Genomic DNA, 229,788 nt, shown 5'->3' with positions numbered 1-229,788 from the left:
GGGCCGGCCGTTGACGCGGGCACTGGCCGAGGCGGGCGAGCAGGTGACGGCGGTGTCGCGGCACGCGGCGGCGGCGCCGGACGGTGTCCGCCACATGGTGGCCGATCTTGCCGAGCCGAACGGCCTCGAGCCTGCACTGGCCGGGGCGAAAGCGCTGTTTCTGCTGCTGTCCGGCGACATGCACGCCGTCGGAGCCCACCCGGCCGACATCATCGGCCAAGCCGTGGCCGGCGGGGTCCGCCGAGTCGTCCTGCTCTCCTCGCAGGGCGTGGCGACCAGGCCCTTCGGCACGACACGGATAGTGGTACGAGAAGTGGAGGACGCACTGCGGGAATCCGGCCTGGACTGGGCCATCCTGCGGCCGGGCGGCTTCGCCTCCAACGCCCTGTGGTGGGCCGACTCCGTCCGCACCCGGCGGGTCGTCGCCGCGCCCTTCGGCGATGTCGGGGTGCCGATCATCGACCCGGCGGACATCGCCGACGTCGCGGCGGCCTGCCTTCTGGATGACCGGCACGCCGGCGGCGTGTACGAACTGACCGGCCCGGAGGTGATCACGCCGCGCCAGCAGGCGGAGGCCATCGCCACCGCGCTGGGCTCGCCCGTGCGGTTTGACCACCTCACCCGCGACGAGGCCAGAGCCGCAATGGCCCACAGCATGCCCGTGGAACTCGCCGACGACACCCTGGACATCCTCGGCTCCCCGAGCCCAGCGGAGCTGCGCGTCAGCCCGGACACGCAACGGGTCCTCGGTCGCGCCCCGCGCCCCTTCGCCGACTGGGCGTCCCGCAACGTCGCCGCGTTCCGCTGAAACCGCTCTGCACGCCCGGCGATCCACCGCTGACAGTCGCCGAACCTGATCCGAAGGTGACGCTTACGTGGCCCCCGCCGGGCCAGCCGCCCTCGCCGAAACCCACACACCCCACACCGGACTGGCTCCGCAAGCAGGCAACCTCCCTGGTCCGTCTCGACTCCCCAGACTGCAGTCATAGCGTTTGAGTGAGCCTCCTGACGCGCAAAGCCGCCGTTTCCATTGGAAGCGGCGGCGGCTCTGCGTCCAGCCTCTCCGCGCGGGCTGAGAGAGACCGACCGACACCATCCCGGTGACCAGCACAAACACACCCGCCTCTTCGGCCCTGGCGGACACGTAACCGGCAACGGTGCGAACGGTCGCGCCCTGGGTGCGGAACACCGCCGTGCAGACGTCGTCGATCCTCCGGGTCGAATGCGTACGAGAGATCTCGGAGGACCGCTACCCCAAGCAGTTCGCGACGCAGTCCGGCAGCTGGGCGCCGCCGAGACCGGCACGCGGTGGTGCGAGGATCGAGCGGCAAGCTCGTACACTCACCCGGCGTCGATGTCCGCTTCCTGTGGCGCTACGATCGCCCGGCCGCAGGGCACCCCACCTGCTTGCTCAAGTAGGCGTGGACCCGTCACGACACGGCCTGTGGCACAGACGATCCGAAGCACCTGGGGGCATCCATGTCCGAGCACCGCCGATCACGGCGCGCCCGCGTCCTGACCTGGATAGCCGCAGGTGTGACGCTCGCCGCGACGGCAGCGGTCAGCGCCAACGCCGTGACCTTCAGTGGCGCGGTGGCGGGGCGTGGCCTGCTGGCGCCTTCCCTCTACGCGGGGCGTGTCTTCGACACCTGCACCGCGCCCTCCCTCACTGCGATGAAGGCGTGGCGTTCCGATCAGTTCTACGGTGGTGCGGCCGTCTACATCGGGGGGCAGAACCGCGGCTGTGCTCAGCCGCAACTGACGGCCTCTTGGGTGAAGTCGGTGGACGCGGCCGGCTGGAAGCTCGTGCCGCTCTATGTGGGCGCCCAGCCGCCATGCCAGACCGGCCGCAATCCGGAACGGTTCACCGGCGCCGATGCCGCTGCCGTCGGCACCGCCAACGGCAGCGATGCCGTGGCCAAGGCCTCGGCACTGGGGATGAGGCCGGGCAGCGCCCTCTACCTGGACATGGAACCCTTCGACCTGTCCGACGCCGCCTGCCTCGACGCCGTACTCACCTATGTCCGCGCCTGGGACAGAGCCGTCCGCGCACAGCGCTACTGGCCGGGCATGTACGGATTCACCAGCAGCAGCGCCACTGCAGTGGCGAACGCCCAAGACCGTCGAGACCTCCCCGCCATCCTCTGGTACGCGTTGTGGGACAAGAACGAGACCACCACCGACGACTGGCGCTGGAGCCCCACCCTGTACACCGGCCACCGCCGTGCCCACCAATACGCGGCCAACAGCACCGAGACCCGGGGCGGGGTCACCCTCACCGTCGACCGCAACGCCTGGGACGCCCCAGTCGCGATCATCGCCAAATAGCGGTCAGCTCAGCTCCTGCTTCTGACCCCATGCCGGCCCCGTGAGGGTAGACGGCGCGTGATCGGGGCCGGGAACGTACGCAGGGGTGCGGCGCGCAATGCGCCGCACCCCTGCGTCACTGTCCCGACTGGTTGCCCTCGGGCGACTGCTTGGCTAGCTTCACGATCTGTCGGAGCGAGCGGGCGGTCACGGCAAGCGCCGCAAGCGCGGCCAGCGTCTTGACGACCACCGACAGGTCACTTGTGATCGCACTTGCAGTAAGAGCTGTCACCAGGATGAGCGATATCCAGGGGATCGCCCGCGTGAGGATTCCGTTGTCTCCAAGTGGGTTCTTCATCGTTGGCGGCGAGGTTGCCGTCGATGCCGCGGATGGTGCGGGTGAGCGATCCGGTGGCGGTGTCCTCCACGGTCCAGCGCGGAGAGTCTGTTGTGGCGGTGCCGGCGACGCTCCGTGGCCACCCTGGGATCGTGGCGGAACCGAGTGCTGTGGAGTCACAGGCTGAGGGCGGTGGGGTGCAGCGGTTCGTACAGCGGGAGTTCGGCGCCGCTGGGGAGCCGGATCGCAGTCAGTTTGCCCCAGCGTTGTTCGCTGACCGGGCGGGTGATCTCGACGCCCCGCGCGCGGAACTCGCCGAGCTGCGAATCAAGGTCGTCGCACATCAGGAACAGCTCGTGCTGGGGTGGGCCGTCGGCCGGGTGCACGGCCAGCTCGGCCGGGGGCAGCTTGAAGATCAGCCAGCCGCCACCTGCGTCGACACCAGGAAAGTCGAGGACGTCACGGATGAAGGCACGGTCCGCCTCGGCGTCCTGACTGTAGAGGATGACATGTGCACCGCGGATCATGGCTGGCTCCTGCCCGTCGACGTGCTGGCGGTCGTGTACCCGGCATCCTGGCACGCGAGGTCCAGGAAGGTCTTCGACTGCGTTCGATGACACGACGGCCGAGTTGCATGACAACGGGCACTCAGCGCGGCGGGTCCGGACGGCGACTGGTACGCGTCCCAGGGAAGGTTGAGTGATTCCCAGCGAAGACCGGCAACAGGCAGTGCGGCACTCGGGTGACTCGGCGGCGCGTCATCCCGGCGACCACGAGCCTCCCCCGTGTGATGTGATCGAATCCGGAGTGGTCGGCCCGGCGGGGCCCCTGCCCCGTGCCCGACCGAATACCTGGGGTGTGGTACTTCGCGGCTGCGGCACGTCGACTCCCCCGCTGTTCTGCGCCGCGTACATCGCGCCGTGCCCGCGCCGATGCTCGGGTCAGCGTGAGGTCCGCTGACGTGGTCACCGGCCCTTCCGCGCAGAGCAACGCGTCGGTCAGCTCGAGCAGCGCGTCCCCGCGCACGGGCAGGCTCTCGAAGAAGACGAGATCAAACGTCCTCTTCGGGTCCAACGTGGCGAAGAACTGTCTCGTGCTCGCCCGCGGCGACGAGCCCGTCGATGACCTTGACCATCGCCGGCACACCCGCGTCGCGGACGATGAGGCCGTCCCAGCACCACCAGTAGTCGCCTTCTGGGTCGCCTGCCTGCCGCTGGCGGTCCATGATTCGGTGCACCTCATCGAGAGTGAACACGGTTCCGGACCAGCGATCGCCGTCATCGCGGATGACCCACATATCCACATTGCAGACCTCGTCGAGGTCCTCCCCCGCACCGGGCACGAAGCAGATCTCGTATCCGTCACGCTTGACTCGGTAAAAGGGGCCGTCCCACATGCTCGCTCCCTAGCGCTCTGTCGCACGCCGCCTGTAAGAACCAAGTCAGACGGCCAACCAGTACACCATGCTCCGTCTGAAGGGCGCAGCAGAGACGGCTGGTTGAAGGACAAGCTGAGTCGTGCACGTCAGTTGCAGGCCGAAGGCGCTGTAACACGGACGGTATCAGTGCCCGTTGCTAACGTTCAGAGATGACTCCTGAAGCAACCTTCATCGAAACATCCGAGCTCATGATGGGAGCGCAAATCAGCAGTCCCCAGTCCGGCTGGCCTATGGTCCTCATCCACGGCTTCCCGACATCGCCGAACGTATTCAGAAGCTGGAGCCGAGCGACCCGATCCTCGTCGGCTTCGACTGGGGCGGACACGCAGCCTGTATTGCCGCCGCGCTCTGGCCGGAACGCGTCGGCGGACTGGTCGCGATCGGAGGCAACGAGATCCAGAACATCACAGGCTTCGCCGAGCCGGCAGACCCGCGCACCGAAAGCCGCAGCTGGTATCAGTACTACTTCCACGGGCGAACGCGGGCGCGCCGGTCTGACCAGGTATCGCCGGGAACTCACCGGGCAGCTGTAGGAGGAATGGGAACCTGGACGGGCCGTTGAACCACACGAGTTCGAACGCACGGCCGCAGGCTTCGACCACCCCGACTTCGTCGACTTCGTCATCCACTCGTACCGTCATCGCTTCGGACTCGCGCAGGGCGCCCCCGCTTCTGCGAAGCCGAGGCGCTCTTTGCTGGCAACCGAAGATCCCATGACCGAGGCGCGCAGCAGAGAAGAACACAGGGCATCCTTCACCCGACTCCTCGGCCACCAGCTCGTCTCCGCAAGGCACGACACCTCGCGCGAAGCCCCTGAAGCACTCACGGACGCGATCGTCGACCTGCACCTGCGTATTGCCGGGTGAGCGACCGCATCCGTGAGAGCACGAAGTCGTCTACGGCGGCGAACCGCGGCGTCCCGCCGAATCACGCCTGTCATGACCGGAGCCAGACAACCAGGGCTCGAGCGGCCACGGTGCCGAGGTAGGTGCCCGAGCAAGGGACTCGGATCGTCATCCTGGCGACTCACTTGAGCGAGCGGGTGGTCTGCCGGCCGCAGAGGACCCTGGGTTCACTGTCCGCTGCGGATTTCGTCGAGCTTCTCCGCGAAGGCCTTCGTCTCGGCGATCAGGCGGGCGCGCGCGGCTTCCTGGCTCTTGTCGCCCTGGCCCTTGAACTTCTGGCTGAAGTGCGGCTTGAGTTGGGTCCACCAGCCGTAGTCCAGCGCCGCCCAGGACTGCGGGCACAGCGGGGCGCGGGTTCGCGGAAGGTAGCCCGCACCGACCAGGGGCCCGTCGAACTTCTTCGGGTCGCTGCCGTCCAGGTTGCAGAGGAAGTTGAAGACGCGCTGCTGAGTGACGGGGTGGTCGCTGGCAAACCCCTCCAAGGTCAGCTTGCCCTCCTTGCGGGCGACCTCGTCGAAGACCATCGCGGCCGCCAGGGACGGATCCGGTCCGATCTCGTTGACGGTGTTAAACGACGCGAACCCGTCGGCGGCGTCCTCTTCGAGGCCGAGGTTCGGCAGGGCAAGCTGGCGCTGCAGCGCGTGCCCCATCTCGTGGCCGAAGATGAACTGGGTCGTCAGCGCGGTCAGGTCGGCCTCGTTGAACTTGTCCTCGGGGAACAGGGCGGGGCGCTTCACGGTCTTGACGACATCGCCGACGAACCCTTCGACCTGGGCCAAGAACGCCGGGGGCACGAAGATCGTCCTGCCGTCGGGCTGGGTGACCGCGTCGGTGACCCCCGGGGGAACCTTGTCGGTGACCTTCACGACCAGGTCGTGCGGGAGGGCTACCGATGTGTTGACCCAGTCGGCGGCCTGCTCGAGCACTCGGGACTTCCGAACCACCTCCACGGCCTTCCGGTTCTCCGGCTTGATCGCCTCGTCTTCGTAGACGACCGTGGCCTTGCCTCCCGCATCGTCCTTGCCCTCGTCGCCACAGGCAGCGAGGGCGAACGCGGCGACCACGAGCGCCGCCACTGCAGCGGTGCGCCCCGCGGCCACTTGCCTACCGCTGATCGGCACCCTGGCCGGCTCCCTTCCCCAGTCGATGTGTTCGATTGATCGGTTCGCGCGTGGGCTCCGGTGTCACGGCCCGATGGCGGAGGCAGCACTCGACGCTGACACGCGGATTATGACCGAAAGGTCATACGTACGCAATGACCGCTTTAGTGGATATTTCACCCGAGATTGCCGCGCCGTCGATGGCCTGGTAGCCGGCCTGGCCAAGATCGGAGGCCTACCGGAGAGCGGGGTGGCCGCGCCCGAGGGGGCTGCCGGAAGTGACGTGTCGATGCGCGTGGCCGCGCCAGCCGAGCTGCGAGTCCATCCCGCATCATTCGGTGCCCCGGCGACCGGCAGTGAGGTGGGCGTAGGAGTCCGCGTGCGTGTCGGCCCGCTGGACGGCCTGGCAACCGGTGCCGTTGCACCCCGTGCAGTTGCGTTGGCCACCCAAGCCCACCGCACGGGATAACACCTCTGCCGGCTGGACATCTATGGAGCCATGACCGAACGCGAAGGTGAACAACGCCCGCCCGTCACCGCTGGCGGAGTCCCAGAGGCCCAGGACGGCGCCTCCGGAGAAGTGAGTGGCCCCGCAGAGGAGGGAGCACAGGAGGAGGCGACCATATCCGAAGGCAGCACCGCACCAGACGCCGGTCAGCACCGCGTCACGATGGTGGATGTCGGACGATTCGCGGTCTCAGCCATCACCGTTGTCGCAGCCCTGGTCGGACTGGTCCTCGGCATTCGCGCCGAACTGCATGCCGGCAGAGAGGAGCAGCGCGCCGAAAAGGCGGAGGGGCTCGCCAAGGACACAAGAGAGAAGGTCTACGCCAATCTCGTGGACTTCTACCGGGAGGGCTCGGTGGTGCACGTCGTGAACGGTAACTCCCGGGCGATAGCCATGCGGCTCACACTTCGGGAGAGCAAGGTGCATTGGGATTTGGATCTCGTGAAGCCCTGCAAGGCGATCCTGATCCCGAACGGGTCGCTACTGGAGTCCATGGCCGCCAAAGAGCCGTCCGTGAAGCTCACGGAGGACGATCTGGCGCAACTTCGGCTGGAGTTCATGGATCCGAACCACAACGCGTGGGGGCTCATCAGTGGCGGAGGGCCGGCCAAGACGGAGAGCTGGAAACCGTCAGGAAGGCCGAACGTCGTGAGCGTCGAAGAATGGAACGTGCGTCCCGAAGATTCACCCCAGTGCGATAACTCATGACAGAAGGACGAGGCGCTCCAGCTCCGCTCCCAACTGTCGGCTACGGCCCCTGAAAGGGGATGTTGCGTCCGGCCGTTGGATTCATTCGGCCAGGCACCGCACCCGCTCGCGCAGATCGAGCCTGGGCCCTTGGGCCAGCCCGTCATCCTGGTGTCCCCCATCACGGTTCACACCCATCCACACTTCGGCCCCGCCGGCGAGAACCGGGCGGAGGAGCAACTGCTCAAGGCAAGCGGCATGGCCTGGACGATCCTGCGGCCGACGCAGTTCGCCTCGGACGCGTTGATGTGGCCACCATCCGTGGTCACGAGACCGTCCGCGCGCCGTTCGCGTCAGTGGCACGGGTGGCGCTGACCGAGCCCGGCCATCACCGACGTACATACGCCTTGGCCGGTCCAGAGCCGGCCACCGCCCGGCAACAGGTCGAGGCCATCGCGGCAGCACTGGGCCGGCCGGTAGGTGTCCTTCGCCGAAATCAGCCGTCGGCCGGCCCACGCACTGATGGCCGCGGGCTTCGGGGCCGTTGCCGCGGACGCGGGGCTCGACGTCACGGGCGGAGATGTGAACGACGAGCTGCTGATGGTGCGCGACACGGTTTCAGAAGTCACCGGAACGCCGGCCCGCCCGGAGCGGTGGCGCGTGGCATGCGTCCACCTGAGGACTCCTGCAGGGTGACGCACGCGGTCCCGAAGGTGATCGGCGCAGTTCCGGGGGTAGGCGACCGCACCTGAAGCAGTGTCAGTGTGGTCCTCTACGGTGCCCGGTATGAACCACTGGATTCACGGTCCGCTCGCCTGGATACACGGTCGACTCCCGCACGACGAGGAGACCAATGTCGTCTTCTTTCGGGGGATGTCTCTGGACACACTCACACGGGGACTCCTCGGCCTGCACCGTCGGCCGCTCGCCTACGGCAAGGGCGCCGACTGGGGCCTGATGATGCACGACATGCTCAGCTGGGATCACGGCGACTACGGCGACACCGACTACGGCAGGGTGTGCCCACCCGGCGGCGAACTCGCCGTGTTCATCACCGAACCGTGCAGCGCGAAGGCCCACCGCCCCTGGTTCCAGTACTACCGTGCCGGACGCCTGCACACCGGCTTCAGCTTCGAGACGCTGGACTCCGGGGTGGGCGAGGAACCCGACCTGCTGTTGCCCGCCCTCGAGGCTGCCTACCTGGTCGGCCCGCTCGCACAACACGGCGCAGAGGACTTCGAGGAACGGATCGTGCAGGCCATCACAGGTTGCCTCTCCCTTCCTGAGCTCGATCAGCCATGACCTGAGCGCCGTCAAGGCCCCGGCCAGGAATCTCGCCTCGCGCTCAACCGCCCGCACTGCAGATTTCGTGATCTACGCGCAGCACCCCTCAGACGGCGGCCCGGCGTCTGCCCCGTCGGCGGCGCGGGTACGGGAAGAGCCGCGGCGAGCGCTTGGCGGCCACGTCCTCGACCCAGCCGAAGATCAGCACCAGCAGGCCGAGCAGCACGATCCCCACCAGCAGCGTGAACCATGAGCTGGTCAGCAGCCACTGCATGTTCTTGTAGAAGAAGTGGATGGACCAGAGGGGGTCGATCAGCGGGACGGCGACCACCAGCGCGGCCTCGTGCCAGAGGTAGACGCTGACAGCGCGTGCGTTGAGCAGGCTGACGAGGCCGTTCCAGCGTGCCAGCGGCCGGGGCCACTGCTCCCAGGACGGGCTGACGTGGAGCAGGATGGCGACGAAGCCGAGGGACCACAGGGCCTGGGCGATCGGCCAGGACTCGATGTCGGTCGGTTCGGTCGGGTCGACCGGCCGGGTCTGCAGGTACCAGAGGCCGGCCACCATGATCAGCGGTGCGATGGACGGCAGTACGTACTGCGGGATCTTCTTGAGCAGCCCCTCCTGGTGGGCCATGCCCAGGATCCAACAGGAGCCGAACATGGTGAAGTCGTTGGCGGTCTCCCAGACCCGGCTGTAGATGAACTCCTGGTCGGCGAAGAACGTGTTCATGACGATCGACAGCGCGAGGGGAGCGAACAGCGTCACCACCGGAAATCGTCGCAGTGCCCAGAGCATCAGCGGTGAGAGCAGGACATACCACAGGTAGGCCCGGAGGTACCAGAGCGGGACGATGATCTGCACGGCCCAGCTGTGTTCCACGTGGTGGTGGAACCCGGGCAGGTCCTCCGCGTACGGCGGAGTGCTCAGCGGCAGGATCCAGAACGCCAGCTTGGCCCACCACCAGGTGGGGTGGCCTTCGGAGTAGGGACCCCAGGTGTCGAGGATCTGGAGGGCGATCATGATGGCGCCGAACAGCCACATCGGCGGCAGCAGCCGGCGCAGTCGGCCACGGATCACGCCGAGGGCGGGACGGCTGAGCGAGCGGGTCATCAGCGAGCCGGCCAGCGCGAACATCACGCCCATCGACGGGAAGACGAGGGGCAGCCAGAACCAGCCGAAGTTGTGGTAGAGCACCACGCGAACCAGCGCCAGCGCGCGCAGCAGGTCGAGATAGCGGTCTCGGCCGCCCTTGCGCCCGGATGGTGCCTCCGGCTCCGGCTCCAGCTCCCGCCCCCGCTCCGGCTCCGTTCGCAGGACGGCGGGGATGATCAACTGGAGGGTGTCCTGGGTGCGCCCGCGCTCGATGGATGCAGTCACGGTCAGGCCTCCACGGGTACAGCGACCTCGCCGGTGCGCCGGAGCTTCTGCCAGCGCAGTCGGCCACCGGTCATCGCCGTGATAGCGGACTGCAACAGGACGATGTACATCAGCTGCCGGTAGACCAGTTGCTGGATCGGCAGGCTGATCAGATGCCAGGGCTTCTCGGAGTCGAGCCGGAAGGCGTACCAGGACAGTGCGGCCTGGAGCAGAATGAAACCACCCCAGCTGGTGAGGGTGATCGGGGCGTCCCCGAACAGCACGCCGTACAGCAGGAACATGTCGACCAGCGGAGCCAACAGCGGGGCGACCACGCCGAACAGCACGACGAGCGGCAGCCCGAGCCGGCCGAAGCGCCCCGCCGGGCCGCGGGAGGTCACCGCGCCGCGGTGCTTCCACATCGCCTGCATGCTGCCGTAGCTCCAGCGGTACCGCTGGGACCAGAGCTGCTGGAGGCTGGCGGGAGCCTCGGTCCAGGCGCGGGCGCGCTCGGCGTAGACGATCCGCCAGCCCTCGCAGAGCATCGCGATGGTGATGTCGGTGTCCTCGGCGAGGGTGTCGTCGCTCATCCCGCCGACCCGCAGCAGGGCCTCCTTGCGGAAGGCACCGACCGCGCCGGGGATGGTCGGGATGACGCCCAGCATGTCGTACATCCGGCGGTCCAGGTTGTGGCCGAGGACGTACTCGATGTGCTGCCAGGCGCCGATCAGGCTGTCGCGGTTGCCGACCTTGGCGTTGCCCGCGACCGCGCCGATCGCCGGGTCGCCGAAGGGCTGGACCAGCTCGCGCACCGTGGACGACTCGAAGACGGTGTCTCCGTCCATCATCACGATGATGTCGTGCGAGGCTGCCGCGATGCCGCTGTTGAGGGCGCTGGACTTGCCGCCGTTGACCTTGCGAATCAGCCGGACGAACGGCAGGTCCATCTCCTCGACGATGTCCGCGGTGCCGTCCGTGGAGCCGTCGTCGATGACGATCACCTCGATCGGATAGTCGCTGGCGGCCAGGGAGTTGAGGGTGTTGGCGATGCACTCGCGCTCGTTGTAGGCCGGGACCAGTACGGTGACCGGCTCGGTGACGGGCGGCCCCCAGGCATCCAGCCGCTTGGAGCGGCGGGCGTGGATCGGCGCGAGAACGAGCATCAGCGCGAACCGGCCGAAGTTGAGGAAGCCGACGAGGGCCAGCAGCCAGACCAGCACCGGCAGGGTGAGCACGGCGACGCGGGTGGCCCAGATGAATCCCTTGCCCGCCCACAGCTGGAAACCGTGCACCGGCACGGTGGCGCTGGAGGCGCCGAGTGCCTCGGAGATGGTGGTGAAGCGGTAGCCCTGGGCCTGCAGCCTGTCGATGATCTGCCCGAGCGCGGTGATGCTCTGGGTGCGGTCGCCACCCGCGTCGTGCAGCAGGATCAGCTCGCCCGCACCCGGCTTGGACGGCATCGCCGCCTTGACGATCGCCTCGACGCCGGGACGCTTCCAGTCGTCGGTGTCGCGGTCGATGAACGCGGTGAGGTAGCCGCGCGCGCCCACGTACTTGATCACCGGGTAGTTCCAGTCGTCCAGCGCCGAGGCGTCGGAGGAGTACGGCGGGCGGAACAACGCGCTGTGGACGCCCGCGACGCCGGCCAGCGCCAGCTGCGTCTGCGCCATCTCCCAGCTGATCCGGGCGTGGGACTGGTACACCAGATCGGGGTGGGTGAAGGTGTGCACGCCGAGTTCATGGCCGCCCGCGACGATCTGCCGGATCAGCTCCGGGTTGCGCGTGGTCATCGCGCCGGTCACGAAGAAGTCGGCGCGGATGTTGCGGGCCGCGAGCACGTCCAGAACCTTCGGGGTCCACTCCGGAGAGGGACCGTCGTCGAAGCTCAGGACCACGGTGCGGTCGGGGATGTGATAGCTCACGGGGTGCGCGTTCTTGGTTCCCCGCGCGTCGATGACCGGACCGCCCTTGAGCAGGTTGTCCGGCACGGTCGTCTTGTCGACCGAGATCGCGATCCGGGAGTCGTGGAACGCCTCGTTGGTGGCGAGGCCGCGCAGGACGAGGAGCGCAAGCAGGCAGGCCAGCAGGGACAGCGGCATGAAGAAGCGCAGCGGCGGCGCAGCCAGTCGGCGCGGCCTCAGCAGGGACTGCCGGCGGCGCTGGTGGCGAGACCGGGACAATGACGCTCCTGGAGATGGGTGGTGCGGACGATCAGGGGTGCTTGGCCGGTTGGCCCGAAGGCTTCGCCCCGTGCGGCGCGGTGGTCGTGGGCTTCGATGTGGTGGCCGAGCGCTTCGATGCGGCGGCCGAGGTCTTCGTCTGGGGTGTCGCAGACCGCGTGGCCGTCCGAGGCGATGACGACGGGGACGAGGTGCGCGACGGGGTGGGCGCCAGCGACGGCACGGGTGAGGGCGACGGGGCGGGCGACCGCGAGGGCTGCGCCGGTATGCCCATCGCCGGGGCGTCCGCCTGCACGCCGATCAGGCTGCTGCCCATGGCGACCGCCAGGACCGCGCCGACCACGGAGACCGGCCAGCAGAAGCCCCGCAGGAGGCGGCCGCGCAGACCCGACTGGTCAACGAACACCGGTGCGGGAGCGAGCTCCTCAAAGCTTGACTCAGACATGTCAGGCTGTGCCTGGTGCGCCGATCCGCGGTCGATGGAAATGATGACAGGGCGCACCTTGCGGGGCCTTTCAGTGCAGGGTACGTAGACCGCGGGAGAGCAGGGCGAACGCTAGTGCACCGGCCTGAATCGAATTTGGCTCGATGTATACATTTGGCGCGATCTGCTCAGGTGTTGTAATCGGATTGGAATGCTAATTGGACGTACCGGCCGGTAGACGAGACGCACGGTCGTCGGGTGATGATCGATACGCGTTCAATTGGCCCCGATCCCGACCACCCACGGGGTGACAAGGCCTGCACATTCGTTTCGCTAGGATGCCCCCCTCGTGTGATCAGTCATTTGATCCTCACGCAAAGGGCGTGTCCGGATACCGCCCTCTACGCCCCAAGGAGCCCGTGTGAGCCAGCCCCGCCGCACCTCTCGACGCCGCGCGTGGACCGTGCTCACGCTGCCTGCCCTCCTGTGCGTACTCGCCGCGTGTTCCGGCGGCCCCGCATCCGGCAGGGGTGACGACGGCGCCGCCCCCAGCGCCTCGCCGACCCCGTCCGGACCGCCCGGAACCCTGTTCGACGACTTCCACTACAGCGGCCCCGACGACCCCTCGTTCACCGCCCACGGCTGGCAGGTCCGTACCGACGGGGGCGGCCCGGGGATCAAGGACACCTGGGCCACCGCCGGTGCCGGCTTCCCCTCCGACACGACCGCCCAGGGGGGCAGGGTCCTGCAGCTGCGGTCCTCCACCGACGGCACCAAGCAGGGCACCAAGCAGGTCGAGGTGCAGAGCACCGGCACCGGTCTCTTCACGGGGACCTTCGCCGCTCGGGTCCACCTCAGCGACAAGCCCACGAGCGGTCGCAACGGCGACCACGTCGTCGAGACCTTCTTTCCGATCTCCCCCTCGGACGCCTCGGCGAACTACAGCGAACTCGACTACGAGTACCTGCCGAACGGCGGCTGGGGTTCGGTGGGTCCGCAACTCGACACCGTCAGCTGGTACAAGGCCGATCCCCCGGACCGGGTCAGCCACACCCTCAAGCAGCGCCTCGAGGGCTGGCACATCATGATGATCACCGCCGTGAACGGAAAGGTCACCTACTCCCTGGACGGCAAGGATCTGTTCACCAGCTCCGGAAAGTACGTCCCGCGCGAGAAGACGGACGTCCATTTCAGCAACTGGTTCGTCGACCTTCCCTTCTCCGGCGGTCAGCGCACATGGGACATGAAAGTCAACTGGTTCTACTACAAGGCCGGTGAGGCCGTTTCCCAGGCGGATGTCCAGAAAAGGGTGGACGGCTTTTACAGCGTCGGCACCAACTACGTGAACACCGTGCCGAATTGAGGGCGGCGGACAACTGGAAGAGGTGTCACACCTCCGGAAAGACCGGGTCGATCCCGAGTACGGGGGCGATGGCCCGCCAGATCGTCGACCGTGCCGTGGCGAGGTCGACCCGGGGGTCGTCCAGCATCAGGCGGATGCCGAGGCCGTCGCAGAGGGCCAGGACCAGCGTGCTGACCGCGGCGACGTCGCACTCGGTGAACTCGCCCGAGTCGATGCCCCGTTCCACGGCTCCGCCGACCCAGGCGTGGAGCTGGTCGTACAGGTCCACGGCGAGGTGACGGGCCGTCTGGTCACGCTGTGCGCGCACCCACAGCTCCTGCCAGAGCTTCCAGTCCTGGCGTAGATCCGCGTCGCTCGGCAGCATGCTGCGCAGGATGCGGGCCAGGACGACCGTGGCCGGGACCGTGTCGCCTCCGTCCTCGGTGTCCGTGCCGGTCTGGGCGAAGGAATGCGTCATGGCCTCGGCGAAGAGCTTCTCGCGGGTGTCGAAGTGGTAGTGCAGCAGCGCCTTCGACACCCCGGCGTGTTCGGCGACCTTGCGCATGCTGACGTTCTCGAAGCCGATGTCGGCGATGACTTCGCACGCGGCCTTGAGGATGCGCTCGCGCGTCTCCATTGCACGCTCGGCCTTGGTCACGTTGGCTACTCCCCGTGTCGGCGCCCGCAGGGCGGGTGGGTGGTCGGGTCCGGCTGCCGGCCGCCAGACCCTCATCCTCGCGCATCACGCCCCCTGGCCGCGGCCGTCGGGGCGCACCGGTCAGCGGTAGATGTGGAAGCCCCGCCCCGTCTTGCGGCCGAGCAGGCCCGCGTCCACCATCCTGGCCAGCAGCGGCGGCGGGGCGTACAGCGGCTCCCGGTACTCCGCGTACATCGACCGTGCGATGGCCTGTACGGTGTCCAGCCCGATGAGGTCGGCCAGCGCGAGCGGCCCGAGCGGGTGGGCGCAGCCGAGGGTCATACCCCGGTCGATGTCCTCGGCGGAGGCGGCTCGGGACTCCGCCATCCGCACCGCCGCCAGCAGGTACGGGACGAGGAGCGCGTTCACGATGAACCCCGCCCGGTCCTGGGCGCGGACCACGTGCCTGCCGAGGACCTCGGAGGCGAAGGCGTGGGCGCGCCGGGCGGTCCCCTCGTCGGTGAGCAGCGAGGGCACGAGCTCGACCAGGGGGAGCACCGGGACCGGATTGAAGAAGTGGAGGCCGACCACCTGGCCGGGTCGCGAGGTGGCGGCCGCCAGCCGGATGACGGGTATGGAGGAGGTGTTCGTGGCCAACACGGCGTCCCGGCGCTCCACCACCCCGTCGAGCAGGGCGAACACCTCCAGCTTCGCCCGCTCGTCCTCCGCCACGGCCTCGACCACGAGGTCCCGGTCCGCCATCAGCGCCATGTCCGTGGTCATGGTGATCCGGCCGGCCGCGGCGTCCCGTTCGGCCGTGGTGAGTTTCCCGGTGTCCGCGGCGCGCGCCAGGGAGCGCGTGATCCGCTTCAGGCCGGCGTCCGCGGCCGTCCCGTTCGTCTCCACCACCACGACGTCGCGGCCTGCGCGGGCGCAGATCTCGGCGATGCCGGATCCCATCAGGCCGCAGCCCACGATCCCGACCCGTTCCACATCGGTCATCGGTTCTCCCTTCTCACATGCAGGATGGGTGCCGTACGCGGCGGCGGCGGTCCGGGCCCCGCAGCGGGGCCCGGACCGCCGTACGGTCACACGGAGGACGGCATGTGCAGCACGCCCGTGCCGCGCTTGACGAGTTCACCCGCGATGATCAGGCGCTGGATCTCGGAGGTGCCCTCCCAGATCCGGTCGACGCGCAGTTCGCGGTAGAGCCGCTCCACGGGGTACGAGCGGTCGTAGCCGCGGCCGCCGAAGATCTGCAGGCAGCGGTCGATGACACGGCCGGAGGCCTCGCTCGCCGCCAGCTTGGCGATGGCCGCCTTCGCGTGCAGCCTCTTGCGGTCGATCCGGCCCTCGTCGACCTCCCAGGCGACCTGGTGGGTGTAGGCCCGGTTGACGGCGATGTCGACCGCGCAGTCGGCGAGCATGCCCTGGATCAGCTGGAAGTCGGCGATGGGCGAGCCGAACTGGCGGCGCTCCACCGCCCAGTCCCGTGCGAGCTCCAGGGCCCGTTCGGCCGCGCCGACGGTCCGGGCGGCGATCATCAGCCGTTCCTCGGTGAACCAGGAGCGCGTGATGTCGTAGCCGTTGCCCACCTCCCCCAGCACGGCGTCCTCGGGCACGCGCACGTCGGTGAAGGTGAACTCGGGGTGCTCGTAGACGAAGGTGTGCATCCAGCGCGGCACCCGGGTCATCTCGATGCCCGGGGTCTCCTTGTCCACGAGGAACAGGGTCGGGGCCCTCTCCTCCCCGGCGGCGGCGAGCACGATCATGAAGTCCGCGTGGTCGCCGACGGTGACGAACCACTTCTCGCCGTTCAGAACCCAGCCGCCTTCGGTCCGCGTCGCCGTGGTCCGCAGGCTCTGCGGGTCCGAGCCCGCCTCGGGCTCGCTCACCGCGTAGCAGTCGCGCCGCTGCCCCCGGATGACGGGGACGAGGTAGCGCTCCCGCTGCTCGGGCGTGCAGAAGGACAGGGCGTTGGCCGGGCGCCACACCATGTCCCACAGTGCGCCGGTCAGCCGTCCGAGCTCGGCCTGGACGGTGACCTGTTCCAGGATGGTGAGCCCGGCGCCGCCCCATTCCGCCGGCATGTTGACGGCCTGCAGGCCGCTGTCGAGGACGGCGTCGCGGATCTCGGTGTGGGCGTGCGGGGGCAGGCCGTTGTTCTCCTCGCAGTCGACCTCGTACTTCATGATGAACTCGGTGAGCGCGCGCGCCGAGCCCTTGAGCTCTTCCTGACGGGCGGTGAGGCGGAAGTCCATGTCACTCCTCTTCGATCGTTGAACGGCGGTGCGGTACGGGGGTCAGGAGCCGGGCAGCGCGAGGGCCCGGGTGCCGCGCTTGACGAGCTCGTTGGCGATGATCAGGCGCTGGATCTCGGAGGTGCCCTCCCAGATCCGGTCGACGCGCAGTTCGCGGTACATGCGCTCGACGGGGTACGAACGGTCGTAGCCGCGGCCGCCGAAGATCTGTACGCAGCGGTCGACGACCCGCCCGGCGGCCTCGCTCGCCGCGAGCTTCGCCGTCGACGCCTTGGCGTGCAGGGTCTTGCGGTCGGTGTGCGGCTGGTCGGCTTCCCAGGCGACCTGGTGGGTGTAGGCCCGGTTGACGGCGATGTCGACCGCGCAGTCGGCGAGCATGCCCTGGATCAGCTGGAAGTCGGCGATGGGCGAGCCGAACTGGCGGCGCTCCACCGCCCAGTCCCGTGCGAGCTCCAGGGCCCGTTCGGCCGCGCCGACGGTCCGGGCGGCGATCATCAGCCGCTCGTCGGTGAACCATTCCTTGGTCAGCTCGTAGCCGTTGCCGACACCGCCGAGCACGTCCTCGTCGGGGACGAAGACGTCGGTGAAGGTGAACTCGGGGTGCCCGTTCACCGCGGAGTGCATGAACCGGGGGACCCGGGTCATCCGAACGCCCGCCGCCTGCTTGTCCACGAAGAACAGGGTCGCGGCCCGCTCCGGGCCGGCGTCGGCCTGCACCAGCAGGAAGTCGGCGATGTCACCGCAGGTCACGAACCACTTCTCGCCGTTCAGCAGCCAGCCGCCGTCGGTACGGGTCGCGGTGCTCGTGCACGAGCCGGGATCGGAACCGGCACCGGGCTCCGTCACCGCGAAGGCGTCGAACCGCTCGCCCCGGATGACGGGGAGCAGGTACTTCTCCCGCTGTGCCTCGGTCCCGTAGGCCAGGACGTTCGCGGGTCGCCAGGGGATGTCCCACAGGCAGTTGGTGACCTTGCCGAACTCCTCCTCGACGATGACCTGGTCCAGCAGGGAGAGCCCGGCGCCGCCCCATTCGGCGGGCATGTTGATGGCGTAGACGCCCGCCTCGATGGCGGCGTGGGTCAGCTCGCGGACGGTGTCGGAGGGCAGCGGCCCGCCGGCCTCCTCGGACTGGTCCTCGTACCTCATCAGGAGCCGCGTGTAGGCGGCGGCGCGGGCCTTGAGGTCGGCCTGCTCGGGTGTGTAGCGGAAGTCCATGGTGTTCTCCGGGACGCGAAGGGGTGAGAGGGGGTGGGGGCGGCTCAGAGCAGGACGGCCCGCGCGTCCAGGGCGACGGCCCCGTCCGGGCGCACCAGCAGCGGGTTGACCTCCAGCTCGGCGATCTCCGGATGCGCGGCGGCGACCGTGGTGACGCGTTCGATCACGGCGGCCGCCGCGGCCACGTCCACCGACGGCCGACCGCGTACGCCCGCCAGCAGGGCGGCGGTCCGCAGGCCGCGCAGCAGCTCCTCGGCCCGCCGGGCCGGTACGGGCGCGAGCGCGAAGGCGACGTCGCGCAGGGTCTCGGTGAGGACCCCGCCGAGCCCGACGAGGGCCACGGGCCCGAAGCGCGGATCGCGGTTCACGCCCACGATCAGCTCGATGCCGTCCGTGAGGTCGGCCATCGCCTCGACGGAGTAGGAGGGCGCGCCGAGCCGGGCGTGCATGTCCCGGTAGGCGGCCAGGAGCGCGTCCCGGTCGGCCAGCCGCAGCGCGACGCCGCCCGCGTCGGACTTGTGCAGGAGGTGCAGGGCCTTCAGGACGTAAGGGCCCTCGAACTCCGCTGCTGCGGCCAGCAGTCCGGCCTCGTCGATGATCTCGCGGGCGGGCGGGAACGGCACGCCGGCGGAGTCGAGCAGCGCCCGTACCCCGTGGTACCCCGTGTCCCGCAGCGGCGCGGCGGGCGCCGGCAGGGCGGGGAGCCCGGGCGCGCCGGCGGCCCCCCGGGCGGTCATCGCCGCCAGCGCGCGGGCGGCGTCCTCGGTCGCGGCGAACACCGGTACCCCGGCCCCGGCCAGGACCCGGCAGCTCGGCGACTGCGGGTACATCGACTGCACGACCAGCGGCTTCGGCGCGGCCGCGAGGTGCGTGACGATCGCGCGGGCGGCCCGCTGCTCGCCCTGCGCGAGTGCGGAGCCGCCGTCCGGACCGCTGTCCGGACCGCCGGCCGAGCCGCCGCCCAGGCCGCCGTCGGAGGCGGCGTACCCACCGAAGTAGCCGGTCATCAGGACGGCGTCGACCTCGTCGGCCGCCAGCAGTTCCGCGACCGTCTCGGCGTACGAGAGGGGGTTCTGCTCGCCCATCCCGGCCAGGTCGACCGGGTTGCCGACCGCGGACTGCTCCCACAGCACGGTCCGCAGCCGCTCCTGTGCCCGCGCGCCGAGTTCCGGTACGTCGAGCCCGGCGTCCTCGGCGGCGTCGGCCGCGATGGCGCCGTGGCCGCCGCCGTCGGTGAAGACGGCGGTCCGGCGGCCCTTCGCACGCGTCCCCGGCTGCCCGGCGGCCAGGGCGGCGAGTACGACCGTCATCTCCCGGGGCGTGTGCACGAGTTCCACCCCGGCGTCGCGGCAGGCGGCGGCCACCACGTCGGCCGAGGTGGTGAGCGCACCGGTGTGGGACTGGGCGCTGCGCGCGGAGGCGGTGCCCCGGCCCGCGGTGAGCAGGACGACCGGCTTGCCTGCCGCCGCGGCGGCCCGGGCGAAGGCCCTGCCGTCGCCGAAGTCTTCGGCGTACACGGCGATGGCCGAGGTGGCCTCGTGGCGGGCGCAGTCCTCGACGAGGTCGACGAGGGTGACGTCGGCCTGATTGCCGAGGGAGACGAACCGGGAGAAGCCCAGGCCGTGCGGCGCGCAGCGGAGTTGGAGTTCGAGGGCGAGGTTGCCGCTCTGGCTCAGCAGGGCGACGCCGCCCGGAGCGAAGCGGTCGGAGGCGAGGTACAGCTCGGTCGTGTTGTCGGCGATGCCCAGGCAATTGGGGCCGACGAGCACGGCTCCGGCGGCGCGGACGCGGGCGGCGACCGCCCGCTGCCGGGCCAGTCCCTCGGGTCCGGCCTCCGCGAAGCCGGCGGTGATGCCGACGATCGCCTTCGCTCCGCAGGCCAGGGCGTCGTCGACGGCGGCCTCGAAGCCGGCGCCGGGAACGGAGATCACCACCAGCTCGACTGTTTCGCCGATCGCGGCGAGGGAGCGGGCCGCCGTCCGGCCGAGGACGGTGCCGCCGCGCCGGTTCACCAGGTGGACGGGCCTGCGGTCGGGGGCCCGCAGGACCTGGGAGGCCACGGCGTGGCCGTACTTCGCCGGATCGTCGCTGGCGCCGACCACGGCGACCGAACCGGGGTCGAACAGTGCGGTCAGGTCGCGTCCCATGTCACTTCTCCACTCGGAGGGCAGCGTTGGGGCAGCTTTCGGCGCAGGCGCGCGCGGCTTGCTCCGCGGCGGGCTCGACGGCGAGGGCGATGAGCTTCGCGTAGCCCCATTCGTCGAGCTCCACGAGCTCGGGGGCGTGTTCCTGGCACAGTCCGTAGCCCTGGCAGCGGGTCGAGTCCAGCAGGAGTTTCACGGCGTTCCTTTCAGCGTGGGCAGCGCGATACGGCGGAGGGCGCGTCGGAGACCTCAGGTACGGCGACGGCGAGGCGTCCGGGGCCGCCCGTGGGCAGGTCGGCGGCGCAGGCGGGGCAAGCCGCGCCGAGGTGGGAGGGGAGGGTGCGGCGGAAGGTGCGCAGGAGGCTGCCGGCGATGCCCGCGGCGGCGTCGAGGAGGCCGCATGCGCCGCGCCCGGGCAGGCCCTGTGCCCACCGGGTCAGGTTCGCCACGGTCTCCGGCCCGGCGGTGCCCGCGGCGAGCGCCCTCAGGGCGTCGTGGACCGCCGCGGTGCCCGTGACGCAGACGCCGCACTGCCGGGCGCTCTCGGCCGCGAGGTGGCCGACGGCTTCGGCGGCGGCGGTCACCGGGCAGGTGCCGGCGGCGAGGAGGCGGATCGCTCCGCAGCCCAGTGCGGTGCCCGCCGCGGCGAGTGCGCCGGGCTCGAGGAGGAGATCCAGGCCCCGGGCGTCGACGAGCCCCCCGAACAGCCCGCCCATCAGGGCCCCGGCGGCATCCGGGGTGCCGTGGGCGGCTGCCAGGGTGCGCAGGGGGACGCCGTACGGGATTTCGGTGAGCAGCGGGGTGCCGCTCCCGCCGGACAGCGTCACCAGGGTGGAGCGGGCGATCCGCAGCCGCAGTCCTGGCCGGGCGGCGGTCAGGGCGATGCGGGCGAGCGTCTCGACGTTGGAGACCAGGGTGGGCGCGCCGCCGACGCCGCGCTCGAAGGGGCGGGGCGGCTTGACGGTGGGCAGGGCCGGGCCGCCGTCGATCCTGCGGACGACCGCGGACTCCTCGCCGGCCACATAGGCGCGGCGGGTTTCGACGACCTCGATGGGCAGGGGCGGCGGGTGTTCGGCGAGGGCCCGGCGTACGCGGGCGCCGGCTTCCGGGTCGGAGAGGTAGACGTAGCCGCGTGCGGCCCCGGTCATCGCGGCGGCGCGGGCGAGGCCGTCGAGCACCAGGTGGGGCCGGGCCCGGAGCAGCCAGCGGTCCTTGACCGAGCCCGGCTCGCCCTCCTCGCCGTTGGCGACGACGACCGGGACGCCGCCGCCGTCGCGGACGGCGCGCAGTTTGACGGCGGCCGGGAATCCGGCTCCGCCGCGGCCGCGCAGGCCGGAGGCGTCGAGGTGGTGCAGCAGTTCGTCGGGGCGGATCGCGCTCTGGTAGCCGCCGGTGGCGCGGTACGCCCCGGCGCTCTCCGTCACGTCCGGTCGCGCTCCGAGTACGGAGTCCGGCGGCTGCGCCGTCGGGAGTCGGATCGCGGTCATCGGCTGCCTCCTGTCCGGGTGGGGGTCCGCAGGATCCGTACGGCGCGCTCGAGCGCGGTACGGTCCTCGGCGGTGTGGCCGTATCCGGTGCCCGGGAGGCCGATGAGCATGCGGTGGTGGTCGAGGACCACCTCCGCGGCGAGCAGGGCGGCTGCCCGGTCGCCCGGCCGTGAGCCCTCGGCCACGGAGGTCACCAGCTCGGTGACCTCGGCCAGGTAGCGGAGCCAGCCGTGCCGGCTGCCCCGCAGGACCAGGCGCTCCACGCGCCGCCGCTCGGCGGCCGCCAGTTCCGCGGCCGGCGGTCCCACGGCCGCCGGGGCCTGCGCCGAGGGCGGTGGCGCAGCCGGGGACGGGGTGCGCAGGGCGGCGACCGCCACGGGCAGTTCCCGCTCCGGTTCGGGGGTGAGGCCGAGCCAGTCCAGACGCCGACGACCGCTCATACGTGTCTCCGGGAGGGGTGGGGTGCCGGGACGGGTCGGCGCCGGGCGGGGGCCGGGGCGTGAGGGGAAGCCCGGGGCTCGCCGAGGGGGACGCCGAGTCGTGCGGCGGAACGGGGGGTGCGGGCCCGAGCGGATGCCGGGGCGGGCAGGGCTGCTTCCGGCGCGGGGAACAGGGCGGATGCACGGTGGCGCCGGAGCAGCGACGGGTGACACGTTGACTGACCGATCGGTCAGCGATAGCAATCACGCTAGCTGACCGATCGGTCAGCGCACAAGTCTTGACCCGGCGGAAATGAGCCAGCAGTCTGGCTGTCCAATCGGTCAGCGAGGTCGCGGCGTCCGCCGTACCTCCCGCTGTCCGCAGCTGGGTCGCCTCGACACGATCGCTCGCTCCGATCGCCGACACCGATCGCCGCACGTACGGCAAGGAGTCACCCGATGCAGCACAGAGCCCCCGAAACACCGATCGGCCCGCCCGGCCAGGACTCCCCCGGGCCCGCCCTGTCAGCCCGCTACTACACCGACCCCGAGACGGGCGCCGCGGAGATGCGGCACGTCTTCGGCAAGTCCTGGCAGGTCGTCTGCCACGAGTCCGACCTCCCGGCCCCGGGAGCCCGGCTCGCCGCCACGGTCGCGGACCGCGAGGTACTGGTCGTCCGCACCGAGGACGGCGGCCTGGCCGCCCACCTCAACGTGTGCCGCCACCGCGGAACCCGCCTGGTGACCGCCCCGGAACCGGCCGGCAAGGCGATCCGCTGCCCGTACCACGGCTGGACGTACCGGCTCGACGGAAGCCTGGTCGGCGCCCCGGAGGCACGGCAGATCCCCTGCCTCGACAAGCCGAGCCTCGGCCTGTTCCCCGCCCGCGTCGAGTCCTTCCTCGGCTTCGTCTTCGTCAACCTCGACCCCGACGCCGTACCGCTCGCGAAGAGTTGCGCGGGCCTCGCCGAGGCCGTCGGCCACTACGCCGGAGCCGATCTGGTCCCGGTCGGCCGCGCCCGTATCCACGACCTGGCGGGCGCCGAGGTACAGGAAGCCAACTGGAAGGTGGCGGTCGACAACTACCTGGAGGGCTACCACGTCCCGGTGGCCCACCCCGGGCTGATGCGGCTGCTCGACTACCAGGGCTACACCTGCGACATCGAGGAGTCCTACGCCCTGTTCACCTCGCCGCTGCGGGACAAGCCCTCCTCCAACTGGCCCGAACGCCTCTACCAGCGCATCGCCGCCCCGATGCCGGGCCTCGCCGAGGCCGACCGCAGGGTCTGGCGGTACGCGGTGATCTACCCGAACACCCTCATCGACTTCTACCCCGACCACGTCCTCGCGTGGACGGCGATCCCGACCGCGGTGGACCGGGTGGCCGTACCCGGCGCGTTCTACACCCGCCGCGGCACCAGCCTGCGCACCCGGCTGGCCCGGCGCCTGAACATCCACATCGGCTGGATCACCAACGACGAGGACGCCGAGCTGGTCGCCCGCGTCCAGAAGGGGCTCTCCACCCCCGGGTTCGAGCCCGGACCCCTGTCGCGCCGCGAATCGGCGGTCGGCTGGTTCGCCGGACGTATCCGGGCCGACCTCGAAGCCGCCGAACGGTGAGCCGCTCCCGCTGAAGCGCGCCGTCCGCGCGGGCACCCCGGCACCGCCACCGCGCCCCCGCACCGCCGCGCCCCCGTACGACCGCCCCCGTACGACCGCCCCCCGCCGCTGTTCCCTTCCCGCCGTCCCCCCACGGCAGCGGGCCCCTACGGAGAGGACCCCGATGTCCCCCGAGGCACTTCCCCTGACCAGACGCTCCTTCCTCCGCGCAGGCACCACCGTGGCCCTCGCCCTCACGGCGGCCGGCTGCGGGTTCGCATCCGACGGCGACCCGGCCGCAGCAGCGGCCGCGCACGCCCCGATCGACGTCAAGGTCGACGGCGACCTCGTCTACTTCAACTGGGCCGACTTCGTCGATCCGGCCGTCTTCGAAGGCTTCCAGAAGGAGTACGGGGTCAAGGTCGTCCAGTCGAACTTCGACTCCATGGAGGGCATGGCCGCCAAACTCAACGCCGGCAACCGCTACGACATCATCTTCCCCACCGCGAAGTGGGCTCAGCGCCTCGCCGCGGGCGGCAGGCTGCGCACGATCGACCACGGCCGGCTGAGGAACGCCGAGGCGGTGTTCGGCGGTTACGGCTACTTCGCCGACCCCTGGTACGACTCTGGCTCCGCGCACACCATCCCCTTCACCATGTACAAGACCGGCATCGGATGGCGCCGCGACCGCCTCGGGGACCTCACCGGCTCCTGGAGCGACCTGTGGAACGAGCAGGCCAAGGGCAAGGTCTTCGTACTCGACGACCGGGACGAGGCGCTCGGCATGGGCGCGCTCAAGCTCGGACTCGGCCTCTCCACCGGCGACCCTGCCGAGCTCGACCGCGTCGGCGACACCCTGCGCTCGCTCCGCCCCCGGCTGCGCGGCTTCTCCAGCGACAGCTACAACAACCTGCTCAACGGCAACGCCGACATGACGCAGGCCTGGAGCGGGGACATGGCCTCCATGCTCGCCCAGGCCGAGGACCCCTCCGTCTTCGGCTTCGAGGTCGCCCGGGAGGGCGCCCCCGTCAACTCCGACTGCTACGCCATACCGGCCAACGCCCAGCACCCCGGCACGGCGATGCTCTTCATCGACTACATGCTCCGCCCGGAGAACGTGAAGAAGAACATCGAGTACATCGGCTACCCGATGCCGGTGCGCGGCACCGAGGACACCTACGCCGCGCTCGTGGAGCCGTTCCCCCAGTGCATGGTGACCGCCGACGACCTGGGGGCCGACCTCTTCTTCCGCAACGGCACCGCGGCGGGCGAGCGGGCCCGCGACGCCGCCTGGACCGACGTGAAGGCCGGCTGACATGACACGACGCAAACGATCCGGGGCGGCCCGTCCGGACCGGGGGCCGTCCGCGTCGGGGGCGCGCCTGTGGACCTGGCTCATGCTCCCCGGGACCCTGTGGATGACCGGCTTCCTGCTCGCCTCCCTGGTCCTGGTGGCCACCCTCGCGTTCGGCACCACCGACCCGCTGGGGAACCCGCGCTTCGGACTCGACTTCGACAACATCACCACTCTGGCCGACCCGGCGTACAGCACCGTCCTGCTGCGCTCCCTCGGCTACGCGCTCCTCACCTGCGCCATCTGCCTGGCCGTGGCCTATCCGGTCGCCTACACCATCGCGCTGCACGGCGGGCGCTTCAAGAACGCGCTGATCGCCGCCATCGTCGTCCCCTTCTTCGCCAACTACCTGGTACGGATGTACGGCTGGTCCGTCGTCCTCTCCGACGACGGTCCGCTGCTGCGGGCCCTGCGGGCGGTCGGCATCGCCGACGAGGACACCAAGATCCTCCAGACCGGCGCGGGCGTCGTCGCCGGACTCGTCTACGGCTTCATCGTGTTCATGATCATCCCGCTGTACGCGGCCCTGGAACGCATGGACACCTCGCTCATCGAGGCCGGACGCGACCTCTACGGCGGCCCCTTGCGGACCTTCTTCTTCGTCACCGTGCCCGCCACCCGGCAGGGCGCCGCCGCCGGCTGCGTCCTCGTCTTCCTGCCCGCCATGGGCGACTTCGTCAGCGCCCAGCTCATGGGAGGACCCGACCAGATCATGATCGGCAACCTGATCCAGGACAAGTTCTTCCAGGGCCAGAACTGGCCGCTCGGCTCGGCCCTGACCATGCTGCTGATGGCGGCCTTGTTCCTCGGGATGCTCGGCTACCTGCGGCGCACCCGCAAGGACGAGGCGGAGGCGGCCCGATGACACGACGCGCCGAGCGACGGCCCCGCTTCGCGATCGCGGTCACCGTGCTCTTCTTCGCGCTCCTCTACCTCCCCGTGGGCGTCGTCGTCCTGTTCTCCTTCAACGCGCAGAAGTCCCTGACCGTCTTCGAAGGGTTCAGCCTGCGCTGGTACGAGGCCTTCTTCCACGACGACGTACTGCTCGACTCGCTCGGCATGAGCCTGCAGGTCTCCTTGGTCGCCATGGCCGGCTCACTGGTCCTCGGCGTGGCCCTCGCGCTCGGGCTGGTACGCGCACGCAGCCAGCTCGGCTCCTTCGCCGGCCTGGTCATGCTCGTCCCGCTGATCACCCCGGAGATCGTCACCGGCGTCGCGGCGATGCTCCTCTTCAAGGGCACGGGCATCACGCTCTCCACCGGCACCGTGATGCTCGCCGAGATCACCTTCTCCATCTCGTACGTGACGGTCATCCTGCGCTCCCGCATCGCCGCCCTGAACCCCGAGGTGGAAGAGGCGGCGATGGACCTCGGCGCCACCCGCCGGCAGGCACTGCGCCTGGTGACCCTGCCCGCGCTGCTCCCCACCATCCTGGCCTCGGCCGTCCTGATCTTCGCCCTCGTCTTCGACGACTTCGTCCTCGCCTACTTCACCACCGGCGTCGATCCGCAGCCGCTGTCCGTACGCATCTACTCGGCGATCAGGTTCGGCGTGCAGCCCACCATCAACGCCGTCGGCACCCTGATGCTCCTCGGCTCCGCGGCGCTCATCGTCCTCGCCCTCGCCATCCCGCGCCTGTTCGGCCGTCGCGGCGGCCTCGATCTGCTCTCCGGGAAGTGACCCCATGCAGCACCCTCCCCGTCCCCCGCACCCCCGCCCGCACCCCGCAGTCCGGCTCGACCGGGTCGGCAAGCGGTACGCCGGCGCCGCCGACGCGTACGCCGTCCACGACGTCACCCTCGACATCGCCCCGGGCGAGTTCTTCTCCCTCCTGGGCCCCTCCGGCTGCGGAAAGACCACCCTGCTGCGGATGATCGGCGGATTCGCCGATCCCACGGAGGGCAGCGTCCTGCTCGACGGCGAGGACGTCACCGGGCTGCCGCCCGACAAGCGCAACGTCAACACCGTCTTCCAGAGCTACGCCCTCTTCGACCACCTCTCCCTCGCGGACAACGTGGCCTTCGGCCTCAAGCGCAAGGGCGTGGCCCGCGCCGAGATCCGCGAGCGGGTCGCCGGCATGCTCGACCTCGTACAGCTCGGGCACCTGGCCGCCCGCAAGCCGCCCACGCTCTCCGGCGGCCAGCGCCAGCGCGTGGCCCTCGCCCGCGCCCTGGTCAACCGCCCCCAAGTGCTGCTGCTGGACGAGCCGCTGGCCGCCCTCGACCTGAAACTGCGCCGCCGGATGCAGGTCGAACTCAAGCAGATCCAGCGCGAGGTCGGCATCACCTTCGTCTTCGTCACCCACGACCAGGACGAGGCGCTGACCATGTCGGACCGCATCGCGGTCATGAACGAGGGCCGCATCGAGCAGTGCGGCACGCCGGAGGACGTGTACGAGCGCCCCGCCGGCACCTTCACGGCCTCCTTCATGGGCACCTCCAACCTCGTTTCCGGGACCTACCGCTCCGGCGAGGTCGTCCTGGACCAGGGCCCCGCGCTGCCCGTCGGCCTGCGCTCCGCGGTCCCCGACGGCACCGCGGTCAGCCTTTCGATCCGGCCGGAGAAGATCTGGCTCTCCGACTTCGAACCGGGCATGGCCCGGGTGGGCGGAGTCGTACGGGAGACCGTCTACGGCGGTGCGACCACCACCTACCTCATCGAACTGGCGCCGGGCGTGACGGTGTCCGTGCTGGAGCAGAACACCGACCGTTCCCGCATGGAGGACCGCTGGAGCGGCGGCGAGCGCGTCGAGATCGGCTGGAAGCCCGAACACTGCCTGGTCCTCGACTGACCCCTCCGGGCCGCCGCCCCGGCCGCCTTCCCGCACCCAGCGAAGGAACACCCCCATGAACCACGACGTCATCGTGCTCGGCGCGGGCCTCGCGGGCCTTGCCGCCGCGCGCGACCTGGCCGAGGGCGGCGCCGACGTACTCGTCGTCGAGGCCCGCGACCGGGTCGGCGGACGCGTCGAGCAGGCCCGCCTTCCCGACGGCCGCCTCGTCCAACTCGGCGGAGAGGTGGTCGGCCGGTCCCACACCGCCTACACGGACCTCGTCGCCGAACTGGGCCTCACCCTGGTCCCCAGCTACGTCGCCGAGCCCGGCTCCCTCGTCCGCGCCACCCCCGAAGGAGTCTCCGCCGCCGAACCGCCCCACTGGTTCGGGCCCGGCGACGAAGCCTGCCACCGGAAGGTCACCGCCGCCTTCGCCGCGCTCGCCCGCACCGTCGACCCGGACGACCCGTGGTCCCACCCCGGGGCCACCGCCCTGGACCGGCTGTCCGTCGGCGACTGGCTGCGCGCCGAGGGCGCGACCCCGGCCGTCGTACGCCTCTGGGAGATCGGACAGCTCGCCCTCGCCGACGGCTCCTGCGAACGCACCTCCCTGCTCGCCTCCTTGCGCAAACACGCCGCCGTACCCGGCACCGGCCACTACGAGTACGAGGCGTGGGAGGGCCTGCGGGTGGCCGAGGGCTCGGCGACCGTGGCCCTGCGCATGGCCGACGCCCTCGACGGGCGGATACGGACCGGCTCCGCGGCCGAGGCGGTCGCGGTGTCGCCCGGTCGCTGCTCCGTACGCCTGGCCGGCGGCGAGACCCTGACCGCGGCAGCCGTCGTCAGCGCCCTCCCCGTCGGCCCTCTGCGCTCGGTCGCCGTCACCGGTGTCAGCGACGGCCGCCTCGCCTCCCTGCACCGCCAGCGGCACGCCCTCGCCGCCAAGTTCACCGCCGCGTACGACAGGCCCTTCTGGCGCGACCGTGGCCTCAGCGGCCTCTCCGAATGCGAAGGCGTCCTCGGCAGCACCTGGCCGCAGAGCGAGGGCATCCTCTCGGCCCTCGTCCCGCCCGAACGGTTCGGCGTACTCCTGGGCACACCCGCCCACCTGCGGGAACCCGAACTGCTCGGCGAGATCGCCCGCCTCTACGGCGACGAGGCGCACCGCCCGCTCGCCACGTACCTGCGCATGTGGGGCACCGACCCGTGGACCCGGGGGTACGTCACCCAGTGGACCCCCGGTGACGTGATGGCCGTCGGTCCCCGGCACGGCACCCACGAACCGCCCTTCTACGTCTGCGGGTCCGACCAGTGGGTGGCCGGCTACATGGAGGGCGCCGTGCGCACCGGACGCGACACCGCCGAGGAGGTGCTGCGCCGTGGCTGACTCCGTGACCGACGCCCTGACCGACAGGCTGCTCAACCACATCGGCGGCGTGGACCGGCCGGCCGCCTCCGGCGAGACGATGGAACTGACCGACCCCGCCACCGGCCGGGTGCACGCCCGCGCCCCGCGCTCCGGCGGGGCCGACACCGACGCCGCCGTCTCGGCGGCGGCGGCCGCGTACGAGCACTGGTCCACGACCACCCCGGCCGTCCGGCAGCGCGCCCTGCTCTCCCTCGCCGACGCGATGGAGGCGCACGCGGACGCCCTGACGGCCGCGGAAACCGCGGACACCGGCAAATCGGTGCGGCAGTTCAGGGACGAGGAGCTGCCCGCGATCGTCGACACGGTGCGCTACTTCGCCGGAGCGGCCCGGAACCTCCCGGGCGCGGCCGCGGCCGAGTACACGCCGGGCCGTACCTCCCTGCTGCGCCGCGAACCGGTCGGAGTCTGCGCCCAGATCACCCCGTGGAACTACCCGCTGATGATGGCGGCGTGGAAGATCGCCCCGGCGATCGCCGCCGGCAACACGACCGTGCTCAAGCCCGCCGACACGACGCCGTCCTCGTCCGCGCTGCTCGCGCGGATCGCCTCCGCACACCTGCCACCGGGGGTCCTCAACGTCGTCTGCGGCGACCGCGACACCGGCCGGGTACTCACCGCCCACCGCGATGTGGCCCTGATCGCGGTCACGGGCAGTGTGCGGGCCGGCCAGGAGATCGCGGCGGCCGCGGCGGCCGACCTCAAACGCGTCCACCTGGAGCTGGGCGGGAACTCCCCCGTCATCGTCCACGCCGACGTGGACGTCGAGGCGACGGCCGCGGCCCTCGCCGCCGTCGCCTACTACAACGCCGGCCAGGACTGCACCGCGCCCACCCGGCTCCTGGTCCACCACCGGGTGCACGACGCGTTCCTCGCCGCCTTCGCGGCATCGGCGCGAAAGCTGCGCACGGGCCCGCCGAGCGACCCGGACGCCGACTTCGGGCCACTCAACAACGCGGCCCAGCTCGCTTCGGTACGGGCCAAGCTCGACCGCCTCCCGGCCCACGCCGAGATCGTCACCGGCGGCGCGCGGCTCGCCCGACCCGGCTTCTTCGTCGAGCCCACCGTCGTGGCGGGAGTGCGCCAGGACGACGAGATCGTGCAGGAGGAGACCTTCGGCCCCGTCGTGACCGTCCAGCCGTTCACCGACGAGACACAGGCCCTGCGCCTGGCCAACGACGTCCGTTTCGGCCTCGCCGCCGGCGTCTGGACCTCGGACCACGACCGCGCCATGCGCGCGACCCGGATCCTGCACACGGGCATCGTCTGGGTGAACACCCACGGCACCACCGTCTCCGAGATGCCCCACGGCGGCGTCAAACACTCCGGCTACGGCAGCGACCTCTCCTTGTCCGGCCTCCTCGACTACACCCAGGCCAAGCACGTCATGCTGTGAGCTCCACCCGGGGCAAGCACCGGCCCGCGCACGTGGTGCGGCCCGACCGTCGGTCACGGCAGGAGTTCGACGTACCCATCGGTTCCGTGCACGCGGATCCGCTGGCCGTCCCGGATCAGCCGGGTGGCGTTCTCCACGCCCACGACGGCCGGCAGACCGTACTCCCGGGCGATCACCGCGCCATGGGTCATCAGGCCGCCCACCTCCGTCACGAGCCCCGCGATCCCGACGAACAGGGGCGACCAGCTGGGGTCCGTGAAGGGCGTGACCAGGATGTCGCCCTCTTCGAGATCGGCCTCCGCCATGTCGAGGATGACGCGGGCCCGTCCCTCGACGGTCCCGGCGGAGACCGGTACGCCGATCAGGGCCCCGGCCGGTGCGTCGTCGCGCCGGTACGCCCCGGTGAGGGCCTCACCGTCCGAGGTGAGCACCCGGGGCGGTGTGAGCGCGTGGTGGGCCCTGAACGCGTCCTTGCGGCGCTGGATGAGCTGTTGGTCGTCCACCCGGTTCGAGCGCACGACGTCGTGGAGTTCCTGGAAGGTGAGGTAGAAGACGTCGTCCTTCTCCGGGATCACGCCCGCCCGCACGAGGCGCTCGGCCTCCTCCATCAGGGCCCGCTTGTAGACGAAGTAGCGGCTGACGATGCCGTACTTCGGGTACTCCCGGTACCCGATGAAGGTTCTGACCCGGTCGATCATCCGCTTGACCTCGTCCGCCTTCCGGTCCCCGTCCTGCAGGGTCCGCAAGCGTGACAGCAGCTCCTGTTCCTTCTGCTGCGCCTTCTGCCGCCCCCGTTCGAAGCGCCGCCCGGCGGCGCCCGGCTCGAAGTTCCTCACGTTGTCGAGGATCACGGGCACGATCGTGCTCGGTCGCTCGCGCCAACGCGGCCGCGTGATGTCGATCTCGCCGACGCAGCGCATGCCGTACCGGTCGAGGTAGGCCTCGATGGCATCGCGTGCTTCGGCGCCGCCCGGGAGCTTCGCCAGCTCGTCCAGGAAGTCCTCGTCGTCGACGTCCTGCAGGAACGCCACCACCTCCGGCCGCGGCCGGATCACGTCCGCGACGTCGAGGAGCGCCAGTCCCATCTCGGACGTGATGTTGTCGGGGGCGGACAGCGTCAGCGTGTCAGCCGCGTTCTTCTCGCCCAGCCACACCTGCAGCTTGTCGTTGAGCCACCAGGTGGCCTCCATCCCCGCCATGATCACCTGCATGCTCAGCGGATCACAGAGCACTCGCTTGTGCTCCTTGAAGGCCTCCAGCAGGAAGTCGAACAGCGCCGGTCCGTTCTTCGTCCGGATGTCGCGCTCCAAGGCGGCGATGGACACGCGGCTGCGCTCGATCAGCTCGGTGACAAGGGCGGGATCGGTCTCGATCCGGGCGGGCGCACCGCCGGCCGGCGGACCGCCGGGACCCGCGTCCGGGAGCAGCGGGACGAAGCCGTCGCGCTCGAGGACGGTCTCCAGGGCGTCCCTGATCAGCGGGTCGCCCTTCCCCATGGCGTCCAGCAGCCCGGCCCGGCTCGCGGGTGAGGCCAGGCGCCGCGTGACGTCGACGAACAGCCGCCCGCCTGCCTCGTGCATCCGCACCATGGCCGTCAGCTGCCACATGGAGTACCCCAGGGGCTTCATGGGGTCGGTCATCATCTGCCCGTGGCCGACGGAGACGTAGACGTGGTTCTCCTCGTCGTCGGCTTCCGGGACGGGGAACAGTGTCGTGATCGGCCGGCTCTGAACGATCTGGAAGTCGTCGTCGGTCAGGCACCATTCGATGTCCTGCGGGCCGCCGAAGTGCGCTTCGATCCGCCGCCCGAGCCGTACGAGCCGCACGGCCTGCGCATCCGTCAGCGACGGCTGTTCCCGGCGCTGCGCGTCGATCGCCACTTCCCGCGTACCGCCGGCCGGCAGGGCGGTCACCGCGCGCTGTTTGGCGGCGATCGCCTTGGCGACGACTTCGCCGTCCCGCACCTTGAAGACGTCCGGGTTCACCAGGCCGGAGACCAGGGCCTCGCCGAGGCCGAAGCCGGCGTCCACGGTGGCGACCTTCCGGTCGCCCGTGACGGGGTCGGCCGTGAACAGGATGCCGGACGCCTGCGGGAAAGCCATCCGCTGCACGACCACGGCCATGTGGACCGTACGGTGGTCGATGCCGTTCCTCTGCCGGTACGTCACGGCCCGCTCGGTGAACAGCGAGGCCCAGCACCGGCTGACGTGCCGGAGGATCTCCGTCGGTCCCACGACGTTCAGGTACGTGTCGTGCTGGCCGGCGAAGGAGGCCGTCGCCAGGTCCTCCGCTGTCGCGCTGGACCGGACGGCGTACGCGGCTTCCTCGCCGAGCCGGCCGAGCGCGCCGGTGATCGCCGCCGCGAGGTCACCCGGGACGGGAGTCCCTTCGATGGTCCGGCGGATCTGCGCGCTGAGCGTGCGGACCCTCTCCCGGTCGTCCGGGTCCATGCGGGACAGCTCGTCGAGCCGATCGCCGATCGCCGGTGCTTCCGCCATGATCCGCCGGAAGGCGTCCGCCGTCACGCAAAAGCCCCCCGGCACCCGGACGCCTTCGATCCGCGACAGCCCGCCCAGATGCGCGCCCTTGCCGCCGACGACCGCGAACTGCGTCTCGTCGACGTCTTGAAGGCCCCACACGTACTGCTCCATCACTGCCACACCTCCGAGGCGGCCCTGCTCCGTTGCACTGCGATGACAGGCCGGATCACCGGCGCCTCCCCCTCTGTCGAACCTCTGGCCAAGCACGGCGCCCATGTTTCCGCAGGTAGGACCACCGTCTCGGGCCACCGACCGACGATTCTGCGCCGTGACCGGGGTCTTGCGGCAAGCCCCCCAGTGCGCTATAGGTTGAGAGTGGCAGGGAGAGGGCTCTCCTTGCCTTTGTCGTTTGCCGTCCTCTCGACATCCTCCGCGATGCCTCGTCGGACCGGCCCCGCCGCAGTGACGACCCCCTCCTGGCAGGCGCTCTACCGGGCCGGGCGGGTTTCGGGCAGGATGACCCGGCGCACCGGAGGTCACCCGCGGCCGTGACCCCCGCCCGGTCCCGACCGTGATCCGGAGGTCCCAGTGGCATGGCACGACGACCAGGCGCGGCGTGACGAGCTGTACCGCGACCCGTATCCGCTCTACGACCGCGCCCGCCGGTCCGAGGGGCTGCTGTACGTACCCGAGTTCGACGCCTGGCTGGTGGCGCGCGACCGGGACGTACGGGAAGTGCTGCTGCGCGCGGAGGACTTCTCCTCGGCCAACGCCCTGCTGCCGGACATCCCGCTCTCGGAAGCGGCGCTCGGCGTCCTGCCCCGGGGCTTCGGGCCCCGGCCCACTGTCGTGTCCAGCGACGGCGCGGCCCACAGGCGGCTCCGCGCCCCGTTGAACCGGGGGTTGTCCGCCGCCCGGGTGGCGGCCCTGCTGCCGTACGCCCGCGCGTGCGCCGGGGAGTTGGTGGACGGCTTCGCGGCGGCCGGGTCCGCCGAACTGGTGGAGGCGTACGCCCGGCGGCTGCCCGGGATGGTGGTCGGACGGCTGATCGGGCTGGACCCCGCCGACGTACCCGCCGCCGTGCACGGCGGCTACCGGGCCGAGGAACTGCTGTTCCGCCCACTGCCGCCCGAGGGGCAGGCGGCCGCCGCCGAGGACGTGGTCGCGCTCCAGCACCTGTTGGACGGGTACGTCCGCGACCGCCGCGCCCGGCCCCGGGACGACATGTGCTCGGCCATGGTGGCCGCCCTGGCCCCCGGTGACGCCGAGCTCACCCTCGAGCAGCGCCACGAACTGGTGACGAGCCTGCAGAACCTGCTCATCGCCGGATTCCTCACCACGAGCGCCCTCATCGGCACGACGCTGCTGCACCTGCTCGGCGACGACCGGCGGCAGTGGAAGACGCTGCGCGCCGACCCGTCCCTGGTCCCGGCGGCGGTGGAGGAGGCCGCCCGCCACGACACCGCCATCCAGGCATTCCGGCGTACCACCACCCGGCCGGTGACCCTCGCCGGGACGCAACTGCCCGCGGGGGCCACCCTAATGGTGGCGTACGGCTCGGCCAATCGCGACGAGGAACGGTACGAGCGGGCAGGGGAGTTCGACATCACCCGGCCCGGGAACCGGCAGCACCTCGCCTTCGGATACGGGCCCCACGGCTGCCCCGGCTCCCAACTGGCGCGCGAACAGCTTCGCCTGACACTCGATCTGTTCCTCCGCCGCATGCCGGAGCTGCGGCTGGACCAGAGCCGTCCACGGCCGCAGATGCAGCCCACGCTGATCCACCGCTCACCGCAGGCCCTGTATGTCACCTGGTGACCCGGCGAAGGCCGCCCGGCCCGACGCCTGCCCGCCGGGGAAAGATCGGCGATCTTCGACAGCTGCTTCACTCGCAGGAGGCACAGTGGGGGCACGAAATTGCCGAAGGAGCGGTCACGGCCCCGAACGCGGCCGGGCCTGCTGCGGCCGAGCAGTCGATAGGAGTGTCCCGTGGTGACGATCACCGCCGCGCCCCGCGGCAGGACGAACACCCCGTACCGCCAGTCGCCCTGGACGAATGCACCACCCGCCAGCACCGACCCCGCAGCCTTCGCCGGCATCGGCTCGCGGTCAGCGGCTCGCCCGCCAGGAGGGCGGCCACGTGGGTCGTTCCGCGATGACCTCACCCGGTACTTGCAGGCTCGCCCGGGCCTTCTCGTAGAAAGCCCGACGAGCTGTTCTGTATGCGCTGTACGCCTCATCCCAGGCAGCGGCCTCTCCTGCTAGCCGGCCCCGTGCCAGCCATTCGAGATGCCAAACTGCATCGTTCAACTTGCGGACCGCTGCGGCTGTGTCCGGATCGGCAAGCAGCCGCAGGGGTTCGGTCATGGCGGCGCGTCGCAACTCTGCCCTGGCAGCCTCTTCCAGAGCGTCGCCTGTCGTCTCAACGGGACTCGGATCCTCGGTCAAACCCTGGTGAGCGGCAAGCCGCTGGTAGACGACCACGCAGTCCATGATCGCCTGGCCATAGTCGCTGTACGCCTGCAGGAGCAATCCGTCCCACCGCGCTCCTTGTTGCCGTCGCCAGCGGGTGCGCTCGTGCAGCGTCCCCACCACGTACGACATGGCTGCGCCCACTACGACGCCGATCAAGGTCGATAGCTGATCAACCACGGAAATCCCCCTGCTCTGCCATGGCCCGCCCTACGACTGGCCATCCCCACCCGGCGACGCGTCCACTCAGCGCAGATGCCTCGAGTTGGCACGAGACCTGGCCCTTCCCATCGGATCTTGAGGGCATCACCAGACGTCCTGAAGTGGGTCTCGCCGCGGCCCCCGACCGGCTGCTCCACGCGGGCGGCCGGCAGGGGGCCCGCGTCGGGACCCCGGTTGTGCCGGATCAGTCCAGCGCGTGCCGGTCCGACCACTCGTACGGGTCGAGGGGGTTGGTCTGCCAGCGGTGGTGGACGGTGCCGTTGGCGCCGCGCGCGAAGACGTCCAACCCCCGCACGCCCGCCGGGTGGCCTGCGACCGCCGGGGTGGCGGGTGTCGGTTCGCCGCCAAGGGATGTCCAGTTCGCCCATCCGGTGCTGGTGTCGCAGTTTTGGCAGATGTGGTAAAGGCTGCCGTCGGCACCGGTGGCGAATGCCTCCAGCCACCCGCCACTCGGGTTGACGGCCATGGCGGGATCACCGGCCATGACCACGCTGTCATCGAGCGACTGCCACGCCGACCATCCGGTGCCGGTGTCCGAGTCGGGGTCCTGGCGGATGTTCTTCAGGGTGCCGTCGGTGCCGCGGGCGAGCACCTCCAGGTAGCCGTCGCAGTTGCGGCCGACCGCGGGAGTGCCTGCCAGACTGCCGCCGAGTGACAGCCAGTCCGACCATGTGTTGCTCTGCAAGATGTGCGCGAGTGCGCCGTCGATCGCCGGACCCCCCGGTGCCGACGAACGCCACGTGGGCGGGCAGGACCCGGTACCGGCACCGGGGCAGGCACGGCGCGACACCCCGACCGACGGCATAGGGCCGAACGGGGGACACCCCGCGCGGGCGGAGCTCCGCCCGCGCGGGGTGTCGGCGGTGCTGCTGCCCCGGGGCGGTGCTTCGGGTCAGGGCGCGTTCGGCGGGGTGGGCTGGGGGGAGCCCTGCAGGGCCAACGCGGTGAGGACGACGAGCGAGTCCGTCCAGCCCAGGGGCGCGACCGAGGACGGCAGCCCGGCCCCGTTCACGGTTTCGGGCAGCTCCCCCAGCCCGTTCCTCTTGGACAGCACCCAGTCCAGAGTCTGGCTCGCCCTCGTCTGCTCGCCGGTTCCCGCCCAGGCGAGGGCGAAGAAGGAGGTGCTGGCCGTCCAGGCGTACGATCCCCAGCTGAAGTCGGGGTCGTTGCCGGGCGAGACGCCACCGTTGGGCAGCAGCAGCGCCCGGTAGGTGGAGTCCAGCGCTGCGCCCAGACCGGGCGGGGCGGTGTTGAACGGGGGCGCCATGAACGCCACGGCGCTGTCCCGTCCGTGCTTGCCGTCAGCGGTCCGCGGGTACCCCAGCGGGGCGAAGGCGGCGATGCCGGCGGAGAGGCGCCGGGCCGCGTCCCCCCAGCGCTGTGCGTCTTCGCCCATGCCCAGCCGGGCGGCCAGGTCGGCCGAAGCGTTGAGTCCGGCGAGGAGGGGAGCGGCCGTACCGATGTTGGTGGTCGCCGTGTCCAGCTCCCAGTAGTCCGGGGATGCCGGCGGAAGCCCGTCCGGTCCCAGGGACCGCGCGGCGTAGTCGGCCGCCTTGCGCACCATCGGGTAGAGCGTGCGCAGCCGTTCGTCCCGGTCGCCGGCCGGCGCCGCTCCGTACCACTGCCAGGTGGCCCAGGGAACCCAGCCGTTGCCGTCCAGCTGCCACTTGCGTGCGTCCGGCGGTCCACTGCCGTCCAGCTTGGTACGCGCTTCCCAGGTACCGTCGGCCCGCTGGGTCCGCGCGTCGTAGCCCAGGATCCGGTACGCCTCCTCGTCGTGCCCGGTGGCGGCGAACGCGGCCGCGGCGAAAGCGCCGTCCCGAGGCCAGGAGTACTCCCAAGCCGGCGACCACCCCGCGGCGAACGCGCCGTTGGGCTTGAGGAGTGCCCGCATGGACAGCAGGGCGCGCTGCACCGCGGCCCGCCGCACGGCGGTGGTCCCCGGCACCTGACCCGCGGCCAGCCAGGCACGGTTCTCGTCGATCTGCGCCAGGGCGCCCGGGTCGTCGGCCGCGACCACGCGGGATGCGGAGCTACCGGTGGGAAGGTACCGCCACCGGCCGGAGGGCAGGCGCAGCACGTTGCTCCCGTCTACGTAGGAGGCGCCGACGGCGAAGGAGGGCAGGACGGCCTCGGTGTCCACCCCGTTCGTCAGCAGCCCCGCCGTGCGGGCTGCGAGCGCCGAGGCGGGCACATAGCAGGGCTCGGTCTCCCCACACCGCTCGCTGCCGGTGGGATTGACGTGGAAGGCGAGCCGGGAGGCGTAGGCGTGCCAGCCTCCCCAGTACGACCGGTCGTAGTTCCAGCTGGTCAGCGAGCCGGGTACGGACTGGAGCGTGCCGTACCAGGCGATCGGCCTGCTCTCTGCCGTGGTCGCCTGGACGAACAGGTAGTAGGTGGCGCCCGCGGTGACGGCGGCGCTGACGGGGAATTCGAGCCAGCCTGCGCCGGCGCCGCCCAGGGCGGCCAGGTTGAGGGTCTTCGAGGCGACCACCGACCCCGCGTCGTCGCGAACCCGGCGGACCTGTGCGGTTACGGTCCCGGTGGCGGCCCCGCTGCTCAGGTAAACGCTGAGTCGGGTCAGCCGGGAGCCATTGACGGTGAACGCCTGGGCCGCGGCGTTGTTGGTGGCCTTCACGCTGAACAGCGCCGTCTCGTGACGGGCCTGCCCTTCGTAGGACACGGCGGCCGTGGTGTCCGGGAACGCGGCGGGAACGCCCGTGAGCGTGAAGGAGAGCAGACCGGGCAGCAGGATCCTCGCGATTGCCATGGGGTACAGCCCTCCCGTTACTCGACAGGCGCGCGGGGCGGGATGTGCCACGGCGCCGAAAGCTGGACCCACCATGCAGGCCGCAGACCCGGGGGAAGGCGAGGGCGGGACGTGTCCCACCGGATCGAGGCGTTCAGACATCCGATCGTGTGACAGAAACAGCGGAAGCGAGCGGGGACGGTTGCGCGTGTCGATCGGAAGCCGAACCCCGGGACACGCCCCCAGGGGCTGCAATCGGCAGGGGCGGCGGCGGAGCCGCGTACGCTCACGGCATGGGCGGCGAGCAGGTGGCAGTGGCCGACGACATCTTCGATCGGCTGGACACGAACGGTGACGGAGTACTGGCCGCGGACGACTACCGGGCCAGTGCGGAGCGGTTCCTCCAGTCTTACGGCGCGGGGCCGAACTCGCCGAAGGGACGCGCCCTCATCGAGGCGAATCAGGCCCTGTGGGAGCGCCAGGCCGAGCTGGTCGACCGCGACCGGGACGGGAAGATCAGGCGGGAGGAGTACCGCGAGTGGTTCGCGTCCCTGCCGCCCTCGGAAGCCGGCTCAGGCGCGCTGTCGGGTTCACCGGAGGTGATGGCGGTGCTCCACGCGCAGTTCCACGTGGCCGACCGGGACGGTGACGGGGTGATGGACCTCCACGAGTTCACGGTGTGGCGGGCCCTCAAGGGCGTGCCGTCGCAGAGCGCGGCGGCGGCGTTCGCCCTGATCGACACCGACGGGGACGGTGCGATCAGGTGGGAGGACTTCAGCGGCGCGGGCAGTGCGCACGGGCTGGCGGCCCTGCTGTACGAGCCCGCACCGCAATAGCCGGGCCGTGAGCGGGCGGGGCCCGGCCCCGCCCGGATCCGGCTACCGCACGCGGAAGTTGGCCATCATGCCCATCGCCGAGTGGTCCAGCAGGTGGCAGTGGTAGACGTACGTGCCCCGGTACGCGTCGAAGGTGGCGTGCAGCTTCACCGTCTCACCGGGAAGGAGCTGGACCGTGTCCTTCAGGCCCGCCTCAGCCGGTCCGACGGGGACGCCGCCGCGCTCCAGTACCCGGAACTGGACCAGGTGCATGTGGAAGTTGTGCGGGATGAGCTTGTTGGCGTTGGTCACCGTCCAGATCTCCGAGGTCCCGAACGTGACCGTCTGGTCGATCCGGTCCGGGTCCCACTGGAGCCCGTCGATCAGCCCGCGCGGGTCGGTGCGGCCGTCCTCGTCCATGCTGAAGACGATGCGCCGCTCGACGGCGGGCTTCGGCAGCTCGTCCACCGGCGGCAGGGTGCGCAGCACGTCCGGGACCCGGCTCGGGTCGGGGGCGGTGCGGACCACGTCGAACCGGAGCACGTTGCCGACCTGACCAGGTGCTCCGCCGCCGATCGCGGTCTCCAGGACGATCTTCGTGCCGACCGGGTAGCGGGAGAAGTCGATGACCACGTCGGCCCGTTCCGCCGGGGACAGCGAGACGGTGTCGGTGGTGAACGGGCGCTCCAGCAGGCCGCCGTCGGAGCCGATCTGTACGAGCTGCCCGCCATCGGCGAGACGCAGCTTGAAGAAGCGCAGGTTGGAGGTGTTGAGCAGGCGGAAGCGGTACTTGCGGGCCGCGACCTCCAGGTACGGGCTCGGGCGGCCGTTGGCGAGCAGCGTGGTGCGGCCGCGGAAGTCGTCCATCGCGTAGACCAGCTGCCCGTTCTCGTCGAAACGAGCGTCGCGGAGCGCGATCGGTATCTCGTACTTGCCGGAGGGCAGCGGCAGGGCCCGCTCCGTGTCGTCGGTGAGGATGTACGCCGCCGACAGCCCCCGGTAGACGTGCTCGGCCTCCATGTGGTGGGCGTGGTCGTGGAACCACAGCGTGGCGTTGGGCTGCCGGTTCGGGTAGGCGTACGTGCGTGCCGTGCCCGGGGCGACGGTGTCCATCGGGGAGCCGTCGTTCTCCGGGGAAACGCTTGCGCCGTGCAGGTGCACGGCGATCGGCATCTCCAGGGTGTTCCGGTGCCGGACGGACACCGGTCGGCCGCTGCGCGCCCGCAGCACCGGCCCCGGGAAGTGGCCGTCGTAGGTCAGCACTTTGGTCTGCACCCCGGGCAGGATCTCCCGCGAGACCTCCTTGACGGTGACGCGGTACGCGTCCTGCCCGCCTTCGGTGGAGTACGGGGTGAGCACGGGCAGCTGCGGCAACTTCACGGTGAACGGCGCGGGCGCGACCGCCGGGCCCGCGTCGTCGGCGGCCTGCGCGGTGGCGGTGCGCAGTACGGGCAGCAGGCCGGCACCGGTGATCAGGCCCGCGCCCGTCGTGGCCAGCGTGCCGACGAGCACGCGACGTCTGGTGACCATGCGAATGTCCTCCTGCGAACGATGGCAGTACGCACTGGCGTTCGCGTGTCGAACGCCCTCCCTCATGATCCTGACCGCACGCAGGGTGGCCTCTGCCCAAAGCGGAAGAATGTCAGGTATCGCGCCACGGATCGGGCGGCCGAGCGGCACGACCGGTGACACGACGCGGGCCCCGGCAGCCGTACGCGGCTGCCGGGGCCCGAGCCCGTGGAGTGCGGTCAGCGCTCCACGCCGACCGCGCTCCACGCCTTGGCCACCACGTCCGTCGACCAGTCGAGGTCCCGGGCGGCGCCGATGGTCGCGTAGCGGAAGGCGGAGAAGTTGGTGGTCCTGGCGGCGTACTCCATCAGCGCCTTGTACCAGATGCGCCCGGCCCGGTCCCAGGCGTGGCCGCCCAGCTCGGTCGCGACGAGGTAGAACGCGCGGCTCGGGATCCCCGCGTTGGCGTGGACGCCCCCGTCGTCGCCGGCGGTGTCGTCGTAGTCGGCCATGTGGGCCGCCTGGTGGAACCGGGCGGGATCCTTGAGGGAGCCGCCGGCTCCGTCGGAGGACGGGACGCCCTGGCCGAACAGCCAGTCCGCTTCCTGCACCGTGTGCTGCAGGCCGTACTGCTGGGCCAGGACACCGAAGACGTTCCCGAGTGAAACGGCGAGCGCGCCGGGCTCACCGTACGACTCCAGCTCGGCGGTGTGGTGGATGATGCCGGCCGTGAACTGCTCGGCGAGCGCCTCCACAGCCGGGACCCCGCCGTCGCCGAGGAGGATGCGCGACCGCTGCCAGGCCACGCCCGGCTCCCCGGTGCGCAGGACCGCCTCGACGGGACCGCCCCTGCCGTCGATCGAGTTGCGGCCGTACACCGTGCGGAAGAAGTCCCAGGTGACGCCGAGGGCGTCATAGGCGCCGTCCACCAATGCGTCGCCGCTCGGGGCTCCCCCCTCCTCGCGCGCCGACACCGGGCTGTCGGGATCGTTCCGGCCGTCCCATATCCTGCGGACCGGACCTACAGATGCACTCTCAGTCATGACGGGCATGCTGACAGGGGACCCGGCCGTGGCGGCGCCATCACCTGCTCGATCAGTCAGGTCGGCGTCGTCAACTCATCAGGACCGGCGCGAAGTAGGCACGGACCGTGTCGATCTCGGCGTTGAACACGTCGGGGCTCGAGGCATGCCGTCCCCCGGGCACCGCCTGGATTCCCTCCAGGCGAAGCCGCGCACATTCACTTTCCCCCGCGGCCCCGGGCGCCACGCCCGTCACGTGGACATACGCCGGCCGTAGGGGAGGCGGCCATGAGCCGCCCCTACAAGAACACCGCGTCGCCGATGGCTCACTCACCATCGTGCTTGCCGGCCGTGTTGCCCCCTCCTATGACGGTTGACGGTCGCGAACCGCGCCGGCACTCTCCGCTGTTTCCGCGCGACCAGGGAGTCGCAACGACAAGACTTTCTCGTGCACGCCGTCAGGCCATGGCCGTTGCGGCAACGCTGATGGCCGGAGGAATGGTCTTGGGGGCGGGCGCAACGGCGTCCGCCGCAGTCTCGACCAGCCTTCCCGCCGAGGTCAGCCCCGCCGACCAGGCGGCCATCCTGAGCAGCACCAATGCGATACGTCAAACGGAAGGCGCGCCGCCCATCGCCTGGGACGCGGCGCTCGCCTCAGGCGCGCAGGCATGGGCCGACAACCCCGCTTCCCACGCCAGTGGGCTCGCGCACGACACGAGCTTCAACAACGGAGCCGAGAACATGTCGAGTGTCGCGCCATCCCAGGCGGTGTCGCAGTGGGCCGGAGAGAAGGCCGCCTACGACGCGGCCGGCCCGAATTGGAACACGAATGACCCCGGATACAGGAACTGGGGCCACTACTGGAACATGGTTCAGAAGAATTACACGAAGATGGGGTGCGGTGCCACAACCGGCGTGACGGTCTGCCGCTACGCCTGACCGGACCCGGACGGGCCGCCATCGGCCCGGCCCGGTCCGACCTCCCTTCGACGGGCCCGGCGCCGACACACCCTTCACCGGCGCGGCGTCCTGCGTGGGCACCTCGGCCCTGGTATCGGTCCGTCATGGATCTCACGATGACGGCCGAGCCGGATCGAGGTTGCCCCGGGGCGGCGGTGCTGACGTTCGCCGACGGCCTCCTGCCGGTTCGCCTCGACGGCGCCGTGCTGCACTCGCGTCCCTCCGGTACCACCACCCTGAGCGGCCTGGCACCGGCCGGCACCCTGGCCCCCGGTGGGGAGTTGTGCCTGCCGCTCGCCGAGTACGGGGACCGCCGCTGGTCCGTTGCGGACGTGCACGTCGAGGTTGCCCCCACGGATGACCGCCGTGACCGGGTCAACGTCAGCTGGCACAGCGGCCTCGAGCTGGAGGCCGTCGACCCCAACGGCCGCTACCGGCTGGAGGTGGCCTGGCTGCTGCGGGCCCGCACCCTCAAGCTGCTGCCGCTCGACGACCTGATCGACGGCCACCTGGCCCCGTACGCCCTCGCCCTCGCCTCCGGCCTCCGTGATCCGCGCGTGGCCCGCCGCCTGGAGCTCGCCTGCAACGAAATCGCCGCCCGGGACCCGCTCGTGACGCCCCGGCGCTCCCGCCGGTCGGCCGAGACCGGCCCGCTGCGGCTGCTCCACGACGTGACGGCGGCCGGCGGGCACCTGGCCGCCACCACGGGCACGGTCAGGGCCCGGGCCGAAAGCCGCGACCGCCTCGCCGTCCTGTCGCTGGTCACCTTCCCCCTCAAGATGCCCGCCGCACCGGACGCGCCCGTCCTGGTGGTCAACGCGGGAGCCCCGACCCTGGACATGCTGCGGGCCTGCGAAACCATGGCCGCCGAGGAGCGCACCCGGCTCCATGCCCTGTCCGACGTCGCCGCGGGACCGGCCTCCTGCGGCGAAACCGCCTTCGAGGCCGCGCGCGCAGCACTGCACCGCCGCTACACCCGCCCGCTCCCCCACCGCCGACGGCCCGGCACACCGAGCCCATGACCGCCGGCCGGCCGGTCGGCCGAGACGACACACCGCGCCGTACGTCCGGACGCCGTGCAGGGCTGCCCCACTACCGGGTCAGTCGGTCCATACGTCCCACCACTGCTGTGACTGGAAGTTCTTCTGCCACAACTGGACGCGGGCGCCGTTCCCCAGGACGTTCGCGTCGCGGTCCATGACGATGTTGCCGCCGCCGTAGAAGCGGGCGTTGTAGAGGGCTCGGTCGCCCGAGGGGTGGGACCAGCTCTGCTGGGGTGTGTTGTTGCAGTCCCAGATCTGCACCTTGGTTCCGTTGTTGCCACCCCCGTTGAGGTCCGCGTCCAGGCACTTGCCGGGGAAGCGATAGCTCTCGAGCGCGCCGTTGTTCCAGAGGTACCAGCGCTGCTGGGTGGTGCCGTTGCACTGCCAGACCTGGACGACCGTGCCGTTGCCGCCGCCGTTGGCGTCGACGTCCAGGCACTGGGTGGTGGGACGTTTGGCGAAGTCGTTGGTGATCCGCACGGCCTGGTTCAGCAATCGCTGCGGCGCCGCGGCCGTCACACCCTGCGGCTGCGCCGTCCAGTACACCGGGCGGGGCGCCGCCTTGGCCTCGGCGGCAGATCCTTCGGCCGCGCCGGCGCCGGGCGTTGCGGCCAGTACGGTGGCGAAGGCGACGGCGGTGACCGCGGTCCATCGTGTGATGCGGGGCATGACCTCTCCTACCTCATCGGGGCGTGCAAGGGCCGTGCGGCGGCACGCCGAAGAGGCACCGGTGAAGTGCGTGCCGGTGCGTGGCCGTGCCGGGAGGTAGCTGAACACAGCCCGGCGCGGTCGCGTCAGAGTGCCGATCCGGCCAGCGGGCATGCAGCAGCCGGGTCGGAAGTCCGAGTCGACGTCGAGCCACGACCCGCCAGGACTCGACGGACCGAGCGTCCCGCGGCGATGAGGTGTCGGCGATCAGGACGTGCGTGAGGGGCGGATGTGGCCGGCGGCCGGGCCGTGCCTCGACGGGCCGGATCACTCGCTCTTGATCGCACCGGATTCCCGTGTGTTGCCGATCGCGGTGGTCACGCCCTGACCGGCATTCTCCTCATTCAGTACCAGTGGGAGGGACACCGGGTTCAGCGGCAAGTCGTACCCGGGCGGCGCCTGTGTCTCCGCCCAGTAGTAGAGGCCGAACGGCACGGTACGGGAGCACACACCGTCGGCCCCGGTGGTGCAGGGGCCCTCGATGTCGGTGTCGGGTTGGAAGCCGGTGGGCTGGAGGCCCGGGATGCCGTTGGTCTCCTCCCACAGCTGGAAGACCGCGCCGGCCAGGCGGTTCTCCGTATCCGCGTCCTCCTTGATCACGGTGACCTCACCGGTCTCGGGCGAGCCGGGCCCGTCGCAGTCGGGCGAGCCGTCGGGGCAGTGACGCGGCTGGCGGCAGGGGCCGCAGTGCCGTGGGGGACGGCAGGGGCGGCTGGAGAGGGCCGCATGGCTGTGGGGGTGCGAACCAGCCGTCGTGACCCGGTGGGCACACGGCTGCCGCGCCGTAGCCGCCCAACGGAGCCCCGTCGGGGGACGGCTCTGCCGCCGCGGCGTACGACGGGGCCGCGGCCAGCAGAGCGGCCGCCGCCATCCCGAAGACCCGGGAACGCCACGAAGTCCATGTCGAGCGGAGTTCACGAGATGTCACGGCACGACATGATCGAGCCGGACGGTGGGGGAAGGACGGCGACACTCCCGTACTGCGGCGTTCCGTCCGTATGCCCACTCGAACGGCTTCGGACCGGATGCGGGTGCCTTCCGCAGGAGAGTGCCGGCTGCGGTCGGGGCCGGCGCCTCCGGACGGCGGGGCCGGTGATCCGGAGCGGCCCACTCATCAGCCGGCCGCCTCCTTTCAGCTCGCGGCGGCCGGGGAGGAGCCGCCGGGGACCAGGAGGCGGGGTTCGCCCGTGCCGTCCGCCGGGACCGACCAGATGCCGCCGGCGCGGCCTTCGCCGTCCGGGAGGGCGTAGCCGACGGTCCCGTCGTCCAGCCAGGCCGCCTGGTCGTCGACGCTGTGCGGCTCCGCCAGCGGGTGTTCGCGCAGGTCAGCCAGGTCCAGGACGTACAGCCGCCAGGGTGCGGCAGGGTCGTCGGAGACCTTCTTCTTGAAGGCGATACGGGTGTTGTCCGGTGACAGGGACGGGCATTCGACGTTCTCGCGCAGGGCCTTCGCCGACCAGTCGTGCAGGTTCCCCTCGACCAGGTGGGTGCGGCCCTTGGTCGACACCGTGGCGTAGAAGCGGTTGTCGTCCCGGGCGAAGGTCACTCCCCAGTAGTTGACGTCGGGCGCGTGGTAGCGGGTCCCGTCGATGGTCAGCGGGATCTCCTCCATCGATTTGATCAGGTAGCCGGTGCGCAGGTCCAGGATGGAGGTCCGGGTGGAGAAGCCGGTCGTGGCGTACGAGTCGCCGATCGCGAAGGCCGTCCAGGACAGTACGTTGCCCGAGGCCGAGACGCGGGCCCGGTTGGGGATGCCGGGTACGGTCACGCGCTGGACCTCGCGCAGCTGCCGGTCCAGTACGAGGGCCTCGGTGCGGGCCGGGATGCCGGGCAGCTTGCGCAGGCACAGGGCGCGCTCCCCCGCGGCGTGGAAGCGCTCGCAGGCGGGGCCTCCCGTGGCGGGCGGCCCGCCGGTGCCGCTCTGGCGGGCGACCCGTCCGGTGGCCGAGTCCCGGTAGTAGAGCCCCGGTTCGGCCAGGCTGAACGATCCGCCTGCGGCCGTGGTCGGCAGTTCGCGGTGCCTGGCGTGCAGTACGTAGCCCAGGGAGCCGCACCCGAGCAGCAGGACGGCGAGCACGACGAGGGCGAGTCGGCGGAGTTGTGGCGCTCGGGGGTTCACGGTGTCTCCGGGGCGTCGAGGGCGGGGGCAGGGGCGGGGGCGGGCAGAAGGCGCCAGGCTGCCGCGAGCGCCCCCGCGAGCGCGAGCGCCGCCGTCCACAGGGCGGGCCCCTGCCCCCAGAACGTCCAGGCGGCCCCGAAGCCCGCGGCGCCCAGCAGCCGGGCCAGCGCCTGGCCGGTCTGGAGCACCGCGAGCCCGCCGGCGCGGCGGTGCGCGGGCAGTACGGGCCCGGCCAGCGCCATCAGGACCCCGTCGGTGGAGGCGTAGAAGACGGCGAGGAGTGCCAGCACCGCGGCCACGGTCGGCCAGGCCACGGGGAGGAGCAGGACGGCGTACGCGCCGAGCAGCGCGGCGTGTCCGGCCAGGAACGGCAGCCCGCGCCCGACGCGGTCGGCGATCCGGCCGGCCGGGACGGCGAGCAGCAGGTATCCGGCGGCGGCGCCGAGCGGCAGCAGCGGGAACAGGGCGGGCGGCAGGTCGAGGCCGCGCTGGAGGAGCAGGTAGAGGAAGGAGTCGCCGATGGTGGCGGCTCCGAGCAGGGAGGCGGCGTAGAGGATCCGGCGGTGGGCGGGGTCCCGAAGTGCGCTGTGCTGAAGGGGCGTTGGCCGGACCGGTGGTGCGGGGGCGACGGAGGGGACGTACAGCACGAGCAGGAGCACGCCGAGCAGGCCCGTGCAGAAGCTGACGGCGAACACCGCGTCGTAGGCGTCGGCGGTCGCCCACAGCACGGCGAAGGCGGCGAGCGGGCCCAGCAGGGCGCCGGTGGTGTCCATGGCCCGGTGCACGCCGAACGCCCGGCCCAGTGTCTCCGGCGGGCCGCTGAGCGAGATCAGCGCGTCGCGCGGGGCGGTGCGCACACCCTTGCCGAGGCGGTCGGAGGCGAGCGAGGCGGCGATCCCCGCGGTGGCGCCGGCGGCGAGGAGCAGTCCGAGCCGGGAGAGGGCGGAGAGCAGGTAGCCCGCGCCGGCGACCCTCTTGTGGTGGCCGCCGCGGTCGGCGAGTCGGCCGCCGAGGAGCCGCACGAGGGCGGTTGCTCCGTTGAACATGCCGTCGAGGAAGCCGAATTGGAGCGGTGAGAGGCCGAGGCCCAGGACGAGGTAGAGCGGCAGCACGGCCGTGACCATCTCGGAGGAGACGTCGGTGACGAGGCTGACCGCTCCCAGCGCGATGACGGTGGCGGGGACGCGCCGCCGGGCCCCGAAGGGGCGGGGCGGCGCGTCCGGGCGGCCGGTGTTGGCCAGGTACATCAGTGGCAGCTGTACTTCGGGCTGGTGTCCTTGACCTGCCCGTCGCTGCCGACGTAGGTCCAGCTGTAGCCCGAGTCCGCGAAGTCGAGCTTCAGGACCCCGTACTGGCCGCTGATGCGCTTCTGGCTGTTGGGCTGCACCTGTTCGATCGGGTAGGGCTCGGCGCCGCCCATGCCGCCGACGATCTCCACGATCCCGTCGGAGGCCGCCTTGCCGTCCGGGTTCTGCGGGGCGAACCGCTCGTAGTGGTGGTCGTGTCCGTTCAGGACCAGGTCGGCCTTGGCGCCGTAGAGGATCTTCCAGACGGGCTTGGAGACGGGGTCGTTGCCGTGTCCGCCCGAGGAGTAGAGCGGGTGGTGCCAGTAGGCGGCGATGCACTGCTTGCCGTTGGCGGCGAGGTCGGCCTTGAGCCAGTCGATCTGGGCGGCCTGGTCGAAGGCGTTGGAGTCGAGGGCGATGAAGTGCCAGTTGCCCTCGTCGAAGCTGTAGTAGCTCTTGCCCTGCGGGTAGGCGATGTTCCCGAAGTACGCCTTGTATCCGGCGAGGGAGCCGGCCGGGTCGTACGTCTCGTGGTTGCCGGGTACGGGGTGGGTCTTGGCCTTGAAGGTGCCCCAGCTCTTGTCGTAGTAGGCGCGGAAGTCGGCGATCCGGGCGTCGTCGTACTGGTTGTCGCCCATCGTGAGGTAGAACTTCGGGTCGATCTGCCGGGCCAGGGCGGCGGTCTTCGGGTGCGCGCAGCCGCTGTCGGAGGCCGTGCACTGGGCGGCGATGTCACCGGCCGCGACGACCGTGAAGGCGCCGCCGCCGGGGGGCGGGCCGCCGTCCACGGTGCCGTACACCTCGGCCTCGAAGAGGGAGTAGCCGTACGCCGTGCCGCGCGCGGTGCCGTACACGCGCAGGTACCTGCCCTTGCCGGAGAGGCCGGCGAGGTCGTCGGTGCCGCCGTTGCCGGCCTTCTCCTCGGCGATCCTGGTCCAGGTCGCGCCGTCGGCGGAAACCTCGACGCGGTAGGCCTTGGCGTAGGCGGACTCCCAGGTCAGCTTGACCCGGGAGACGGTGGCGGCGGCCCCCAGGTCGACGCGGATCCACTGCGGGTCCTTGCCCTCGACGCTGGCCCAGCGGGTCGAGGCGGCGCCGTCGAAGGCGTTGGCGGCGCCGAGGGAGGAGCTCTCCGTGGAGGAGGCGGTGGCGGGCTTGCCGCGTGAGATGAGCGGGTCGGCGGCGGCCCCGGCCCGGCCGGGCCAGGCGAGGAGCAGCCCGGCGACGAGCGCGAGCACGGCGGTCACGACGAGGAGGGCGGGCCGAAGTCGACGGCCCGATGCGGTGGGTGGGGTGGAGGCGTACAGGTGCATGCCTGGACTCCTTGGGCTGGGAACGGCGAGAGCTGGACACCGGTGCGGAGAACGCCACCCCCGGACCATGGGGGCGAGCAGGGGACAGCGTCACGGCGGCCGGGTCAGAGCTCTCGCTGAGCGCGTCATGCCCATGACATCAGGCACCGCGCCAAGCCGCCGTCGGGGAGCGTAGCGGATAGGAAAGTTTCCTACCAGTAGTTCAACGCGACGGCCGGCAGGGGCGGTTGGGGCAGGCGGTGTCCCGTCCCGCTCAGGCCAGGCCGGCTCCGATGGCGAGGCGCACGGCGTCGGCCCGGCTCCGGATGTCCGCCTTGGCGAACAGGTTGTTGATGTGGGTCTTGACGGTGGCCTCGCTGATGAAGAGCCGTTCGGCGATGGCTCTGTTCGGAAGGCCCTGGCCGATGAGGGTGAGGACCTCCCGTTCGCGCAGCGTGAGGTCTTGCGGAAGGGGCGCCGGCTCGGGCCGGTGCGTGTGCACGGCGGCGAGGAGGCGGGCCTGCACCTCGCGGTCGAGCACCGACTGTCCCGCGGCGGCGGCCCGGATCGCCCGGGCGATGTCCTCGCGGCCTGCGTTCTTCGTCAGGTAGCCGCGGGCTCCTGCGCCCAGTGCGCCCAGGATCGAGTCGTCGTCGGCGAAGGTGGTCAGGACGACCACCGCCACACCGGGGTGTTCCGCGCTCAGGCGCCGGGTCGCCTCGGTTCCGTCCATGCCGGGCATCCGCAAGTCCATGAGTACGACGTCCACCGGCCCCGCGGCGACGGCCGCCAGGACCTCGTGCCCGTCCGTCGCGGTGGCGACGACGTCGATGTCCTGGAGCAGCGAGAGGACGGTGGCGAGCGGTTCGCGCACCGCGGCCTGGTCGTCGGCGACGATCACCCTGACGGGCCGGGCGGCGTCCGTGGGTTCGCTCATCGCGGGATCACCGCTTCCACCTGCCAGCCTCCCGAATCCGGCCCCGTGGTGACGGGTCCGGTGGTGACGGTGCCGCCGAGCAGGGCAATGCGTTCGCGCATTCCGATCAGTCCCATTCCGCTTCCGGTGGCCGCGGCCACCGGCAACGTCGCGGGCCGGTTGCGCACGCTCAGTACGGTTGCCTCTTCGGTGAAGGTCAGCTCCACGCCGACTGCGCCGCCGGGGGCGTGCCGGGTGGCATTGGTCAGCGCCTCTTGGGCGATCCGCAGCAGGCACTGCGTCGACTGCGCCGACAGTTCGCGGACGTCTCCGACCACGGTGAGGGCATCGTGGTGGCCCGAGGATTCGAGCATCGCGGTCAGGCTCTCGCGCAGCGGCAGATGGTCTTCGCGCAGCGCGTGCACGGTCCACTGCGCCTGCCGGAGGCTCTCCCTGACCAGGCTGTGCGCTCTGCCGTTGGCCTCCCGGATCTTGGCCAGGTCTCCGGTGTCGATCAGCGCGTCGACCAGTTCCAGTTGCATGTTGATCCCGGCGAGCGAGTGGGCGAGTACGTCGTGGACGTCCCGGGCGATCCGGGTCCGCTCCGCCAGTACCGCCGTCCGGGCTTCGGCCCGCGCGGCCTTCTCGGCGGATTCGGCCGCCGCGATCGCCGACCGCGTGGCCTGCGCCCGGCTTCGCCCGGCCATGCCGGCCAGAACGGCGGCGCCGGTCGCGAGGCCGACGACGGTCGTCGCGTACTCGCCCGGCTCGGCCTGGAGGTACAGCACGCCGCCGCACAAGAGGCTGCAGGATGCGGCGAGGACCAGGGCCGTTCTGGTGTCCAGGCGGGACCCGGCGAAGGCGACGAGGAAGAACGCGAAGAGGTAGGACGTCCCCGAGCGGCTGGTGCCGATCAGTGCGGCCGCCGCCAGTACGCCGAACGCCAGCCAGACCGTGACGAGCCGGTCCGGGACGGCGGACTCGGGCACGAGCCGCACCGCCAGCACCGCACCATTGACCACGAAGAGAACGACGACGGCCAGGCCGCGGCCGCTGAGGCCCATCGGCCGGATCGTCAGGATCCCCGCGATGATGACCGCCGCGACCAGCACCCACTGGGAGCGGGCGCTCCGTCCCCCTCGATCGAGCGGACGCCGCCGGGCGACCCCGACGGGCCGGTCCGCCTCTCGTGCTGGCATGCCGCGACCATAACCCACGGTCAGGCCCTGCGACCGGCAGCTACGGCGGTCTGCGCAGCCGCCGCGGAATGCTGCGTACGCGTCAGCAGCCGGCTCCGGAGGAAGATCGTGGCCAGCCGGGTGACCACCTCGGTCAGGGCCATCAGCACCAGCGCCGCCACCCACGCCTGCGCGCCGGTGATCCGGTGGTCCACGCTGAACCGCGCGACGTCGGCGGCGCCTCCGTGGTCGACCCAGACCTGGAAGCCCAGCCGGGCGCCCATGCCGATCACCCACAGTGCCGCCGAGACCGCACCGGCCTTGATCAGGACCTGCCCGTCCGCGCGCCGCATCCAGGTGAAGACACCGCCGGCGATGCCGAGCGCCGCGCCGACGGCCATGAGGGCACCGATCAGGACGAGGTCGTTGCCGCCCGTGGGGACGTTGTCGAGGTAGCTGAAGCCCACGAACGTCACGATCCCGAGCGGGAGCAGGTAGGACTTCGGAGTCAGCGGGCCTTCGCGCAGCTGCCGGAAGACGATCAGGATGAGGGCGATGTCGGTGATCCATGTGGTCGTGTTCATGCCCTCAAGCCTGCTGTGAGCAGCCGCGCAGCACCTGGACCCACGGGTGGAGACAGGGGTGGAGATCCGCGCACGGGGAGGTCGGCTCCGCTCTGCCCCACACACACAACGTCGAACCCCGGCGGGGCGATGTGGCCGGTTCTCCGCCGGGGCCGGCGCACGGCTGCCGGGATCAGGCGGACCGGGCCGCGCCCGCCCACACGGCAGGCTTGCGCTCCGCCCAGGGGGCGGTAGGGGTCTCGGGATTCACTTGCCCCGACGATCGAGCGCCCGGCCGCGGAGCAGCTTCTTGTCCGGCTTGCCCGCGTCGGTCAGGGGCAGCGCGTCGATGAAGGTGATGCTCGCGGGCTCGTACATGGCGCCCTTCCTTTCCCGCACCATGGCGCGCAGCTCCTTTTCGCCGACGTCGCCGTCCGGCGTGCGGACGACGACCGCGTGCACCCGCTCCATGAGGTTGGCGTCGGGGACTCCGAGCACCGCGCTCTGCAGGACCTGCGGATGGGAGTTCAGGACGTCCTCCAGTTCCACCGTGTACACGTGGCCTCCCACCACCACGATCATGTCCTTCAGCCGGTCGACGATCGTGACGTAGCCGTCCGCGTCGACGAACCCGATGTCACCGGTGTGCAGCCAACCGTCCCGCAGTACCTCCGCGGTGAGCTCGGGCTGCTTCCAGTACCCCTTCATCACGTGCGGGGAACGTACGCACAGCTCGCCGTGCTCGCCGGGGGGCAGGTGCCGCCCGTCGGCGTCACGGACGGCGACCTCAACGCCTTCCATGATCTTCCCGGCGGTTCGCAGCAGCTCCGGGCGCCGCGGATCGTGGTCTTCGGGCGAGAGCATGCTGATGCCGCCGGCTTCGTTCTGGCCGTAGAACTGGTTCAGCACGGGGCCGAAGCGCCGGACCGCCGCCGCGAGGCGGGTCGGGGAGGAGGCGCAGCCCCCGTAGGTGAGCATGCGCAGGCTGGAGGTGTCGGTGCGGTCGACGTCGGGGTGGTCCATCAACTGATAGAGGAGCGGTGGCAGCAGGAACACGTGGGAGATGCGCTCGCGTTCGATGGCGGCGAGCACGGCACCCGGTTCGAACTCGTCCTGCAGGACGACGGTGCCGCCGCGGTGCAGCGTGGTGTCCGCCATGAGGCCTGCCGCGTGCGCGAGGGTGGTGCACACCAGGGCCCTGACCTGCCCGCCCTCGGGCCAGTCCGATCCGACCGACACCCACTGTTCGAAGGTCGTGCAGATGGCCTTGGGATGACCGGTGGTCCCACCGGTGTGGCGAATGGTGCAGATGTCCTGCGGATGCGCCGATCCCGGTAACACCTCGGTGGACTCCTCGGCGGCGAGCTCCACCAGATCCGGGCCCGCGTCGCCGCCTGCCCCCAGGACCGACACCCGTGCCGGCGGCACCCGCCGGGCCAGGTCGGCGGCGCGCTCGCGGTGGGCCGGGTCGACGATCAGCGCCCGGGTCTCGACGTCCCGGAGGATGTCGGCGTGCACATCGGCCGAAAGGCCCGCGTAGAGGTGGTTCACGGCGCAGCCGAGCAGCCCGGCGGCGTAGCGGGCCGCGATCGTCTCGGGAAGGTTGCCGGAGAGAAGGGTGACCGTCTGCCCACGCCGGACCCCCTGGGAGTGCAGCGCGCGGGCCATGCCGTAGACGAGGCCGCGCAATTCACCCGCGCTCACGCGCCGGCTCCCGTGTACCAGGGCCTCACGGTCGGGGTCTTTCCCCAGGGCGTCAAGAATCTCTTCCACGTGGCTGCGGAAGTGTTCGGTGGTGTCGTCCATAGCGATCCCCATTGGTTGACTTGAGCAACTAGCTGGAGGCTAACGGTCGATGATCCACAAACCCAAAGCCGGACGAAGAAATCCGGCCAATACCCGCCCCCTCGCCCAAACCCCGACCGGCGGAGCGAAATGTGTCTCGTGAAGCGTCGGGAAATCGAGGCGACAGGACGACGGAGTTGCCGGGCGGTGTCGGGCGGAGGACGACGTGATGGTGAATACGGGTGCGAAACGCCGTCCGCGGCGGCGGTTGCCCTGCCGTTCGTCATCGCGCTCGCCGCCGACCCGGCCACGGGTGCGCGGATCGACCTCGTCGAACTCTTGGCGGCGATGCACGCGCCGGCCCTGGCGGGCGAGGACTGGTCCGGGGCATGGGCCCTGCTCGCGGACCCGGAGCCGACGGTGCGACGGGCGGCGACGGCCCTGCCCGTCGGGATCGCACTCCTGCTGGAGCGGTGGCGGGCCGAGCCGGACCCGACGGTGCGTCTGCCGCTGCTGCTCGCCCTCGGGGAGGCCGCTGCTTCCGGGGAGGCCGGGGAAGCCGGGGAGCATGCCGACGATGCGCGAGCGGTGCTGGCGGCCCTGCTGGACGGCGATGACCCGGTGCTGTGGGTCGCGGCCGTTCACGCCTCGGCGGAACTGGACCGGGAACTGCCGGTCCGGCAGGTGGACCGGCTGATCGAGGTGTTCTCGGACCTCGCTCTGCGACCACGCTTCGAAAGCGTCTGGCACACCCCGGACGTCGAGATTCCCTGGACCCGAGAGGATCTGGTCCGATCGACGGCCTGGCTGCTCCGGCACGACCCCGAGGCAGAGCTCTCCTTCGCCATGAGGCTGGTCGAGACGGCGCAACGCTCCGGGGACGCCGCGCTGTGCCGGGAGGCACTGGACGTGGCATGGCGGCTCCTCACCGAGCGGCGTTCCGTGGAGGCCGCCCTGCTGCCACTCGCGGGCGGCTGCTGACCGATCCGGACGGCGCCGTGCGGCTGCGGGCGGCGAACATCCTCGCGGTGCTGGGCCCGGCGGCCGCGCCGTACGCCGACCGGCTCGCCGACCTGCTCGAGGACGAAGCGTCCGACCTGTACCTCGACGGAACGGTCCGGGACATCTCCCGGTGGGCACTGACCCGGATCGGTGACCCTCGCGCCCTGCCGGGGCTGGTCGAGCGGCTCCGCGCGCAGGAGGAGGAGCAGGGCCGAGGCTTTGCCATCGGTGATCCGCGGCGCCCGAACACCGAGGACGTGCTGATGCCGCTGCGCGCGCACGCGGACATCCTGCTGCCCGCGATACGGGAGACGATCCGTCAATGCGGAGCCCGAGGCGGTGCGACCCGCAGCTTCCTCCCGGTACTGGAAGCCTGGGGCGAGGATGCGCTGCCCGCCCTGCCCGATCTCATCCCCCTGCTGGCAGACACCTGGACCTCGGTCGATGTGCTGCGGGTGATGGGACCGGCCGCTGCCTCGGCCGTACCCGCGGTGCGTACCAGCCAGGTTCTGGACTCCCCGGCCAATCACCGCGCCGTGGACTGGACTGCCACCTGTCTCGGCGCGGACCGCGCCGAAGTTCTGCGCCTCGCCGGCGAGGGGGTCATGGCGGCGAAAGAACCCGGGCATGGGCCGATCGGCGACCTGTCCGAGTTCGGCCGGGACGCGGCGCCCTACGCGGACCGGGTGCGGTTCGCGATGGAGAGCACGACGCATGGGCCACGGCTCACCGCGGCGATCACGCTCTGGGAGATCACGGGCGGGGTCGAACCGAGCATGCGGGTTCTGGAGGAGTTCGTCCTGCCGATCGCCGACGGCGGTGGGCGAGATCAGCCCGGCGATCCGGGAAGCACTACTGGCGGTGCGGCAGTCGGAGCGTCGCCTGTCCACGGACGGGGGCTACCCGATGATCCTCCAAGACGCGGAACTGCGCGGCCTGATCGAGGAAGCCATCGCGTGCGCGGATGCCGGGCCGGGTGAAACGCCCTGAGCCGTCTGGAGAACCCCGGAAGCCCGGGGTGAACGCCATGACCGACGCTTCGCAGCGCTCCCAAGGGCGCCGGGCTGCCCCCGGGCGGCCGCATGCTCCCCGCCGCCCCACGATGGCACTGAATGCGTTGTCCTCGCTGATGAGCGGGAGGAGGATCTCCCGGTCGCCTTCGGGGAAGCAGCCGACGCCGAGGAGGTGCGCCTCGTCAGCGGGCGAACTTGGCGATGGCGGCCGGGGTGATGGGGGTGAAGAAGTTGACGAGGTTGCCGTCGGGGTCTCGGAGGAGCAGCGAGCGGTTGCCCCAGGGCATCGTGGTGGGCGCCTGGACGAGGTCTTCCGTGGAGCCGGTCAGGTTCTGGTGCACGTGGTCCACGTCGTCGACGAGGAACTCGACGATGACGCTGTGGTTGTCGGCCGGCCGGGCGGCGCCCGGCGCGAAGAGGGGCACGGTGCGGGTTCCGGCGATGGCGAGGGTGGCCGAGGTGGTCCTGAGTTCGGCGAAGTCTTCCGTGGACCAGTCCGCCTCCACTCCGGTGGCGCGCTCGTAGAAGTCGACGAGGCGGGCAACGTCGCCCGTGATGATGCGGATCGAGACGAAGTCCATGGGGTCTCTCCAGACGTGTCGTGGTGGTGACCTCACGCTAAGGCGGATACCGGACAGGATCCGCCCGGTATATGCGTGAGACTTCTGCTCATGTCCCGACCCATCGCGCGCGTGCTCATGCTGCTGGAGCTCCTGCAATCGGGCGGCCTTCGGACCGTTGCCGAACTCGCCGCCCGGCTCGATGTCGACGAGCGCACGGTGCGGCGGTACGCCGATCACCTCCTCGACCTCGACGTACCCGTCGAGTCGGTACGCGGCCGCCACGGCGGCTACCGGCTCGCCTCCGGCTACCGCATGCCCCCGCTCATGCTGAGTGACGACGAAGCGCTCGCCGTGCTGCTCGGCCTGGTCGCTGGCCAGCGGGCCGGCCTGATGACCGCCACGGGCTCGGCGAGCGAGACGGCAGCCGCCAAGATCCGACGGGTCCTGCCACAACGGCTCGGCCACAGGCTCGACGCCGTACTCGGCTCCCTCGCCTTCACCGCTCCACCCAGCACTCCGGCAGCCCCGGAGACCGCGGTCCTGCTCTCGATCGCCGACGCGGTGCGCCACCACCGGCCGGTTTCGATCAAGTACACCGCCGCCGACGGCCGGCACAGCGAACGCACGCTGCACCCGTACGGGCTCGTCGCCCACGCGGGCAGGTGGTACGTGACCGGCGGCGATCCCGCGGTCGGCGAGGACCGCACGTTCCGGCTGGACCGCATTGCCGACGCGAGGACCCTGCCCGGCACGTTCGACCCGCCCACCGGGTTCGACCCTGCGGAACGCGTCCTGTCAGGGCTCGCCTCGGCTCCTTACCGGCACGAAGTGACCGTGCGGGTCCAAGGGACGGCCGAGCACATCCGGGCCCGGCTTCCCGCCGGCGTCGCGCTCGTGGAGGAGTTGCCGTCCGAGGGCAGCCCGGATTCGGAGACCGGGCGCTGGTCCCGCGTCGAAATGCGTGTGGACCGGCTCGATTGGCTGCCCGCCGTACTCGCCTCGCTCGACCGTCCGTTCACCATCGAGCGACCCGACGAACTCCGCGGGCTCGTCGCCCGATTCGCCGCGCGGCTCGCGGACTCGGCTTCTGGGTAGCGGGAAACCATTCCACTCCCTGACTTCGTGAATATCCCTGCCCCTCCAGAGGGGCAGGGATATTCACGAAGTCCATTCAGGCAGCGCAGTCCAGACGTCGTCGTCGCGTCCAATCTCTTCGGAGACATCCTCAGCGACCTGGCGGCGGCGGTGGCGGGCGGCATCGGCATCGCGCCGTCCGCGAACCTCAATCCGCAGGGCGATCACCCTTCCATGTTCGAGCCGGTCCACGGATCGGCCCCCGACATCGCCGGGCAGGGCATCGCCAGTCCGATCGGGGCGGTCTGGTCCGCCGCGATGATGCTCGACCACCTCGGTCACCCCGAGGCCGCGGCGGACATCACCGACGCCATCGCCCGCGTCCTCGCCACCACATCGGTACGGACGCGCGACCTCGCAGGCTCCGCGTCCACCGCCGAGTTCACTTCCGCGTACTTCAACACCTCTGAGAGCCGCAGCCGCAACCGGAGTCCGTCCCGTCCCGCTCCGCCCGGACCGAACTGTGCCCGCTGGATCTTCGAGGCGGCTGATCCGCGCCGAAGGCCGCGCCGGCTCCCCGGCCGCCCGGTCGTAGCCACAGATCACAGGAGCCGCAACTGCTCAAGCGTGCACATTGCGGTGACGGATCGTTCGCTGGTCGATGGCGTACGGCGGACGTCGGGGCGGTCAGCCTCCGGGCCGGTGTGCGGGCGCATAGGAGCGTGGTGTTCGTGGATGTGGTGCGGGAGTCGGCTGCCTCGGGGCGAGTGGTGCTGTGGGAGGAGTCGGCCCGGGACGGCGCGCAGGCGAAGACGTTGATGACGCCCGGCTTCCGGGTGGAGCTCGCTCGCGAGACGGGCCGGGTCTTCGGCTCTGACGGCCCCCGGCACGTGGTGTTCGCCGCCGGCTTTCCCGCCGTGTGCGGGGAGGAGTTCGAAGCCGTCCGCCGGGTCGCGATGGAGGCCGAAGGGGCGGTGAGCATCGCGGCGGTCTGCCGCGGCGCGCACCGGGATCTGAAGCAGGCGGTGGCGTCCGTGCGGGGCAGTCGTCATGCGCGGGTGATGGTGGTGGTGCCGGCTTCGGAGGCGATGGCGCAGGTGATGGTCCACCGCACCGCCTCGGAGGCGCTCGTGGGCGGGGTCGACCTCGTGAAACGGGCCCGCGATCTGGACGAGGGGGTCGCGGTGGACGTGTGTCTGGCGGACGCTTCCCGTGCCGACCACTCCCTGATGGCGCACTACGCGCAGGCCATGACGGGCGCCGGGGCGGGGCTTGTCGTCCTGGCGGATACGGTGGGCGCCCAGCTGCCGCTCAGCTGCGGAGAGATGTTCAACCGGGTGCGTACGGAAGCCGGGAGCGAGGTCGTGCTGGCCTCCCACCTGCACAATGATCTCGGGCTGGGTCTGGCCAACACCTTGCAGGCGCTGGCCGCGGGAGTTCGGGTGGTGTCCTCCTCGTGGCTGGGCATCGCAGAGCGGGCCGGGATGGTCGCCACCGAGCAACTGCTGTTCCTGCTCGCCCGGCGCACGGCCGATGTGCTGGGAGCGGACGCCGCACCGTGGTGGACTCCGCCTGATCTGACGCGGCTGCCGGCCATCGCACGCATGGTGGCCGACGAGACGGGTGTCCCGCTGAGCGTCACCACGCCCATCGTCGGAACGGGGGTGGCCACCATTTCCACCGGCTCCGTCAGGCCTCCTGCGTGCGGGCTGCCCCGCTCAGCAGGCGGCGCCAACGGCCCCGCTCCGTCCACAGACAGGCGGTGGCGAGCACGGTCACCGCCAAGGCCGCCCACGCAGGCCACGCGACCCAGGACGCCGCCACAGCCACGGCGAGCTGGAGGACGACCAGGGCCACGGTGACCGCCCCCGGCACCGCCACGATCACCTTTGCCTTGTCACCGGGGGTGGAGAACACCGTCGGCAGTCCGATCAGCAGCGCTACCGCCGCCACCGCGGCCCCCACCGACCAGGGCGCCAGCGCCCACGGCGCGGCCACCCACGCGCACAGCTCCGTAGCGAACCGCAACACCGAGGCCGTGTCCGCCCGTTCCCCGCCCGTTGTGCGTCCCGTCGCCTTCGTCCTACCGTCGTGCGTCATCCCGGATGCCGCTCCCTTCATACTCCGTGCCGCGCCCGGCACACAGTACGAGGTCCCGGATCACGCCGGGGCCCGTTCAGCCTCACCGAGCTCGACGGCCCGTGCGAGCCCGGCCGTTACGCCGTCGACGAGACGGGCGAGGTGCCGGGCGAGGTCGTCCCGGTCCTGCTGCGGCCAGCCGGTGAGCGCTTCGGCGAACCAGGCCGGCGAGCGCCCGTCAGCCCCGGGGTCAGTAGGCGTAGTCCGCCGTCACGTCGGCCGCGAGGTTCAGCGCCCGCTCGGCACCCGGGCCGCGCAGCGCCAGGAGCGTGAGGGTGACGGCGTCGACGACGGCGAGGTGGGCCATGCGGCTGGCGACGGTCTCCAGGCCGAAGACCAGGTCTTGGCCTCCGGCCACAAGGGTGCAGGTGCTCATGTCGCTCAGCGGCGAGCGGGCGTAGCTGGTGAGGACGACGACCTCGGCGCCGGCGGCCCGGGCTCGGCGGGCGGCGTCGACCGTGCTGCGGGTGGCTCCCGTATGACTGATGGCCAGGCAGACGGCTCCGGGCGGGAGCTGCGCGGCGGCCAGCTCGGCGGTGATCGGGTCGACGGGAGCGTCGACGGCGGAGCCCAGGGCGCGCAGCCGGTAGGCGGCGTCGGCGGCCACCGCGCCGGACAGCCCCGCGCCGGTGACCAGGACCCGCGGGGCGGTGTGCAGCAGGTCGGCCGCCTGCCGTACGCGCTCGGCCGGCAGGGTGGCGGCCAGTCCGTCCAGTGCCTCATGGGCGGACCGGACCGTGTCGGCGAGCGCGCGCGCCGCCGGGTCCGCGTCGTCCGCGTCGGGTGTGGCAGGCCGGACCGGGGCCTGACGGGCCGCGGCGATCTTGAGTTCCTGGTAGCCGCGGAAGCCGAGGCGCTGGCAGGCGCGCACCACGGAGGAGGCCGCGGTTCCGGCCAGTACGGCCACGTCGCTGATGCTCAGGTGGACCAGGTCCGAGCCCTGGTCGAGCACGACCCGCGCGACGCGCGCCTCGGCTCCGCGCAGTTCCGGCAGATGGGCGCGGACATGGGCCGCGAGACCGCCCGGTCCGGAATTCATTTCCATGGTGTTATGTTAGCGCGGAAATTTGTTCCAGACTCGGGGAGCGTCGCCATGTCCGGAGGTCTGTCGCTGCCGACGGGGAGCGGCGCCGTATCCGTCGTCGTGCTCGCCGCGGCGCTGCTGCACGCGCTGTGGAACGGACTGGCCCACCGGACCGAGGACAAACTCGCCGGCTTCACGCTGATCAGCCTCACCATCACCGGCTGCGCCGCGGTGATGGTGTGCTTCGTTCCGGCCCCGGACCCGGCCGCCTGGCCGTTCATCGCCCTCTCCACCGCGCTGCAGGTGGCCTATCAGGCACTGCTCCTACGGGCCTACCAACTGGGCGACTTCGGCCAGATGTATCCCATCGCCCGGGGCAGTGCGCCCCTGCTGGTGGCCGTGGCCTCCTGGGCCCTGCTCGGCGAGCGCCTGACGGGCGCGGCACTGTTGGGCGTGGCCGTCATCTCCTGCGGCCTCGTGGGGCTGGCCTTCGCGGACGGCCTGCCGGCCAGGTCCCAGTTGCCGGCGCTGGCGGCCGCGCTCGGGACCGGTGTGGCGATCGCCTCCTACACGATCGTGGACGGCTCCGGTGTACGGCACGCGGGCTCCGTGGGCGGCTACATCGCCTGGCTGTTCCTGTGCCAGGGTCCGGTGCTGCCGCTGCTCGCCTGGGCCCGGTACCGCCGCGGGCTGGCCGAACGGCTGAGGCCGCAGTGGAGGTCCGGGATCGTCGGCGGCGTGCTGTCCCTCGTGGCGTACGGGCTGGTGGTGTGGGCGCAGGCCCACGGCAGCCTCGCGACCGTCGCGGCCCTGCGCGAGACCAGCATCGTGATCGCCGCCCTGATCGGCACCCTGGTCTTCCGCGAGCGACTCGGCCATGTGCGGACCGCTGCCAGCGGCGTGGTGCTGGCCGGGATCGCGGTCATGGAACTCGCCCATCCCTGAGCGGCGAACCCGCGCCGGTATCCACCCGCCGTCGCGCGCTGAGGCGTGATCATGTTGGCTACCATCGTGGCGAGTTGACGTGCTGATCCGGTCTGGGGGCCTCCTGTGAATGATGCAGTCGAATTGGCGGACATGATTGCGCAGCTGCGCAGCGAGCTGAGCCGCGCGATGTCCGCCGGCGAGGAATCCGACCTGAAGTTCAAGGCGGAGCGCGTGGAATTGGAACTGACCGTGGGGGTGGAGCGGACCACCGAACCGGGCGTCAAGGTGCGGTTCTGGGTCTTCGACGCCGGCGCCTCGGCGAAGCGCTCGTCCACCGTCACCCAGAAGCTGACCCTCACGCTCCAGCCCGTACGGGCGGACGCGCCCGAGCAGATGGCCCTGATCTCCGGGGACGAGCTGCTCGGTGAGCGCTGAGGCGGCCGCCGGGCGCGGCGGACTCGATCCGCACCGCATCGCCGAGGTCATCGTCACCACCGCCGCCGGAGGCGGGCGGCGGGGCTCGGGGTACCAGGTCGGCGGCACGGCGGTACTGACCGCCTTCCACGTGGTGGCGGGGGCGGCAGAGGTGCTGGTGCGCTTCGACGCCGACCGGCCGGGCCAGTGGGCCGCGACGGCGGAGCTCGCCTGGTCGGATCCCGGGACGGACGTCGCCGTGCTGACCTTCACGGCCCCGCCGGGCGCCGCGCCCGTCCCGTCCGCGCGGTTCGGCCGTATCGGCGACGACCGCCACGCCGTCATCGACGTCCACGCGGCGGGCTTCCCCCTCTGGAAGCGCCGACGCGGCGCCGACGGCAGGCAGTTCCGGGAACTGCACCAGGCCGACGGAACCGTGGCCGCCCTGTCCAACCTGCGGACCGGGACCCTGGAGATCACGGTCGCGGCGGCTGCCGCCGACCCCGACCCGGCGGTATCGCCCTGGTCGGGGATGTCCGGGGCCGCCGTGTGGGCCGGGCCCCACCTCGTCGGGGTGGTCGCCGAACACCACCGCGGAGAAGGCCTCGGCCGGCTCACGGCCGTCCGTATCGACCACGTCCTGCAGCGGATCGCCGACGGCGCCCGGGCCGAGCTGGCCGCGCTGCTGGCCCTCCCCGACCACACGGCGCTGCCGGACGTCGGCGCCGAGGCGGACGGCCCTGGCGCCTCGGGCCCGCCCGCCCCGTCGAAGGTCATCGGGCTGCCGGTCTCGCACGGCCTCGAGCTGTTCAAGGACCGCACCGAGGCCCGGGACCTGATCGGCCGCCACCTCGCGGACCCGGGCATCCGGATGGTGACCGTCACCGGACGCCGGGGCATCGGCAAGAGCGCGGTCGCCGCCAAGGTCATGGAGCTGCTGGCACACGGCGAGTGGCCGGGCCACGCCCGGGCGCCGCTTCCGGCGGGCCTGGTGAACCTGAGCACCCGCACCTCCGGGGTCTCCCTCGAACGCCTCTACTTCGACTGCGCCCGCGCCCTGGGCCCCGCCCACGAGGCACGCCTGCTGGACGTCTGGGCCGCCGACCGCCCCGTGCCGGACAAGATCGATGAACTGTTCGCCGCGATGGGGGACCGGCTCTTCGTCATCCTGGTCGACAACCTGGAGGACCGGCTCCTGGACGACGGCCGGCTCGACGACGAGGAACTCGACACCTTCTTCGACTGCCTCTTCCGGGCCCGGGGCACACCCAGACTGCTGGTCACCTCGTCGCTGCCGCTGCGCTTGGCGCCCGAGCTGCGCCGGTTCGCCGCCGAGGTCGAGCTGTCCGACGGTCTGCCGCCCGCCGAATCCGTCGCGCTGCTGCGCGAACTCGACCAGGACGGCACCCTCGGTGTGGCGCAGCTCTCGGACGAGGAGCTGCTGCGGGCGGCGGTCCGGGTCCACGGGGTGCCGCGCGCACTGGAACTGCTGGTGGGCGCCATGGCCGACGACACCCTGCTGCTGCCCACACTGGAGGACGTACTCGAGGACTTCACCCTGCGCGGTGACGTGGTCGCCGGCCTGGCCGAGGACCGCTACCAGCGCCTGGGCGACGACAGCCGCAGCGTGCTGAACGTCCTCGCGGTGCTGCGCACCCCGGCGCCGCGTGGGGCCGTCGAATGGATCGTCGGCGGCCTCGATGCCGCCCTCGACGTCGCCGCCGCCCTGTCCGGCCTGCTGCGGATGCGCATGCTGTCGGTGGACCGGGGCACCCGTACGTATGCCCTGCACCCGATGGACGCCGACCTCGCGTACGGCGCCCTGCCGGCCGAAGGCCTGCTGGGGCGGCCCGCATTGGAACGGCGGGCGGCCGAGTGGTACGCCCGGATCGCCCCGGCCCGCCGGGACTGGCGCACGCTGGACGACGTACAGGCCCACCGGCGCGCGTTCGATCACCGGGTGCGGGCCGGGGACATGGACGAGGCGGCGCTGGTCCTCGGCGCCATCGGGCCATGGATGGTTCGGCACGGCTCCGCGCTCGCAGCGATCTCGATGCACCTGACACTGGAGGAACAAGTGACCGACGACCGGGCACGTCTCGCCCACCTCATCAGCTTCGGGCACGCCCGGTTGAGCGCCGGCCCGCTGCCCCACGCGCTCGAACTCTTCACCGAGGCCGCGGAGGTCGCCGAGCGCATCGAGGACCGGCGCGCGCTCCAGGAGGCCATGTTCGGCCTCGGCGACGCGCACCGGCAGCTGGGCCGCCTGGACGACGCGACGGTCCCGCTGGCCCGGGCCGGCGCACTGGCCCGGGAGAACGGCGATGCCGAAGCGGAGGCCCACGCCGTCCTCAGTCTCAGCCTCGCCCACAGCACCCTCGGCGACGGGGAGGCAGCCCTGTCGGGCGCCGACCGGCTGGGCGAACTCGCCGCGGCCTCGGGCGATCTGCTCACCGAAGCCCGTTCCTGGAACGCCCGGTTCACGGCCCTGCTGACCCTGGGCCGCTGGGAGGAGACCATCGCGGCGGGCGACCGTGCCGTACGCGCCTACGCGGCTGCGGGGGTCCAGGAGGCGACGGACTACGCGCTGAACGCCCAGGGCGTGGCCCTGCTCGCCCTGGGCCGCCCCGAGGAGGCTCTGGCCTGCCTGGAGGAGGCGCTGCGCGCGGCGTCGGCGATGGAGAATCCGCGGACCGAGGGCGTCTGCCTCTACAACACCGCTTGGGCGCAGTGGACCCTGGGCCGGTACGGGCAGGCAGCCGAGGCGGCCGAGCGCTCGGCCGCCTCCCTGCACCGCGCCGGTGCCGCCGAGGCCGGGGCGGCTCAGGCACTCGGCGAAGCGGCCCGCGCCAGGATGGTGCCCGCAGCGCGTACGGCGGCCGATGCCCTGGACCGGGCGGCGCAGGACGCCGGCGGCAACGTGGAGATGGTCCGCCCGGCCTGGCTGACCGCGCAGGCCGAGCACTTGCGCCACGACGCCTGACGGCGCTCCGCCGGACCGCCCTGCGCGGCCGGACCGTCCTGCACGTCGCGCGCCCGGGCGCCGGGTCCGGGTCGGTGGAAACCGGCCTCGCGGGTGCACCGCGGACCTGCCGGTTGCGGTCGAAGACCATCGTCCCCGGCTCAGGAGAAGGGCTGTTCGTCCGGCTGGCACTTCGTCCCCGGGGGCGGGAGCGTGCCGTCGACGAAGTAGCGGCTCTCGTAGGCGTTGACGCAGCTGCTGGCGTTGTTGAACAGGGCCGTGTGACCGTAGCCCTCGTGGGTGAGGAGGCGGGCACCGGCCAGTTCCTTGGCCATGGCCTCGGCGTCCGCGTAGGAGGTGGAGGGGTCGTACCTGGTGCCCACCACCAGGACGGGGTGCGCGGTGGGTGTGTTCCACGGGCCCTCGTACCGGTTGGCCGCTTCGGCCGGCCAGGTGGCGCACGGTTCTCCGGACCAGGTCCAGTAGCGGCCGGCGTCCCCCGCCCGGCGCGCGCTGTCCTCCTCCAGCCCCCGGTACACGGCGGGATCGCGCGGGTTGGGGCTGTCGCCGCACCACACGGCCATGGCCTGCTCCTCCCCGAGGTACGGGGAGGGGTGGGCGACGGGGGGCGGGGCGGGGAACACCGGCGGCTTCGGCGCCTTGCCCCGCCACAGTTCCTGGAGGCGGGCGGCGAGGTCCGTCCAGCCGGGGTCGACGATGTAGAGGCTGCTCACCGTGTCGGCCACCGTCGCGGCGTACGTCCACGGGCCTACGGGGCGCTCCCGCAGGCGCTGCATCAGCCGGTCGAACTTGTCACGGGTGCCCTGCGCAGTGCCGGCCGAGAAGGCGCAGCGGCCCGTGGTGGCGGACCCGCACAGGTCGAGGAACCGGTCCAGGGTGGCCGCGGCGGTGCGGTCGGAGCCCATGCGCAGGAGTGTGGTGGTCGTCGCGTCCGGGCGGGCGTCGTTCGTCCAGGCCTTGGGGTCGATGTTGCTGTCCAGGACCATGGCACGGACCTTGTCGGGGAACAGGTTCGCGTAGGTGGCGCCCAGGATCGTGCCGTAGGAGACGCCGAGGTAGTTGAGTTGCTCCTCGCCCACCGCCCGGCGGAGCAGGTCCAGGTCCTGGGCGGTGTCGGTGGTCGACACGTGGCGCAGGAGGTCGGGGTCGCGTTTCTCGCAGCGTCGTCCGAGGTCCGCGTAGGCGTCGATCCACGTCGTCCGTTCCTTCTCGCCCACCGGGAAGCCGGTCGGTTTGGCCTTGCCCCAGGCCTCGGCCTCGGCGGCGTCGTCGAAGCAGTTCACCGCCGTGCTGTTGCCGATGCCGCGCGGGTCCCAGCTGACGATGTCGAACCGCTCCCGCACCGTCTTGGGGAAGGAGTCGTAGTTCTGCGGCACCTGGACCGTGCCCGGGCCGCCGGGCCCGCCCGGGTTCACGAAGAGGGTGCCGATGCGGTGGGCGGTGTCGCTCGCCTTGCGCCGGACGACGGCCAGGTCGATGGTGCGGCCGGCGGGATCGGCGTGGTCGAGCGGGACCCGCGCGGTGGCGCAGTCGTACGGGCTGCCGGGCGCGCAGGGGCTCCAGTCCAGCCGCGGGACGCCCGGCGAGGGGGACGGCGGGGACGGCGACCCGTACGCGGTGGCGGGGGCGGTGGCGGATGCGAGGGCGGGGGCGGCGAGCACCGTCGAGCAGAGCGCCGCCGTCACGGCGAGAGCCGCGGCGGCGCCGCGGCGGCTGCGGTCGGATGTCGGTCCGGGTCCGGGTCCGGGCATGGCGCCCTCCTCCGTACGGTCCGGGCGTAGCGCGGCGCCGAGGCCGCCGCACGGGCACGCCCCTCTGCACCCACCCAACCGCGTTTCGGGGCCGCCCGCGAGCCGGGGGCGGCTACGTCCGGGCCGCAACCACGGTGCGTACCGGGACGGTGACACCACGGATCGGTGCTCCTTCCTGTGCGGCTAATGGACCGCGCGGTCCATTAGCCTGGGGCCGGGGGGATCATGGAAAACGGACCACCGTGGCGCGAGCGGCTCTTCGCGTACCTGCTGTTCGTCGGTGCCACCGCGCTCACGGGTGTGCTGGTGCTGTACCTCGCGCTGTTCGCGCACCTGGCGAGCGCCGATGTGCACCCGCGGGGCAGGGGATGGCTGGCGCTGTTCATACCGCTCCTGGCGATCGCCGGGATCCTGCTGTGGCGATCTCGGCCGCGAACGCGGGTTCCGGTTCCGGTGAAGGCGCTGGCCGTGTTCCTCGCGCTGGCCGTGCTGTTGCCGGGCTGGCAGGCGTACGCGTGGATGCGCGGCCCGCAGATGTACGTCTGGACCTGGCTCCAGCCGATGGAGCCCGTGCCGGGACAGCCGGTCGGCGTGTTGCGGACGCGGGCGTCCGAGCTGGTACGGGCGCGGACGGACGGCCTGTACCTCATCAACTCGGAGGGCCGGTCGGGCTGGCGGCTGCCCGCCCCCGAGGGGACCTCGGTGTGCGAGCTGAGCCGCTCCGCGCCGGAGGACACCGGCATCGTCGCGTACCGGCGGGGCGACGGGGGCGGCACCGGGGCGGGGTGCGGGGCACAGGTCGCGGCCGTGGACCTGTACTCCGGCCGGACGCTGTGGAGCAAGGACCTCGCCCCGGGCGGAGGACAGGCCGTGGCCGTGGTGGGCGGCACAGCCCTCGCCGCGGCGGAGGGCGCCCTGCTCGGCCTCGACGCACGCGAGGGCAGGGAGCGGTGGCGTATCGAGATCCCGCAGGGCTGCACGGTCGGAGCCGTCGACGGGGCCGGTGACCGGATCCTGTACGTGGAGCGGTGCGCGGACGGCGCGGCCCGGCTGACGGCGGCCGACGCGCGGACGGGTGCCCGCGCATGGCAGAGCAGCCTGCCGCCCGGCTTGGGCCCGGCGGGGGAGGTCCGGATCCTGTCCGTGCAGCCGGTCGCCGTCCGGGTGCCCGACGGGGTGCTGCTGTTCGACGACTCCGGGCACGGGCGGGGCACGATCCCCGTGTCGGGCCCGCAGGAGGACCTGTCGTCCACCGACGGCGACCTGCTGATCACGCCGGTGCAGGAGAAGTCCCCCGGCCTTTCCGCGTACTCCCTCACCGACGGCCGTCGGCTCTGGCACACCGGGCTCGGCGGGGAGCAGCCGAGGGCACTCGCGCGGGGCAAGGGGACGGGCGAGGTCGACGTACTGACCGCGCGCGGCGGGTGGACGTACCTCTGGCGGCTGGACGAGCGCACGGGCCGGCGGCGGGAGCAGCCGGCGGTCCTGCGCGACATGCCGCTGGCGGCCCGCTTCAAGATGTACACCGACACGCCGGACGGCCCGACGTTCGTCAACCTGGACCCCGAGACGAACGCCCCCACCGCCCTCCCGACGGTCTTCTGGATGGCCCCGGTCCTGGGCTGGTGACCGCCCCTGTCTGATCCGAAGGGCGGGGCTACCCGTCGGTGCGACGCAGGTCGCTACCCTGCGGCCACAACCGGGCCGGCCGTGACCTGAGGGCCGTTGGGGAGCAGCGACGCGAGGTTGTCCCTGACGAAGTCCGCCGCCCGCTCGATCGACTCTTCGGCTCCGGATTTGTCTTCGAAGACGCTGGTGGAGACCATCACTCCGTCCCCGGCGTCCACCCAGTAGTAGGCCACGAAACCGGGGGTCCGGCGGAGGAGAGGCACGAATCCCTCGTCCACCCGGCGTCCTGCCTCGGCAGAGTCAGTCACTCCTTCGTAACGCCGGATCACTGCGTACATGGCTGATCTCCTCATGGATCCCAAGGTCACCTGGCGCGAAACGACCTACCCCCAAAGACCGCCCCTCGCTCGGGGGACGTGCGGAAGTGACCCGGATAGGCGCACCGGCGATCCACTTCGGGCATCTGCTGTGGCCAGGGCCGGGCAGACCGGGACTTCGCGGAAGTCCGGTCAGACCCCTCCGCTTGGCCCACGCGACGCCCGCCGGCACGGTGCGGCGGCGGGCCGGCACCGTGTAGGCGGGATGTCGGCCGCCCGGCGGGACTGTCGGTGGTCCATGGGCGATGTGTCGGTGGCCGCTGGAACCGTGGGGTGTCGAGTTACCGGCCGGCGGAGCAGCCGCGGCCGCCCTCACCAGCAAGGGAGCCCTTCGCCATGTCGTCCGCATCCTCCACCCCGCCTTGGAACGTCCGACGTCTGCCGCGTGCCGATGGCCGCGCATTCCTGGTCACCGGCGGCAACGCCGGCATCGGGTACTTCGTCGCGGAGCAGTTGTCGGCAACCGGTGCCACCGTCGTCCTCGGCAGTCGGAATCCCGCCAAGGCCGAGGTCGCCACGGCCTCGATCCGTGCGCGCGTTGCCGGTGCGCGGGTGCGGGCCGTACGGCTGGACCTCGCCGACCTCTCGTCGCTCGAAACAGCGGTGGAATCACTGGAGGTGGAGCGCCTTGACGCGGTGGTCCACAACGCCGGCGTCGCGCTGGACGACCCGCCGCGCCGGGAGACCGGGGACGGTCACGAGCTCATGTTCGGCACGAACCACCTCGGGCACTTCGCGTTGACCCAGTGGCTGATGCCGCTGTTGTCGGCCGCGCCGGCGGCCCGCGTCGTGACCATGGGCAGCTTCGCGGCGAAGTCCGAGCGGCTCGACCTGGACGACTTGCAGTCCCGGACGGACTACCAGCCCAAGCGCACTTACGGACGCTCCAAGTTGGCACAGATGTACTTCGGCGTCGAACTCGACCGCCGCCTGCGCGCTGCCGGCAGCACGGTGACGAGCGTGGTGGTCCATCCCGGCGGCGCACTGGACTCCCTCACCCCGTCACGGCCGCCGGTTCATGTGCGAACCACCGGCGCCCGGCTGTGCGCGGCACCCGCGGCCCTCCTCGTCCAGGGCAAGCACGCCGGCGCATGGCCCGCGGTCCGGGCGGTGCTCGACCCGGCCGTGCGGGGAGGCCGGCTGTGGGGACCGCGCGTCTTCGGCCTGCGCGGCGAGCCCCGACGTGAACCGGTGTGGAACCACCTCGCCGACCCCTCCGTCGCGGCGCGGTTGTGGGACGCAAGCCGCGCCCTGACCGGCGTCGACCCCGGTGCCATCCCCGGATAGCCCTGTTGGCCCAACCGTGGCGCTTGAGCACACTCAGGGCCGCGGGTGTGAAAATGGGCGTCTACGGACGCCCTCCCAGCGTTCCCGTCGCGTGTCCGGCTCAGGTTGTTCGGAGGCGTCAGATCGAGGCAGGAGCACCTTGGCCACCACGAACCGCTGGCACCTGCAAGGTTCGGTCGATTACGCCTACTCCGGCCAGGAAGCTCGCGCGTTGCTCCACCGTCGGCTGGACTGGGCAACCCAGGAGACGTGGTTCGAGAGTGACGCGGGGCAGCTCTTGGCCGTGGTCACCAACGGCGAACGCGCGATGGTCATGGTGCTGGACGGGGAAGGCGACCCGGGCAAGCATCTGGTCGATCCGCGCGGAGAGGGCTTCTCTGCCGGCTACGTGCTGTCCAGCGGGCAGTTCGACACCTACGCCGACCGGGACACTGTCGCCTTCGACTTCGCCGAACAGGCCGTGGCGCACTTCATCGAGCACGGCACTTGGCCACCCGGGGCTACCTTCGCGACCGCCCCGGAAGGCGGCCCATGTGGCACCGCCCGGCGGATCCAGGGACGAGGGAACTAGGACGGAACCTGACCTGGTCCGGTCGTACCGTCGTCACGTCCGCAGGAACCAGCAGAAAGGACGCATCGATGAAGCACACCGCGCCCGAGGGTTACACCAGCGTCGCACCATGGGTCGTCACCGACGACACCGGCGCGCTGCTCGACTTCATCACCGCGGCGTTCGACGGCGAAGAGGTCGCTCGGGTTCCCCTCGAAGACGGCACCATCGGCCACGGCGAGATCCGCATCGGTGACACGGTCGTACTGGCCTTCGACCGCCGGCCCGACTGGCCGGTGATGCCCGCGTTGCTGCGCCTCTACGTCCCCGACGCGGACGCCGCCATGGCCGCCGCCGTGGCCAACGGGGCGACGGTGGTCACTGAGGCCGCCGACAGCGCGTGGGGCGACCGGGGTGGCAGGGTGCGCGACCCGTTCGGCAACATCTGGTGGGTGTCGAGCCGGGTCGAGGACATCGCACCGGACCGGGCCTGGCAGCGGATGTCCCAGCCCGAGTACGCGGAGTCGATGCGTATCGCCCAGGAAACCCTGGACGCCGAGCTCAGCGGGCGGGAGTCCGGGGTGGCCAGCGCCCCACAACACCCGGCCTCCTGACCCCCGTTCATTTCAACCGGAGGCGTTTTGTGTCCGGGATATGAAAAGCGAACACGCTTGTGTGGCGATCCATATCCGGACCGTTGACATCGATTCTCGGCTTTATCGAAGCTGCTTTCGTGTCCTTGAGCGAATCGATCGTCCGCGCCGCACCCGCCGGCCCGCCCGAATTCCCTGGGCCGGCCGAGCGGGTGCTCCCGCTGCGCCGCCCCACCCGGTGGATCGGCGGCGCCGTCGTGCTGGTCCTGGTCGCCCAGGCCGGCCACGGGCTGCTGACCAACCCCTTCTACCAGTGGGACCGGTTCGCGTACTGGTTCCTGCGGCCGGTCGTGCTGGAGGGGATGTGGATCACCCTCCAGGTCGCCGCGTACAGCGCGCTCCTGGGACTGGCGGGCGGAGTGCTGCTCGCCCTCGGGCGGCTCTCCGGCAACCCGGTCCTGCGTTCGGTGAGCTGGACGTACGTCTGGCTGTTGCGCTCGGTCCCGCTGATCGTCGTCCTGCTCTTCCTGTACAACCTCAGCGCGCTCTACCCCACGCTGAGCATCGGGGTGCCCTTCGGTCCCGCCTTCTTCACTTTCAACGAGTCGCGCCTGGCCACCGACATGGTCGTCGCGGTCGTCGGACTGAGCGCGGTCGAGGCGGCGTACGCGGCCGAGGTCGTCCGGGCCGGGCTGCTCTCGGTCGACCAGGGCCAACACGAGGCCGCGGCCGCGCTGGGTCTGCCCAAGCGGTACCAGTTCACCCGGATCGTCTTCCCTCAAGCGCTGCGCGCGATCGTCCCCTCCTACGTCAACCTGCTGATCGGGCTGGTCAAGGCCACCTCGCTGGTCTTCTACGTCTCCCTGCTCGACCTGTTCGGCACGATCCAGGGTCTGGGCAGCACCTATCCCGGGGACGTGGTGCCGCTGCTGGTGGTGGCGACCGTCTGGTACGTGATCCTCACCAGCATCCTCTCGGCCGTGCAGTTCCACGTCGAGCGGTACTTCGCCCGCGGCGCCCTGCGCACCCCTCCGCCCACTCCCCTGCAGCGGGCCCGGGCGGGCCTGGGCGAGCTGCGCCGTCGCCACCGGAAGGAGCCGGTGCGATGACCGCCGCCGCACCCGCCGCGATCGAGGTCCACGACGTGCACAAGTGGTTCGCCGGCCGGCGGGTCCTGAACGGGGTGAGCCTGACGGTGCGACCGGGCACCGTCACCGCGGTCCTGGGCCGCTCGGGCTCCGGCAAGTCCACGCTGCTGCGGGTCGTCAACCACCTGGAGAAGCCGGAGGCCGGGTACGTCAGCGTCGGCGGCGAGCTGATCGGCGTTCAGCGGCACGGGACCCGGCTGAAGGAGCTGAGCGAGCGGGCGATCCTCGCACAGCGCGGCCGGATCGGTTTCGTCTTCCAGAACTTCAACCTCTTCCCGCACCTGACGGTGCTCGACAACGTCGCCGCGGCCCCGGTGGCCACCGGTCGGCTGCGCCGCGCCGACGCCCAGGCGCTGGCGCGCGAGCTGCTGGAACGGGTCGGACTCGGCGACCGGACCGGCGCCTATCCGCGCCAGCTGTCCGGCGGCCAGCAGCAGCGGGTGGCCATCGCCAGGGCGCTCGCGCTGCGGCCCGGGGTCATCCTCTTCGACGAACCCACCTCCGCCCTCGACCCCGAGCTCGTGGGCGAGGTGCTGTCGGTCATCAAGGACCTGGCCACCGGTGGCACGACGCTGGTCATCGTCACGCACGAGATCGGCTTCGCCCGCGAAGTGGCCGACGAGGTCGTCTTCCTGCACGACGGCCGGATCGTCGAACAGGGCCCGCCCGAGCAGGTCCTGGACCGTCCCGCGCACCCCCGCACCCGCGAGTTCCTCAGCAAGGTCCTCTGAGCGCACATCCGTCGCTGCGCCTGCGCCCCTGTTCCCCCCCGATCGGAAAGGCACCCTCACCATGCTGCGCCCGTCCTCCCCGCGTCTCAGACTCGTCCGCGGCATCGGCGCCGCGGCCGCCGCCGTCGCCCTCGCCTCCGGCCTGACGGCGTGCGGCGGCGACGCCGAGGCAACGGGGCCGGCCTCCTCCGGCAAGGTCACCGTCGGCGCCGTCTCCAACGGCGCCGCCAAGGAGGCCGAATTGGCCGCTCCGGTCGTCGAATCGCTGCGCGCCCAGCTGCCGGCGGAGGTCCGCGACCGCGGCGAGCTCGTCATCGGGGTCGGCGCGCTGCCCGCCGGGTTCCCGCCGCTGGCGTACGTCGGCACCGACCAGAGGACGCTGACCGGGGCGGAGCCGGACCTCGGACGGCTGGTGGCCGCCACCCTCGGCCTCGAGCCCGTCCTGAAGAACTCCACCTGGGAGAATCTCTTCCTCGGCATCGACAGCGGCAAGGTCGACGTGGCGTTCACGAACGTCACGATCACCGAGGAGCGGAAGAAGAAATACGAGTTCGCCTCGTACCGGCAGGACAACCTGGCCTTCGAGGTGCTCAAGGACAACCCCTGGAACTTCGGGGGCGACTACCGCAACCTCGCGGGCAGGACCGTCTCGGTCAGCCCCGGCACCAACCAGGAGAAGATCCTGCTGGAGTGGCAGAAGAAACTCCGGGCCGAGGGCAAGGACATCACGGTCAAGTACTTCCCCGACGCCAACAGCGTCGCACTCGCACTGAGCGGCAAGAAGATCGACGTCAACTTCGGCCCCAACCCGTCGATCGCCTACCACGTCACCCAGACCGCGAGCAGCAGCACTCCGACCCGCAATGCCGGCTCCGTTTCGGGCGCGGGCGAGTCCCTCCAGGGGCTGATCGCGGCGACCGCCAGGAAGGACAGCGGACTGGCGAAGCCGGTGGCCGAGGCGATCAACCACCTGATCAAGGAGGGCCAGTACGGGAGGCTTCTGGCGGCATGGAACCTCTCGAACGAGGCCGTCACCACCTCCGAGGTGGACCCGCCCGGCCTGCCGCTGACCAACTCGTGAGCGGCAGGCCGGGGTGTCGAATTCGCCCACCCCGCATCGGCCTCCACTTTTCCGCACGCCATCAGGAAGGCGTAATTCACCATGTCCGTTTCCGAATCCGCACCACTGCACCTCGCCGTCTCGCTGGACGGTGCGGGCGAGCACCCGGCCGCCTGGCGTGAGCCGGGGGCCCGGCCCGCCGAGCTGTTCACCGCCCGCTACTGGGCCGGCCTCGTCGCGGAGGCCGAGGCGGGGCTGCTCGACTTCGTGACCTTCGAGGACGGGCTCGCCCTCCAGTCCTCCTCCCCCGGCGGCCACGACGAGCGCACGGACCGGGTCCGCGGCCGGCTCGACGCGGTCCTCACCGCTGCCCGGGTGGCGCCGCTGACCCGCCGCATCGGGCTCGTGGGGGCCGTGACCACCACCCATACCGAGCCCTTCCACATCTCCAGGGCCGTGGCCACCCTCGACCACGTCAGCCGCGGCCGCGCCGGCCTGCACGTACAGGTCTCCGGACTCCCTTACGAGGAACGGCACTTCGGCCGCCGCCCGGCACCGCTCGAGGAGGAAGAGCTGCACGAGGAGGCCGCCGACCACGTCGAGGTCGTCCGGCGTCTGTGGGACAGCTGGGAGGACGGCGCGGAGATCCGCGACGTGGCCACGGGCCGGTTCGTGGACCGCGACAAGCTCCACTACATCGACTTCGAGGGGCGCCACTTCAGCGTCCGCGGCCCTTCGATCACCCCGCGCCCGCCCCAGGGGCAGCCCGTCGTGAGCGCGCGCGCCGCCGACAGCGCGGCCTACGGGCTCATCGCACGGTCCGCCGACATCGGCCACCTCGTGGCCCGCGACACCGGAGAGACCCGCGCGGCCGTCACCGCCGTCCGCGGCCTGCGCGCCGCGGCGGGGCTCGCCGAGCGGCCGCTGCACCTCTTCGGGGAGCTGACCGTGTTCCTCGACGAGAGCGCCGCAGCGGCGACCGACCGCCGCGGACGCCTCGACGAGCTCGCGCGCGACCCCTACGACGGTGACACCGCCGTGTTCGCCGGTACCGCGGGGCAATTGGCCGAGCTCCTGCAGGAGCGCAGGGAGACGGGCCTGTCGGGCTTCCTGCTGCGCCCTGCGGTCATCGCCCACGACCTGCCCGCCATCACCCGCGCCCTGGTGCCTGAGCTGCAGCGGCGGGGCCTGTTCCGCCGGGAGTACGAGGCGGACACCCTGCGCGGTCTGCTGGGGCTCGACCGGCCCGCCAACCGCTACGCCGCGGCCGCGCTGCCGGCCGCCTGACACACGCTTCGCGTGCCTCGTCTGCCTCGCCTTCGGAAGGACGAACCATGACCACCGCGCCGCTCAAGCAGATCCACCTCGCGGCCCACTTCCCGGGCGTGAACAACACCACCGTCTGGAGCGACCCGGCGGCCGGCAGCCACATCGACTTCGACTCCTTCGTCCACTTCGCCCGGACCGCGGAGCGCGCCAAGTTCGACTTCCTCTTCCTCGCCGAGGGGCTGCGGCTGCGCGAACAGGGCGGGAAGATCTACGACCTGGACGTCGTCGGCCGGCCCGACACCTTCACCGTGCTGGCCGCCCTCGCGGCCGTCACCGACCGCCTCGGGCTGACCGGCACCATCAACTCCACCTTCAACGAGCCCTACGAGGTGGCCCGCCAGTTCGCCTCCCTGGACCACCTGTCGGACGGCCGGGCCGCCTGGAACGTGGTCACCTCCTGGGACGCCTTCACCGGCGAGAACTTCCGGCGCGGTGGCTTCCTGCCCCGCGAGGAGCGCTACAGCCGGGCCAGGGAGTTCCTGGCCACCGCGCACGAGCTGTTCGACTCCTGGGACGGCAGCGAGATCGTCGCCGACGCCGGATCCGGCACCTTCCTGCGCGACGCCCGGGCCGGGGCCTTCGCCCACAAGGGCCCGCAGTTCGACATCGAGGGCCGGTTCAACGTGCCGCGCAGCCCGCAGGGCCGCCCGGTGATCTTCCAGGCGGGCGACTCCGACGAGGGCCGCGAGTTCGCCGCCTCCGACGCCGACGCGATCTTCGGCCGGTACGGGACCCTCGACGAGGGCCGGAAGTTCTACGCCGACGTCAAACGCCGCCTCGCGAAGCACGGGCGTACGCACGACCAGTTGAAGATCCTGCCCGCGGCCACCTTCGTCCTCGGCGACACCGACGCCGAGGCCCGCGAGGCCGCCCACGAGGTGCGCCGTCTCCAGGTCAGCGGGCAGACCGCGATCAAGTACCTCGAACACGTCTGGAACCGGGACCTGTCCGGCTACGACCCCGACGGCCCCCTGCCCGACATCGACCCGGAGACCGGCGAGAACACCATCGCCCTCGGCCGGGCGAGCGTGCGCCAGTTCCGCGATCCGCTGGAGACCGCCCGGCAGTGGCGCGCGCTCGCCGAGGCCAAGAACCTCTCGATCCGGGAACTGGTCATCGCCACCACCTCCGGCCAGACCTTCGTCGGCTCCGCCGCGACCGTCGCCGAGCAGATCAACACGCTGGTCCAGGCGGACGCGGCCGACGGGTTCATCCTGGTCCCGCACATCACCCCGGGCGGTCTCGACGCCTTCGCCGACACCGTCGTCCCGCTGCTCCAGGAGCGCGGCGTCTTCCGCAGCGAGTACGAAGGCACCACCCTGCGCGACCACCTCGGCCTCACGGCGGCGCAGGTGCCCTCCGGCTGGCGGGCAGCGGCCTCGTGAAGTTCCTGGCCATCACCCTGATCACCGACAACGCGGACCCGGTGACGGGCGCCGCAGCCCCCACCCGGGAGCGGTTCCGCGAGGTCGTTTCGAGCGCGCTGCTCGCGGAGGAGCTCGGCTTCGACGGGTTCGGCGTCGGCGAGCGCCACGAACGGCCGTTCCTGTCGTCCTCGCCGCCCGTGGTGCTCAGCCACATTGCGGCGATGACCCGGCGGATCCGCCTGTTCACCGCCGTCACCACGCTGAGCCTGCTGGACCCGGTGCGGGCGTACGAGGACTACGCGACCCCCCGCACTGTCCGGCGCGGAGGTGCTGCCGCGGCCGTACCAGCGCACCCTGCGCGTCTGGCACGGCAGCGCGACGAGCCTGGAGTCGGTGTATCTGGCGGCACGGTACGGGGATCCGCTGTTCCCGGCGAACGTCACCCATCCCATCGGGCCGTACGCGGAGTTCGGCCACACCGTCCTGCACCTGCAGGCCGAGGCGTGCGGGCTTTGGGAGGCGGAGCACCGCGCCTCCCTCGAACTGTTCCAGTCGGAGATCGCCCCGGTGCTGCGCCGGGACATACCCGACCCGTCCTTCCCCGACCTGTAAGGAGCCAGGCCATGTCCGGAATCCCCCTCGGGGTCCTCGACCTCGTCCCGGTCGCGTCCGGCTCGACCGCCGCCGAGGCCCTCACCCACAGCATCGACCTGGCCCGCCGTACCGAGGAGTTCGGCTACGCCCGCTACTGGTTCGCCGAGCACCACCTCAATCCGGGCGTCGCCGGGACCTCCCCGGCGGTCGTGCTGGCCCTGACCGCGTCCGCCACCAGCACCATCCGGCTCGGTTCCGGCGCCGTCCAGCTCGGGCACCGCACCGCGCTGTCGACGGTGGAGGAGTTCGGCCTCATCGACGCGCTGCACCCCGGCCGTCTGGACCTGGGGCTGGGGCGCTCGGCGGGGCCGCCGCCCCCTCGCCGGCCGGTGGAGGGCGCGGGGGGCGGCGAGCCCGTACCGCTCACCCCGGTCGTCGGCGGCCGCACCCCGAACGGGCTGCGCATCCCGGACCGGTTCTCCTTCGCCCATCTGCTGGGCCATCCCCGGGTGGCGCTCCAGCAGAAGCTGCTCAGCCTGCCCGGCGCGCAGCCGCAGGACTACTCTGAGCAGGTCGACGACGTCCTCGCGCTGCTGCGCGGCGCGTACCGCACGCCGGAGGGTGTGGAGGCGCACGCCGTTCCCGGCGAGGGGGCCGACGTACAGGTGTGGATCCTGGGCAGCAGCGGCGGGGTGAGCGCGGAGGCGGCGGGCCGCAACGGGCTGCGCTTCGCGGCGAATTACCACGTCAGCCCGGCCACGGTGCTGGAGGCCACCGAAGGGTACCGGTCCGCTTTCAAGCCTTCCGCGGAGCTGGACCGGCCGTACGTGACGGTCTCCGCCGACGTGGTCGTCGCGGAGGACGACGAGACGGCCCTCGAGTTGGCCACCGGGTACGCGCCCTGGGTACGCAGCATCCGCACGGCTGAGGGCGCGATCCCCTATCCCACGCCTGCCGAGGCGCGCGCCCTTCCCTGGTCGGAGGAGGACGGCAAGCTGGTGGCGGACCGTGTGGAGACCCGGTTCGTGGGCTCGGCCCGCACGGTCGCCGACCACCTGGAACGACTGCAGGAGGCGACGCGCGCCGATGAGCTGCTGATCACCACGATCACCCACCGGCACGCGGACCGGGTCCGCTCCTACCGCCTGCTGGCGGAGGAATGGCGGCGGCGCGGCTGACCACCGGCCCGGCGGCCGGGCCGGAGCGGCACCGGTTCGGTTCGAAGCCGTGGCGGACTCAGCCGAGCTGGTAGTCGAACCAGATCCGGTGCGTGCCGTCGGCGTCGACCGCCATTCCGCCGGCGCCCGAGATCCCGGCCAGGTCGGCGGTGCCGCTCGACGGAACGATGGTGAAGAACTCCGCTGTGCGGTCGCTGCCGGACGTCGTCGCCGAGTGCACGAAGTTGAAGGCGCCCTCCCGGCCCTGCAGCGATCCTTCGAAGGACTCCATCGCCACGTAGGTGCCGACACCGGTGGTCTGATCGAACGCGGCGGTGAACAAGGTCGCCGAGCGGCCGGCGACCTCGCCTTCGAAGCGCTTCTCCATCCTCGCCACGCCCACCGGCAGTCCGGTGGGCACGGCCGGTTCGGGCTGCAGCTCGGTGGGGACGAACGTGGTCACGGTGAACGTTCCGATAGCTCTCATGGACCGACCGTACCGATCCGGTCTGACAGCGGCCGGCGCAAGCCCGGACCGGAGCGGCTGTGGCCCCTCCGGCGTCCGGCGGTGCGGGGCCTGGGTGTCGGGCTGCGGTCACCGGGTGCGGAAACTGCCGCTGTACACGTCCGTACGGTTCTGTGGAGCATCGGAGTGGGTCTCGGTCAGCACCGCCCGTACTCCCTTGCCGTCTGCCACCAGGCCTTGGTAGTCGCCGAGGAAGTAGCCCCCGGAGGACGGTGCCTGCAGCCAGTCGAAGATCCGCGAGATCCGTCGTTCTGTCCGGAGCTTCGGGTCTCCGTGCGGCAGCGTGGCCAGCTGGTAGGCGGTGGGCAGGGTGGTGGTGTCGCCCGGCTTGAGGAAGCGCAGGTCGTAGTAGGTGAGTGCGACGGTGCCCCGCTCGTCGACCGCGATCGACGGGGAGAAGCCCGGCACGCCCTTCGGGCTGATCAGCTCCGGGGCACCCCAGGTCCGTCCGCCGTCGGTGGAGCGCACCAGCTGGACGGAGTCGAACGTGCCTCCGGAGAAGTCCGAGCCCTCGTAGGCCATGTACAGCGTGCCCGTCTTCGGGTCGATGGCCGGGCTGGGCAGGGTGGACCCGGCGCGCAGCACCTTGGTGGGGTCGTTCGGGTCGACCTCCGGTACGGAGGTGTCCCGGGCCACGGTGACCGGGGTGCTCCAGGTCTCTCCGGCGTCGGTCGAGGTGACCACCGCGTAGTGGGCTTCGACGACGGTGCTCAGGTCCTCGGAGAGGGTGATCGTGTCGAAGAAGTCGTACAGGGTGCCGGTGTGCCGGTCGACGACGATCAGATGGCCGATGGTCTGGGTGTTGGGCACGGCGGAGGTGACGACGAACGGCCGGGCCTTGCTCCACGTGCGGCCGCCGTCGCGGGTGAGGGAGATGTAGCCCGGACCGTCGAGGGAGCTGGGGCCGGGCGGGTCGTTGTCGAGGCGGTCCCAGACTTGGTAGGCGGTGCCCTTGCGGATCGGATCGGCGGTGAGCGAGGGCTTGTCGTTGAAGAACGGCTGCTCGTCGACGTGCGTGGTGGTGAGGTTCCGCCAGGTGCGGCCGCCGTCGCGGGACGTGGCGGCCAGGAGGCCGGTGCGCGTGCTCTTGGTGAAGTCGACGCCTTCCCCGCCGGCGTAGACGGTTCCGTCCGGTCCGGTGCTCACCCAGGGGTCGGTGGCCCGTTCGAAGTCCGCGCCGCCCGGGGCGCACAGGCTGAACGGCAGTGTGCTCCGGTGGAAGGTGCGGCCGTCCGTGGTCCAGGCGGCCGCCAGGCCGCGGGCGCCGCCGTCGTTCCAGCGGTCCTGCTGGAACACGGTGACCACGCGCTTCGAGTCGCGCGGGTCGACGGACAGGTACGGCTCGACCTCGGTGCCCGGATAGACGACGCTGTCAGGCGACATCGCGCCGATGGTGCAGTTCGCGTACGGGTCGCCGTGGGACACCTTGGTCAGCGGTGCGCCGTCGGGGCTCTGGTCTGCGGCGGCGGGAGTCGCGACGGTGACCGTGGTGAGCAGGAGCGCGGCGGTGGCGACAGCGGTCAAGGGCAGGAAGACGCGCATGCGGGGATCTCCTCCGGGCCTCGGCGGCCGGGGTGCGGGACCGCCGTCATCAGGGCGGCGTGGAGCGCGGAGGCATACCGGAACGGGAGTGGGTGGGACGACTCCGCTTGATCCTTTTCGGCGTGGTGGCCGGTGCCCTTGATGGGCCGGACGGCTGAGCCCTCCCCCGCGTCGTCGAGGATCACGAGGCGGCGGCGGCAACTCGCCACGGTGCGAAACCGCTCGCCACCCTCCGTCCCAGCCCTTGTTTCATCTATCGACTTTCGATAGATTCCCATCGCAACTCGATGGAAGGATGGGTCATGGGAAAGCTGGCCGTGCATGCGCTGCGCGCCGTGCTCGCGGTGGTGCTCGCGGGCACCGTGTGCGTACAGACATTGATGGTGTGGACGCTGGTCAGCGGGAACGACCCGGAGGACGGGTCCCTCCCGCTGACCGCGTTCCGGGTGATCGCGGTCCTGGGCATGCTGTCGGCCCAGGTCGCCCTGGTCTGCGTTTGGCGGCTGGTGACGATGGTGCGACGCGGAACCGTGTTCTCCCACGCCGCCTTCCGGTACGTCGACGCCGTGATCGGCGCGATCGTGGCGGCTGCCCTGCTGTGGTTCGCGGTCACGGCCCTCAATGCACCGGGCCAGCGGGAGGACCCGGGCGTCACCGTCATCATGGGCGGGGTCGGCCTGGCCATCCTGGGGGTCGCGCTCATCGTGCTCGTGCTGCGGATGCTGCTCGCCCAAGCCGTCGCGCGCGACGTCGAAGCCGCGCAGATGCAGGCCGAGTTGGACGAGGTGATCTGATGCCCATCACCGTCGACATCGACGTGATGCTGGCCAGGCGGAAGATGTCCGTGGGCGAGCTCGCGGACCGCGTAGGGATCACACCCGCCAACCTGGCGGTACTCAAGAACGGCCGGGCCAAGGCGGTGCGCTTCGCGACGCTCGCCGCGCTCTGCGAGGTGCTCAGGTGCCAGCCCGGCGACCTGCTGCGCTGGGAGGCCGAGGACTCCGCGGACGCATGACGTGCCCCGGGGCGGACGACCCCGCAGATTCAGGGCTGAGCGGGGCGCCGCGGGCCCGGCGCGCACGGTGCGCACGTTGCGGTGCCCAGCTCGCCTCGCGGGCCTTGCGCGCATCGCCCATGCTGAGTGGAGGGCGCCCGTCAGCCCTGAGACTTGTCCTCCCACAGGGCCGTGGTCGGCGCCTGAGAGGAGAGTCATGCGCATGCCGAGAATCCCGGCCTCGCGCCGGCCGCCGCAACCCCTCCAGTTCGCTCACATGACTCCGCGGTGAGGCCGGACATGGACGAGAAGCCGAAGAACCTCAGCGATCCGGAAGCGCTCTCGGACGAAGAGATGATGAAACTGATCAATGAAATCCTCGACAGCGTCCCACCCGAACAAGCCGAAGCCCGCCTCCTCGCCATTGCCGAGGGGAAACCGGCCCCCCACGACGTTCCGGTTGACCTGACCCCCGCCCAAGCGAGCAGCCTTCTCGTCTTCCTCCACAGGGGCGGCGGCTGATTCCGCCCCGGAGCGCCGGGGCACACCGGGGCGATCAGGAGCAGCAGCCTCCGCCCGGCTGCCGTCAGAAACCGCAGGACGCTCGCGCATCCCGGAAGCGCTCGGGATGCCGCCGCCGGTACTCGACCAGGCTCTGGGCGACTGCGGCGCCTTCGCCCACGGCGGCGCCGACCCGCTTGACGGATCCGGAGCGCACGTCGCCCACGGCGAACACGCCGGGCACGCTGGTCTCCATCGGCAGCGCGTCCGGGTCGGCTCCCCCGCTTCCGGTCACGACGTAACCGCGGCCGTCGAGCTTCAGCTTGCCGCCGAGCCAGTCCGTCGACGGGTGGCCGCCGATCAACACGTAGAGGCAGTGCGCCGGGACCGTGCGCTCGCCGCCCGCGCGGTCGCGCAGACTGAGACCGGTGAGAGTCGTCTCGCCGTGGCATGCGGCCACCTCGGTCCCCAGGAGGACCTGGAGGCCCGGAGTCCGCTCGATGCGCTGCACCAGGTAGCTCGACATGGAAGCGCCGAGGTCTGCGCCCCGCACCAGCAAGGTGACGGTGCGGGCGTAGCGCGCGAAGTAGAGGGCGGCCTGTCCGGCGGAGTTGCCCGCGCCCACCATGTACACGTCCTCCCCGGCAGCCGAGGGGGCGTCGGACAGGCATGCGCCGTAGTACACACCGGAGTTGAGCAGCCGGTCGACGCCGGGAGCCGTCAGCCGGTTCCAGTCCACGCCCGTGGCGACCACCACCGCGGCCGCGGTCACCGAGGCCGTCTCATCGGTACCCGCCTTGACGAACTCCACGGTGTGGTCACCGGTGTCCGTCGGGGTCACCCGACTGGCCACCCGGGTGGGCTGCCACTCGACGCGGGCGCGACGGGCCTGTTGCAGGGCGCGCTGGGCGAGATCGCCACCTGTGAGACCTACGGGGAAACCGAGGTAGTTCTCGATCCGCGAGGTCGATCCCGCCTGCCCGCCGGGCGCGTCGTCCTCGATCACGACCACGCTCATGCCCTCGGCAGCGGCGTACACGGCCGCGGACAGACCTCCGGGGCCACCGCCGATCACCGCGACGTCGTAGTGGTCCTGTCCGGCCGGCCGGATGAGACCGAGCCGCTCGGCCAGGTCGCTGATCGAAGGATCCACGATCTCGGTGCCGTCCCCGAGGCAGACGGTCACCGGGGCGTCCCGCACGTCCTCCTCGGGGAGCCAGCGGAAGATCACGCCGCTGCGGCCGAGGAAGTCGCGCACCGCATACGCGGCGGGTGAGAAGCGGCTCCCGCGCACCTCGGCGGTCGGCAGACCACCGTCGCAGTCGGCGTTCCACGTGCACAGGGAATCGTCGAGCGCGCCACGAAGGTGCTCGGCCGGGTCGCCCTCGTCCCGAGCCGCCCCGACGTGGGCGTCCGACTCCGCATTGCGCTGCTCGGCCAGCGACAGCCAGCGCACCCCCGGGTGCTGCGCGGCGCCCGGGTCCGGTGCTTCGTCGGCGAGCACGGCTGCCACCGGTACCTTCCGGTCGGCCAGCGCGCGCAGCGCGCGGACCACCTCCGCCTGCCCTCCGACCTGCAGCACGCGGAAGGACGTCCGGTACCAGCTTTGCACCAGCTCAGCGGTTTCATGCCGGCGGAGCGGGTCGGAGTCGGAGAGAACAATCACCGGCAGTGCGGCATCGGCCATCAGGGTCCTCCAGCAGGTTCTGAGTGATCGGCTTCCTCCCGGTCAACGAGCGGGGACGCCATACGAACCGGTCCGCGGAAGCCCCTGCAGGAAGGCGGGGCGGCGGCGGGCAAAGACGGCCGCCCCTCCCCCTTCTTCCGGACCCGTCTCGGGCAGGCCTCAGAGACTCCCGAAGAACTGGTTCCCGCGGGCCGAGTAGTTGTCGCTCGTGTAGTACTCCTTCATCGCGGAGCTGATCTCGTCACGGCTCAGCTGCCCGTCACCGTCGATGTCCAGCCGGTTGAACGCCTCGTCGAAGGTCTCGCGGGGCAACCGGAACATGCCGTGGAGCAGCGAGGTGTACTCCTCCCGGCTGAGCATGCCGTCGCCGTCGCGGTCACCGAGCTCCGTCCAGGCGTTGCTCATGTTCCTGATCCGTTCCCAGATCCTGTTCTGGTCCGTGACGATCCGCGCCCGGAACGCCGCCCGGAACTCCTGCCGGTCGACCCCTCCGTCGTCGTTCTTGTCCATCTTCTGGAAGACGGCGTCCCAGAGGTCCTCCAACGAGTTCCGAAGCCCGGCCACGACCGTCGGAGCAACACCGAGTGACTCGGCGAGCCTGTCCGAGAGGCCGGTGACGTCCGACTTCTCGAGCCGCCCGTCGCGGTCCGAGTCGAAGACGTCGAACGACCGGTCCAGCTTGATGTCCAGAACGCTCACGACAACATCCCCTTCACTTCACGTAGTCGCCTCGCCACACGTGAGGCGGGCCCAGGAAACCACAGGTCACGTCCCATACGCACGGAAAGATCGGTTACCTGACCGTTCCGGGTGAAGCGGTCCGAAACGTCATCTCATATGAAGGTCGCACGGTGCACTTGAAGAGCAACGACCCGGCAGCACCCTCAACGCGGCCCTGAAGCGCTTCGACATCGATCGGCGGGCGCCGCCGTCCCGATCGCCGCGGCCAGTTCGGGGGCGTGCGCGGCGAAGGGGCCGAGGTCCGTGGCGGCGTCGTAGGCCGGGTGGTCGCGGTGGTCCGCCAGCCGGGCCAGGTCGCGGGTCCCGTAGTACGCCGACGGCCCCGCGGGGGCGGGAGCGGGCCGGAGGGCCGCACCCGCGGCGACCGCCGGCAGGGTTTCCTCGAACAGGGCCTGGCAGGCGCGCACGCCGCGGAGCATGACCTGGAAGTGGCGGGCGTCGGGGGCGATCGGGAAGCGGTGCTCGGCCAGGACGCGGCCGGTGTCGATGCCCGCGTCGACCTCGTGGAGGGTGGCGCCGTACTCGTGCTCGCCGTTCAGCAGGGCGAAGAGGACGGCCACGGAGGGCAGTCCGCGGTGGCGGGGCAGCAGGCCGTTGTGGATGTTGAGGATGCGCAGGCCCCGGGAGAGGAGCGGTGCGCGGAAGATCCGGCGGTTGTTGAGGGACCAGACCATGCCGTCGCTGCAGGCCTGCGCGAGGACGTCGGCGTGGGTGTTGATGTCGTCGGGGGCGGGCACGTGCAGGTGCCGGGCGCCCGACGCGTCCTGCGGATCCTCGCAGCAGACGAGGTCTACGGGGTGGCCCTGCGCAGCGGCGTGTGCGACGGCTCGGCGCAGCAGTGCGCCGTCTCCGACGAAGATCATACGGGGAGCTCCTCTCGGGCGGCGGTGAGGTGCGCGCAGACCTGTGTGAGCGTCAGGTTCCGTACCAGGCAGTCGAGACCGGCCATGAAGCGGCGGGCCTGGGCGGGTTCCAGCAGGTCGTCGGAGACGGCGGTGAGCATCTCCACCAGGGCGAGGGAGTCTCCGCCCAGGGTCTGGAAGTCGGATTCCGCGGACAGCCGGGCGGTGTCCACGGCGAGGATCGCGGCCCAGTGGGCGGCCACCCGTGCATGGAGGGTGGCGGGTCCCGCCGTGTCGTGGGCGGCGACGGGGGCGGAGGCGAAGGGATCGGGCAGGGCATCGAGGTCGGCCTTGCCGCCGACCGTGCTGGGGATGGCGTCCACGGTGATGACGTGGGCCGGGACCATCGCGGCGGGCAGCACGGCGGTGAGCGCGGAGCGCAGGGCGGCGGGGAGGTCCGGGAGGCCGGGGCCGTGCGGACTGCCCGGGCCGTCCGGGCCGTCCGGGCCGTTCGGGCTCTTCGGGGCCTCGCCCTCGCCGTACGGGCCGTACGAGCCGTCGGCGCGCGGGACGACGTACGCGCACAGGACCGGCGTGGTGGTGTGCGGGCGGCGGCGGACGGCCACGACGGCGCGGCTCACCTCGGGCCGGGCTTCGAGCACGGCGACGATCTCCGCGGGCTCGATGCGGTGTCCGGCGATCTTGAGCTGGCCGTCGATGCGCCCGGCGAACTCGACCGCCCCGCCGGGCAGTCGCCGGCCGAGGTCGCCCGTGCGGTAGGTGCGGGTGCCGTCCTCGTGCTCGGCGAACGGGGAGGGGCGGCCGTCCGGCGGGCCGAGGTAGCCGCGGGCCACCTGGCAGCCGCTGACGACGATCTCCCCCGTGCGGCCGGTGTCCTCGGCCCCGGTCCCGATGCGCTCGCCGTCCTCGGTGACGAGGTCGACCCGGGCGTAGGGGCCGGGGGTGCCGATGGGGAGGGTGGCGGCGGTCGTGGGCCGCGCGTCGTCCACGACGTGGGCGAGGCAGACGACGGTCGCCTCGGTGGGGCCGTAGCCGTTGACGATGCGGCAGTCGGGACCGAAGGCGGTACGGGCGGTGCGTACGGCGGCCGGGGTCAGCGGTTCGCCGCCGAGCAGCAGGGTGCGTACGTCGCCTGCGCCTGCGCCTGCGTCGGGCAGCAGGGGCAGGTGGGAGGGGGTGAGTGCGAGGGTGTCGGCCCGGTGGTCGCTGACGAGCCGGCGCAGGGTGGCGCGCGAGGGCGCGTCGGGCGCGAGGACGACCGTGCCGCCGGCCAGGAGGGGCAGGAAGAGGGGGAAGCAGGAGATGTCGAAGCCGTAGGAAGACGCGAAGCCGAAGCGGGTCCGGGCGTCCACGCGGCAGACCTGCGTCATCCAGCGGACGAAGCCCGCGAGGGCGCGGTGTTCGATCTGCACGCCCTTGGGGCGGCCGGTGGAGCCGGACGTGTGGATGACGTACGCGAGGTCCTCGAGCGCCGGGGCCGGGGGGACCGGCCAGGGCGTCGGGCCGGTGACGAGGTCCTCGGCCTCGAGCAGGGGGCAGGGCGCGAGCGCGCCGAGGGCTTCGGCGAGGTGACGCTGGGTCAGGCAGAGCCGGGCGCCGCAGGCGCGGAGGATCTCCGCGGTCCGCGCGGCGGGGTGGGCGGGGTCCAGCGGCACGTAGGCGGCGCCCGCCTTGAGGATCCCCCACAGGGCGCAGACCCCGGCCGGGGTGCGGTCGACGACCAGACCGACGAGGTCTTCGCGGCCGATCCCCCGGCGCAGCAGCGCGGCGGCCACGGCGTCGGAACGGCGGTCCAGTTCGGCGTACGTGACCACCCCGCCGGGCCCGTCGAGCGCGGGCGCCCCGGGCGTACGGGCGGCCTGCGCGCGGAACAGCTCCACGACGGTGGCGGGGGGCGCCACGGCATCGGGCACCGGCGCGGGCGGCAGCTCCGGCCGCGGCGCGGGGGAGGTGGGTGCGAGCGGTGGGGCCGCGGAGGTCGGCAGGTGGGTCAGGACTTCGTCCAGGAGGCGGGTGGCGCGTTCGGCCAGACCGGGGCCGCCGCGGACGCCCATCGTGAGCTCGGTGGCGGTGGCCGTCTCGGTGGCGGCCATCGAGACGGGGACCAGGGGGGCGTGGACGGGCAGGGCGTACAGGGTCGTCGCGGTGAAGCCCCCGCCGGAGAACTCGGCGGGGTCCAGGCGCCCCAGGTGGGAGACGACGGCCGAGGCGAGGTGGCGGTCGGCCCGTACGGCGCCCGCCTGGGCGGCCCGCAGCAGCAGGCGGCCGGCCGCCGGCGGCAGCGGGAGGAGGGCCGACTCGAAGCCCTCGGCGAGCTCCCGGTGCTCGGCGAGCGCCCGGAGCAGGGTGACCTGCGCCCTCGACCACTCCTGTCCGGGGCTCAGGTCCAGGAACAGCGGCAGGGTGAGGTTGCCGGTCGAGGCGATGCCGGGGCGGTGGCGCCGCAGGTCGACCGGGATCATGACCCGGGTGCCGCCGTGGCCCGCGCCGCCGGAGCGGGGGCCGGCCGTCGCCGCGCTGTCCGTCAGGGCTTGGGCCAGCCTGGCCGTGAGGGCCGGGTGGTGGCCGGGGAGGGTTCGGCGGAGCCACAGGGTCTGTTCGGGGCCCGGGGCGGGGCGGCCCAGGGGTGACGGCCGGTCGGGGACGAGGGGCGGGCGCCGGGCGCAGGCTCCGAGTCGGCGCAGCAGACCGCGGTCGGTGTCCGGGGCGAGGGCGGGGCGGCCCGACTCCCCGCGCAGGGCGCGGAAGACCTCCCGTACCCAGGTCAGCGCGCCGTGACCGTCCATCACGGCGTGCGAGGCGCTGAACACGAGCGTGGCGGTGTCCGCGGAGGTGCCGGGGACGACCAGGACCTCGCACCCCGGCGGGTCGTTCCGGCGCGAGCGGCCGGTGAGGAGCGCCGCCGTGGGCGGGTCCGACACGTCGATGCCGCCGGCGGCGGGAGCCGCGTACCGGATCGTGGGCAGCGGGCCCTCGGCGGTCCAGACGGGCCCGCGGCGTACCAGGCGGGAGCCGGGGCAGGTCTCGGCGGCCCGGGCGACCGCCGCCCGGAGGGCTGCCGGCTCGGGGGTGGCGTGCCCTTCGACGACGATGCGCAGGGCCATCGCGCCGCGCGCGTGCCCGGCGGCGAGGTAGAGGTGCTCTGTGGGCGATACCGGCCGCCGGTACGGGATGTGCGGGGGTGTCATCGTGTGGTGGTCCCTTGGTCGGTACTCGTGGACGCGGGCGGCTTGCAGCCCCGCTGCGTCCAGGCCTCGACGCCGCCGATGCCGTGGATCCAGCGGAGCAGCCCGCTCACGCCGTCCTCCTGGGTGCGCGGCGGGTCGTAGCCGAGGTCGCGGCGGGCGGCGCCCGTGTCGTACGTGGTGGAGCGGGTGAGGAGGGCCGTCATGTAGCGGCTCAGCGGTGGACCCGTACCGGCCGAGGGGCGCAGGCGCCATGCCGTCTCGACGGCCCCGGCGAGGGCGCGGGTGGCAGCGACGGGGATGCGGGGGTGCGGCGGCGGGCAGCCGAGGAGGGCGCCGACGCGGGTGAGGAAGGCCCACAGGTCGGTGTCCTCGCGGTCGGCCACGAAGTACGCCTTGCCGCCGATGCGTTCGGCGGGGACGGCGGCTGCGCGCAGGCAGGCGTCGACGGCGTTGTCGACGTGGCACAGCGAGACCCGTACCCGTTTCCCGCCGGACAGGTCGGGCAGCCGGCCCGCACGCATCGAGGCGATCATGCGGGGCAGGAAGCCCGCGTGGTCGCGGGGGCCCCAGATGCCGCGCGGGCGCAGCGCGCAGGTGGTGAAGTCCGGTGTGTTCGCGGCCAGTACGTACTGCTCGGCAGCCGCCTTCGTCGCGCAGTAGTGGTTGAAGTACCGGGTGGGGTACGGGGTGCTCTCGTCGATCCGGAGCCGGTCGCCCTCGCGCAGGTGCATCAGCGCGCTCGGGCTGCTGACGAAGACGAAGCGGGTGGCGCCCGCCGCGCGGGCCGCCGCCAGCAGCCGCTGTGTTCCGGTGACGTTGGCCTCCTCGAACTGGGCGCGGCTGCCGTGGTCGACGACGCGGGCGGCGCTGTGGAGAACGGTGTCGCAGCCGATGGCCGCACGGGCCAGCGAGGCGCTGTCGGCGAGGTCGCCGGGTACGAGGTCGAGGGCCGCACCGAGGGCGCTCAGGCGGGCGGTGTCGCTGCCCGGCCGGACCAGGGCGCGGACCCGGTGGCCGTCGCGCAGGCAGGCGTCGGCGAGGTGACCGCCGAGGAAGCCGGTGGCCCCGGTGATCAGGATGTTCACAGGGCCCGCCACCAGGTCGCGCCGTAGAGCATGGTCAGTGCGGCGGTGGCCGCGCTGCCGTGGCCCGCGGCCCTGGCCCGGGGCAGGGCGAGGGGGATCTGCGCGGCGTGCACCGGAATGCTGAGGAAGGCGTCTGCCCACCAGAGCCAGCGCAGCAGGGGTACGTCGGGGACGTCCCCGACGGCCGCCCAGACCGCGCCGCCGAGGAGGTACGCCCAGCCGGCGAGCGGTACGAGGCGGGCCGCGCGGGCCCGGGAGAAGAGAGGCGGGGGCGGGGCGAGGCGCCGCTCGGCCCAGCGGGCCAGCCGCTCGCGGCCGATCTTGGCGTTGTGGCGGATGTCGACCGGGAAGGCGGGGTGGTGCAGGAACTCCTCCAGCCCCCTGGTCGGGACGTGGTCGGCGGCGAGGGCGCGCAGTTCGGCGACGAGGTCCTGCCAGGCGGGGCTGTCGGCCGGGACGTCGCTCTCCACGCAGACGACGGGGCGCTGGGCGCCGGCCGGGCCGATGCCGACCAGGGCGCTGCGGCGCACCAGCGGATGGGCGTTGAAGACGCCCTCGCAGCGCACCGTGTAGAGGTCCCCGCCTGCGGCGCGCACCCGTTGGGACGTGCGGCCGCAGAACCAGAGCCGGCCGCGGTCGTCGAGGCAGCCGAGGTCGCCCGTGCGGTGCCAGGCGAGCGCGGCGGCGTCGGGCCGGGTCTCGAGCACCTTGTGCAGGGCGTCGGATCGGGGCGCGTCGTGGTAGCGGGGGCTGACGGACTCGCCTTCGACGAGTATCTCGCCGACGTGGCCGGCGGGCAGGGCGGCGGCGGCATGGAGGTGGGCAAGTGGGCCGTCGGTGACGGGGATGATGCGGACGCGGGTGCCGGGGACGGGGCGGCCGATGCAGGTGCCGGCTCCGCGGGCGCTGCCCGCGGAGGTCTCGCCGAGGATCTCCTCGGATTCGATCGAGGTGATCGGCAGGACCTCGGTGGCCCCGTACGTGACGTGGACGGACGCCTTCTCGTCGAGGACGGTGCGCAGCGCGGCGACGACGGAGTCGGGGACGGGCGCGCCGCCGGAGACGACGCAGCGCAGGTCGGGCAGGGGGCGGCCCAGGGCGGTGAGGTGGTCGGCGAGGTTCCGCAGCAGTGCGGGCGAGGCGAACATGGTGGTCGCGCCGAATCGTTCCAGCGCGTCCACGAGCAGGGCGGGGTCGGCCTGGGCGACCTTGGCCGGTGCGAGGGGGGCGAGGACGGTGGTGGAGCCGTAGACGAGGTCGAGGATGCCGTAGAAGGGCAGGGTCACCAGTGACGTGTCGTCGCGGGTGCGCCCGTGGGCGGCCTCGATCTGGCGGGCGATGGAGAGCGCCATGCGGTGGGTGTACTCGACTCCCTTGGCGGGGCCGGTGCTTCCGGTGGTGAACCCGATCATCAGGAGGTCGTCGCCGCCGACGTCGGCCGCGGGGGTCCTCGGCCCACCGGTGGTGCGGAGGGCGGCGAGGGTGTGGCCGCCCCACAGCCGGTGGCGGCCCAGCGTGACGGGGATGCGTACGCGGCCGAAGGTGCGCCGGCCGAGGACCCGTACGAGGTGGGCGAGGGGCGGTCCGATGAACGCTTCGGCGCCGACGGCGCGGTAGCAGTGGAGCATCCGGCGCACACCCATGCCGGGGTCGACGACGACGGGGACGGCGCCGAGCCGGAAGAGCGCGAAGGCGAGGACGAAGAGTTCCGGGCCGGGCGGTGCCATCAGTACGGTCTTGGTCCCGCGGGTGATCCCGGCGCGGGCGAGTCCGTGGGCCGTCTCCTCGACCGCGTCCTGCAACTCCCCGTAGGTGACCTCGCGGTAGCGCGGGCCGCCGCCGGGCTCGCGGCCGTCGGGGTGGATGACGGCCGGCTTGTGCGGGAAGGCGGCGGCGTTGCGCTCCAGGCAGTCGGCCAGGCCCGCGGCGGTTCCGGAATGGGGAACGGTGCTCATGGTCATGGCTTCGCGTCACCAGCCTTCGGGCCGGTAGGCGACGCAGGCGGCGCTGGGGCCGGCGCCGGCGGCGACCAGGAGGAGCCGGTCGCAGTCCTTGGGGCGCGGGGCGGCGAGGGCCTGGAGGTAGCCGAGGATCGGCGCCGCGGTGTGCGGCTCGCCGGCGCCGATGTCCTCAGCGGCGCTCGTGTCCTGCGCCGCGCCCGGGTCCTCACCGACGCCCGTGTCCCTCCCGGCGCGCGGGCCGACCACGAGGGTACGGTTCAGGTCGATGCCGTGCTCGCGGGCGTACCCGACGGTGCAGGCGGCGGCGAGCGCGCTGCGCCGAGCGCCGTGGCCCTCCGTACGGCGGACCGTGATCCGGGAGCGGCCGTCGCTGCCCATGGCCGCGGTGTCGAGGTACCCCTCGGTGTCGGTGGGCCCGTCGCCCGCGTACACGGACACGGGGCCGAAACCGGCGTCGGGGTCGGCACTGCGCTGGAGGAGGAAGGCGCCTGCCAGGTCCGCGTACGGGTAGTCGGGGTCGCGGCGGGCGTCGCCGCCGGGGTGCACGTCGGCGGCTGTGATCAGGACGCGTTCGGCGGCGGCGGTGTCGAGGAGGCTCTGTGCGAGCTGTACGGCGTTGAGGACACCACAGGCACCGTTCATGAGGTCGAAGGAGAAGCCTGCGGCGGGGACCGGGTCGGCGATGTAGTCCAGGTTGATGCCGACCTCCTTCTGGACCAGGGCCGCGAGGGCCGGTTCGAAGGTGTTGGACTCCCGGTAGACGCCGACGTTGATGAGAACGCCGACGGATGACGGGGAGACCTGCGCCTGCTCCAGGCAGGCGCGGGCGGCGCGGCTCGCGAGTTCGACGGCGGAGGCGGGTCCGGCGCCGTGGTGCGTGGCGGTGTGGGCTGCGGCGATGACCATTCCCATGGCTCAGACCCCCATGTTCGTGATCGTGGCCGACAGGGCGCCGGTCACCACGCCGGAGGCGGCGGGGACCATGAGGAACCGGGATCCGGGGCGGGCGGTGCCGGCCCGCAGGTGCTCACGCAGCGTCAGGAAGTGGGAGGTGGTGGCGGTGTTCCCGTACTTCTCGACGACCGCGAGGGAGGTGGGCATGGCGGCACCGAACTCGGCCTCGGCCGTCTGGTTCACGTAGTCGATGAACCGGGTGCCGACCTGGTGCTGGATGACGTAGTCGAATGCCTCGTCGGTGAATTCCCGGCCCTGCTTGGCCAGGAGGTCCCCGTGGAACCGCGGCCACAGTTTGAGCCGGTCGCGGTTGTGCATCTTCTTGTTGTCCGTGTAGAGGGCTATGCCCTGGCTGCGCTCGCTCGGCATCCCCATGCACAGGTGCGAGTACTCCGAGCAGGTCATCAGTTCCACGTAGTGGATCCGGTCGGCCTCGTTGGTGGAGGTGTCCAGGACGACGGCGGCCGCGGAGTCGCCGACGGAGAGCGAGGCGAACTGCGGGTCGTAGGAGTCGGTGACCTCGCGGGCCGCCGTCTCGGCGACGGCGGTGGCCTGCTCGCCGCTGACGACCAGGCCGTTGCGTACCGCCCCGGAGCGGATCATGCGGTCGAGCAGGTAGACGCCGGTCATCATGCCGGCGCAGGCGTTGGACACGTCGAAGTGGATGGCCTTTCGCGCGCCGAGCTCGCGGGCGAGGAGGGAGGCGAAGGACGGTTCGAAGGTGAAGCGGCCGCCGTCCGTGAACCGGGTGATCGAGGCCGATATGACGACGTCGAGGTCGGCGGCCTCGTAGCGGGAGGCTGCGAGGCAGTCCCGCGCGGCGGACAGGGCCATCGAGAAGGAGTTCTCGGCGGCTGCCGGATCCGGGTCGTACACCCGACGCTCGGCGACTCCGGTGATCCGCTGGAGGTCCGCGTCACGGACGGCGGCTATCCCCTCGGTCAGCTCCCGGGTGGTCAACACGGTCTCGGGTACGTGGGCCCCCAGGGCCTCTAACCGGCTGTGGCGATTCAGTGTGCTGGTGTTCATGCTTCGCGTTCTCCATGGGACATCCCCGTTACAGACAGCGAAGTTACCGTAGCGTAGGGATCAGCCCGCCCGTCCCGCAAAAGGACTTGAAGGGTGCAGATGGGTCGATTACCAGCCAGTCATCCCATGGACCGCATTTCGCCAGCACCCGGCCGTGGCACCTCCCGCCACTCCGATCGTCGGCCGGAACATCACGCACGGTGCGCAAAACCTGTCCGGAACTACTCGGTCCGCCCGACTCGGCCTTGCGCCCGACCCGGGAACGCGAGAGCGTCAGGAGTTCGTGGCCGCCCGGTCGGACTCGCTGCGCAGGACGCAGAACTCGTTGCCTTCGGGGTCGGCAAGGATCGCCCAGCCGGAACCATCAGGATTCCGGTGGTCAGCGAGGAAGGTGGCACCGAGGCCCAGCAGCCGGTCCACCTCCTGGTCGCGCGAGGTCTCGGGGCGCAGACACAGATGGAGCCTGTTCTTGACCGTCTTGGCCTCGGGCACCTGGTTGAAGTACAGCGCCGGGCCCTCCGCCGACAGCACCTGGGTCTCCCGGTCACCCGGTTTCGCCCCGGGATGCAGCGGACGGCCCGTCACACTGCTTCAGAACCGGGCCAGCTCGTACGCATCCGCACAGTCGATCGCCACGTTCTGCACCACCGAGACCATGCGCACGAGCCTTCCCGATCTCCGCACCGAACGCAACCGAGTCGTGCTCTGCACGCCGGGCCGTCCGGCCGCGCTCACGCGTCGAATCCGATGATGCGTGACCTCGTAGGAACTGAGCGCGTGCTCGTGCACTACGAGCAGTCGTAGCGGTGTGCGAATGGACGCCCGGGGCAGACGTGGCACTCGAAAAAGTACACACCGCCCAGGTCACCCAAGACCAAGCCCGGGCCCGGGCCCGGGCCCGGGCCCGCGGAGGGAGTTTGCCCCTCTTCGATCGGCGTCCAGGCGCGCCGGGATACAGCGTCGGCTTCTGTGCTCTCCACTGTCAGCAGGTGCTCCATGCGGTTCCCGCATTCAGCACATTCTGGCCACTCTGGGTCCTGGCACCAGCCGGGATATCCAACCAGTTTCGTCCCGGGTGCGGTTGAGAGGTGACTCTGATAGTCCCAGCCTGTTCCCTGGTCCAGGTCCAAGAATCGGAACTCCAACTCGTCCCACATGTCGTCAGGAAGATCCCAGTAGGGATACTCCGTCACCAGCTCCGGATGCACCACACAAGGAAGCGGGACGTAGTTCTCCCATGGCTCAGTCGGGGTTGGCGGAGTCTCCAGCGCCTTCCCGACCGAGCCCGCCTCTCGCCATTGAATGTGCGGAACGACCCACCGGTGGTCGCTGTGCTTCCGTGGGCACCAGAGGACTTGGAGCAGATCGCACCCTTCGGGAAACGGGACGATGCCAGGAACGCTGGCGCGATAGATCTGCACGACCGGCACCATCGGCACCCCCTCATGCTCGGGGCACAGCGGCCAGGCTTCCTCGGCGGGCCACAGCAGCGGGCCCCCTACCGAGCTATCTCCGCACGTCGGTGCACCCGCACGTGGGTGAAGCCGCACGGACTCTTTCCGAAGGGGCGCTACCTCGGGAAACAGCTGCTCAACGTCCACTGGCCGCGGCGGTGTATGGCGGGTCACGTCGACAGGCTACGAGAGGACGGCCGCGCCCTGGTACCAGTCTCCACGCGTTCTGCGGAGGAGGATGCTCACCCCTCACGAATCACCGTCGCCATTACCAACAGCTTGATCCGTCACCTGCGGTGATGTTCTCCGGTCGCTGCGTGAAGCGGCCCTGTCATCCGTGGCAAAGGGGAAGCGGTGCCCACCGCCGTACAGCCGCCGAGCGGCAAGGCCCTCACTGTCCGGGGGGGGCGGACGACGAGATCGGCGAGGCCCTGGAACTACTGTCGGGCGCCGCGGCGGTCAACATCTGGAACTCCCGCCCGCTCGAAGATGGCGATCGACCGGCTCATCGCTCAGCGCGAGGTGCATCTGAGGGAGAAGTCGCTGTGGCGGATGCTCTACGGGACCTCTGGGAGGGCGGAGGAGATCCTGGACGTCAACATCGAGGACCTGGACTGGACGAGTACACCGCGCTGCGCGGGCCGGGGACCGGCTGGGACCTGCACGAGCACCGCCGTTCCTCACCGACCCACCTCTGAGAGGCGAATCGGGTGAGCCTGAACGGCGGTGCCCAGCAGGTCAGGGCTGCCTCTTGCTCGGCTGGAAGTGGTGGAACACTCCAAGACCGGCTCATGATCGTTGTTCCTGGCGCGGCCACCGCTTGTGGGGAAACCGGCCCAGACTTGCAGGGCGTGGTGGGCCGGACCGGTCGCCGCGTCCGTGTCCCGACCGAACCAAGGACTGTCATCGTGAGCGAGCGTGTTCTCACCCCCCGCAACCGGGGCTTCCTCTTCCTCGACTCCCACCCGGCGGGCTGCCGGCAGCTGGTGGCCGACATGTGGCAGGCATGCCCCGCCCCCGATGGCGTGCCGGAGGGCGACGGGCCGGTCGCGCTGGTCATCGGTTCCTCGGCCGGATACGGCCTCGCGGCCACGCTTGCCGGACTCAAGCGCGCCGGTATCCGCGGCATCGCGGTGTCCTTCGAGAAAGCCCCCACCGTGCGGCGTACCGCGACGGCCGGCTGGTATCGCACCGCGGCCACCGCCGATATCGCCCGCAGCGCAGGGCGGGACCTGGTCTTCCTCAACGGCGACGCGTTCTCCGACTCGATGAAGGATCAGGTCGCCGACCTCATCGAGCAGCGCTTCGGCGGTCGACTGGATTACCTGATCTACTCGGTGGCCGCGCCCCGGCGAACCGACCCCGAGACCGGTACCACCTACGCCTCCGTCCTCAAGCCGATCGGCCAGGCGAACCGCACCAAGACCCTCGTCTTCGACGACGAAGGTGTTCCCGAGGTCCGCGAGGTGGAGACCGGACCGGCCGAGGGCGACGACGTGGAGCAGACCGTGGCCGTGATGGGCGGCGCGGACTGGGAACGCTGGATCGACCACCTTGCCGCACGAGGACTGCTTGCCGACGGGTTCGCCACCGCCGCGCTGTCCTACATCGGTTCGTCGCTGACGGCGGCAATCTACCGGCAGGGCACCATCGGCGCGGCCAAGGCCCATCTGGAGGCCACCGCCCGCACCTTGAACGATCGACTCGAAAAGACGGTGGGCGGGCGGGCCGTGACCTCCGTCAACGGCGCCGCCGTCACCCAGTCCTCCACCGCGATCCCCGGCATCGCCCTGTACACCGGCCTGTTGCGGGGCGTCCTCGGAGAGGACCTCGTCCCGCCGATCCGCCAGCTCGCCGCCTTGTGGGACCAGCTCACCGGCGCCGCCCCACTCGCCCTGGACGACGAGGGCCGTATCCGCCTGGACACCTTCGAACTGACCGACGACATCCAAGCGGCCGTCGCAGAACGCTGGGAGACCGCCACCACGGCAACCATCGCCGACCTGGCCGACCTCGACTGGTTCCGCGCTGAGGTCCGACGCCTCTACGGATTCTCCGTGCCCGGCATCGACTACACGGCGCCGGTCGCCACCGACACCCCCTGGCCCGACCACACCCTCTCCAGGCCGGGCAGCAGGGCTTAGCGAGCGCATGGCGCATGCGCCTGCAGCCGTCCGCCGCGGCCACGTCCCCCGCCTGCGAGTCGGGCAGGATCGGGGGGCTCTGTGGTGGCGGCGTGGACCTGCTCGCGTTCCGTCGCCCGTGACCAGCCCGCCCACAGGAAGGGATCCGCACGTGTCCGAACCGCAGTTCCCCACCATCACGCAGTACGCCAGCCCGGACCTGATCGCGGCATTCGTCTACGAGGGCCGCGACAGCGGAGCCGATCCCCGCTGGGCCGAGTCCGGCGCCCCCGACCTCGACACGTACCGCCGGTGGTGCGGCCACATGTGCGGGATCGCCTGTCTGCGCATGGCGCTCCTCGCCCGCAACGGTGACGCGCCCACCCTCTTCGAACTACTCGACGGCGCCCGGAAGTACGGGGCCTACACCGAAGACCCGGACACCGGAGCGATCCACGGCCTGATCTACGCACCGTTCGTCCAATACGTGGGTGACGTGCACGCCCTGGCCGCAGAGGTCCACCCACACCTGGCGATGCCCGACCTCCTCACACTGCTCGACTCCGGGCGGCTGGTGATGGCCTCCGTCCACAAGGAGATCCGCCGCCCCCAGAACCCCGCCCCGGGCAAGGGCGGGCACCTCGTGCTCGTCACCGGCCGCCATGGCGGCACGGTGCAGTTCCGCAACCCGTCCGGCCACACCGGGCAGGCCCGCAGCGCGACCCTGCCCGTAGGTGAGTTCGCCGAGTTCTTCGCCGGCCGAGGGGTGTCCCTGGCCTAAGCTTGCCGTTTAACCTCTGATCTTCGCGTGAGCGGGTGCCGCATCGCGGAAACGGATACCGGCTTCGCGGTGCCCGCTTCTGGTTGGGAGGATGGTCCCGTGGCAGAGCCGACCTTTCGATACCACCCCGATCCGCTGGCCTCCGGGTCCGCGTTGCGCACCGACCATGTCTGCAGTGTCTGTGGCATGGATCGACAGATCCGCTATCAAGGACCTGTCTACGGTCGGCAACCTGATTCTCTCTGCCTTCACTGCATCCAGTCCGGGGCAGCGTCGCTGGCCCTGAGCATCTCAGGCGGAGGCGATGGGGACTCCGACATGGCTGCGATGTTCAGCGATGCCGTTGACGTCCCCGACGACGTGCCTCTGTCGGTCGTCGAAGAAATCACCCGACGCACTCCCGGCTTTGCGGGTTGGCAGCAGGAGGCCTGGCTGTACCACTGTGGCGACGGCGCGGCCTTTCTCGGCCCTGCCGGGTATCGCGAGCTTGAGGCCTACCCAGAGGCCCTCGCCATGCTCCGTGCAGATCACCGGCGTTACGGCTGGTCGCCAGCAGATACCGAGGAGTTCTTGCGGGGGCTGGATCGCACTGGCGAGCCGACCGCCTACCTGTTCCGCTGCTTGCACTGCAACACGAGCCTGGCATCTTGGGACATCGGCTGACAGCCGCTTATCCCGTGCCGTGATCACGGCCGTCGTTGGTCGTTCGCCGGGGCTTCGTTCCCTTCTTGTGGTGTGCGGGTCGGGTGTAGGACTCCCCAGTGGCGAGCACGCGTCCAACGGCGTAGCGGGTGGCGGGCCGCTGGTTCTTCGAGCCATGGGGGCGGCCGGGGCCGGGTCGGGTGGGTTTCGGTGCACGGGCTGGCGTGCCCGTCTTCGCGTGCAGGTTCCTGAACCCCCGGCGGACCCGGGCCGGGGTGAGCCTGTTCGGTTCCGCTGGCCGTTCCCACGGCCGGCGGAGATCTGCGGTGAGGGGCCGGCAAGGCGGAGTTGTGCGTGGGCGGCCAGGACGAGCCAGGTCCAGCGATCGGCCGCGGCAGAGTCACGGAGCCTGGGCCGGGTCCAGCCGAGGGTCTGTTTGAGCAGGCGGAAGGTGTGCTCGACATCGAACCGCCGCAGGAATGCCTGCCAACACCGATCGACGTCCGCGGGGGTGGCTCCGGTGCCCGACCACCACAGCCAGACCGGCTTGTTGACTCCGCCGCTGGGCAGCTTCGCCACGGTTAGCCTGATCACGGTGCCCTCGATGATCGGCAACGGCCCGTCGTGGTTCCCCCACGCGGCCCTGCGGGTCAGACGGGGGTGGAGCCGGTCCCATGCCTGCGCGGTCGCGGTCCCGTACCGCTCCGTCGTCGTCGAGGTGACGGCCGCCGCCTCGCCCCAGGTGACTGGATCGCCGAATACGAACTCGCCGCCGTGCTTTGGGGGGCGCCCGCCCTGCGGCGGGCAGATCCACGGGACCGGGACCGGCTTGCGCATCACCCGATCCGACCGGAGCCGGCCCAGGACCTCGATCGGCATGTCCGCCAAGAGGTGGGCGATGCGGGGTGCGTCGTAGCCGGCATCGAGGACGACGAGGACGTCCGGTTGACCCCGCTGCCACTGGCCCGCTGCGATGAGGCGTTCGACGACCTCGCGGACCTGGTCGGCGGTGACGGCCGCGAGGTCGGCGCCAGGTTCCAGCCGAAGCGCATCCAGCAGCGCGGTCCAGGAGGTGCGACCGGTCTCCAGCGCGGCGACGATCGAGTACGGCCAGCCGGGCACCATCTGGTGTTTGCCCAGGCCTCGGCCGAAGGTGTGGCAGAACGATCGGTCCGAGCATGTGTCGGCGTCCGGCCGAAGCCACGGGGACACATCCACCGCGAGCACGAGGCGCCCGTCGGCGGCCCGGGGCAACGGCACCCCGACCAAGGACCGGCGCAGCCGGGCGACGTCGATCCGGCCCTGGTTCAACCCGGCGTACAGGGCGCCGTGCCCACGCCGGTGCTCGGGCGCCAGAGCCAGGTCCACGAGCGTACGGACCGGACCGTCGGTGCACAGCAAGGCGTCGCACAGCTCGAAGAGGGCGTCGCCCCGGGCGAGTAGGGACGCGTACAGCTCGGTACGGAACGCCGTCACCGCCGCGAACGCGTCTCGTTGGACCCCGTGCTCGACCTGTTCCACGATCCGGCCTCCACCGCCGCGCCACTCCTTCCAGCAGGATCAGGCCCCAGGCCCACGGACATGCCGTGAACAGGAGAAACCCCGAACAAGTTCGAGCCCCGTTCGACGGCGGACCAAAAACGACAAGCTAAGTGGCTGTTGTTGTTCCGAACTTGAGGAGTGCTCGTCGAACGGGAGTCACCTGAACTCCAGACCCGACCGGTCCTCCCCCCGCCATCGTGACCTCCGCGTCCATCACATCGAGCGGCAGCATGACCGCGCGCACCGGGTGGACGTCACCTCGCCGAGGTGCCCGGCCGCACGGCGAGGCCAGAGCACCCACAGGCACGACGCCTGGCGTACCGCCACGACCAGCGTCCTCGCAGCAGTGCGCAGCTTGTCACCCGAGCGGTGGGAGGCGAGGACGTCCGCAATGGCCAACCGGCGGCGACTGTGAAAATCGCTGTACGATCGCCGGAGCACGGTGATAGACATCCGGCGTGGAAAAGAATCTTGAGTTCCCTGACCTGTTGCGACTGATCGATGAACGGTCGACCGCCTTCCGCGCCGTGGTCGCCGCCGCGCCCGGTCTCGACGCGCAGGTGCCGACCTGCCCCGGGTGGACGCTGTTCGATCTGGTGAAGCACCTGGGTGGGGGAGACCGTTTCTGGGCCGCCATCGTCGGCGCGGGGTCTGCCGACGCTCCCCCGGCCGAGGCCGTCGCCGCGCGCGCCGCGCTGGAAGTACCGCAGGAGCGTGAGGCCCTGCTGGCCTGGCTGGACGCGTCGACGCAGCTTCTGCTGGGCGCCCTGCGCGCGGCGGGACCGGAGAGCGGTTGCTGGACGTGGTGGCCCGCGTCGCAGTCACCGCAGACCGCCGGCGGTACCGCCCGGCACCGGGTCCAGGAGACCGCGGTGCACACTTACGACGCCCAGCTCGCCGGAGGCTCCCCGCAGCCGCTGCCGGTCGAGCTGGCACTTGACGGTGTGGAGGAGTTCCTGTTCACCGTCTGCGCAACGCCGAGTGCCTGGCCGCACAAGCCCACGGCCTTCGACTTCCACGCCGCCGAGGGCCGCTCCTGGCGCCTCACCGTCGACGGCGACGGCGCACGCATCACCCGCATCCCCGCGCCCACCGCCGCGACCGGCGAAGACTCGGACGCAGCCGGCGCCTCCGTCCACGGCACGGCCAGTGAGCTGGTCCTCTACCTGTACGACCGGATCCAGGCCGACTCCTTGCACGTTGACGGAGACGCAGGGCTGCTCGACCTGCTCCGCGCCTGGGAGCCGGAGGAGAAGTAGGACGTAGCGGGGGCGGTTGGCCGCGCCTCGAGCCGGTAGGACACGACTCTTCGCCAGGTTCGTCAGTCGCGGCACCGGGCTCAAACCCGCGAGGCGGCCTCGGGGCGTCACCAAGCCGACCGTCTACCTGGATGCCGTGCATGAGAGCAGGGCCTCTTGACAGCTCGAAGGGTGTCGAATCCAACGTGCGGTCCGGGAGGCCCTGTTGTTCCGTGCGAAGATCCCACGATGTTGCGTAGCTTGGAGATCAGCGCCGTTCTGTCAGGCTTGGAGAAGGCTCATCGTGATCGCTTGTCCTGGGAGCGCACGATCGAGCTGAGCCTGGATTGCTTCGTCTGTGAGCGCGTCGACCGGACGACCGTGCTCAAGTGGGGAGCCGAGCGGGCCGTCTGTGTGAGCGGGCGCGACGACCAGCACTTCACGGCAGCACGCATCGCGGCCTTCGACGTGACGAGCGAGGAAGACCGTCTCATGGTCAAGTCCGTCGTGGACTTCTGGTGGGCGCCGTTCCACGACGCCAAGCGCGGCAACCCGGCGACGCCGGTGAGCCGGTGGGTCCGCCTGCACTACGGCCGCTTCTGCCCGCACAAGGAGTCCTCGGGAAAGGGCTCGATCCAGACGAACGTCCAGCGCCCCGGCCCCGTCCATTGCGGGGAGTGCAAGACGCGGATCGCCACCGACGCGGAAGCCCCGTCGATCCGCCTGCTGGTCTGACCGGGGCAGGCGCGGCCCGGCCCTCCCGAGAGCATCGGCATGTGACGTCAGGCCGTCGAACCGCCAGGTGCGTGAAGAGTCCGGCGAACGGCGTTGCGGAGCCAGTGATGGCCTGCGTCGGCGGCGTGGCGGGGGTGCCACGCCATGCCGATGGTCAGCGGCGGCAGGGGCAAGGGGATGTCAAGGAGGCGAAGACCCAGGGTGGTTGCGGGGTCGGTGAGCGGGGAGGGAACGCTGCCGGGGGGTGCGGTGGGGATGAGGCAGACGATGTCGCTGCGGGCAGCGAGCGTCATCGCGGCCATGTGGCTGGGGAGGACGACGGCGACTCGCCGACGCAGGTTCCGCTCCGCCAGTGCGGCGTCCAGGGGACCGGTGAACCGGCCACGGCGGCTCACCACCACGTGATCGGCGGCAGCGAGCCGGTCCGGGGTCAGGGTCCCTTCGGTGAGGGGGTGGCCGGGGCGGACGGCCACCGCCATCCGAAGGGTGACCAGTTCCTCGATCCGGGTCTCGGGGTCCACGTGGTCGATGGACCCGATCTCCAGGTCGATCCGGCCGTCGCGCAGCGCCGGCCCGGCTTCCAGTTCCTCGGCCCGGAACCGCAACGAAATCCCCGGCGCCTCCTGCCGGGCCATCCGCAGCATCCCCGGCGCCAACGCCGCGCCGACCAGGTCGGCCGCCTGGAGGGTGAAGGTGCTGCGCAGGACGGCGAGATCGACTCCGGCGCCAGGCGCCAGCAGCGCTCCCAGGCGGCGCACCACCGCGGCCGTCTCCTCGCGCAGAGCCTGGGCACGGGGAGTGGGGACCATGGTCTGGCCGGCCCGGACCAGCAGAGGGTCCTGGAGGATGCGCCGCAGTCGGGCGAGTGTGCGGCTCATGGCGGCCGGCGACGTGTGCAAGCGGGCAGCGGCACGAGTGACGCTCTGCTCGGTCAGCAAAGCGTTCAACGCGACGGCGAGATTGGCGTCGATGACAGGCTCTGCACTGCTGCTCATAGGCGTTATTCCATTTCAGGCAATGATCCCGTGCTGAAGTTCCCATTGTGGCAACACCCTGGACTTCCACAGGATGAGGGTCGTCCCCATCCGGCACGACCCACGAGGTTTCCATGATCGTCATCACCGCTCCCACCGGGAACATCGGCAGTCACCTGCTGTCCCTGCTCCTGGAGTCCGCCCCCGCCCACGGCGAGGAACTACGCGTGGTCGTACGCGACCCCGCCCGGCTGCCCGACGCGGTGCGCGACCGCGTCGAGGTGGTCACCGGCTCGCACGGCGACGCCGAGGTCGTCGACCGCGCCTTCGAGGGCGCCGACGCCGTGTTCTGGCTCGTCCCCCCGGACGCGTCCCTGACCCCCGAGGATGCCTACTGCGGCTTCACCCGGCCCGCCGCGAAGGCCCTCGTCGCCCACGGCATCGGCCACGTCGTCGGCGTCTCCGCGCTCGGCCGCGGCACCCCGGTCGCCCACCGCGCCGGACTCGTCAGCGCCTCCCTCGCCATGGACGACCTCATCGCCGGCACCGGCGTGGCCTACCGCGCCCTGGCCTGCCCGTCCTTCTTCGAGAACCTTCTCGAGGACGCGGACACGATCCGGGAGACGGGCGTCTTCACCGACGCCATCGACGCCGGCCTCAAGGCCCCCCGCGCCGCCGTCGCCGACATCGCGGCCGTCGCCGCCGACCTGCTGCGCAACCGCTCGTGGTCCGGCAACGACAGCGTCCCCGTCCTCGGACCCGAGGACCTCTCCCCCGACGACCTGGCCCGCGTCATGACCGAACAACTCGGCCGCCCCGTCCGCTACGCACGGCAGCCGCTCGACGAACTGCACACCGACCTCCTCGGCTACCGCCTCAACGAGGCGTTCGCCCAGGGTGTCGTCGACATGAAGCGGGCCAAGAACGAGGGCCTCGACGCAGGTGTCACCCGCACCCGGGCCACCGGCTCCCCCACCACCTTCGCCCAGTGGTGCGCCCGGACCCTCAAGCCCGCAGTCCTCCCGGAAGGCACCCGTCATGCCCGCTGAGAACACCACACCGCCGGTCACGGCGTTCATGCTCATCAAGACGATGCCCGAGTGGCTCGCCATGACCCCCCGGGAACGCATGAACGCTTTCGTCACCCAGGTCGTCCCCGCGATCGAGGCCAAGACCACCGGCGTCCGCTCACGCTTCTACGACACGGAGTTCTACTCCACCCGCGTCACCGACGTCTGGGTCTGGGAAGCCGACGACCACGACGCCTACCAGCTCCTGATCGACGCACTGCGCGAAACCCCGTTCTGGGACCGCTACTTCAAGGTCGTCGACCTCCTCGTCGGCACCGAGAACGGCTACGCCCGCACGTACGGCCTCGAGGCCGTCACCACCATCGCCACCTGACGCGCCACCCGACCTACGACGCCGAACGTCCCCGGGCCTCCATCGGGCCGGGGACATCGGCACGCAGGGCGGGTCCGACGCAGAAGCCGCCGAGCACCGCCGGGCCCGCCCCGCGCAGGTGATCGCGGCGACGCTCAGAGCGGCAGCCGTCACACCGCCGGCCGGCGACCGGGCCTCAGATCCCTGGAGACCTGAGGCTTGGCGGGTGTTCCGCGGCTGGGCCATGCGATGTCGTCAACGGCGAGGAACGGCTCGCCGGCACGGCGGCGGGGATTGCCCCGGTGAACTCCATGACGTCACGATGCAGGTGCGACTGGTCGGCGTAGCCGGCGTCGGCCGCCACTCGGGCCGCGCCTTCACCCGCGACCAGGCGGTGGGCGGCGTGGTCGACCGGCGGCCCCGCCTCATGCCGGCGGGCGAGCAGCGTGTCCGTCAACGCGAAGACTGGACCGCCTCGGCGTCGAGCACGCCGTGGTCGTCGGTCATTGCAGCGGCTGCGTGGTCGCGGTCGCCCTCGCCGAACAGCGACCCGACCTGGTGACCGCGCTCGCGCTCATCAACACCGGACCCAGCCTGGACGCCTTCATCGCACCGCAGTCCGCCGCGGTCGGACTCGCGCAATGGCCGCCGACCGACGAGCAGGTCCGCCGGTTCGCGAGTACGGGTTTCAGCCGACCGGGCTACCAGATCCCACCGGAGCTCCTGGACGAGGTGCGCTGTATGACCTACCACTCGCTCACCGCAACGATGCAGGGCACCCGCGAGCATCTGGAGCAGCAAGCGCTCCCGGACCGGCTGACGGCCCTCGGCAAGCCGCTCCTGGTGATCTTCGGCGAGGAAGACCGCAGGTGGCGATCCTCGTCCGCCGCCGACTACCACGTCGTTCCGGGCGCGAAAGTCGCGTTGCTGCCCGGTCTCGGACACTCACCCCTGCTCGAGAATCCCCCGCGGACCGCCGCCCCTCTGCTGGCGTTCACCACGGTCCACGCCGTGCGGGTGACTGAATGACAAGGAGGGGTGCCACGGGGATTCGCGTCTCCGGCGCCGGCGTCACCGGTCCGGACGGCCTCGATTGCCGCCGCGCAGCGGTCCAGCCGCTCCAGCTCGACGCGCTCACGCTCCTCGTCGCCACGTCCGAACCACCCGGCGACGGCCTCCTGGAACCCCTGCCAGGCGCCGGTCCCGGCCGCGGCGAGAGCCACCAACCCCTCCGCCAACAGCCGACCGCCCCCGCCCCTTTCATTTCCGCTGCACGAAACCGGAGTACCCGGCGCTACGCTCCGCAGCGCCGCTCCCCGCCGACCGGCCGCTGCTGCGGGGTCACTGCCGTCACGCCGGCCGCCCCTCAGCCTTCGCCCACCAGCCGCCGACGCTCGCACAGGGCCTACCGCGTCGCGACGTGGTGAGTGGTGCCTCCGGCGATGGCCCGGAGCTTGTCCGGGTTGGCCACGTTGTGGATGGCGGTGATGCGGCCGTCGGCGTCGAAATCGAAGGTGACCGTGGCGATCACTCGATTCAGTCCGCTGAACAGCATGCCGGGCCCACCGTTTATTTCGACGAGTTCAGCGTTCATGTCGGCCGGCTCGATGCCCTGGTAGGTGACGGTGCCGATGGCCGCGAACCAGGCAGCCACCGTGGATGCGCCCACGACCGGACGCAGGGCCTGGCGGACCTTGCCGCCGCCGTCGGTCCACAGAGTGACGTCCGGGGACAGCAACTCCATCAGGGCGTTGACGTCACCACCGGTCGAGGCGGCGAAGAACTTCTCGGTGACCTCGCGCTGCCTCGAGCGGTCCGTGGGGAAGCGCGGCCGACGGGCCCTTACATGCTCACGAGCGCGGTGCGCGGCCTGCCGCACCGCGGCTTCGGACCGCTCCACCGCCTCCGCGATCTCGGCATGGCTGAAGTCGAAGACTTCCCTCAGCACGAACACCGCACGCTCGAGTGGGCTCAGCGTCTCCAGCACCACCAGCATCGCCATCGACACCGACTCGGCGTCCGTGACGGCCTCGGCGGCATCCCCGCCCGTGAGAATGGGCTCCGGAAGCCACGGCCCCACGTACGTTTCGCGCTTGTACCGGGTGGAGCGCAGCCGTTCCAGCGCCAGATTCGACACGATCCGCGTCAGGTACGCCTTGGGATCGGCCACCTGCGAGCGGTCGGCGGCCGACCATTTGATCCAGGCGTCCTGGACCGCGTCCTCGGCATCGGCCGCGGTGCCGAGGAAACGGTAGGCCACCGAGAACAGCAGATTGCGGTGCTGGTGGAATATCTGCTGGTCGAAGTCCGCGGGCGGCTGGGTCACCGTGCCCCCTGGACCCGGGTGAAGCGGCCGCCGCGCGGCCAGAACGCACCCGAGGCGGGCATCTTCTTCATACGGCCGTAGGTCGGCCAGGGGGAAGCAGTCACCGTCTCCTTATACCGTGCCGCCATACGGCCGGTCAGATACATCCGCCGGGGGCTGTCGTCGGGGCGGGTGAACTGCACGACCGCGTCGTGCCGTCCCAGGCTCACCGGCGTGTGGTAGTAGCCGAAGCGGAAGGGCTTGGGCTGCTTGCCCTCCAACACCCGGAAGATCGACACCGCGGCGTGCACACCGGTCGGCATGCCGCCCTGGCAGGTGCCGTGCATGACGCCGTAGCCCTGGCGCACGGCGGCCGCGTCGCCCACGGCGTACACGTCCGGATGCGACACCGACCGCAGCGCGGCGTCGGTGACGATGCGGCCGCGCTCGTCGACGGTCAGCCCGGCGGCGGCCGCCAGCGGCGACACCCGCGTACCGCTCGTCCACAAGACCACGTCGGCGGGAACTCTCTCCCCGCCCGCCAGCTCGACCGCATCGGGCAGCACCTTCACCACCTCGGCCCCGCTGCGCACCCGGACACCCAGGCGCTCGAGCGCGGAGTGCACATACCTCCTGGCCTTCGGGTTCATGGCCGCGCCGGGTTCGCTCCGGCCCAGCAGCACGACGTTCAGCCCCGGGTGCTGCTCGGCGATCTCCGCGGCCGACTCGACGCCGGTGAGGCCGTTGCCTGCGACCACCACCGTGCCGCCGCCGAGGTGCGCCAGCCGGTCGGCGAGCACCTCGGCGTCCTGCACGCTGTTCAGGGTGTACGCGTGGTCCTCGACCCCCGGCGCCGCCGCGGTGTCGGCCACGCCGCCCAGCCCGTACACGAGCGTGTCGTAGTGCAGGATGCGGTCGTCGTCGATCCGTACCGTCCTCGCGTCCGTGTCCACCGCCGTCACCCAGCCGCGTATGAACTGCGCACCCGTGCCGGTCAGTAGCTCCGGGACGCTCAGATCGACGAGCCGCTGCCCGGTCCCGGTCATGTGCAGCCGCATCCGCTCGGTGAACCGCTCCTGCGCGTTCACCAGGGTCACGTGCACGCCCCGGTGTCCCTTGACCCGGGCCGCGAGCTGGATCGCCGCGGCCATGCCCGCGTAACCCGCCCCCAGGACCAGAACCCGGTGCGCGGTCGCCCCTGCTTCGTGCCGTTCGTTCATCGTTCCGCCTTCCCCTGCTCGCCGTTGACGACCACCAGATGGAAGCTGTCGGCCTGTTCGTGACATGCCGCCGATGTGACGCGCGACACAGCCGCCATGGCAGCTGTCCACGGAAGTCCCTCATCCGTCGTCAGCAGCCTCCGGATCGCGACTCCGTGCGGGCGACGGGCCGTTCTCCGGTCACGCGACCAGGCGCAGCCAGGCCGCCGCGAGTGCGGCGTGGCCGGCCGGCGTCGGGTGTACGCCGTCCGCGGCGCAGTACTCCGGTCCGGCCGTCGCGGCGAGCTCGGCGAACATGCCGTCGGCGGCGAGCAGATGGGCGCCGTACTTGCGGGCGAGCTTGCGCACGACCTGGATCTTCGGGTCCAGGTCGGTGCGCCACTCTTCTCGCTCTTTGTCGCCGACGAGCGCGGCACCGGCCTCGACGACGCCGTGGATCGGCAGGAGGAACGGCTCGATGAGGATCAGCTTCGTGCCCGCCTCGGCGAGGGGTGCGAGCAGGCGGTCATAACCTGCCTCGAACTCCTCCGCGGAGATCACGTACCCCTTCGGGTCCAGTGTGTGCCAGCCCATGTCGTTGACCCCGACGAGGATCGACACCACGTCCGGGCGCGCGTCGAGTACGTCGCTCTGCCAGCGGGCTTCGAGGTCCATCACCTTGTTGCCCGCGTTCGCGGTGTTCAGCCAGGTCACGGGCCGGTCCGGGTGCCGGAGTCCCCACTCGCCCGCGACGCGCAACGGGTAGCCGAACCCGAGGCCCTCTTCACTCTCCAGCCGTTGGCAGTCGGTGATCGAATCGCCGGTGAACATCACGGTGCTTCCCGGCGGGACAGTGATCGTCATGTGCGCTCCTTGAACCAGGGTGAGGAGGGGAAAGCGGAAGAGAGCGTTGATGTTCCGGCGATCAAGAGATGTCCGGATCGCCGAACCAGCGGCCGACGGCCCGCTCGAAGGCTTCACGGTCAGGGCGGCGGTCACCTGCCCAGGCGACCGTCCCGTCAGGTCGGACGAGCACGGCACCCAGTCCGAGGTCGTTCCTCGCCGGACCGGCCGCGTACCGTATGCGGCTCTCCCAGCCCATCGCCGCACCGCGCAGGGATTGGTCGGTGCTGAAATCGAGGGCCACGCCCCGTCCGTCCCGCATCAGGTCGCCCAGGCGCGTGCCGTCCTCGAGGCGGAGGTCCGGGGCGTTGCGGCCGACCAGCGGATCCGCGCTGCCGAGGTCGTAACGGACCCACGATCCCGACAGCCTCGCGAACACGTAGGTCGTTCCGTCACGGGTCGCGATCAGGTCGCGGACCACTCCTTGCATCGCCTGGCCGTGCGGGTCCGGCCGCATGGCCGCCACTTGGGCGCGCGACCAGTCGAGCACCGCTGCGCCGATCGGATGGCGCTCGCCGGTGTACGTGTCGAGCAGTCCGTCCGGTGCGTGCCCGTGCACGGTCGCCGCGAGCTTCCAGCCCAGGTTCATGGCGTCGCCGATGCCGGTGTTGAGTCCCTGCCCGCCCAGGGGTGAGTGGATGTGGGCGGCGTCGCCCGCGAGCAGGACGCGTCCTCGCCGGTACGTCGTCGCCTGCATCGCCCGATCGGTGAAGCTCGAGGCGAGACGGACGTCGCTCAGCGTCACGTCGGTGCCGGACACGCGGCGCAGAACCGCCTGGAGATGGTCGCGGGTCGGCTGCTGCGAGCGATCGAACGCGCCACCGTCGAAGTCCATCATGCCGACGTGCCCTTCCGAGGGCATTCGCATGTACATGCCCATCGGCGTCGGGTTGAACCCGGACCGCAGTTTCTCGGGATCGGCGACGGTCGCCTGCATGGTGTAGCCGGTGAACTGCGGCTCGGTGCCGACGAAGTCGAAGCCCGCGAGCCGGCGCACCGTGCTGCGTCCGCCGTCGCAGCCGACGAGCCAGCGCGCCTCGTACGCGTCCGCCCCGGCTCGTGCGACCACGCCCTCATCGTTCTCGGCGATGGCCGAGACCGTGACGCCGCGCCTGACGTCCACGCCGAGCTTCGCTGCCTGCTCGGCCAGCACCGACTCGACCGCTTCGAGGTGCGTCAGCAGGACCTCCGGTGCCGGGCTGGGCAGCCGGAACGGCAGGGCGGCGACGTCGACCTTGGCGGGGTCGAGCATCATGCCGGCGAAGTGGCCCGCCCAGCGGGGGGGTGACGCCTCATCCGCGTCCGGATTCGCGGCGGGGGCGCCGCTGTCGCCCGACGCCGTCAGCAGCGCCTGCAGTATCCCGCGGCGGTTGAACGCCTCGAGCGACGTGGCGGACAGGCCGCGCATCCCCAGTGGTTCTGTCTTCCACGGGGAACCGGGCTCCGGCTCCCGCTCGAGCACCAGGACCGAACAGCCGGCGAGACCAAGCTCGCAGGCAAGGAACAGACCGACCGGGCCCGCGCCCACGATCACTACGTCATGCACAAGAGTTCCCCTCCCAGACCTACAGCCGGATGGGCACCCGGCCGTACTTCCGCAAATGTGCCGGACCTCACCGACATCGGACCGACAGTCCCCCGATAGGCCCCCGACATACCGCCGACGCCGCGGCGACGCCGTCCCCGGCGGCGCACTCGTGGAACGAGGGCTTCCGCACTCTGGGTATTCTCGGCTTGATCACGGATGCGCACGACAAGTCGCGAAGCACCGGGCCCGCTCCGGCTGCCCGGCGAGGGGAGTTCTGAGGTGGGTTTCGACGAGGAGTGGGCCGGGCTGCGCACAGCTGCCGCCGAGCGCGCCGCCAAGACACCGGAGCCACGGTCACAGCCACGGGCACAGCCAGGGCCACAGCCGCAGCCGCCCATCGCGCCCGCGGCCGCTCCCGAGGCGGAGGCCGACACCGTGGAGATGGCGCGGGAAGCGGTGCTGGAGCGCCTGGCGGATTTCCGCAGCCGGGTACTGATCGTGCCCCTGGACGAGCGCGAGGGGCTGTGGACGGGCCAGTTCGGCGGGCTCGACTGGATCTACGCGTTCTCCGGCGAGGAGCAGTTGGCCCGGTTCGCGCAGGCCCGCGGCGAGCAGGGCCGGGAATGGCCGTACCGGCGGGTGGTCGGGGCGCGGATCCTGGACGAGGTCGTGCCCGCGCTGGACTTCCCCTGCGGGGTGGCGTGGGACGTGGCGGGGCCCGACGGCATGGTCTTCCCGCCGTTGAGCGGGTTCGTGCCCGAAGGGGCGGCACTCGATGGTGAGGGGACGAAATGAGCGGGGACGGGGCGGATCTCGACGTCTCGCAGCAGGCACTGGGCCAGATCGCCCGGGGCATCACGGAGACGCTGGGCGAGCTGAAGGAACTGGGAATGGTCGGCTCCGCCAGCATGGGGCGGGGGTTCTCCGACATCGCCCTGTCGGGCATGGAGACCGGGCACGACGGCTTGACGTCGACCTTCAAGACCTTCTGCGAGCGCTGGGAGTGGGGGGTGCGGTCACTGGTGCAGCAGGGCAACTCGTTCGCGGCGAAGGTGGGCCTGTCCGCCGGTGTGCTGCACGAGCAGGACCAGTACATCCAGGGCAGCTTCAAGGTCCTCACCAACTCGGCGATGGGCAATCCGTACGCCTCTGAGAAGGACGTCATCGACAAGGACTGGGGCGAGGTGCTCTCCGACAACGCGTACACGCAGATCCGCGACGCGGACTACAGCCAGGAGTCCTTCGACCGGGCGGCACAGAACAGCAAGGAGGCTTGGAAGGGCGCGGTGCGGGACGTGAACACCTCCGACATGCTGTTGTCGAACCAGCTGATCGATGCGGCCGGGCTGCGCGACGAGATGGACGGCGCGGTCGACCGCATGGTCGGACCGGCGCCGCAGCAGCAGCCCCAGCCGCAGGGTGAGCGCTGATGACGGACTGGGGTGGTCTCCTCGACAAGGGCCTGGGAAAGCTCGAGGACGGCTGGGACGCGACCAAGAAGGCCGTCGGGGAGGGCGTCGACAAGACCACCGACGGGATAGGCGCCGCCCTGGACTACGTCGGGGCGCACGACTGGGCGGACAAGGTCGAGGACTGGGGCGACGACATCGGCTCCGACCTCGGGGCCTCGATCAGCGAGCAGCAGCTCGGGCAGACCGAGCAGGCGAACGAGCTGATCCACGGCAAGGCGTCGGCGATCCGCGAATCGACCAAGCACCTGACCGACTTCAAGGCCGCCTTCGACCGGGTCGGCGAGGGCATGAGGGCGCTGGACTCCGGGCACTGGAAGGGTGAGGCCGCTGAAACGTTCCGCGAGAAGTTCGCGATGCACCCGACGGACTGGTTGCGCGCCGCCGACGCCTGCGAGGCGGCGGCCGGCGCCCTGAACCGGTACGCCGGGACGGTGGAGTGGGCGCAGCAGCAGGCACAACTGGCCATCGACCTCTACAAGGCGGCCGTCAAGCAGGCCAAGGAAGCGCACGAGGACTACGTGTCCAAGGCCAAGGCCTACACGGCGGCGGCGGACGCGGGCAAGGACCCCGGCGAGAAGCCGGTGGAGCCCGTCGACGCCGGGAAGGCCGACGGCACGCGGGCCCACGAGATCCTGAAGGAAGCCCGCAGGCAGCGCAACGACGCGGCCGGCGACGCACAGAAGGCGCTGGCGGCGGCGCTGGCGCACGCCCCGGCCGAACCGCCCCCGTCCGAGCGGGCGCTGGCGGGGATCGGCGACTACTACGGCGCGGAGGCCGTGGAGCTCAACCACTTCGTCGGCGGAGTGGTCAAGGGCACGGCGGGGCTGCTGAACTTCGCGCGCGGCCTGAACCCGATGGATCCGTACAACCTGACCCACCCGGCCGAGTACGCGCAGCACCTCAACATGACGCTTGCCGGCCTCGTGTCGACGGCCGCCCACCCGGAGCGGATTCCGGGGGCCCTGATCGACAGCTTCAAGGACGACCCCTCCGAGGGCCTCGGCCGGCTGGTGCCCGAGCTGCTCGGGACCAAGGGCCTGGGAGGGGCGCGGGCGGGCGTACGGGTCGCGGAGACGGTGGCCGCGAAGCCGTCGGCGTGGTCGCACCTGGCGCAGCCGGCGAAGGGTGTCACGGAGCGCAGCGCCATCCACGCCGACTCCGTCGGTGCGAAGCAGGCCCAGAAGTTCCTCGACGACCAGTACCCGTGGCTGAAGGACATGAACAACACGGGCATGCCGGGCTACGAGTACAACTGCACGCACAACGTGGCCACCCTCGACAAACGGCTGGACGGGGTCGAGGTGTCGGCCGCCCCGAAGACCGGGCCCGGTGACATCCCGTACAAGGAGCTCGGGGTGACTCCGGACGCGAAGAAGGTCGTCAACAACTACGACGACATCATCAAGGACCTGGAACAACGGGGTCCGGACTCGCGCAGCGTGGTCGCCATTTCCCGCCACGGCGGGCCGGGCCACGTCTTCAGTGCCGTGAACACCCCGCACGGAGTGGTCTTCTTGGACGGCCAGACCGGGACGCTGGCCAAACTGGAGACGTCCAACATCAGCGAGATCGCCCATGTCCCCTACCGCTAACCCCGTCAGGAAACAGCAATGCTCACGTTGAACGAGGCCCTGGAAGCGGCACGGACGCATCTCGAACGGGCGTACGCCCACGAATCCCGGACGATCGCCCTGCAAGAGGAGCTGTCCCGGGAAGACCCGCTCGCCTGGATCATCCACTACGCAGCACACCCGGGTCCCGGTGCGGCGGGTTCGCCGGCCGCTGCGCTGACGAGCGTCGTGCTCGTACCCAAGGACGGCTCCGCCGTGCGGTTCCCGCCGTCGCACCTGCCCCTGGACGAGTACTTCGCCTACGTACGGCACGGCGGCTGGGCGACCGCGGGCCTGGCCAGGACGGTGAAGGCCGAGCCGTGGCAGATGGCCCTGCAGTGGCTTCTGACCACCTACCACGGCCTGGTGGAGCTGGTCGCGATCGAGCCCGTGGCCGAGGACGCCGGGACCTGGCTGTTCGCCTGCCGGACCACCGCGCAGCCGGGGTATCCGCGGACGCCGATGCTGGCCGCTTCGCTGGTCGTGCCCAAGGACCTCGGCACGCCGTTCCACCCGGCGGCCGACGATCCGTGGCGGGACGCCGCGGCCTACACGCAGGACCCCGTGGAGCGTGACCCCGGGGCCCAGACGCGACGCCTGAATTCCCGCGGATGCGTGGTCACCATGGCGGCGGCGATCGCCGGGGCACCGTCGTGCCCGTTGCCGTGGCAGCCGGCGCACGAGGCTCCGGGATGGTGGGAGCTGCTGTTGCGACGCTACTTCCCCGGCGCCGAACAACTGCGGTGCGCGAGCTGGGACGAGGTCATCGAGCGGGCGGAGCAGACCGGTCCGGACACCCAGGGCGTGGTGTGGGTGCGACGCGCCCTCGGCGGCACGGAGGTCAGCGGCCACCTGCTGTACGCGCACAACAACGGCGGTTCCGTGGTGTTCCTCGACGGGATGACCGGCGGGCTGGCCCGCTTGGACACGGCCGGGGTGCTGGAACTGGTCTTCGCCCGGGTGCGGCCCGGGGGCCCGGCGCGGGCCGACGATTTCGAGGCCGCCCGGCACAAGGCCGAGGAGTGGCTGCGCCGCACGTACGCGGAACCCGTCGAGCTGGTGTCGCCGGACGCCGCGGACGAGACGGCCCGCGGCTGGCTCTTCGCGTGCCAGACCTCGTCCGCCGTGCGGAGCGGGGACTGGAGGCACGCGATGCTCGACGCGGCCGTGGTGGTGCCCAAGGGGCCTCAGGAGCCGTTCCTGCTGCCGAACTCCGACCCGTGGGGATTCCTTGCCACCTGGGACCGGGGCGAGCCGGCCGGCCCGACGCCTCCCGCGGGGAAGGCCGAATGGCTGGCCTCCACCCTTACGGAGCTGGGCCCGGCGATGGAGGTCTCCGAGCACGCGACCGTCGTCGATGCCGTGCGGGCCGTCGCCGCGCTGCCGGCCGGGGGACGCGCCCTGCTGTGGGTCCTTCGTCGGGACGCCCGAGGACGCGAGAGTGCCGGGCTGCTCTTGACGGGGCTGCACACCGAGGCGGGTCACGTCGGCATCGTCGATGCCTCCGCCGCGGAGCTGAGGAGCCTGGACGCGTTCCACGAGTCGGGGGTCCGGGTGATCCGCTACCGCTGATGCACCGTGCTCCGGTAGGAACCAGGGACGGCTGGTTCCTACCGCAGGGCGGCGGCGACCAGGCCTTCAAGGGCCCCGCGAGGCACTTCGCCGCCGTTCACCAGCCGGTCGAAGACCAGTCCGTCGATGCGGGTCAGCAGGATGTGAGTGCGGCTCTCCACCTCCGTCACGCCCTGCGCGGCGAGGAACATCCGTACGGCCTCGCGTCCGGCGTTCTCGCGGGGTACGAGGATCTCGCGCAGCTCCGGATCGCGCACGCTCTCGATCCTGCAGGCGTAGCGGGCGAGCGAGCGGCGGCGGCCGGTACGGTCATCCTTCTACAGGTGTAGAAGGATGGGGGCTTCGCCATGGGCAACACGGCGGTGGTGGTCGGAGGGGGCATCGGCGGTCTGGCCACCGCGATCGGGCTGCGCCGCATCGGCTGGGAGGTGACGGTCGTCGAGCGCGCTCCGGTGCTCGACGACGCGGGGGCGGGCATCTCGCTGGCCGCCAACGGCCTTCGAGCACTGGACGAACTCGGCGTCGGCGAAGCGGTGCGGGAGGCCTCACGGGGCCAGTACAGCGGCGGCACCCGCACACCGGAGGGTGGCCGGCTGACCCGGATGGACGGCGCGGCGCCGGAGAAGGCGGTGGGCACGCCGATCATGGGCATCCCCCGCGCCACCTTGCACCGGCTGCTCCGCGAGTCCCTGCCCGCCGAGGCGCTGGCGATCGGCTCGGCGGCCGGCTCAGTGCAGCAGACCGACCACGGGACGGTTCGAGTCGGCTGCGCCGACACGGTCCTGGAGGCCGATCTGGTGGTGGCGGCCGACAGCATCGGAAGCAGGGTGCGCAGCCTCCTCTTCCCGGCCCACCCGGCCAGGTCTACAGCGCCTCGACGGTGCTGCGCGCCATCACGGAGCAGGCGATGGAACTGCGCACCGACTTCGAGCTGACCTGGGGGCGCGGGGACGAGTTCGGGCACATCGCCTTCCAGGACGGGCGGGCCGAGTGGCACGCCGTTCTCAACCTCCCCGCAGGGACGCGGTTCGCCGACCCCTTGGCCGAACTGCGCCGGCGATTGCGCAACTGGCACGACCCGATCCCGGCCCTGCTCGACGCGACCGGCCCGCCCGCCGACGTGTTGCACCACGACATCGATGAACCGGGTACGCCGCTCCCCTCGTACACGCTCGGCCGCATCGCACTGCTCGGCGACGCGGCACACGCAATGACTCCCCACCTCGGGCAGGGCGCCTGCCAGGCGCTGGAGGACGCGGTCACCCTGGCCGCCGCGCTCGCCACCGAGCCCGGCGTCGAAGCCGCGCTCGCACGGTACGACGCCGAGCGCCGCCCGCGCAGCCAGGCAGTCGCGCGGGCCGCCCGGCAGGCAGGGCGGATGGGCCAGCAGCTCTCACACCCGCTGGCCGTCGCCCTGCGCAACACGGCGATGCGGCTGACACCCGCCAGAGCCGCGACGCGCATGATCCTTCGACATCATGCCTGGAACCCACCACAGTTGAACTGACCCGACTCGCGCTCCGGCAACTCGCCGCCGGGTGGCTCCCGGTGGCGACCTCGTGCCGGTCGTCCAGTCTCGCCTTGGCTGGTGTGATCACGGCGTCGGAGGGCCGCCTGGGGAGCAACTCGGTCCCTTCCGCGACGAGTTCATCGACGCGGGCCGTCTTGTTCTTGAATGGTCGCTCATGTATCTTCGAGCCATGCCCAGACCTCGAGAGTTCGAGCCCGACGCCGTGCTGGAACAGGCGATGCTGCGCTTCTGGCTGCGCGGCTACCGGGCTACGTCCATCGAGGATCTGGTGAAGGCGACCGGAGTGAAGCCCGGCAGTCTCTACAGCGCGTTCCCCGGCGGCAAGCGCGCACTTTTCCTGAAGTCGCTGGAGCGTTACTCCAAGTTGATCGTTCCCCAGAAGCTGGGCGAGCTGGAAGCGCCGGGCGCCTCCCTGGCCGAGCTCCGCGGGTACTTCGACGGGCTGGTGCGCGATCTCCTCAGCCCGGAGGGCCGGCAGGGCTGCCTGCTGGTGAACACCGCGATCGAGAACGCAGCCGAGGACGACGAGGCTGCTGCCGTCGTGCGCGGCCATCTGGCCCGCCTCGAGCAGTGCATGGCCGCAGCCCTGCGGAACGCCCGCAGCCGCGGCGAGGTGCGCGGCTCGGTGGATCCGGTCGGCAGCGCCAAGCTGCTGGTCGCGACGTGCCAGGGGCTGATGGTCGTAGGCAAGGCGAATCCCGACGAGACGGTCCTGCGCGCCATCACGGACAACGCCTTCGCCACCCTCGCCTGACGGCAGGACCGGGAGCCACCCCCTGCGGTGGCTCTTTTTCAGGGCCAATAGTTGAACCACCATTCAAGAATGGAGTCCGATCCATGAAGGCCATCGCCATCTCCGCCTACGGCGGTCCCGAGGTTCTCCGCATCACCGACCTGCCCGACCCCGTGCCCGCGCCGGGAGACGTACTGATCCGGGTCAAGGCGTTCGGCCTCAACCACGCCGAGGCCTACATGCGCGCCGGCGCCTGGGGCGAGGTCGCGGCCGTCCCGGGGATCGAGTGCGCCGGAGTGGTCGAGGCGGACCCCACGGGTCGGCTTCCGGCCGGGACCAAGGTCGTGGCGATCCTCGGCGGCATGGGCCGGACCCGCAACGGCAGCTACGCCGAGCTGGTGACGGTACCGGCGAGCAATGTGGCCCCGGTCCGCTCATCGCTGGGGTGGGCCGAGCTGGCGGCGGTTCCCGAGGTGTACGCGACAGCGTGGAGCGGCCTGTTCGGCAACTTGGACCTGCGGCCCGGAGAGCAGGTCCTGGTGCGTGGAGCGACCTCCTCCCTCGGCCAGGCCGCCGTCAACCTCGCCGTCGACCACGGCGCGACCGTGCTCGCGACCACCCGCAATCCTGCGCACGCACCGTTGCTGAAGGAACTCGGGGCCGAGGAGGTCCTCATCGACGACGGCGATCTGGCCGCGCAGGTGAGCACGCGGAAGATCACCGTTGACGCGGTGTTCGACGTCGTCGGCAACAGCGTCCTGCGCGACTCCCTGGCCACGGTCCGCCCCCGCGGACGGGTCTGCCAACTCGGCTTCCTCGGCGGCTTCGAGCCGGTCCGGGACTTCGACCCGATCGCCGATCTCCCCACCGGAGTGCAGCTCAGCTTCTTCGGCAGCGCCTTCGTCCTGGGCCGCCCCGAATTCCCGCTCGCCGACGTTCCACTGGACGCGATCTACGCCAAGGTCGAGTCGGGCGCAATCCCCGCAAGGCCCGTACGGGTCTTCCGGTTCGACGAGATCGTCGAAGCCCACCGAGTCATGGAGGCCGGTGAGGCGCTCGGCAAGATGACCGTCACCGTCGACTGAGCCTCCCCACGACCCGGCGCCTACGTCAGGCCTCGTCGGACGCCACCCATCCTCGGGCTCAGCGCCGGGTGTTGGTGTGCCGTCAGACAGATCGTTCGGCGCCGTAGTAACCGTGACGCATCCGGAACCTCATGGCGTCGGTACCGGTTGCCTCGATATGTCCGATCAGCGTCGACCTCAGCGGCTCGGGCAGCTGCTTGCCCTGTGATCCCGTCCATTCGAGGGAGCCGAACAGTTGGGCTGCCCCGTCCAGTTGGACCGGGCTCGCAGGCCGTGCGGCGAGCGCGGCGAGAACGAGCTCAGGGGCTTCGGCCAGGAGCTGGCGTTGCACCGCCATGTCGTACCACATCAGGCCGCCGGTGGACTCCCTCGAGGCGCTCCCGGCCCATGCCAGCAGGGCGCGAATCCGCTCGACCCCGTCGGGATGGCGGTGCCGGGTGAGCGCGGCGAGCCGGTCCTCGGCGTCCTGCCGTCCGTCTGACCAGTCTTCGTCGGCGCGCCCCGGCGGCTGGGCCACCTCCGCGGCTGCGCCGGCCAGTCCGGCCGGCGCGGCCCGCACCCACCGCAGACGGCGCCGCTCGGCCTCGGCCTCCGCAGCAGCCAGCCCTGCCTGAACCTCGCGCGATCGGGTCAGACCCCGCTCCGCCAGCCATTCGGTGAGTGCCGGCCCATCCACCAGGTCGGCGTCGCAGTCACCGGCCCCTCGGAGACCCGACTGGTGGTGCAGCGTCCAGCAGGCGATCCGTCCGCCGTCCGAGTCGTGAACCACGATCGTCGGCCAGCCGCGGCAGAGGCACCGGTCACCGGTCCCGCCGTCCATGATGGCCAGGAGCCGGGCCAGGTCAGTGATCCCGTCACCGGTCACCACGATCCGCGCCAGGTCCGGGGATCCGACCTCGCCGGGCGGTCCCTCGACGATCACGACGCGCGCTGCACGATCCAGCACGTCCCTCACCCGGGCCGTTGTCGGCGGGTCCTCAGCCGTACCCGCTGTTCCCTCGTAGATCACGTCCGCGAGGATATCGGCAGCTCGACCCAGTGCCTGTGCGGGACCGGATCGACGAACAGCCCTTCGTTCAGGGAGCCGTACAGACCTGTCGCTCCGGGGGCTTTACCGGGAGGCTCCCCCGTTCCTCGGCCGTGAACTCGCGGTAGCCGATGATGCTGCACAGCTCGCGCCGCCACAGGTCGGGGTCCAGGACGAGGGGCCCGCCCTTGCCGTCGGCGTCCGCGTAGATGACCGTACGGCCGTCTTTGGACACGTCGATGAAGGAGAACCTGCCATCGGACAAGGCGCCCCTGCCGTTGTCGCCCGGTCGGCCGAAGACGTAGCTGTCGCGGAGGGTGCGACGGGCTATGTCAAAGATCTGCACCGACCCATTGGCAGCCATCAAGAAGGTGCCGTCACCGTCGATGAAAGCTCCGGCCACCGGAGTCTCGCCGCTCTCCGAGACGCTGCGCAGCGGGCTGATCTGTTTGCGGGCCGGTTCTCGCTGCCACAGCTCCAGATGGCTCTGGCCGCGGGACAGTGCGAAGTACCGGCCGCTGGAGTCGAAACGGATGAACACGGCGTCGGCGGCCGTCCGTACCGTCGTGACCGTGCTGCCCGTCACGATGTCGACGATGCGGACGACGGGATCGTCCAGGACGAGTACGGCGACCTGGTTGGGCGCCGGAAAGGCCGTGACGACCACCTGCGGTATGCCCTTGCCCTTGCTGTCGTTCCTGGGATGGAAGACGGCGGTGTCGAACTGCGCGAGCTGCCGGCCCGTATGCGGATCCCATTGCTGGATCCGGGTACCGGAGAGGGTCACGAGGTGGTTGTCCATGTCGAAGAAGAAGGCGAAATCGAGGTCTTTGGGATCTCCCGTGGGTGGCATGGCAGCAGTGATCCGGACCACCTGCCGGAGGTCGGACACGGTCCTGACGGAGAGGGTGTTCTTGCCGTCGCGGTCGGCGAACAGCGTGCCGTCGCGGGTCTGCCGCAGGGGGCTGTTCTTGGTGTCCCAGAAGGGTTCGGGGCGCGGGACCTCGGCAAGCAGCCGGTCGCCGGGTGTGCGGCGCAGTTGCAGGCGTGAGCCGTCACCCAGGACGGTGAGCGTCTTGGTGGCGTCGGCGGTCAGTACCTGCTGGGCGACATCGAGGACAGCGACGGGTTCCGATAGCTCGGTGTAGGTGATGCGGGCGTCGGACCAGCCGACGGCAGTGAACTTGCCGCCGGCGGATATCAGACCGTCGATGTAGAAGTACGACCCCTTCGGTCCCGCAGCCTCGGCCGTGACGACGCCCTGCTCCAAGTCCGCCAGCGTCAGTACCGACGAGCCGAGGAGCACCTTGGACCCGGATCCGTCGACGCCCTCGATGAGACAAACGGACGATTTCCCTCGGTACGGGCGTCCCAGCGTGGAGCCGTCCGAGATCCTGAGGCGGTGGTAGACCGTCTCCTCGCCCTCCACGTTGCAGACCACGGCCGCGGTGCCGTCGCCGGAGAGTGCCGTGACACGTGCCTCCACCACGGTCCGGGCCGTACCCGTGGCCATGTCGATGACCTCCAGTCCGGCCGTGTGGTTGAAGGTATCCACCAGGAAGGAGTGGCCGTCCGGACCGAAGCGCAGCAGAGAGACCATGTAGTACGGGGCGGGTACCGTGCCGGCGACGGTGTCGCTGTACAGGTTCCACCACACCAGCCGGCCCGTTGCCGTGGGCGACGGACTGTTCATCACCCGGGTCGCGATCATCTGGCCGTTCTCCGAGAAGGCTGTCCGGCTGCCGCCGTGCGAGCCCTGGCGCATTCCGTCGACCCTGGGAAGTTCGTGGAGGGGACCGGCGATCGTGCCTCCGGTTGCGGTGATGTCGAACCACAGGATGGTGCCGTCGCTTCGGACGAACGCAGCCCGCCTGCCGTCCGCGGACACCTGGGCATCGGCCAGTTTCAGATCGGCTGCCACTTGCTCGCTGCGGACCTGGCCGTTCAGTGCGTGGACGAAGACGAACGCCCCGCCGAGCTCCGACACGGCGATCACGACGTTGCCGTCCTTGCTGGTCCGCATCCAGCTGATCTTCCCCAGCACGCCGGACAGTTCGCGCGTGGAACCCGAGTACGCGATGTACTGCTGCAGCAGCTCGTTGCGTGCCTCCTGGGTGGGGGAGGTCTTGTACGCGGCCAGGGCAAGCATCACCGAAAGCGTCGCGTCGTAGGGCTTCTCGCTCTGTGCCATCTGGGTCAGCCCGCGGGAGAGGGCCAGCGTCTTTTGCTGACGACCCTGTTCCTGGGCGGAGTAGAACAGGCTCGCGAGGACCAGTGCGAGCGCAACAACCGTCCCGATGCCGGAGAACAGCGCCTTCCGCTTGCGGTTTCGTGACCGGAGCTGGGCGCGCCCCAGATCCAGATAGCCGCGTTCCGCCTCGTTCAGATCGGTGCCGCGCTCGCCCAGCCAGCGCCGGGCGGCGTCCAGTGCGAGGGCTGGGGGCAGCAGCTCCACGGCGCGCTCGCCATGCTCCCAGCGTTCCCGGTCATGCCTCAGTGTTTCCCGCCAGACCAGGAAGGAACGGTCTTCCGCGGCCCATGCGCCCAGCTTGCCCCAGCCGGTGATCAGCGACTCGTGGGAAAGCTCGACCGTCTCGGAGTCTTCGGGGCTGCGGCCGGCGACCAACAGCCGGGTGGCGGCCAGCCGCTGGGCGATCTGCCACTCGTCCTCGCCCAGCTCGCTCCGCAGCGCCGTGCGGCGTGTGGCGGCCGCCGATTCGAGCGGCACACGGATGAGCTGGGTGAAGAGGCGCCGGGCGGCCGGTTCGTCTTCCGCAGCGACCTGCTCCGCCCAGACCCGGTCGGCATAGGCCCCGAGGGCGCCGGGGACGCCGCCGAGTTGTTCGTACGCCTGATGCGTCAGGGCCCCGCCGCCCTGCCGCTGCCACAGCAGGTCCAGGGTGAACCCGAGGAGCGCCAGGGCACCCGGCTCGCTGCTGGTGTCGGCAAGGATGCGGTCGACCAGGTGGGGTTCGTAGTGCACCCCGGGGATGGCATCGACGGGAGCCGTGACGATCTCTCTGAGCTGTCCGGTGCTCATCGGCCCGAGCGCGTAGACCTGCCGGCTGAGGACGTGCCCCAGGCGGGGGTGGGCGAGGGCCGCCTCCAGGAAATCGGCGCGCAGCGTGGTCAGCACCCTGACGGTGGTGGGCAGCTCCTCGTCGAAGAGGACCTCGGCGAGCTCGTCGACGGCCGCGGGAGCGAGTGCGAGCAGCTCCTCGAGCTGGTCCACCAGGACGAGGAGCCGGTGGCCCCCGCGCAACTCGAGGAGGCGGCGCACCAGGTCGGCCAGCCCGTGTCCTCGGAGCAGGCCTGCCATGGCGGGAATCCGTTCGAGCCGTTGCGTCTCGGACAGTTCGGGTTCCAGCAGCGGCAGCAGCGCGGCCGCGAGGGCCGAGAGCGGGTTTCCGCCGGAAGCGGGACGCAGGACCACGGCCACGTCGCCGGTCGATCGGATCCGCGGGAGGACTCCCGCCAGGGCCAGCGAGGACTTGCCCGATCCGGAGGGGCCGACGACGGTGGTCCACCGATGGCGAGCGAGCATCGCGACGAGTTCGGCGGTCTCGGCCTCTCTGCCGTGGAAGACCGGCGCATCGGCCTCCTGGAACGGTGACAGGCTGCGGTACGGCGAGGGCGGAAGGACGAGATCCCGCAGTTCCGGTACGGCCGACAGCAGTCCGTCGGTGGGGATCAGGTAACTCGCCGCAGGATCGCCGGCCTCCGCCACTGCCATCATGCCGACCACGCCGGCGAGCTTGTCGTCCCAGACGGGCCCGCCGCTGAAGCCTCGCGAGACCCGGTAGCCGTCGGCGGCCAGGTCGACCTGTACCCAGCCGTTGGCCTGCCGGGCCCGCAGCACGCCGGAATGCCATACCCCGCCGGGGCGGCCGGAGGGAAAGCCGAAGGCGCGTGCGGGATGGCCCCATACGTCCTGGGCCTCGACCAGCCGGAGGGGATGCGAGCCGGGCAGGGGAGCGCTCAGCCGGAGCACCGCCACGTCCCCGGTACCGGAGGACTGCGGCGGCAACCACGACTCGACACTCGCCGTCGTACCCGGCCCGTCCACCGCGGCCGGCGGCTGCAGCGGCAGGCCGATGTCGAGGCGGGCGGAGGCGTCGGGCTCGACGTCCTCGGGAAGGCCCAGCGCGGCGGAGACCACGTGCGCGCAGGTGAGGGCCAGATCCGCGGCAACCAGGAAGCCGAGGCCCACCGCGTCGCCACGCCCATCGCGGATACGCAGCACGGCCGCGTCGAAAGCCCTCGGACCCGCCGCCCCGACGGCATCGGGAGGCAACGAGCTCACTGTGCCGGGCCAGGGGACGCGGCGGGCACGGCCGAAGGGGAATCGGGGTCGGTGGGCGGCGATTTGTGCCAGGTCAGCGACACGCTGAAGTTGGCCTCGGCCGCCGTGCTGGAGATCACCACATCGGCCTCGGCGGAAAGCGTCAGCCCGAACTCGACCACGATCTCGTCGGGCGCGTCGGCCATTCCGCGAAAGCTCTCGACGAACCGCTGCGCGACGGGCCGGACCCCGGCCAACATCTCCCCCAGCGACCGCGTGGCCCGGGCCACCACCTGACCCGGTCGAGCGACCTGGACCAGCCCCTCCCCCGCCTCCGAGATCTCCACCCTCACCACATCGGACGCCTCGGACGCCTCGCCCGTCGCGCCCACAGGTAACTCCACCAGAAACGACATGCCCGTCCCTTCGCACGGGCCCCGTCCCCGCCGCGTGAGCCCCCCGCCCTCTTTACCTCAGCAGCCGCGCCCGGTGAACCCCTTTGCACCACCGAATGGCAGCAACTGGCCCTGGAAAGACCGGCATACGATGCGGCCGACCGAGCCGGTGCCCGACAGCCGAACGGTCATGGCGGGCGAGCTCGGCAACACGGTCGTCGGTTCGAGGTCGCTCACATGGTCGGCCTTCAGGCTTGGTGATCTCCTTCGGACGCTGCCAGGATGCCTTCTCGGCCCGGTGTGCTGCCGTCTCGGCGCTGCGTTCGCCGGGGTAGTGGACGCCGCGCGCCGCCTGGTGGTGACACCAGCGTCGGCGACGTTCTACCTCGGCAGCTGTCGTTTGCGCACGGGGATGGCGGGTCCTACCGTTGATGAATGGCGGGTCGTCCGGCGTCCCCTCGGAGAACCTTGACCCTGTCGGTCATCGCCCTCTCGAACGTCATGCTCTTCTCGGGCCTGGGGAACATCAGCATCGCGTTGCCTTCGATCGCGAAGGACCTCGGGGTGACGAGCTCGGAATTGCACTGGATGGTCATCGGGGCCCTTCTGCCGATGGCATTTCTCAGCATCATCAGCGGGAGGATCGGCGACGCCTACGGGCGGCGCAGGCTCTTTCTGGCGGGCGTGGCGGTGTTCGGCTTCGCCTCCGTCGGCTGCGCGCTGGCCCCCGTCATCGAGGCTCTGATCGCGTTCCGCGTCCTGCAAGGCATCGGTATCGCCGTGGCCGTCCCGCTGGCGGTGAGCAACCTGGCCGGCGTGTTACCCGTGGAGGAGCGCGGCCGGGCCTTGGGGAGGGGTGCCCGGCTGACCACGGTGGGGACGATCGGTATGACGCTGTTCCTCGGGGCGGTGGTCGAGTACGCCGGCTGGCGGTGGGTGTTCTGCGCCTACGCCGTGATGTCCCTTGTCGTCATCGCCGCCACGTTGCGGTTCGTACCGGAGACCCGCAACGAAAATCCGCCCCCCCTTCGATCCGTTGGGCTGCCTCCTGCTCACCGTCGGGCTCCTCCTCATCGTGCTGGGGCTGGAGCAGTGGTCCGACTGGGGAATCGCCGATGCGAGAATCTGCCTGCTGCTGGGATCCGGAGCGGCGGTGATGTTCGTCTTCGTGTGGCACGAGCTGCGCGCCCCCGTCCCCCTCATCGAACTGAGAACACTGCGGGGCGGTCAGGTTCCCTTCGCACTCGTATTCCTGACCGTGGTGCAGTGCCTCTCGATTTTCCTCACCTTCAACCTTCCGATTTTCCTGGAACACGTGGAGAGTTACGGGTCGCTCCTGGTCAGCATCGTTCTGGCGATGACCAGCATCGGTTCGCCGCTGCTCGCCCCCTACGCAGGCCGGTCGGCCGACGCCGGACGGGCCCGGCTGATGCTGACGGGAGGTCTGGGGTTGGGAGTGCTCGCGGCGGGTCTGACCGTCTGCGGGGTGCTGTCCCGGCAGTACGCGGCGATCGCGGGCGCGATGGTCCTGCTCGGCTGCGGCACTGCACTCGTGTACACACCGGCCACCTCCCTCGTCATTTCGGCCCATCCCGAGACCGAGAAGGGCATCTCCTCGGCGTTGACGGTGGAGGCCCGCCAACTGGGAGCCACCGTCGGGCTGGCCTCGTGCCAGGTGCTCATGACGTCGATGGAGTGGCTCCATCGCAGACCGCTCCTGGAGAAGGACCTCGCGGTCGGGCACGGAGCCCTCGACAAGGTCCTCTTCGACTCCATGGCCGCGCCCGCTCTGGGTCACCGGTCGGCGGCGGAAGTGGACGCGGCCGTCGATTCGGCGTTCGTCTTCGGGTTCATCACGGTCCTCCTCGTCCTGACCGCGATCGTGCTGGCGACGACGCTGACCGCACTGTGGGCGTTCGAAAGGCCCGGTGTCCGCCACCGCATCGAACCGAGCCTGTCGACGGCCGAGGCGGAATCCTGAGGAGGGGCCTGGAGCCTGCGGCTGTCCCGTCGGCGGAACCGAACACGAGCCCGCCACGGCGCCCGGCCGTCTTGCGGTCCTGGTTCAGGGGTTGCCGGGGGTCGTGAACGCACGGTCCGGCGCATCGGCCCCGCGCACCAGGTACTTCGTCAGCAGACGCCCGCTCGCCCGCTCCGCCACGGGATCGGCGGGCAGCGGCCACCGGAGCTGCTTGTACAGGTCGCTCCGGTACAGGTCGATGGCCGCCTCGACCAGGTCGGCGAAGGTGCGGGCCCGGGCGGGGAGGAGGAAGCAGCAGGTCATCGTGACCACCGCGGCGCTCACCGGCAGGGCCCATGGGGTCCAGACGGTGAAGGCCGAGAACAGCAGGCCCCACAGGAAGCCGGCGACCCCGCCGTCCAGGGCCGCCCGTGCCGCCATGAGGTCCTCCCTCGCCTGACCGGGCAGGAGCAGCCACATGTGGGGCCAGACCGCCACCGGGTCCAGGCCGTACTTGTCCACCGGGCGGCTCTCCCCGGCGCGGAGGATGTTTCCCACGCGGGTCGGCATATAGCGGTCCGACTGGCTGGGCCAGTCCCTGCGCCGGCGGTCCAGGTGCTGGAAGCGGGCCCGCTGCTCCGCAGCGGGCCGCCCTTCCGCGACCTCCCCCGCGAGCTCCTGGAGCTCCGTGAGGACGCGTCGTGCCGATCGCCGGGTCCACCGCAGCAGCAGCGGCCGCAGAAAAGCGAAGGGCCGGGGCAGATAGCCCTCGATCAGCCGCAGTGTGCCCTCGACCGCCCAGCCCACCACCGCGCTGCTCGTGGCGACACCCAGGAGCAGAGCGAGGAGTACCGCGACCTGACCCGCTGCGGACTGACGCTGAAGCCAACTGCCGAGGTCGGCGAGCCGGTCCCAGCCGCCGTGGCCGAGCAGCCACGCGAGCAGTCCGCCCGCCCAGAACACCAGGGCCGGCCCGGCCGTGCCCGCCCACCGGTCGGCGAGTTTGCCGCCGACCGACTCCCAGAATTTGCCGATCACGCGGGGCCGGCTTCCGTACGCGTCAGGCGCTCGCCGTGGGTGGGGCAGTCCGGGATCTCTTCCCCCACCTCGAAGCGGTACCAGATGACGTCGCCCTCGGGGCAGTGGAACCGGTCGATGTCGACGATCTCGCCGTCGCCGGAGAGCCGGACCCCCCGCACGCCGGGCGGGCGGTGCGCCGGATCGGCGAGAACGGCCGCCGCGAAGGAGCGCAGTGTCGCGTCGGCAGAGAAGGCCGCCGCGAGTTCTTCGTCGACATCGTCACCTTGGGCGGCCCGGATCAGCAGCGACTCGAGGAGCTGGTCCATCCGGCCCGCCGCGTCGGCTCCGAGGAGCTCCTCGAGGTATCCGCGGACTGTCCTGGCGGCGATCAGAAGGTCTTCGCTCACACTCACCCACCCCCGGACGAATCTAACCACAACCCCGTTTCAGCCAAGTGGAGTTGAGGGACAATGACGACATTGTGTGCGGGTCATCCACCGGGGGGAACCTTGACCGCTCCAAGGCGTCGCGTGACGGTGCAGTACGAACCCGCGGCAGTCGCTCGTGTGCTCGCCGAAATGCTGGCACTGGGTCCTTACGACGTGAGCGACTTCGTCGCCGCCCACGCCATGCTCCTCGACCGCTACGACATGGCCGCGGCCGTCCGGCTGGCCTGCGGGCTCGAGCCTGATGCCCCCCTGGACGCCCTCACCGCACGGCAGTTGTCCAACGTGGGCCTGCTCCATCTCTACCGGGGTGAGGGCCAGGAGGCGGTCACGGTGCTCGACCGCGCGCGGGCTCTGGCCGACCCGGAGGAGCGGGCCATCGTCGACATCTATCTCGGGTCCGCGCACCAGGCCCTGGGAGACGACGCGGCGGCGGTGTCGTCCCTGGAACACGCGGTGGCCGCGGGTACCCGGGAATCGGGCTTCGCCGCCCAGGCACTCGCGATGCTGGTGGCGCACGACGAGCCCGACCGGGCCGTCGATCTGCTGTCGTTCGCGGCTCGTCAGGAGGGCTCACAAGGCGGTCAGGCGGCGTTCAATCTGGCCGTGCTCCTCGCCGGTCGAGGCGATCGCGCCGGAGCGGAACGGGCGTACCGGCAGGCGATCGCACAGGCCCCTGCCATCACCAGGATGTGGGCCGCCAACAACCTGGGCAATCTGCTCACGAGGGCCGGCCACCCGGAATCCGCCGAAGCGGCGTTCCGGATCGCCATCGCCGAAGGCCTGGCCGACTCGGCGGTCAACCTCGGTCTGATGTTCGCCGGGCTCGGCAAGTTGGACGATGCGCTCGCCGCCTACCGTACGGCCGCGGCCATGCCCGATCCCGATCAGCAGGCGCGGGCCCTGACCGACATCGGTGAACTGTTCCTCACCACCGGACGCTTCGAGGAGGCCGAGCAGGCCCTCGAAGTGGCCCTCGCCACGGGCCACCCCGAGCATGCCTGGCGGGCACGGTTCGATCTCGGCTCGACGCTGGCCAGCCTCGGGCGACGCCGGGAGGCACGGCGCCACTTCGAGATCTGCCTGACCGCTCCCGTGCCCCGGGTGGCGGAGATGGCCCGCGCCTGCCTGGCCGATCTGGACCGGGGCCTGGTGCCGACCGAGTCACGCGACGAGACGCATCGGCCTGCGCCCGAGCCCGGACAGCTCGCCGAGTCACTCGCACACCAGCTGTGCGACACGGACACATGGACCGATACGCGGGCCCTCTTGCTGGCCCACCCGGAGAACCTGCAGGCCATCGCGGAGGCCCTCGCCCGGAACGCGACGCGGGCCGAGGCGGAAGGACACGACGGCGACGCGCATGCATTTCGCCAGCATCAGCAGCTCGTGGAAAGGTGCCTGCAGATCGGCATCGACGGGGCGTTCGCCGAGAAGTCCGGTGTCGCGGACATGGCGAACGACGACCTGGCCGTACGGTGTCTGCTCCTCGTGGAGGCCATCGAAAGCCAGCGTGCCACCGGTACGCGCGCCGCAAGCACCGCACAAGCGGCGGCCGCCCTCCTGGACGATCCCCAATGGCACGGTTCCTCGGAGGAGTTCAGGGCACGGGTCCTGGTGCTGGCCGCCGAGGCGACGAACCTCGGTGGGCATGACCTCCCGTACGAGCTCCTTCGGCGGATCATCCGGGAAATGCAGGAGCTGTGGCAGCGCTGCCGACCCCGGTTCATGGGTCTGCTGCCCTACAACCTCGCCTCCGCGCTGCTGACGCACCGTGCGAACGGTGTTCCCCTGGCGGATGCCGACGAGGCGGTGAAGCTGCTGGACGCCCTCGAGTTCACGGAGGACGCAGCCCCCGACGGACAGGCTCTGATCCACAGCCTGCTGGCGGAAGCACTTGCACACCGGGCCCGCGCGAATGTCGAGACGAAGGCCGAGGATTTCGACCGAGCCCTCTCCCTCGCGGAGGATTCGCTCCGGCACCTCGCCGCGGCGCAGGAACTGGGCCGGGACGAGCGCTCCCAGGTCCGCGGCAGGGTGAGCCGTGTGCTCGAACTCCACTACGCGACGACCCGCGACCGGAGCTCCCTCGAACGGGCCGTCGCGCTGAGCCGCCAAGTGGTCGAGGACTGCGGCCCGGCAGGCCGGCTGGTGGCGGTCTACCGCCTCGCCGCACGGCTCCTGGAGCGGCGCAACGTCGGAGACACGGCGGCTGCCGTCACGCTGCTCGGCGAGGCGGCCGATCTCGCTCCCGGCGGCAGCGAGCTCCATGAGCACGTCGTCTACCTGCTGTGCGAGACGCTCCTGGAGGACGGCTACGCCGCAGGAGCGGACGCCCTGCCGGCACGCCGCGTCCACGCGCTCATCTCCCGCAGGCTCTCGGAGATCGACGGCGCCACGTCCAGGAGCCGCTGCCGCACGGCCATCCTGCTCATCCGCCTCTTCGAGCACACCGGGGACGTCACCCTCGTGCAGAACGCCGTGCAGATCCTCGAGGCGACACGCGAAGCCGGGGTCGACGGGAACGACGCGTCCCTGACGGCTCAGGTCCACGGGATCACCCTCGGCGTGCTCTACGAGGCCACCGGTGACGTGGACGCACTGCACCGCTCGGCAGCGGTCCTCCGGGAGCTGGCGACGGGCAGTCCTCCGGAGCCGGAAACCGTCGAGCAATACGGCACCGCGCTCTACACCCTGGGGATCGCGACGGGGGAACTGTTCTATTTCGACCAGGCGGTCGACGTCCTCAGGGCCGGATACGGGGAACAGCCCGAACCCGAACTCGTCCGGCAGCTCGCCATCGCCCTGGAGAACCGGGGCCACCGGCTCCAAGACATCGGCGATCTCCGGGAAGCGGTTTCCCTCCACCGCGAGCTGTACGAGGCGACCGACCCGCAGTCGGCCCTGCGGTGGCGCCGCGCGGCCGATCTGGCAACCGCGCAGCTCAGGCTCGACAACCTGGCACCCGATCCGGCCATGCTCGACGAGGCGATCGTCGCACTGCGCGACGCCCTGCACGGCCGCCCCACCGCACAGGTCGGGACACGGCCCCTGCACAACCTGGCGTCCGTACTGATGCACCGGTACGGGCAGGCCGGCGCCCCGGAGGCCCTCGACGAGGCCATCGCCCTGATCGAACGGTGTGTGTCCCACGAGGCCGCAGCGTCGGCACTGCTCCCCCACTATTTGGCCACCCTCGGTGAGGCATTGACCCTCAGACACTCCCGGGACGGCTCGGTGCAGGACGCCCGGCGCGCGACGGCGACCCTGCGATCGGCCTGCAGGACCGCGGTCGAACAGGGATTCCCGCTCCCACGAGGGGCCCTCATCTGGGCCCAGTGGGCCGGTGACCGCGGTGCCTGGGCGGAAGCGGTCGAGGCTGCCGAACTCGGACTGGCCCATCAAGAGACCTCCGTGCGCACCCAGCTGGTGCGCGCCCACAAGGAAGCCGCCGCCGCCGAACTGGGCTGGCTCAGCTGCCTGGGCGCGTATGCGTACGCGCAGCTCGGCGACACGGCGGCGGCCGCCGTCATCGTCGAGCGCGGCCTGGCCGCGATGCTGTCCGAGGCCCTGGAACGCGAACCGGCCGATCTGGGCAGGCTCGCCGACGCCGGACGCGGCGATCTCGTCCGCCGCTACCACGACCACACGCATGCCATCGCGGAGCTGGCGGCGCTCCTCGACCCTTCGAACGAGGGCGTACGCCGACCCGGCACGCCGGCCGCGGCCGGCCAGTGGGCGGAACCCCTCAAACGGCGGCGCGAGGCACTGAAGGGCCTCATCGACGAGATCCGCGCGGTCGACGGATTCGGCGATTTCCTCAAACCGCCGAGCCTGGAGGACATCAGCGCCGCAGCCGAGACACAGCCCCTCGTGTACCTGCTCGTCACGCCCTGGGGCGGGCTGGCCCTCACGATCGAGCGCGGCAAGGACCGCCCCGGCCATGTCGAACTGCCCCTGAGCCGCGACCTCGCCGGCCTTCTCGCGGCGCATCTGCTCAGCTCGAACGGCCCGGCCCTCCTGCGCGCCATCGGCGTCATCACCGCCGCACTCTGGACGGGCGCCATGAAGCCGGTGCTGCTGGCGATGGCCGACCACCGGGCCATCACCCTCATCCCCGCGGGGACGCTGTCGTTCCTTCCCTTCCACGCGGCGCGGGGGTCGGCGAACCTGCAGCCTGCGCCGGACGACACCTATGCACTGGACCTGATGCGCCTCACCTACGCGCCCAATGCCAGAACGCTGTCCCAAGCCGCCCGTCGCGCTCGCGGACAGCGGAGCCGGGAAACGCGACGTCCCACGCGACTCCTGGCCATCGACGATCCGGAACCGGACACGGCGCCGCTGCGCACCGATGCCGAGATGACCGCTGCGCTCCGGCGCTTCCCCGACCACATCCGTCTCCGGGGCGGCGAGGCCACCGCGGCCCGCACGCTGGAGCACCTCCCCGCCTGCGACGTGCTCCACTTCGCCTGCCACGGAGTCGTGTCGCTCCTCAGCCCCTTGGAGAGCTCACTGCGGCTGTCCGGCGGGGAACACCTCAGGCTCGACACCCTCATGGACACCAGGATCAACGCCAGGTTGTCCGTACTGTCGGCCTGCTCCACCCACGTCTCCGGGATCCAGTCGTCATACGAGTCGGTCAATCTGTCCTCGGCGTTCCTGGTCATCGGCGCCGCCGGCGTCGTCGCGTCGCAGTGGCAGGTCCCGGACGAGGCGACCAACCTGCTCATGGCGGCCTTCTACGACTGCTGGGAGGAAGACGTGGAGCCGTCGGAGGCACTGCGCCGGGCGCAGCTGTGGCTGAGGAACATCACGAACCAGGAGCTCCGGGAAAGCTTTCCGGACACCGTGGGCCCCGGCCCTTCCGGTACGGTCCCCCGGCTGCTCTGGCTGGGGACGAAGCCCTACACGCACCCGTACTTCTGGGCGGGCTTCACGTATACGGGGAGCTGAGCGAATGCGGCCGGGCCGCCGCCCGGCGTGACGACTCCAGACGCAACCTCCGGGTTGCACCTGAAGGACTGACGTGCAACCCTGGAGTTGCACCATTGGATCGCAGATGAAGGAGTTCCGTCATGAGCGAAGACCGGATCGAACGCGAAACCCTGATCGACGCACCCGTGGACCGGGTCTGGCCGCTGGTGGCCGAGCCCGGCTTCTGGGTCGCCGACCCGGCGAGCCCGTCCGGCACCCTGGCCCGGGAGGGCGAGTCCCTCGTGGCGCGGAACGCCGAGTACGGCGATTTCCCGGTGCGCGTCGAGAAGGTGGAGCCCCAGACCTACCTGGCGTACCGCTGGGCCAGCGCGTTCCCGGGCGAGGAGCTGCGCGAGGACAACAGCACCCTCGTGGAGTTCACCCTGACCGCGGAGGGCGACAAGACGAGGCTCCGCGTCGTCGAGAGCGGATTCGCGACCCTGGCCGGGTCGGAGGACCTGCGCGCCAAGGCCGTGAAGGACAACACCGGGGGCTGGCCCCAGGTGCTCGACGCCTTCAAGAAGCGCATCGAGCAGTCCTCCGCGTGACGGACGAAGACCGCGGCGGGGCAGAGGCCGTCGACGAGGTCCTCGCCGCCCTGGCCGACCCCACGCGACGGCGACTGCTCGATCTGCTCGCGGCGCAGGGCGAGGCCTCCGCGACGGCACTCGCGGACCGGCTCCCCGTCTCACGCCAGGCCGTGGTCAAGCACCTCGCCGTGCTGGACGCCGCCGGTCTGGTTTCGGGCAGCCGGGTCGGACGCGAAGTGCGGTACGCGGTACGGCCCGCGGCACTTGACGCCACGGCCCGGTGGATGGCCGCGCTCGCCGCCGACTGGGACAGCCGCCTTGCGCACATCAAGCGCATCGCCGAGTCGACAGATCCGAAGCAGGGTCAGACGTAGCGGAATTCGGGGAACTCGTCGACGAACGCGGTGCCCGCGGCGAGCAGGCGGGCGTCGCCCGGCACGAGCAGCACGGCCGCGCGCAAGCCGAGCCGGAAGCGGGCCAGCGCGGCTCCCGGGGGGGGCCGCTGCGGGAGGCGGCGCGGACCGCGTCGGCCAGGCTGTCGAAGAAATGCCCGGCCAGCCGGTCCTTGTCCCGGGCGAGCCGTTCATCGACGCCGGGTTCCTCGGGCAGCAGCCCGCGGTCGTGGAGGGCGAGACAGGCGTCGGCAGCAGTGCGATCCTTCCGCAGGGCCGCACCCACGGCCGCCCACGAGGCGTCGTCCGCCGGCCCGGGAGCGAGCATGCGGCACAGCAGGGACACCAGCCGATCGTTCCACCAGCGCTCGGCCGCCCGGCGCTGGTGGTCCGAACCCCACTGCGCCACGCAGCGCCGCAGCCAGCTTCCGGCAGCTCGAGGTCGACCTCGCGTGCGGCTTCGTGCATCCGGGGTGGGGCCTGCGTCCGTTGCGCCGCGCAGCGGGACCGGGCAGTGTCTCCGGTCCCGGCCGTACCCGCGGCGGGCAGGCGGTCGGTCAAGGTGCCCAGGGCAGTCGTACGGCCTCGATCTCGGGGTCGTTCAGCAGTGCTTCGATGAGGGCCGGTGGGCCGGCGACCTTGGTGGCCCACAGGTCGTAGTCGGTGCACAGGACCCATGAGCGGTCCTGCGCCCAGAGGTTGGAGGGGCTGAAGCCGGCCTCGGGATTGTCGTAGAGGATCCCGGCGTCGCCGAGGCGGCCGGCCTGCACACGGAGGTCGTCGAAGTCGACGGCCGCGAGCATCAGCGGGTTGTAGTAGGCCAGGCACGAGGTGTCCGGGCCGGCGGGGCCGTGTTCGGTGAGGACCGCGATCAGCCTGTTCCAGGTGTCACGGTCCAGGCTCCCCTCGGTGGGCGGGACGATGCCGAGCGGCCAGCTGCCCTTCCTCTTGGCCGAGGGGAAACAGCGGTAGGACGGCAGCAGCCCGTCGGGTACGACGGGATCGCCGGTGCGGCGGGCGAGTTCCGCCCAGCGCAACCGCCGCCAGCCGCGGCCGGGGTGCTCGGCGCGGCCCAGGCCGCCTCCCGTGGCGACGCCCACTTCGAGGTCGATACCCGCGAAGCCGACGGGCCGGATGCTCCCGTCCGCCAGACGCGCCTGGCGGTACTCGTGGTACGACACCTCGGCAGGGCCCTGCTCGTGCTCGTACATGGCGTTGAGCACCCAGGCCGAGTCGGGCATCGCCGGCGGCATGAACCCGGTGACACCATCACCGCACAGTTCGAGCAGCCAGTCGGTCGCATCGGACGGTACGAGCGGCCACAGGCCTGACAGCGGGTTCGATTCCTCGGGCATGCCTCCATGATCCCTGCCGCGGCACAGACCCCCCAACGCTCATGGCCGCGTCGACACCACCGTTGCCCCGGCACCGGCAGACTCGTCCTCAAAACGGCGCGGGCGATTGCATGAACCGGTCCGAGACGTCCCCGACGAGGTCGATCGCCTCGGGATGCAGCGTCATGACGGGTGCGCCGGGCGACAGGTCGAAGCGGTCGATCTCGGCCCGTCGGTGCCGTCCAGGGACCCGGTCGCCGCCCTCTGCCCGGTCAAGAGCGCCGCCGGCGGCCGACACCGTCCCCGCGAGGGGCCGGGCAGGCGCGTTTAGACGGTGCCCTGCGTGGCGCCGGGCCGCTTCTTCTGCCCGTCCACCACGGCCCGCTCCAACACCGCCGTGCGCTCGACCACCGTGCCGGCCTTGATCCCGTCGTTCTCCCTGACCTGCACGCCGCGGCTGCCGAGGTAGGCGTACGTCGAGCGGTCGAAGACCCACTCGGTGCGGTCGCCGCGCCGCTCGTCGAGCCGGGCCAGCGCGATGCCGTCGCGCCCGGCCGCGTCCTGGGAGTGCTGGACGACGACCACGCCCGGGATCTTGGCCGCGGCCTGGTAGAGCGCGGCGGCGATGGGCGCGGGGACCAGCTGCTCGTGCAGGATCGAGCCGATCTCCCGGAACGCCTGCTGGTCGCGGTCCCCGCTCTCGCCGACCGCCCCGTAGGCCGCCTTCAGCAGGGTGTCCGGGTCGGCGTTCTGCGCCTTCAGCCACTCGTACGAGAAGTTCGGCGCCTCCCCAGGTATGTCCTGGCCGTTCTTCGGCCGGGACAGCGGGCCGTCCTTGTCCAGGGTGATCCCGCCCTTCGGCTGCTGCCCGGGCTCGTCCAGCCAGCCCTTCGCGCCGTCGGGGGACTTCCACACCTCCCGCGTGTGCAGCGGCTGCACCCAGGTCTTGGACTCGTTCTTGTCGACGTCGTGCGAAATGGCCAGGTACGAGACCCGGCTCTTGACGTACACGTACTGGCCGGGCCCAGGCTCCGGCAGCCGCCCCGTCGATGCGGCGGCGGCGATCTGCCGCACGGTGGTGGCCACCTGGTCCGCGCTGCCCGCCTCCACGGCGATCACCGCCGCCTCGACCGCCGCCGCCCGGCCGGGTCCGGCGGAGCCCGCGACGGTGTTGAAGGCGACCACGGCGGCCAGGGCGGCGGCCGTGACGGGTACGCCGACGACCAAGGCCCGGCGTACCGGGCGACGGGACGGGGACGGGGTACCGCGGGCGGTGTCCGGGGCGGAACTCCGGAACTCGTTCATCAGGTGCTCCTCAAGAAGGCGCTGACGGTCGAGCGGCAGGTCCGGGTTCCCCGGGGGCGGCAGCAGCCGGCCCAGCTCCGCGTGGTCCGGCGACTCGTCTCGCCGCCATGTCCTGCGGATCATCGGGTTTCCTCCTCGTGCGACTCTTGCGACCGGGCCGCAGGAGTGCGGCCGCCCTGTACTTGTCCGGAGCAGGGGGCGGGTTCCCCGATTCTTCCCAGTTCCTCCTCTGCGAGCCTGCGCAGCCGCGTCCGGGCCCGGGACAGCCGGGACCGGACCGTGCCGACCGGCACGCCGAGCGCGGCGGCGGCCTCCGCGTAGCCGAGCCCGGACCAGACGCAGAGCGTGAAGACCTCCCGCTCGCTGCGCCGCAGCTTGCGCAGCGCACGCTGCGCGGCGGCCAGCTGGTCGGCGTCGGCGAGGCGGGCGACGAGCTCGTCGGCGAAGTCCGGCACCGTCTCCTTGGCGGGCAGGCGCCCGAGGGCACGTTGGTGCCGACGGGCGGCCCGCGTGGTGTTGCGCAGGACGTTCACGGCGATGCCCATGAGCCAGGGGCGCGGGCTGTCCCCCTCGTCGCGCAGCTTCGCACGCAGCCGCCAGGCCTCCAGGAAGGTCAGCGAGACGACGTCCTCGGCGGCGGACCGGTCCCCTGTGACGCGTACGGCATGCCGGTGAACCAGCTGCGCGTGATCGCGGAAGATCTCCCGGAACGCCTCCGGGTCCCCGGCGCGTATCCGGGAGTGCAATGAGTAGTTCACGTCAGCAGTTGTCCGGCCGAGCAGGGAGGTTCCCGTGGCTCATGTCACATGGCGGTGACGGGGGAAGCGGCGCGGGCCGGGGACGGTGCCGCGGTCACTTCAGGCGGTAGCTGCACATGGGCGCCTTGCCGTCCTGGTTGTCGGCGACCTTCTTGCCGTCGACGGTGATGACGCACGACGCCGCCTTGAGCATGCCGTCGGCTCCCGGCACCAAACCCGGGACCACGGAGACCGTCGTGCCGATGCGCTTCTCGGCTTCGGTGGTGAAGGTGATCGTTTCCGTCTTCTTCCACGGCAGCGTCACCTGCTCGCCCTTGTTGGACGCCAGGTTGTAGTAGACCTGCGCGGATCCTGAGCCGAGCACCTCCAGGGTCACCTCGTGGTTGACCTCGCCACCGCCCGAGGCCGGCTTGCCTGATCCCGACGGGCTGCTGCTCGCGGTGGCGGCGGCCTTGTCCGGGGCCGTCGAACCCTTCGCGTCCTCGGACTTGCCCCCGCCGCTGCCGCATCCCGTCAGCAGCCCGGCGGCCAGCACCAGAGCCGTACCCGTAACGATCTTCCGCATGGTTTCCCCTCGTTGGACGAAAGCCATGATCTTAACCAGGGCATTCGCGCCATACGGCAACGGTTCGATCCCGGCCACTTCAGGAGCACGGCCGTTTCGCCCGGGGCATGGGGGGACGCCGGTCATTCGGCGACGGTGGAGGGGGCGTCGTCCCAGGCCAGCGAGGACATCTTCCATCCAGACGGGGTCCGGACGAACTGGGTGGTCTTGTGGCCGGAGCCCTCGAACCACCGGCCGTTGTGGAAGCCGGACTTGCGGTAGGCGCTGAACCGGTGCGCGATCGATCCGAAGATCTCGGTCCGCTCGGTTACTTCCCATTCGGAGAACTCCGTCAGCGTCCCGTCGGTGAGCATCTTCTGCCGTGGCTCGATGAACGCGTCGAGGTCGTAGATCACGGGCTCGTCCCCGACGTTCGCGATGATCCTGCCCTGCGGAATGAAGACGTCGCGGATGACCCCGAGGTCCGGCCGGCGGTCGCCGGTGTTGGTGAAGGCACCGACGAACACGGCCATCAGCCGGTCGAGTTCGGCCTGGACGCCGGAGACGGGCACCTCCCCGGGAGGCGGCCACTCCTCGGAGAGGACCGACCAGACTTCGATGTCGCGCCGCACGCCTCGGTACGAAGAGTGCTGCCGCAGCACACCGTCGCGGGTCATGCCCAGCCGGCGCGCGACGTCGATGCTGCGGGTGTTGCCCGCCGCGGCCCACCATTCGACGCGGCTCATCCCGCGCTCTTGAAAGGCCCACCCGATCAGCAACCGGCAGGCCCGGGTGACCAGGCCCCGCCCCTCCCCCGCCGACTCCAGCCAGCAGCCGATCTCACACACCCCGGAGGCGCTGTCGAAGCGGGTGAACATGACGCCGCCGACCAGGGTGCCGTCCAGCCAGATCCCGTAGATGCCGCCGGTGTCCGCGGCCAGGCGGTCGGCATATCGCCGGAGGGTTGCCGTGGCCGAGTCGAGGTCGGTGCTGAACGTCGCCCAGGGTATCCACGGGTCCACGGAGGCCCGGGCGCGGTCGATGTGGGCGAGGAACTCCGGTGCCTGCCAGGGTTCCAGGGGGCGGAGTCGAGCATGGTCGCCGAGCGACAGGGTGAACATGGAAGTCTCACTCTCTGGTGCGTAACAAGCGTTCGGTACGTAGGATGGCAGTATGCCGCCCGCACCCGGAGACCGTGAAGCCCGCCGCAAGGACGTATCCGAGGCGGTGTGGAACGTACTCGCCGACAAGGGGTTCGGCGGGCTGACCCTGCGCGCCGTGGCCGCTGCGATGGGGGTCTCGACCGGGATGCTCATGCACTACTTCCCGACCAAACGGGCCCTGATCACGCACGCCCTGGACCTGCTGGAGAAGCGCACCGCGGAGCGTCCCCGCCGCGCGCGTCCCGCCGTGGGCCTCGCCACGGTGCGCGCCATGCTCCTGGACATCCTGCCGCTGACTCCGGGCGACATCGCCCGCAACCGCATCTGGGTCAGCTCCTGGGACCTCTCCCTCGCCGACGACGGGCTGACCACGCAGCAGGCCGATCGCTACACCCGGCTGCGCTTGGCGATCCGCCCCCACCTCGAGGCCGCGCGCGAGCTCGGCGAGCTCCCCTCGGCAGCCGACCCGGACCAACTCTCCGCCGCCGTCGTCGCGTTCACCCACGGACTCGTCGTCCAGGCCCTGTTCGACCCCGGCCGGTTCCCCGAGGACGTACAGATCACCCTGCTCGACGACTTCCTCGCCTCGACCGCGCTGCCCCGGCCCGCCGCCGCCGGAGCGCCTGGGTCACCGTGATCCGCGGCGTTCAGCGCGGAATCACCCAGCTCGGTGTCCAGGTCCCGGCGGCGTCGTGGGCGGCCGCCGTGGTGGCGAGGTGGGCCCGGAGGGTGGCCAGGGCCGGGTGGGGGTTGCCGCGGTGCCAGAGGAGCGAGTGCGGGTAGACGGGTGTCGGGTCGGTCACCGGGATGCGGCGCAGACCGTGGTCGGCGGGCCAGACGAGGCGGGTGTGCGCACCCATGAAGGTGGCCAGGGCCGGGGTGTCGGCGACGGTGTCGAGGAGCGCGTCGGAGCCGAAGTTGGGGCCGGTCGCCTCGATGGTGAGGCCGAACTCGGCGACGAGGACCTCGTAGTAGGCGGCCCACTCGGTACCGGGGACGATGCCCGGCATCCAGATCCGGTGCCCGGCGAGCTGAGCGAGGGGCACCGACCTGGCGTTCGCCAGCGCGTGGGCGGAGCCGGTGAGGAGCTGGAGCGGCTCGTCGAGGACCCGGACGGACTCGATGTCCTCGGGGAGGGGCCGACCGGGCGCGGCGACGGCGCGGAACGAGGCGTCGATCTCACCGGACCGGATGGCGGCGACGGCCGTCCGGATGTCGAGCAACATGAGCACGTCGAGGTCGATCTCGGGGTGCGCGTGGTGGAAGCCGCGCATCAGGCCCGACGCGGCGCCGCGCGAGGCGATGATGTCGACGCGCAGTGGGCGGCGGCCGGTGTGCACGGACGCGATCGCGCGTTCGGCGACGCGCAGCAGTTCGCGGGCGTGGGGCAGGAACGCCTGCCCGTCGATGGTGAGCTCGGCGCCGCGCGGGGTGCGGGTGAACAGCCGGACCCCGAGGGTGCGCTCCAGCGCGGCGATGCGTTTGGAGACGGCCTGCTGGGTGACCCCCAGCTCGGCGGCTGCCTCCTGAAACTGCCCCGCGTCGGCGGCGGCGACGAAGGTCCGGACGGTGTCGAGGTCCATGCCGATACCCTACGGCCACAACCAAGGGTTGTGGCCGACGGTCATGCGGTTGTTTGATCCCTGGTCGTGGTGCTCGCTTTGATGCTTCCGATCGCGGATCGGTTGTACGGGTGGGCAGCATCGGACATGAGGACACAAGGGCATGAGGAGCGGACGGCGTCTGGGCGGCGGTTCGGGTGGCTCTGGGGTGCGTACGGGACCAGCGCGCTCGGCACGTGGCTCGCGTTCGGCGCGTTCCCGCTGATCGCCGTCCAGGTGCTGCACGCCGGACCGGCCGAAGTCGCCGCACTCTCCTCCGCAGGGGCTGCGGTGGGCGCGGCCGTGGCGGTGCCGCTCGGTCCGTGGGTGGAGTTCCGCCGCAAGCGGCCGGTGCTGATCGCGATGGACCTGGTGCGGTTCGCGGCGCTGCTGACGATCCCCACCGCGTTCGCGCTCGGCGTGCTCACCTTCGTCCAGCTTCTGCTGGTGTCGGTCGTCGTCTCGGCGGCCGACATCACCTTCCGCGCCGCCTCCGGCGCGTACCTGAAAACACTGCTGCCGCCCGAGGACCTGCTCGTCGCCAACGCCCGGTTCGAATCCACGGCCTGGACGACCACGATCATCGGACCGCCGCTGGGCGGTGCAGCGATCGGGCTCCTCGGCCCGATGGCGACCGTGGTGGCGGACGCGGCCAGCTACCTGCTCTCCGCCCTGGGCATCCGCGCGACGGGCGGGCACGAGCCGCAGCCCGAGCGCCCGGCGGCCGCGCGCATACGGGCCCGGGACCTGCTCGACGGCTGGCGGTACATCCTCGCCGACGCGACGCTGCGTCCGCTGTTCGTCAACACCGCCCTGTTCAACGGCCTGGTGATGGCCTCCCAGCCGCTGCTGGCCGTCCTGATGCTCGGCACGCTCGGGTTCGCACCCTGGCAGTACGGCCTCGCCTTCGCCGTACCCTCGATCGGCGGGCTGCTCGGTGCACAGCTGGCCCGGCCGTTCGTCACGCGGTTCGGACAGCACCGGGTCCTGGCCGTCGCCGGGACGCTGCGCGCGATCTGGCCCGTCGGCCTTGCCTTCCCGGGACCGGGCACCGGAGGACTGCTGCTGGTGATGGGCGTCGAACTCGGGCTCATCTTCTGCTGCGGGGTCTTCAACCCCGTCTGCGCCACCTACCGCCTCGAGCGCACCGCGACCGGCCGGGCCACCCGTACGCTGTCCGCCTGGGCGGTGACGACCAAGGCCACGACCGCGCTCCTGACCGCCGTCTGGGGCGTACTGGGCGCCCTGCTCGGCCCCCGTACGGCCATCGGCCTGGCCGGCGTACTCCTCCTGGCAACCCCGCTGCTGCTCCCCCGCCGCGCGGGAGCGCTGCCCTCCGAGCCGGAGCCGCAGCCGGCACCGCGACCGCTGCGGCCGTGACCGAGCTCCCTCGAGCGAGAGGCCGAGCCCGGCGCTGAGGCGGCCCTCCCACGTCCTGCCCAACGGATTCCCGCGCGCTCATCACCCGGCTTCTATCGTGGGAATCACAGACGGCATCGAGCACTGAGGCAGGCCGACCATGGCGGAGGCGGAAATCGACTACGCGGCGGTGTTCCAGGCACTGCCCGGCATGGTCGCGCTCCTGACTCCCGAACTGGTGTACGTGGACGTGAACGAAGAGTTCCTGCGGATGGCGGGCCGGACGCGCGAGCAGCTGGTGGGCCGGTACCTGTTCGACGTCTTCCCCGACAATCCCGGCGATCCCGCGGCCACCGGCGCGCGGAACCTGCAGGCCTCACTCCAGCGGGTGCTCGCCACCGGCGAGCGGGACACGATGGCGCTGCAGCGCTACGACGTGGAGTCCGCGGAACGGCCGGGCGAGTGGGACGAACGGTACTGGAGCCCGGTCAATGCAGCAGTGCTCGGACCGGACGGCCGGGTGGCGGTGCTGGTGCACCGTGTCGAGGAGGTCACCGAGCTCATCAAGGCCCGAGGCTCGCGAGGCGGCCGCACCCGGGTGCTGGAGGCCGAGCTGTACACCCGGGCCAGGGAGCTGCAGGAGCTCAACGAACGGCTCCGCGAGGCCCACGCCCGCGAGCGCGAGGTCGCCCTCGCCCTGCAGGACGCGATGCTGCCCGCCCCCGGCCCCTTCGGCCACCACCGGGCCGCCGTGCGCTACCAGCCCGCCATGGGAACGCTCAACGTCTGCGGCGACTGGTACGACCTCGTCGACCTGCCCGGCGACCGCATCGGCGTCGCCGTCGGCGACGTCGTGGGCCACGGCCTCCACGCCGCCTGCGTCATGGGCCTGCTCCGCAGCGCCCTCAGCGCCGTATCCCGCGTCGCCGACGGCCCCGCCCAGGCCTTGGAAGTCCTCGGTCTGTACGCGCGCTCCGTCGAAGGCGCCGAGAACACCACCGTCGTCGAGACCTGCATCGACTGGGAGACCCACACCATCACCTACAGCAGCGCCGGCCATCCCCCGCCCGCCCTGCTCCGCACCGACGGCACCGTCGAATTCCTCGACCAGGCCACCGACCCCCCGCTCGGCGCCCGCCCCGACCACGTCGCCCGCCCCCAGGCCACCACCCCCTTCACCGAGGGCGACACCCTCGTCCTCTACAGCGACGGCCTGATCGAACGCCGCCGCGAGGACATCGACACCGGCGTCGCCCGCCTCGCCGGCGCCCTCGTCCACCACCGCGGGGCCGACCCCGAGCCGCTCGCCGACGCGCTGCTCCTCGACCTGCTCCCCGCCGTGGGCGCCACCGACGACACCGCCCTCGTCATCGTCCGGCTGTGACGAACCCCCGCCTCCCGTGACCCCGGCGCCGAAGAACAGCCGGGCGACGCCGTATGCCCGTGCCGTAGCCGGCGGTCAGAGCGCCCGCAGCACGCGGGCGTGCGCGGTAGCCAGTGCGACCTGCACTGCCCGGTCTGCGGCCGTTGCGTCGACCGGCTCCCCGGTGAACACGAGCCGGAAGTAGATCGGCGCAACGAGGGCCTTGAGGAGTTCGGCCGGGTCGGTGTCAGCAGGCAGCTCGCCGCGCTCGACGGCCCGGGCGACAACGGGTGAGCTCGGTGACGGCGGCCTCCAGCACGGCGGCCCTCGTCGTGCGGCCTCGTCCCACAGCGGGGGCACGCCGGGAGGGCGACTCAGCGAACTCCATTGCAACTCCTGGTTGCGTTGACGGCGGCCCATGCGACAGGATCAGGCTATCGCAACCTGGAGTTGCGATGCGGCTGTGCCCTTTCGAAGCCGCAGGCACTCCTGACCCACGGATCGAGGCCCCATGACCGATGACTCCCGGGCGACCGCGCGAACCTCACTGCGCGACGGCGACCGCAAGCGCGACGACACGGCCGCGCGCAGCGCCGAGTACCGCCCCTGCCCGGTCGACGGGCGTTCCGCGAGCCTCCCGCACCCGGTTGCGCGCATGAGGTGGACACCCGATTGCGTCCCTGACCAGTCGGGTCGGCTGGTCGTCGTCACGGGCGCCAACAGCGGCATCGGGTACGTCACCGCCCGCGAACTCGCCCGCCGCGGCGCCCATGTCGTCCTGGCCTGCCGCAACCACGAGCGCGGGCGGGCGGCAGTGGAGCGGCTGCGAAACGAAGTACCCGGCGCCCACGCCGAGCTGCGCATGCTCGATCTCGCCGACTTGGAATCCGTCCGCGGTTTCGCCGAGGGCTGGAGCCACGACCGCCTCGACCTCCTGGTGAACAACGCCGGCGTGGCCATGGTGCCGTTCTCCCGGACGGCCGACGGCTTCGAGTCCCAGTTCGGCACGAATCACCTCGGTACGTTCGCGCTCACCGGCCTCCTCATGCCCCACCTGCTGGCCGCCGCCGACCCGCGCGTGGTCACGGTCAGCAGCGAGGGCCAGCGGTTCGCCCGGTTCGACATGGCCAACCTCAATGCCGAGCACCGCTACGAGCACTGTTCACCTACCTGCAGTCCAAGCGGGCCAATCTCTACTTCGCCATGGAACTGCAGCGAAGGGCCGATGCCGCCGGGCTGAGGCTGCGAAGTATGGCGGTCGCCCCCGGACTCACCCGCTCCAACGTGCTCACCGGCGGCGCCAACAGCACCCGCGGCCTTGTGTACGGGACCCTCACGCGCCTGCTCTTGCGCACCGCTTTCCGCCCCACACCGGAAGGCGCCAAGACCTCCCTGTACGCCGCGACGGTTCCCGACCTCCCCGGAGGCAGCTACGTCGTGCCCGACGGACCCTTCCAGCTCAGGGGCGAGCCGGTGCTCCGCAGCCGAGAACGCGCCATCCAGGACTCGGCTACGGCCCACCGGTTGTGGACGCTGTCGGAAGAGCTCACCACTGTGCGCTACTCGGCTGCCCCTCCCTCACAGAGCTGAAATCTCGCTCAGCAGATCGTCCAGGCCCAGCGAGCCCTGCGACAGCGCGGCCATGTGCCATGCCTTGAGGTCGAAGTCCGCGCCGTGGCGGGCTCGGGCCGCCTCCCGGCCCATGAGCCAGACGCGCTCGCCGAGTTTGTAGCCGATGGCCTGGCCCGCCATGCCCAGATAACGGGTGACCTCGCTCTCGACGTAGTCGGCCGGGCGGCTGGTGTGACGGGCGAGGAACTCCTGGGCCAGCCCCGGCGTCCAGCGCTCGCCCGGGTGGAAGGGAGAGTCCTTCGGGATCTCCAGCTCCAGGTGCATCCCGATGTCGATGACGACGCGGATGGCCCGCATCATCTGCGCGTCCAGATAGCCCAGCCGGCGCTCGGCGTTGGACAGGAAGCCCAGCTCGTCCATCAGGCGTTCGGCGTACAGGGCCCAGCCCTCGGCGTTGGCGTTGACGAGGCCCACGGCGGTCTGGTAGCGGGAGAGGTCCTCGGCGACGTGCGCCCACTGGGCCAGTTGGAGGTGATGACCGGGTACGCCCTCGTGGTACCACGTGGTGACCAGGTCGTAGACCGGGAAGCGGGTCTCTCCCAGCGTGGGCAGCCAGGTGCGTCCGGGCCGGGAGAAGTCCAGCGACGGCTCGGTGTAGTAGGGGGCGGCGGCGCTGCCTCGCGGGGCGATCCGCGACTCGACTCGGCGTACGCGCGCGGCCAGTTCGAAGTGGGTGCCGTCCAGCATGTCGATGGTTTCGTCCATCAGTGACTGGAGCCACTGCCGGGTCTCCTCGACCCCCTCGACGGCCTCGCCGTGCCGGTCGCACCAAGCCAGCGCCTCCCAGGGGGTACCGGCGCCCGGCAGGACCCTTTCGGCCTCGGTGCGCATCTCGGCCAGCAGCCGGTGGAACTCGCTCCAGCCGTACGCATAGGCCTCGTCCAGGTCGAGATCGGCGCCGTTGTGGTGACGGGCGAGGCGGACGTAGCGCTCCCGGCCGACGACGTCGGGTGCGCTCTCGACGGCCGGTGCGTAGCTGTCACGGAACCAGTCGCGCAGTTCCACCAGGCCGCCGGTGGCCACTGTGGCGGCGGCGGTGAGCTCGTCGCGCAACCGCTCGGGACCGGGGTCGGTGAACTCCGCGAACCAGCTCCGGTCCGTACCGATCCACTCCGTCAACTGGCCGACGACGGCCGAGACCTGCCGCGGCCCTGCGGGCAGCCCGCGTGCGAGGCCGGCGTTCAGCGAGGCACGGTAGCCCGCCAGGGCGTCCGGTACGGCGCGCAGCCGTTGCGCGATCGCCGCCCAGTCCTCGTCCGTGTCGGTGGGAGTGAGCGTGAGGACGTCGCGGACCTGGTGCAGAGGCGAGTCGAGGTTGCTGACCGTACGCAGGCCCTCGCCCGCCTCGTGCACCGCGAGTTCGGCGGTGAGCCGTTCACGCAGCAGCCGGGCGCAGCGGCGCTCGGTGATGTCGTCCGCACCGGGAGCGGCTTCTGCTGCAGCAAGCTGGCGCAGGGTCGTACGGGCGAGCCGGTCCACCGCTTCCCGGCCCTCCGGCGAGAAGTCGGGGAGCCGGCCGGAGCTCTCGGCGACGCCGAGGAAGGTGCCGGCGATCGGGTCGAGTTCGACGAGGGCGTCGACGTAAGTGTCGGCCACCTGGCGGGGCAGTCGACCGCCGCTGGGACCATTGGAGTTGGGCATGCGGGCCGTCGGCCCCTTTCGGATCAGATCCATTCCAGATTCCGGGCCATGCGTAGAGCGTCAATACGGTTGCGTGCACCTACATTCACCACGATCGATGAAATGTAGTTGCGCACCGTCCCTTCGGACAGGGACAGCCGTGCGGCAATCTCCTCCACCGTGTCGCCGCCGTCGAGATGCTCGAGCACGGACAACTGCCGGGGAGTCAGCGGGCAGTCTCCGTTGGCCACGGCCGCGACCGCGAGCTCGGCGTCGAACGCCCGCTCGCCCTCATGCACCAGATGGATGGCCTCGATGAGGCGCTGAGGCGGGGCACTGCGCCGCACCATTCCGCCGATGTCCCCCGCGAAGGCCCTGCGGACGGCCGATCGGACACACGCAGTGGCGACCAACAGCGTGCGGACATTCGGAAGGATGGCGATCTTCTCGGCAATGTCGACGGTTTCCTCGTCCCTGCCTTCGAAGCTGATGATCACGACATCGGGTCGGTTCATCTCGGCGAACTCGAGTGCGGCATACCTGTTGTCCACCGATCCCACAATCCTGATCTCCGGATGCTGTTCCAGCAGAGCGGTGAGGGCAAATCGAGACAGGGCAAGATCATCGTAAACCATCACATCGACACTCACTCGAATCCCCCGATCAATTGAGACGATGCAGCGACAGCGTGCGCGTACGAAACCGCCGGGCGGGCGACCCGGAAGCCGTGGGCATACCGAACACCCTTGCACGCGACGTGTTTCGGCCGCCGAATCATCCGCTGCCTGTGTCAGGTCGTGCTCGCGGATCGGCTTCCCGTAGGCACGCGACGCACGCTGCACGTCGACCGCGACCCGGGGGGGGTGGGGGGAACGCGGCGACAGGGCCGGGAACGGGTGAGCGGTTCCTAGGTCACCGGCAGTGGCGTCAAAGGGAGTGCAAGGAGGTCCACACCGTGCGGTGGCCCCGTGAGTTCGCCGACCTTCGTCCAGCCCCACCGCCGGTACAGCTCGCGCGCCGAGGCCCTGCTCGACGCGGCCAGTACGGCGAACGGCTCGGTGCGGTCGGCGAGCAGCAGGTCCAGCAACTCGCGCCCGTGCCCGCGGCCGCGCAACTCGCTGACGACCGCGAGCTCGTAGACGTAGAACAGCGGCCGTCGCAGCCACCACGGTGCGGGCGCGGCGGCGCGCGGATGCCACCATCCCTCCTCGCGGTGCACGCCGTAGGCGAAACCGCTGAGCACACCGCCGTCGAGGACGGTGGTCACGGAGAAGCCGGGCAGCGCCGCGTGGCCGGCCAGCTCACGGGCGAAGCCGTCTGCTGCCGCGGCGTCCTCGTGGTAGGGCGGCTCGTGGTAGACCCGGTGGTAGACCTCGCGGAACTCCTGCGGGCAACGGACCTCGGCCGCGCGCTCAGCCATGGACGGTCTCCCGCTGGACGGGTGCGGGCAGCACACGGTGGAGCCGCTGCAGCACCACGACCGCCGCGAGGCAACAGAGGCAGAGCGCGAACCACGGCAGGCCCGCTCCCCGCGCCAGCAGCCAGGTGAACACCGTCGGCGCCATCACCCGGGCCAGGCTCCACATCAGCTCCTCCAACCCCAGGTACCGGCCGCGAAGGTGCTCTGGGGCGATCGCCACGGTCAGCGCACTGCTGGTCGGAGCCTGGAGCAGCTCGGCGACCGTGAAGACGACCATGCCCAGGACGAGCCCGCCGAAGGCCCATCCGACGTGCTCGCCGGACACCACCGCGAACAGCGCGAAGGACACCATCCACAGGACGGAGGCCACTTGCAGGACTCTGGTCCGTCGGTACCGCTCGACCGACCTGGCCACTGCGGTCTGCGCCAGCATCACCATGACGGTGTTGATCGCGAACAGCATGCCCGGCTGCCACGCCGGCAACCCGCGTGCCTCGATGACGTAGGCGCTCAGCAGCATGGTCAGCGCGAGGTCGCACAGCGCGAATACGCAGACGGTGGCCAGGACTCCGAGAAAGGCCCGGTCGGCGAGTACCTCCCGGTACCCGCTGCTCCGCTGCCCCGGAGCGTCCCCGGCCGGGACCGGATCGCCGCCGGAAGGCAGCACGGCGGTCCGGCGCCAGGTCGCGACCAGCCCGGCCGCGACGAGGAACGACACGGCGTTCAGCGCGACCACGGCGGTGTAGCCCGAGGTGCCGCCCCAACCGACGAGCGTGCTGCCCACCAGTCCGCCGGCGCCGATCCCGACGTTGCGCAGGGACCGGTCCATCGCGTACCAGCGCGCCCTGTGCCCGTCGTCGGCCACCTGGGCCACCAGCGCGGAGACCGCGGGCCGGAACAGGCTGTCGCCCCACAAGGTGACCGTGACCAGCACGACCAGCTGCCAGGGAGTGTCGGTGAACACGTAGCCGGTGAAGGTCAGTACACGGATCAGATTGCTCGCGATCAGCACGCGCCGCGGCCCGATCCGGTCGATCAGCGGGCCCCCCAGCGGTCCAGCGGGCAGCGAGAGCAGCGCGCCGACGGACAGCATCAGGCCGACCGTGGTCAGCGGGATGTCCTTGGCGGCGTGGAAGTACACGACGGCGAAGGGGAGGAAGAGCCCGGTGCCCAGAGCATCGACGACCTGCGCGACGATCAGAGGCTTGCGGCCTTTGGTGTTCGGCAGGCCGAGTGTGTCGATGACAGCCATCGGTATCCCTCACGCGTGGGGTAGTGGAAAGACGTTGAACTCGTCCTCGGCCAACGGCTGCGACCGCCAGCCGAGCCGGACGCCCGCGCGGCCGATCCTGCCGTCGCCCCACATGGGCATGCCGGCGGGGAAGTTCGACACGAGGCCGGGCACGATCGTGTGCGCGGCACTGAACCCGGCCGCTTCGGCGTCACAGGTCGTCAGGTCGACACTGATCACCTCGAAGCCGCGGGCCTCGACCCGTTCGCGGTACGCCTCGAGGCTCCGCTGCGCGAGCGCGGGCAGCCCGTCCCAGGGGCGGGTGGGGAGGTCCAGCACCCAGGGTGCCACCCGCTCCCCCGCCCGCGGATCGAGATGGACCTGCTGCTGGCACAGCAGGTCCCGGACGTCGCTGAAGTCCGGGCGGTAGGAGTCGAGATAGCGCCGGTCGGCGCGGTACGGCTTGAGGTTGCCCAGGTGCGGCAGCTCGGCCCGGCCGTCCGCCAGCGTCTTGTCGTCGTCGAGGAAGCGGCAGGTGTGGTGCAGGGTGAACCCCTCGGCGAGCGCCTTTTCCGCCGCCTCCTGCGGGTCGGGCCGGGTGGCGAAGCCGATGCCCAGCCATCCGGCGGCGCGGTCGCGTACGACCGCGGCGAGCACCGGGACGTCGAACTCGTTGTCCAGAGGGATCAGGCTGATGTCGTACGTGTCCAGGCTGTCCGCGACCAGCTCGCGGATCCGGTCGGGTATCGGCAGCCGGGGAAGGCGGGCGGCGTTGGTCCACCACAGCATGGTGGTGTCTCGCTCGATCACCTCTTCGAGCCCCGAGGTGACGGCGTGCTCCTCATTGACGCCGCAGGCCACGCCGGCCACCAGCGGATCGGAGTAGGCAACCGGGTCGTGCTCTCCGTGGGCGACCAGGAAGGCGGGCACCCATGCCGGCTCGCCGGTCGTCCACGAGCGGCCCTCGACCCAGGCGCACTCCGCGTCCACGGTCAGCGGCGCGAAGGGGAAGCCCTCGCTGCGGTACTGCTGCTGCGAATACAGGTGCAGCCGGCGCGGGTCGAGCGCGGGCACCCCGGACCTGCGCAGCTGGGCGTAGCTGCCGAACCGGAGCCGGTCCTCGGGCAGCCGGCTGCCGCAGTAGCGTTCGACCGCCTCACCGACGGCACTGCGGCGGGCGGCGTCGAAATCGGACCAGGACGTGCCGAACGCCTGGCGGTCGTTGGGCCAGTCCGCGACGCGCCGCATGTCGGCGACGTCCACCGCGCACACCCGCAGCTGCGCCGGCATGCCCGGCAAGGGGGCCAGCTCCTGAACGCCGGTGACCACGCCGACCTGGTCGTCCACGAGCAGGTCCGCCTCGGCGTCGCCGCGCACCACCGGCCGCGGCCGCGTCGGCACCGGCAGGACGGTGCGCTCGATCCGGTCGAGCCGGCGCGGATCGAGCTCGACCTCGTCGACGGTGGCCTCGCCCGTGACCCAGCGCTCCAGGTACGTGCCGAGCTGCGCGGATGTCCAGCGGACGTCGCCGTCCCGGAGCCGGTGGCCGTCCGGCTGCGGCGCAGCCCGCACGGCCTCGACGACCCGCGGGTCGTGCGCCGCGCTGAGCCGGCGGTCCAGCACGTCCGCGAAGTCCGCCGTGGTGCCGGGGGTGATGGCAGGACCGAGGATGGCCCGGCCGCGTTCATGGCGCAGCGGCAGCCAGCGCAGGCCGGTCCGGGCGCACAGCTCGTCGATGCGGCTCAGTTCCCGGTGGGCGGAGTAGGAGAAGGCGGCGACGAGCACGGTGTCGCGGACGTCGACGACGGACAGGTCCTCCGGGGCCGGTCCGACCTGCGCGTATCCGGTGGTGCTCAACGCGTGGGCGAGGGGGGCGGTGAGCTCCGGCGCGCCTGCGAGGAGGACCGTGGTGCGCGCCACTCGCGCCGCGCGCTCGGCGTCCAGGGTGGCCCCGGCCGGACGCAGGCAGCCGTCGTGCTGCAGGACGTCGACCACTTCGGCGTATTCGGAGGCCATTCCCGCCAACAGTTCGCTGCGGGACCTGGTTCCGTCGCAGCGCGCCAGCCAGGCGCGAAACTCGGACGTGGGGGCGGAAATATAGAATTGCCCACCGTTCGGGGTGCCGAGAAAGCACAGATCCTGCTCGAGGTCGTATACCTCGACGTCCACGATTTCCAAAGCGGTGTCGTCCGCCGACATATCAGCCCCCATGAATCTGGCTCCTGGTGCAAAGTGCCACGGCCCCGGGGAGAACCCCGGGACCGTGGTCGAAGGACCTTAAGAGGTCAACTTCACTTGGCAACCGAACGGTTGTGGACCACGGCGCGGTTGTGAACCACCGCACGGTTGTGAACGACGGCGCGGTTGTGGACCACGGCGCAGATGGCGTTGGTCTTGACGGTCGAGATCATGGAATTACCTCCCGTTTGGCTGTCACTTACGAGAAATAAGTTACGGGCATTCGGCACCGCTACCTAGATGCATTCCTCACGAATCCCTGTGGATGGCTCACGACTTCACCCGGAACTCCGGTCCGGGAATAGGGCGCAGGGATACGGCGTTTCCCGGACCCGCTCGCCCGCTCGTTCCCGCGACCAGGCGGGCACACCGGAGCCACGGCCAAGGGGCTCGCGGAGACACCGGGCGAGGATTTCGAGACGGCCGGATTGATCAGCCTTCCGCTGACCCTCGGCAGGCCGCCGCGTACACACCGTGACCGCACGAGGCCGCACCCGCCCCGGTACGGCCTCGTGCGCGCCCATGGCCGTATCCGCCGCGCCACCCCGGCAGGGGCCACGCACCAAGGGCTTCACCGATCTCACCAGAGCCCCGTACGCTCCCGACTCGCCGTGACGGTGCGGGGCGCGACAGCATGGAGGGAGGGCGGTCGGCCGTGGCTGCCCTCGCAGGAAGGCGTTACAGACCGTGACGAGGCAGCGCTTTGCGTTCTGCGGGGCCGAGCTGGCCGCTGTCTACGTGCTCGCCGACGGCCGCGAGGAGCTCCATCTGGCCGAGATGACCGGTAACCGCGCCATGCTGTACGGGCTGCCGGCCGTCCTCTCCGTGGACGGGCACTCCCCGGCCGCCGAGGCCTACCGCTCGGGCCGGCCGCTGTGGCTGAACCCGAAGGAGCTGGCCGCATACGTGGAGGAGGACCCGCACCACTTCCCCGGGCGGGTTCGGGACGACTCCGTCAGGGCGTCGCCGGCCAGGCTCTCGCTCGGCGCCCTGCCGCTCGGGCACGGCTCCAAGGAGCTGGGGTGTCTGATCGTCGCCGGCAATGTTCCCGACGGGTTCAGCAACGACCGCCGGAGCCTGCTGGAGCTGTACGCCGACCAGGTCGCCGCCGGACTCGCATCGGTCGCCGCTCACACGCCGGGGCGCGCGCCCCCGCGCCCCGTGCGGGGACACACGCTGGTGCCGCTCCGGGGCGGCGCGTTCATCCTGGAACTCGGCTCCGGCCGCATGGAGGCGCACGCACGCGTGCTGGAACTGCTCGGGATCCCGCCCGACCGGTTCGACGGCAAAGTGGAGACGCTGCTCGCGAGTGCCGTGCCGGACGACATCCCTGCGCTGATGGCCATCGTGGAGCCCGACCGACTGACGTCCGGTCCGCAGCAGCTCGCGTTCCGCATCCGCAGACCGGGAGGCGAACTGCGCTGGCTGGGCCTGCGGTGCCGGGTGATCACGGACGACGACGGCACCCCCGTACGGGTCCTCGGCGTGGTGGCCGACGCCTCCTACCTGCGCCCCAGTGCCGACGAAGTCTCCATCGTGCAGCGGCTGTCCGCCACGCTGGCCGGCGCGACGACCATCAGGGACGTCAGCCAAATCGTCGTCAACGCCCTGCGCGGCCCACTGGACGCGAGCCGGGTGGCGGTCGCCGAGCTGGAGGCCGACCGGCTCGTGGTCACCGTCCTCGACCCGCCCGAGGCGCAGGCGTGGCCGGGTATGTGGCGTTCGGAATGGCGGTCCGAGTGGCCGGACGCCTCGATGCACGACCTGCCCACGCTGCAGAGCGTCCTGCGGGAGGGCCATGTGAGCCTGTGGCCGCCGGGCGCTGACCTCGAACCCGCTCTCGCGGGGATCGGGCCCGGCGGGCTCGCGGTCCTGCCCCTGCCTGCGGACGGCCGGATGGTCGGCGTCTGCCTCGTGGGATGGGACGGTGAGCACCGGTTCGGACCGGAGGAGCGCTCGCTGCTGACCGCCACCGCGGGGCTCGTGGGGCAGGCGCTGATGCGCGCGCACGCGCTGAACGCCGGCCACGAACTCGCCACGATGCTCCAGCGCAGCCTGCTGCCGCGCAAGCTTCCGTCGCTGCCCGGCGGGGTGGCCGTCGCCCGCTATCTGCCCGCGACCGCGGGGCTCGAGGTGGGCGGCGACTGGTACGACGTCATCCCGCTCGGCGACGGCCACGTGGCGCTGGTCATCGGCGATGTGCAGGGGCACAGCGCCGGAGCCGCGACCATCATGGGTCAGATCCGGACGGCCGTGCGGGCCTACGCGGTGGAGCGCCACCCGCCCGATGTGGTCATCGCCCGGGCCAACCGGCTGCTCGTCGGCATGGAGACGGACCTGTTCGCGACCTGCCTGTACGTGGACCTGGACATGGAGGAGGGCATCGCCTGGTTCGTACGCGCCGGGCACCTGCAGCCGGTCCTGCGCAAGCCGGACGGCAGTACCGAGGAGGTGCCGGTCGAAGGAGGACCGCCACTGGGAGTGGTCACGGACACCGAATTCCCCATGACGGAAGTCGACTTGGTACCGGGGACGATGCTCGCCCTGCTGACGGACGGCATGGTCGAGTCGTCCAACGTCCGTCTGGAGGAGGGCATGCGCCGGGTGTGCGCCGTACTGGCCTCGTCGGACCCTGCCGACCCGGGGATGGTGGCCGACGAGCTGGTCGCGCGGGTCAACCGGCGCGACGACGACGTGGCGCTGCTGCTCCTGCGCTACGACGGCGCCCGGGTCCGGCCGATGCGGTCGAACTGGACCGTCTGGCGGCTCCCCGACGCCGTCCACCACGCTCGCCGTTTCGCCGCGCGCACGCTGCGCTCGTGGGGCGTGGTGGAGGAACTCGACGTCGCCCTGCTGGTGGTCTCCGAGCTGGTCACCAATGCGATCGCCCATACGCAGGGAGAGGTGCGGCTGGATCTGACGCTGTCCGCGGACCGGCTGCGGATCGCCGTGAACGACGCCTCGCCCCGCAGCCCGGTCAGGCCTGCGAGCGTGGACTGGTCGGCGACCGGGGGCCGCGGAATCCTCATCGTCGAGGCGACGACGGCGTCGTGGGGCTCGGTACCGCTCAGCGGCGGCAAGCAGGTGTGGGCGGAGGTGCCGCTGGCCACCCCACGAGCGGCTCACCCGGCGCACGGTGTGGGTCGGCCCGGCGGCTGAGGACCTCGGAGTCACAGGTCGTGCCGACCTGCGCCCATTTGGGCGAAAAGTTAATGAAACGCTGCTCGTCGCACCTCAAGGCGAACCATGGTCTCTCCGGCGAAAGCGGTTCGAGGAAAGGAACGAGACATTGCTTTTGAGGCGGACCGGAACGGTCCTGGGCGCAGCCGCACTGACCATGCTGACCATCCCTGCCAACGCTCACGCTGCGGCCATCGCTTGTGGCGGGGGCTCATCGACCGGCCGCGTAGCCGTCAATGGCTGCGTCAGTGCCCAGCGGGGATCTGCCGGCCGGTTCCCCACTCGAGACATCACGGCGTACATCAAGGCGCGCAACACCGGATCAAAGGGGCTGAACATCTCCTATGAGGCCTTCTTCCGTGTCGTCGACGGTGGTCACTGGGAGAAGGTGGGCAGCGGTCGCGCCTACGTCCGGGCCGGCGAGGCCATCGGCCCTGTCGAGGTGGGAAGCACGACCCGGGTGTGCGGGCCCGTGAAGGTCGAGATCCGGGTACACGCTCGGGCGGACGGCGTCGCTTGGAGCGGCTGGTCCCCCGCGGCCACGAGGCAATGCCAGACCTGAGAGCCCGTCGGCTGTCATGACCGCAGGGGCCCACGGCGCCACGGCCGGCCGCAATGGGCCCCGGACGGACAGTCGCCGGCCCGCGTCACGGGGACGTCGGCGGCATCCGGCCCGGGTCGCGCCCGCCCAGCCCGACGGCCCGGTCCAGGAGCGGCGCCCCGTCCGGTACGGGCACGACCGGCCCGAAGATGCCCTCGCCCCGGTCCCCGTCCTCCGCAGCCGCCAGCAGGAACCCGTGCGAGGCGCACGGCGCGGCCTCATCGGGTGCGTACTCCTGACCGGCGGCCCGGGCCAGGTCCCATCCGTGCAGCACCAGTTCGTCGGCAGCCACCACGCCCGCGATTTCGCCGGGCAGGTCCACGCCGCCCGCGCGCGTCATGCCGGTCCAGGCGGCCGGGTCCTTCCAGGCTTCGGCCAGTTCGCCGAGGGCTCTGGGCAGTTCCTCCCGCCAGCGGGCGGGCAGGGAGGGAGGGCGCGGCTGAGCCGGGGGCCGTGTCCGTCGTGGGACCCAGGTCCTTGCGGGCGGCGTCGCGGAACGCGACGGCGAGGCCCGTGAGGTGACCCAGCAGGTCACTGACCGCGCATTCGGGACAGGGCGTCCGGCCGGCGAGACGGGCGTCCGCCTCGGCCGGGCATAGCGTTCACCCTCAGTTCATTGCAATGCATAGGGTAGATGCTGTTGCATTAGCTCCAAGGTGATTGCAACGATTTCCTCAACTCTACCTGCAGGAACGCTAAATATGCGCAACAAATCAGTTGCTCGATCCGTGAATGCAACGTAGCGTTTCATTTATGAGAAACAACGGACCCAAAGGCCTCAGCGGCCGGGAGGTGCGCGTTTTCGCAAAGGGAGCGATCGAAGGGGTCAGATCATGGAGACAGCGCAGAGCCAGCAGCAGGCGACACCGGGCGCCGTCACCGCCTTCGCCCGGTTCGTGCTCTGTGGCGGCGGAGTGGGACTCGCCTCCAGCTTCGCCGTGGCGGCCCTCGCCGTCTGGATTCCCTGGGGCCTGGCCAACGCCCTGGTCACGGCGATTTCCACGCTCTTCACCACCGAGCTGCACGCCCGCTTCTCCTTCGGCGCCGGCGGGCGCGCGACGTGGCGCCAACATGCGCAGTCGGCCGGGTCCGCGGCTGCGGCATATGCGGTGACCTGCGTGGCGATGCTCGTCCTGCACCAGCTGGTGGCGGCGCCCGGTGCGCTGCTCGAGCAGGTCGTCTACCTGTCCGCCTCCGCAATCGCCGGTGTCGCCCGGTTCGCAGTGCTGCGCCTCGTCGTCTTCGCGCGAAGCCGCTCGCAGGCCGCGGCCACCGTCCGCTCCGCCCGTCCCGTACACGCGACCGCGCCCCGCGCCGCAGCACCGGCCGGGCCGGCGGAGCTCTGCCGCGCCGCCTGACCGCCCGCCGGGCCGAGCGGGACGCCGCCCGCTCGTGATCCGCGCTCTACTGGCGGCGGGCCAGCAGGTGGGCGTCGAGGAAGCCCCGCTCGGAGGCCGGGTCGTGGAGCAGCCGAGCGGAAGTTGTGAGCCCGGCATCGGCCAGCAATTCGGCGAACCGGTCCACCGGCCAGCTGTAGGCGGGCGCCACCTTGTGGTCGAAGCGGACCGGCTCCGGTCCGTCGGTCGCGAAGAACGAGACCAGGAGCAGGCCTCCTGATGCCAGGACGCGCACCTGCTCGGCGAGCAGCGCGGGCAATTCCACGGGTGGCGTATGGATCATCGAGTAGTGGGCCAGCACGCCGCCGAGCGCGCAGTCCTCGACCGGCAGGGCCTCCATCCGCGCCTCGTCGAACCGCAGCGCCGGATGGGCCCGCCGTGCGTGGTCGATCATGGCCGGGGAGAGGTCGAGCCCGAAGGCATCCAGCTCCAGGTCGTGCAACATGGCCGTCAGATGTCCGGGCCCGCACCCGACGTCGGCCGCCCGCAGGTTCCCCGTACCGCGCACCAGCTCGGCGAAGGTGGCGACCATGGCCCGTGTGAACGGCCGCGTCTCCAGCCGGTCAGCGAACAGCGACGCATAGAGCTCGACAACCCCGTCGTAGGCCGCCCGGGTCTCGTCCTGGTGTTCCATCACAGGAAGGAAGCTAACATCCGCGCCGCGCGCGGCCGTTCCCCGGCCTGCGCGCAGGTGGAGATCAGTCGGGTGAGCACGCGCGGTGCCGGTGGCAGGGCGACGGGCGCCCTGCCACCGGCGGCTGGGCCGCCCCCTACGAGGCGGCCAGGGCCTCCAGAGCGGGGACCGTTTCGGCCGGGCTCGGCAGGGCGGCGTTCTCCGCCTGGAGGCGGACGGCGGCCTCACGCAGGGCCGGGTCGGTGATGAGGCGGGTGAGGAGCGGGGCGTCGACGTCTTCGGAGGCGGAGCGCAGGGCGGCGCCGGTCGCGGTGAGGGCGTCGGCGTTGGTGAAGTGGTCGGCGCCCTGAGGGAGCAGGAGCTGGGGCACGCCGGCCTGCAGGGCGGTGAGCAGGGTGCCGGAGCCGCCGTGGTGGATCAGCGCGTCGGAGGCGGTCAGCAGCTCGGCAAGCGGGACCCAGGGCAGCGGGCGGACGTTGTTCGGGAGGGTGCCGAGCGGGGTGAGGTCGGCGTCGCCGACGGCGAGCAGGAACTCGGCGTCCACCGAGGCGGCGGCCTCGATCAGGCGGACGATGGCGCGGACGCCGTCCATCTCGGTGAGCACCGTGCCCAGGGTGACGGCGACGCGCGGGCGGGTGCCGCGACGGAGCAGCTCGGCGGGGACGGTGCCGCCGCCGTTGTAGGGGATGTAGCGCATCCGCAGGCCGCCCGGTTCGCCGCCGAGGGAGGCGGGGACGATGTCCAGCGCCGTGGACTCGGCGGGGCCGGCGACCTTGTACGTCTCGTACGCCTCGGTGAACTTGGAGGCGATTCGGCCGACCATCTCGAGCCCGGACATGACGCCGAAGTTCTGGATCACCGACGGGATCTTGAGCTTGGCCGCGACCAGCGGGGCGGAGGCCTGGAAGGAGTCGTAGACCAGCAGGTCCGGGCCCCAGTTGTCGGCGACGTCCAGCAGGTCTTGCACGGTGGGGCGGGAAACCAGCGCGAAGCCGAGAGCCGCCCTGTCGAGAATCTGGTCCGTGGTCATGTCGGTGGCGACGTAGCGCACCTCCTCACCGGTGGACTGCTCGAACACGTCCCGGATGGTGCGGCCGTCGCCGATCTCGACGATCGGAAATCCTGCCTCGCGGAGCCGGTTGAGCGGCTGCGAGCTCGCGAACAGCACCTCGTGGCCGGCGGCGCGCAATGCCTGCGCCGTCGGGATCATCGGGAAGAGGTGGCCGGCCGCGGCCGGTCCGGTGAAGAGTATGCGCACGGTTTCTCCTTGCCAGTGGTCTACCGGTCCAGGACAAGTCGTGCGGCTCGCCCCGGTTCGCTTCAGTGAACTGACGGGAAGGCGCGCTGTGTTCCCCCGACCATGATCGAAAATCGGACATTCTGAAATGCGCCAGATCACTTCGGGGGGGGGCGGCGGCTCGGGGCGATGCCCGCGGGCGAGTCGGTCGTTCAGCCGGAGTAGGGGCTCCAGTGGCCGAAGCGTGCCAGCTCCTTGCGCGCGGCGTCCTCGTCGAGGCCGAGCGCGGCGGCGGCCTCGGCGGCGTTCAGGTCCTGCCGTGTGGCGCGAGCGGCCCAGTAGCCGGCCCGCTCGGCCGTGATCTGCGTCCGCCGGGCGGCTCGTACCGCCGCGACGGGGGAGGTCTTGGCCAGCTGGTCGATCTCCTCCTCGAGGCGCTCCAGAAGGGCGGTGAGGCTGTCCGGCAGGGGGACGGTCGTCGCCTCGACTGCGGTGGTGTGCCCGTCCCAGTCCCGCACGCAGGCATCCGCCTCGTCGTCGGCGGCCTCGGCGAGTTCCTGCTCGCCGATCGCCTCCCAGTCCAGCCGGTGCTCGGGTCCCGCCCAGCCGCAGGAGCACACCGCACGCAGCGCGGCCGCCCGCGGCACACGGGGGAAGCGGCCGTCATAGACGCTCCACTGCGAAGTCGATTGCACGTGGGGTCCCGACCCGGTGTCGAAATGGGCCGGGGCCGGCACGCTGCCGTCGGCCAGGAGCACTCCGACCGCACCCTCGTGCGAGGTGCCGAACTCCTCCGTCGTCCACGTCTCCCGCTCGCCCATGACACCCCTCCAGCAACCAGCCCGCCGTTTGCGGACACCCCGGGCAGGGGTGCCTGAGTACGACGATGCCTCAGCCGGCACCGTCGGCACGCCCGAATCCACGAATGAGGCGCTGGGACGGCACCGGCACGCGGCAGCACGGCCGCTGCGCGCAGGAGGCCGGGACCGGGGTGATCAGGCCGATCCGGTGATCGTCCCGACGCCGAAGCGGGCCCGGGCAGGGCCGCGCTCGGCAGGCGGGGCGGCTCGGGTCAGGAGGACTGGTCCGTCAGGATCGCCGGGTCCGAGAGGCCGGCCGCGCCGGTTTCGACCTTACCGGCGAAGCGGCGGCGGAAGTCCGGGGATTCGGATGCGGTGACCGTCACGTCGTACCAGCGCCGCGTGTTCTTCAGGGGAACGCTGTACGTGACGGTGGCGCCCTTGGCGACCGTGAGGCGCTTCGGCCCGCCACCGTAGGCGTTGGTGACCGTGAGCGTCGCGGTCGACGCCCCGGCGTTGGTGAGCATGAGGTCCAGGTTCCCCGTGGTGGCGTTGTGGCGGGCCGTGACCTCGGGACCGGGGGTGGTGCCGGGGTTGCGGAAGCCGCGCAGGAAGCCGTTGGGGCCGTGGACGGTCAGGTCGGTGACACCGGCCGAGTAGCGGGTGTTCCAGGCGTCCGCGATCGACTTGCCGGCCTCGGTGGTGTACGTCCAGGGGGCGTCGGTCCGGTTGCCGGAGGTGACGTAGAACTGCGCGCCCAGGTCCGGGCCGCCGCTGAACGTCAGGCGGAACTTGCCCTCGTCGGTGAGTGCGGCGCCGTCCACGTACGGGGCGTACTTCAGCGGGCGGGTGGGGCACATGCCCTTCTCCTGGCGCGGCATGGCCGCCACCGCCGGCGGGGTGGCCCGGAAGTCGGGGTGCCGCTCGCGGTCCTGCGGCTCCCAGCGGCCGGTGTCGGGCAGCCGGACCGTGCCGGTGTCCGTGCGGGCGAAGTCGAAGGCGGAGGTCAGGTCACCGCAGACGGCGCGGCGCCAGGGCGAGATGTTGGGCTCCTGCACACCGAAGCGCTTCTCCATGAAGCGGATGACGGAGGTGTGGTCGAAGGTCTCGGAGCAGGAGTAGCCGCCGGTGCTCCACGGCGAGACCACGAGCATCGGCACGCGCGGGCCCAGACCGTACGGGCCGGCGACATAGCCGGCCTTGCCGGGGAAGACGTCGAGCGCGGTCGGTACGGTCGACAGGCCCTGGTTGGCGTCCGCGGGGGCGTACGGCGGGACGACGTGGTCGAAGAAGCCGTCGTTCTCGTCGTAGGTGACGAACAGCGCGGTACGGGCCCACACGTCGGGGTTCGCGGTCAGCGCGTCCAGCACCTGCGCGATGTACCAGGCGCCGAAGTTGGCCGGCCAGTTGGAGTGCTCGCTGAAGGCCTCGGGGGCGGCGATCCAGGAGATCTGGGGCAGGGTGCCGGCGGTGACGTCGGCGCGCAGCTTGTCGAAGTAGCCCTCGCCGGTCCTGGCGTCGGTGCCGGTGCGGGCCTTGTCGTACAGCGGGTTGCCGGGCTGCGCGCCCCGGTAGTTGTTGAAGTAGAGCAGCGAGTTGTCGCCGTAGTTGCCGCGGAAGGCGTCGTTGATCCAGCCCCAGGAACCGGCGGCGTCGAGGCCGTTGCCGATGTCCTGGTAGACCTTCCAGGAGATGCCGGCCGCCTCCAGGCGCTCCGGGTAGGTGGTCCAGCCGTAGCCGGCCTCGGCGTTGTTGAGGACCGGGCCGCCGCCCTTGCCGTCGTTGCCGGTGTGGCCCGACCAGAGGTAGTAGCGGTTGGGGTCGGTCGAGCCGATGAACGAGCAGTGGTAGGCGTCGCAGAGGGTGAACGTGTCGGCGAGGGCGTAGTGGAACGGGATGTCGTCGCGCGTCAGGTGGGCCATATGACCGACCATGAAGCGTTCACCACCGAGACGCTGCAGGTGCGCGCCGAGCCGGTCATGCGCGGGCCGGTCCTCGCCCAGATGACCGGGGCCGAGCACACCGCCAAGCGAAAGATCGTCGTACGGGGCTTCACCGGCCAGGCCCTCCGGAACCAGATACGCGCCATCCACGCCAACGCCGCCGAACTCATGGCCCCTTTCCTTGCGCAGGGCCGGATGGACCTGGTCAACGACTTCGGCAAGCCCCTCGCCGTCCAGGTGACGCTCGACGTCCTCGGTCTGGACAGACAGGACTGGAGACAGGTGGCCGCCTGGCACAGCGGGGTCGCCGAGTTCATCACCAGCATGACCCTCACCCCCGAGCGCCGCCGGCACTGCATGGACTGCGCCGAGCAGTTGGAGGCCCACCTCCTCCCCGTCATCGAACAGCGGCGCCGGCAACCCGGCGACGACCTGATATCGAAGCTGTGCACCGCCGAGTTCGACGGAATCGCCATGAGCAATCGTGACGTGACGGCACTGATCATCAACGTTCTGGCCGCCTCCACCGAGCCCGCGGACAAGACGCTCGCCCTGCTCTTCAAGCACCTGATCGACCACCCCGAGCAGATGGAGCAGGTCCGCCGGGACCCGGACCTGCTGGCCGCCGCGATCGCCGAGACCCTGCGCTACACCCCGCCGGTCCAGCTCATTCCCCGCCAGGCCGAGGAGAACTCCGTGTTCGCCGGCGCCACCGTCCCGGCAGGTGCCACCGTCTTCTGCATGATCGGCGCGGCCAACCGCGACCCCGAAGCCTTCACCGCCCCGGACGCCTTCGACATCCACCGCCCGGACCTCGGCGCCGCCCGCTCCTTCACCGCGGCCGCCCAGCACCTGGCCTTCGGTACCGGACTCCACCAGTGCGTCGGCGCGGCATTCGCGCGCGCCGAGATCGAGACCGTCGCGTCGATGCTCCTGCCCGTACTCGACCAGGTGCGCTACAGCCCCGGCTTCCGCTACCGGGAGGCCGGCCTGTACACCCGAGGCCCCGTCTCTCTGTCGCTGGACTTCACCCCCGTAGTGAGATGAACAGGGCTTCCATGCGCCTTGCTTGGTGAAGGCCCCCGTCCCTTAGGATTTCCGTTCGACCGGTCGGATCCGGGTGGTGCACGAGGAGGACGGGAGCCGCCATGGTGTCCGTGGGGGAAAGACTGAGCAGAGCGCGCGTACGGGCCTTCATCGGCCGGGACGATGAACTCGGATTGTTCGGGGAGGCCTTGGCAGGCGATCCGCACGCGCCGTTCGCGTTCTACGTGTGCGGGCCGGGCGGCATCGGGAAGTCGACGCTGCTGCGGCGCCTGGCCGACCACGCCCGTACGGCCGGACGGCTGCTCGTCGAACTCGACGGCCGGTTCGTCAGCCGGGACCCGGCCGACTTCGAGCACGCCGCCGGTCCCTTCCTCGATGTTCCGGGCACCGTCCTGTTCGTGGACTCCTTCGAGCACTGCCAGTGGCTGGAGAGCTGGCTGTGGCACCACTTCCTGCCCCGCGCAGCGGACGACACCCTGGTCGTCCTCGCCGGCCGGCGCGCTCCGCAGCCGCAGTGGACCGCCGACCCCGCCTGGTCCCGGCTCCTGCACGTCACCGAACTGGAGCCGTTCTCCGAGGAGCAGGCCCGGAGCCTGCTGGTGGCGGCCCGGATCCGGCCCGAACTACGCGACCGGGTGCTCCGCTTCGCCGGAGGCAACCCGTTGGCCCTGTCCCTCGCGGCCGCGGCAGGATCGGCGGGCTGCGGCAGGGAGGAGATCTGGGCCCCCACGGCGGACGTCCTGCGCACCCTGCTGGCGGGGCTGATCGGGGAGGTGCCCACGGCGGTCCACCGCCGCGCCCTCGAGGTGGCGGCGCAGGCCCACTCGACGTCCGAGGAACTGCTCGCCGCTGTGCTGCCCGGCGAGGATGCCCATCTGCTCTTCTCCTGGCTGCGGGACCTGCCCTTCATGGAGTCCACGCACCGGGGCCTCCACCCGCACGACGCCGCACGCGAGACGCTGGCCGCCGACCTGCGCTGGCGAGCACCCAACGCCTTCGAGGCGATGCGCCAGCGCCTGGCGGACGAGTACCTGCGCATCCTGCGCGAGGCACCCGAGGAGCGGGTGTGGACCGTCACCGACGAGCTCTTCTACCTCTTCCGCGAGGGTGAGACCCTGGCCCGGCTGCGCTCCTGGTCCCGCGAGGACGAGGTGCACGACCGTCCTCTGCACCCGGATGACATCGATGCCGTGCTGCGCATGGCCGAGGAGACCGAGGGGGCCGCCTCCGCGGAACTGGTCCGCTATTGGGCGCAGCGCCAGCCGCAGGCCTTCAGCGTCTACCGTCTCGTGGACACGGGCCGGATCGTGGCGTTCACGGCCCGGCTGGCTCTGCCGGCCCCACCCGACCCCCGGGACCTGGCCTCCGATCCCGTCGTCGCCGCCGCGTGGCAATACACCGATGCCATCGCGCCGGTGAGCCCCGGCGAACACATCGGCGTCAGCCGCTTCTCGATCTACCCCGAGCGGTACCAGGTTCCCTCGCGCGTCATCGACCTGAGCAGTTCCCGGGCCCAGGCGGAGGCGGCGCGCGCCCGTGGTCGCGCCTACGGCTTCGCCGTCTTCCGGGACGCCGAGACCTGGGCCGAGCGCGTCAAGGGCACCCTCAGCGACACCGGGGCGCGCCCGCGGGTCGGCGAGCACACCTACGGGCTGTTCGGCGTCGACTGGCGTCAGATACCCGTGGAGGCATGGCTTCAACGCTTCATCTCGGCCACCGAACCGCCCGTGCCGCCCGTGCCGGCCGGACCGTCGCCCATTTCGCGTACCACGTTCGACCAGGCCGTGCGCGAAGCGCTGGCCTACTGGCGCGATGCCGGCGCCTTCGCCGCCTGCGCCCTGCTGCGCACCCGCCTCGCGGCCGACTTCGGCGATCCTGTAGGGGAGTTGCGTGCCCTGCTGCGCCAGGCGGTCGACGACCTCGCCCGTGACCCGCGCGGCGTACGCGCCCGCGAGGCCCTGGCAGCGGGCTACTTCTCCGGTGCGCCCACCCAGGAAGCCGCCGCCCGCCGCCTCGGTCTTCCGTACGGCACCTACCGTCGCCACGTGCGACAGGGGCTGGACCTGCTCTGCGAAGCGCTGTGGCAGCAGGAGCTGCACGGCTCCCGGTAGCAGCAGGGGCGTGGCCTCGGCAGGGCCGGGTGGACAGGTGCGGACAGGAGTGGACAGCGCCCGGCACTGCCGGGCCTGGAGAGTGGACACCGCCCGACACGAGTCTGTGGCGCATGAACGTCGCACACACGCAGACGGACCGGGCAGCTGCTCGAGCTCCCCGGCCGGGTATCACGCTCGCGGCGCTGGCCGCCGCTCAGTTCACCGTCATGCTCGCCACTTCCATCGTGAACGTGGCGCTCCCGCAGATCCGCGCCGGGGTGGGTCTCTCTGACGGCGGGACCACCTGGGTGGTCAACGCCTACGGCCTGGCGTTCGGGGCGCTGCTCCTCGCGGGCGGCCGGGCGGCCGATCTCCTCGGCCGCCGTCGGGTGCTGGTCTTCGGCCTCGCGCTGTTCGCGGCGGCGTCACTGGCAGCGGGAGTGGCCGCATCCGCGAGCGTCCTGATCGCGGCCCGTGCCGTTCAGGGCCTCGGCGCCGCGGCCATCGCCCCGGCCGCGCTCGCCCTGGCGATGGACCTGTTCCCGCCCGGACCCGGGCGGGGCAGGGCGCTGGGGGTGTGGGGCGCGGTTTCCGGAGCGGGAGGGGCAGGCGGCGTCCTGCTGGGTGGTGTCCTCACCCAGGCGTGGGGCTGGCCCTGGATCTTCCACTCCGTGGCGCTCGGGGCGGCGCTGGTCCTGGCCGCCGTGGCGACGCTGGTGCCACGGGCGCCGGGGCGCAAGGACGGGCGGTTCGACCTGCTGGGCACCGCCGTCATCACCCTGGCCCTGACCTGCCTGGTCTGGGGACTGACCACCGCACGCGGCGCCGGCTGGTCGGATGCCGGGGTGCTGGGCTCGCTCGTCGGAGCCGGCACACTGCTCGCAGCCTTCGCCGTGATCGAGCTTCGCCGGCCGAACGCGCTCATACCACCGCGCCTGTTCGCCACCGGCAGGGTCGCCGCCGGCAACCTGCTGATGGCCCTGCTGGGGTCCGTGTGGATCGCGCTGTTCTTCTTCCTGCCGCTCTACCAGCAACAGGTTCTCGGGGAGGATCCCCTGACCACGGGTATGGGCCAACTCCCGCTCGCCGGAGCCAATATGCTCGGCGCGGCCATGGCGCCCCGCATCTCGCGGCGCATCGGCGCCACCGCGACGGTGACCGCGGCCCTGTTCACCGAGGCTGCCGGCCTGCTGTGGCTGTCCGGCATCAGCGCCCACGGCAGCTACCTCGTGGACGTCCTCGGTCCGAGCATCCTGGTCGGCCTCGGCCTGAGCATCGCCTTCGTCCAGCTCACCGCACTCGCCGTGGACGGCGTCCCGCCGCAGGACGCGGGGCTGGCCGGCGGCCTGGTGAACACCACCCGCCAGGTCGGAGGCGCGATCGGCCTCGCTGCCCTGGCGACCCTGGCCGGTTCCGTCACCGGGCACGCCGCGGTCCACCAGCCGCACTTGGAGGCGCTCACCGCGGGCTACCGCACCGCCTTCACGGTCTCGGCCGCGGTCCTGGCCGCCACCGCGCTCCTCGCGCTGATCCTCGCCCGCTGCACCGGCCCGCGAACCGCAGCCGCCGCCCGCCCGGCGTCCGATCCGCAACCCTCCCGTCCGCAGCCCTCCCCGATCCCCTGAGTTCGACCTACCTACCTACCTCAAATCCCTTACTGAACACCTCTCCTGACCAAGCACCACATCCACGAAAGAGATTCCTGCCATGACGACTGCGAAGCCGTACCTGACCGGCCACTTCACCCCCGTCGCCGAGGAGGTCACCGCCACCGGCCTCACCGTCGAGGGCACCCTGCCCCCCGAACTGACCGGCCGGCTGCTCCGCAACGGGCACAACCCCAAGCCCGGCATCACCCCCACCCACTGGTTCAAGGGCAGCGGTATGGTCCACGGCATCCGGCTGCGTGAAGGCCGCGCCGAGTGGTACCGCAACCGCTGGGTGCACACCCCCGCCCTCGACGGCGCTCCGTACATGACCGAGCACGGACCCGACCTGACCGCCAGCGCCGCCGGCACCCACGTCATCGAACACGCCGGACGGCTCCTGGCGCTCTGCGAGGCGAACCTGCCCTTCGAGCTCACCCCGGAGCTGGAGACGGTCGGCGCCCACGACTTCGGCGGCAAGCTGCGCGGCGCGATGACCGCGCACCCCAAGGAGGACCCGGTGACCGGGGAGCTCCACTTCTTCGGGTCCTCGCCGTTCCCGCCGTTCCTGACGTACTACGTCTCCGATGCCAAGGGCGAGATCATCCACAGCGCCGAGGTCCCGGGAGCGACCGCCGCGCTCAAGCACGACTTCGCCGTCACCCGCCGCCACGTGGTGTTCGTCGAGGGCAACGTCACCTTCGACCACGCCGAGTCCTCCGGCATCCCCTACAGCTGGAGTGACCGGCAGCCCGCCCGCATCGGTGTCATGGCACGGGGAGGCGACGGCGCCCGGCACGTTCGCTGGTTCTCCATCGAACCGGGCAACATGCTGCACGTCTCCAACGCCTACGAGGACGGCCGGGGCCGGATCGTCCTGGAAGGCCCCACCGTCGACCGCGAGGGCTTCCGGCTGTCCTGGAACTGGTGGGTCGGCGCGCCCGGGCGCGGCAGCGAGCCCGTCTCCCGCTCCTACACCCGCCGCTGGGTGCTCGACATGGCCGCCGGTACCGTCGACGAGCAGATCATCGACGACCTGCCGGTGGAGTTCCCGACGCTCAACGAGGACTACCTGGGCGCCGAGAACCGCTACCAGTACGCCATCTCCTTCCCCGACGAGAAGGGCTTCGGCGGCTACGGTGTCGTCAAGTACGACCGCACCACCGGAGCGCGCCGCATCCATCAGGTGGGCGACGCCCGCATGCCCGGCGAGGCCGTGTTCGTCCCCGCCGCCCGTGCCACGTCCGAGGACGACGGCTATCTGCTGACCGTCGTGTCCGACCTCAAGCAGGACGCCTCGCAGCTGCTGGTTCTGGACGCCTCCGGCCTCGACCGCATCGCCACCGTCCACCTGCCCCACCGGGTGAGCGCCGGACTCCACGGCTCCTGGATCCCCGACAGCGCCCTGGAGGACACCACGGCCTGACCCCGACCCGACTGCCGGAGCCGCAAGACCCTCGCGGCTCCGGCACGCGGCGACCGGGCGGGTGTGCAGGAGCTCGTCAACCCGCAGGGGATGAGCCGGCGGTACACCTCGCGGAAGCGAAGCGCGCGGTGCGCATCGCCGGCTGCGGTGGACCGGACCACCTCGAGGTGTCGGTGACCAGTGAGACGCGGTCGATCGCCTTCTCCGCGTCCGCATCACGTGTCACGCACACACGCGTCTACCTGAAGGGATCTCTGTAGCGAGCGGCGCTTCACATCGGCACGGGGGCGAACGGGCGGAGATCGTCCGCTCCTGCCCGAACCACGCCATAACTGTGTTCGGGTACCTCGTTCCAAGCCCCCGGCAGGTCGCCCAGCGGCTCGGACACGATGAGGCGGGTATCGTCCGACACGTCGCGCAGGAGGGGCATGTCGGGGTGCAGCGCGCGCAGGGATTCGACCTTGGTGCTGTAGAAGAGCGACCGGGCGACGCCCTCGCTGGCGTAACGGAAGGCCCAGACCGCCGAGCCGTCGGTCACCGCGACGGTCATCTGCAGGGGCGCGGCGACGCCGTGGGCGTGGCCGACGCGCTCCACCAGGCCCGCCATCCGGGCCACCGCGCCCGGCGGGTCGGTGTCCAGGCCGAAGGTCAGTGCGAGGAAGAACATGACCTCCGAGTCCGTGGACCCCTCGAGGTCGGCATACAGCTCGGGGTCCACGGCCAGGCAGAGCTCCCGCCGCAGCTTGTGGAATTCGGCGATGGAGCCGTTGTGCATCCACATCCAGTGGCCGTGGCGGAAGGGGTGACAGTTCGTCTGCTGCACCGCCGTGCCCGTCGAGGCCCGTATGTGAGCGAAGAGCAGCGGGGATTTGACGTGCTGCGCGATCTCACGCAGGTTGCGGTTGCTCCACACCGGGCCGATGTCGCGTACCACCGCGGGGATGGGGTTGCTCGAGTTCTCCGCGTACCAGCCGATGCCGAATCCGTCACCGTTGGTCGTCTCGACACCGAGACGGGAGTGGAGGCCCTGATCGATCAGGGAGTGCTCTGGCTTGTACAGGATCGTTTCAAGGACAAGCGGGGTTCCCGAATACGCGAGCCACCGACACATGGTTGATCCCCTTCCCGGGTGAGCGCCTGCCGGAAGCCACGATTCCGCTGAGCGCGCGGCCTACAGCCCGCCCCCCTGACCGGCCCGGCGGCGGTCAGGGCCGGTCAGGGCCCTGAGGGTCGCCAAGTCGTCATTTCGATCACTTCGAGCATACGAGCCTCACTGGTTCGCCGCATCACTCCCGGCGACGACCCCCTTCCGGCACCCACGGGTACCATTTATGCCCTATTGCGAGGTTTCTGGAGGTCTCGTGATGCACGCCTCCGCATACGTCCGGCGACTGCCCGCTACCGCGCTCGTCTCGCTCGCCTCGCTCGCCTGCGGAGCATGTCCGATCCTGCTTCCGGCCGGTCCGGCGCAAGCGTTCACCGGGGGCAACCACGAGAAGATCACTCGCGCCGCCCTGCAGTGGGAGCCCAGGTCGTTGACGGCGATGGCCGACTCGCGCGACGGGGCGATCGTGGCCGACGACCAGGGCGACTACTTCAAGCTCGGCCCCCTGCACTGCGACAACGCCGATCACCTCGCCTCGCGACACGCGTCCGCGCACCCCCGCACCCGCGACGAGGCGAACACCGAGCTGCTCGCCTGCATCCGCGGCTCCGTCGCCCGCCTGCGGGCTGCCGTCCGCCATGCCGACGGACTGGTCGACTCCCGGGGCAGGATCATCGCGGGCCAGAGCGACCTGGCCTCCCCCTGCACGTGGAACGGGAGGGCGGGACGCGCCAAGTGCAGCGTCCTGGAGCAGCTCGGCCGAGGCTGGCACCCGATCGAGGACTTCTACGCGCACGGCAACTGGTCCGACAGGGCCGGCGCCGACCCCATCGGCACGGCCAATCCACCCGGACTGAACCGCACCGACATCGCGCCGTTCCTCGACATCCGCCGCTACGGCTCCATGAACGACGCCGACTGGACGAAGGAGGCCGTCGGCCTGTTTCCCGAGGACCTGACCACCGGCTGCTATCCGGACTTCGAGTCGACCGGTGTCAAGCCCACCGACTGCGCCGGACGCATCGAGCACACCCCCACCCTCAACAAGGACACCGAAGCCGCCCCGCGCTCGACGAACGGCAACTTTCAGCGGGCCACCGCGCTCGCCACCCAGGACATCGCCCGCCAGTGGAAGGACTTCACGGCAGAGCTGATCACGACCTACCCCGACCACGGACGCGGCGAGCAGATGGTCTGCGCGCTCACCCACGACACTCCCGCGGCCGGCTGTCCCGACCGGCGGCCGGTATATTGACCGATCGTTCCAAATAGCTCTATGATCTTGTTCATGGCCAGGACCAAAGAATTCGATCCGGACGCAGCGCTTCAGTCGGCCCTCGAGCTGTTCTGGCGGCGCGGCTACGAAGCGACGTCGGTGACGGACCTCGTCGAACACCTCGGCATCGGCCGGGCGAGCATCTACGCGACGTTCGGCAGCAAGCACGAGCTCTACCTCAAGGCGCTGGACCGGTACGCGCAGTCCGTCGACCCACGGCTCTTCGCCGACCTGTCCGGGCCGGGACCGGCCCTGCCGGCGGTACGGACCGTCGTGCGCCGCTTCGCCACCGAGGCCGCCTCACCGGAGGAGCGGCTGAACGGCTGCTTCATCACCAACACCGCCGCCGAGCTGGGCGCTCACGATTCCGTGGCGGCCCGCCGGGTCGAGTCCAGCTGGGACCGGCTGGAGACGCTGCTGCACGCGGCGCTCGTCCGGGCACAGGCGCAGGGCGAGCTGCCTCCCGAGCGCGACCCGCGCGCTCTGGCCCGGATGCTCCTGGTCCTGCTCCAGGGGGTGCGGGTCGTCGGGAAGGCCTCGGCCGATCCCACCCGCGTACGGGACGCGGCCGAGCAGGCTCTGTCCCTGCTGGACTGAACCGATCCGATCCGATCCGAACCGACCGCGACGCCCACGGAGGAGCCGCCCGGTTCCCTTCCGCACGCCCGAATAATAGACCGATCGGTCAAGTATCAGGAGAGGGAAGGACGTGGGCAGGAGCACGACCTCCAACGCCACCACCATCCCGCTCCCCCCGCACCGTCACCGCGGGGGGACTGGCCGCCGCCCCACCCGGGAGTGACGGCAGCCTTCCCACGGTCCTCTCCCACAGCACTCCCCACCGACGCCCGCACAAGGAGCCACCGCCATGAACCGTTTCACCGACGCGTCCGTCCTCGTCACCGGCGCCGGATCCGGCCTCGGCCGGGCGATCGCGCTCGCCTTCGCCGCCGAAGGCGCCCGTGTGGTCGCCGCGGGCCGGACCGCGGCCTCCCTCGACGAGACCGTGCGCCTCGTCCGGGCGGCCGGCGGCACCGCCGAGGCGGTGACCGCCGACGTCACCGATTCCGCCCAACTGGCCGCTCTCGTCCAGGAGACCGTCGCACGGTTCGGCAGGCTGGACGTCGCCGTCAACAACGCCGGGATATTCCGCGGAACGGTACCCGCCGGCGACATCGCCGCGGAGGACTGGGACGCGGTACTGCACACGAACGTCACCGGCGTCTGGCTGGCCATGAAGCACGAGATCGCCCACATGCGGGAGAACGGCGGCGGCGCCATCGTCAACATCTCCTCGAACCTGGGCGCCCACGCCCGCATCCCGAACGCCGCCGCGTACATCACCTCCAAGGCCGCCGTCTCCGCGCTGACCCGCGCAGCCGCCCTGGACCACATCCGCGACGGCGTGCGCATCAACGCGGTCAGCCCGGGAACCTCCGCCGCGCCCATGTCCCTGCGGCCGGGCGAAACGGAGGCCGACCGTGTGGAGCGGGTCAAGCACGAGAACCCGCTCGGCCGCGTCGCGGAGGCCGAGGAGGTCGCGGCCGCGGTCCTCTACCTCGCCTCGTCCGCGGCGGGTTCCGTGGTCGGCCACGACCTGGTCATCGACAGCGGCTCCTCCGCCTGACCGCCCGGCACCGGCAGCCCGCCCGGGCGGTCAGGAAGAGCGGCGCCGCAGCCGCGTGGTCAGGTGGTGCTGGAGCGGCTGCCCCACCGCCGCCATGTCGTGCACCACCGTCAGCAGGTCGCCGTCGAGGCTGTAGCGGCGGCGCGTCCCGGTGACCTCCTTGGCCAGCGGCGTCAGCGCCACGTCCTTCGTCCCGATCTCGATCTCCGTACCGGACACCGTGCCGACGTACGTCTCGACGATCCCGGTGGGGTGGGCGAGGACGACCTCCAGGCCCGCCTCCGGCGTCACCCGCCACCAGCCGGCCTCCCGACCGGCAGGCCGGACAGCAGCCCCGGACTCGTCGACCAGCCAGGCGCGCGCCTCGTAACGCAGGAAGGGGCGCCCGTCGTGGCTGAAGACGAGCTCCTGCTCGTAGCGGAAATCTCGTTCCAGCGTGGGGTACTGGCCCTCCCCCCGGCCGTGCCAGCGCCCCACCAGCCCCAGCACCGGCCTCAACAGCGGGTGCGGCTCCGGGCCTTCGCCGAGGGTATGGGTGTCGGGGTACGGATTGTCCTGCACCGGATCGAACATGGTCACCTTGTCTGTGTCGGCGAACGGGGCGGCGTGCAGCCCGGGCCATCGATTCCGGATCCTGCACGCACACAGCCTGCCAGGCCGCAAGACGGCCGATGCGCCCTTCCCCGGCGGACTGCGGCCGCCCCATCGGCGTGCGGACCGGCTCTCCGGCAGGGAGGATGAGGATTGTGAAGGGCAGAGGGAGCGCCGCCGGGGGCTCCCCCCATGGTGCTCCGCGTGGAAACGGCGGGCAACGCGGAACCACGCCGTGGCTGTCCGGCCGGCAAGGCACGGCCACGAACCAGACACTCGCCCTCGCAGCCATGGTCTTCGCCGTCGCGATGATCTTTGTGGACCAGACGATCGTCAGCATCGCCGCCCCCAGCATCGTCGAGGAACTCGGCCTCTCGTCCTCCGGAATGCAGCGGGTGGTCAACGCGTATCTGCTCGCGCTCGCCGCGTTCTTCGCGCTCGGCGGGCGGCTCGCCGACGTCTTCGGGCACCGCCGGATGGTGGTGGCGGGCACCCTCGTCTTCGTCGTCTCATCCGTGCTCTGCGGCTCGGTGCCGTCCGGAGACTTCGCCGAGAGCTGGCTGATCATCTTCCGGGCCACCCAGGGGCTGGGCGCGGCGCTGGTGTTCCCCGCCGCCCTCGCCGTCGTCGTCTCCGTCGTCCCCGTCGACAAACGGGGCCGGGCGCTGGCCCTGTTCTTCGTCCTCGCCGGCGCGCTCACCGCGCTCGGACCGCTGCTCGGCGGTTGGCTGACCGCCTGGACCTGGCGGGCCATCTTCTGGGTCAACGTCCCCGTGGCCGTCGTCGCGCTCGTCCTGACCACCCTCGCCCGGATCCCCGACGCCCGGCGGCGTGAACGCCTCGACGTGCCGGGCGCCGTGCTCATCGCCACCGGTATGGGGCTGAGCGTCCTCGGGATCCAGCAGTCATCCGCCTGGGGCTGGACCGGCCTGCCCACCTGGGGCTGCATCATCGGCGGGCTCTTCGTGCTCGCGATCTTCTGCTGGTACGAAATGCGCACCGACGAACCGCTCATCAAGCTGCGCGTCTTCCGTGACCGGGCATTCGCGGCCGACACTCTCGTGCTCTTCTTCTCGATGCTGGCGTTCGTCCCCGTGTTGTTCTTCGCCTCGGTGTACGCGCAGATCTCGCTGAGCTCGTCGCCCCACCAGGCCGCGCTCTACGTGCTGTACTTCTTCGCCGGGTTCGGCCTCTCGGCCCAGTGGGGCGGCAGGATCCTCGACAAGCACGGTGCCCGGCCCACGATGAAGCTCGGCACGGCGCTCGGCTGTGTGGGATTCGCCCTGTGGGCGGCGAAACTGACGGACCTGTCGGCCCACGACCAGTGGCCCTACGCCTGCCTCGCCGGAGCCGGCATGGGCCTCGTGCTCTCCCCGGCCTCCACCGACGCCGTGAACCGGGCGATCGGCGCCTCGTACGGAGAGGTCACCGGTGTCACCCAGACCGTGCGCAACTACGCCGGGGCGCTGGGCATGGCGGTGTTCGGCACGCTCCTCACCCATGTCATGACCAGCCGGGTCGCGGAAACACTCACCGCGAGGGGCCTGCCGGAGGCGCAAGTCCAGGGTGCGGCCCGCAACATCGCGGAGGCGGTCACCGGTCACCCGGACGACCGCAGTCCCACCGACGGCGGGCCGACCTCCACGCTGATGCGGAGCGCCTTCCAGGCCGTCCACATGGACTTCGCCGAGGCCAACCAGTGGGTCTTCTACGGCATGTCCATCGCCCTGGGCGTGGCGTACCTGTGCACACTGCTGCACCCGGGGACGCGGGTGACGGGCCAGGTCACAGAGGCGGAGGAGAGCCTGCAGGAGCCGACGCATCACTGACGGTCCCGGGCTGCCCGCCGCGTGAAGACGAGGATGAACGCCCCGGTCCAGATGATCCACACCACGCTGGGCCAGGCAGCGATCCGCTCGAACAGCCCTTGGACCCCGGGGTCCGGTCTCAGCGCCGTGAGCGTGGCCGAGACGATGGAGGTCACGCCGCACACGATGCCGGCGGCGCCCCAGTACGGCCGGCGCGCCTGCCGGAGCATGCCTCCCAGGAGCAGCACGCCCACAGCCCCGCAGAAGAAGCACGTTCCGGCGGACAGGAGATGCACGGTCGGACGGAGGTTGTAGGGATTGAAGCCGGTGGACACGAGTCCCAGTCCGCTGACGGCCAATACGCCGAACGTGAGGTTCCTGCGACGGCCTGCCGGAAAGATCACCATGTTGAGCACCGCGGCCGCGGTGAGGGACACCCCTCCGGCGACCCAGGCGATGTCCGCGGCCTCGTGCCAGGGCGAGCAGAAGCGGAACCCCCCGATGAGACCGCACCGGGTGACTCCGAGCGCCGAGATGATGTGCTCTTCCAGGTTCCGACTCGAGGCATGCGGAAGGACGATCAGATTGTTCACCACGAAAATCTGAACCAATGACACCCAGAGCAAGCCTCCGGCCGTGAGTCTCCTCGAAGCCGTGAAGGTGATTTCGCGCATGCCGCCACTTGGTCTAGGCGTGGAGCCGTCCGATGACCGCCCCGCTCAGTATGTCCTCCCCCGGGGCTCGGCACGTGGCCGTGCCGCTGCCCGGCGTGTCCTCTTCCCGTAGCCGCACCCGACTCCGAAGCCGCGCCGCGCACGGCGCCGTGATGGGACGTCATTGCCCTCTTCCTGCCACGGCGTTGTCAGTGGTGGCCGATAGCGTCGGGGGTGTTGGAAGGGCCGTTTCCCGACAGGAGTGGACGATGACCGAGAACCGTGTGCAGCCCGTGCTCAGGGTGGTGTTGACCGACGTCAACGAGCGTGTGGTGGAGGCGTGGCGGGCGGCGTTCGCGGACACCCCCGGGATCGAGATCCGCAGGGGTTCGATCCTCGACGAGGACGTCGATGCGTGGGTCACCCCGACCAACTCCCTCGGCCGGATGGACGGCGGGGTCGACGCCGTCATCAAGCGGCACCTCGGGGCCGGCATCCAGCTGCGCGTGCAGCGGGCGATCCGCGACCGGTTCGCCGGAACCCTGCCGGTGGGGAGCGCCGTCTGCGTCCCTTCCGGTGCGACCGTCCCGCGGTTCCTGATATCGACGCCCACCATGGTGCAGTCCTCGCAGAACGTGAAGGACACGCTGAACGTGGCCCTGGCGTGCGCCGCGGCGTTCCAGGCCGTCCACCGGCAGAACCGTCAGGTGCCGGGCAGCATCCGCTCGGTGGCTCTGGTCGGGATGGGCGCGCAGACGGGCCGGGTGCCGGCCCGGGTGTGCGCCAACCTGATGTGGACCGGCTTCACGCTCTTCCACGACCACTGGTTCGAGGACGACGACCAGCTGCGCGCCACGATCACCGCGCAGCTCGACGGCATCGAGAACGCGCCGGCCACGGAGCGGGTGCGCATCGTGCCACCGAAAGGGCATTCCTTTCGCCGCTGATCCCGTGCACACCGCCGGTCAGCATGCCGGCCCCCACCACCCCTCAGGTACGACGACCGGGAGCCCTTCGCCCATGACCGACGCCACCACCACCCCGGCCCAGCCCGATGCGAACGACCCGCTGGGCCTCACCGATCTCTTCCAGGGCGGCGGCGAACCCTGGCTTCCGCTCCTCAAGCCGGTCATCGAAGCACAGCCGGATGCCGCCCGGTTCATCGGCCAGGGCCGCAGCCCGGAGGTCGTCCCGGTCCGTGAGCTGACCTTCCAGGCGCTCAAGCCGAACCCGCCACACAAGTGGAAGGTCGTCGTCTTCGGCCAGAACCCGTACCCGCGGCCGGAGAGCGCCACCGGGATAGCCATGTTCGACAACACCTTCAACGACTGGAAGGACAGCCAGTTCGGCAGGGTCGTCAGCATCCGCTGCATCATCAAGGCGGCCGCGATGTGGAAGTACGGCATCGCCAAGAAGACACCCATCGCCGACGTCCGCGCCCTGTTGAAGGAGCGGGACACGGTCCAGCCGCCGGAGTGGTTCCAGGCGATGCTCACACAGGGCGTGCTGCTGCTGAACGCCTCGCTCACGGCCAGCGGCGACGGGGCGATGGGGGCCGACCGGCACACCGCGTTCTGGCGGCCCGTCGCCGAACGGATCGTCGAGGAGATCCTCAAGGCCAAGCAGGACGCCGACGAGGAGGACCGCGGCGTCGTGTTCGCGTGGTGGGGTGCCCACGCCCGCAGCCTGAAGAGGATCGTCCTGCGGCTCCAGAAGAAGTATCCGGACGTCGAGGTCCGGCACATCGATCATCCCAACCCGGCGGCCCAGGGCGACATCTTCTGCGAGGGCGACCACTTCGGCATGGTGAACGAGGCCCTCGCGTCGCTGGGCGCCGAGGCGATCGACTGGCTGCCCAGCCAGGGGTGGAACGAGGATGCGGCGGGGGCCGGCGGTGCGGGCGGGGACGTCGCGGCACGCATGGGGGCCTTCATCGCGTCCACCATGGAACTGCACCAGCTCTACCTCGAGCGGCTCACCGGCGTAAAGGACGAGGGGCTCGTCCTCCCGGCGATCACCGGCGTGTTCGACACCCCGCTGATGGACTTCCAGGAAGCCGTCGCCCCGGTCGCCGACGTGCTGTCCGGGCTCGGCCGGCAGATCGACAGGTCCCACGAGTTCGGCAAGCGCCGGGCGGACGAGACCGCCGGCCGCATGTCCGCCGACGCCATCGCCGCGCTCTACCTCTACACCTGCGAGTCCGCCTTCTACCGCGAGATCAACGCCGTCCTCCGCTCCCCGGACCGGACCAAGGTCGTGCCCTACCTCCCTTACCTGCGGCTGCTGTTCTCCGCGGTGTCGGGGCTGCCCGCCCACACCCGGCCGCTCTGGCGCGGTGTGTCGCTGGACCTGCGGGCGCAGTATCCGGTCGGGGGGACCGTGACCTGGTGGGGCGTGTCCTCGTGCACCTCCGAGCTGAGCGTGGCCCGGTCCTTCCTGGGCAGCCGCGGCAAGCGGACGCTCTTCGAGGTGACCCCCGCCCGGGCGGTGGGGATCCGGAGCTACTCCGCCTTCACCGGCGAGGAGGAATACATCCTCGCGCCGGGCACCCAGCTCAAGGTGACGGACGTGCAGACCGAGCGCGGCGGCCTGTGCACGATCAAGCTGACCGAAGAGGAGGCCGCCCCCCTCGTCTCCTGACCGCCCGCCGGGGCCCGCGGCCCCGGCCCCGGCGTCCAGGGGCGCGGCGGGCGGCCCACCCGATCGGCCGCGCGGAACGGTGGGGCTGCCACCGGGGATGCAAGGCTGGACCGGAGGCCCCCAGCCGAGGCTTGGTCGGACAGGAGGCGTTGCCGGTGCCCAGTGTGGATTCCCTGGTGTCGTTCGCGCCGTTCCTCGTGCCCGTGATCACCGGTTTGGTGGGCGGGATCAGCCTCGTCCTCAGGGACCGCCGCGAGGCGCGGAGCGCCGACCACCACTACCGCAGAAGGCTGGAGAAAGCACAGATGGAGGTCCAGTTCATCTCCAGCTGGATCGAGGCCAAGAAGCTGGCGCCGACCGGGGCCCCGGACCCGGAGCCGGGCGACTGGCTCGACGCCTGCTACGCGTCGGTACGCAGCTTCGAGGCGGCGGCGCGCCGCCAGCGGGGAGGGCCGGGGAGGCTGCGCCGTCTGCTCCTGCTGCGCGCGCTGCACGGCGGCCCGGCGAAGGCGGTGCGGCTCCTGTACTGGCTGGCCCTCCTCGCGTTCAACGCGGCCCTCGCCTGGTGGGTGAGCATGATGGTCAACGGTCCTCCCGCCTTCTTCGGCACGGACCCGGAATCCCAGACCGACGACATCGACGCGGTCCTTGCAGTGGCGGGCTGCTTCTTGCTGGCGGCGGTCGTCCTGTGGGCGTGGGCGGTGCATCTGGACGGGTCGGAGCCGAAGGAGGAGTACCCCTCGCGGATCGACTCGGCCGCCTGGGCGGCGCGGGAGGATGAGCGGCGACGTGCCGCGGGCGGGAAGTCTGGCGGGAAGGCGGACGGGCAGGCTGACGGGAAGACGGACGATGGACCGGACGGGGGCGCCGGGTGACCTGCCCCGTGGTCGCCGGGCGCAGGCCGGGGTGCCCGTGCCCGGGCGGGCTGGGGGCAGCCCGGGCACGGGACGACCGGCGCCGGACGAAGCGGCGGTGTCGGCCCGTGCGGCGTAGGCTCGTCGACAGGAGACTCGTGGTCGACATCGTCGAGGTGGGCGGCAGGGCTCACCGCGGACGAGTCGAGCAGGAACCGACGAGACCGCGGGAGGATCCATGGCCGTGACCGCACTCGGCGACCTGATCGAGATCGACGACAGGACCGTGCTGGTCCTCGGGCAGGAACTGGATGTCGAGCACGACCAGCCGGACGTCGCCAACGCCCTCGTACACCGGGCCGGCGACACCGTGGTGCTGGTCGACACCGGCGTCACGCCGGCCTTCCGCGCGGCACTGCGGGCGGCGACGGACCGGGTCGGGCCCTGGTCCCGGGCACTGGTGCTGACCACGCACGGTCATCCTGACCACGTCGGCAACAACGACCTGGCCGACGAGCTGGGTGTGCCGGTGGAGCACTACCTCCCCGCTCTTGACCTCGACCAGATGCGGGACCCGGCGTCGTACTGGGCGCGGTCCCTCGAGCGGATCGCCGGGGCGGCGGCACTGCCCGAGCCCGCACTGGCCGCCGACCAGTTGGTGTCGCTCTTCCAGCCCATGCGGCCCTTCGGCGCTACGACCCGGACCTACGAGGAGCGACCGCTGGAGCAGATCCGGATCGGCTCGCTGCGATTCACCGGCTGGACCTTCGCCGATGGCGCGGTCCGCGTGCTGCGCAGCCAGGGCCACTGCGCCGGGCACGTGATCGTGCACCTGAGGGACAGCGGCGTCGTTCACCTGTCCGACGAGGGCAACGGACCCTGTGGTGCCATGGCCGACGCCGATCAGCTCAAGATCCAGACCACGCTCGGCGCCGTCGCCCTCCTCTTCGAGGACGGAGAAGCCGCACTCCTCACCGACGGGCACACCTTCGCCGTGCGCCGTGCCGAGGAGGTGGCGCCCTACTTGGACGGACTGCTGGAGCAGGCCACCGCGTTGCAGGAGGCGGCACTCGGTCTGACCAGCGAGAGCAGGCGGGTCCGGCCGAGCGCGTTCACCACCCGCTTCCAGGAATCCGTCGCTGAACTGGGGGGCGGCGGTGCCAACCCGAACACGATGTTCACCGCGATGATGGCGGTCAACCAGCTCCGCGAGCTCGGGCTACGGCCTGAGTCCGGCGGCGTCGACGCGCCCTGGTCCCGGCCCACTCTCCAGAACCCCGCGCCGGACCCCCCGCGGCGTGCCGCGGCCGCCCGCGGCAGTCAGCCGGCCAGCACGCTCAGGGGAGCACGGTAGAAGCGTAGGAGACGGCCTCCCTCTCAGGCCGGGCCGTCCTTCGCGACGGAGGCGTACACGGTCCGGGCCTGTCCGCCCAGTCGCGGCCCGGCGAGCCAGGTGGACGAGGCCGGGCCGATGGACGTGTTGCTGACGAGGGCGAGGGTGCCGTCGGGACGCCGGGCGAACCAGCCGCCGCCGGAGGAGCCGCCGGTCATCGTGCACCCGATGCGGTACAGCGACGGCCGGTCGGGGCGCAGGGACAGCCGTCCGGGGCGGTCCTGGCAGGCGAACATCCGCTGCCCGTCGAAGGGGACGGCGGCCGGGTAGCCCCAGGCCTTCATCGCCGGGATCGCCGCGGTGGGCGGCGCATCGAACCAGACCGGTACGGCTGCCCCGGTCGCCTCCTGGAGCGATGTGCGGGTGTCCTGCCGGGCCACCCGCAGCACCGCGAAGTCGCCGGACGCCCCGCCGCCACCGGTGGCGGCGCCCTCCGCGAGCCATTGCTCGGAGGTACCGGCCCAGGTCGCCCACCACGTGCCCAGCGGGGCGACCTCGGCCGCTGGGGCCGCGCGGCGGGAGGCGCCGGTGAGGCCCCGGTCGTTGTAGGAGGGGACGAAGACGATGTTGCGGTGCCAGGTGCCGCCCGCGCCGCCGTGGACACAGTGGCCCGCCGTCCACACCAGGCTGGAGCGGCCCGGCCGGGTCGGATCCTCGACGGCGGTGCCGGAGCAGACGCTCGGCCCGTCGGGCCCGTCGAAGAACACCTTCCCCAGCGTGGGAGCGCTCGCGCGGTACGGAGTACGTTCGGCGGCGGCCCGGACGGGGGCCGGCTCCGGGTCGCTCTCGCCCAGGTCGGCACCGAGCCCGTCCGCCACGGGAGCCTCGTACCCGTCGGCATCGGCCATGCGCTGCGGAGTCCAGAGGCCGGGGATGACGGGGTTGGAGAAGCCCGGTACGGCTCGCCTGAGCGTCTCGACCGGCCCGGAGCAGGCGGTCGTGACGCCGAGGACGGCCAGGACGATGAGGAGGACGGCCAGGACGCCCGGGCGTACGGCGCCCCAGGGGCGGCCGGAGTGCACTTTCATGGTGACGTTCCTCGGGGTGGGGACCGCGGCCCCCTGAACTGCCGGGCGCCGGACGGAAGCCGGTTCGCTCGCCCCGGCGGGTTCCGGGACGGGATACTGAGGACACGGAGCTCCTCCCGGCCGAGTTCGGCCGTACGGCCGCTGAGACACGACGGTGACACTTCCCGTACCGCCCGATGACAGAAGGACCCGTCCCGCACCCGACGGAGTCTTCGAACCGCCGGTCAACACCCGGCGGGTGGCCGATCCCGACCTGGGTGACGCTCGTGAGCAGGACGGCGAGGCCGCGTGGGCACCGGCCCCACCGGCCCCTGGTGCCCAGGCCGTTCTACGCGTCGGGATTCTTACCCGCTGCGACCTTCTTCAGGCCGTCGATGCCGAGCTTCGCGAAGTCCGCGTAGGGTCCGCCTTCGCGCAGGTCGATGCTCTCCACGCGGAGTCGGTCTCGCATTGACGTACGTTGTCCGCATGGTCCGGGTCGAAGCGCACGCTGCCACCCTCCCAGCCCTGTGGGGCGCTCGCCTCGTTCGGCAGCGCCGTACGGACCATGTCCTCGGTGAGTAGGGTCGCGGCCGCCGGCTTCCCACCCGCGGCCCCCACCGCAGGAGTTCCCACCCAATCGACACGGCCGGCCTCACGATCCGTGTCGCCGTCTCTCCCCCGGTCCAGGTGCCGATCAGCCGGAACCGGGCGGTGTGCCGGGCACCTTGGTCTTGCCGCGGCGTCAGTTCGTGAGGTTGCGTGGGATGACTGACGCACGAAGGGCGGGGAGACGGGTCATGGGTGCCAGCGGGGAGGGCCGGCGTACGTACGCTCCGAGCCAGGAGGAGGTTCTCGCGGCCGTGAAGTCGTTGGGGCGTCCTTCGTCCCTGGAGTCGGTCGCCGCCGGAGTGGGCCTGGCCTACGGGCTGCACGAGTACCTGGAGCTCGCCGCCGAGGCGCTGCGGGGCCGCTGAGGCACCCGATTGACGACATCGATGTAGACCGGCAGCCCTGCGCACAAGTATGGTCAGCGTGGGTTTATGTGCCGACGTGTCCCGGGTCGGAGGTGACAGCCCCCTCCCCAGTGATTGGATGCGCCGTGTACGACAGAGGGAGCGAAACCTCGAATCCCTCCGAGCAGACCGTGCAGCTCCTGGTGGCGGCGGGCCGGGCCGCGGACTCGTTGATGACCGACCGCTTGAGCGGGCACGGGTTGAGTCCCCTCCACCGGTCCGTCCTCAGGACGCTGGCGGAGCTGGGGCCGCACGCCCTTCCCGATCTCGCCACGCAGACAGGGCTGCCGTCGGCTGACGTGTCGCAGGTGACCGATGTCCTCTCGTCGCAGGGCCTGGTGCAGGTCATGGTCGTCAACATCGGAGGCCGGCAGGAGGTGGTGACGCTCACCCCGGCCGGTGCTGCGGCGCTGGCGAGCGTGCAGGACGACATGAAGTCCGTGCAGGACGTCCTGCTGGCGTCCCTCACGAAAGGTGAGCGCACCCAACTGCACTACCTGCTGCGCCGCGTGTGCGCGACGGCCGCCCGCGCCCGCGGGGTGCGCTCCTAGGGGGTGTCTTGCCGATCAGACCGGCTGGCGCTCGACACGTATGACGGGGCTCGGCCCGCCGAGGGTGAGGATGTCGTCCGTATGGCGTGACACGAGGGGGAGGTCGTGACTCACGAGGACGACGGCCAGGCCCCGGGCTGTCCGCAGGTCGCGCAGCAGCGCCATGACGTCGGCGGCGGTGTCCGCATCGAGTGCGGAAGTGACCTCGTCGCACAGCAGGATGTCGGGCTCGGCGGCCAGGGCGCGCGCGATGGAGACTCGCTGGCGCTGTCCTCCGGACAGCTCGTGGGGGTAGCGGGCGGCGAAGCCTCCCGGCAGGCCGACGGCGATGAGGAGTTCGGCGACCCGGTCCGCTCGCCGGTCGGCGGGCAGCCCGAGGTGCAGCTTGAGGGGCCGGATGAGCGTGGCGCCGACGGTACGGGCAGGGTTGAGGGCGCCGAGTGGGTTCTGCGGGACGAGCTGGATGCGGCGGCGTTGGTCGCGGGTGCGCCGACGGTGGGTGCCGGTGAGCGGGCTGCCGTGGAGGGTGAGGGTGCCGCCTGAGGCCGGGTGGAGTCCTGCGAGCGTACGTACCAGCGTGGTCTTCCCGCAGCCGGAGGGGCCGACGATCGCGGTCAGGGCACCGGGGCGCACCTCGAGGTCGAGGCCGGTGAGAACCTGGCGGCGGGTGCGTCCGGTTCCGACCCGGGCATCGAGGGAACGCACCGTCAGAACGGCGTCGCCGCCGCGGGCGTGCAGTGCTTCCGCCCGTGGCGGTGTACGCGGCGCGGGTGCTTTCGGCGCGGCCGCATGTGTGGTGGTGGGCTCGCCGAGGACGACGGTGTCGTCGGCGCAGCGGTTGACGAAGTCGGGGTCGTGGCTGGAGAGGGCGATCGCCAGTCCGTGGCGGTGCGCGAGGTCGCGCAGGAGGTCGGCGATCTCGTCGCGCAGGGCGGCGTCGAGTCCGGCGGTGGGTTCGTCGAGGAGCAGGATCTCGGGGCGGCGCGCGAGGGCGCGGGCGAGGGCGACGCGGCGCTGCTGGCCGCCGGACAGGGCCGAGGGGCGCCGGCGCTCCACATGCTCGCCGGCGGGGAGCCGGACCTGTACGAGGAGGTCGGACAGGGCGGTACGGGACTTGTCCGAAGCCGTCTCGGTGATGAGGCGGCCGACCTTCATCCGGGGGTTCAGGCCGGATCCTGGGTCCTGGCCGAGGTAGGCCAGGTGTTCGCGGCGCAGTCGGCGCAGGCGCTCGGGTGCCAGGGTGAGCACGTCGTGCCCGAGGACGGTGACCGCTCCCTCGGTGACGGCCGCGCCGGGCGGTATCGCGCCGGCCACCGCACGCAGCAGGGTGGTCTTTCCGGCGCCGGAGGGGCCGGTGACGGCGTGGACGCGGCCTCGTTCGAGGGTGAGCGTGGCGTTGTCGAGCAAGGGGGTGCCGTCGGCGAGGGCGATGGACAGTGCGGTGACCCGGGCGGCCGGGGCGGTGTGGCTCACAGGGGGGTCTCCGGGGTGGGCCGGGCGGGAGCGAGGGCTTCGGCGGCGAGGTTGACACTGATGGCGAGCACGCCGATGGCCAGGCACGGAGCGGCCACCGCCCAGGGGTTGAGCAGGATGCCGGGGGCGTTCTCACGGATCATCAGGGCCCAGTCCGCTTCGGGGGGCTGGGGCCCGAGTTGGAGGAACGCGGCGACGGAGACGACGTACACGCCTTCGACGAAGCGCAGCCCGAACAGGGCGAGCAGGGTGGAGCGGAGGTTGGGCAGTACCTCGCGGGCCATCAGGTACCACAGGCGTTCGCCTCCCGCGGAGGCCGTTTCGATGTAGCCAGTGGCGGCGATCGGTGCGGCGGCCGCCGAGACGACCCGCACGGCGTAGGGGATGCCGAGCACGGCGGCGGCCGCGCCGACGGCCAGGCGCCCGCCGGAGGGCCAGGCCAAGGCGATCAGCATGATGCCGAGGACGGACGGCAGGAGGATGGCGAGGTCCGCGGCGCGTTCCACCCAGCGGCCCAGGCGCGGGCGCAGGGCGGCGAGGATGCCGAGTGCGGTGGCGGCGCCGGTGACGACCAGGGCGATGGACAGGGCCGTGGCGATCAGGGGCGCGCCGCCGGAGAGCAGCCTGCTGAGGACGTCGCGGCCGAGCAGGTCCCCGCCGAGGGTGGCGGCGTCGTCCGCCGGGCCGTAGGGGGCGGTGACGGGGCGGTCGATGGCCCGGGGTGCCAGCAGCGGGCTGGCCAGTGCGAGGAGCAGGAGCAGCAGGGCGGGGAGTGCACGGGTCAGCACCCGGGCGCGGGCGGGCTGTTGACGCACGGTCAGGGTGGCTTCGGTGGTGGTCATCGGTGCGTTCCCAGGATGCGGTCGCGTATGAGGTCGGCCAGGAGCAGGAGGGTGCTGATGGCCGCGCCGGTGACGGCGACGACTCCGGCGACCAGCGGGGTGTCCCGGTCGGTGAGGGCGCCGGCGAGGACCGCTCCGATGCCGGGGTAGTTGAACAGGGTCTCCACGACGACGGCGCCACCCACCAGCATGCCGGCGGAGGTCGCGGTGGAAACCGCGATGGCGGGCAGCGCGCCGGGCAGCATGTGATGGGTGAGGATGCGGTGGCGGGGCAGGCCGTCGAGGATCGCGGCCTGGACGTGCGGGAGGTCGGCCTGGTCGGCGAAGGCTCCGCGCACGATCCGGGTGTTCCAGCCGATCTGGGGAATGGCGAGCGCCAGCAGCGGCAGCACCAGCATGTCCCATGAGGCGGGTGCGCCGTCGGGGCCGGTGAGGGTCACGGCCGGGAGCCAGCCCGTCCACTGGGAGAACACCAGCAGCAGGGCGACGGAGACGACGAACTCCGGCAGGGCGAACGCCGCGGTCGAGGCGGCGGCGACGGCCCGGTCGACGCGGCCGCCGGGGCGCAGGGTGGCCCAACTGCCGAGGGCGAGAGCGCCGGTGATGCTCAGGGCGAGGGCGAGCGAGCCCAGCAGCAGTGTGTTCGGGAACGGCCCGGACAGCACCGTGGTGACGGGCTGCCCGTGGGCGGTGGTGCCCAGATCGCCGGTGGGCAGGCCGCTCATCCAGTCCCGGAACCGTTCGGTCACCGGCCGGTCGAGGCCGAGCGCCGCTCGGCGGACGGCCACGTCGGCCGCGCTCTCGCCGCGCTCGGAGGTGGCCTGGGCCGCGTCGCCGGGCAGCACCTCGATCGCGGCGAAGACCGCGGCCAGCAGGAGCGCGAGCATGCCCAGACGACGGGCGACGAGCCAGGCGGCCCGGCCCGCGCCGGGGAGGATGCGGGCCGGGCCGGACCGGTCCTCCGGCGCGGTGGCGCCGTCGGCGGTGGATGCCGGGATCAACGGGCCAGCCAGGTCTTCTCGAGCTGGACGCGGCCGTAGCCGGGGAGCTTCGGCAGGTCGCGTACGGCCGCCCCGGCGAGGTCGATGCCGTCGGCCATGCCCCACAGCAGGTACCCGGACTTGGCGAACTCGATCTCCTGCAGCTGGTGCAGGGCCTTGGTGCGCTCGGCTGGGTCGGCGGCGCCGATCGCCTTGCGGTACGCCTCGTCGAAGGTGGGCTCGCGCCAGCCGGCCTCGTTCTGCCCGGACTCGGAGACCATGGTCTTGGAGGCGAAGAACACCACGGAGTCGTTGGTTCCCCAGTACGTGGTGTACAGCGGCGCCTTGAGCCAGGTGGCGTCCCAGAACACCTTCGAGTCCTGCTTCACCACGTTGATCTTCACATCGATCTCGCGGGCCTGGGTGGCGAACAGCGTCGCGGATTCCGCGAGGCCCGCGATGTCTTCGGTGGTGACGAGGTCGTAGGTCTTGGAGGTGTCGAACCCGGCCTCGGCGAGCAGCTGCTTGGCCTTGGCGAGGTCGCGCTTGCGCTGCGGGATGTCCTTGGCGAACACCGGGTCGCCGGTGCCCAGGATGTCGTTCCCGACCGTGCCGTAGCCGGAGAGGGCCTGCTTGACCATGGCTTCGCGGTCCACCGCCAGGCGCAGGGCCTCGCGTACCCGTGCGTCGGCGAACGGGCCGTCGGTGGTGCGCATGACGATGGGCATCGCCATGTCGTCGGGCCGGCGCAGGATCTGGATTTCCTTGCGGGTCTCGGCGGTGCGGGCCGCAACGGCGCCGACGTTGGAGGCGACGTCGATCTGGCCGCCGAGCAGGGCGTTGGCCATGGCCTGGGGGCTCTCGAAGATGCGCACCTCGATGGCGTCCAGCAGCACCTTGCCGCCGTACCAGCCGTCGTTGCGCACCAGGCGGGCGTTGCCGTCGCGGAACCACTCCAGTTTGAACGGGCCGGTGCCCGGCGAGCCTGCGATCTGGTCGTCCTTGGTGTCCTTCTTCAGGACGAAGGTGGTCAGCCGGGTGAGGAGCGGCAGGTCTGCGTTGGCGTAGTCGGACACCAGGACGACGGTCTTGGCGTCCTCGGCGGTGATGTTCTCGGGCTTGATGCCCGGCAGGCGGGAGGCGCCGGCGGGGGTGCCCCGCAACCGCTTCAGCGACCAGACGACGTCGTCGGCGGTGACGGGGGTGCCGTCGTGGAACTTCGCGCCTTCGGCGATGGTGAAGCGCCAGGTCTTGAGGTCTTCGGAGGGCTTCCAGGTCGCGGCGAGCCTCGGCGCGGTGTTGGTCTTGTCGCCGGGCGCCGCCAGGGTGTCGTAGACGAGGCTGAGGATCAGGTAGTCGCTCTCGTTTCCCTGGGTGCCGTGCGGGTCGCGGGTGACCGAGGCCGCCTTGCCCAGTGCGCCGACCCTCAACGTGCCGCCGCTGCGGGGCTGTTGGGAAGCGGCCGCGGAATCCGTGGTGTCCTTCGATCCGCCCGGTCCGCTGCTGCAGGCCGCGAGCGCACCGGCCGCCCCGATCCCCGCACCGGCCCACAGCAGCTGTCGCCTGGTGACGCCCACGTCGTTCCTCGTTTCGGTCGAGCAGAAGGTGCTTAGGTTTACCTATCCTAAGTTTCAAGCCTTCCGCAAGCCCTTCGGCGCAGCTTGGGCTACGGGATGCCCTTACTCAACGACCCGTCAAATATCGCACTGACCTGGATAGTTGAGTGTTCGACACTTCACTCGAAGATCGACAGGGTGAGCGACGATGCTCCTATGGACGGAGAAAAGGTAAGGCTTGCCTTACTCGCCCGTCGTTGTTAGCTTCCTGGTTGTCCGGCCGCCCCGAGCCGCGCCGGACCCACGCTGCCTCCGGGCTTCCCGCCCCACCCCATGCCCCCGGCCGGGCCGCGCCATGTCGTGCGCGGCGCCCTCACTGCCACCTGCCCACGCAACGGAAGGTGCCTTCGTGCCCACCGCCGCTTCCGCCCCGTTACGCCGGCTCGACGCCGACCACGTGAGCGAGCTCACCGTCCTCGCGGCCGAACTGCTGGACATCCACCACTCCGCCTCGAGCCCCGCCCTACTCGCCGACCTCTCCCCCGCCTGTCGGCGCCTGAGCCGGGGGCTGCACGACGCGCTGCGCCCGGTGGACACCGCCGACGGTCTGTTCGTGCTGCGCGGGCTGCACGTCGACGACACCGAACTCGGCCCCACCCCCGGCCACTGGTCCGCCGTCGGCCGGGCCGGGGCCCTGTGGGACGTCGTCCTGCTCCTGGTCTCCACGCTCATGGGCACACCCATCGCCTGGGACGGCCAGCAGGACGGCCGCTTCGTCCACAACATCGTCCCCTCCCCCGGCCACGAGACCGTACAGACCGGCGCGTCCAGCAGCGTGCTCCTCACCCCGCACACCGAGGACGCCTTCCACCCGGGCCGTGCACACCTCCTGCTGTTGTGCTGCATGCGCAACCACGACGACATCGCCACCACCGCGGCCAGCATCCGCCTCACGGAACTCTCGGACGACGACGTGTCCGAACTGACCAGGCCGGTGGTCCCGATCCTCCCCGACGACGCCTACGAGGACGCCCGGCAGTTCGGCGGCAAGCCCGCGCCGGTGGCGACCCTCTTCGCCGGCGAGGACGGACTGACCCTCCGCTTCGACCCCGCCTACACCCCGTTGGAGGAGGCCGACCCGTCCTGGCGCGCCGCCTACGGGCGACTCGAGGACGAACTCGCCCGCGTCTGCGTCGCGGTGAGCCTGGAGCCAGGCGACGTCCTGGTGGTCGACAACGACATGGTCGTGCACGGCCGCGTGCCCTTCACCGCCCGCTACGACGGCACCGACCGCTGGCTCAAGCGTGCCTCCGTCCGCGTGCCCGGCCGCCGCACCCGCCCCGAGGCCGAGACCGCCGAGCACGGCTACGGCCAGGCCGCCCTCGAAGCCTGGGCCGCCTGACCCGGCCCGGCGCCACCTCTGGAGAACCCGCTTCCCGAAGGGACAACCCCATGACCTCCCAGGACACCGTGACGCCCCACGACGGCACCCTGCGCGTCCTGTCCACCTCCGACCTCGCCGGGATCGACATATCCCTGTCCGACGTCGTGGACACCGTGGAGGGCGCCTACCGCACCCTCCACGCCGGTGAGTCCGACAACCCCCGGAAGCTGACCGTGAAGCCGAAGGACGGCCACTCGGTCTCCTACGCCATGCTCGGCCGGGACGGCACCCGCAACGTGGTCGCCATCAAGACCAGCTACAAGCACGGCCTGGACAAGGGCCGCGACGAACAGCACTACTACACGGCCCTGACGCTCTACGACGACACCACCGGGCTTCCGGTCGCGATGATGGACTGCTCCCGCATCGGCTCGCTGCGCACCCCGGCGGTCTCCGCCCTGCTGGCCCGCGAATGCGCCGCCCCGGGCGCCCGCTCCGCCCTGGTCATCGGCACCGGCACGCAAGGGCGCCTCGCCCTGCCGTTCCTCCTCACCACACTGCCCGGCCTCGACCGCCTGATGGTCTTCGGCACCCACTCCGAGGGCATCACGGCCGTCCGCGAGCAGCTGCGCGCCCACTTCCCCGACCGGGAGGTGGAGATCGTCACCGACCTGCGGGCCGCCGCCTCCGAGGCGGACGTCATCGTCGCCACCGCCGGCGCCCACACCCCCGCCGCCGTCGAGTCCGCGTGGCTGAGGCCCGGCGCGCTCTCGATCCTCGTCGGCCACGGACTGGCCCCCTCCACCCTGCACCGGGCCGACCGCGTCATCGCCACCAGCGAGGCGCAGATGAACGTCACCGGCACCGACATGGCCGACGCCGAGGGCAAACTGCCTGCCGTCGACACCGAGTTCCCGCCCGTCATCGCCGGGCTCACGGCCGGCCGGCACAGCGCGGAGGAACGAATCTTCGCCTACAACAGCGGCCTCGTCGTCACCGACATCGCCCTCGGCCACCACTTCGCCCAGCTCGCCCTCGCCCAGAGCCTGGGCACCGAGGTGCCGCTGTGGCAGTGACGACCATCGCCGCCGGCTGGCCCGCCCTGCCCGTCCTCCCGGACGCCGCGACCGACGCGGTACTGGCGAGCGGACTGCTGCCGGAGCTGGCCTACGCCTTCGGCGGCCCGTTCCACTTCATACTTCCCGACGCCTTCGACGCGAACCTGACCGCGATGCGCCGGGCCCTGGCCGAAGCCGGAGTGGACGGCTTCGTGTACTTCGCGAAGAAGGCCAACAAGGCGGCCGTGTTCGCCGAACGCGCGGCGGCCGCCGGAGCAGGCGTGGACGTCGCCTCCGCCGCCGAGCTGCGGGAGGCGCTCGGCCACGGCGTCCGCGGCGAACACCTCGTGCTGACCGGCCCGTCCAAGGACTCCGCCCTGCTGTGCCTGGCCGTGCAGCACGGCGCACTCATCGCCATCGACGCCCTCGACGAACTCGACACCCTCGTCACCTCCGTGCTGCGCGGGCCGGCCCGCCCGGCACGGATCCTGCTGCGCGTCCTGCCGCCCGTGCAGCCGCACAGCCGCTTCGGCATGAACGAGGCCGAACTCGCCACCGCGCTCGCCCTCTGTGTCGAGGCCGGTGACGCCGTACGGATGGAAGGCTTCAGTTTCCACCTCTCCGGCTACGCGATCCAGCCCCGGGCCGACCTCGCCGCCCACCTGACGGACCTGTGCCTAAGGGCCCGTGTCCAGGGCCTGGAGGCCGGCCGGATCAGCATCGGCGGCGGCCTCCCGGTCAGCTACACCGATGCCGACAGCTGGCACGCGTACCTGGAAGGACACGACAAGCGGCACTTCCACGCCGGCAAGTCGTTCCGCACGTCCGACTTCTACCCCTACCACTGCCCGAAGCCCGGCGCCCAGGCTCTGGCCGCGCTGCTCGCCGCCCGGCCCGAAGGCTGCGGCCAGGAGCTCGCCGAAGTCCTCAAGGAAGCGGGCATCACCCTGCTCCTCGAGCCCGGTCGCGCCCTGCTGGACCGGGCCGGAGCGAGCGTCTTCACGGTCCAGGGCGTCAAGGACCGCGACGGCTACGGGCTGATCACGGTGGACGGCACCAGCCTGAGCCTCTCGGAGCAGTGGTTCAACAGCGAATACCTGCCGGACCCGCACCTCGTCTCCCGCGACCCGCAGGCCCGGGCGGGCCTGTACCCGGCGAGCGTGGGAGCCGCGACCTGCCTGGAGTCCGACATGCTCACCTGGCGCAAGATCGGTTTCCCGCGCAGACCTCGGACCGGCGACCTCCTCGTCTACCCCAACACGGCCGGCTACCAGATGGACTCCAACGAGTCCCCGTTCCACGACCTGGCCATCCCGCCCAAGGTCGTCATCGACCGTACGGGCCACCCGCGGCCGCGCTGGCGCCTGGACCGCCACTTCACCTGAGTCCGCCCGCACCCCACGCCGTCACCACGACTTCCTGGAGTCAACGATGCCCGGAGCCCTTCAGCGGCCCGCCGTGGTCGCCCGCGTATCCGATCTCGTCGGCTACACCCCCCTGCTGGAACTCGCCGTCACCGAAACCGGCAGCCGCCTCCTGCTCAAGCTGGAGATGTACAACCCCACCGGCACCGCAAAGATCCGTATGGCCCGTGCCATGATCGACGCGGCCGAAGCCGCGGGCGAACTGCGGCCCGGCGGCCGGATCGTCGAGTCCACCTCCGGGAACACCGGCCTCGGCCTCGCCGTCGTCGCCGCCGAGCGCGGCTACACCTTCACCGCCGTCGTCGACAACCACGCCTGCGCCGACAAGCTGCGCGGCATGAAGGCGCTGGGCACCGAGCTCGTCCACGTCGTCGACGACGGCACCGAGGAACTCGCCACCGCCGCCCGCGAGGAACTCGCCGAGGAGATGGCCCGGGGCCAGGACAACACCGTGTTCACCGAGCAGCACAACAACCCCGCCAACGGCGCCGGTTACCACCCCGTCGCCCATGAACTCGTCGAGGCCCTCGACGGGAGCCTGGACGTGCTCATCGCCGCAGTCGGCACCGGCGGCGCCCTGTTCGGCACCGCGCGCGAGCTCGGCAGGCTCATCGCCGGGTTCAGCGTCGTCGGCGTCGAGCCGAAGGGCTCCATCGCCTTCGGCGGCCCCGCCCACGACTACTACCAGTCCGGCACGGGTACCCCCGAAGGCGCCGAACTCGGCGCGCTCGTCGACTTCGACCTCCTCGACGAAGGCGTCAAGGTCGGCGACATCGAAGCCTTCGCCACCTGCCGCGCCGTCGCCCGTACGGGCCTGCTCATCGGCGGCTCCGCCGGCGGCGTGGTCCACGCGGCACTGCACCGGCTGTCCGCCCTGCCTCCCGGCAGCACTATGGTCGCCCTGATCAACGACGGGGGCGAGAAGTACATGGACACGGTCTTCAACGACGACTGGATGCGCGAACGCGACCTGCTCAGCTCCGAGGCCGAGCGGGAGATCGACGAACTCCTCACCAAACTCCGCGGGAACCGATAACCCATGCCGACCACTCTCCTGCGCGACAGCCGCGCCCTCGGCGTCCTCGCCGTCCCCCTGATCCTCACCCAGCTCGCCCAGGTGGCCCTGACCACCACCGACACGGTGATGATGGGCCTGCTCGGTACCACCGAGCTCGCCGCAGGCGGCCTGGCGATCGTCATCTTCAACCAGCTGCGCACCATGGGCGTCGGCCTCGTGACGTCCGTCGGCAACCGGATAGCCGCCGCGGCCGCCCGCGCCGAGCGGCAGACGGCCGAGGGCGCCGCCGCCCCGGACACGGACCGCGCGGGAGAGCTTCCGGCACACGACGCGCACGACGCACAGGGCGAAGTACGGGCGATCGTCCGGGCCGGCCTCGCCGTGGCCACCCTCGCCGGTGTCACCGGCGCCGTCCTGATGGTCCTCATAGGCCAGGCCCTGTCCTGGCTCGGCCAGGACGCGGCCGTCGTCGACCTCGCCCGAACCCTGCTCTACGCACTCGCCCCCGGCCTGCTGCCCTGCCTCTGGTTCCAGGCCGTCCGCCAGTTCACCGTCGGGATGCGCCGCCCCCAGGCCCTCCTGCAGATCACCATCGCCTCGGTCGCCGTCAACGCCGGCCTCAACTGGATCCTCATCCACGGCAACTTCGGCCTCCCCGAGCTCGGCCTGACCGGCGTCGGCATCGCCACCTCCACCGTCTACCTCCTGACCTTCCTCGCCCTCTACCTCTCGGCGAAGAAGGACGAGGAACTCGAGCCCCTGCTCTCCCTGAACATCGCCAAGGCCGATCCCAAGGTCGTGGGGCACCTGGTCGGCCTCGGCGTACCGATCGCCGCGACGTACGGCTCCGAGGCCGGGTTCTTCTCCCTCACCGCCCTCATGGCGGGCTCCTTCGGCCCCGAGGCCCTCGCCGCGCACACCGCCGTCAACCAGCTCGTCTACATCGTCTTCCAGGTCGCCGTCGGCCTCTCCCACGCCGCATCGATCAACGTCAGCCGCGAACTCGCCCTCGGCCACCACGACGACGCCCGCCGCATCAAGGACACCGCACTGGCCTGCGCCGCCGCCGTCATGGCCGTCGTCGGCATCCTCTACGTCACCGTCCCCCGCCTGGTCCTCGCCCCCTTCCTCGACACCGGCTCCGACCAGGCCCTCACCATCGCCACCCAGCTCCTCCTCGTCACCGCCTTCCTCCAGTTCTTCGACTGCGCCCAGAACATCGGCGTCGGACTCCTGCGCGGCCTCGACGACACCAAGAGCGGCTTCCGGATCACCCTCATCGGCTACTGGGCCGTCGGACTGCCCGCCTCCTGGCTCCTCGCCTACGCGCTCGGCCTCGACACCCTCGGCATCTGGCTCGGCCTCCTCATCGGCCTCGCCACCACCGCCGTCCTCCTCCTGCGCCGCTACACCCACTCCCTCGACCGGCGGGCTGCCGCCGCACTCCCCGCCGCCGTCTGACGCCCGGCCACTACGCCTGATCGGGCTCCGCCTCGGAGACGAACGGCTGCAGGAAGGCCGCGATGTGCTGCTCCACATCGGTGATCCGCTGCTCGTACGCGTAGAGCTGGTCCCGCATGCCCGCCTTGGCCTGCTCGTCCAGCCGGGACTCGTCGATGTTGCGCTGGACGATGCCGATGAGGTCCTGGAGCTGGATGTGGAGCGTTTCGCTGATCCCGCCCCAGACGGCGCGCAGGTCGGCGGCGCGGCTGTCCGCGTACTGGAGGGCGGTCAGGCCTGCCGAGTCCTTCACGTGGTCGGAGAACTCCTCGGCCGCGCGCGACTGCAGCTTGCCGTTGGCGAAGATGACCGCCCCCGAGGCCAGCAGCGGTCCGATGGCCGCACCGATGGCCACCGCCACGCCGACCGGTGGAAGGGCCAGACTGATCAGGCCGGCCGCTGCGGCGGCGGCCGTTCCGCCGACCACCGTCGCACCGGTGCCCGCGCCGATCGCCATGAGCGAGCTGGGGCGGAACAGCAGCGGCACGTCGTCGCGGTGGCGGCGCCCGTCGCGCCCGTGGCCCTTCCCCGCCGCGATGGCGAGCGTGTAGAGCAGATCGTTCTGGTCGCGGATCGACTGCGTGTTGCCGGTGAGTTCCGCGCGGAGCTTGTCGAGGAGGGTCGCGTGCGCCCTGATCAGCGGTTCGAGCTGGCGCACCAGATCGGCCTGCCGCTGCTCGATGAGCTGGTCCAGATCCTGGGCGCAGAAGACCTGCATGCGTTCCTGGAGCCGGACGGTGTACGCGTCCATCAGCTCGTGCTGGGCGGCGACGCGGCCGCCCTTGGTGAAGGACCGGACGGCTCGGCTCAGGCGTCCGGGACCGCTCGTGACGTGCCAGTCGGCGATCTCGCGGCTGATGTCGATCAGGAACGCGCTGAACTTCAGCTGCAGTTCGTTCTCGATGTCGAGGATCTTGCCGCCGACGATGTCGCGGATCGCGTCGGCGCTGGCCCGCAGTTGGTCCTGGGTGGACTGGCTGCGGTCGAGGAGCTCCCGCAGCTCCGCCGTCGACTTCATCAGGATCGCGCCCTCGTCGTGCAACCGCACTCGCAGGTTGACGGCGTTGTGGCGCAGGAACTCGGCGAGACGGACGAACTTCACCCGGGCCGCGTCGCGCATGCAGAAGACCTCGAGGGCGGACTCCAGCCGCCCGATCCCCGATGCCTTCAGGCCTTCCGCGTCGCCGTCGATCCGCGACCGCAGGGCCTGGAGGGCGCTGATGAAGAAGACGTTGGCAGCGGCGGTGGAACCGGATCCCCCGCTGAGCTCGGCGACCGCGTTGCGGCAGCGGCTCATCACCTCCGCCCGTTCCTCCTCCTCGATCCGGTCGAACTGGTTCACGACGAAGAAGATGTCGCGGTGCCCGAGCTTGCGGACCCGGGTGAGGTAGTTCTCGGTCTCGTGGAGGGTGAACGGCCGTCCCGCGTCGGTGACGAACACGACGGCGTCCACCTCCTCCAGGTACCGCAGGGTCACCAGCTCGCGGTCGGAACTCTCGTTGATCCCGGCCGAATCCACGATCTCGACGGACCGGCGCAGCAGCTCCAGCGGCTGTTCGACGACGGCCAGCGCGAACGAGGGGGTGCGGGGCGCGCCGTACGCGTCGATCTGGAGGGAGACCTCCCGCTTGAACTCCTCCGTCGTGACGGCCGTCTCGACGCCCTGCCGGTCCGCGTCCCGGTACAGCCAGGCCCGCTCGGTCTCGCCCCAGCGCAGGACGGTGGTGAAGGCGGTGGCCGGATTGGCCTTGGTGGGCAGCAGCCGCTTTCCCAGCAAGGCGTTGATCAGGGTGCTCTTGCCGCTGCTGAACTCGCCGAGCACCATGATGCGGAAGGTCTCGCGCTCGAAGACCGCCCCGTTGATCCCGAGGTCCAGTGCCGCGCCCGCGCCGCCGGGCGGGGCGATGACCGCCGCGGCCTCGCCGGCCACGCGCTGCAGGCGCTGGTAGTACGAGCGCAGTGTTCCGATGTTGTCGCTCCAGCCGCGGAACTGCACGGCCGGTGATTCCTGGCCGGCCGGTAACTGCCGGTTCTCGTGCGCCATCAGGTCCCTTCCAGGGGAGAGAGGTGGGCCTGCACGGAGCGGCTCAGCGACCGCGCCGTGCTCTGCAGTGAACGCCAGTGGTCGAGGGACTCCGGCTGCGCGGCGACGGCTGTGGTGTGCAGCCGCCACCACTGCTCGTCACGGTCCCGCGCCTGGCTCAGCAGGCGGTCGTACACCTGCCCGATGCGTGCCTCGGTCCGCGCCACCTGCTCCGTGAAGGCCGCCTCGACGATCCGTTCCAGGTCGCCTATGGCGCGCTCACGGCGCTCGGCCTGGCCGTGTTCGAGCGCTTCCGTGACCAGCGCCGTACCGGCCGCTCCCGCGATCTGCGCCACGACCTCCGTCGAGACGGGAGCCAGCACGCTCTCGATGGCGGTGCCGACGAACTCCGGCAGCCACGAGGCGTCCCAACCGGTGGCGTTCTGCGACTCCGCGGCGGCGGCCGCATCGGCGACACCGGGCAGGGCCGCGGCCGGTACGACCCGCCCGGCACCGGGGGCGGCCAGTCCCTGGAACAGTTCCTCGCCAGGCCTGTTGCGGAGCAGGATGCCGCGCAGTCGGCGGGTGTCCTCTTCGAGCACCCGGTCGACTGCCTGGGTGATCCACGATTCGAACTGCTGCAGGGCCTCGGCGGTGTACGGGATCGCGTGGAGGCGGATGAAGTGCTGTTCCTCCGCCGTCTCCAGCATCCGGGAGAAGCGCGCGGCGAGTTCGCGTGCTGCGGCGGCACGGCGCCTGCGCGCCTCGGCGGCGATCGTCTGGACGAGGGAGGCGCGCCATTCCCCCGCGTCGGCGCTGAGCACGATCCAGTGGAAGCGTGCGCTCTCGTGGGCCGTGTGCCAGATCTGTGCGGCCCGCGTTCTGACGGGGTCGGTCCGGTGCACGTCCGTGAGCGCCCGCGCGGCGGCCTCTTCGACCAGGCCGCAGGTGGCCGCGAGGAGGTGCAGCCTGCGGATGGTGCGCAGCGCGCGGCGCAGCCGGATGCCGGCCAGCTGGCCCAGGGCCGCGCGGAGCGGGGCGACGCCGTCGGGTTCCCCGGCCCCCTGCGGCGCGCCGTTCCCGGGGACCGGTCCGGGCAGCACCAGAGCCTCCGGGGCCAGGACCGAGACGAGGTGGTTGACGCGCCGCAGGATGTCGGCCGCCTCGTCCTCGACCTCGGCGAGCTTCGTGACGACGACGGCGAGCGGGGGGCTGTGCGGAGCGGCGGCCAGTGCCTTGATCCGGGCCTGTTCGGTGGCGAGCATCGCGCGGCGCGCCTCGGTGACGACGACCACCACGTCGCAGTCGCCGACGATCCTGGCGAGGGCTGCGGTGTCGGGCTGCCGCACTCCGGACCAGCCCTCCCAGCCGGGGGTGTCGACGATTTCCACTCCGGCACGGGCGGGCCAGGACCCGGAGGGCACCTCGACGCGCACGGTACGCAGGCCGGCCGGGCCGGGGTGCTCGGGTCCGGCCTCCTCAGAGGTCCGGGGAGCCCCGGATTCGGCGGACTCGGCGGACTCGGCGATGTACGGGCGCACGACGACCGGCGGTCCGTCCGTCGGGTGCACGGACACCGGCAGGCAGACCGTGCCGATCAGCTCGTTGACGAGGCGGGACTTGCCGACGTTGCTGCCGCCGATGACGCAGATCCGGGCCCGCGGGGACTGGGCTCGGCGGGCCGTGCGGCGGATCAGCGAGGCGGCGGAGTCCGCTCCGGCCCGGTCCGCGAGCAGGGCCACCTGTTCGGCGAGTTCACCCTGCAGCAGCTCCCGTTCGTGCTCCCCCGTACCGACCACAGCGCCGCCACCCCACCCCGTCAGGACCTCCCCGGCGCGACCATGATGTCAACGGATGCCGCCGGGCGCCGCCCGTTCGGCGGGAAGGCCTGGGCAGCCGCGCAGAGGAAGGCGTCGTTCTCCTCCGGTAGGCCGACGGTGACGCGGATGCCGTCCCCGGGGAAGGCCCGGACCAGAACGCCGTGGCGGGCGCAGAAATCGGCGAATTCCGTGGCCCGTTCGCCCACGGGGAGCCAGAGGAAGTTGGCCTGGGACGGGGGTACCGGGTATCCGGCTTCCAGGAGGCGGGTGTGCAGCCGGTCCCGTTCCCGGACCACGGCTGCGCAGCGGGCCCGTACTTCCGCGGGGTGGTCGAGTGCGGCGAGGGCGGCCGCCTGGGCGAGGCGGCTGACCGCGAAGGGGACGGCCACCTTGTGCAGTGCGGACACCACGGCCGGCGGCGCCACGCAGTACCCGATACGGACTCCGGCCAGCCCGTACGCCTTGGAGAAGGTGCGCAGCACGGCCACGTTCCGCCGCGCGCGGGAGAGCGCGATGCCGTCCGGTACGTCGGGGTCGGTGACGAACTCCCGGTAGGCCTCGTCCAGTACGACCAGGACGCGGTCGGGCAGCCGCTCCAGGAAGTCGTGCAGTTCGCGGCTGCGGACCACCGTCCCGGTGGGGTTGTTGGGGTTGCACACGAAGACGACCCGGGTGGCCGGGGTGACCGCGTCGAGCATCGCCCCGAGATCGTGGCGGTGTTCCGCGTCGAGGGGGACGGTACGGACACGGACCCCGGCGGCCCGGGCGAAGGCCGGGTAGGCGTCGAAGGACCGCCAGGCGCACAGGACTTCGTCCCCCGGGCCGCAAGCGGCCTGGATCAGGTCGCGGCAGAGGCTGACCGATCCGCAGCCGACGCCGATCCACGGCTCGGGCACGGCGAGGTCCGCTGCCAGCCGGCTCACGAGGGTGTCGGAGAACCACTGGGGGTAGCGGTGGCCTTCGACGGCGGCGCGGGCGATGGCCGCGACCACCGAGGGCGGGGGCGGCAACGGCCCTTCGTTGGAGTTGAGCAGGACGGCGTCGGGTGCCGTTGCGGGGATGTTGTAGTCGGGGATGGCGGCCAGGTCGGCGCGGATCGGAACACCCATGGGGCTCCTCGGGGTCGCAGGGTCGGGTGGTGGCGGGGTCACGGCCGAGTCGGCGTCACTGCGGGGCGAGGCGGAACACGTCGTCCGCCAGTCGCCGGATCCGGGCGTGGTCGGCGAGGAGTTCCTCGGGGGTGTCGCCGGTCAGGAAGACGCGCAGCGGGCTGGACAGCAGATCGGTGGTGGGCCGCATCCGGTCGCCGGGGGCCAGCCGGGGTACGGCCAGGTGCACGGTGTCCAGTGCGGTGATGCGCGCCAGGGCTGCTTCGTCGACTGCCTCGACCACGCCGCTGCGGGCGGTCTGCACGTGCATGACCATCCCCTCGCGGTGTTTGCGGTACATGGTGTCGCCGGGGTACCTCCGCGCGTACTCCTCGGGCCGCACGCAGGCCAGCGCGAGCAGATCGGCCTGGTTGCCGTCGAGGCAGGAGTCGTGGTGGCCCGGGTCCATGAGGCCGTCGAGGCGAGCGCCGACCTCCACCAGGGCAGGCCCGGCCGTGGTCATCATGATCTCCGCGTGCGCTGCTCCGAACCGGATGTCCAGGGCGTCGAGCACGGTGTCCAGATAGGCGACGAGGGGGGCGACGGGCGGGGCGCCGGGGTCGAGCAGGACGTCCTTGTCGTAGACCGGCCGGGATCCGATGAGGGTCTTCTCGTAGCGCCAGACGCCGCAGACGCGCCGTCCGCCGTCCGGGCCCCTGACGATGTCCACGATGTATTCGGCGCCGTCGAGGAAGGACTGTACGAGGACTTCGGTGTTGTGCCGGCCGAAGATGTCGTGGCTGCCGAGGACTTCGGTGACTGCGGCGCGGGCCTCGTCCGGGCCACGGCAGACGGAGACCTTGTCGGTGGAGGCGGAACTGAGCGGTTTGACGACGACCGGATAGCCGGTGGTGCGGGCCCAGGCGAGCACCTCATCCGGGTCGGACGACTTGAGCTGGTCGGCGCAGCGGATGCCGGCGGCGCGCAGGGCCTCGATCATGCGGTACTTGTCGCGGCGCAGGGCGGAGGTGGCGGAGGGGTTGCCGGGCAGGCCGAGGAGTTCGGCCATGCGGTCGGCCGGCGGGACGCCGGTCTCCTGGCCGGGCAGCACGCCGCACGGCCCGTAGGCGGCCAGTTCCTTGGCGGTGCGGCCGGGGTCCGCCGCGTCCTGGACCACATTCGCCCGGTACGGCCGCAGGTCGGGCGGCGGTACGGAGTCCAGGAACGCGGGTGTGCTCTGGAGGTGGACGACGTCGGCCCCGAGCCGCCGGAAGGCGGCGGGCAGGTACTTGCCGACCGAGTATCCGTCGACGATCACGCCGACGGGGGTGCGGTGGACGGTGGAGGGCACGGGCATCGCGAGTCCCTTTCTCAGGTGTGGCCCGGTCGTGTCACGCAGCGGCGACGCTGACCCGGTGGACGGTCCGGGAGACGCCGGGCGGCAGGTCGGTGGCCACGTGGTAGGTCGTCGCGGTCTTCCACAGCAGCAGGTCGTGCGGGGTCCATTGGTGGGTGTACGTGTGGTCGGGATCGGCCAGGAGGGTGTCGACGAGGTCGAAGAACTCCTCGTTCCGGTTGGCGTCGAGCCCGGTGACCCGGTCCGTGTAGGCACGGGCCGCATACAGGAAGCGGCGGCCCGTGTGCGGATCGCGGCGCACGACGGGGTGTTCCACGGCCGGGTACTGGCGGGCGACCAGGGCGCGCACCTCGGCGATCGAGAGGCCCACGTGCTCGGGGGCGATGCGCTGCTGCTTGGTGAGGGTGTGCACGGCGACGCGGCCCTCGAGGAGCGTCTGCCATTCCCGGGGCAGCCGGTCGTACACGTCGGCGGCGCTCGCGAACACGGTGTGGCCGCAGTCCTGCGGCACGTTGACGCCGTGCAGCACGGTGTAGGCGGAGGGGTCGGCGTCGAACGAGGAGTCCTGGTGCCAGAAGTGGCCGACCCGCTCGATCCCGACCGGACGGCCGGCCCTGCGCTCGTTGGACGAGACGAGGATCTCGGCGAAATCGGGGTGGCGCCAGTCGGCCAGCAGGAAGGGGACGGGACGGCCCAGGCGGGCGGCCAGCTCGATCTGCTGCTCGGGGGTGAGGTCGATACCGCGCACGACGACCAGGTCGCGCCGGTGCAGGGAGTCCCGGAGGTCCTCGAACACCTCCGGGCGGCTCAGTTCGGCGTGGGTGAGCCCGGTGTATTCGACGCCGATGAAGGGGGTCAGGTCGCGCTGGTGCACAGTTCCTCCTTGTGCCAGGTGTACGGGTGGGTGCGGGCGGCGAGCAGCAGCAGGCAGGCGGCGCAGACCGCCGCTCCGGCCGCGGCCCAGGGCGTTCCCGGGTGACCGGGACCGGAGAGGTGCAGGGCGAGCTGCGGGGCCGTGATGAAGGCCAGGTTGACGCCGCCGGAGAACAGGCTCATGTTGCGGTCGGCCCCGGGACCGGAGAGACGGCTCACGTAGTCGAGCAGTCCGGGGAAGACGACGATTTCCCCGGCCGTCCACACGAGGGTGGCGAGCACCAGCTCCGGGCCGGTGTCGGCCAGGGCCATGAGCAGGAACCCCGCGCCGGCCAGCGCGTACCCGGTGAGCAGGGTGGGCAGGTCGCCGACCCGTGCCATCCGGACGTTGAGCGGGACCTCGAACAGGACGATCCCGAGGGCGTTGACGGTGAAGACGATGCCGGCCCAGTAGCCGGGCAGGCCGAGGCCGACGATGACGTACGTGCCGGCGAAGACCGACGGCAGTGCGTACGCCAGCTGGACGGGCAGCGAGAGGCCGAACACGGCCCAGAACCGGGTGCGTTCGGGCAGCGACGGCCGCTCTCGTACAGGGTGGTGCACGGCCTGCCGGCCCCCGGCCGATGCCGGACGACGCCGGATGCCGTCGCGGCGGGCGTGCAGGTGGGCGGCGGCGGCCAGGACGCACAGGGCGTTGGCCCAGAACACGGCGTACGGGTCGATCGCGAACAGCAGGGCTCCGAGTACGGGTCCGGCGGCCATGCCGACGTTGATGGCGAGGCGGTAGCAGGAGAAGGCGACCTTGCGCTCCGCCGGCGCGGACCCGGCGATGGTCGCCGCGTATGCCGCGGGGGTGACGATCTCGTACGCGAATCCCCACACCAGCACTCCGGCGGCGAGCGCGGGCAGGCCGTGCAGCAGCGGCACCACCGCGAGCACGGCGGCGCCCAGCAGGAAGCCGGCCTGCATCAGGGTGTGCGGGTGCATCCGCCCGAGCAGCCGGCCGGCGGCCAGGTCGGCGGCGAGTGCGCCGACCCCGAACCCGGTGACGGTCAGCCCCGCGGCGGCCGCGTCCAGTCCTCCGTTCAGCAGCAGGTGCGGGGCGAGGAAGGGGTAGGCCATGGTGCCGGTGCGGAAGATCAGCGTGGTGAAGAACAGCGTCCGCAAGGGGGCTGCGAGCCCGGCCACGGTCCGCCAGCTCTCGGTGATCACGGTGTGTCCGGGGCGCCCGCGTGCGGGACGAGCATGCCGCCGGGGTTGAACAGGCCGGCCGGGTCGAGCGCGGACTTGACGGCCCGGTGGACGCGCAGGCCGACCGGGCCCAGTTCCCGCTCGAGCCAGTCCTGTTTGAGCTTTCCGACCCCGTGCTCGCCGGTGATGGTTCCGCCGAGGGCCAGGGCCAGGGCCAGGATCTCGTCGAACGCCACGCGGGCGCGGGCGTACTCGTCGGTGCCCGCGCGGTCGTAGAGGACGGTGGGGTGCATGTTGCCGTCGCCCGCGTGGCCCACCACCGCGACCGTCAGCCCGGCGTCCTCCCCGATCCTGGCGCAGCCGTCGATGAGTTCGGCGATCCGGGTACGGGGCACCGCCACGTCCTCGGTCATGCAGGCGCCCCTGGCCTCCAGGGCGGTGAGGCTGACCCTGCGGGCGCGGAGCAGCAGCGCGCCCTCGGCCGGGTCCTGGGTGGCGTGCGTGTACGCCGCGCCGGCCTGCCGGAAGAGCCGTTCCATCCGGTCGAGTTCGGCCTCGGCGGCCGGTCCGCCCGCATCGGACTGGCACAGCAGCAGGGCCCGGTCCCCGTGGCCGGCGAGGTCGGTGCCGAGGTAGGCGGAGGACGCGCGGAGCGAGGTCGCGTCCATGATCTCCATGAGGGAGGGCACGAGGCCGGCCCGTACGATCCGGTTGACGCTGTCGCCGGCCTTGGTCACGGAGTCGAACGCCGCGATGACGGTGCCGGGCGCCGCCGGCAGCGGCCGCAGGGCCAGGGTGGCCCGGGTGATGACGCCGAGGGTGCCCTCGCTGCCGACGAGGAGGCGCGTGAGGTCGTAGCCGGCCACCCCCTTGACGGTGCGGCGGCCGGTGCGCAGCAGGGAGCCGTCGGCGAGGACCGCCTCCAGGCCCAGGACGTAGTCGCCGGTGACCCCGTACTTGCCGCAGCACAGGCCGCCTGCGTTGGTCGCCAGGTTGCCGCCGAGGGTGCACGTGTCGAGGCTGGACGGGTCGGGCGGGTAGTACAGGCCGCGGGCGGCGGCGGCCGTCTTCAGGTCCTGGTTGACCACTCCGGGCTCGACGACCGCGAGGCGGTTGTCCGCGTCGAGTTCGAGGATCCGGTTCATCCGGGTGGTGACCATGACGACGCAGCCTTCGAGGGCGTTGGCGGCGCCGGTCAGTCCGGTGCCGGCTCCCCGCGGCACGATCGGGACGCCCGCCGCCGCGCAGGCGCGTACGCAGGCCTGGACCTGGTCGGTCGCCTCGGGCAGGACGACGGCGAGCGGCCGGCCGTACGGGACGAGCGGCATCATGTCGTGGGCGTAGCCGGCCGTGGCGTCGGGATCGGTGAGCAGGCCGCCACGGCCCACCGCGGCGCGCAGGGCGGCCAGCAGGGCGGCGCTCATGCCACCGGCCCGGTGTCGGCCCCGGCCTCGGCCCCGGCCTCGGCGACCAGGATCGCCTGGGCGGGGCACAGGTCCGCGGCCTCGTGGACGGCGCCGACGAGGGCCTCGGCCGGATCGGGGTCCAGCAGCAGGACGACGCCGTCGGCTTCGTCCTGGTCGAAGACCTCGGGGGCGGACAGTACGCAGTGGCCGGCGCCGACGCAGCGGTCGGGTTCGAGGGTGATCTTCATCGGGGCGGGTCGGCTCCTTCGGGGCGGGGTCGGGTGGCGTGGGTCTCACCAGGTCACGGGCAGCGCGTGGACTCCGTAGACGGCCATGTCGGACTTGAAGCGGATCTCCTCGACGGGCACGGTGGTGCGCAGCGTCGGAATCCGCCGGGCCACGGCCGCGTAGACCTCCTGGAGCTCCACCCGGGCCAGCGACTGGCCCATGCACTGGTGGGGCCCGTACCCGAAGGCGAGGTGCCCGTGCGCGCGGGCCGCGGGGTCGAACTCCTCCCCGGCGGAGAAGCGTTCGGGGTCCCTGTTGGCGACGTTGATCGCGGCGACCACGCCCTCCCCCGCCCGGACCGGGTGGCCGCCGACCTCGGTGTCCTCGCGTGCGATACGGCGGATGCCGCGCTGGACGACGGTGAGGTGGCGGAGCATCTCCTCGACGGTGGCGGCGAGCAGCACGGGGTCGTCGTCCGCGCCGAGGGCGGCGAAGTGCCGGGGGTGCCGCAGCAGGGTCAGCACGCCCAGGGAGATCATGTTGGCGGTGGTGTCATGGCCCGCGGTGAGCAACAGCAGCCCCATTGCAGCCAGTTGGCGGCGATCCATGGAACCGTCGGCGAGGTGCCGGGCGGCCATCCGGCTCAGGAAGTCGTCCTGCGGGCGCTGTTCGCGGGCGGCCACGAGGTCCTCCAGGTAGTCCTGGAGGGCCTGGCGGGCGGCGGCGGCGCTCTCGGTGCTGCCCGCGACGAGGTTCATGGTGTGCGTCAGGCTGCGGAAGAGCTCGCGGTCCTCGAAGGGCACCCCGAGGAACTCGCAGATGACGGTGAGCGCGACGGGCAGCGCCAGGTCCGCCACCAGGTCGGCCTCGGTGCCCCGGAGCATCCGGTCGAGGCGGTCCTCGACCACGGCGCGTACGGCGGGGCGCCATCGTTCGGCCCGCTTGACGGTGAACTCACCGAGCACCAGGCGCCGCACGGCGTCGTGCTCCGGGTTGTCCATCACGAGCAGGGTGGGTTCGACCGCGGTCTCGGCCAGGGCGACGGCGCTGGAGAGCGGGTAGCCGGGGCGGCTCTTGTCCGCGCTGAACCGCGGGTCGGACAGGACCGTGCGGGCGTCCTCGAAGCGGGTGAACAGCCAGGGCCGCACCCCGTTCCAGAGGGTCACCCGGGGCACCTCGCCCGCATCGCGGACGGCGGTGACCTCCCGGGGCGGCGCGAACGGGCACTGCCGGTCCATGGGGTAGTGCAGTGCGGTCGGGTCAGTCATCGCGGGTGCTCCGGTCGAGGTTCTCCCACCAGCGGCCGACCAGGGCGTCGTCCAGGGCGGGCGGGGTGATGCCGAGGGTGCGCAGGGCGGCGAGGGTGGCGTCGTTGCGGTGCTCGAGGCGGCCGGCAGCCGGATCGTCCCCGAGGTCCCTCAGGTGCTCGCGGTAGGCGAGCGCCGGCAGGGTGGCTTCGGCGGCGGGTCCGGCCTCGGCCTCCGCCTCGGCCAGCCGGCGCAGCCAGGTGGCGAGGCCGATCGCAGCGGTGGTCCGGCCGGTGCGCCGGTCGTGTACGGCGAGCAGCCCGCTCAGCGGGGTCCGCCGGGGGTGGTGCAGGTGGTGGACGGCGCCCGGTCGGCCGTCGGCGAGCGCCAGGGCCACCACGGCGCGGGCCATGGTGTCCACGGGCAGCGCGTCGGTGGCCAGCCGCGGGTCGTCGGGATGGCAGCCGAGGGCTGCGGAGGTGACCAGCAGGCGGCTGAGGAAGTCGTCCGCGCTGACGGCGCCCGTCGTGCTCCCGCCGGCCCGCCCGAGCCGGTAGATCCGCGCGTCGGCGCCCCGGTCGAGGGCCTGGGCGACGAGCTGTTCGGCGGCCCATTTGCCGGCGGCGTAGCCGCGGCCGCGCGGATGCCGTTCGCCGGCCGTCGAGGTGGCCTCGGTGACGGTGCGCGGCCGTGCGCCCGGCGGGCCGTCCCGGAACACCCCGAGCGTGGAGACGTGGTGGAACCGGGCCGGCCTGCCCTCTGCGGCGATCCGCAGCAGTTCAGCGGTGCCGCGGACGTTGGCGGCCTCCAGGTGGTGGAAGCCGGACAGGTGGTGGACCTCGGCTCCGAGGTGGAGGACGGCCGCCGCGCGGCGGACCACCGCTTCCCACTCCGTGCCGGCCAGCCCCAGGCCGGGCAGGGCCAGGTCTCCGGGCACGGCGACGATGCGCGGGTCGGCCGCATCGGGTCGGAGCCCGTGCCGGCGCAGCGCCCCGGCCAGCCGTCGGCGGGCGGCCTCGGCGTCCGTGGCCCGGACCAGGCACAGGACCGGGCCCGAGGTCCGGTCCAACAGCTCTGCCAGTACGTGGGAACCGACGAACCCGGTCGCTCCCGTGAGCAGGACGGCATCGTGCGGGGCCGCTGCTGCGGGCCGGCCGGTGAAGACGACGGCCGGGTCGAGCCGTGCATCGTCCGGGCCCACGGCAGCCGCAGCCGCCGCCCCGGCCCCGTCCAGGCGGCGGGCGACGGCGCGTACGGTCGGCGCGGCGAGGAAGTCGGACACGGGGAGGCGTATCCCGTACTCCCCCTCGATGCGCCCCAGGAGCCGGACGACCCGCAGGGAGTGCCCGCCCGAGGCGAAGAAGTCCTCGTCCGGGGAGCCCGGCGGGCCGTCGAGGACCTCCTCCCACAGGGCGAGCAGCCGCCGCTCGGTCTCGTTCGCCGGTCCGTCCGCAGCGCCGCCGGCCGGCGGGTGCCTGCGGCGGTGGCCGGCCAGCTGTGCGGCGAGCGCAGGGCGGTCGGCCTTGCCGTGGCTGCCGGTCGGGATGGCGGGCACCGCCACGGCCAGGCGCGGGACCATGTGGCCGGGCAGCAGCCGGGCCAGGTGGGCGCGGGCCCCCTGCGGTGTGGCGTGCCCGACGTAGCCGACGGCGAGCTCGGCGTCGGCCCCCGTGCCGAGGAGGACCGCGACGGCCTCCCGGACCCCGGGGTGTTCGCAGAGCGCGGCCTCGATCTCGCCGAGTTCGATGCGGAAGCCCCGGAGCTTGATCTGGTGGTCGAGGCGGCCGAGGTAGTCGATGCTCCCGTCGGGCAGCCGGCGTACCCGGTCCCCGGTGCGGTAGCAGCGCCCGGCCGGGCCGAGCGCGGGATGGGTGGTGAACAGCCGGCCGGTCTGTTCGGGATCGTTCCAGTAGCCGTCGCCGAGTCCTGCACCGGAGAGCCACAGTTCGCCCGGCACCCCGGTGGCGCAGAGCCGTCCGTGGCGGTCCACGACGTGTGCGGCCGTGCCGGGCAGCGCGGTTCCCACCGGCACCCGGGCCCGTCCGTCGCCGGGCTGCGCCTGGTGCGTCGTGGCGAGGACGGCGGCTTCGGTGGGTCCGTAGCCGTTGACGACGACCCGGTCCCGGGCGAAGTGGCAGGTGTCGTGGACGTCCGCGGGCTCACCGGCGACGAGCAGCACCCGTACGCCGGCCAGGTCGGGGCGGTCCAGGGCGCGCAGCAGCGAGGGGACCGTCACCATGACGGTCACCCCGGCGGTGGCGAGGGTGCGGTGGAGGGCCGCGCGGTCGGTGCGGGTGGCGTCGTCCGCGTACACCAGGGTGGCGCCGGAGACGAGCGGCATGAACTGCTCGAAGGCGGCCACGTCGAAGCCGGGCGAGGTCAGCTGGAGCCAGACGTCGTCCTCGGTGAAGGGATGGCGGGCGAGGCAGCCGAGGAGGGTGTTGACGACCGCGCGGTGCGGGACGGCCACGCCGCGGGGACGGCCGGTGCTGCCGGAGGTGTAGATGACGTAGGCCGGAGCACCGGGATCACCGGGCACGGTGCGGACGCCGGTCTCTTCGCCGGGGGCGGTGAGGTCCTCGATGTCCAGGACCGGTGGGCCGGGGCTCCGGTCCGGTCCGGGGCGCAGCAGCGCGTCCGAGGTCTCCTTGGCGCAGACCAGCGCGCCGGCTTCGGAGTCCTCGATGCAGTGGCGCAGCCGCTCCGCGGGGTACGCGGGGTCGAGGGGGACGTAGGCGGCGCCCGCCTTGAGTACGCCGAGGAGGGCCGTGACGAGCCGGGGGGAACGCTCCAGGCATACGGCGACGCGGTCGCCGGGCCGGATGCCGTGGGCGGTGAGGCGGGTGGCCACGGTGTCGGAGAGGCGGTCGAGTTCGTCGTAGGTGAGGCTGGTGTCGGCGCCGGTCACGGCGGTCTTGTGGGGCCGGGCCGCGGCTTGCCGGCCTATGAGTGCGGGCAGGGTGGTGTCCGTGCCGTCGGGAGCCGGTTCCGGTGCGCGGCTGAGCCGCTCGTACTCCCCCGGCTCCAGCAGCGTCACGTTGCGCAGGTGCGGGTCGCCGTCCGCCAAGCGGTCGAGTACGGCGGCCAGCTGGCCGGCCAGCCGCTGCGCGGTGGCGCGGCCGTACAGGTCGGTGCTGAACTCGACCTCCAGGTCGAGACCGTCACCGGCCTCCTGGAAGGTGAAGGCGAGTTCGAAGGTGGCGCCGGTACGGTCTGCGGCCGCCCACGGCGTTGCCTGCGTTCCGCGCAGGTCCAGCGAACGCGCTTGGCGCTGCTGGTAGTTGACGACGGCCTGGAAGGGGACGGCCGCGCGCGCGGCGGTGGCCGGCGCCAGTTCCCGCGCCACCGTCTGGAAGGGCACGTCCTGGTGGCGCAAGGAGAGGGTGCAGGCCGTGCGGATGCGGTGCAGCAGGGTCCCGACGGTGGTGTCGGCGTCGGCCTCGATGCGTACGGGCAGCAGGTTCACGAAGCAGCCGATGAGGTCCTGTGTCCCGGCCCGGTCCCGGCCGGCGGCGAGGGTGCCCAGGGTCAAGGTGTCGCGTTCGGCGTGCGCGGCGAGAACGGTGTACACGCCGGCCAGGCAGAGCATGTACGGGCTGACGCCGTGCCGCCGGGCGGCCTCCGTCTGCCGGGCGCGCTGCCCGGGGCCGATCCGCAGGCGTACCCGGTCGCCGGTTCCGCTGAGGACGGCCGGCCGGGGGCGGTCGGTGACGAGGTCGAGCGTCGCCGCCCCGCCGTCCAGTGCGCCCTGCCAGAACTCCGTTGCGGCGGTGAGGTGTTCGGGGCGGGGTGTCAGGGACCGGCGCAGGTGGTCGGGGTAGGTCGGGCGCAGGGGCGGCAGGGCTTCGTCCGGGTCCGCGTACAGGGCGGAGAGCTCGGCGAGGAAGAGATCCAGGGACCAGTCGTCGGCGATGGCGTGGTGGACGGCGAAGTGGACCAGGGTGCGGTGGTGGCCGAGGCTGAGCACCAGGGTGCGCAGGAGCCGTGTGCCCTCCGCCTCCGGGCCGGCCGCCATGTGCTCGGCGACCAGGGTCCGGGCGCGGCTGTCGCGGTCTTCGGCGGGGGTGGCGGTGAGGTCGATGTGGCGCAGGGCGGCGCCGGGGTCGGCGGTGAGGCTCTGCTGCCAGCCGTCGGCTGCACGCCGGACGACGGTCCGCAGGGCGGTCTGCCGCTCCCCCAGCCGGCTCAGCGCGGTGCGCAGCCGCGGGAGGTGCAGCGGTCCCCGGACCAGGTGGCCGCGTCCGATGACGTAGCGTCCTGCGTTTCCGGCGGCCTCCTGTTCGAACCAGATCCCCTGCTGGCCGGCCGACAACGGCAGCCACGCGGTGTCCCCGGACGGGGGTGTCTCCTGCTCGGGGGCGCTGGCTGCGGCGGCGTCCGGGGCGCAGGCGGCGGCGGTCGCCGCGCGGGCCGCCAGAGCCCGGATCGTCGGGGCCCCGAAGAAGTCGGCGATGGTGAGGGCGATGCCGTGGTCGCGTTCCAGCCGGGCCAGGATCGCCATGGCGGACAGTGAGTCGCCGCCGGCGGCGAAGAAGTCGGTGTCCGGGCCGATGCTCCGGCCGAGGACGGCCTCCCAGTGCCCGGTGAGGTCCAGCGCGCGCCCGTCCAGCGCGCGCCCGTCCACCAGGCGCGGATCGGCGGCGGGGGCATCCGCGCCGGCCGGACCGGCGCCGGGTCCGGCGGCGCCGTCGGCCGCGCCGCCGCCGGCGACCGCCCGGTCGGCCCGTGCGGCGAGCAGTCGGCGGTCCGGTTTGCCGTTGGCGGTGGCCGGGATCTCCGGAAGGACCGTGACGGTGGCCGGAACCGCCGGGGCCGGCAGGATCCGGGCGGCATGGGCCGTGAGGGCGGCGTGGTCGTCACCCGCGAACGCGGCGCCGGGTGCGAGTACCACGTAGGCCGCCAGCCGCCGGGAAACGACGGCGCCGTACGGAACGGCGACCGCCGCACGCACCGCGGGGTGGGCGAGCAACGCCCGTTCCGTCTCGGCGGGTTCGACCCGGTGACCGCGGATCTTGACCTGGTCGTCGAAGCGGCCGAGGAAGGCGAGCGATCCGTCGGGGAGCAGCCGGACCCGGTCCCCCGTGAGGTAGGCGGTACGGTCGGGCCGGCCGGGTTCGGGGATGAACCGCTCGGCGGTCTGCTGCGGCCGGCCGCGGTAGCCGCGGGCCACGCCGGGCCCGCCGATGCAGAGTTCCCCCTCCTCACCGGGCGCGGCCGGGGTGCGGTCGGGGCGCAGGACATGGGCGGTGGCTCCGGCGAAGGGGTGGCCGATCGGTACGTCCCGCCAGCCGCTGTCCCAGCCGTCGGGCCCGTCCAGCACCTGCCAGCAGGCGTAGACGGTGGTCTCCGTGGGCCCGTAGCCGTTGACGATGCGGCAGCCGGGCAGCGCGCGCAGCGCGGTCCGTACGGCGTTCGCGTCGGCCCGGTCGCCGCCGGAGACGCACAGCCGCAGCCCGCGCAGGTCGGCCGTGATGTGTTCCATCGCCAGCCGGAACAGCGGCGCGGCCAGCCGCAGTACGGTCACCCCGTGCCGGGCGCACTCCCGGCCGATGTCGTGCACGCCCGGCCGGTCGGCTTGCGGCAGCACGAGCCGGGCGCCGTTGAGCAGGGCCCCCCAGATCTCGAAGACGGAGGGGTCCACGTGGAGCGGGGCGAGCTGCAGGACGACGTCGTCGGGCCCGAGCCCGGCCTCGGGGGCGTGCGCCAGCGCGAGGACCGAACGGTCCTCGACCTGGACCCCCTTGGGCGTGCCGGTGCTGCCCGAGGTGTGGATCACGTAGGCGAGGGAGTCCGGTCCCCGGCGGGGGGCGGCCTCGGGCAGGGTGGACGGCGGCGCCTCGCCGGGCTGCGGCGCGTCCTCCTCGATGGGCAGGACGGCGACCCCGGGCGGCAGCACGTCCCGCAGCCGGGTGAGGTCGTGCGCGGCGGCGAACACCGTACGGACCCGGCTGTCCTCGACGAGGGCGCGGATGCGGTCGTCGGGCGCCTCGGGGTCGATGGGCAGGTAGGCGCCCCCGGCCAGCACCACGGCGAGCACGGTGGCGATCGTGCCGGGCGAGCGCCGGGCGCAGATCCCGACGGGCTCGTCGGGCGTCAGGCCGCCGGCGAGCCGGCCTGCGGCCGCGGCGGCCCTGGCGGCCAGTTCGCCGTAGCCGATCCGCAGGTCGCCCTGGACCAGGGCGGTGCGGTGCGGGTGGGCTCGGGCGACGGCGGTGAAGGCGGCGCCCAGGGTGGTGACGGCGGGAGCGTTCACGACGCCGCAGTCACCTCCCGGCGGTCGCGCCGCAGGGCGTCGACGACGCTGGCGGTGTCGTAGAGGTCGAGGTAGCGGGAGATGAGCCCGTCGCGGACGGTGAAGACGTTCATCCACTGGGCCTCGTAGTGCGCGTCGTTGGCCAGCACCCGGGTGCGGCTCACGCCGAGCACCACGACCCGGTCCCCGGCGTCGAGGTAGTCGTAGGCGTCGCACTCCTGTACCTGGATCAGCTCGCGGACGATGGCGAAGAAGTTCCGGAATCCTTCGACGCCGCGGTAGACGCCGGCCCAGGGCAGCGCGGCGGGGCCGTGGTAGACCCATTCGAAGTCGGGTGCGAGCAGCGGCTCGATGTCGGCGAGCCGGCCTGCGGCCGCGGCGGCCCTGGCGGCCAGTTCGCCGTAGCCGATCCGCAGGTCGCCCTGGACCAGGGCGGTGCGGTGCGGGTGGGCTCGGGCGACGGCGGTGAAGGCGGCGCCCAGGGTGGTGACGGCGGGAGCGTTCACGACGCCGCAGTCACCTCCCGGCGGTCGCGCCGCAGGGCGTCGACGACGCTGGCGGTGTCGTAGAGGTCGAGGTAGCGGGAGATGAGCCCGTCGCGGACGGTGAAGACGTTCATCCACTGGGCCTCGTAGTGCGCGTCGTTGGCCAGCACCCGGGTGCGGCTCACGCCGAGCACCACGACCCGGTCCCCGGCGTCGAGGTAGTCGTAGGCGTCGCACTCCTGTACCTGGATCAGCTCGCGGACGATGGCGAAGAAGTTCCGGAATCCTTCGACGCCGCGGTAGACGCCGGCCCAGGGCAGCGCGGCGGGGCCGTGGTAGACCCATTCGAAGTCGGGTGCGAGCAGCGGCTCGATGTCGGCGAGCCGGCCCTCTTCGAAGAGCCGGAAGAAGCGGCGGACCACTTCGACGCTCTGCGTGCTCATGTCGTGCTCCTGGGGTTCGTGGACGTACGGGAAAGGGCCCGGGACAGGCGCTGGCCGAGCCGGAAGAGGGCGGCGTGCGCGAGGAGGCGTACCGGTCCGGTGCGCGAAAGCCTGCGGGCGCCGCGCATCACGTGGCGGATCTCCCGCTCGGTGGCGGTCAGCGGCAGCAGGAAGACGTCGTAGACGACGAAGGCGCGGGCGCGGATGATCCACCACAGGATCAGCGCGTACGTCATCCGCTCGCCCTCGGGCGCGAGGTACCGGCCGAGCACGCCCGGAACCCGGGGCTGCAGCCGGCCCAGCAGCCCTTCCGCGAAGCGGCGGCCGACGACGCCCCGCGGGCCGGTGTCCAACTCGGCGAGCCCGCAGCGCACGATGTCCGAGAGGCGTCGGACGCGCTCGGGCAGTCCCAGCGCATCGACCTGGGCGATGGCCTGGAGGGCGAAATGTGCGCCCAGTCCGTGGGCGTGGTGCGTGCGCAGTTCCTCGACCAGCTGCGGGTTGGTCCGGCGGGCCGCGTCGTGGACCTCCTGGGAGACGAGGGCCGCGCCGGTGGGGAAGCAGCCGTAGCTCAGGGCCTTGGACAGGCTCATCAGGTCGACGGAGGGAAGCCGGCCGTGGTGGGCGAAACGGGTGCCGCAGCGGTAGTAGGACGTCAGGACCTCGTCCACTCCGACGAGGTAGCCGTGTTCGCTCCGGCCCTCGGTGACGGCGTCGAGGAGCGGTGCGGGGATCGGGCCGTAGGCGTCGGAGCTGCCGTGGACCAGCTCGATCCACACGAGTCCGACGTCGCCGCCGGCGGCTTCCTTGCGGAACTCCTCCACGGCGTGCGGGGTGAACGGGTCGATGTACCGGATGTCTTCGTAGAGCGGGCCGAAGGGCGCGCGGGTGCGCTCGGCGGCGGTGGCCAGCAGCGAGACGAGGGTTTTGCCCCCGTAGTTGTGTTTGAAGACGACGATGCGCCGCTGCCGGGGGCGGGCGAGCCGGGCGAGGGTGATGGCGCTCTCGACCGCCGACGCTCCGCTGACGGCGGGGAAGGCGCAGGGCAGCCCGGTCTCCCGGGCCAGGACCCGTTCCAGCTCGCGGACGTGGTCGCGGGCCGGGTCGTGGCCGCGTACGACGTCGGTCAGCGCGTCGGACGGGTTGTGGCCGGCCACGCCGAGCCCGGCTCCGCAGAGCCCGTCGACCAGGTCCAGTTCGCGGCCGGAGTCGAGGCGGACGGTGAGCCTGGAGCCCTTGGCGCGGACGACGTTCAACGCGCCGTGCAGTTTGCGCTGCATGCGGACCGCCATGGGGTTCACGTGGCGGGCGTACAGGTCGAGGGTCGCCTGGCGGTCGGCGGCGGCCGCGGCGAGTTCCCGGTGCACCGGGGCCGTTCCGTCGAAGCGGGGCAGGAGCCGGGCGATGACGGCCCGCATGGCGACGCCGTTGCCGCCGTAGGTGTTGGAGTGCAGGAAGCCGGTTTGCGGGGTGCTCCAGGGGGCGAACATGTCGTGGCTGCCGGTGAAGGCGCCGAAGGGGACCTCGCGGCCGGTGAGGGACTCGCCGAGGACGACCAGGTCGGGGCGCAGGGCGGTGACGGCCGGGTCGGCCGGGCGGTCTGGCGCGATGTCGCTGAGGTCCACGACGATACGGGCCCCGGTCGCCCGGGCCCGGGCGGCCAGTTCGGTGACGGCGGCCAGGGCGCTCGCGTCGAGCCGCTCGGGGGCGCGTACGAGGAGCCCGCACACGGGCGTGCCGTCCAGCGCCGCCCGCAGCTCGGCCGTGGTGGCGTGGGCGATGACACCGGGGACGAGGGCACGCTCGGGCCCTTCGCCGAGCGGGTCGCAGCGGCGGGCGAGGGTGCCGTCGGGGTCGAGGACGAGGACGCGGCCGCGATGGGTGGCGGCCGAAGCCGCCGCGCGGTGGCGCAGCAGCTTGACGGCGCCGTGCAGTGCCTCGTAGCGGGAGTTGGCGAAGAAGCTGCGGTAGCGGGTGCCGGTCGCCAGGCCGCCGAGTTCGCGGACGAACTCGCTGATGAGCAGGCCGGCTTGGGCGGCTTCGGTGGTCACGAACCAGGACGGCATCGCGAACACGGGCCGCTCGTCCGCGATGAGGCCGGCCAGGATGCCGAGGGTCTGCGGGCCGGCCGGGCGCAGGTGCGGCTCGGTGCCGGGTACGGCGTGGGGGTTCGGGTGCATGTGCCGTCTCGCTCGTGGGAGTGGCCCCGGCGGCAGGGTGTTCCGCGGGGTGCCGGAAGGCGAGGTCGTCTCTTTCGGACCTCTCAGCGGTGGCTGGGGGGAGCGGGGTCCGAAAGAGACGGCTCGGGGGCGGGCGGCGGGAGGCGCGCTGTCAGGTACGTTCTCCCGCCGCCCGCGTTCTCAGGAGGCGCGGACGCGTGCCGCGTCGGCCTCTTCGCCGCCCCAGGTGAGGGCGACGGGGGTGGTGGACGGCTGCTCGGGGGTGGCCAGCCAGCCCAGGAGCGCGCCGTCGCGGGTGACGGTCACGGCGGCGCAGCCGGCGGGCAGGTCCAGCGTCCAGCCGCCCTCGGTGCCGGTGACCCGGTCGGCGCCGTCGGTGGGGTTGAAGGCGCCGATGATGCGGACGCCTCCGGGTCCGGAGCGGCTCAGTACGCGCGCCCTGCCGTGCGCCGTCGTCCAGCGCGGCCCGCCGGCGGCGGGCAGTGCGGCGGCGAAGGCCGCGACGAAGGCCGCGACCGCTCCGTCGGCGGGTTCCCCGGCCGGGAGCGTCAGCTCGCGGGGGCCGTCGGCGGCGTCGGGGTGACCGGCGCGCAGGACGGCGACCGGGACCGCCGAGCCGTCGGCAGCCGGCCCGGGGTGCTCGTCCGGCCAGCCGAGGCCGATCAGCCGGCCCGTGTCGGCCAGCTGCTGCTGTACGGCGTCGGCGAGCTCCGCGAGTACGGTCCGGCCGGTGCGCTGCCAGGCCCCGGCCTCGGGCAGGGCCCGGTCGATCAGCACCACGGCGTCCCGGTCCGGCGTACCGGCGAGCAGCAGGTCACCGAAGCGGTCGAGGAACGCGGCGAGGAGCCGCAGGCCTTCCGCGTTGGCCTGGTGGTCGCCGGACTCGGCGAGGGGCGCACCGGGGCTGTACGGCGGTGCGTGCAGGGCCGGGTCCACGCCTTCGGAGCGCAGTCCGTCGGCGTCCATGTCCACCAGGGAGCCCCAGTTGGCCGTGGCGCAGGCGGTGTAGACGCTGACGGTGGTGGAGCCGAGGAGCAGGGCCAGCAGTGCGTTGAAGACGGGGGTGCCCGGCTCGGCGAAGGAGGGGTCGGTCCAGGTGAACCCCCAGTTGGCCTCGACCACGTCGGTGCCGCCGAGCAGGATTCCGGTCAGGTGGGATCCGAACGCGGTGGTGTCGCGGGCCGGGTTGCCGACCCACTCGGTGTGGCCGATCAGGTGCCGGGAGCCCTGGATGGCGCGCTGCCGGGCCGCCCAGGCGTCCAGTGCGGCGCCGGGTGCGGCGACACCGGCCAGCGGTACGTTGGCCAGCCGGGCGGGGCCGTCGGGGAACAGCGCGGAGATCCGGTCCCACAGGCCGACGATGGCGTGTCCGCACCACCGGGACCACTGCAGTCGCAGGCCGCTGCTCCACCGGCCGACGTCCTCGGCGGCACGGGCGGCCTCGTCGGACAGGCCGCGTCCGGTCAGCCACCAGGCGAAGGCCTCGCGGGCGGCCGGGGAGGCGTCCTGCGCGTCCACGGGGAGGTGGGCGTCGCCGGCGGTGCCCTCGTTGCCGAGCTGGAGGGCGACCACGGGGCCGTCAGGGGCGACGGCCTTGGCGACGACCTCGTCGGCGACGGCCCGCAGCCAGGTCTCGGTCTCGGCCTGCACGGCCGGGTCGAGGAGGCTGGGCAGCGGCTTGCCCTGGGAGGTGAGCACGGTCCCGTCCAGACCGCGGTACGGGGTGTGCGCGGGGCCGCACAGCCGGTCGGGCAGTCCGCCGAGCTGGACCTCGGCATGGATGAAGGGCCCGGGCTTGAGGAGCACGCGCAGCCCTGCGTCGGCGGCCAGCTCGAGGAGCCGGGTCACGTCGCGCTGCGGGTCGGTCTTCCCGGTGAAGTCGAAGGACCGGTCGGCGCCCTCTTCGACCTCGTGGAACCGCCACGGCAGGTAGCAGGAGACGACGTCGACGCCGAGTCCGCGCAACTCCCTGAGGTTCGCTGCCCAGTTGGCGGGGTCGGCCCGGTAGTACGGGTACTCGCCGATGACGACCGGGCGGGTGGCGCCGGGGACCAGGGCCTGGGCCAGGCGGGTGCGCGGCGACGGGCTCATGCGTCCGCTCCGGCGTGCGGCGGTACGAGGACGACCTTCAGCGCGGCGTACTCGGCGCCGGGGACGGCGGCGAGGGCCTTGAACGCCTGCTCGTGATCGGCGAGTGCGAAGCGGTGGGTGACCACGCGCTCCAGCGGCAGCCGGCGGGCGAGCTCGACGGCCTTGGGGAAGATCATGCTGTTGTAGTCGCCGGCGCCGATGATCTGGAGTCCGCGCTGCAGCAGGGTGAGCGGACGCACGGTGGCGGAGGCGTTGCTGTTGAAGCCCATGATGACGACCCGGCCGCGCAGGGCGGCGTAGCCGATGCTCTGCTCCAGGAGGTTGCCGACGGAGTCCACGACCAGGTCTCCGCGCTCGGTGAGGGCGGGGTCGTCCGGGGTGTGGACGGTGACCCGGCCGTCGAACTCGGGGGCGTCGAACACCTCGTGGGCCAGCTTGCGGCGCACCGGGTCGGGCTCGACGAGCAGCACCTGGGCGCCGTACAGCTGGGCGGCCATCGCGGTGACCACGCCCATCGGGCCACCGCCGACGACGACGGCGGTCTCGCCCGCGGCCAGCCGGCCGGCCTCGATGTTGTTGAGGGCGCAGGCGAGCGGTTCGACGACGACGGCCCGGTCGAAGCTCATGCCGTCGGGTATGGCGTGGCAGAACAGCTCGGGCAGGCGGATGAACTCGGCGAAGGAGCCGTCGTAGTCGAGGCCGACCTCGGTGCCCGCCTTGTGGCCGCAGAAGTTCCAGTGGCCTTCCAGACAGGTGGCGCAATTGCCGCAGTACAGGGTGGGGTTGACGATGACCCGGTCGCCGACGGCGAAGCGTGTGACGTCGGGGCCGACGGAGTCGACGACTCCGACGGCCTCGTGGCCCATGACGACGCCGGTCTCGGCGGGGAACTTCCCGACGAGCACGCTGCGGTCGGTGCCGCAGATCCCGCTCTGGGTGACGCGGACGATGACGTCGTCGGCGGCGCGGGCCTCCGGCTTGGGGTGCTCGACGAGGGCGAGCGTCCGGTCGGCGGTGAGTGTCAGGGCCTTCATGATGCCTCCCTCGCGGGCGCGGTGGTGCCGCGGCCGAGGTCCCATCGGATGGAGTCGAGCAGCTGCTTGTGGAGTTCGGGGGTGGCCGCGGCGATGCAGGACTTCTGGTTCATCGGGCCGAGGTCGACCAGGGAGGTGGTGCCGAGGTCGTCGCCGTAGGCGTCGGTGATGACGACGCCCGCCTGCCGGGCGAGGTAGACGACGGCGGCGATGTCGTACGGGAAGAGGTGCAGGATCGAGCCGCGGCCCACGCTCAGGAACTGCTCTTCGGTGTCGGGGTGGTCGCGCAGGACGCGGTTGCCGATGTCGGCGTAGGCGTCGAGCTGGCCCGTGATGATGCGGGAGATGGAGAAGGTGCTGCTGTTGAAGACGAAGATGCCGCCGGTGTTGGCCGACCGGTCCACGAGGTGGCCGTAGGCGTCGTTCATCAGCTGCATGGGGTGGCCGTTGAACTCGATCGACCAGAACATCCGGGTCAGGTCGGTGTTCCGGCTCAGCCGCGGCACGGGTGTGGTGAAGCCGCCGCTTTCGAGTCCCTCGGTGTCGTCGCCGTACAGCCAGGCGCCGCTCTTGATCTCCACCAGGCATGCGGCGTTGACGTCGGCGAGGGTGGGCGCCCCGTCGCCGTAGGGGGCGGCGGCGATGGACACCATGCCCATCTCCAGCCCGGCCGAGGTGGGACGGGTGCCGTCGATCGGGTCGACGACGAGCAGGACCTGCGGCTCGGGAGCGAGCTCCACGTAGGAGCCGTCCTCGGTGTAGAGCGCCACCGGTACGTGGGCGTGGGCGCGCAGGTAGTCCAGTACGGCCTTCTCGGCCACCTCGTCCACGTCGAACTGGGCGTCGCCGCCGGGCGAGTCGCCGTGGACCTGCCGGGCGTGGCCGTGGTCCGCGTAGGCGAGCAGCTCGGAGCGGACGTGCTCGCCGAGCGCCTTCAGGAGCCGCTTCATCGGGTTCGCGGTGGTCATCGGGCCAGCTCCGCGATGAAGAGGTTCTCCAGCTTGTCGCAGATCTCCTCGGCCTGGTCCATGGTCAGGATCAGCGGCGGGCGGATCTTGAGGACGTTGCCGTAGCCGTAGCGCGAGGTGCGCAGGATCAGGCCGTGCTCCATGGCCTTGTCGGCGAGGTGGTTGGTGAGCTTCACGGCCGGCTTGCCGTCCGGCTCGCCGATCTCGAAGCCGATCATGAGACCGACGCCGCGGACGTCGACGATCGCCGGGTAGCGGCGCTTCATGTCGTGGAGGCGTTCCATGATGTAGTCGCCGGTCCGGGTGACGTTCGCCAGGAATTCCGGCCGGCGCACGATGTCGAGGGTGACATTCGCAGCGGCGGCGGCCAGCAGGTTCGACCCGTACGTGAAGGAGTGGTGGTTCGCGGGAAGTCCGGCGAGCCGCTCGTTGGTGATGATTGCGGCGACCTGTGCGCCCGAGCCGCCGAGGCCCTTGGCCGTCGTGATCGCGTCGGGCTCCACGTCGAAGTACTGGGCGGCGAACATGTGGCCGGTACGGCCGATACCCGTCTGGATCTCGTCGAAGATGAGGGCGATGTTCTGTTCGTCGCAGAAGGCGCGGAGCTTTTGCATGTAGCCGTCCGGAGGGACGATGTTGCCGCCGTTTCCGGAAATCGGCTCGATGAGGACGGCGGCGACGCGGCCGGAGCTCGCGTAGTCGACGAAGTCCTCCAGACGGTCCACGCACATCATTCCGCAGGTGTCCTTCTTCTGCCCGTAGAAGCAGCGGAAGCAGTACGGGTCGGGCACCTGGAGGCTGCCGGGGAAGAGGTTGGGGAACGGCTCGCGGCGGAAGGCGTTGCCGGACATCGATGTCATCATCATCGTCTGTCCGACGTGGCTGCGGAACAGCGTGATGACCTCGGACTTCCCGGTGGCCATCTGGGCCATCTTGATGGCGCCCTCGTTGGCGGCCGAGCCGCCGGACACCTTGGGGTGCACCTTGGTTAATCCGGCGGGGGAGGTCTCCACCAGCCGCCGCACGAGGCCGTTGATCGGGTCGCTCTGGTACGAGGAGGTCAGGTGGACCACCTTGTCGAGCTGGTCCTTCATGGCGGCGATGACGGCCGGGTGGGAATAGCCCAGGCTCAGGTTGAAGGTCGCCGACGCGCAGTCGAGGTAGCGCGTTCCGTCCTCGTCGTAGAGGTAGACGCCTTCACCCCGCTCCATTTTGCGATCGCTGACGGGGTAATAGATGTGCTCGGTGACATCCTTGGTTTCCATCGGTCCCTCTCATACGGGTCACATAAGAACGTCAAGGTATGGACGGCAAGAGACAACTTTTGCGACGCCCAACGCAGACAGGTCATGGGAATGGGGATGGGATTCGGCTTGATGCCGGTGGGGGCGGCCCGGATTCTTCACCCGTTTGCAGACAGGGATCGCGCGGCGCCTTCTCATTCATACGAACACATTCCAACAGGCCCTGACAAGAGGCACTTCGGAGAAGTTGATCTCTTTTTCCCGGAATCCCCTAGCCGGGAAAGGCCAGGGCCGCGGCCGCGGCGCGGCGGGAGTCGGAGACCGCCGCCGCGGCGGCCCGGACGACCGGCGCCCCGGCCGGCCCGAGCCTGGCGACGGCCCGGGCGGTACGACGGGAGGCCTCGGCCGCGGACCACTCCGGCCAGGCCACGGCGTGCAATCCGGCGGCGGCCAGCAGGGCCGCTGCCGCCACGGCCGCCACACCGGCATCGGCCGGCCCCTGCACCGCTTCCCTCACCCGGCGCAGCGCCTCGCGGGGCCGCGGATCCGCCGGGTCGGGCCGCGCCCCCACACCGCCCGGGGGCAGCGTCGGCCCGGGGTGCAGCCGGGTCAACGCCCAGGGGCCCAGGCGCTCGACCCAGTCGGCCGGCGCCCGTCCGCGGGCGGAAGGACCCAGGCGGTCCAGGGCCTCCTCCAGCACCGGGTCGTCCGTGCGGCCGTGCCCGGTCGACCGGACGCGGTTGTCGTCCAGTTGCAGCCGGCCCGCCAGCGCGCCCTGGATCAGCAGCGCGCCGGCGAGGCCCCGACCGGTCTCGGCCTCGCGGTGCGGCGGTGGATACCGGCCGTGTGCGGCAGCGCAGAGCGCGAACAGCAGGGGCGTCCCGGTCACGGCAACGCCGCCTCCAGTGCCGTCCGCAGATCATCGGGGGACGTGAACAGATGGCCCTGCAGGCCCAGTTCACGGGCCGCCAGTACGTTCTCGGCCCGGTCGTCGACGAACAGGATGTCCTCGGGCGGCAGTCCGAGTTCCCGGACACACCACTGGTAGGCGGCCGGCTCGGGTTTGGCGCTGCGGATGCGGCAGGAGAAGCCGAGCACCGTGAATCCTTCCAGCCACGGCTGGGTGTCCTCGTACTGGACGGCGAGCTCCTCCGGAATGTTGGAGAGGAGGCCGAGGGTCATGCCCCGGTCCGCCAGGGCGGCCAGCAGATCCACGCTGCGCTGGTCGATCTCGCTCCAGCTGGCCAGGTCGGCCGCGATCAGATCGGCGGTCAGGCGTTCGTCGAGTGCGATGCCCAGCTCTGCACAGACCCCTTTCCAGTACGCCGGGCCGGCCACGTCACCGCGGTCGTAGGGGGCGCGCTGCGACCAGTACGCCTCCCAGAAGCGGCCGCTGTCGCCGCCGGCCGTGCGTTCCAGTACGGCCTGGGATGCGGGCGACTGGACACGCGCGATGACACCGAACATGTCGAAGAGAACGGCTTTCATCCTTCAGGTTCCTTACTCCTCGGGCGCCTTGGGTCCTGCGGGCGCCTCGGGTCCTCACGTGGTGACGGCGTCCGCACGGTCCGCCCCCGCCTTGCGGGGGCCGCTCACGCCGTCGGGATCGGGGGCGTTCTTGCGCAGCCACAGGCTCAGGGCCGCACACACGGCGGCGAGGCCGAACAGTACGAGCGGCACCGCCTTCACGTCCATGGTGTCGATCACCCCTCCCAGCAGCGGCGGGAAGGCCACGCCGCCGATCATCGAGGCGGCGATCACGTAGGCGCCGGCCGCGGCCACACTGGGCACGGCCCGGTTCAGCCAGGGAAGGCAGGTCGGAAAGATGGGCGCGATCATCAGACCGACGCCGAAGTACGCGTACGGGGCGAGCGCCGGCACGGTCGCCAGGACCAGGAAGCCGGCCATGCCGGCGCAGCAGACGATCAGGATCGACGGTGCGGACCAGCGCAGGCTGAGCGGGGCGACCACGAACCGGCCGATGGTCATCGCCGCCCAGTAGGCGGAGGTCGCGGTGGCGGCGGTGGCGGCGCCGTATCCGACGGCTTCGAGGTGGGTGGGTTCCCAGCCGCCGACGCCGGTTTCGATGGCCACGTGCAGCACGTAGATGCCGATGAACACGGCGATGATCGGCAGCACCCGGGCTCCGGCAACCGCTCCGCCTTCCGCCGGGGCCGGCTCCGGCTCCCGGGCGGCCACCCCGCCCAGGGTGACCAGGATGAGCAGGCAGACCACCCCGACGCCGAGGAAGATCTGCGGATAGCGGTCCGCGCCGAGCCAGCCGATCAGGGCCGGGCCCGCGATGGCACCGACACCGAAGTGGCCGTTGAGCAGATTGAGCATGGCGGTGCTGCGGCGGCCGAAGCCGATGGCGAACAGCTGGTTGAGGCCGTAGTCGATGCCGCCGAAGCCCAGACCGATGACGAAGGTGCCGGTCAGGGCCAGGTTCCAGCTCGGCGAGAACGCGAAGACCGCGGCGCCGGCAGCCATCAGCAGGTAGGAGCCGCCGAGCAGCACCCGGTTGTTCAGGCGGCCCCGCAGAACGTGGTAGATCAGCACGCCCAGGAGTGCGCCGACGAAGTGGGCGCTGAGGCTGAGACCGGCGACCGCGGGGCTGATGCCGAATTCCTCCCGAAGGGCCGGGATCGCCGGGCCGTACAGCGCCTGCAGGGCGCCGATCACCACGAACGCCACGCACGAGGCGGTGATGGCGACGGTGGTGAGAAGAGGCCTTCCCGCTTCGGGCAGGCCGGCCTCACTGGTGGCGGACATCGCTCTCCTCATCGCTCATAGCGGAATGAACATGAATCACGTTCACAACAGGCTGAAGTTCACATCCGAGCGTGAACATTACGCACATTCGATGTTCGTTTCAACAGATCATGTGTGCACAACGCGATCCAGGACCGCCTTATGTGCTAAAAGCAGACACATGAACGTGATGGAGAGGCACAAGTTCGTCGTGAGCCTGCTCATGCAGCAGAACCGCGCGACCGTGGCCGAGCTGGCCCAGGCCACAGGCGCGTCGGAGATGACCATCCGCCGGGACCTGGAAGTACTGGAGTCGCGGGGAGCGCTACGCCGGGTGCGCGGCGGCGCCGTGAGCAACCTGCCCGGCGGCGTCGAACCGCCCTACGCCATCCGGGCCATGTCCGGAGCGCAGGCAAAGGAGCGGCTCGCGCGCACCGTGGTCGAACTGCTCACCGACGGCGAGACGGTGGCCCTGGACACCGGGACCACCGCCGTGGCCATCGCCAAGGCCATGGCGGACCGCCAGTTCACGGTGACCCCGCTCTCCCTGCACGCCGCGTTCGCCCTCTCCGCCCACCCCGGCATCCACCTGCTGATGCCCGGCGGCCAGGTGCGCCCCGAAGAGCTCTCGTTCTACGGCCAGACGCCCGTCCAGACCTTCAAGGACCTGTGCTTCGACACGTTCATCCTGGGCTGCTGCGGTGTCGACCCGGTCCAGGGGGCAACGGCCTACAACCTCGAAGACGTACAGGTGAAGCGGGCCGCCGTGGCCGCGGCGCAGCGGGTGATCCTGGTCGCGACCGCCGACAAGCTCGGCCGTGCGGCGCTGGGCCGCATCTGCCCGATGGAGCAGATCGCCCTCATCGTCACGGACGCACCGGACGACTCCCCGGTGGTCAAGGAACTGCGTGACCACGGGGTGGAGGTGGTGCATCCGGCGGGCGCCTGACGGGGCACGGCCGTCACGGTGTGGGCCGGTTGTGCGAGTTCACGTCTACGAGCCCTTCTTGCGGGGCGCACCTGCGGGATCGGCGCGGCTCCCCTCCAGCATCGGAGGGCGCCGGCCCGCCGCCAAGGGGGCCGGACCGTCATGTTCTCGACTGTCCGGAACACGACAGCAAGGCCTTGCAGCAACTTCCAGTCACTCAGACCGGAGATCCCGGCCAACTCCAAAACAACTCCAAACAGGACAAGACGCCCTCGCGACGCTTTCGAATCCCTTCGCGGGGCACGGACTTGACGCAGATTCGGCCCGCCTCCCGTACAAATAAAACGTGTCCGATACACGTTCCTGGCGGCGGTACGGCCCCACGAAGCCCTCTAGCATCGCGGTCGCGACCTACGCAAACAAGAAGGTGCGACATGGACCCAGCCGAACCGCGGCGCCCGCAGGACCGTGACCAGCCGAGCGAACTCACCTCCGCAGAGATGGACCTCTATCGGGAATTCGCTGAACAGGGGCCGCTGCACTGGGACCAGTTGACAGCCCGGACGGACTCCGGTGCGACCGCCCGGACCCTCGACACCCTGCTCACCGCCGGCCTGGTCCAGCAGGTCGGATCCGAACGGTTCGCAGCCGCCAACCCGGTTGACGTTTCGGGCCAGTTACTCAAACGCTGGGAGGACCGCGTCCAGGGGGCCCAGCTCGACCTGCTGCGCATACGCGGACAGCTGGCGGAACTCGCACTCGTCCACGCCGCCCGGCAACGCACCCTCCAGGGGCCTCCGTTGGAGCGGATCGAGTCGGCCGCCGAGGTGCACCAGATGCTCGACCAGCAGGCCATCGTATGCAGCAGAGAAGTGCTCAGCGCCGAGCCGGGCGGCCCCCAGCCCGCCGCCGAACTGGGCCGCACCCGCCACCGGAACCAGGATCTGCTGGCCCGCGGAGTCCAATTGCGCACCCTGTACCAGCACTCGGCGCGTTTCGACCCGGCGACCGTCCGGTACGCCGCGGAGCTGGCGGATCTGGGAGCCGAGGCCAGAACGGTCACCGGCGGTCTGACCGGCTGCATCCTCTTCGACCGGATCCTGCTGGTCATCCCCCTGCAGGACGCGGCGGGCGGAGCGCTGCTCGTCCGGAGCCCCGATCTGGTCGCCTTCGCCGCCGAGATGTTCGATTTCCTGTGGGCCACGGGCGAATCCATGAACAAACCGCGCGAGAAGGCGTTCGTCCAGGACATCGCGGACCAGACGAAACGCTCCATCCTCCTGCACCTGGCCCAGGGCGAGGACGATCGCACCACGGCCCGGGCGCTCGGCATCTCGGTGCGCACCTGCCAGCGCCATGTCTCCGACATCATGCGCCGCCTGGGGGCGACCAGCCGCTTCCAGCTCGGCTACCTCGCCCACCGGCACGCACTGATCGACCCCGACGGCCCGTGAGCCCGACGGCGCGGCCAAGGGCTCGGCCGGCTCCGCCGCGGGGTGGCGCCGGGCCTTCCACGACCGACCTTGCAAACCGGAACAGCGCTCCGTATCGTTGGCGGAGCAAGGTTCCGGTTCAGCCGTGCTGGCAGGCCGGAGGTCCGTCGACCACGCCGTCTGCCGCCAACACGCCCCGCCTGGCCCGGCGAACCAACAGTGCGAAGAACCCTGACCGGAAGGCACCTCCGTGTCCGACTCGAACACCACGAACGCGCACGAGCCCGCGTTCGCGCCCACCACGGTGGTATCCGCGAAGCCGGTCGTCCTGCCCGCCCCGGACCGCGGCGAGGACCTCCAAATCCGTGTGTCCGCCCCCGCGACCGGCGGCAACCTGCCCGTCATCGTCTTCTCGCACGGCTTCGGCTGGTCGATGAACGGGTACGCGCCGCTCGCCGACTTCTGGGCCGCCCACGGCTTCGTGGTCGTCCAGCCCACCCACCTCGACTCCCGGACGCTCGGCATCCCGCACGAGGACCCGCGTACACCGCGGATCTGGCGCATCCGTATCGAGGACCTCACCCGCGTGCTGGACGAACTCGACGTGCTGGAAGCCTCCGTGCCGGGACTCCGCGGGCGGATCGACCGCAGCCGCATCGCCGTCGCCGGCCACTCCTGGGGAGCCCAGACGGCGAGCACGCTGCTGGGAGCCCGCGTCCTCGACTCCGACGGCGTTCCCGGCGAGGACCTGTCCGACCCCCGGGTCACGGCGGGTGTGCTGCTCGCCCTGACCGGCCTCGGCGACGACCTGACCCCGTTCGCCGCCGAGAACCTCCCCTTCTTGAGGCCGTCCTTCGACACCATGACCACGCCGGCCCTCATCGTCGCCGGGGACAACGACCGGTCCACGCTGTCCACCCGCGGCCCGGACTGGTTCACCGACCCCTACACCCACAGCCCGGGCGACAAGAGCCTGCTCACCCTGTTCGGGGCAGAGCACTCGCTCGGCGGAATCCCCGGGTACGAGGTCGCCGAAACGACGGACGAGAGTCCCGCCCGCGTCGCCCTGATCCAGCAGCTCACCACGGCCTTCCTCCGCACTGCCCTCCACCCCGAGGACACCGGCTGGAAGGCGGCGGTCACCGCACTGGAGAACGCCCCCGACCCCCTGGGAAAGCTGCAGAGCAAGTAGCGGAAGGGACAGGCCATGATCCTCGTCACCGGAGGTCTCGGCTCCATCGGGTCCCACACCCTGCGCGCGGATCAGCCCCGACGGGAAGGTCTACGCCTGACCGCGGCGCCCCTCGTTCCTCACCCGCAGCCGATCGAAGGACCACGTACCCAGGCCCACCAGCACGGCCACTCCGGCCGCGTAGGCCGGCAACCACAGGGTCGTGGTGGAGGACAGGCAGTCGGCAAAGGCGACATGGCCCTGGACGTCCTGCGCGTGGGCCAAGGCGGCAGGGTCGCGACCAGCCAGGTCCGCCAACGCCGCCTCCGTCCGGATCCTCTCGTACTCACGCAGCTCGGGACACCTGTCACGAGTGCCCGGCATCGGAAACAGCCACGGCCAGCGCTGCAGCATGGGGGCCACTGTGATCGCCACACACAGGCCGACGACCAGCGAGTACGCCGCGAGATTCGCCATGTAGGCGGTTCGGAGGCCGGGCGTCCACGTCGGCAGCCGGTACAGGCAGAAGAGCACCGCGAGGAGCGTCACCCCGATGTACGTGGCGAACCACTGCCACGAGCCTTGCGCGAGCACGGCCGTCAGCACGGCGCCGAGTGCGATGCCAATGACACCCGGCTGGCCGGCGGCAAGACTGCGGCCCGCGCTGGTGGATGCCGAGCTCCGGGCTTCCTGGGGGCTGGGATCGTCCACGGTCTCTCCTGCCTGGCTCGGCCATCAGCATCCCGGAGCATCGCGCCGTCGGCCTGCCGCCATGCCGGACCGGTCCGCATGCCTGGCCCGATCGGCGGCTCTTCCCCCGCTCCGGGGCCGGGAACCCGCACGGCGTCAAGGCGAGCGCTGCCCGCCGGCCACCCCGTCCTGGCCTGCGGCCGATGTCGGCCGGTCGATGCGGGACGGGGTCGGCCGGGGCCGGGGATCAGTGGGAGCCGGGGCGGGTGGCGCGGGCGTGGGCGGTTTCGAAGTGCTCGAAGGCCGCCTCCTGGCGCCACTCGACCTGTGCCTTCGGGCTGGTGGCCAGGAAGCCGGCGCACCGCGCGCCCGGGTGCTCGGCGCCCTGCCGCTCTCCGGCACACGGTCCGGTGGGCCGGTAGCCGGTGCGGAGGTCACGGTTCCACAAGCCGCGGCCGCTCAGGAACGAGTACTCCAGGGATGCCCGGGCCAGGTCCCTCAGCTCCGGGTAGCCGAGCCCGTACATCTCGGCGGCCCGGCGGTACTCGTCGGTGATCTCGATCCGGGACACGCCCGGGTCGTCGGTGGCGAGGACGACCGGCACGCCGTGGCGGCGGTACGTGGCGAAGGGGTGCGCGTCGCCGGAGACGCGCAGGATCTGCTCGTTGCTGTGGAAGGGGACCTCGACCGCGATCCGCCGCTCGGCCATGTAGCGCATGAGCGACTCCCAGCGGTCCTCGTGCAGGACGGACACGCCGTGCCCGATCCGCTCGGCGCGGCCGGTCTGGGCGGCCTCCCTGATGTGGAAGGTGAGGTCCTCCGGCTTGACCAGGCCCGGCACCAGCTCGCCCGCGTGCAGGGTGATGTGCGCCTTCGGGTACTGGGTCTTGAGGTAGTTCAGCATGCGCATGTGCAGGCGGTAGTCGCGCAGGGCGACCGGGTCGTCCTCCGGCTGCACCAGGTTGACGGCGACGAAGCGTGGGTCGCGCTCGGCCAGCCGCATGCCGAGCGCCATCTGGGTGAACACCCGCTCAGGGCTGCCGGCGCGGGCGACCTGGGAGATCCAGCGGTACGGGAGGGAGCACGCCGCGTCGGGCCGCGGGGTGTCGCAGTGCGCGGCGGCGCGGAACTCGGTGTCCGTGGCGTCGGCGTCGGCGCGGGCCTGCCGGACGACCGCGTCCAGGCCGCCGTCGGCGAGGAGCTTGTCGTGCATGCGGTCGAGGTCGGCGTCGTAGCCGACCCGGTCGGCGAGGGTGCGGGCCTGTCCGGAGGCCGGGGAGATCATGGTCTCCAGGTAGAACTGGTTCTGCCGGGCCGCGGTGTTGGCGACCTCCGCGAGCATGCGGCCGGGGTGCCGCCAGGTCACCTCGCCGAACTTGCCGAAGGTCGCGAAGAAGTGGTCGTGGCCGTTGCCGTCGGCCGGGAAGTCCTGCATCGACCATGCCTGGATGACCTGTCGGCGGAACGCCGCGTCGGTGACGGCGTCGGCGGCGGGGCGGGTCCCGGGCCCGCACGGCGGGGGCACCGCGGTGGTGGTGTCGGTGGTGATGCACAGGCCGTCCCCGGCGGCGAGCTCGATCAGGAACTCGGTGGTGACCGCGCCGGACAGGTGGTTGTGCAGGTCACCGCCCTTGGGAAGGTCGGCGAAGAAGTCCCCCTGCCGGACCGGGGCGGGGGCCCCTGGTGCGACGGGGGCGGAGGCTGCGTGCGCGGAGGCGGGTGCCAGCAGGGCGAAGGCGGAGAGCGCGGCGATCAAGTGGGATGGGATCACGGGCACATGGTGGTGAAGCGGGCCGCCGCTCGGCGGCATGCCGGGCCGAGTGCCGCCCGGTGTCACCCGGGAGGCCCCCCAGAGGATCGTTCCTCCACGAGGGGCCGCCCGGAATCGCGCGGCTGATCGGGCAAAAGCAGGCCGACACCGTGGAGGCGCCCTGCGCAAGGCCGTGACGTGGGCCAACATGGTTCCCGGAAGCGCGGGACGACACATCCGGACGATCTCGAGAGCCGGGCCGTGCAGCGCTTGACGATCTGGCACGCACCGGGCCGGAACGCGGGCGAAGGGGGGAGCCCCGGCGAGAACCCGTGGTGAAGAGGAGCCGAAGATGTCCTTGCTCGTTTCAGCGCTCACGGCCTCCCTGGCTGTCGTCCTGCCTCTGGGCGTGGTCGCCGGCCAGGACGTGACGGTGGAGAACGCGTTCCGAGCAGCCGACGGCCGGCTCGCACACCAGGCGGTCACCTTCGACGGCAAAGCGGTACCGGCCGGCAGCAAGGTCACCGTCACGGAGCGGGTCGACGGCGACGGCACCCGCGTGGAGCTGCGGCTCCACGGCGTGGCGGCGAGCCGGACGTTCGGGGCTCACGTGCACCGGAAGCCCTGCGGCGGCAAGCCCAACGACTCCGGGCCGCATTACCAGGACGCCGTGGACCCCCAGCAGCCCTCGACGAACCCCGCGTACGCCAATCCCCTCAACGAGACGTGGCTCGACATCACCACCGACGGCCACGGCGACGGCGCCTCAGCGTCCACCCTGGCCTGGCGATACCGCGCCGGTGAGGCCCGCTCCGTGGTGATCCACGAGCACGCCACCCACACGGGACCCGGCACGGCGGGCACGGCCGGGACGCGGCTCGCCTGCATCAACGTGCCGTTCGAGTAGGAAGCAGGGGACTGGGGCCGGGCAGGCAGGGCGCGGGCCGCGGCGGGCCGGGCGACCTCGTGCCCCGTCAGCCTGCGAGGTACCGCAGTGCCACGGCCGCATGGAGGGCCGTACCGGTGGCCATGGCGTTCTCGTCGAACACGACGCGGTGGGAGTGGCAGTCCGGGGCGGCGTCGGCCGGCACGGCGGGTGGGCGGGCTCCGAGTAGGGCCATGGCCCCCGGGACGCGTGCGAGGACGTAGGAGAAGTCTTCGGACGCCATGACCGGGTCGGCCAAATGCTGTACCGGAGCGGCGCCGAGGAGTTCGGTTGCGGCGTCGCGGACCATGGTGGTGAAGGCCGGATCGTTGTGTACAGGTGGGTAGCCCCGGGCCGGGTCGCTGTCGGCTTCGGCGCCGTGCGCGGCGGCCACGTGACGGGCCACCCGATCGATCACGGTACGCATCCGCTCGCGGGACCCCGACGACAACGTCCGGCAGGTGCCGTGCAGTTCCGCGGTCGCGGGGATGATGTTGGTGGTCGTGCCGGCCTGGATGCGGGTGATGCTGACCACCACCGGGTCGAAGACGCTGACGGTGCGCGTCACGGCCGTCTGCAGAGCCTGGACGATTTCGCACGCGACGGGGACCGGGTCGAGGGCGAGGTGCGGTGCGGAGGCGTGTCCGCCGCGGCCTCGTACGGTGATGCGGATCAGGTCGGACGCGGCGAACATCGGCCCGGGCCGCACGTGCACGGTGCCGGTCTCGAAGCGGGTCATGACGTGCAGCGCGAACGCCGCGTCCACGCCGCGGCCGTCCGGGGTGTCCAGGACACCTTCCTCGATCATGTGCGAGGCGCCGCCTCCGCGTTCCTCGGCCGGCTGGAACATGAACACTACGCGCCCGCGGATCTGCCCGCGGCGGGCGCAGAGCAGGCGGGCGGCGCCGATGAGCATGGCGGTGTGCAGGTCGTGGCCGCAGGCGTGCATGGCGCTCGGGATCCGGGACGCGTATTCCAGGCCGGTGTCCTCTTGTTGGGGCAGGGCGTCCATGTCGGCGCGGAGCAGGATGGTCCGGCCGGGTTGCGCGCCGTCGAGGGTGGCGACCACCGAACTGAGCCGCTCCCCCGCGGTGATGTGCAGGGGCAGGCCGGTCAGGGTCTCGAGGACGGTCTGTTGGGTGAGCGGCAGGTGCAGGCCCAGTTCCGGTGCCCGGTGGAGGGTGCGGCGCACGTCGATGATGCCGGGAAGCAGCCGATGCGCCTCGTCGAGCAGGGTGTGCGGGCCTGCCGGCGGTCCGGCGAAAGCAGTCATGCGCGCTGCTGGGCGCAGGCCGCTACTCGGCGATCTCCGTGCGCTCCCACCACTCGTAGACGGGGAGCCGGCCTTCCGTGCCGTCCTGGAACCGCGACGTGGCTTTGAAGTGTTCGTATCCGCCACGATGCGCGATCTTCAGGTCCTCGCCCGGTGCGGTGACCGGTACGACCCGCTCCGGCAGATCTTCCGGCCCGCCTTCGAGTACCGCCTTTGTCGTCATGGGTCCAGTCTGGCCAGCGGCCAAACCCCGCGCACCTCGACGCGCCGCCCCGCGCACCCGTCGC

Annotated in this window: 187 protein-coding genes and 13 pseudogenes (1 of these 200 cut by a window edge); 92 read left to right on the top strand and 108 right to left on the bottom strand. The window is 71.6% G+C overall.

All coding sequences use genetic code 11. The annotated features are described in order from the left end of the window. Both OG299_RS37705 and OG299_RS37700 read left to right on the top strand, forming a co-directional pair. A protein-coding gene (locus OG299_RS37705) for an SDR family oxidoreductase (RefSeq protein WP_266633133.1) crosses the window boundary here: on the top strand, nt 1-808 show its 3' portion. It extends 32 nt beyond the left edge of the window; the window shows 808 of its 840 coding nt (coding positions 33-840); its start codon lies off the left edge, out of view; the stop codon is at nt 806-808. A 671-nt stretch (nt 809-1,479) separates the two neighbouring features. Continuing rightward, on the top strand, nt 1,480-2,328 hold the full coding sequence (locus tag OG299_RS37700) for a glycoside hydrolase domain-containing protein (RefSeq protein WP_327364045.1): 849 nt from the start codon (nt 1,480-1,482) through the stop codon (nt 2,326-2,328). A 115-nt stretch (nt 2,329-2,443) separates the two neighbouring features. Here the strand turns inward: OG299_RS37700 and OG299_RS37695 are convergent, their stop codons facing one another. The 4 genes and pseudogenes from OG299_RS37695 to OG299_RS37680 form a co-directional block, all read right to left on the bottom strand. After that, nucleotides 2,444-2,665 (bottom strand): hypothetical protein, encoded by a 222-nt coding sequence (locus OG299_RS37695; RefSeq protein WP_327364044.1) that lies wholly within the window; start codon nt 2,663-2,665, stop codon nt 2,444-2,446. A gap of 155 nt (nt 2,666-2,820) precedes the next feature. Beyond that, on the bottom strand, nt 2,821-3,171 hold the full coding sequence (locus OG299_RS37690; RefSeq protein WP_266633129.1) for a VOC family protein: 351 nt from the start codon (nt 3,169-3,171) through the stop codon (nt 2,821-2,823). Nucleotides 3,172-3,510: 339 nt separating this feature from the next. Next, nucleotides 3,511-3,718, bottom strand: a pseudogene (locus tag OG299_RS37685) (NF041680 family putative transposase); the annotation flags it as partial. Further along, nucleotides 3,696-4,040, bottom strand: coding sequence for a hypothetical protein (locus tag OG299_RS37680; protein ID WP_327364043.1), 345 nt, complete (start codon nt 4,038-4,040; stop codon nt 3,696-3,698). The pseudogene OG299_RS37685 and the gene OG299_RS37680, both read right to left, overlap by 23 nt. Nucleotides 4,041-4,260: 220 nt before the next feature. Between OG299_RS37680 and OG299_RS42865 the strand changes: the two genes are divergently transcribed. Together OG299_RS42865 and OG299_RS37675 are read left to right on the top strand one after the other, a co-directional pair. Continuing rightward, a complete protein-coding gene (locus tag OG299_RS42865) occupies nt 4,261-4,644 on the top strand; it encodes an alpha/beta fold hydrolase (RefSeq protein ID WP_442817606.1) in 384 nt (127 codons plus the stop codon). Between the two features lie 151 nt (nt 4,645-4,795). Next, nucleotides 4,796-4,948 carry a hypothetical protein gene (locus OG299_RS37675; protein ID WP_327364042.1) on the top strand — a complete coding sequence of 51 codons (153 nt, stop codon included), beginning with the start codon at nt 4,796-4,798 and terminating at the stop codon, nt 4,946-4,948. A gap of 206 nt (nt 4,949-5,154) precedes the next feature. On the opposite strand, the gene OG299_RS37670 is transcribed toward OG299_RS37675, so the two are convergent. Then, entirely contained in the window at nt 5,155-6,108 is a 954-nt protein-coding gene (locus OG299_RS37670; RefSeq protein WP_327364041.1) for a DUF4344 domain-containing metallopeptidase, read from the bottom strand. A 478-nt stretch (nt 6,109-6,586) separates the two neighbouring features. On the opposite strand from OG299_RS37670, the gene OG299_RS37665 reads away from it, so the two are divergent. From OG299_RS37665 to OG299_RS37655, 3 genes and pseudogenes are all read left to right on the top strand, one after another. Further along, nucleotides 6,587-7,303: a hypothetical protein gene (locus OG299_RS37665; protein ID WP_327364040.1), complete on the top strand. Its 717-nt coding sequence runs from the start codon at nt 6,587-6,589 to the stop codon at nt 7,301-7,303. 141 nt (nt 7,304-7,444) lie between these two features. Next, nucleotides 7,445-7,978 (top strand): annotated as a pseudogene (locus OG299_RS37660) (capsule biosynthesis protein CapD); the annotation flags it as partial. Nucleotides 7,979-8,155: 177 nt separating this feature from the next. Beyond that, nucleotides 8,156-8,584, top strand: coding sequence for a hypothetical protein (locus tag OG299_RS37655; protein WP_327364039.1), 429 nt, complete (start codon nt 8,156-8,158; stop codon nt 8,582-8,584). Nucleotides 8,585-8,672: 88 nt separating this feature from the next. On the opposite strand, the gene OG299_RS37650 is transcribed toward OG299_RS37655, so the two are convergent. Both OG299_RS37650 and OG299_RS37645 read right to left on the bottom strand, forming a co-directional pair. Further along, complete coding sequence (locus OG299_RS37650; protein WP_327364038.1) at nt 8,673-9,944, bottom strand: acyltransferase family protein; 1,272 nt, start codon at nt 9,942-9,944, stop codon at nt 8,673-8,675. 2 nt (nt 9,945-9,946) lie between these two features. Beyond that, a complete protein-coding gene (locus OG299_RS37645) occupies nt 9,947-12,034 on the bottom strand; it encodes a bifunctional polysaccharide deacetylase/glycosyltransferase family 2 protein (protein WP_442817605.1) in 2,088 nt (695 codons plus the stop codon). 68 nt (nt 12,035-12,102) lie between these two features. Between OG299_RS37645 and OG299_RS37640 the strand changes: the two genes are divergently transcribed. Both OG299_RS37640 and OG299_RS37635 read left to right on the top strand, forming a co-directional pair. After that, nucleotides 12,103-12,636 carry a hypothetical protein gene (locus tag OG299_RS37640; RefSeq protein ID WP_327364037.1) on the top strand — a complete coding sequence of 178 codons (534 nt, stop codon included), beginning with the start codon at nt 12,103-12,105 and terminating at the stop codon, nt 12,634-12,636. Between the two features lie 312 nt (nt 12,637-12,948). Continuing rightward, the gene (locus tag OG299_RS37635) at nt 12,949-13,890 is read left to right on the top strand and encodes a glycoside hydrolase family 16 protein (RefSeq protein ID WP_327364036.1); all 942 of its coding nucleotides are present in this window, start codon (nt 12,949-12,951) and stop codon (nt 13,888-13,890) included. 25 nt (nt 13,891-13,915) lie between these two features. Here the strand turns inward: OG299_RS37635 and OG299_RS37630 are convergent, their stop codons facing one another. The 8 genes from OG299_RS37630 to OG299_RS37595 all read right to left on the bottom strand — a co-directional run bounded on the left by OG299_RS37630 (nt 13,916) and on the right by OG299_RS37595 (nt 22,053). Continuing rightward, a complete protein-coding gene (locus tag OG299_RS37630) occupies nt 13,916-14,527 on the bottom strand; it encodes a TetR/AcrR family transcriptional regulator (RefSeq protein WP_327364035.1) in 612 nt (203 codons plus the stop codon). 120 nt (nt 14,528-14,647) lie between these two features. Next, nucleotides 14,648-15,508, bottom strand: a complete 861-nt coding sequence (locus OG299_RS37625; RefSeq protein ID WP_327364034.1) for a 3-hydroxybutyryl-CoA dehydrogenase — start codon at nt 15,506-15,508, stop codon at nt 14,648-14,650. A gap of 86 nt (nt 15,509-15,594) precedes the next feature. After that, the gene (locus OG299_RS37620; RefSeq protein ID WP_327364033.1) at nt 15,595-16,767 is read right to left on the bottom strand and encodes an acyl-CoA dehydrogenase family protein; all 1,173 of its coding nucleotides are present in this window, start codon (nt 16,765-16,767) and stop codon (nt 15,595-15,597) included. Between the two features lie 42 nt (nt 16,768-16,809). Continuing rightward, a complete protein-coding gene (locus OG299_RS37615) occupies nt 16,810-17,982 on the bottom strand; it encodes an acyl-CoA dehydrogenase family protein (protein WP_327364032.1) in 1,173 nt (390 codons plus the stop codon). A 44-nt stretch (nt 17,983-18,026) separates the two neighbouring features. Continuing rightward, nucleotides 18,027-20,129: an acetate--CoA ligase family protein gene (locus OG299_RS37610; protein ID WP_327364031.1), complete on the bottom strand. Its 2,103-nt coding sequence runs from the start codon at nt 20,127-20,129 to the stop codon at nt 18,027-18,029. A 1-nt stretch (nt 20,130) separates the two neighbouring features. Then, entirely contained in the window at nt 20,131-20,322 is a 192-nt protein-coding gene (locus OG299_RS37605) for a ferredoxin (RefSeq protein WP_327364030.1), read from the bottom strand. 10 nt (nt 20,323-20,332) lie between these two features. Beyond that, nucleotides 20,333-21,613 carry an NADH-ubiquinone oxidoreductase-F iron-sulfur binding region domain-containing protein gene (locus OG299_RS37600; protein ID WP_327364029.1) on the bottom strand — a complete coding sequence of 427 codons (1,281 nt, stop codon included), beginning with the start codon at nt 21,611-21,613 and terminating at the stop codon, nt 20,333-20,335. Next, nucleotides 21,610-22,053, bottom strand: a complete 444-nt coding sequence (locus OG299_RS37595; RefSeq protein WP_327364028.1) for a hypothetical protein — start codon at nt 22,051-22,053, stop codon at nt 21,610-21,612. The genes OG299_RS37600 and OG299_RS37595 overlap by 4 nt, the downstream gene beginning before the upstream one ends. 438 nt (nt 22,054-22,491) lie before the next feature. Between OG299_RS37595 and OG299_RS37590 the strand changes: the two genes are divergently transcribed. The 7 genes from OG299_RS37590 (at nt 22,492) to OG299_RS37560 (ending at nt 30,580) form a co-directional block, all read left to right on the top strand. Next, on the top strand, nt 22,492-23,652 hold the full coding sequence (locus OG299_RS37590) for an aromatic ring-hydroxylating oxygenase subunit alpha (protein WP_327364027.1): 1,161 nt from the start codon (nt 22,492-22,494) through the stop codon (nt 23,650-23,652). Between the two features lie 163 nt (nt 23,653-23,815). Next, a complete protein-coding gene (locus tag OG299_RS37585) occupies nt 23,816-24,946 on the top strand; it encodes a polyamine ABC transporter substrate-binding protein (RefSeq protein WP_327364026.1) in 1,131 nt (376 codons plus the stop codon). A 1-nt stretch (nt 24,947) separates the two neighbouring features. Further along, nucleotides 24,948-25,850, top strand: coding sequence for an ABC transporter permease (locus tag OG299_RS37580; RefSeq protein ID WP_327364025.1), 903 nt, complete (start codon nt 24,948-24,950; stop codon nt 25,848-25,850). Beyond that, on the top strand, nt 25,847-26,665 hold the full coding sequence (locus OG299_RS37575; RefSeq protein ID WP_327364024.1) for an ABC transporter permease: 819 nt from the start codon (nt 25,847-25,849) through the stop codon (nt 26,663-26,665). The genes OG299_RS37580 and OG299_RS37575 overlap by 4 nt, the downstream gene beginning before the upstream one ends. Nucleotides 26,666-26,669: 4 nt before the next feature. Beyond that, nucleotides 26,670-27,776: an ABC transporter ATP-binding protein gene (locus tag OG299_RS37570; protein ID WP_327364023.1), complete on the top strand. Its 1,107-nt coding sequence runs from the start codon at nt 26,670-26,672 to the stop codon at nt 27,774-27,776. A gap of 55 nt (nt 27,777-27,831) precedes the next feature. After that, entirely contained in the window at nt 27,832-29,145 is a 1,314-nt protein-coding gene (locus OG299_RS37565; protein ID WP_327364022.1) for a flavin monoamine oxidase family protein, read from the top strand. Continuing rightward, complete coding sequence (locus OG299_RS37560; protein WP_327364021.1) at nt 29,138-30,580, top strand: aminobutyraldehyde dehydrogenase; 1,443 nt, start codon at nt 29,138-29,140, stop codon at nt 30,578-30,580. Before OG299_RS37565 ends, OG299_RS37560 begins: the two co-directional genes overlap by 8 nt. A 53-nt stretch (nt 30,581-30,633) precedes the next feature. On the opposite strand, the gene rph is transcribed toward OG299_RS37560, so the two are convergent. Further along, entirely contained in the window at nt 30,634-33,234 is a 2,601-nt protein-coding gene (gene rph, locus OG299_RS37555) for a rifamycin-inactivating phosphotransferase (RefSeq protein ID WP_327364020.1), read from the bottom strand. Between the two features lie 414 nt (nt 33,235-33,648). On the opposite strand from rph, the gene OG299_RS37550 reads away from it, so the two are divergent. Further along, entirely contained in the window at nt 33,649-34,878 is a 1,230-nt protein-coding gene (locus OG299_RS37550) for a cytochrome P450 (protein WP_327364019.1), read from the top strand. Nucleotides 34,879-35,169: 291 nt separating this feature from the next. Here the strand turns inward: OG299_RS37550 and OG299_RS37545 are convergent, their stop codons facing one another. From OG299_RS37545 to OG299_RS37535, 3 genes are all read right to left on the bottom strand, one after another. Then, nucleotides 35,170-35,712, bottom strand: coding sequence for a hypothetical protein (locus OG299_RS37545; protein ID WP_266633105.1), 543 nt, complete (start codon nt 35,710-35,712; stop codon nt 35,170-35,172). A 226-nt stretch (nt 35,713-35,938) separates the two neighbouring features. Beyond that, nucleotides 35,939-36,439 (bottom strand): DUF8189 domain-containing protein, encoded by a 501-nt coding sequence (locus OG299_RS37540; RefSeq protein ID WP_327364018.1) that lies wholly within the window; start codon nt 36,437-36,439, stop codon nt 35,939-35,941. Between the two features lie 207 nt (nt 36,440-36,646). Further along, nucleotides 36,647-38,524 (bottom strand): glycoside hydrolase family 15 protein, encoded by a 1,878-nt coding sequence (locus tag OG299_RS37535; protein ID WP_327364017.1) that lies wholly within the window; start codon nt 38,522-38,524, stop codon nt 36,647-36,649. Nucleotides 38,525-38,796: 272 nt separating this feature from the next. Here OG299_RS37535 and OG299_RS37530 point away from each other — a divergent pair, with 272 nt between their 5' ends. Next, complete coding sequence (locus OG299_RS37530) at nt 38,797-39,339, top strand: EF-hand domain-containing protein (protein WP_327364016.1); 543 nt, start codon at nt 38,797-38,799, stop codon at nt 39,337-39,339. A 42-nt stretch (nt 39,340-39,381) separates the two neighbouring features. On the opposite strand, the gene OG299_RS37525 is transcribed toward OG299_RS37530, so the two are convergent. Both OG299_RS37525 and OG299_RS37520 read right to left on the bottom strand, forming a co-directional pair. Further along, nucleotides 39,382-40,848 (bottom strand): multicopper oxidase family protein, encoded by a 1,467-nt coding sequence (locus OG299_RS37525; protein WP_266633097.1) that lies wholly within the window; start codon nt 40,846-40,848, stop codon nt 39,382-39,384. Between the two features lie 218 nt (nt 40,849-41,066). Beyond that, nucleotides 41,067-41,870: a M4 family metallopeptidase gene (locus tag OG299_RS37520; protein WP_327364015.1), complete on the bottom strand. Its 804-nt coding sequence runs from the start codon at nt 41,868-41,870 to the stop codon at nt 41,067-41,069. 444 nt (nt 41,871-42,314) lie between these two features. On the opposite strand from OG299_RS37520, the gene OG299_RS37515 reads away from it, so the two are divergent. Beyond that, a complete protein-coding gene (locus tag OG299_RS37515; RefSeq protein ID WP_327364014.1) occupies nt 42,315-42,788 on the top strand; it encodes a CAP domain-containing protein in 474 nt (157 codons plus the stop codon). Nucleotides 42,789-42,913: 125 nt separating this feature from the next. Further along, the gene (locus OG299_RS37510; protein WP_327364013.1) at nt 42,914-43,831 is read left to right on the top strand and encodes a hypothetical protein; all 918 of its coding nucleotides are present in this window, start codon (nt 42,914-42,916) and stop codon (nt 43,829-43,831) included. A gap of 78 nt (nt 43,832-43,909) precedes the next feature. Here the strand turns inward: OG299_RS37510 and OG299_RS37505 are convergent, their stop codons facing one another. From OG299_RS37505 to OG299_RS37465, 9 genes are all read right to left on the bottom strand, one after another. Then, nucleotides 43,910-44,521: an RICIN domain-containing protein gene (locus OG299_RS37505; protein ID WP_327364012.1), complete on the bottom strand. Its 612-nt coding sequence runs from the start codon at nt 44,519-44,521 to the stop codon at nt 43,910-43,912. 306 nt (nt 44,522-44,827) lie between these two features. Next, nucleotides 44,828-45,160, bottom strand: a complete 333-nt coding sequence (locus OG299_RS37500; RefSeq protein WP_266633091.1) for a prealbumin-like fold domain-containing protein — start codon at nt 45,158-45,160, stop codon at nt 44,828-44,830. Nucleotides 45,161-45,692: 532 nt separating this feature from the next. Further along, on the bottom strand, nt 45,693-46,679 hold the full coding sequence (locus tag OG299_RS37495) for a TolB family protein (protein ID WP_327364011.1): 987 nt from the start codon (nt 46,677-46,679) through the stop codon (nt 45,693-45,695). Continuing rightward, nucleotides 46,676-47,926 carry an MFS transporter gene (locus OG299_RS37490; protein ID WP_327364010.1) on the bottom strand — a complete coding sequence of 417 codons (1,251 nt, stop codon included), beginning with the start codon at nt 47,924-47,926 and terminating at the stop codon, nt 46,676-46,678. The genes OG299_RS37495 and OG299_RS37490 overlap by 4 nt, the downstream gene beginning before the upstream one ends. Further along, nucleotides 47,926-49,278: a discoidin domain-containing protein gene (locus tag OG299_RS37485; protein WP_327364009.1), complete on the bottom strand. Its 1,353-nt coding sequence runs from the start codon at nt 49,276-49,278 to the stop codon at nt 47,926-47,928. The genes OG299_RS37490 and OG299_RS37485 overlap by 1 nt, the downstream gene beginning before the upstream one ends. 253 nt (nt 49,279-49,531) lie before the next feature. Next, nucleotides 49,532-50,194: a response regulator transcription factor gene (locus OG299_RS37480; protein ID WP_266633083.1), complete on the bottom strand. Its 663-nt coding sequence runs from the start codon at nt 50,192-50,194 to the stop codon at nt 49,532-49,534. Then, a complete protein-coding gene (locus OG299_RS37475; protein WP_327364669.1) occupies nt 50,191-51,237 on the bottom strand; it encodes a sensor histidine kinase in 1,047 nt (348 codons plus the stop codon). The genes OG299_RS37480 and OG299_RS37475 overlap by 4 nt, the downstream gene beginning before the upstream one ends. A 155-nt stretch (nt 51,238-51,392) precedes the next feature. Then, complete coding sequence (locus tag OG299_RS37470) at nt 51,393-51,935, bottom strand: hypothetical protein (protein ID WP_327364008.1); 543 nt, start codon at nt 51,933-51,935, stop codon at nt 51,393-51,395. Between the two features lie 246 nt (nt 51,936-52,181). Beyond that, nucleotides 52,182-53,720, bottom strand: coding sequence for an AMP-binding protein (locus OG299_RS37465; protein WP_327364007.1), 1,539 nt, complete (start codon nt 53,718-53,720; stop codon nt 52,182-52,184). Between the two features lie 186 nt (nt 53,721-53,906). On the opposite strand from OG299_RS37465, the gene OG299_RS37460 reads away from it, so the two are divergent. Continuing rightward, on the top strand, nt 53,907-54,680 hold the full coding sequence (locus tag OG299_RS37460; protein ID WP_327364006.1) for a hypothetical protein: 774 nt from the start codon (nt 53,907-53,909) through the stop codon (nt 54,678-54,680). 17 nt (nt 54,681-54,697) lie between these two features. Beyond that, entirely contained in the window at nt 54,698-55,681 is a 984-nt protein-coding gene (locus tag OG299_RS37455) for a HEAT repeat domain-containing protein (protein ID WP_327364005.1), read from the top strand. Nucleotides 55,682-55,896: 215 nt separating this feature from the next. On the opposite strand, the gene OG299_RS37450 is transcribed toward OG299_RS37455, so the two are convergent. Next, complete coding sequence (locus tag OG299_RS37450; protein ID WP_327364004.1) at nt 55,897-56,295, bottom strand: VOC family protein; 399 nt, start codon at nt 56,293-56,295, stop codon at nt 55,897-55,899. A 90-nt stretch (nt 56,296-56,385) separates the two neighbouring features. Here OG299_RS37450 and OG299_RS37445 point away from each other — a divergent pair, with 90 nt between their 5' ends. The 3 genes and pseudogenes from OG299_RS37445 to OG299_RS37435 all read left to right on the top strand — a co-directional run bounded on the left by OG299_RS37445 (nt 56,386) and on the right by OG299_RS37435 (nt 59,213). Beyond that, nucleotides 56,386-57,372 (top strand): helix-turn-helix transcriptional regulator, encoded by a 987-nt coding sequence (locus OG299_RS37445; protein ID WP_327364003.1) that lies wholly within the window; start codon nt 56,386-56,388, stop codon nt 57,370-57,372. A 93-nt stretch (nt 57,373-57,465) separates the two neighbouring features. Beyond that, nucleotides 57,466-57,798: pseudogene (locus OG299_RS37440) on the top strand (isocitrate/isopropylmalate family dehydrogenase); the annotation flags it as partial. Between the two features lie 284 nt (nt 57,799-58,082). Beyond that, nucleotides 58,083-59,213, top strand: a complete 1,131-nt coding sequence (locus tag OG299_RS37435) for a hydroxymethylglutaryl-CoA lyase-like TIM-barrel protein (protein WP_327364002.1) — start codon at nt 58,083-58,085, stop codon at nt 59,211-59,213. A 467-nt stretch (nt 59,214-59,680) separates the two neighbouring features. Here the strand turns inward: OG299_RS37435 and OG299_RS37430 are convergent, their stop codons facing one another. After that, nucleotides 59,681-60,535: a MurR/RpiR family transcriptional regulator gene (locus tag OG299_RS37430; protein ID WP_327364001.1), complete on the bottom strand. Its 855-nt coding sequence runs from the start codon at nt 60,533-60,535 to the stop codon at nt 59,681-59,683. Between the two features lie 48 nt (nt 60,536-60,583). On the opposite strand from OG299_RS37430, the gene OG299_RS37425 reads away from it, so the two are divergent. From OG299_RS37425 to OG299_RS37415, 3 genes are all read left to right on the top strand, one after another. Next, nucleotides 60,584-61,459, top strand: a complete 876-nt coding sequence (locus tag OG299_RS37425) for an EamA family transporter (protein ID WP_266633064.1) — start codon at nt 60,584-60,586, stop codon at nt 61,457-61,459. A 105-nt stretch (nt 61,460-61,564) separates the two neighbouring features. Further along, nucleotides 61,565-61,876, top strand: a complete 312-nt coding sequence (locus OG299_RS37420; RefSeq protein ID WP_327364000.1) for a trypco2 family protein — start codon at nt 61,565-61,567, stop codon at nt 61,874-61,876. Further along, the gene (locus tag OG299_RS37415) at nt 61,866-64,838 is read left to right on the top strand and encodes a tetratricopeptide repeat protein (RefSeq protein ID WP_327363999.1); all 2,973 of its coding nucleotides are present in this window, start codon (nt 61,866-61,868) and stop codon (nt 64,836-64,838) included. Before OG299_RS37420 ends, OG299_RS37415 begins: the two co-directional genes overlap by 11 nt. Nucleotides 64,839-64,978: 140 nt before the next feature. Here the strand turns inward: OG299_RS37415 and OG299_RS37410 are convergent, their stop codons facing one another. Next, nucleotides 64,979-66,589, bottom strand: coding sequence for an alpha/beta hydrolase (locus OG299_RS37410; protein WP_327363998.1), 1,611 nt, complete (start codon nt 66,587-66,589; stop codon nt 64,979-64,981). A 225-nt stretch (nt 66,590-66,814) separates the two neighbouring features. Here OG299_RS37410 and OG299_RS37405 point away from each other — a divergent pair, with 225 nt between their 5' ends. Further along, nucleotides 66,815-68,218, top strand: a complete 1,404-nt coding sequence (locus OG299_RS37405) for an outer membrane protein assembly factor BamB family protein (RefSeq protein WP_327363997.1) — start codon at nt 66,815-66,817, stop codon at nt 68,216-68,218. 53 nt (nt 68,219-68,271) lie between these two features. On the opposite strand, the gene OG299_RS37400 is transcribed toward OG299_RS37405, so the two are convergent. After that, nucleotides 68,272-68,481, bottom strand: coding sequence for a hypothetical protein (locus OG299_RS37400; protein ID WP_266633054.1), 210 nt, complete (start codon nt 68,479-68,481; stop codon nt 68,272-68,274). 450 nt (nt 68,482-68,931) lie between these two features. On the opposite strand from OG299_RS37400, the gene OG299_RS37395 reads away from it, so the two are divergent. The 10 genes and pseudogenes from OG299_RS37395 (at nt 68,932) to OG299_RS37350 (ending at nt 78,432) form a co-directional block, all read left to right on the top strand. Next, nucleotides 68,932-69,882, top strand: coding sequence for an SDR family NAD(P)-dependent oxidoreductase (locus OG299_RS37395; protein WP_327363996.1), 951 nt, complete (start codon nt 68,932-68,934; stop codon nt 69,880-69,882). Nucleotides 69,883-70,021: 139 nt separating this feature from the next. Beyond that, the gene (locus tag OG299_RS37390; protein ID WP_327363995.1) at nt 70,022-70,453 is read left to right on the top strand and encodes a hypothetical protein; all 432 of its coding nucleotides are present in this window, start codon (nt 70,022-70,024) and stop codon (nt 70,451-70,453) included. Between the two features lie 68 nt (nt 70,454-70,521). Then, nucleotides 70,522-71,046, top strand: a complete 525-nt coding sequence (locus OG299_RS37385) for a VOC family protein (RefSeq protein ID WP_266633049.1) — start codon at nt 70,522-70,524, stop codon at nt 71,044-71,046. 125 nt (nt 71,047-71,171) lie between these two features. Beyond that, the gene (locus OG299_RS37380) at nt 71,172-72,134 is read left to right on the top strand and encodes an amino acid ABC transporter permease (protein WP_327364668.1); all 963 of its coding nucleotides are present in this window, start codon (nt 71,172-71,174) and stop codon (nt 72,132-72,134) included. Further along, complete coding sequence (locus OG299_RS37375) at nt 72,131-72,904, top strand: amino acid ABC transporter ATP-binding protein (RefSeq protein ID WP_327363994.1); 774 nt, start codon at nt 72,131-72,133, stop codon at nt 72,902-72,904. The genes OG299_RS37380 and OG299_RS37375 overlap by 4 nt, the downstream gene beginning before the upstream one ends. Nucleotides 72,905-72,965: 61 nt before the next feature. Next, nucleotides 72,966-73,985, top strand: coding sequence for a transporter substrate-binding domain-containing protein (locus OG299_RS37370; RefSeq protein WP_327363993.1), 1,020 nt, complete (start codon nt 72,966-72,968; stop codon nt 73,983-73,985). 81 nt (nt 73,986-74,066) lie between these two features. Next, the gene (locus OG299_RS37365) at nt 74,067-75,251 is read left to right on the top strand and encodes an LLM class flavin-dependent oxidoreductase (RefSeq protein ID WP_327363992.1); all 1,185 of its coding nucleotides are present in this window, start codon (nt 74,067-74,069) and stop codon (nt 75,249-75,251) included. A gap of 47 nt (nt 75,252-75,298) precedes the next feature. Then, on the top strand, nt 75,299-76,678 hold the full coding sequence (locus tag OG299_RS37360; protein ID WP_327363991.1) for an NtaA/DmoA family FMN-dependent monooxygenase: 1,380 nt from the start codon (nt 75,299-75,301) through the stop codon (nt 76,676-76,678). Then, a pseudogene (locus tag OG299_RS37355) lies at nt 76,675-77,272 on the top strand (LLM class flavin-dependent oxidoreductase). Before OG299_RS37360 ends, OG299_RS37355 begins: the two are co-directional and overlap by 4 nt. A gap of 11 nt (nt 77,273-77,283) precedes the next feature. Next, nucleotides 77,284-78,432 (top strand): LLM class flavin-dependent oxidoreductase, encoded by a 1,149-nt coding sequence (locus OG299_RS37350; RefSeq protein ID WP_327363990.1) that lies wholly within the window; start codon nt 77,284-77,286, stop codon nt 78,430-78,432. Nucleotides 78,433-78,490: 58 nt separating this feature from the next. On the opposite strand, the gene OG299_RS37345 is transcribed toward OG299_RS37350, so the two are convergent. Both OG299_RS37345 and OG299_RS37340 read right to left on the bottom strand, forming a co-directional pair. Further along, on the bottom strand, nt 78,491-78,898 hold the full coding sequence (locus OG299_RS37345; RefSeq protein ID WP_266633040.1) for a DUF3224 domain-containing protein: 408 nt from the start codon (nt 78,896-78,898) through the stop codon (nt 78,491-78,493). A 108-nt stretch (nt 78,899-79,006) separates the two neighbouring features. Then, the gene (locus OG299_RS37340; protein ID WP_327363989.1) at nt 79,007-80,479 is read right to left on the bottom strand and encodes a sialidase family protein; all 1,473 of its coding nucleotides are present in this window, start codon (nt 80,477-80,479) and stop codon (nt 79,007-79,009) included. A 302-nt stretch (nt 80,480-80,781) separates the two neighbouring features. Here OG299_RS37340 and OG299_RS37335 point away from each other — a divergent pair, with 302 nt between their 5' ends. The 3 genes from OG299_RS37335 to OG299_RS37325 all read left to right on the top strand — a co-directional run bounded on the left by OG299_RS37335 (nt 80,782) and on the right by OG299_RS37325 (nt 81,995). Further along, complete coding sequence (locus tag OG299_RS37335) at nt 80,782-81,273, top strand: DUF2975 domain-containing protein (RefSeq protein WP_266633036.1); 492 nt, start codon at nt 80,782-80,784, stop codon at nt 81,271-81,273. Further along, nucleotides 81,273-81,494: a helix-turn-helix domain-containing protein gene (locus OG299_RS37330; RefSeq protein ID WP_266633034.1), complete on the top strand. Its 222-nt coding sequence runs from the start codon at nt 81,273-81,275 to the stop codon at nt 81,492-81,494. Before OG299_RS37335 ends, OG299_RS37330 begins: the two co-directional genes overlap by 1 nt. 279 nt (nt 81,495-81,773) lie before the next feature. Then, nucleotides 81,774-81,995, top strand: a complete 222-nt coding sequence (locus OG299_RS37325; RefSeq protein ID WP_327363988.1) for a hypothetical protein — start codon at nt 81,774-81,776, stop codon at nt 81,993-81,995. Between the two features lie 64 nt (nt 81,996-82,059). On the opposite strand, the gene OG299_RS37320 is transcribed toward OG299_RS37325, so the two are convergent. From OG299_RS37320 to OG299_RS37280, 9 genes are all read right to left on the bottom strand, one after another. Then, nucleotides 82,060-83,661: an NAD(P)/FAD-dependent oxidoreductase gene (locus tag OG299_RS37320; protein ID WP_327363987.1), complete on the bottom strand. Its 1,602-nt coding sequence runs from the start codon at nt 83,659-83,661 to the stop codon at nt 82,060-82,062. 159 nt (nt 83,662-83,820) lie between these two features. Continuing rightward, complete coding sequence (locus OG299_RS37315; RefSeq protein ID WP_266633028.1) at nt 83,821-84,360, bottom strand: EF-hand domain-containing protein; 540 nt, start codon at nt 84,358-84,360, stop codon at nt 83,821-83,823. Nucleotides 84,361-84,545: 185 nt separating this feature from the next. Further along, the gene (locus OG299_RS37310) at nt 84,546-85,265 is read right to left on the bottom strand and encodes a formyltransferase family protein (RefSeq protein WP_266633026.1); all 720 of its coding nucleotides are present in this window, start codon (nt 85,263-85,265) and stop codon (nt 84,546-84,548) included. Beyond that, nucleotides 85,262-88,453 carry a non-ribosomal peptide synthetase gene (locus OG299_RS37305; RefSeq protein WP_327363986.1) on the bottom strand — a complete coding sequence of 1,064 codons (3,192 nt, stop codon included), beginning with the start codon at nt 88,451-88,453 and terminating at the stop codon, nt 85,262-85,264. Before OG299_RS37305 ends, OG299_RS37310 begins: the two co-directional genes overlap by 4 nt. After that, nucleotides 88,450-89,538, bottom strand: coding sequence for an NAD-dependent epimerase/dehydratase family protein (locus tag OG299_RS37300; RefSeq protein ID WP_327363985.1), 1,089 nt, complete (start codon nt 89,536-89,538; stop codon nt 88,450-88,452). Before OG299_RS37300 ends, OG299_RS37305 begins: the two co-directional genes overlap by 4 nt. Continuing rightward, nucleotides 89,535-91,493, bottom strand: coding sequence for a fatty acid CoA ligase family protein (locus OG299_RS37295; RefSeq protein ID WP_327363984.1), 1,959 nt, complete (start codon nt 91,491-91,493; stop codon nt 89,535-89,537). The genes OG299_RS37300 and OG299_RS37295 overlap by 4 nt, the downstream gene beginning before the upstream one ends. A 15-nt stretch (nt 91,494-91,508) precedes the next feature. Next, the gene (locus tag OG299_RS37290; protein WP_266633018.1) at nt 91,509-92,411 is read right to left on the bottom strand and encodes a beta-ketoacyl-[acyl-carrier-protein] synthase family protein; all 903 of its coding nucleotides are present in this window, start codon (nt 92,409-92,411) and stop codon (nt 91,509-91,511) included. Nucleotides 92,412-92,414: 3 nt separating this feature from the next. Then, nucleotides 92,415-93,482 carry a 3-oxoacyl-ACP synthase III family protein gene (locus OG299_RS37285; RefSeq protein ID WP_327363983.1) on the bottom strand — a complete coding sequence of 356 codons (1,068 nt, stop codon included), beginning with the start codon at nt 93,480-93,482 and terminating at the stop codon, nt 92,415-92,417. 273 nt (nt 93,483-93,755) lie between these two features. Continuing rightward, on the bottom strand, nt 93,756-94,067 hold the full coding sequence (locus OG299_RS37280) for a VOC family protein (protein ID WP_327363982.1): 312 nt from the start codon (nt 94,065-94,067) through the stop codon (nt 93,756-93,758). A 1,243-nt stretch (nt 94,068-95,310) separates the two neighbouring features. Between OG299_RS37280 and OG299_RS42860 the strand changes: the two are divergent. The 4 genes and pseudogenes from OG299_RS42860 to OG299_RS37265 all read left to right on the top strand — a co-directional run. Then, nucleotides 95,311-95,551: pseudogene (locus OG299_RS42860) on the top strand (hypothetical protein); the annotation flags it as partial. 293 nt (nt 95,552-95,844) lie between these two features. Further along, nucleotides 95,845-97,080, top strand: coding sequence for an enoyl-[acyl-carrier-protein] reductase FabV (fabV, locus tag OG299_RS37275; protein ID WP_266633012.1), 1,236 nt, complete (start codon nt 95,845-95,847; stop codon nt 97,078-97,080). Between the two features lie 151 nt (nt 97,081-97,231). Continuing rightward, nucleotides 97,232-97,840 (top strand): cysteine peptidase family C39 domain-containing protein, encoded by a 609-nt coding sequence (locus tag OG299_RS37270; protein ID WP_327363981.1) that lies wholly within the window; start codon nt 97,232-97,234, stop codon nt 97,838-97,840. A 99-nt stretch (nt 97,841-97,939) separates the two neighbouring features. After that, the gene (locus OG299_RS37265; protein WP_327363980.1) at nt 97,940-98,503 is read left to right on the top strand and encodes a CbrC family protein; all 564 of its coding nucleotides are present in this window, start codon (nt 97,940-97,942) and stop codon (nt 98,501-98,503) included. Nucleotides 98,504-98,510: 7 nt separating this feature from the next. Here the strand turns inward: OG299_RS37265 and OG299_RS37260 are convergent. Next, nucleotides 98,511-100,003 (bottom strand): annotated as a pseudogene (locus OG299_RS37260) (NF041680 family putative transposase). A gap of 479 nt (nt 100,004-100,482) precedes the next feature. On the opposite strand from OG299_RS37260, the gene OG299_RS37255 reads away from it, so the two are divergent. Together OG299_RS37255 and OG299_RS37250 are read left to right on the top strand one after the other, a co-directional pair. Beyond that, on the top strand, nt 100,483-101,283 hold the full coding sequence (locus tag OG299_RS37255; protein WP_123074729.1) for a maleylpyruvate isomerase family mycothiol-dependent enzyme: 801 nt from the start codon (nt 100,483-100,485) through the stop codon (nt 101,281-101,283). Nucleotides 101,284-101,574: 291 nt separating this feature from the next. Next, a complete protein-coding gene (locus OG299_RS37250) occupies nt 101,575-101,997 on the top strand; it encodes a hypothetical protein (RefSeq protein ID WP_327363979.1) in 423 nt (140 codons plus the stop codon). Nucleotides 101,998-102,044: 47 nt separating this feature from the next. On the opposite strand, the gene OG299_RS37245 is transcribed toward OG299_RS37250, so the two are convergent. Then, a complete protein-coding gene (locus OG299_RS37245) occupies nt 102,045-102,992 on the bottom strand; it encodes a LysR family transcriptional regulator (RefSeq protein WP_327363978.1) in 948 nt (315 codons plus the stop codon). Nucleotides 102,993-103,105: 113 nt separating this feature from the next. Here OG299_RS37245 and OG299_RS37240 point away from each other — a divergent pair, with 113 nt between their 5' ends. After that, nucleotides 103,106-104,020, top strand: a complete 915-nt coding sequence (locus OG299_RS37240) for an NAD(P)H-binding protein (RefSeq protein WP_266633000.1) — start codon at nt 103,106-103,108, stop codon at nt 104,018-104,020. Further along, nucleotides 104,010-104,375, top strand: a complete 366-nt coding sequence (locus OG299_RS37235; protein ID WP_266632998.1) for a darcynin family protein — start codon at nt 104,010-104,012, stop codon at nt 104,373-104,375. The genes OG299_RS37240 and OG299_RS37235 overlap by 11 nt, the downstream gene beginning before the upstream one ends. 149 nt (nt 104,376-104,524) lie before the next feature. On the opposite strand, the pseudogene OG299_RS37230 reads toward OG299_RS37235, so the two are convergent. Then, nucleotides 104,525-104,763, bottom strand: a pseudogene (locus OG299_RS37230) (AraC family transcriptional regulator); the annotation flags it as partial. Here OG299_RS37230 and OG299_RS37225 point away from each other — a divergent pair. Then, nucleotides 104,745-105,383 (top strand): annotated as a pseudogene (locus OG299_RS37225) (alpha/beta fold hydrolase); the annotation flags it as partial. The pseudogenes OG299_RS37230 and OG299_RS37225 sit on opposite strands and share 19 nt — an antisense overlap. Before the next feature lie 376 nt (nt 105,384-105,759). Here OG299_RS37225 and OG299_RS37220 read toward each other — a convergent pair. The 4 genes from OG299_RS37220 to OG299_RS37205 all read right to left on the bottom strand — a co-directional run bounded on the left by OG299_RS37220 (nt 105,760) and on the right by OG299_RS37205 (nt 110,307). Further along, nucleotides 105,760-106,680 (bottom strand): RNA polymerase sigma-70 factor, encoded by a 921-nt coding sequence (locus OG299_RS37220; protein ID WP_327363977.1) that lies wholly within the window; start codon nt 106,678-106,680, stop codon nt 105,760-105,762. Then, nucleotides 106,677-107,879 carry an NAD(P)/FAD-dependent oxidoreductase gene (locus tag OG299_RS37215; protein WP_327363976.1) on the bottom strand — a complete coding sequence of 401 codons (1,203 nt, stop codon included), beginning with the start codon at nt 107,877-107,879 and terminating at the stop codon, nt 106,677-106,679. The genes OG299_RS37220 and OG299_RS37215 overlap by 4 nt, the downstream gene beginning before the upstream one ends. A gap of 180 nt (nt 107,880-108,059) precedes the next feature. Continuing rightward, nucleotides 108,060-108,722 carry a GDSL-type esterase/lipase family protein gene (locus OG299_RS37210; protein WP_327363975.1) on the bottom strand — a complete coding sequence of 221 codons (663 nt, stop codon included), beginning with the start codon at nt 108,720-108,722 and terminating at the stop codon, nt 108,060-108,062. A gap of 61 nt (nt 108,723-108,783) precedes the next feature. Continuing rightward, nucleotides 108,784-110,307, bottom strand: coding sequence for an FAD-dependent oxidoreductase (locus tag OG299_RS37205; protein WP_327363974.1), 1,524 nt, complete (start codon nt 110,305-110,307; stop codon nt 108,784-108,786). Between the two features lie 198 nt (nt 110,308-110,505). Here OG299_RS37205 and OG299_RS37200 point away from each other — a divergent pair, with 198 nt between their 5' ends. From OG299_RS37200 to OG299_RS37185, 4 genes are read left to right on the top strand one after another with little or no spacing between them, the layout of a single operon-like run. Then, nucleotides 110,506-111,084, top strand: coding sequence for a hypothetical protein (locus OG299_RS37200; RefSeq protein WP_327363973.1), 579 nt, complete (start codon nt 110,506-110,508; stop codon nt 111,082-111,084). Then, a complete protein-coding gene (locus OG299_RS37195; RefSeq protein WP_266632986.1) occupies nt 111,081-111,719 on the top strand; it encodes a hypothetical protein in 639 nt (212 codons plus the stop codon). The genes OG299_RS37200 and OG299_RS37195 overlap by 4 nt, the downstream gene beginning before the upstream one ends. Next, on the top strand, nt 111,719-113,353 hold the full coding sequence (locus OG299_RS37190) for a putative T7SS-secreted protein (RefSeq protein ID WP_327363972.1): 1,635 nt from the start codon (nt 111,719-111,721) through the stop codon (nt 113,351-113,353). Before OG299_RS37195 ends, OG299_RS37190 begins: the two co-directional genes overlap by 1 nt. A gap of 18 nt (nt 113,354-113,371) precedes the next feature. After that, nucleotides 113,372-114,943, top strand: a complete 1,572-nt coding sequence (locus tag OG299_RS37185) for a YrhB domain-containing protein (protein ID WP_327363971.1) — start codon at nt 113,372-113,374, stop codon at nt 114,941-114,943. Nucleotides 114,944-114,981: 38 nt separating this feature from the next. Here OG299_RS37185 and OG299_RS37180 read toward each other — a convergent pair. After that, nucleotides 114,982-115,245: pseudogene (locus tag OG299_RS37180) on the bottom strand (TetR family transcriptional regulator); the annotation flags it as partial. A 45-nt stretch (nt 115,246-115,290) separates the two neighbouring features. Between OG299_RS37180 and OG299_RS37175 the strand changes: the two are divergent. The 3 genes and pseudogenes from OG299_RS37175 to OG299_RS37165 all read left to right on the top strand — a co-directional run bounded on the left by OG299_RS37175 (nt 115,291) and on the right by OG299_RS37165 (nt 118,292). Beyond that, nucleotides 115,291-116,450: pseudogene (locus OG299_RS37175) on the top strand (FAD-dependent monooxygenase). 193 nt (nt 116,451-116,643) lie between these two features. Continuing rightward, nucleotides 116,644-117,228 carry a TetR/AcrR family transcriptional regulator gene (locus tag OG299_RS37170; protein ID WP_327363970.1) on the top strand — a complete coding sequence of 195 codons (585 nt, stop codon included), beginning with the start codon at nt 116,644-116,646 and terminating at the stop codon, nt 117,226-117,228. Nucleotides 117,229-117,311: 83 nt separating this feature from the next. Further along, complete coding sequence (locus OG299_RS37165; protein WP_327363969.1) at nt 117,312-118,292, top strand: zinc-binding dehydrogenase; 981 nt, start codon at nt 117,312-117,314, stop codon at nt 118,290-118,292. Between the two features lie 82 nt (nt 118,293-118,374). On the opposite strand, the gene OG299_RS37160 is transcribed toward OG299_RS37165, so the two are convergent. The 3 genes from OG299_RS37160 to OG299_RS37150 all read right to left on the bottom strand — a co-directional run bounded on the left by OG299_RS37160 (nt 118,375) and on the right by OG299_RS37150 (nt 124,017). After that, a complete protein-coding gene (locus tag OG299_RS37160) occupies nt 118,375-119,238 on the bottom strand; it encodes a hypothetical protein (protein WP_327363968.1) in 864 nt (287 codons plus the stop codon). Between the two features lie 130 nt (nt 119,239-119,368). Next, nucleotides 119,369-123,613, bottom strand: coding sequence for an nSTAND1 domain-containing NTPase (locus OG299_RS37155; RefSeq protein WP_327363967.1), 4,245 nt, complete (start codon nt 123,611-123,613; stop codon nt 119,369-119,371). 5 nt (nt 123,614-123,618) lie between these two features. Continuing rightward, nucleotides 123,619-124,017: a CU044_2847 family protein gene (locus OG299_RS37150; RefSeq protein ID WP_266632970.1), complete on the bottom strand. Its 399-nt coding sequence runs from the start codon at nt 124,015-124,017 to the stop codon at nt 123,619-123,621. 414 nt (nt 124,018-124,431) lie between these two features. Between OG299_RS37150 and OG299_RS42855 the strand changes: the two are divergent. Further along, nucleotides 124,432-124,992: pseudogene (locus OG299_RS42855) on the top strand (MFS transporter); the annotation flags it as partial. A 40-nt stretch (nt 124,993-125,032) separates the two neighbouring features. Next, nucleotides 125,033-125,977 carry an MFS transporter gene (locus OG299_RS37145; protein WP_327363966.1) on the top strand — a complete coding sequence of 315 codons (945 nt, stop codon included), beginning with the start codon at nt 125,033-125,035 and terminating at the stop codon, nt 125,975-125,977. Nucleotides 125,978-126,061: 84 nt separating this feature from the next. Here OG299_RS37145 and OG299_RS37140 read toward each other — a convergent pair whose 3' ends face one another. Beyond that, nucleotides 126,062-126,994: a hypothetical protein gene (locus tag OG299_RS37140; RefSeq protein WP_327363965.1), complete on the bottom strand. Its 933-nt coding sequence runs from the start codon at nt 126,992-126,994 to the stop codon at nt 126,062-126,064. Further along, complete coding sequence (locus OG299_RS37135) at nt 126,991-127,383, bottom strand: hypothetical protein (RefSeq protein ID WP_266632962.1); 393 nt, start codon at nt 127,381-127,383, stop codon at nt 126,991-126,993. The genes OG299_RS37140 and OG299_RS37135 overlap by 4 nt, the downstream gene beginning before the upstream one ends. A gap of 171 nt (nt 127,384-127,554) precedes the next feature. On the opposite strand from OG299_RS37135, the gene OG299_RS37130 reads away from it, so the two are divergent. The 3 genes from OG299_RS37130 to OG299_RS37120 all read left to right on the top strand — a co-directional run bounded on the left by OG299_RS37130 (nt 127,555) and on the right by OG299_RS37120 (nt 133,303). Further along, entirely contained in the window at nt 127,555-132,378 is a 4,824-nt protein-coding gene (locus OG299_RS37130; protein ID WP_327363964.1) for a CHAT domain-containing protein, read from the top strand. Between the two features lie 122 nt (nt 132,379-132,500). Beyond that, nucleotides 132,501-132,947: an SRPBCC domain-containing protein gene (locus OG299_RS37125; protein ID WP_327363963.1), complete on the top strand. Its 447-nt coding sequence runs from the start codon at nt 132,501-132,503 to the stop codon at nt 132,945-132,947. After that, the gene (locus tag OG299_RS37120) at nt 132,944-133,303 is read left to right on the top strand and encodes an ArsR/SmtB family transcription factor (protein WP_266632956.1); all 360 of its coding nucleotides are present in this window, start codon (nt 132,944-132,946) and stop codon (nt 133,301-133,303) included. The genes OG299_RS37125 and OG299_RS37120 overlap by 4 nt, the downstream gene beginning before the upstream one ends. Nucleotides 133,304-133,878: 575 nt before the next feature. On the opposite strand, the gene OG299_RS37115 is transcribed toward OG299_RS37120, so the two are convergent. The 5 genes from OG299_RS37115 to OG299_RS37095 all read right to left on the bottom strand — a co-directional run bounded on the left by OG299_RS37115 (nt 133,879) and on the right by OG299_RS37095 (nt 138,383). After that, nucleotides 133,879-134,676 (bottom strand): hypothetical protein, encoded by a 798-nt coding sequence (locus OG299_RS37115; protein ID WP_327363962.1) that lies wholly within the window; start codon nt 134,674-134,676, stop codon nt 133,879-133,881. Between the two features lie 306 nt (nt 134,677-134,982). Next, nucleotides 134,983-136,083 (bottom strand): CU044_5270 family protein, encoded by a 1,101-nt coding sequence (locus OG299_RS37110; protein WP_327363961.1) that lies wholly within the window; start codon nt 136,081-136,083, stop codon nt 134,983-134,985. Further along, nucleotides 136,080-136,718, bottom strand: coding sequence for an RNA polymerase sigma factor (locus OG299_RS37105; protein WP_266632948.1), 639 nt, complete (start codon nt 136,716-136,718; stop codon nt 136,080-136,082). Before OG299_RS37105 ends, OG299_RS37110 begins: the two co-directional genes overlap by 4 nt. 94 nt (nt 136,719-136,812) lie before the next feature. Beyond that, on the bottom strand, nt 136,813-137,283 hold the full coding sequence (locus tag OG299_RS37100) for a hypothetical protein (protein WP_266632946.1): 471 nt from the start codon (nt 137,281-137,283) through the stop codon (nt 136,813-136,815). A gap of 122 nt (nt 137,284-137,405) precedes the next feature. Next, on the bottom strand, nt 137,406-138,383 hold the full coding sequence (locus tag OG299_RS37095; RefSeq protein ID WP_327363960.1) for a GNAT family N-acetyltransferase: 978 nt from the start codon (nt 138,381-138,383) through the stop codon (nt 137,406-137,408). 52 nt (nt 138,384-138,435) lie between these two features. Between OG299_RS37095 and OG299_RS37090 the strand changes: the two genes are divergently transcribed. Beyond that, complete coding sequence (locus OG299_RS37090; RefSeq protein WP_327363959.1) at nt 138,436-139,062, top strand: TetR/AcrR family transcriptional regulator; 627 nt, start codon at nt 138,436-138,438, stop codon at nt 139,060-139,062. A 10-nt stretch (nt 139,063-139,072) separates the two neighbouring features. On the opposite strand, the gene OG299_RS37085 is transcribed toward OG299_RS37090, so the two are convergent. After that, nucleotides 139,073-140,008 (bottom strand): LysR family transcriptional regulator, encoded by a 936-nt coding sequence (locus OG299_RS37085; RefSeq protein ID WP_327363958.1) that lies wholly within the window; start codon nt 140,006-140,008, stop codon nt 139,073-139,075. A 126-nt stretch (nt 140,009-140,134) separates the two neighbouring features. Between OG299_RS37085 and OG299_RS37080 the strand changes: the two genes are divergently transcribed. Then, nucleotides 140,135-141,406, top strand: coding sequence for an MFS transporter (locus OG299_RS37080; RefSeq protein ID WP_327363957.1), 1,272 nt, complete (start codon nt 140,135-140,137; stop codon nt 141,404-141,406). A gap of 139 nt (nt 141,407-141,545) precedes the next feature. Beyond that, a complete protein-coding gene (locus OG299_RS37075) occupies nt 141,546-142,769 on the top strand; it encodes a PP2C family protein-serine/threonine phosphatase (RefSeq protein WP_327363956.1) in 1,224 nt (407 codons plus the stop codon). 75 nt (nt 142,770-142,844) lie between these two features. Here the strand turns inward: OG299_RS37075 and OG299_RS37070 are convergent, their stop codons facing one another. After that, complete coding sequence (locus OG299_RS37070) at nt 142,845-143,108, bottom strand: TetR-like C-terminal domain-containing protein (protein WP_327363955.1); 264 nt, start codon at nt 143,106-143,108, stop codon at nt 142,845-142,847. A gap of 295 nt (nt 143,109-143,403) precedes the next feature. Here OG299_RS37070 and OG299_RS37065 point away from each other — a divergent pair. Further along, nucleotides 143,404-144,338 (top strand): annotated as a pseudogene (locus OG299_RS37065) (oxidoreductase). Here OG299_RS37065 and OG299_RS37060 read toward each other — a convergent pair. The 5 genes from OG299_RS37060 to OG299_RS37040 form a co-directional block, all read right to left on the bottom strand. Continuing rightward, nucleotides 144,327-146,021, bottom strand: coding sequence for a DUF885 domain-containing protein (locus tag OG299_RS37060; RefSeq protein WP_327363954.1), 1,695 nt, complete (start codon nt 146,019-146,021; stop codon nt 144,327-144,329). The pseudogene OG299_RS37065 and the gene OG299_RS37060 overlap by 12 nt on opposite strands. Nucleotides 146,022-146,044: 23 nt before the next feature. Next, nucleotides 146,045-146,650 carry a response regulator transcription factor gene (locus OG299_RS37055; protein ID WP_327363953.1) on the bottom strand — a complete coding sequence of 202 codons (606 nt, stop codon included), beginning with the start codon at nt 146,648-146,650 and terminating at the stop codon, nt 146,045-146,047. A 257-nt stretch (nt 146,651-146,907) separates the two neighbouring features. Continuing rightward, on the bottom strand, nt 146,908-147,420 hold the full coding sequence (locus OG299_RS37050; RefSeq protein WP_327363952.1) for a GNAT family N-acetyltransferase: 513 nt from the start codon (nt 147,418-147,420) through the stop codon (nt 146,908-146,910). Next, complete coding sequence (locus OG299_RS37045) at nt 147,413-148,672, bottom strand: MDR family MFS transporter (RefSeq protein ID WP_327363951.1); 1,260 nt, start codon at nt 148,670-148,672, stop codon at nt 147,413-147,415. Before OG299_RS37045 ends, OG299_RS37050 begins: the two co-directional genes overlap by 8 nt. A gap of 9 nt (nt 148,673-148,681) precedes the next feature. Continuing rightward, nucleotides 148,682-150,667, bottom strand: coding sequence for a YcaO-like family protein (locus OG299_RS37040; protein WP_327363950.1), 1,986 nt, complete (start codon nt 150,665-150,667; stop codon nt 148,682-148,684). A 909-nt stretch (nt 150,668-151,576) separates the two neighbouring features. On the opposite strand from OG299_RS37040, the gene OG299_RS37035 reads away from it, so the two are divergent. Next, nucleotides 151,577-154,048: a SpoIIE family protein phosphatase gene (locus OG299_RS37035; protein WP_405705006.1), complete on the top strand. Its 2,472-nt coding sequence runs from the start codon at nt 151,577-151,579 to the stop codon at nt 154,046-154,048. Nucleotides 154,049-154,716: 668 nt separating this feature from the next. Here OG299_RS37035 and OG299_RS37030 read toward each other — a convergent pair. Continuing rightward, a pseudogene (locus OG299_RS37030) lies at nt 154,717-155,251 on the bottom strand (TIGR03086 family metal-binding protein); the annotation flags it as partial. A gap of 252 nt (nt 155,252-155,503) precedes the next feature. Here OG299_RS37030 and OG299_RS37025 point away from each other — a divergent pair. Further along, nucleotides 155,504-156,028, top strand: coding sequence for a GtrA domain-containing protein (locus OG299_RS37025; protein WP_266632895.1), 525 nt, complete (start codon nt 155,504-155,506; stop codon nt 156,026-156,028). A gap of 46 nt (nt 156,029-156,074) precedes the next feature. On the opposite strand, the gene OG299_RS37020 is transcribed toward OG299_RS37025, so the two are convergent. The 4 genes from OG299_RS37020 to OG299_RS37005 form a co-directional block, all read right to left on the bottom strand. After that, nucleotides 156,075-156,704 carry a class I SAM-dependent methyltransferase gene (locus tag OG299_RS37020; protein ID WP_327363948.1) on the bottom strand — a complete coding sequence of 210 codons (630 nt, stop codon included), beginning with the start codon at nt 156,702-156,704 and terminating at the stop codon, nt 156,075-156,077. A gap of 133 nt (nt 156,705-156,837) precedes the next feature. After that, nucleotides 156,838-157,959 carry a nucleotide disphospho-sugar-binding domain-containing protein gene (locus OG299_RS37015; RefSeq protein WP_327363947.1) on the bottom strand — a complete coding sequence of 374 codons (1,122 nt, stop codon included), beginning with the start codon at nt 157,957-157,959 and terminating at the stop codon, nt 156,838-156,840. 191 nt (nt 157,960-158,150) lie between these two features. Further along, a complete protein-coding gene (locus OG299_RS37010) occupies nt 158,151-158,759 on the bottom strand; it encodes a hypothetical protein (RefSeq protein WP_327363946.1) in 609 nt (202 codons plus the stop codon). A 251-nt stretch (nt 158,760-159,010) separates the two neighbouring features. Then, on the bottom strand, nt 159,011-160,660 hold the full coding sequence (locus OG299_RS37005; protein WP_327363945.1) for a phosphocholine-specific phospholipase C: 1,650 nt from the start codon (nt 160,658-160,660) through the stop codon (nt 159,011-159,013). On the opposite strand from OG299_RS37005, the gene OG299_RS37000 reads away from it, so the two are divergent. The 4 genes from OG299_RS37000 (at nt 160,661) to OG299_RS36985 (ending at nt 166,893) form a co-directional block, all read left to right on the top strand. Next, complete coding sequence (locus tag OG299_RS37000; protein WP_327363944.1) at nt 160,661-161,728, top strand: cytochrome P450; 1,068 nt, start codon at nt 160,661-160,663, stop codon at nt 161,726-161,728. A gap of 110 nt (nt 161,729-161,838) precedes the next feature. Then, the gene (locus OG299_RS36995; protein ID WP_266632886.1) at nt 161,839-163,839 is read left to right on the top strand and encodes a P-loop NTPase family protein; all 2,001 of its coding nucleotides are present in this window, start codon (nt 161,839-161,841) and stop codon (nt 163,837-163,839) included. 113 nt (nt 163,840-163,952) lie between these two features. Beyond that, nucleotides 163,953-165,446, top strand: coding sequence for an MFS transporter (locus OG299_RS36990; protein ID WP_327363943.1), 1,494 nt, complete (start codon nt 163,953-163,955; stop codon nt 165,444-165,446). A gap of 82 nt (nt 165,447-165,528) precedes the next feature. Continuing rightward, nucleotides 165,529-166,893: a carotenoid oxygenase family protein gene (locus OG299_RS36985; protein ID WP_266632882.1), complete on the top strand. Its 1,365-nt coding sequence runs from the start codon at nt 165,529-165,531 to the stop codon at nt 166,891-166,893. Between the two features lie 271 nt (nt 166,894-167,164). On the opposite strand, the gene OG299_RS36980 is transcribed toward OG299_RS36985, so the two are convergent. Then, nucleotides 167,165-168,004: a class II glutamine amidotransferase gene (locus tag OG299_RS36980; protein WP_327363942.1), complete on the bottom strand. Its 840-nt coding sequence runs from the start codon at nt 168,002-168,004 to the stop codon at nt 167,165-167,167. A gap of 253 nt (nt 168,005-168,257) precedes the next feature. On the opposite strand from OG299_RS36980, the gene OG299_RS36975 reads away from it, so the two are divergent. The 3 genes from OG299_RS36975 to OG299_RS36965 all read left to right on the top strand — a co-directional run bounded on the left by OG299_RS36975 (nt 168,258) and on the right by OG299_RS36965 (nt 170,901). Beyond that, the gene (locus OG299_RS36975) at nt 168,258-169,253 is read left to right on the top strand and encodes a hypothetical protein (RefSeq protein ID WP_327363941.1); all 996 of its coding nucleotides are present in this window, start codon (nt 168,258-168,260) and stop codon (nt 169,251-169,253) included. A gap of 33 nt (nt 169,254-169,286) precedes the next feature. Beyond that, nucleotides 169,287-169,871, top strand: coding sequence for a TetR/AcrR family transcriptional regulator (locus OG299_RS36970; RefSeq protein WP_327363940.1), 585 nt, complete (start codon nt 169,287-169,289; stop codon nt 169,869-169,871). A gap of 271 nt (nt 169,872-170,142) precedes the next feature. Next, nucleotides 170,143-170,901, top strand: coding sequence for an SDR family NAD(P)-dependent oxidoreductase (locus OG299_RS36965; protein ID WP_266632877.1), 759 nt, complete (start codon nt 170,143-170,145; stop codon nt 170,899-170,901). 30 nt (nt 170,902-170,931) lie between these two features. On the opposite strand, the gene OG299_RS36960 is transcribed toward OG299_RS36965, so the two are convergent. Further along, a complete protein-coding gene (locus OG299_RS36960) occupies nt 170,932-171,474 on the bottom strand; it encodes a heme-binding beta-barrel domain-containing protein (RefSeq protein ID WP_327363939.1) in 543 nt (180 codons plus the stop codon). Nucleotides 171,475-171,782: 308 nt separating this feature from the next. Between OG299_RS36960 and OG299_RS36955 the strand changes: the two genes are divergently transcribed. Further along, the gene (locus OG299_RS36955) at nt 171,783-173,321 is read left to right on the top strand and encodes an MFS transporter (protein ID WP_266632875.1); all 1,539 of its coding nucleotides are present in this window, start codon (nt 171,783-171,785) and stop codon (nt 173,319-173,321) included. On the opposite strand, the gene OG299_RS36950 is transcribed toward OG299_RS36955, so the two are convergent. After that, nucleotides 173,315-173,974 (bottom strand): DUF998 domain-containing protein, encoded by a 660-nt coding sequence (locus OG299_RS36950; RefSeq protein WP_327363938.1) that lies wholly within the window; start codon nt 173,972-173,974, stop codon nt 173,315-173,317. The two genes, OG299_RS36955 and OG299_RS36950, sit on opposite strands and share 7 nt — an antisense overlap. Nucleotides 173,975-174,222: 248 nt before the next feature. Here OG299_RS36950 and OG299_RS36945 point away from each other — a divergent pair, with 248 nt between their 5' ends. The 4 genes from OG299_RS36945 to OG299_RS36930 all read left to right on the top strand — a co-directional run bounded on the left by OG299_RS36945 (nt 174,223) and on the right by OG299_RS36930 (nt 178,801). Next, the gene (locus OG299_RS36945) at nt 174,223-174,900 is read left to right on the top strand and encodes a macro domain-containing protein (protein WP_327363937.1); all 678 of its coding nucleotides are present in this window, start codon (nt 174,223-174,225) and stop codon (nt 174,898-174,900) included. Nucleotides 174,901-174,973: 73 nt separating this feature from the next. After that, nucleotides 174,974-176,593, top strand: coding sequence for an ADP-ribosyltransferase domain-containing protein (locus tag OG299_RS36940; RefSeq protein ID WP_327363936.1), 1,620 nt, complete (start codon nt 174,974-174,976; stop codon nt 176,591-176,593). Between the two features lie 155 nt (nt 176,594-176,748). After that, on the top strand, nt 176,749-177,468 hold the full coding sequence (locus tag OG299_RS36935; protein ID WP_327363935.1) for a hypothetical protein: 720 nt from the start codon (nt 176,749-176,751) through the stop codon (nt 177,466-177,468). A gap of 217 nt (nt 177,469-177,685) precedes the next feature. Next, the gene (locus OG299_RS36930; protein WP_266632865.1) at nt 177,686-178,801 is read left to right on the top strand and encodes an MBL fold metallo-hydrolase; all 1,116 of its coding nucleotides are present in this window, start codon (nt 177,686-177,688) and stop codon (nt 178,799-178,801) included. A gap of 23 nt (nt 178,802-178,824) precedes the next feature. Here OG299_RS36930 and OG299_RS36925 read toward each other — a convergent pair whose 3' ends face one another. Both OG299_RS36925 and OG299_RS36920 read right to left on the bottom strand, forming a co-directional pair. Further along, a complete protein-coding gene (locus tag OG299_RS36925) occupies nt 178,825-179,868 on the bottom strand; it encodes a trypsin-like serine peptidase (protein WP_327363934.1) in 1,044 nt (347 codons plus the stop codon). Nucleotides 179,869-180,196: 328 nt separating this feature from the next. Continuing rightward, nucleotides 180,197-180,319 carry a hypothetical protein gene (locus tag OG299_RS36920; RefSeq protein WP_327363933.1) on the bottom strand — a complete coding sequence of 41 codons (123 nt, stop codon included), beginning with the start codon at nt 180,317-180,319 and terminating at the stop codon, nt 180,197-180,199. Nucleotides 180,320-180,647: 328 nt separating this feature from the next. On the opposite strand from OG299_RS36920, the gene OG299_RS36915 reads away from it, so the two are divergent. Both OG299_RS36915 and OG299_RS36910 read left to right on the top strand, forming a co-directional pair. Continuing rightward, nucleotides 180,648-180,824: a hypothetical protein gene (locus OG299_RS36915; protein ID WP_327363932.1), complete on the top strand. Its 177-nt coding sequence runs from the start codon at nt 180,648-180,650 to the stop codon at nt 180,822-180,824. A 125-nt stretch (nt 180,825-180,949) separates the two neighbouring features. Then, on the top strand, nt 180,950-181,414 hold the full coding sequence (locus OG299_RS36910; RefSeq protein ID WP_327363931.1) for a MarR family winged helix-turn-helix transcriptional regulator: 465 nt from the start codon (nt 180,950-180,952) through the stop codon (nt 181,412-181,414). Nucleotides 181,415-181,429: 15 nt separating this feature from the next. Here the strand turns inward: OG299_RS36910 and OG299_RS36905 are convergent, their stop codons facing one another. From OG299_RS36905 to OG299_RS36890, 4 genes are read right to left on the bottom strand one after another with little or no spacing between them, the layout of a single operon-like run. Further along, nucleotides 181,430-182,887: an ABC transporter ATP-binding protein gene (locus OG299_RS36905; protein WP_327363930.1), complete on the bottom strand. Its 1,458-nt coding sequence runs from the start codon at nt 182,885-182,887 to the stop codon at nt 181,430-181,432. Further along, nucleotides 182,884-183,729, bottom strand: coding sequence for an ABC transporter permease subunit (locus OG299_RS36900; protein WP_327363929.1), 846 nt, complete (start codon nt 183,727-183,729; stop codon nt 182,884-182,886). The genes OG299_RS36905 and OG299_RS36900 overlap by 4 nt, the downstream gene beginning before the upstream one ends. Next, entirely contained in the window at nt 183,726-184,742 is a 1,017-nt protein-coding gene (locus tag OG299_RS36895; RefSeq protein WP_405706625.1) for an ABC transporter permease, read from the bottom strand. Before OG299_RS36895 ends, OG299_RS36900 begins: the two co-directional genes overlap by 4 nt. Next, nucleotides 184,727-186,286 (bottom strand): ABC transporter substrate-binding protein, encoded by a 1,560-nt coding sequence (locus OG299_RS36890; RefSeq protein WP_327363928.1) that lies wholly within the window; start codon nt 186,284-186,286, stop codon nt 184,727-184,729. The genes OG299_RS36895 and OG299_RS36890 overlap by 16 nt, the downstream gene beginning before the upstream one ends. Nucleotides 186,287-186,674: 388 nt before the next feature. Here OG299_RS36890 and OG299_RS36885 point away from each other — a divergent pair, with 388 nt between their 5' ends. From OG299_RS36885 to OG299_RS36865, 5 genes are read left to right on the top strand one after another with little or no spacing between them, the layout of a single operon-like run. Then, nucleotides 186,675-187,667 carry a TauD/TfdA family dioxygenase gene (locus OG299_RS36885; protein WP_327363927.1) on the top strand — a complete coding sequence of 331 codons (993 nt, stop codon included), beginning with the start codon at nt 186,675-186,677 and terminating at the stop codon, nt 187,665-187,667. Nucleotides 187,668-187,717: 50 nt separating this feature from the next. Beyond that, nucleotides 187,718-188,725 carry an ornithine cyclodeaminase family protein gene (locus OG299_RS36880; protein ID WP_327363926.1) on the top strand — a complete coding sequence of 336 codons (1,008 nt, stop codon included), beginning with the start codon at nt 187,718-187,720 and terminating at the stop codon, nt 188,723-188,725. Further along, on the top strand, nt 188,716-190,092 hold the full coding sequence (locus OG299_RS36875; protein ID WP_327363925.1) for an alanine racemase: 1,377 nt from the start codon (nt 188,716-188,718) through the stop codon (nt 190,090-190,092). Before OG299_RS36880 ends, OG299_RS36875 begins: the two co-directional genes overlap by 10 nt. Before the next feature lie 46 nt (nt 190,093-190,138). Further along, nucleotides 190,139-191,167 carry a cysteine synthase family protein gene (locus OG299_RS36870; RefSeq protein ID WP_327363924.1) on the top strand — a complete coding sequence of 343 codons (1,029 nt, stop codon included), beginning with the start codon at nt 190,139-190,141 and terminating at the stop codon, nt 191,165-191,167. Nucleotides 191,168-191,170: 3 nt separating this feature from the next. Beyond that, nucleotides 191,171-192,610, top strand: a complete 1,440-nt coding sequence (locus OG299_RS36865) for an MATE family efflux transporter (protein ID WP_327363923.1) — start codon at nt 191,171-191,173, stop codon at nt 192,608-192,610. 10 nt (nt 192,611-192,620) lie between these two features. On the opposite strand, the gene OG299_RS36860 is transcribed toward OG299_RS36865, so the two are convergent. The 20 genes from OG299_RS36860 to OG299_RS36765 all read right to left on the bottom strand — a co-directional run bounded on the left by OG299_RS36860 (nt 192,621) and on the right by OG299_RS36765 (nt 221,352). Then, nucleotides 192,621-194,693 (bottom strand): dynamin family protein, encoded by a 2,073-nt coding sequence (locus OG299_RS36860; RefSeq protein WP_327363922.1) that lies wholly within the window; start codon nt 194,691-194,693, stop codon nt 192,621-192,623. Continuing rightward, the gene (locus tag OG299_RS36855; protein WP_327363921.1) at nt 194,693-196,471 is read right to left on the bottom strand and encodes a dynamin family protein; all 1,779 of its coding nucleotides are present in this window, start codon (nt 196,469-196,471) and stop codon (nt 194,693-194,695) included. The genes OG299_RS36860 and OG299_RS36855 overlap by 1 nt, the downstream gene beginning before the upstream one ends. Nucleotides 196,472-196,491: 20 nt before the next feature. Further along, on the bottom strand, nt 196,492-197,601 hold the full coding sequence (hisC, locus tag OG299_RS36850; protein ID WP_327363920.1) for a histidinol-phosphate transaminase: 1,110 nt from the start codon (nt 197,599-197,601) through the stop codon (nt 196,492-196,494). 55 nt (nt 197,602-197,656) lie between these two features. Beyond that, nucleotides 197,657-198,937 (bottom strand): ATP-grasp domain-containing protein, encoded by a 1,281-nt coding sequence (locus tag OG299_RS36845; protein ID WP_327363919.1) that lies wholly within the window; start codon nt 198,935-198,937, stop codon nt 197,657-197,659. A 34-nt stretch (nt 198,938-198,971) separates the two neighbouring features. Further along, nucleotides 198,972-199,811 (bottom strand): TauD/TfdA dioxygenase family protein, encoded by an 840-nt coding sequence (locus tag OG299_RS36840; protein ID WP_266632829.1) that lies wholly within the window; start codon nt 199,809-199,811, stop codon nt 198,972-198,974. Then, nucleotides 199,793-201,022 carry an MFS transporter gene (locus OG299_RS36835; RefSeq protein ID WP_327363918.1) on the bottom strand — a complete coding sequence of 410 codons (1,230 nt, stop codon included), beginning with the start codon at nt 201,020-201,022 and terminating at the stop codon, nt 199,793-199,795. The genes OG299_RS36840 and OG299_RS36835 overlap by 19 nt, the downstream gene beginning before the upstream one ends. Continuing rightward, nucleotides 201,019-202,425 (bottom strand): FAD-binding oxidoreductase, encoded by a 1,407-nt coding sequence (locus tag OG299_RS36830; RefSeq protein ID WP_327363917.1) that lies wholly within the window; start codon nt 202,423-202,425, stop codon nt 201,019-201,021. The genes OG299_RS36835 and OG299_RS36830 overlap by 4 nt, the downstream gene beginning before the upstream one ends. Continuing rightward, complete coding sequence (locus OG299_RS36825; protein WP_327363916.1) at nt 202,422-202,655, bottom strand: ferredoxin; 234 nt, start codon at nt 202,653-202,655, stop codon at nt 202,422-202,424. The genes OG299_RS36830 and OG299_RS36825 overlap by 4 nt, the downstream gene beginning before the upstream one ends. Before the next feature lie 45 nt (nt 202,656-202,700). Further along, complete coding sequence (locus OG299_RS36820; protein WP_327363915.1) at nt 202,701-203,903, bottom strand: cytochrome P450; 1,203 nt, start codon at nt 203,901-203,903, stop codon at nt 202,701-202,703. Continuing rightward, nucleotides 203,896-210,135 carry a non-ribosomal peptide synthetase gene (locus OG299_RS36815; RefSeq protein WP_327363914.1) on the bottom strand — a complete coding sequence of 2,080 codons (6,240 nt, stop codon included), beginning with the start codon at nt 210,133-210,135 and terminating at the stop codon, nt 203,896-203,898. The genes OG299_RS36820 and OG299_RS36815 overlap by 8 nt, the downstream gene beginning before the upstream one ends. After that, nucleotides 210,132-210,641, bottom strand: coding sequence for a nuclear transport factor 2 family protein (locus tag OG299_RS36810; RefSeq protein ID WP_327363913.1), 510 nt, complete (start codon nt 210,639-210,641; stop codon nt 210,132-210,134). The genes OG299_RS36815 and OG299_RS36810 overlap by 4 nt, the downstream gene beginning before the upstream one ends. Beyond that, nucleotides 210,638-211,063 (bottom strand): nuclear transport factor 2 family protein, encoded by a 426-nt coding sequence (locus OG299_RS36805; protein WP_266632817.1) that lies wholly within the window; start codon nt 211,061-211,063, stop codon nt 210,638-210,640. Before OG299_RS36805 ends, OG299_RS36810 begins: the two co-directional genes overlap by 4 nt. Next, nucleotides 211,060-213,243, bottom strand: a complete 2,184-nt coding sequence (locus tag OG299_RS36800) for an aminotransferase class III-fold pyridoxal phosphate-dependent enzyme (RefSeq protein ID WP_327363912.1) — start codon at nt 213,241-213,243, stop codon at nt 211,060-211,062. The genes OG299_RS36805 and OG299_RS36800 overlap by 4 nt, the downstream gene beginning before the upstream one ends. A 180-nt stretch (nt 213,244-213,423) precedes the next feature. Beyond that, on the bottom strand, nt 213,424-215,334 hold the full coding sequence (locus OG299_RS36795) for a beta-galactosidase (protein WP_327363911.1): 1,911 nt from the start codon (nt 215,332-215,334) through the stop codon (nt 213,424-213,426). Further along, nucleotides 215,331-216,368, bottom strand: a complete 1,038-nt coding sequence (locus OG299_RS36790; RefSeq protein ID WP_327363910.1) for a zinc-dependent alcohol dehydrogenase — start codon at nt 216,366-216,368, stop codon at nt 215,331-215,333. Before OG299_RS36790 ends, OG299_RS36795 begins: the two co-directional genes overlap by 4 nt. After that, nucleotides 216,365-217,336 (bottom strand): inositol monophosphatase family protein, encoded by a 972-nt coding sequence (locus OG299_RS36785; RefSeq protein WP_327363909.1) that lies wholly within the window; start codon nt 217,334-217,336, stop codon nt 216,365-216,367. The genes OG299_RS36790 and OG299_RS36785 overlap by 4 nt, the downstream gene beginning before the upstream one ends. Then, on the bottom strand, nt 217,333-218,601 hold the full coding sequence (locus OG299_RS36780; RefSeq protein ID WP_327363908.1) for an aspartate aminotransferase family protein: 1,269 nt from the start codon (nt 218,599-218,601) through the stop codon (nt 217,333-217,335). Before OG299_RS36780 ends, OG299_RS36785 begins: the two co-directional genes overlap by 4 nt. 250 nt (nt 218,602-218,851) lie before the next feature. Continuing rightward, entirely contained in the window at nt 218,852-219,469 is a 618-nt protein-coding gene (locus tag OG299_RS36775; protein ID WP_266632805.1) for a GPP34 family phosphoprotein, read from the bottom strand. Then, entirely contained in the window at nt 219,466-220,068 is a 603-nt protein-coding gene (locus OG299_RS36770; RefSeq protein WP_327363907.1) for an HAD family hydrolase, read from the bottom strand. Before OG299_RS36770 ends, OG299_RS36775 begins: the two co-directional genes overlap by 4 nt. 54 nt (nt 220,069-220,122) lie before the next feature. Further along, the gene (locus OG299_RS36765) at nt 220,123-221,352 is read right to left on the bottom strand and encodes an MFS transporter (RefSeq protein WP_327363906.1); all 1,230 of its coding nucleotides are present in this window, start codon (nt 221,350-221,352) and stop codon (nt 220,123-220,125) included. A 160-nt stretch (nt 221,353-221,512) separates the two neighbouring features. Between OG299_RS36765 and OG299_RS36760 the strand changes: the two genes are divergently transcribed. The 3 genes from OG299_RS36760 to OG299_RS36750 all read left to right on the top strand — a co-directional run bounded on the left by OG299_RS36760 (nt 221,513) and on the right by OG299_RS36750 (nt 224,884). Further along, on the top strand, nt 221,513-222,280 hold the full coding sequence (locus OG299_RS36760; RefSeq protein WP_266632787.1) for a DeoR/GlpR family DNA-binding transcription regulator: 768 nt from the start codon (nt 221,513-221,515) through the stop codon (nt 222,278-222,280). Nucleotides 222,281-222,693: 413 nt separating this feature from the next. Continuing rightward, nucleotides 222,694-223,713, top strand: coding sequence for a helix-turn-helix transcriptional regulator (locus tag OG299_RS36755; RefSeq protein WP_266632785.1), 1,020 nt, complete (start codon nt 222,694-222,696; stop codon nt 223,711-223,713). Nucleotides 223,714-223,942: 229 nt separating this feature from the next. After that, nucleotides 223,943-224,884: an alpha/beta hydrolase family protein gene (locus OG299_RS36750; protein ID WP_327363905.1), complete on the top strand. Its 942-nt coding sequence runs from the start codon at nt 223,943-223,945 to the stop codon at nt 224,882-224,884. A 90-nt stretch (nt 224,885-224,974) separates the two neighbouring features. Here the strand turns inward: OG299_RS36750 and OG299_RS36745 are convergent, their stop codons facing one another. Further along, nucleotides 224,975-225,574 (bottom strand): hypothetical protein, encoded by a 600-nt coding sequence (locus OG299_RS36745; protein WP_327363904.1) that lies wholly within the window; start codon nt 225,572-225,574, stop codon nt 224,975-224,977. Nucleotides 225,575-225,800: 226 nt separating this feature from the next. Then, complete coding sequence (locus tag OG299_RS36740; RefSeq protein WP_442817558.1) at nt 225,801-227,363, bottom strand: adenosine deaminase family protein; 1,563 nt, start codon at nt 227,361-227,363, stop codon at nt 225,801-225,803. 292 nt (nt 227,364-227,655) lie between these two features. Here OG299_RS36740 and OG299_RS36735 point away from each other — a divergent pair, with 292 nt between their 5' ends. Beyond that, a complete protein-coding gene (locus OG299_RS36735) occupies nt 227,656-228,210 on the top strand; it encodes a superoxide dismutase family protein (protein WP_266632776.1) in 555 nt (184 codons plus the stop codon). 67 nt (nt 228,211-228,277) lie between these two features. On the opposite strand, the gene OG299_RS36730 is transcribed toward OG299_RS36735, so the two are convergent. Together OG299_RS36730 and OG299_RS36725 are read right to left on the bottom strand one after the other, a co-directional pair. After that, nucleotides 228,278-229,501, bottom strand: a complete 1,224-nt coding sequence (locus tag OG299_RS36730) for a M20 metallopeptidase family protein (RefSeq protein ID WP_327363903.1) — start codon at nt 229,499-229,501, stop codon at nt 228,278-228,280. A 22-nt stretch (nt 229,502-229,523) separates the two neighbouring features. Then, entirely contained in the window at nt 229,524-229,724 is a 201-nt protein-coding gene (locus OG299_RS36725) for a DUF5988 family protein (protein WP_327364667.1), read from the bottom strand. Nucleotides 229,725-229,788: the final 64 nt, after the last annotated feature.

The organism is Streptomyces sp. NBC_01296 (assembly GCF_035984415.1).
Classification (GTDB): domain Bacteria; phylum Actinomycetota; class Actinomycetes; order Streptomycetales; family Streptomycetaceae; genus Streptomyces.
This window is presented reverse-complemented; position numbering and strand designations above follow the sequence as displayed.

What these genes read in the sequence shown, in the direction of transcription:
- OG299_RS37700 (WP_327364045.1), top strand. Translation starts at nt 1,480, where the DNA reads ATGTCCGAGCACCGCCGATCACGGCGCGCCCGCGTCCTGACCTGGATA.
- OG299_RS37695 (WP_327364044.1), bottom strand. Translation starts at nt 2,665, where the DNA reads ATGAAGAACCCACTTGGAGACAACGGAATCCTCACGCGGGCGATCCCC.
- OG299_RS37690 (WP_266633129.1), bottom strand. Translation starts at nt 3,171, where the DNA reads ATGATCCGCGGTGCACATGTCATCCTCTACAGTCAGGACGCCGAGGCG.
- OG299_RS37680 (WP_327364043.1), bottom strand. Translation starts at nt 4,040, where the DNA reads ATGTGGGACGGCCCCTTTTACCGAGTCAAGCGTGACGGATACGAGATC.
- OG299_RS37675 (WP_327364042.1), top strand. Translation starts at nt 4,796, where the DNA reads ATGACCGAGGCGCGCAGCAGAGAAGAACACAGGGCATCCTTCACCCGA.
- OG299_RS37665 (WP_327364040.1), top strand. Translation starts at nt 6,587, where the DNA reads ATGACCGAACGCGAAGGTGAACAACGCCCGCCCGTCACCGCTGGCGGA.
- OG299_RS37655 (WP_327364039.1), top strand. Translation starts at nt 8,156, where the DNA reads ATGTCTCTGGACACACTCACACGGGGACTCCTCGGCCTGCACCGTCGG.
- OG299_RS37640 (WP_327364037.1), top strand. Translation starts at nt 12,103, where the DNA reads ATGACGCTCCTGGAGATGGGTGGTGCGGACGATCAGGGGTGCTTGGCC.
- OG299_RS37625 (WP_327364034.1), bottom strand. Translation starts at nt 15,508, where the DNA reads ATGACCGATGTGGAACGGGTCGGGATCGTGGGCTGCGGCCTGATGGGA.
- OG299_RS37620 (WP_327364033.1), bottom strand. Translation starts at nt 16,767, where the DNA reads ATGGACTTCCGCCTCACCGCCCGTCAGGAAGAGCTCAAGGGCTCGGCG.
- OG299_RS37615 (WP_327364032.1), bottom strand. Translation starts at nt 17,982, where the DNA reads ATGGACTTCCGCTACACACCCGAGCAGGCCGACCTCAAGGCCCGCGCC.
- OG299_RS37610 (WP_327364031.1), bottom strand. Translation starts at nt 20,129, where the DNA reads ATGGGACGCGACCTGACCGCACTGTTCGACCCCGGTTCGGTCGCCGTG.
- OG299_RS37600 (WP_327364029.1), bottom strand. Translation starts at nt 21,613, where the DNA reads ATGACCGCGATCCGACTCCCGACGGCGCAGCCGCCGGACTCCGTACTC.
- OG299_RS37595 (WP_327364028.1), bottom strand. Translation starts at nt 22,053, where the DNA reads ATGAGCGGTCGTCGGCGTCTGGACTGGCTCGGCCTCACCCCCGAACCG.
- OG299_RS37590 (WP_327364027.1), top strand. Translation starts at nt 22,492, where the DNA reads ATGCAGCACAGAGCCCCCGAAACACCGATCGGCCCGCCCGGCCAGGAC.
- OG299_RS37585 (WP_327364026.1), top strand. Translation starts at nt 23,816, where the DNA reads ATGTCCCCCGAGGCACTTCCCCTGACCAGACGCTCCTTCCTCCGCGCA.
- OG299_RS37580 (WP_327364025.1), top strand. Translation starts at nt 24,948, where the DNA reads ATGACACGACGCAAACGATCCGGGGCGGCCCGTCCGGACCGGGGGCCG.
- OG299_RS37575 (WP_327364024.1), top strand. Translation starts at nt 25,847, where the DNA reads ATGACACGACGCGCCGAGCGACGGCCCCGCTTCGCGATCGCGGTCACC.
- OG299_RS37570 (WP_327364023.1), top strand. Translation starts at nt 26,670, where the DNA reads ATGCAGCACCCTCCCCGTCCCCCGCACCCCCGCCCGCACCCCGCAGTC.
- OG299_RS37565 (WP_327364022.1), top strand. Translation starts at nt 27,832, where the DNA reads ATGAACCACGACGTCATCGTGCTCGGCGCGGGCCTCGCGGGCCTTGCC.
- OG299_RS37535 (WP_327364017.1), bottom strand. Translation starts at nt 38,524, where the DNA reads ATGGCAATCGCGAGGATCCTGCTGCCCGGTCTGCTCTCCTTCACGCTC.
- OG299_RS37530 (WP_327364016.1), top strand. Translation starts at nt 38,797, where the DNA reads ATGGGCGGCGAGCAGGTGGCAGTGGCCGACGACATCTTCGATCGGCTG.
- OG299_RS37525 (WP_266633097.1), bottom strand. Translation starts at nt 40,848, where the DNA reads ATGGTCACCAGACGTCGCGTGCTCGTCGGCACGCTGGCCACGACGGGC.
- OG299_RS37520 (WP_327364015.1), bottom strand. Translation starts at nt 41,870, where the DNA reads ATGACTGAGAGTGCATCTGTAGGTCCGGTCCGCAGGATATGGGACGGC.
- OG299_RS37515 (WP_327364014.1), top strand. Translation starts at nt 42,315, where the DNA reads ATGGCCGTTGCGGCAACGCTGATGGCCGGAGGAATGGTCTTGGGGGCG.
- OG299_RS37510 (WP_327364013.1), top strand. Translation starts at nt 42,914, where the DNA reads ATGGATCTCACGATGACGGCCGAGCCGGATCGAGGTTGCCCCGGGGCG.
- OG299_RS37505 (WP_327364012.1), bottom strand. Translation starts at nt 44,521, where the DNA reads ATGCCCCGCATCACACGATGGACCGCGGTCACCGCCGTCGCCTTCGCC.
- OG299_RS37490 (WP_327364010.1), bottom strand. Translation starts at nt 47,926, where the DNA reads ATGTACCTGGCCAACACCGGCCGCCCGGACGCGCCGCCCCGCCCCTTC.
- OG299_RS37485 (WP_327364009.1), bottom strand. Translation starts at nt 49,278, where the DNA reads ATGCACCTGTACGCCTCCACCCCACCCACCGCATCGGGCCGTCGACTT.
- OG299_RS37480 (WP_266633083.1), bottom strand. Translation starts at nt 50,194, where the DNA reads ATGAGCGAACCCACGGACGCCGCCCGGCCCGTCAGGGTGATCGTCGCC.
- OG299_RS37475 (WP_327364669.1), bottom strand. Translation starts at nt 51,237, where the DNA reads ATGGGCCTCAGCGGCCGCGGCCTGGCCGTCGTCGTTCTCTTCGTGGTC.
- OG299_RS37470 (WP_327364008.1), bottom strand. Translation starts at nt 51,935, where the DNA reads ATGAACACGACCACATGGATCACCGACATCGCCCTCATCCTGATCGTC.
- OG299_RS37465 (WP_327364007.1), bottom strand. Translation starts at nt 53,720, where the DNA reads ATGGACGACACCACCGAACACTTCCGCAGCCACGTGGAAGAGATTCTT.
- OG299_RS37450 (WP_327364004.1), bottom strand. Translation starts at nt 56,295, where the DNA reads ATGGACTTCGTCTCGATCCGCATCATCACGGGCGACGTTGCCCGCCTC.
- OG299_RS37445 (WP_327364003.1), top strand. Translation starts at nt 56,386, where the DNA reads ATGTCCCGACCCATCGCGCGCGTGCTCATGCTGCTGGAGCTCCTGCAA.
- OG299_RS37430 (WP_327364001.1), bottom strand. Translation starts at nt 60,535, where the DNA reads ATGGAAATGAATTCCGGACCGGGCGGTCTCGCGGCCCATGTCCGCGCC.
- OG299_RS37425 (WP_266633064.1), top strand. Translation starts at nt 60,584, where the DNA reads ATGTCCGGAGGTCTGTCGCTGCCGACGGGGAGCGGCGCCGTATCCGTC.
- OG299_RS37410 (WP_327363998.1), bottom strand. Translation starts at nt 66,589, where the DNA reads ATGCCCGGACCCGGACCCGGACCGACATCCGACCGCAGCCGCCGCGGC.
- OG299_RS37405 (WP_327363997.1), top strand. Translation starts at nt 66,815, where the DNA reads ATGGAAAACGGACCACCGTGGCGCGAGCGGCTCTTCGCGTACCTGCTG.
- OG299_RS37395 (WP_327363996.1), top strand. Translation starts at nt 68,932, where the DNA reads ATGTCGTCCGCATCCTCCACCCCGCCTTGGAACGTCCGACGTCTGCCG.
- OG299_RS37385 (WP_266633049.1), top strand. Translation starts at nt 70,522, where the DNA reads ATGAAGCACACCGCGCCCGAGGGTTACACCAGCGTCGCACCATGGGTC.
- OG299_RS37375 (WP_327363994.1), top strand. Translation starts at nt 72,131, where the DNA reads ATGACCGCCGCCGCACCCGCCGCGATCGAGGTCCACGACGTGCACAAG.
- OG299_RS37370 (WP_327363993.1), top strand. Translation starts at nt 72,966, where the DNA reads ATGCTGCGCCCGTCCTCCCCGCGTCTCAGACTCGTCCGCGGCATCGGC.
- OG299_RS37365 (WP_327363992.1), top strand. Translation starts at nt 74,067, where the DNA reads ATGTCCGTTTCCGAATCCGCACCACTGCACCTCGCCGTCTCGCTGGAC.
- OG299_RS37360 (WP_327363991.1), top strand. Translation starts at nt 75,299, where the DNA reads ATGACCACCGCGCCGCTCAAGCAGATCCACCTCGCGGCCCACTTCCCG.
- OG299_RS37350 (WP_327363990.1), top strand. Translation starts at nt 77,284, where the DNA reads ATGTCCGGAATCCCCCTCGGGGTCCTCGACCTCGTCCCGGTCGCGTCC.
- OG299_RS37345 (WP_266633040.1), bottom strand. Translation starts at nt 78,898, where the DNA reads ATGAGAGCTATCGGAACGTTCACCGTGACCACGTTCGTCCCCACCGAG.
- OG299_RS37340 (WP_327363989.1), bottom strand. Translation starts at nt 80,479, where the DNA reads ATGCGCGTCTTCCTGCCCTTGACCGCTGTCGCCACCGCCGCGCTCCTG.
- OG299_RS37335 (WP_266633036.1), top strand. Translation starts at nt 80,782, where the DNA reads ATGGGAAAGCTGGCCGTGCATGCGCTGCGCGCCGTGCTCGCGGTGGTG.
- OG299_RS37330 (WP_266633034.1), top strand. Translation starts at nt 81,273, where the DNA reads ATGCCCATCACCGTCGACATCGACGTGATGCTGGCCAGGCGGAAGATG.
- OG299_RS37325 (WP_327363988.1), top strand. Translation starts at nt 81,774, where the DNA reads ATGGACGAGAAGCCGAAGAACCTCAGCGATCCGGAAGCGCTCTCGGAC.
- OG299_RS37320 (WP_327363987.1), bottom strand. Translation starts at nt 83,661, where the DNA reads ATGGCCGATGCCGCACTGCCGGTGATTGTTCTCTCCGACTCCGACCCG.
- OG299_RS37310 (WP_266633026.1), bottom strand. Translation starts at nt 85,265, where the DNA reads ATGATCTTCGTCGGAGACGGCGCACTGCTGCGCCGAGCCGTCGCACAC.
- OG299_RS37305 (WP_327363986.1), bottom strand. Translation starts at nt 88,453, where the DNA reads ATGACACCCCCGCACATCCCGTACCGGCGGCCGGTATCGCCCACAGAG.
- OG299_RS37295 (WP_327363984.1), bottom strand. Translation starts at nt 91,493, where the DNA reads ATGAGCACCGTTCCCCATTCCGGAACCGCCGCGGGCCTGGCCGACTGC.
- OG299_RS37290 (WP_266633018.1), bottom strand. Translation starts at nt 92,411, where the DNA reads ATGGGAATGGTCATCGCCGCAGCCCACACCGCCACGCACCACGGCGCC.
- OG299_RS37285 (WP_327363983.1), bottom strand. Translation starts at nt 93,482, where the DNA reads ATGAACACCAGCACACTGAATCGCCACAGCCGGTTAGAGGCCCTGGGG.
- OG299_RS37245 (WP_327363978.1), bottom strand. Translation starts at nt 102,992, where the DNA reads ATGAGCAGCAGTGCAGAGCCTGTCATCGACGCCAATCTCGCCGTCGCG.
- OG299_RS37240 (WP_266633000.1), top strand. Translation starts at nt 103,106, where the DNA reads ATGATCGTCATCACCGCTCCCACCGGGAACATCGGCAGTCACCTGCTG.
- OG299_RS37235 (WP_266632998.1), top strand. Translation starts at nt 104,010, where the DNA reads ATGCCCGCTGAGAACACCACACCGCCGGTCACGGCGTTCATGCTCATC.
- OG299_RS37215 (WP_327363976.1), bottom strand. Translation starts at nt 107,879, where the DNA reads ATGAACGAACGGCACGAAGCAGGGGCGACCGCGCACCGGGTTCTGGTC.
- OG299_RS37210 (WP_327363975.1), bottom strand. Translation starts at nt 108,722, where the DNA reads ATGACGATCACTGTCCCGCCGGGAAGCACCGTGATGTTCACCGGCGAT.
- OG299_RS37200 (WP_327363973.1), top strand. Translation starts at nt 110,506, where the DNA reads ATGCGCACGACAAGTCGCGAAGCACCGGGCCCGCTCCGGCTGCCCGGC.
- OG299_RS37195 (WP_266632986.1), top strand. Translation starts at nt 111,081, where the DNA reads ATGAGCGGGGACGGGGCGGATCTCGACGTCTCGCAGCAGGCACTGGGC.
- OG299_RS37190 (WP_327363972.1), top strand. Translation starts at nt 111,719, where the DNA reads ATGACGGACTGGGGTGGTCTCCTCGACAAGGGCCTGGGAAAGCTCGAG.
- OG299_RS37185 (WP_327363971.1), top strand. Translation starts at nt 113,372, where the DNA reads ATGCTCACGTTGAACGAGGCCCTGGAAGCGGCACGGACGCATCTCGAA.
- OG299_RS37170 (WP_327363970.1), top strand. Translation starts at nt 116,644, where the DNA reads ATGCCCAGACCTCGAGAGTTCGAGCCCGACGCCGTGCTGGAACAGGCG.
- OG299_RS37165 (WP_327363969.1), top strand. Translation starts at nt 117,312, where the DNA reads ATGAAGGCCATCGCCATCTCCGCCTACGGCGGTCCCGAGGTTCTCCGC.
- OG299_RS37150 (WP_266632970.1), bottom strand. Translation starts at nt 124,017, where the DNA reads ATGTCGTTTCTGGTGGAGTTACCTGTGGGCGCGACGGGCGAGGCGTCC.
- OG299_RS37130 (WP_327363964.1), top strand. Translation starts at nt 127,555, where the DNA reads ATGCTGGCACTGGGTCCTTACGACGTGAGCGACTTCGTCGCCGCCCAC.
- OG299_RS37125 (WP_327363963.1), top strand. Translation starts at nt 132,501, where the DNA reads ATGAGCGAAGACCGGATCGAACGCGAAACCCTGATCGACGCACCCGTG.
- OG299_RS37115 (WP_327363962.1), bottom strand. Translation starts at nt 134,676, where the DNA reads ATGCCCGAGGAATCGAACCCGCTGTCAGGCCTGTGGCCGCTCGTACCG.
- OG299_RS37110 (WP_327363961.1), bottom strand. Translation starts at nt 136,083, where the DNA reads ATGATCCGCAGGACATGGCGGCGAGACGAGTCGCCGGACCACGCGGAG.
- OG299_RS37100 (WP_266632946.1), bottom strand. Translation starts at nt 137,283, where the DNA reads ATGCGGAAGATCGTTACGGGTACGGCTCTGGTGCTGGCCGCCGGGCTG.
- OG299_RS37095 (WP_327363960.1), bottom strand. Translation starts at nt 138,383, where the DNA reads ATGTTCACCCTGTCGCTCGGCGACCATGCTCGACTCCGCCCCCTGGAA.
- OG299_RS37090 (WP_327363959.1), top strand. Translation starts at nt 138,436, where the DNA reads ATGCCGCCCGCACCCGGAGACCGTGAAGCCCGCCGCAAGGACGTATCC.
- OG299_RS37085 (WP_327363958.1), bottom strand. Translation starts at nt 140,008, where the DNA reads ATGGACCTCGACACCGTCCGGACCTTCGTCGCCGCCGCCGACGCGGGG.
- OG299_RS37080 (WP_327363957.1), top strand. Translation starts at nt 140,135, where the DNA reads ATGAGGACACAAGGGCATGAGGAGCGGACGGCGTCTGGGCGGCGGTTC.
- OG299_RS37075 (WP_327363956.1), top strand. Translation starts at nt 141,546, where the DNA reads ATGGCGGAGGCGGAAATCGACTACGCGGCGGTGTTCCAGGCACTGCCC.
- OG299_RS37060 (WP_327363954.1), bottom strand. Translation starts at nt 146,021, where the DNA reads ATGCCCAACTCCAATGGTCCCAGCGGCGGTCGACTGCCCCGCCAGGTG.
- OG299_RS37050 (WP_327363952.1), bottom strand. Translation starts at nt 147,420, where the DNA reads ATGGCTGAGCGCGCGGCCGAGGTCCGTTGCCCGCAGGAGTTCCGCGAG.
- OG299_RS37045 (WP_327363951.1), bottom strand. Translation starts at nt 148,672, where the DNA reads ATGGCTGTCATCGACACACTCGGCCTGCCGAACACCAAAGGCCGCAAG.
- OG299_RS37040 (WP_327363950.1), bottom strand. Translation starts at nt 150,667, where the DNA reads ATGGCCTCCGAATACGCCGAAGTGGTCGACGTCCTGCAGCACGACGGC.
- OG299_RS37025 (WP_266632895.1), top strand. Translation starts at nt 155,504, where the DNA reads ATGGAGACAGCGCAGAGCCAGCAGCAGGCGACACCGGGCGCCGTCACC.
- OG299_RS37010 (WP_327363946.1), bottom strand. Translation starts at nt 158,759, where the DNA reads ATGGGCGAGCGGGAGACGTGGACGACGGAGGAGTTCGGCACCTCGCAC.
- OG299_RS37005 (WP_327363945.1), bottom strand. Translation starts at nt 160,660, where the DNA reads ATGGCCCACCTGACGCGCGACGACATCCCGTTCCACTACGCCCTCGCC.
- OG299_RS37000 (WP_327363944.1), top strand. Translation starts at nt 160,661, where the DNA reads ATGACCGACCATGAAGCGTTCACCACCGAGACGCTGCAGGTGCGCGCC.
- OG299_RS36990 (WP_327363943.1), top strand. Translation starts at nt 163,953, where the DNA reads ATGAACGTCGCACACACGCAGACGGACCGGGCAGCTGCTCGAGCTCCC.
- OG299_RS36985 (WP_266632882.1), top strand. Translation starts at nt 165,529, where the DNA reads ATGACGACTGCGAAGCCGTACCTGACCGGCCACTTCACCCCCGTCGCC.
- OG299_RS36980 (WP_327363942.1), bottom strand. Translation starts at nt 168,004, where the DNA reads ATGTGTCGGTGGCTCGCGTATTCGGGAACCCCGCTTGTCCTTGAAACG.
- OG299_RS36975 (WP_327363941.1), top strand. Translation starts at nt 168,258, where the DNA reads ATGCACGCCTCCGCATACGTCCGGCGACTGCCCGCTACCGCGCTCGTC.
- OG299_RS36970 (WP_327363940.1), top strand. Translation starts at nt 169,287, where the DNA reads ATGGCCAGGACCAAAGAATTCGATCCGGACGCAGCGCTTCAGTCGGCC.
- OG299_RS36965 (WP_266632877.1), top strand. Translation starts at nt 170,143, where the DNA reads ATGAACCGTTTCACCGACGCGTCCGTCCTCGTCACCGGCGCCGGATCC.
- OG299_RS36960 (WP_327363939.1), bottom strand. Translation starts at nt 171,474, where the DNA reads ATGTTCGATCCGGTGCAGGACAATCCGTACCCCGACACCCATACCCTC.
- OG299_RS36955 (WP_266632875.1), top strand. Translation starts at nt 171,783, where the DNA reads ATGGTCTTCGCCGTCGCGATGATCTTTGTGGACCAGACGATCGTCAGC.
- OG299_RS36950 (WP_327363938.1), bottom strand. Translation starts at nt 173,974, where the DNA reads ATGCGCGAAATCACCTTCACGGCTTCGAGGAGACTCACGGCCGGAGGC.
- OG299_RS36945 (WP_327363937.1), top strand. Translation starts at nt 174,223, where the DNA reads ATGACCGAGAACCGTGTGCAGCCCGTGCTCAGGGTGGTGTTGACCGAC.
- OG299_RS36940 (WP_327363936.1), top strand. Translation starts at nt 174,974, where the DNA reads ATGACCGACGCCACCACCACCCCGGCCCAGCCCGATGCGAACGACCCG.
- OG299_RS36930 (WP_266632865.1), top strand. Translation starts at nt 177,686, where the DNA reads ATGGCCGTGACCGCACTCGGCGACCTGATCGAGATCGACGACAGGACC.
- OG299_RS36925 (WP_327363934.1), bottom strand. Translation starts at nt 179,868, where the DNA reads ATGAAAGTGCACTCCGGCCGCCCCTGGGGCGCCGTACGCCCGGGCGTC.
- OG299_RS36920 (WP_327363933.1), bottom strand. Translation starts at nt 180,319, where the DNA reads ATGCGAGACCGACTCCGCGTGGAGAGCATCGACCTGCGCGAAGGCGGA.
- OG299_RS36915 (WP_327363932.1), top strand. Translation starts at nt 180,648, where the DNA reads ATGGGTGCCAGCGGGGAGGGCCGGCGTACGTACGCTCCGAGCCAGGAG.
- OG299_RS36900 (WP_327363929.1), bottom strand. Translation starts at nt 183,729, where the DNA reads ATGACCACCACCGAAGCCACCCTGACCGTGCGTCAACAGCCCGCCCGC.
- OG299_RS36880 (WP_327363926.1), top strand. Translation starts at nt 187,718, where the DNA reads ATGACCTCCCAGGACACCGTGACGCCCCACGACGGCACCCTGCGCGTC.
- OG299_RS36870 (WP_327363924.1), top strand. Translation starts at nt 190,139, where the DNA reads ATGCCCGGAGCCCTTCAGCGGCCCGCCGTGGTCGCCCGCGTATCCGAT.
- OG299_RS36865 (WP_327363923.1), top strand. Translation starts at nt 191,171, where the DNA reads ATGCCGACCACTCTCCTGCGCGACAGCCGCGCCCTCGGCGTCCTCGCC.
- OG299_RS36860 (WP_327363922.1), bottom strand. Translation starts at nt 194,693, where the DNA reads ATGGCGCACGAGAACCGGCAGTTACCGGCCGGCCAGGAATCACCGGCC.
- hisC (WP_327363920.1), bottom strand. Translation starts at nt 197,601, where the DNA reads ATGGGTGTTCCGATCCGCGCCGACCTGGCCGCCATCCCCGACTACAAC.
- OG299_RS36845 (WP_327363919.1), bottom strand. Translation starts at nt 198,937, where the DNA reads ATGCCCGTGCCCTCCACCGTCCACCGCACCCCCGTCGGCGTGATCGTC.
- OG299_RS36830 (WP_327363917.1), bottom strand. Translation starts at nt 202,425, where the DNA reads ATGAGCGCCGCCCTGCTGGCCGCCCTGCGCGCCGCGGTGGGCCGTGGC.
- OG299_RS36825 (WP_327363916.1), bottom strand. Translation starts at nt 202,655, where the DNA reads ATGAAGATCACCCTCGAACCCGACCGCTGCGTCGGCGCCGGCCACTGC.
- OG299_RS36820 (WP_327363915.1), bottom strand. Translation starts at nt 203,903, where the DNA reads ATGACTGACCCGACCGCACTGCACTACCCCATGGACCGGCAGTGCCCG.
- OG299_RS36805 (WP_266632817.1), bottom strand. Translation starts at nt 211,063, where the DNA reads ATGAGCACGCAGAGCGTCGAAGTGGTCCGCCGCTTCTTCCGGCTCTTC.
- OG299_RS36800 (WP_327363912.1), bottom strand. Translation starts at nt 213,243, where the DNA reads ATGCACCCGAACCCCCACGCCGTACCCGGCACCGAGCCGCACCTGCGC.
- OG299_RS36795 (WP_327363911.1), bottom strand. Translation starts at nt 215,334, where the DNA reads ATGAGCCCGTCGCCGCGCACCCGCCTGGCCCAGGCCCTGGTCCCCGGC.
- OG299_RS36790 (WP_327363910.1), bottom strand. Translation starts at nt 216,368, where the DNA reads ATGAAGGCCCTGACACTCACCGCCGACCGGACGCTCGCCCTCGTCGAG.
- OG299_RS36785 (WP_327363909.1), bottom strand. Translation starts at nt 217,336, where the DNA reads ATGACCACCGCGAACCCGATGAAGCGGCTCCTGAAGGCGCTCGGCGAG.
- OG299_RS36780 (WP_327363908.1), bottom strand. Translation starts at nt 218,601, where the DNA reads ATGGAAACCAAGGATGTCACCGAGCACATCTATTACCCCGTCAGCGAT.
- OG299_RS36770 (WP_327363907.1), bottom strand. Translation starts at nt 220,068, where the DNA reads ATGAAAGCCGTTCTCTTCGACATGTTCGGTGTCATCGCGCGTGTCCAG.
- OG299_RS36765 (WP_327363906.1), bottom strand. Translation starts at nt 221,352, where the DNA reads ATGTCCGCCACCAGTGAGGCCGGCCTGCCCGAAGCGGGAAGGCCTCTT.
- OG299_RS36760 (WP_266632787.1), top strand. Translation starts at nt 221,513, where the DNA reads ATGAACGTGATGGAGAGGCACAAGTTCGTCGTGAGCCTGCTCATGCAG.
- OG299_RS36755 (WP_266632785.1), top strand. Translation starts at nt 222,694, where the DNA reads ATGGACCCAGCCGAACCGCGGCGCCCGCAGGACCGTGACCAGCCGAGC.
- OG299_RS36740 (WP_442817558.1), bottom strand. Translation starts at nt 227,363, where the DNA reads ATGCCGCCGAGCGGCGGCCCGCTTCACCACCATGTGCCCGTGATCCCA.
- OG299_RS36735 (WP_266632776.1), top strand. Translation starts at nt 227,656, where the DNA reads ATGTCCTTGCTCGTTTCAGCGCTCACGGCCTCCCTGGCTGTCGTCCTG.
- OG299_RS36730 (WP_327363903.1), bottom strand. Translation starts at nt 229,501, where the DNA reads ATGACTGCTTTCGCCGGACCGCCGGCAGGCCCGCACACCCTGCTCGAC.
- OG299_RS36725 (WP_327364667.1), bottom strand. Translation starts at nt 229,724, where the DNA reads ATGACGACAAAGGCGGTACTCGAAGGCGGGCCGGAAGATCTGCCGGAG.